This is a genomic window from Methylophilales bacterium MBRSF5 (assembly GCA_001044335.1).
Lineage (GTDB): Bacteria > Pseudomonadota > Gammaproteobacteria > Burkholderiales > Methylophilaceae > BACL14.
On the sequence record CP011001.1, the window covers coordinates 461372 to 692057 of the forward strand.

The following is a 230686-nucleotide window of genomic DNA, read 5'->3' on the forward strand; positions in this document are numbered from 1 at the left end:
CCAGATCGTGTAACTACTATTATAAAAACTGAGCTTGAAGAAATTAAAGATACATTCGGTGATGACAGACGAAGTGAGATAGTTGAAAATGCAGAGGATTTGTCAATCGAGGATCTGATTGCACCTCAAGACATGGTAGTGACTTTATCGCATACTGGATATATTAAAGCTCAAGCACTTGATGATTATCGTGCTCAAAAACGAGGTGGTCGTGGTAAGCAAGCTACGGCAACAAAAGATGATGATTTTATAGATCAGATGTTTGTTGCGAATTCCCACGACAATATCTTATGTTTTTCAAGTCGCGGGCAAGTCTATTGGTTGAAGGTTTATGAAGTTCCTCAGGGAAGCAGAGTCAGTCGTGGCAAGCCAATAGTGAACTTATTCCCTCTTATGCCTGGTGAAAAAATTAATGCAATATTAACGGTCAAGGAATTTGTTGATAATGAGTACATATTCATGGCTACAGCCAAAGGAACTGTTAAGAAAACACCTCTATCAGATTTCTCCAATCCAAGAAAATCAGGAATTATTGCCATTAAGTTGGACAATGGGGATTATTTGATTGGTGCTGGAATAACCAAGGGTGAAAATGATATTGTTTTAGTATCTAATCACGGTAAGGCAGTGTGGTTTGGTGAATCTGATGTTAGAAGTATGGGAAGAAACGCCAGGGGTGTGAGGGGTATGAAGCTGACTGATGGCGGTGAAGTATTATCATTGTTAATAGCGGAAAATGAAGCACAGTCAGTTATGGTGGCTACAGAGAATGGCTATGGAAAAAGAACACAGCTGTCAGAGTTTAGAAGATCCGGAAGAGGGACGCAAGGTGTTAAAGCAATCCAAGTGAGCGATAGAAATGGCCAGGTGGTTGGTGCGAAACTTGTTGACGATCATGATGAATTAATGTTAATTACAACCGGTGGAGTTTTAATTAGAACTAGAGTAAGTGAAATACGTGAACTTGGTCGTGCCACTCAAGGAGTAACCCTTATTAATCTTGGTGATGATGAGAAGTTGAGAGGGTTGGAGAAGGTAGCTGAAAGCGAACATCATGATGAAGAGGATGGGGATATAGATTCGTGAGTCATCAAAGTTTAGCAAAGAATCCATGTAAATTTAATTTTTCAGCTGGACCTTCAATGTTGCCATCAGAGGTCATGAAAAAGGCTTCAGAAGAATTCCTTAATTGGAACAACACAGGCATGTCTGTCATGGAAATGTCTCATCGCGGCAAAGAGTACATGTCTATTTTTCGAAAAACTGAACAGGATTTAAGAAAAGTTTTTCAAGTACCAAAAAATTACCACATCTTATTTTTACAAGGTGGAGCAATCACTCAAAATTTTATGGTACCAATGAACTTATTAGATAATGGGACAGCATCTTATGTGGTGTCTGGGTATTGGTCCAAAAGAACTTACAATGATGCACTTGCCTTTCAAAATATTAATTTAGCTGCATCTTCAGAATCTGAAGATTACGTGTCACCACCAGAATTTAGTGATTGGAATTTTTCACAAAATGATAGCTACGTTCATTTCTGTCAGAACGAGACGATTCATGGGGTTGAGTATTTTAATACTCCAACCATTGACGCTCCTTTAGTAGTTGATATGTCCTCAACAATTCTGTCTAGACAGGTTGATATATCAAAATATGGAGTCATTTATGCTGGAGCACAAAAAAATATAGGACCGTCTGGTTTAACGATTTTAATCGTTCGAGATGACTTGCTTGAGCGTTCAAGAATAGATACTCCAACTACTTATAATTGGAAGATTCAGTCAGAAAATGATTCAATGATTAATACTCCTACGACTTATAGTATTTATATGGCAGGTTTAGTGTTTGCATGGCTAATAAGTTGTGGTGGTCTTAGTGAAGTCGAAAAATTAAACATTAAAAAATCAAAATTACTTTATGATTACATTGATAACTCGGACTTTTATTATAATGAAATCAAAAATGATTATAGATCTAGAATGAATGTCCCTTTTAGAATCAGGGGTGATGAATTAACCATGAAATTTGTAGAGGAGGCAGAATCTGCTGGCCTATATCAGTTAAAAGGCCATCGACTGGTGGGGGGTCTTAGAGCTTCTATTTATAATGCCATGCCAATTGAAGGTATTGAAGAATTATTAAACTTTATGAATGATTTTGAGAAAAATAACAAATGAGCAATCTGGATAAATTAAGAATCTCGATTGATAATTTAGATAAAAAAATATTAGAGCTTGTTTCTAAGCGAGCTGACTGCGCAAAAAAAATTGGTACCTTAAAGAAAGACGGGGTTATATATAAGCCTGAGCGTGAAGCACAAATATACAGAAAGCTGATTGAAGAAAATAAGGGACCATTATCCTCGGAATCGATTCGTTCAATTTTCTCATCAATTATTTCAAGCTGTAGGGCACTTGAAAAAAAATTGGCAGTGAGTTTTTTAGGCCCTCAGGGCACATTTAGTGAAGAGGCTGCTATTAAAAGATTTGGTAATAATATTCATTTTGTTCCGGCAGCAAGTATAGATGAGGTATTTAGCAATGTGCAATCAAATGAAAGTCAGTACGGAGTTGTCCCGGTGGAAAATTCCACTGAAGGTGCGGTAAGCCGTACGCTTGATCTACTTCTTAGCTCTGATCTTAAAATATGTGGCGAAGTGATTTTGCCTATTCACCATAATTTGATGGCATCAGTAAGTAATTTAAAGTCTATTAAAAAAGTATATTCTCACGGTCAATCTCTTGCTCAATGTCATAACTGGTTGATGAATCATTTACCAAATGTGGAAACTCAAGTTGTGTTTAGTAATTCCGAAGGTGTCAGGTTAGCAAAAAGGGAAAAGGGAAGTGCAGCTATTGCTAGTGAGAGAGCAGCAAGTTTATATACTTTAAAAGTTATTCGTGAAAATATTGAAGATGAAAAAACAAATACGACAAGATTTCTTATCTTATCTTCACAGGATACGAAGAAAAGTGGTGACGATAAAACCTCAATCGTTGTTGCAACAAAAAATAAACCAGGTGCCATAGCAGATCTAGTTCAACCATTCGCAAAAAACAAAGTAAGCATGACCAAACTTGAATCAAGACCTGCAAAGATTGGTATGTGGGAGTATGTTTTCTTTATTGATTTGGATGGTCATCATGATGATCCTAAGATAAAGAAATCCTTGGCTGAAGTGGAGTCAAAAGCAAGCTTTTTAAAGCATCTTGGTTCCTATCCAAAATATTAAATTTTCATCTAATGACAATACAGTTTTTAAAAAATCTAGATAATATTGAACCGTATATTGGCGGCATGCCAATTGAGGAGCTATCCAGAAAAATTGGCATTCCAGAAGATAAAATTATTAAATTAGCTTCGAATGAAAATCCTTACGGCATCTCGCCTACTGTAAAAAAAGCTCTATTGAAATTTAATGATTATGAGCTATATCCTGATGGATCTGGTTATAAGTTAATTCATAAAATTTCAGAGTATTTCGAGCTTGAAACAAGTCAAATTGTAATTGGAAATGGATCAAATGATATTTTAGAGCTTGCTGCTCGTGTAGTTTTAGATCAAGACTCAGAAGTAATTTTTTCTGAACATGCCTTTGCGGTTTATGGATTGGTTACAAAAGCTATTGGGGCAAGAGAAGTGACTGTGCCTGCTATTGATTATGCTCATGATCTTGATGGTTTTCTCAAACAAATAACATCTAAAACAAAATTGATATTTGTAGCTAACCCCAATAACCCAACTGGAACCTTAGTAGATAAATCATTGTTGCTTAACTTCTTGGAAAAAGTACCAGAGCATATTCTAGTTGTGTTGGATGAAGCTTATGAAGAATATTTAGAAGAAAATCAAAGATCGGATTCGTTTAAATGGTTAAATAAATTTAAAAATTTATTAATAAGTAGAAGTTTTTCGAAAGCTTACGGATTAGCATCTCTTAGAGTTGGTTTTGGAGCTGCCTCAAAAGAAATCATTGCCAAGATTAATCAGATTAGGCAACCATTCAATGTTAATTCAATTGCTCAAATGGCTGCATTATTATCTCTATCGGATGTTGAATTTGTCATAGAAGGTGCAAGAAAAAATAGAGAACAAAAAAAATATTTAGAGAATAGTTTTGATAACCTTGGTATTGAATACATTAAAAGCTATGGAAATTTTATAAGCTTTTCACTCAAGAGTGATGAAAATGCGCGTGGTTGTTATGATTATTTGTTAAATAAAGGTATCATATTACGGCCAATTGCCAATTACGGTATGCCAGAATTCTTAAGAGTTAGCATTGGTACAGAGGATGAGAATAAAATATTTATTAATTGTTTGACTGAATTTATGGGAAAGATTAAATGATAATTGTGATGGATAAATCTGCCACTCAAGAGCAGATTGATAATGTTATCGATAAGATTAAAGACAAAGGTCTAGACGCATCTGTATCAAAGGGTATTGAGAAAACTGTTATCGGCGCTATTGGTGATGAACGCATTCTTGATCCAGAATTACTTGAGTCACTTCCTGGGGTCCAGCAAGCTTTACACATCGTAAAGCCATATAAAATTGTCGCTAGAGAATGGCATAATGAAGACACAATTGTAAATATCAATGGCCACCTACTTGGCGGTGAAAACATACAAATTATTTCTGGTCCCTGCTCCGTAGAAACACCTTCACAAATGGCTGCTGCAGCAAAAGCAGTGAAAGCTGCTGGCGTACGTTTGATGAGGGGAGGTGCATTTAAGCCTAGAACAAGCCCATATTCTTTTCAGGGAATAGGGTTTGAAGGTTTGGATATGTTTAAAGAAGCAGCCAGTGCACAAGACCTGCCCATAGTGACTGAGCTTCTAGATGTAAGACATCTGGATACCTTTCTTGAAAAAGGGGTTGATGTCATTCAAATCGGTACACGCAATATGCAAAATTTTGAGCTTCTGAAAGAGGTTGGAAAAGTACATGTACCTGTTATTTTAAAACGTGGATTGTCCGCAACTATATCTGAGTGGCTCATGGCTGCTGAATATATTGCCTCAGGAGGTAATCACAATATTATTTTCTGTGAGCGAGGTATCAGAACTTTTGAGACATCTTATAGAAATGTAATGGATGTAACTGCAGTACCTGTATTGAAACGTGAAACTCATTTACCAGTAATTATTGATCCTTCCCATGCTGGTGGAAAAGCATGGATGGTTCCATCACTTGCCAGAGCAGCAATAGCTGCTGGAGCGGATGGATTGCTGGTTGAAATGCATCCTACTCCCTGTGAGGCTTGGTGTGATGCTGATCAAGCAATTGACGCAAGTGAGTTAAAAACATTAATGTCTGAATTAACTCAAATTGCGTCCATATTAAATAGAAAAATCTAATTTGATCTCATGAAATCCATGAGTTTTTTTTGCATATTTATGCCTAAGTTTTAAATCGAAAATACTTCATACTCTTCACTTATTTTTTTAAGGGTATTGTATGCATATAAGAGTTCTAGGTTCTGGTGCTGGAGGTGGCTTCCCTCAGTGGAATTGTAATTGTGAAAATTGTAAAGGTTTAAGGCAGCACAACATAAAATCTTCTGCTCGAACACAGTCATCGATCACTGTGAGTAGTAATGGTGAAGATTGGATTCTTTTTAATGCATCTCCAGATATCCGAGCTCAAATTGAGTCATTTCCACCTCTTCAACCTGCAAGGAAAGTGAGAGATACTGGGATTGCTTCAATAATTATTTGTGATGGTCAAATTGATCACACAACGGGATTATTAATTCTTAGAGAACATGATAAACCGTGGGATATATATTGTACAAAGTCTGTTCACGAGGATATGACCACTGGTTTTCCAATCTTTAATATTTTAGGTCACTTTAGGGGAGTTAATTGGCATGAAGTCAAAACTGATCTGAAGCCTTTTGAAATTCCTAAAGCTGATGATCTAGAATTTACTGCAGTCCCCCTAAAAAGTGAAGCTCCACCATACTCACCGCACAGACACAATACAGTCCCCGGAGATAATGTCGGTTACCGTGTTTTAGATAAAAAAACAGGTAAAAATTTATTTTATGCTCCAGGCCTTGGGGTGATTGAAGACCATGTATATGACTTTATGAAAAATGCTGATGTCATTCTTGTGGATGGAACTGTATGGACAAACGACGAGATGTCCCGTTTTGGAATAAATGATAAGTTAGCTAGTGAGATGGGTCATTTGGATCAATCCAGCAAAGGTGGAATTATCGATACGCTCACCTCGCTTGAAAAGCCAAGAAAAATATTGATTCATATTAATAACACAAACCCAATCCTTCGCGAGGACTCTCCTGAGAGGCAAGTTTTGAATTCTCATGGTATTGAAGTGTCTTATGATGGTATGGATATAATTATCTAGATATACAAGAAAGGTTTTTTAATGGAAGCACCATGGAGTAGAGAAGAGTTCGAACAAAAGCTTAGGACCAAGGGTCAGGGTTATCATATTTACCATCCATTTCATGTTGCCATGTATGAGGGCAAACTAAGCAAAGAGCAGTTACAAGCATGGGTGTTAAATCGCTTTTATTATCAGATCAGCATCCCCCTTAAAGATGCAGCAATATTATCAAACTGTCCTGATGTTGAAGCTCGTAAACAATGGATAGTTCGAATCACAGATCATGATGGAACAATGGAAAATGCTTATGGTGGTATTGAAGCCTGGGTCGAATTAGGCAGTGCTGTTGGATTATCCAGAGAAGATGTGGTATCCCTTAAGCATGTTTCACCAGGTGTGAAATTTGCTGTTGATGCTTATGTTAATTTTTGCAAACAACGCTCTTGGCAAGAATCGATGTGTTCTTCATTGACTGAGTTATTTGCACCTCATATTCATCAGCAGAGAATTAGTTCATGGCCAGAAATGTATCCATGGATTGATGAGTCGGGTTTAAAGTATTTTAAAAAAAGATTAACAGAAGCAAGACGAGATGTTGAGCAAGGCTTAAATGTAACGTTGGATTATTTTAGCCAATCACGAGAAATGCAAGAGAAAGCTTTAGATATTCTTCAGTTTAAGTTAAATATTTTATGGGTAATCGCAGACTCAATCATGCTCCAGTCATCAGAAATCACTATGGATGGCAGAGAGTATCTCAAACAACCGGTATATTGATATGACACAACAAATTGAATTATCAGATATTTATAAAATAGCTCCACACCACAGATTCCAATGGGAAGAAGCACAAAATTGTTATGTCATTTTATTCCCTGAAGGAATGATTAAGCTCAATCCAAGTGCTGGTGAAATTTTAAATCTTGTTGATGGTAAAAATAGCGTAGAAAATGTAGTAACTTTATTAAAAGAAAAGTTTAAAGATGCTGGCGACATTGAAAAAGATATTATTTCGATGTTTGAATTTGCTCTTAACAAAGCTTGGATTTCTAAGGAATAATTATGACAACTCTAAATAATGGCGTTGAAGCAAATATCACTCAAACTCAACCGTTATGGTTGTTAGCTGAAATCACATATCGGTGCCCACTCCATTGTGCATTTTGTTACAACCCAACAGATTATGCAGATCATACAAAAAATGAATTGAATACTGATGAGTGGATTAAGGTACTTCGAGATGCCAGAAAAATGGGAGCTTTACAGCTTGGAATTTCGGGTGGCGAACCCCTTTTAAGAGACGATATTGAGGATATCGTTACCGAAGCCAATCAATTGGGATACTATTCTAATTTAATCACTTCTGGCGTTGGTTTAACAGAAAAGAGAATTGATGCCTTTAAGGCAGGTGGGTTAGACCATATTCAGTTATCTATGCATGACATTACCGAAGAGATTTCTAATTTTGTTACTGATACAAAAACCTTTAAATTAAAACAAAAAGTTGCAGCGATGATTAAAGATCGTGGCTATCCGATGGTCCTTAATGTTGTTATTCATCGCTATAACATTGGCCATATCAAGGAAATCTTAGAAATGGCCGAGAAGCTTGGTGCAGATTATGTTGAATTAGCTAATACACAGTATTACGGCTGGTCGCTTATTAACAGAAATCAGTTAATGCCTACGAAAGAACAGATCGATGAGGCTGAGAAAATTACTAATGAGTTTAGAGAGTATATTGGCAACAAGATGAAAATCTTTTTTGTTGTTCCTGATTACTATGCTGAAAGACCAAAAAAATGTATGAATGGATGGGGTGAAGTATTTATGATTGTGACAGCTAATGGCGATGTGCTCCCATGTCACTCTGCTAGAGTGCTTCCTAACATTGACTTCCCAAATGTTAAAAATGATCAGCTCAACGAGATTTGGTATGATTCTTCTGCATTCAATAAGTATCGCGGGGATGATTGGATGAAAGAACCTTGTCGATCATGCTCTGAAAAAGAAAATGATTTAGGCGGTTGTCGATGCCAAGCTTTCTTGCTTTCTGGCGATGCGGAAGGTGCTGATCCGATATGTACAAAATCACCTCATAGACATCTAATTGATCAAGCCCTTGAGGATTCTAAAAATGAAATACTTCAGGCGCAACCAATTATTTTTAGAACCGATAAGAATTCAAAAGAGTTAATTCAAGGAGAGCATAAAGAAAGACTTAAAGATTTTAAAGCCATGCCATAAGCTTTATAATGAATCATGTTTTTCCTTAATCCAAGAATTCTCATTCTAGCCTCCTTAACTGCGCTAGCACCTTTCGCAATTGATACTTATCTTCCAGCCTTTGAGGTTATGGAAGACGACCTTGCAACAAATTCTAACTTTATCCAACAAACACTAACTTTTTATTTAGTGCCTTATACCATCATGACGATTTTTCATGGAGCCATATCTGACTCGATTGGAAGAATTAAGACAATTAAATATGGTATGTCACTATTTATTCTTGGTTCAATTGGATGTGTATTTGCAACCAGTATCGAGATACTCTGGATAAGTAGATTAATTCAGGGGGTAGGTGCCGGGGCCGGTAATGTAGTGGCTCGAGCCATGGTAAGGGATCTTTACAGTGGGGCAACTGCACAAAAAGTAATGGCAACAGTTCAAATTATTTTTGGTATTGCTCCTGCTATTGCGCCAATGGTCGGTGGCTTATTGTTAGGAATAAGCTGGCAAGCCATTTTTATTTTTTTGATTATTTATTCAGTCTTAATAACTATTTTTTCAGTCAACTTTCTGCCAGAAACCATTAGTAAGCAGAATCGACTTCCTTTTAATTTTGAATCTGTTTTAAGTAGGTACAAAGATTTGTTGATTGATAAAAATTATATTTTTTTAATCCTCTCTGTTTCATTCAATTTTTCTGCTTTCTTCCTATATGTGTTATCAAGCCCAATATTTTTAATGCAGCATTTAAATCTTAGCTCATCACAATTTGGTTACCTATTTATACCGACGGTTACGGGGATGATACTGGGATCTTTTATTTCAAAAAAAACAGCAGGCATCATTAGTCCAGCAAAAATGTTAAAAATAGCTTATTTATGGATGCTATTAATTACATCTATTAATTTGATTTTCTGTTTATTTTTTCCAAGTATTATATTTATCAATATTGGCTTAATTGCTCTCTACAATATAGGTATGGCGGCTGCAATGCCATTAATTTCAATAAAAGCATTAGATTGTTTCCCTAAGGCGAGGGGGACTGCCGCATCCGGTCAGGCTTTTAGTCAGATGCTAGTCTCATCAGTTGTTGCAGGACTGGTAATACCTATAATATGGGGATCTTTAGCCACCTTGGCTATTGGTATGTTGGTAATCTTCTCTTTAGGATTGATAACAATTACAAAAACTCAGGCGTGGAAGGATCAGGAATTACTCCTCGATGAGTAATTCCCTTTTACCTTCTTTTCCATTAAAAGAATCAGCATCAGGAAGGGGATCTTTTCTTTCAGAGATAATCGGCCAAACCTTTGCTAATTTTGCATTTATTTCAATAAAATCAAGTTGATCTTCGGGTACGTCATCCTCTGCAAAAATTGCTTCCGCTGGACATTCAGCAACACATAAAGTGCAATCTATGCATTCTTCCGGGTCAATTGCTAGAAAGTTTGGACCTTCTACAAAACAATCAACAGGGCAAACATCTACACAATCCGTATATTTACACTGAATACAATTTTCTGTTACTACGTAAGTCATAATTTTCCTTTAATTAATATTGTTTATCATTCCAGCTGCAACTGTATGATTGGTGCTGTCATCGACGATTATAAATGAACCTGTTTTTCTGTTATCAAAATAATTATCGGACATGATAGGTTGAGCTAAAGCAATTCTTATGTTGGCAATATCATTTGTCTCAATTTTGTCAGCCTCAATAGAGGTTAAAGTATTAACGTCTATTTTATCAAATATTGATGATATTTTCGCCTTTGCAATTTTGCTCGTATGCATTATTTTATAAACTCTGCCTTGGTTTAATGGCTCTTCAGACAACCAGCAGATGGTAGCATTAAAGTCTTTGGTTATCGAAGGAGTATTTGTTAGTTCGGTTAACATATCACCTCTTGATATATCAATTTCGTCATTCAGTAAAATTGAAACAGATTGTGGTGAGATAGCCTCATTTATCACTTGATCTCCAATATAAATTGCTTTAATGGTTGATTCTTGGTTGCTTGGGAGGGATTTGATTTTGTCACCCACTTTAATTCTTCCTGATTCAAGGCGTCCCATGAAACTTCTGAAATCATGCAATTCCTTGTTTTCTGAATCTCTTGGCCTACAAACATATTGAACAGGATACCTAAATGCAAGATTGCTATTAGTTGATTGTGAATCCGCGTTCTCTAATATTTCAAGGAGCGTATCTCCCGGATACCAATTCATATTGTCTAACCTTTCAACAACCATGTCTCCGTTGAGGGCTGACATGGGGATAAAGTTTATAGTGAACTGATTATTTTTATTAACAGATATAGCATCGAATAAAGCTTTATACTCTTTCACTATAGAATTGAAAGTTTCTTGATCATAATTGACGAGATCCATTTTGTTTACAGCAACTACAAATTGATTAATGCCTAAAAGTTTTGATAGGTATGTATGCCTCTTGGTTTGAGTAAGAATACCTTTTCTTGCATCAATCAGAATTATTGCAGCCTGAGCTGTTGAGGCTGCCGTAACCATATTTCTTGTGTATTGCTCATGCCCTGGTGAATCAGCAATAATATATTTTCTTGTGGGTGTTGAAAAATAGCGATACGCAACATCGATGGTAATCCCTTGCTCACGCTCTGCTTGCAGGCCATCTGTCAGAAGGGATAGATCAACCGCGCTCAAACCCCGTTTATGAGATGTCTTTTCAATTTGATTTAAAGTGTCAGATAAAATAGTTTTTGAGTCATACAGTAGTCGACCAATGAGCGTACTCTTTCCATCATCCACACTACCACAGGTAATAAACCTCAATAAAGAATCTGTTTTATCCATCAAAAATACCCTTCTTTTTTTCTTTGTTCCATCGACGCTTCAGACATTTGGTCATCTAAACGAGTCGCACCTCTTTCTGAAATTCTTGTTTCAGCTGTTTCAATAATAATTTTTTGCACATCATCGGCTTGACTCTCTACAGGAGCGGTGCAAGTAATATCACCAACTGTCCTAAATCTCACCATTATATTTTCTACAATTTCACCATCTTTAGGGGGCGTCACTTCAGTAACAGGGACTATTGCACCATCACGTCGAATAATATCTCTTTTGTGAGCGAAATAGATAGAAGGAAGCTCTAATTGTTCTCTTTCAATATATTGCCATACATCCATTTCTGTCCAGTTTGAGATTGGAAATGCTCTAATATTTTCTCCTTTATGAGTTATCGCATTGTAAAGATCCCAAAGTTCAGGCCTTTGGTTTTTTGGATCCCATTGTCCAAAACTATCTCTAAAACTCATGATCCTTTCTTTTGCTCGTGCCTTTTCTTCATCTCTTCTAGCACCACCAATGCAGCAGTCAAATTCAAATTCCTCAATAGCCTCCAACAATGTGATGGATTGATATTTATTTCTGGGTTCTAATTCATAATTTAGCTTCACCGTACCTCTTGCCATCGAATCTTCAACTGATCTTACAATCAATCGTTCATTCAGTTCTGTAACTTTTCTATCTCGAAAATCAATGACTTCCTGATAATTGTGACCGGTATCAATATGCATTAATGGAAATGGAAACTTTCCTGGCCTGAAAGCCTTCTCGGCGATTCTTAATAAACATAAAGAATCTTTTCCCCCAGAAAATAAAAGAACTGGATTGCTGCATTGTCCAGCAACCTCTCGCATAATATGGATGGCTTCTGCTTCAAGCCAGTCTAAATGTGATAATTCATTTTGCATTCATTTTCCTTATTTTTTATGTAGCCCACACTCTTTGTGTTCTGGATTTTCCCACCACCACCTACCTGCACGGACATCCTCACCCACAGAAATTGCACGTGTACAAGGCTCACATCCAATACTTGGGAAAAAATGATCATGGAGTTTGTTGTATTGGACATCATTAATTTTGATATATGTCCAAACTTCATCCTCAGTCCAATCGAGTAGGGGACTGATTTTATCAAGATTAAAAGTCGGATCTCTATCAATTAACTTGGTATCTGATCTAGTTATAGACTGCTCGGATCGAATTCCAGTAATCCATGCGTCTTTACCATTTAAAGCTCTCTTTAAAGGCTTGATTTTTCTCACTCGGCAACATTCTTTCCTTGACTCCAAAGAATTATAAAAATCATTGATGCCATATTCGGAAACATAATTTTCAACATCATTTGATGATGGGCTGTACACCTTAATTTGTGTTGAATAATTTTGATTTACTTCAGAGATAAGGTTATATGTTTCTTGATGAAGCCTGCCGGTATCTAGAGTAAATATCTCAATTGGGCTATCAATTTTATTGAGAGCATGGGTAATTACCATATCTTCTGCACCCATACTTGTGGCAAATGTAATCGCCTTATATTGATTTGGAAGTTCACTCATTAATTGCAAGAGTGATTTTTCTTTTTCTGTTACAACATTACGAAGCGACTCAGTGATATTAATTGTCTCAATCTTCATTGGAACCTTATTCATATCGATTATCTTTCATTCCATAACGGCATTTGATTAAGCGTGCCTTGGTAGCTGTATGAAAAATCATCTAGACCAAGTAGAGCTTTTTTTGCATCGTAGCCTTCTTTTATAAGGAAACTATCAAAGCCTGATCGAGCCAAATAAAATAATTGATCTTTAAAGACGTCACCAAGGGCGCGAAGGTCATTCTTGTAGGATAATTTTCTGCGAATTAGATTACCAAGCGAATAAATTCTGCCGTCTGCAAATTTTTCAACATACACACCAACCACTGGAAAACTATTAATATCCTCTTTCAGATGATTGAACAGATCTAATTCGTCATGTGAGTATATCCAGATGCCATATTCCTTATATTTCTTTTTAATTTCATCAGTTTTTAATAAATAAAGACGCAAGGGAACGATTACTTTTTCAGCTTCTGGAAGTGTCACATTATGTAATGTGCCATCGCTCGGAAAATCTTCTCCTGTTAACTTAAATTGAACAACCTTACCAGCTTGTTTTTTTACCTCTTCATTGCTGGTGTCAGGAACTACCCAAAACCAATCATTTAGCACTAATTCTTTATTTTTTATTAATTGTGTATCCATATTAACTTTTATAAATTGCCTCTTTAAACGGATCTAATCCTATACGGTTATAACAGTCTATAAATAATTCTTCTTCAGAGTCTCTTTGCGCAACATAGACATTTAAGATTTCTTTAATCACAGCTGGTACTTCATCTGCAGAAAATGATGGACCAATGACTTTTCCTAATGAGGCATTGACACCTTGCTGACCACCAAGTGTGATTTGATACCACTCTGAACCGTCTTTATCAACCCCTAAAATACCAATGTTTCCAACATGGTGATGACCACATGCATTCATACAACCTGATATATTTAACGAAATAGTTCCAATATCAAATAAAAAGTCATAATTATCAAAAAGGTTATCAATACTTTTTGCAATAGGAATGCTTTTGGCATTAGCGAGACTACAGAAATCACCACCAGGACAGCATATGATGTCAGTAATTAATCCAATATTTGCTTCACCAAGATTATTCTCACAAAGCACAGAGTAAACATCATATAAATCTTTTTCTTTTACATCAGCTAGAACTAAATTTTGTTCATGAGTGGATCGAATTTCTCCAAATGAATATTGGTCTGCCAAATCAGCAACAACACGCATTTCGCTCGATTGTATGTCACCTGGAGCTGTTTGTTTTTTCCCTTTTAGGGAAATGGTCACTGACCGATAACCATTTTTTATATGCTCCCTTGTATTTCTTTTGATCCAATGTAAAAAATTATGATCCTCCCTAAATTGATCTTCTAGATCAATTGATTCAACTGTTTCATAATTTGGACTTGTAAAAAACTGTTTAACGCGGTTAATTTCTTTATCGTTTAAATGATTGGTTGAGTTTTTTCCATCATTCCAGTCGTCCTCGACTTGTTTTTTGAATGATTCGACACCGAGTGCTTTCACAAGAATTTTTATTCTTGCTTTATACATGTTATCTCGGCGACCGTAGAGGTTGTAAATTCTAATAATAGATTCGCAATATGACAGTAAATGTTCAATTGGTAACTTTTCTTTTAAAAGCTGACCAATCACTGGGGTTCTGCCAAGCCCACCTCCAACAAATACATTAACGCACAAATTGTCTTGTTCTTTGACTAGCTCCAAACCTATGTCATGCGTCTTGACCAGAGCACGATCATGTTTTGACCCACTGATTGAGATTTTAAATTTTCGAGGTAATAGGGCAAATTCAGGGTGAAAGGTACTCCATTGTCTTAAGATTTCAGCAATGTATCTGGTATCGACAATTTCATCTGGAGTGACGCCAGCATAAGGATCTGTCGTGATATTTCTAATGCAGTTTCCTGAGGTTTGTATGGCATGCATTTCTGCATCTGCTAGTTTGCGTAAAATTTTTGGCGTATCTTCTAACTTAGGCCAATTGTATTGAATGTTCTGTCTGGTACTAAAATGGCCATATCCACGATCAAATTCATCAGCTATATCAGCCAGTGTCCTTAATTGGTTTGATGACAGAAGACCATAAGGAATAGCCACCCTAAGCATCGGAGCATGACGTTGAATGTAAAGACCATTTTGAAGTCTTAAAGGCCTGAATTCCTCATCAGTTAGTTCTTTATTAAAGTAACGATTGAGCTGATCTTCATACTGATCAACTCTCTGATTAACTATTTTTCTATCATAATGGTCATATTTATACATTGATGTGATTACCTAATAGTTTTAATGCAATTCCAAATAAAATAATAACGAGCAATAGTCTGATCCATTCATCGTTTGCCTTGGCATTCAGCTTAGCACCTAGCCAAACTCCAGGGATAGACCCAACAAGTAGAACGATTAAAAGCTCCAAGTCTACAGTGCCTATAGATGCATGACCAATACCGCTGATTAGTGTTAAGGGAACTGCATGGGCAATGTCAGTCCCAATAATTTTTTTTATTGGTAGCTTCGGATATAAAATGAGAAGCATCGTCACCCCAATAGCACCAGCCCCAACTGAAGTGAGTGTCACAATAAAGCCCAATATTATACCCAAGATAATAGTTATACTTTTTCGTTTTTTTTCACTTAATGATGGTCTCTTTAAGGATTTATTAATAATCAAAGGTTGAAAGAAAATTGCAACAGAAGTTACGATTAACGCTATCCCAAGAAAGACTTCAATAAAGCTCGTCATATTTCCCTCTTGAACAAGGTTTAAGCTCAAAAAGAAGCTTGTTAATATTGCAGCAGGCACACTTCCTGTCATCAAGTCTTTAACAATCGGCCATTCAATATGACCAAGTTTTTGATGTTTAAAGATACCAACAGATTTTGTTATTGAGGCATACAGTAAATCAGTACCAACAGCAATCGCAGCAGGAACTTTAAAGAACAGCATGAGCAGTGGCGTCATTAAGGAGCCACCCCCAACACCTGTAAGCCCGATGAGTAAACCGATAATAAAGCCAGATAAAGTGAAAAGCATAAAAAAAATTATTAAAAACAGCTTGAACTATAGCAGATTTTATATATAAAATAATAATATAAATAACTACTTATATAAAAAAAAGTTATATGAAATTACAGCAACTTAGGTGTGTATATGAAATTGTGAATTGTAATTTTAATGTTTCCAATGCGGCTGACAATCTGCATACCTCTCAGCCTGGGGTGAGTAAACAAATTCAGTTGCTTGAAGATGAAATTAAAGTAAAGATTTTCGTCAGAAACGGTAAAAGGTTAGTGGGACTGACCGAGCCTGGTCAATATGTTTATGAGGCCATAGATGATATTTTAAAGAAAGTAAAAAATATCAGGCATATTTCAGATAATTACGCTTCATCCGAAGATGGTGTCTTCACCATCGCGACGACACACACGCAGGCAAGATATAAATTACCTAAGGTTGTTGAATGGTTTGTAAAACAATACCCGAATATAAAATTAAATATCCATCAAGGAAATCCAGATCAAGTCACGGATCAGGTAGAAAAAGGGGTGGCGGATATTGGTATAGCCACCGAGTCAATTGGCCTAAATGACAAAATTTTTACCATTCCATGTTATCAATGGAATCGGATCCTAGTCGCGCCAGTGAATCATCCTTTAAATCAGTTAGATAGCACGATTACGTTAAATGATTTGTCTCAGCATCCTATCATCACTTATGATTATGCCTTTACTGGCAGTACGAGTGTTTCAAAAGCATTTAAACAGGCCCATTTATCACCCAATATAGTTCTTACAGCAATTGATGCAGATGTGATTAAAACCTATGTCAATCTCAATTTAGGGATTGGATTAGTTGCTGAAATGGCATACGATAAGAATAAAGATATTGATTTAAAAGCAATTGACTTGAGTCATTTATTTGAACCTAGTACAACATTGCTAGGATTAAGAAAAGATCTTTTTATAAGAAGCTTTGTGTTTGATTTTATTCAACGATTTTCTGGACTGAAGCCAGATGATCTAAAAGAAAAATTAGAGGATAGAGTATGAAATCAGATTTGCAAATATCTCAGACCAAAAAGCTAAGAGATATTACTAGTATAGCTAAGAAAATAAACTTAAAATCCACTGACTTAACGACATTTGGTAAACATATTGCAAAGATTAACTCCATCCCAAACCGTAAAAAAAACGCAAAACTTATTTTAGTTACTGCCATGAGCCCAACCCCGGCCGGTGAGGGTAAAACCACCACCACAGTGGGCCTTTCAGACGCTCTCAGAAAAATAGGAAAAAAATCAATTGCCTGCCTCAGGGAGCCTTCCCTAGGCCCAGTTTTTGGAATGAAGGGTGGCGCGACTGGGGGAGGATATTCTCAGGTCTTGCCCATGGAAGAAATTAACCTCCATTTTACTGGAGACTTTCATGCCATCACCTCTGCAAATAATTTACTGGTTGCGATGATTGATAATCATATTTACCACGGCAACAAGCTAAATATAGATATTAAAAAAATTCAAGTAAGGCGCTGTTTGGATATGAACGACCGCTCATTGAGAAGGATTCATCAAGATGGTCTTCGTTATGAACGAGACTCAAAGTTTGATATTACGGTGGCATCAGAAGTGATGGCAATATTTTGTTTGGCTAAAGATATGGATGATTTAAAGCTTCGCCTCGGTAAAATTTTGATCGCTTTTAGTAAAAATGGCAAGCCGATTTATGCTAGACAGATTAAGGCTCATGGCGCAATGACAGCGTTACTAAAAGACGCTTTTAAGCCAAACTTAGTGCAAACAATATTTGAGACCCCAGTCATTATTCATGGAGGACCTTTTGCAAATATTGCTCATGGCTGTAATAGCGTAATGGCCACTCGAGCGGGCCAGAAGTTAGCTGATTATGTTGTGACTGAGGCAGGCTTTGGTGCTGATCTTGGTGCTGAAAAATTTATGGATATCAAGTCTCGAACATTGGGAGCCATGCCTGATGCAGTGGTGATTGTGGCTACAATACGAGCTTTAAAATATCACGGCGGTGTTACAAAAGACAAATTAAACAAAGAAAATCTTGATGCTCTTAACAAGGGATTTGAGAATTTGCAACGCCACATACAAAATTGTTTAAATCAGTTTGGAATGAATGTAGTTGTTGCGGTAAACAGATTTAAATTTGATTCTGTCAAGGAAATATCATTACTGAGACAGTTGATCGAATCAGAGGGTGTGAGTATGCACTTGTGTGAGCATTGGGAGAGGGGTGCAGCAGGGGCAACTCACTTAGCAAAAGATATTGTGAAGTTATGTCAGAAGAAAAATAAAGCACGTACATTGTATGGATTAAATCAACCGATTCTCACTAAGATAGAAACCATTGCTAAAAGTATATATAGGGCAAAAGGAATTAAATTGTCAGCGTTAGCAAGAAAAAAATTAAAAGAATTTGAGGATTTAAGTGGAGTAAAAAGAATGCCTGTTTGCATTGCTAAAACACCTTATTCTTTTTCATCTGACCCTGCGCAACTTGGTGCAACATTGAATCATACCTTGGAGATCAAAGATCTTGATCTAAAAAATGGAGCCGGCTTTATTGTAATCATTTGTGGTCCAATTATGACTATGCCAGGATTACCTCTTAAACCAGCGGCAGAGTCAATTGACGTTAACTCCAAGGGTGTTTTGGAAGGGTTGTTTTAGTGGTTGTTGTTGAAAGGGAAACAGGGTTCAAAGAAACAGTGGTAAATAAATCTAAATTCTTAAGCCAAGTTATACCTTGCGACAATCTAAGCTCACTTAAGAAAAAGTTAGCTCGTTTGTGGAAAGAACCTTTTGGTAATGCGAGCCATATTGTTTATGCCCTTAGAACTAAGAATGAACATGGTATTGATGCATACTTTTCTGATGATGGTGAACCTTCAGGGACCGCAGGTAAACCCTTATTAAATATTTTAGAGGGAAGGGCTATGATTAATACCGCAGTGCTGGTTGTTCGTTACTATGGAGGAATAAATTTAGGTACTGGAGGGTTGGTGAAGGCGTATAGCGAAGCGGCACAAATGGCCCTTGATATGGGAAAATTTATTCAATATGTGGAGTATAATTTTTTTAAAATAGTTATTAAATACAATATTTTAGAACAATTTATTAAATTAGTTTCTAAAATAAAAGGTGAGGTTATTAAAAAAGAATTTGATGATAATGTGACTCTACATTTCAAGTTACCTAAGGGCGAAGAGCGGCAGCTAGATTCTTTTTTGAATTCTAATCAATTGGATATGATTCATGTTTGAATATCTAATTCTAGGCGCTTTAATCATAGTTATCGTTGCAGTTTTTATGGTCCTAACTAAACAGCGACCCGCCAACAATGATATCAATTCAGAATTAAATGAGCACCATCGTAAAATACTCCAAGACTTTAATGATTCTTTAAACAAAACTACGGATCGATTTAATAAGCTCGTGAGTGAAGAGTTTAAATATAATCGTGACGTATTAGAAAACCTAAAAGTTAGTCAGCAAGAGATTATTAATCAATTAAAAACCGAGGTGGTTGAGAAACTTAATCAAGCGCTTCAGAACCAGGGCAAGATTCAGCAAGAGTCGATCCAGTCTTCCCTTAAAAACACCACATTGCAGCTTCTGGCTTCAATTGATTCACTCACCAAATCTGTTGATACCCGTCTTGAGGAAATAACTGGCAAGGTGCATGAAAGACTTGAAGAGGGATTTAAAAAAACTAATGAGACTTTTTTAAGCGTTATGGAAAGGTTGGCTACAATTGACGAGGCTCAAAAGAAAATTGATGGCTTAACCACAAATGTTGTTAGCCTGCAGGAATTGTTGGGAGACAAAAGGTCACGAGGTGCTTATGGTGAATTGCAGCTTGAGAGTTTAGTTAAAAATATACTGCCACCCGATTCTTTTTCTTTTCAACATTCCTTCAAGAATGGAAGTCGCGCTGACTGTGTTTTATTTCTCCCGGAGCCAACAGGCACGGTAGCAGTTGACTCTAAATTTCCCATGGAAAATTATCAAAAAATGTTTGATACCTCTTTAAGTGAGCCAGAAAAAATAAAAGCAGAAAAACAATTTAAGTTAGATGTTCGTAAACATATTACTGATATATCCACTAAATATATAATTCCTGATGAAACTTCAGATGGAGCAGTGATGTTTGTTCCGGCAGAGGCAGTATTTGCCGAAATTCATGCCTACCATCCAGAACTCATTCAAGACTCTTTGAATCATAAGGTCTGGGTTGTGTCACCAACCACCCTAATGGCTGTATTAAATACAGCAAGGGCTGTATTAAAAGATGTTGAAACAAGAAAGCAGGTGCATATTATCAAGTCAGAGTTAGGAAAGCTTGGCAAGGAATTCGAAAGATTTGATCAGAGAATGAAGAAGTTAGCTGATAACATCAGAATGGCCCATGAAAATGCACAAGATGTTCATATTACATCTCAAAAAATATCACGCCGTTTTTCCCAGATAGAAAAAGTTGAATTACAGGATGATCCGAATGAATTATTGGAGTTTGAGGACTCTTTGATAGAAAAAGGTGAGCAAAAAGAAGATGATTAAGGTGCTGTTTTTTGCAAAACTTCGTGAAGAGTTAAAAATCAATGAATTGGATGTCGAATATAAGGCTGATGTTGCCTCAATTAGAGAGTTAATAAACCATCTTCGACAACAATATCAGCAAATTGATAATGTCAAAAATATCAAGGCCGCTGTCAACCAAGAATTGGTAGTAGACTGGGATTTAAGCCTTAATGATGGTGATGAGGTTGCTTTTTTCCCACCGATTACCGGAGGTTGAGCTATGGTAAGAATTCAACAAGACGGTTTTGATATTAATTCTGAAGTAAAAAAAATAAAACGTTCTGATGATAGTGGTGTTGGCGCCCTGGTAACCTTTGTTGGTTATGTACGTGATTTTAAAGAGGATAAGTCTGATACACTGACGTCAATGGAAATTGAATTTTACCCAGGCATGACTGAAAAAGCCTTGTTAGAAATTGAGGAGAAGGCAAGAAGGGCATGGGATATTTTCGATGTAAATATAATTCACCGTTTTGGTAAATTAAACTTAAATGATGAGATTGTATTGGTTGCAGTAACTTCGGCACATCGAACAGAGGCGTTTAGGGCGTGTGAGTTTATAATAGATTTTTTAAAGACTGATGCACCATTCTGGAAAAAAGAGATTGGACTAAAGTCTGAATCCTGGGTGAATGCAAATAACAAAGATTATGAAAAAATAAATAAATGGTAATAAAATCAATTATTTATTTATATTATTAAATGTAATTTATTTATGAAAATAACGAATCCTTTGCAGGATATAAGGTTCACTTTAATAAAGTTTAAGATATGAAAAAATTAAGAAAAATTATTTTTCCCGTTGCCGGACTCGGATCTCGTTTTTTACCCGCAACAAAAGCAACACCAAAGGAAATGCTACCCATTGTTGACAAGCCATTAATTCAATATGCGGTTGAAGAAGCCATTGAGGCTGGCTTTAAAGATCTCATTTTTATTACGGGTAAATCCAAACGAGCAATTACAGATCATTTCGATTCTACCCTTGAGCGATTTTCCAATGTTGATGAAAAAAAAGCAAAATTAATGGATGAAATGAACCAAATTGTTCCGAAAGATGTTTCTTGTATTTATATCAGACAAGGCGAACCTCTTGGTTTAGGACATGCAATCTTACAAGCAAAGCCAGTTGTTGGAGATGAGCCATTTGCGGTATCTCTGGCAGATGACTTGATCGATGCTCAACCTGGTGTGTTGACCCAATTAGTTCAGCAGTATGATGAGCAGCAAAAGTCTGTGATTGCCGTTCAAAATGTAGACAAATCGGAATCCAAAAAATATGGCATGATTGACTCCAATAATTTTGATTCAGATCTTGTGAAATTAAGTAATATCATTGAGAAACCTGATCCAGAATTTGCACCATCAAACCTTGGGGTTGTCGGCCGATATGTTTTTTCGAATACATTGATGTCTTTTTTAGAAAAAACTTCTTTTGGTGCTGGAAACGAGATTCAGTTAACCGATGGCATTAAATTAATGTTAAAGCAAGAAGAGGTCTTTGCTTATACATTCAAGGGTAAGCGATATGATTGTGGCTCAAAGTTAGGTTATTTGATGGCGAATATTGATTATGGAATCAAAAATAGTGAATTTGGTAAAGAATTAAAAGCTTATATAAGAGAAATTAAATGATTTCTCCAATAACGGACCGCTGTCTTTATACATATAAAGATATCATCTCATCAATTAACAATTTAGCTAATCAAATAAACGCCAAAACTAAGACCAAGGAAATGGTTTTCGCTCCGGTAATGACAGGATCCCTTGTTTTTGCAGGGCATTTATTACCACTGTTAAACCATAAAGCACTTCATATAAATTACTTACACTACTCAAGATATATTGATAATAATGGTATAGAAAATGGTCTTTGGATTCATAAACCCCGCAGAGATGAAGTGTTGAATAAGCATGTATTATTGATTGACGATATCCTTGACGAGGGAAAAACTCTTTATGAATGTGTTTCAACTTTAAAAAGACTGGGCGCCAAAACGGTTACCTCCTGTGTTTTATTTTATAAACCCAATACGAAAGCAAAAATTGATGCAGATTTTAAGGGATTGGAACTGCCAAATCTCTATGTCTATGGTTTTGGGTTAGATAGTAATAGCATTGATAGAAATCACCGGAATTTATATGCGAAAAACAGCTAAAACAAAATCAAATAAAAGGTCTAAAGATCCGTTTTTTAAGAGAGAGTCTCAGAAGTACGCACATCCCATTCCGAGTCGAGAATTCATACTTGATGTCATGAAGAAATATGGCACCCCAATTAAAAAAAATGAGCTCATTAAGTTATTGCGTATAAAAAAATCAGAAGAAGAACCCTTAACTCATCGTTTAAAAGCCATGAGAAGGGACGGTCAGATTTTAAAAAATAGAAAAGATGTGTTTTGTATTGCAGAAAAACTCAATTGTATCTCCGGAAAGGTTCAGGGTCATCCGGATGGTTATGGTTTTTTAATCCCAGATGAGCCAGAACATGATGATGTTTTTTTAAATCAAAAAGAAATGAGTAAAGCTTTTCATAACGATCGGGTGATGGTACAAATTTCTGGCTTGGATCGTAAAGGGAAGGCTGAAGGAACCATCGTTGAAGTTTTAGAAAGATGTAATACAGTCCTGGTTGGTCGTGTGGTTCAGTCGTATGGGGTGACCATCGTCGCTGCAGAGGACAAAAGAATTCATCAAGATATCATTATTCCTTACGGCAAAGACATGGATGCAGTCCCAGGGGATATAGTCGAGGTAGAAATTACTACCCAACCAGCCATGAATATCAAACCGATGGGACAGATCATTGAGATAATTGGAAAATTAGATGACAGTGGTATCGAAATTGAAATCGCTCTTAGAAAACACAACCTTCCTTTCAAGTTTGATAAAAAAATTGAAAAAGAATTAGAGAAAATTTCTGAGATTTCTGATGGCGATTTGAAAGACCGAATTGACTTGAGAAATCATTTCTTTGTAACCATTGACGGTGAAACAGCTAAAGATTTCGATGACGCAGTGTATGCTGAAAACCACAAAGAGTATTTTAAGTTACTGGTGGGTATCGCAGATGTTAGCCACTATGTTAAAGAGGGATCTGCTCTAGATAAAGAAGCTTTTGATAGGGGAAATTCAGTTTATTTTCCGCGCAGGGTTATTCCCATGCTTCCAGAAAAGCTTTCCAATGGATTATGTTCGCTCAACCCACATGTTGATCGATTGGTCATGATTGCAGATATGGTTATTACAAAAAAAGGAGAACTTCAATCATATGAGTTTTACCCAGCGGTAATTAATTCAAAATATCGCTTGACCTATACTTTAGTTGACCAGTTGATTTTTCAAAAACAGAATCAAAAAGAGCATCCAAAAAAATTAATCGAATACCTTAATACCTTAAAGTCAGTTTATGAAGTTCTCAGTGAGGCCAGAAATAAGAGGCATGCAATTGAGTTTGATCGAATTGAATCTCAAATTTTATTCGATGAGGGTGGAAAAATTAAAGATATAGTCCCTTTGTCACGAAATGAGGCGCATCGATTAATCGAAGAGTGTATGCTTGCGGCGAATGTTAGTGCGGCCGATTATCTATTATCAAAAAAAATTGGGCTGTTTAGAAATCATGAAAAACCAAAGGAAGAAAAGCTTGAAATCTTAAAATCAGTTTTATCAGACTTCAAAGTACACATGGAAGGTGGTTTAAGTCCAGATGTGAAGGATTATGAAGAGCTAATCAATAAAATTAAAAATAAAGAAAATTTTCAGATGTTGCAAACCATGATTTTACGGTCAATGCAGCAAGCTAACTACGGTGCCGAAAACAAGGGTCATTTTGGTCTGGCGTACGAAAAATATACCCACTTTACTTCACCAATTCGAAGATACCCGGACTTGGTTGTGCATCGTTTAATTAAATCTTTTTTAAATAAAAAGAAAATTAAAACAGATAATTTAGAATCTATTGGCAATCATTGCTCATCTACTGAGAGAAGGGCAGATGAAGCAACTCGAGATGTAGAAAATTGGTTGAAATGTTTTTACATGAAAGATAGGATTGGTGAAAAATTTGATGTTGTTATTTCTAGCGTGACAAATTTTGGAATTTTTGTTGAAATTCCTCATTTACATATTGAAGGGTTGGTTCATGTAACGGAGCTCGGAAATGATTACTTTGTCTTTAATAAAGAAAAACAGATGCTCGAAGGTGAAAAAACAAAGAAAAAATTTAGACTGGGTGATGAGTTAGCGGTAAAACTCATTCGAGTGGATTTAGATCTTGGAAAAATGGATTTTACTTATTTAAAGAATTTATAGAATGACTAATTTAATTTATGGGATTCATTCAGTTGATTCGGCCGTTAGAAGCAATCATGTGGATCAACTATTTGTTTGTCAAGATCGAAATTCAGAAAAAATGGGGAGAATCATTGAGATTGCTCAAAAAAATAAGATCCCTGTGAGTTTTATGGATGTCCAGTGGTTTAAGAGAAGCTTTAGTGATAACAGTCATCAGTTTATTGCTGCATCGAGTAAAAAAGAATCTTTCTCAAAACTGAGCCTTGAGGATTTTCTCGCTGATGCTACTAAGCAACACTTTTTTTTGATCCTTGATGAAGTTCAGGACCCACATAATTTAGGTGCTTGCTTTAGGATTGCCAGCGCTTTCGATTTGAGCGGGATAATTGTACCGAAAAATAACTCTGTCGGGATCACCCCGGTTGTTTCAAAGGTGGCAAGTGGAGCAGTTAATCACATCCCTTTTTTTTCAGTGACAAATTTATCACGAACAATTGACTTATTAAAAGAACATAACTTTTTTATTTATGCTGCTGATGGTTATTCGGAGTTGTCAATTTATGATCAAAGCTTCTCCGGGAATGTTGCCTTGGTCATGGGTTCTGAGGGTAAGGGAATTAGAAGGTTGACCAAAGATAAGTGTGATTTAACATTCTCAATCCCAATGTCAGGGTCTATTGAAAGTTTGAATGTCTCTGTTGCCACAGGGATTTGTGTATCTGAAATCAGAAGAAATCTAAAGTAGCTTCAGAATTTTTCTGTAGGAGCGTCTCAGTGTTTGTAGCTTGCTTGGATTTTCATTCAATTTTATTCCATAGCTTGGGAAAATTACCCTTAATTTTTTCCTATATTCCTGATTCTTATTCAAAAAGCACTTTTCAACAATCTCTAACATTGATGCAGCAGAAACTGATGCACCTGGAGAAGCACCCAATAGGGCAGCCAGAGTTTTATTGTTATCATAAATAATCTCTGTTCCAAATTCTAATTTACCAAACAAACCATCTGAAGGTTTGATAATCTGAACTCTTTGTCCGGCAGATATTAATTCCCAGTCGGATGACTTTGCCTCGGGATAGAATTTCCTTAAATGTTTCATTCGGTTTGTATGATTTTGTAAAGCCTGTTTTACTAAGTAGGAGACAAGATTTAAATTTTTGATACCAACAGTTAGTATTTCTTTCAAATTTGATAATTTGATGGAGCTGGGAAAATCTAAAAATGAGCCTGATTTTAAAAATTTAAAAGTAAAACCGGCGAATGGACCAAATAATAATGATTGTTTGCCGTTGATGTTACGAATATCGAGATGAGGCACAGACATCGGAGGTGCTCCTGTCTCGGCTTGACTATACACCTTACCCTTATGCTGTTTAATGATAGCTTGATTGTCACATACCAACCATTTACCACTGATTGGAAAACCACCATAACCTTTGGCTTGAGGTAATTTGAGGTTCTGAAGAATTTTAATTGAATTACCACCCGCACCTAAAAAAATAAACTTTGTATGTACCTGGCCTAATTGTGTTTGAAATTGGTAACCGTTATTCATTTTTTTGATTTTGGTTACGTGTTCATTGGTATGTATTTTGAAAGATGGATTTTTCAGTAATCTTTTAATTAATATAGATGTTAACTGACCAAAATTTATATCCGTGCCGTATTCATAATTTGTAAGAGAGATGTTCTCATTATTTTTTCGACCTTTGATGAGAAGAGGAAATAATGATTTAATTGTCTGTGCATCTTTTGTAAAGGTCATTCCCTTGAAAAGAGGTTGCTTGCTTATTAGCTTAAATCTTTTTTCTAAAAATTCTGTATGTTTTTTATCCCATACAAAACTTGCATGTGAAGATTTGGTGATAAAGGTTTCAGGAGCAATACTCTTATCGTTTTTAACAATATAAGCCCACAATTGTAAGGACAGCTCGAACATTTCACAGACTGAAAGGGCTTTATTGAGATTGATTTTATTATTTTTCTCAGGTGTGTAATTTAATTCACAATTTCCTGCGTGACCTGTGCCTGCATTATTTAAGGCGGCAGAACTCTCTTCGCCAAAAGAAGGTAACTTTTCAAAGAGGTGAATTTTTAATTTTGGGTCAATTTCATGAAGAATTGTTGCCAATGTGGCACTCATTATGCCACCACCAATCAAGGCGACATCAATTTCATTTACAATTTTTTGCATCGGGTTATTATATGTAATTATTTAAAAATCTAAAAATTATGTACCAAATAATTCTCGCTGTAGGACTGCTTATTTTTGCTGCTCATGCCTTAAGTTTTGTTTTTAAAAAGACCTTAATTCCGGATGTGTTAATTCTAATCATCTTTGGCATTGTTATTGGTCCAGTTCTTCATCTGGTTTCGTCCTCGGATTTTGGAAAAATTGGTCAGGTGATTACGACGATTGCTTTGGTGGTAATTCTTTTCGAAAGTGGGTGCTCTTTAAATTTTAGGGTCCTGATGAATTCATTTAAAACTTCAGGTTTTTTAACCCTGGCTAGTTTTATTGTTACCACTATAATTGTGTGTTTGTTTTCCTTAAGTTTTTTAGATTTAAATTTTATTTCTAGCTTGATGCTTGGAGTTATTTTGGGCGGTACATCCTCAGCAGTGGTTGTGCCAATTACAAATGTTTTAGATATTGAGCCAACCACTAAAACCACTTTGCTACTTGAATCAGCAGCAACTGACGTACTCTGCATTCTTACCTTATTCTCCCTTGTTGAATTTTACGAACATGGTCAGGCTTTCAATATCATTAAATTTATTTCGAGCATTGGCTCGTCTTTTGTCATGGCCATCGTGTTTGGTCTGTTTGCAGGAACAATGTGGCTCATTATTATCGATAAAATAAAAAACTTCCCTAACACTCTCACAACAACGATTGCGTGGCTATTTATTGTCTATGGATTAACTGAGATGTTTGGTTATTCTGGCCCAATTGCAGCATTGGCATTTGGTTTAATCCTCACTAACTACAAATCATTTAGTTTTATTAATAATTTTATTTTGGCTAAACATGAAATTAAGCCGCTCACAAAAACAGAATTAGATTTTTATAGAGAGTTAGTTTTTTTGTTAAAGATCTTCTTTTTTATTTTTTTGGGAATCCAGTTCGAGATAAAAGAATACAATCTTCTCGCCTTTGCTATTGTGTTAGTTTTTTTCATATTTATCTTAAGAATCCCAATGACAAAGCTTTTATTTAAAGAGACGAACTTTACTGATAAATCCTATATTTCAATGATGGCGCCTAAAGGGTTGGCTGCGGCGGTGTTGGCATCCATTCCTTTAACTTATAATGTCCCAGGATCAGAACAGATCATTGATATTGTTTCAATGGTGGTGGTCTTTAGTATTATTCTTTGTGCAGTACTGGTAATGTTGTTTAGATTTAATTTTGTCAAACGACTTTATCAGAAAGTATTATAAAAAAAGCCACATCATCTGATGTGGCTTTGAATTTGGCTCCCCAACCTGGGCTCGAACCAGGGACACACGGATTAACAGTCCGTTGCTCTACCGACTGAGCTATTGGGGAAGAGAAGTGAGATGGTAAACAGAAAATGGCTTTTGGTCAATATGAAATACGATTAAATTTCTACTGCTTTTTTAATTCGCGAAATAGCCTCAACTAAATTTTCCATAGAGGTTGCAAACGATAACCTGAAATAACCTTCAGCACCAAAAGCTGATCCAGGAACAACAGCTACGTTGGCTTTATCTAATAGGTATTCACAGAATCCGATATCGTTATTTTTTGAAATCACATTTGCTTTAAACAACCGATCTATCGCATCTTGAGCATAAGGAAATGCATAAAAAGCGCCTTCGGCTGGAATGCAGCTTAATCCGTCAATATTGTTTATATTTTCAACAACATAAGTATGTCTTAGCTTAAATTCCTTAACCATTTCTGCTATGCATTCATTGTTACCTCTTAGGGCTGTTTCAGCAGCAGCCTGAGATATTGATGACGGATTAGAAGTTGACTGTGATTGTAATTTCGTCATCGCTTTTATAATTTTTGTTGGTCCAGCAGCATAACCGATTCGCCATCCAGTCATAGAATAGGCTTTAGATACTCCATTTAGAATGACGGACCTATCTTTTAAACTAGGATCTTCCATCACAATATTATTAAAATCTTGATCATTTAAATTAATATGTTCATAAATGTCGTCGGAGGCAATGATCACATTAGGATATTTATGAAGGACTGTTGCCAGTTGAAGTAACTCTTCTTTTGTGTAAACAGACCCTGTTGGATTCGAAGGCGAGTTTAAAAAAACTAACTTTGTTTTTTCTGTAAGGGCTACATTTAGTTGTTCTGCAGTAATTTTAAAATTATCTTTAATAGTTGTTGAAATAATTTTTGCTTCAGCACCGGTGAGGACAGCGATATCTTCATATGAAACCCAATACGGTGCAGGAATCACAACTTCATCACCAGCGTCTAAAACAGATAAACATAAATTAAAAATACACTGCTTACCGCCAACACCGACAACAATTTCTTCTGCCTTGTAATCTAGGCCGTTGTCATTTTTAAACTTATCAGCAATGGCATTTTTTAATGAGGGTATGCCACCAACCGGTGTATATTTTGTTTTACCATCATTGATAGCTTGGATAGCACCCTGCTTAATAAACTCAGGCGTATCAAAATCAGGCTCGCCTGCTGCTAAGCCAATAATGTCTATTCCCTGTAATTTTAATAATGAGGCTTTTGCAGTAACAGCTAGAGTAGGGGATTCTTTGATACGTTGTACTGCAGAAGATAAAGTAATATTGTCGGACAAAGCGGGTTCTAAAATTAAAGTGTTTAAAGATTAAGATTCTACAAAATAAATGACTACGCGTGAAGAATTATTTCTCAAAAAGATCTTTTATTTCCAGCGCCTTATCCATATTTATTTGATTTAATTTTTGATAATATGCATACGCTACATTAGGGTCATCTTCTTTAAACAATTTAGCTAACTCAAATAACGGATCAATGTTATTCTTGTCGCATTGATTCGATTTTAAGAATGCTTCTTTTGCTTCAATATATTTTTCCATAGACAAATAAGCATACCCAAGCTCATACCATGCTTCCGTATTGTTAGGTTCTGTTTTAGTCCATTCTTTAGCTAACGGTACGACTTTATCCCACTCCATTTTTGCTTTGGGTATGGCAATTCTTAAATAGTATGGCTTTTTGTCTTCATCTTCCTCCCAAAGAGCCTTCCCATCAATTGGAAACTCATCATACTCTTTCTTAGCCATAAGCTCTTTTAACCATTCAACAGGAACAGCATAATAGGTTCCATACCCTGTAGTCTTAAAGGTATTAATGCCAACAAGTTCACCGTTCATATTAAACAGACCACTTCCGCTAGCACCAAGGCGAAATTTAGCGCTGGAAAGAATAAGGTTTCCATTTTGATTTGGATATGTTGCAATGATTAACCCGCCGATAGTTAATGGTACAGGCGCACCATTTGAGTGCCCGATACCTACCACCTCATCATTTTTATTTAACACAGAAGTACCTAATGGTATTGGCGTTCGATTTAGGTTATGAACCTCCAATAAACATAGATCATGCCAAGCATTTGATTTAACCGAAACAATTGAGTAAGTGGTATCACCCTGAGATACCCAAGGCTTTTTCGTACCGCGAAGCACATGGCAATTAGTAACAATTTCATTTTCCCCAACAATCACTCCAGACCCATACCCAAGTGAACCATTTTCTTGATACCCTCTAATCATCACCACAGAGTTGTAAGCATGCATTAATGCAGCTTGATCATAGGCTACTGCAGTTGTTGATAAGAGAATGAGAGATAATATTATTTTTTTCATCTTTTAGTGACTGAACTGAGACTATAAAGTTCTTTTGCTGATAGTATTTATAGTTTATGAATGAAGTCGAGTTTAAAAAATATCCAAACAGTCCATATGAGTTAGCTCTTCCGTTTGAGCCATCAGGAGATCAGCCAAAAGCTATTGAGCAACTGATAGATGGTATTAATCGCAATGAGAAGTTTCAAACATTGCTTGGTGTAACAGGCTCTGGAAAAACATTCACGATTGCAAATGTTATTGCTCAAACAGGAAGGCCTGCCATTGTGATGGCGCCAAATAAAACTTTGGCGGCGCAACTATATTCTGAATTCAAAGAATTTTTTCCAAATAATTCCGTTGAATATTTTGTTTCCTACTACGATTATTACCAACCTGAGGCTTACGTTCCTGCCAGAGACCTTTTTATTGAAAAAGATTCGAGCATTAACGACCACATTGAACAAATGCGTCTCTCTGCAACTAAAGCACTTTTAGAACGCGACGATTCTATTATTATTGCTTCGGTTTCAGCCATTTATGGAATTGGCGACCCAGTTGATTACCAAGGAATGGTGTTGCACATTCAGTCTGGTGAAAAAATCTTGCAAAGAAATATTGTGCAAAGACTTGTCTCGATGCAGTACGATCGAAATGATTTTGATTTTGCAAGAGGAACATTCCGCGTCCGTGGAGATGTTATTGATATATTCCCAGCTGAAAACTCAGAAACTGCGTTACGGATCTCGATGTTTGACGATGAAGTTGAGAGTCTCACTCTATTCGATCCGCTAACTGGCCAACTGTTTAATAAAATCAAAAGATTTACGGTTTACCCATCAAGTCACTATGTCACCCCCCGACAAACCGTAGTGAATGCTATTGAAAAGATTAAAGTAGAGCTCCATGACCGGGTGAATTTTTACCTCAAAGAAAAAAGACTGGTTGAAGCACAGCGTATAGAACAAAGAACAAAATTTGATATTGAGATGTTGAATGAAATTGGTTTTTGTAAGGGGATAGAAAACTATTCAAGGCATTTATCAGGAAGGGGCCCAGGAGAAGCGCCTCCTACATTAATTGATTACCTACCTGACAATGCCTTAATGTTCTTTGATGAAAGCCACGTTACGATCCCTCAGGTGGGGGGGATGTATAAAGGGGACAGGGCGAGAAAAGAAAATCTGGTTGATTTTGGGTTTAGATTGCCGTCCGCCATGGATAATCGTCCATTAAAATTTGAGGAGTTTGAAAACCTTATGAAGCAATGTGTTTTTGTATCGGCAACTCCAGCAGATTATGAAGATAAGCGCTCAAAAATCATCGTGGAACAGGTTGCTCGACCAACCGGCTTGGTGGATCCTGCGATAGAAGTATATCCAGCAGACTCGCAGGTTGATCATCTTTTAGGCGAGATAAAAAAAACCATTGAACAGGAAAACAGGGTGTTGGTCACCACACTCACAAAAAGGATGGCAGAAGATTTAACTGATTATTTAATTGAAAATGGCATTAAGGTGAAATATTTACATTCAGATATTGACACTGTGGAACGTGTCGAGATTATTCGAGATCTTCGCTTAAAAGAATTCGATGTTCTTGTTGGTATTAATCTTCTAAGAGAAGGTCTTGATATCCCTGAGGTTGGATTGGTTGCAGTTTTAGATGCAGATAAAGAAGGTTTTTTGAGGTCTGAGCGCTCTTTAATTCAAACAGCGGGGAGGGCAGCAAGAAATCTAGATGGAAGGGTAATATTTTATGCAAATACTGAAACCAAGAGCATGAAGTCTGCCATCAAGGAAATGACTCGCAGGCGTGAGCGACAAATTGCCTACAATACAGAAAACAATATCACTCCAGCCGGGGTTCGAAAAAAAATTAAAGATATTATTGAAAAAGAAATAGACACAGAATCCTTTAAAATCAATCAAAGTGAACGTAAAAAATATAGAAAATATGAAGATTTAACTGAACCAAAATTGATTAAAGAAATTTCTAAACTTGAAAAAAGTATGCAGAAGTTTTCAAAAAATTTAGAATTTGAAAAAGCAGCTGAGATTAGGGATGAAATAAAGTTTTTAAAAATCAAGGTGTACGGTCCCAATCTTAAAGATCATATGTCATAAATTCAATTTGTTTTTTATTGATATTCTCAAAAATGTTAGTATAATCTCCTTTTTTTAATCCTTGCCTCACAGCATTTGACTGGAGGCTATAACCAAGAGGAAACACTATGCGACATTACGAAGTTGTATTTATCGTTCATCCTGATCAAAGCGAACAAGTTCCTGCGATGATCGAGCGATATCAAACCCTCCTAAAAACAAACTCTGGCAACATTCACCGTCTTGAAGACTGGGGAAGAAGACAGTTAGCGTATCCAATTCAAAAAATTCATAAAGCTCATTATGTTTTAATGAATATTGAATGTGATCAAAAAACACTTGAAGAGCTAGAGACATCATTCAAATTTAATGATGCTGTTTTAAGACACCTTACTTTCGCAACTAAAAATGCAGTGACTGCTCCATCTCCAATGATGAAAGAGGAAAAATCGAAAACAATCGTTGGTGATAAAGAAACAGTTGAAAAAAAGGAAGAGGAAACTAGCGAATCTTGAATGAATTAGTGTTGACTGGAAAGGTGTTAGGTTTAGATGATATTAGATACTCACCAGCAAACGTTCCAATCAGAAACTTAATAATCCATTTTGAAGATTCAAGTAAAAAAAATTTTTTTAAATTTGTTGAATTTGAAATAAACGCAGTAATGATTGGTGATTTGGTAAAAGAAGATTTGACGATAAACGAAACTTACCAATTTAAAGGTTTTTTAGATAGAAAATCAAAAAAATCCAATCATCTAATATTTCATATTCAAGAATATAAGATAAGGAGTAAATGATATGGCAAGAGATATGATAAGAAGAAGAAGATACTGTCGCTTTTCAGCAGAAGGTATCAAAGAAGTTGATTACAAAGATGTTGATTTGCTGAAAGACTTCATTTTAGAGAATGGTAAGATTATTCCAGCTAGAATTACTGGTACAAAAGCTCGCTACCAAAGACAGTTAACGACAGCTGTAAAGCGTGCTCGATTCCTAGCACTTCTTCCATACACTGACAAACATTAAGGAGATAGGCATGCAAGTTATATTATTAGAAAAAATTGCTAACTTAGGTAACCTTGGTGATGTGGTTAAAGTCAAAGACGGTTATGGTAGGAACTTTTTAATTCCTCAAGGCAAAGCAAAAAGAGCAACAGAATCTAACATGGCTGAATTTGAGGCTAAAAAAGCCGAGTTTGAAAAACAACAGGCGACTTTACTTAAGTCAGCGCAGGATCGTGCTAAAAAATTAGATGGTTTTACTTTGCAAGTAACTCAAAAGGCAGGCGTGGATGGTAAATTATTTGGGTCTGTAACGAATTTTGACATTGCTGAAGAACTAGTTAAGGCTGGCCATGAAGTTACAAAATCTGAAATTAGAATGCCAGATGGCCCATTGAAAATTGTTGGCGATCACAAAGTATCGATCGCTCTTCATGCCGATGTTGTGGTTGAAATTACGATCTCTGTTCTAGGAGAAACTGAATAAAAATTATTTTTTTGGCTGCCAGTGGCAGCCTTTTTTTTATCGTTTATAATCAATAAATGGCCGATGATTCAATTAATAAATTAAGACTTCCACCCCATTCACTAGAGGCTGAACAGTCCTTACTAGGAAGCCTGTTGATTGATAATGAAGCGCTGGATAAAGTTGCAGATATAGTCTCTGTTACAGATTTTTATAGACAAGATCATCAAATTATCTACCAACACATCCATCGACTTATTGAAAGATCGCAGCCTGCTGATATTGTCACTCTTGGTGAGTCTCTTGAATCGAATTCAGAATTAAATACAGTTGGTGGCCTTGAGTATTTGGGCCTTCTTGCTGAAAGCACACCTACGGCTGCAAACATTAGAGGATATGCGCAGATTATTAGAGAGCGATCAATCATGCGCAATCTGGTAGAAGTTGGTACGGATATCGTTGATAATGCCTTATCTCCACAAGGAAGAGATGCTCAACAACTCCTAGACGAGTCTGAGTCAAAAATTTTCCAAATCGCTGAGGCTGGTAAAAATGATCGTATCGGTTTTGCTGACATTAAAGAGTTATTACCTCAGGTAGCTGAAAGAATTGACCAGTTATTTCAAAGAGATAATCCATCCGATGTGACTGGAATCCCTACTGGTTATAAGGATCTGGACATGATGACCTCAGGCTTGCAACCGGGCGACTTAATTATCATTGCAGGTCGTCCATCCATGGGTAAAACTTCTCTTGCTTTGAACATGTGTGAATATGTCTCTGTTGACACTGGTTTGCCAACGGCGGTGTTTTCTATGGAAATGGCTTCAACACAACTTGTTTCCAGGTTAATTGGTTCTGTGGGTAAGTTAAATCAACATAAGATGAGAACAGGTCAACTTGATGATAACGATTGGGAGAAATTATCCTATGCCCTTGGTCAATTAAACGAAGCACCAATTTTTATTGATGAAGGTTCCGCCTTAAACCCATATGAAGTTCGAGCTCGAGCCAGAAGACTCCATAAACAGTGCGGCAGATTGGGTCTTATAGTGATTGATTATCTGCAATTAATGGGCTCAGCTGGTTCGACTGAAAATAGAGCTACCGAGATATCTGAAATTTCACGATCCTTAAAAGCATTAGCTAAGGAACTCAACGTCCCAGTTATCGCTTTATCCCAATTGAACCGAAGTGTGGAGCAAAGACCTGACAAGCGACCGGTCATGTCAGATTTAAGAGAATCAGGCGCGATTGAGCAGGATGCAGATGTCATCATGTTTATCTATCGTGATGAAGTTTACAACCCAGAAACGCCGGACAAGGGAATAGCTGAAATTATTTTAGCTAAGCAAAGAAACGGTCCTGTTGGTAGGGTGAAATTAACATTTTTGGGTGAGTTTACGAAATTTGAAAATTATGCCAATCCTGTTGGTTATGAAATTCCAGAATAATGCGTCCCTTAAAAGCTCTAATTAATCTTGATAATGCGAAACATAATTTAAATTATGTAAGATCTCTAGCTCCCTCATCAAAGATTATGGCGACACTCAAAGCTAATGCATACGGACACGGCTTAACTCTTATGGCAGGAGCCTTTAATGAGGCAGATGCTTTTTCTGTACTTACCATTGATGATGCAATTGAGCTCAGAGAAGCTGGGTTTGATAAAAAAATATTGTTGCTAGAAGGTGCTTTTGATGAGGAAGACCTAAAGATTGCTGCGGCTTACCATTTTAATTTGGTGGTCCATAATGACTATCAGTTGGCATTAATTAGACAGCTTCCTCATGACAAGCAGATTGATATTCATTTAAAAATTAATACCGGCATGAATCGACTTGGTTTTTCAATTAATGCCATTAATAAAGTATATAAGCAACTAAAAAATGATGTCCGTATCAATGAAATTGTATTTATGAGTCATTTTGCAAATGCTGATAAAACTAACGGCACTGATGGACAATATCAAGCAATTGAAAAACTTATGAATGACTTCAACGAGCCATTCTCTATTGCAAATTCTGCAGCTCTGATTTCAGACAATAAGACTCATGCAGACTGGGTGAGACCGGGCATTATGTTGTACGGTGCAACTCCATTTGATTTTTCACAAAAGATACCTGACTTAAAACCAGTTATGACTCTTCGTTCAGAGGTCATTTCTATTCAGGAAATCAAAAAAGGACAAGGTGTTGGTTATGGTGAAGAATTTATTGCTGACAAGGATATGAGGATAGCAACCGTGGCTTGTGGATATGCGGATGGTTATCCAAGACATGCGCCGACTGGAACACCTGTGGTGATTGATGGGATAAAAACTAAAACTGTGGGCAGGGTATCTATGGATATGCTTGCGGTTGATATTACTGATCTAGGAAATGTAAATTATGGATCTATAGTTGAGTTATGGGGAGAGCAGTTGAGTGTTGATGAGGTGGCTAATAATGCGAAAACAGTTGGCTATGAACTCTTGTGTGCAATCTCATCAGCATCAAGGGTACCAATTGATATAAATTATGGCTAAATCAAAGACTTTATACCAGTGCCAGCAATGTGGTGGTCATTCGTCAAAGTGGCAAGGCCAATGCCCACATTGTTTTGAGTGGAATTGTCTGGAAGAACAAGCAGTTCAGACATCAACATCACGTTTTAAGTCATTAAATAAAAAATCAAACTTAATTAATATCAATGAAGTAGAAATTAATGAGATATTTAGGCATCCAACCAACAATAGTGAGCTTGATCGAGTCTTAGGAGGAGGTCTTGTCCCTGGAGGTGTGACATTGATTGGTGGGGATCCAGGCATTGGAAAATCTACATTGTTGATTCAGGCTTTATCTTCTCTGACAAAAAATCCAAATCAAGAAATTACTGCAATCTATATAACGGGTGAGGAATCTATTGAACAGGTTGCGATGCGAGCAAGAAGATTAGATTTAGAGGTCTCTGATCTTTTAGTGCTATCGGAAATAAATTTGGGCAATATTATTACCGTCATTGAAAAAGAGAAACCTAGTGTAGTAGTGATTGACTCTATACAAACCCTTTTCTCTGATGAGCTTAACTCAGCTCCAGGATCAGTATCGCAGGTAAGGGAATGCGCTGCGCAATTGACACGGGTAGCTAAAGCAAATGATGTCAGCATGATCTTTGTAGGCCATGTGACTAAAGAAGGCTCTATAGCCGGTCCGCGAGTGCTTGAACATATAGTCGATACAGTCTTATATTTTGAAGGGGAGTCAAACTCCTCTTATCGCTTAGTAAGGTCAATTAAAAATAGATATGGCGCAGTCAATGAATTGGGTATTTATGCGATGACTGAAAAGGGTTTGAAAGAGATCTTAAACCCATCAGCTATATTTTTATCTGAGACCTCTTTTGATCAAGCAGGTTCAGTGGTTACGGTCATGCAAGAGGGAACCAGACCAATTCTAATCGAACTCCAGGCATTAGTTGATGAGTCAAAGCAATCTTCCCCTAAGAGACTATCTGTTGGCTTGGAGAATAATAGAATATCAATGATCTTAGCCGTCTTAAATAAACACCTGGGCTTATCCTGTCATAGCCATGACGTTTTTTTAAATGCGGTAGGTGGGGTTAAGATTTCTGAACCCGGTGTTGACTTGGCTGTGTTGATCGCAATCGCTTCCTCATTGCAAGAAAAACAGGTCCACAGCAAAACCCTTATTTTTGGAGAGGTTGGCTTAGGGGGTGAAGTAAGGCCCGTTGTGCGAGGGCAGGAGCGAATTCAAGAAGCCATAAAATTAGGCTTTAAACGCATCATTTTGCCTAGAAAGAATCTACCTAAAAAGACCATTGATGATGTCGAATTAATCCCTGTTGATAATATCAAAAATGCTTTAAATGCAGCTATAAAATAATAATAATTTAAATTAAATTATTATTCTAAGTTATTATTTTTAAAATAGTTTTTAATATTATATAAAATTTTCTTATTGGTGTGAGCTGAGTTCGCTCATTAAGAATATTGGCTAAATTACCTTCCTCAATCGATAGCAATAAATCATAGTAAATATAACCCATCATCATTCCAGGAAGTTGCCTGTTCTTATCTTCTTTTGGGAGCAGTGAAAAAGCCTTACTGTAAAATGATTTAGCTCGCAGAATTTGATATTCCATTAAATTAATAAGTTTTTTAGGGTCTGCATGGCCTTTAAAATCATTTTCATCAATCTTAAATTGTTTTAAGTCATTTAATGGAATATAAATTCTATTTCTTCGAATATCTTCACCCACATCACGAATAATATTGGTTAGCTGCAATGCGATACCAAGGTTATGGGCATAATCTAGAGTTTTTTTGTTCTCGAACCCAAATATATGAGCCGCTAAGATACCCACAACTGAGGCTGCTCGATAGGTATACAACTGGAGTTGCTTGAAATCCTCATATCGATTGAAATCTAGATCCATCTTCATCCCATCAATGATTTCTATAAAGTAATTTTGATTTAGATTATATTTACACACAGGCTCTAGCAGGGCTTTGGTTACAGGGTGTTGCGGATTGTCTTGGTATAAGTTGTTAATTTCGGAGTGCCACCAGTTTAATTTCGCTAAACCAACCTCGTACTCAATGCAATTATCAGCGATGTCATCTACCTCTCGGCAAAAGGCATATAAGGCAATGAGAGCCTTTTTCTTTTGGGGATTGAGAAAGATAAAGGGCAACGCGAAATTGGTTTTGCTCTCTTTAAGTTTGTTTTTGCAATATTGATCAGGTGTCATCGAAGAAAAATTGCCTTTGTAAAAACAATAAACCAACTTATTGGGCCCATTTTTATGTTGAAAGGGTTTCCCCTTTTTTTGATTTTTCGACTAAGCATGATACCAGCTGATATTAATAATTTCATTTCTAACCTAAAACGCCAATTACCATAGTTAAAAATACCTTTTCCCAATACTAAGCGATTATTGATTTGATCGGTCCAATAATTTTTAAAATTATGCCAATCTCCATGAAATTGACCTTTTTTAAGTGCTGAAACATCTATTTTGTATTGTTTGATCAATGATTCTGGAAGATAAACCCTATCTTTATTAAGATCTTCCTGGATATCTTGAATCATGTCTATCATCGCAAAAGCAGAACAAATATGATTTGCATACTTATAGGTTTCTTTTGAATCAAGTTGGTTGACTTGAAGATATAACCTCCCAGCAGCATTTGCAGCATCTTCGTAATAATCAAATAACTCCTTTTCATTTTTGTATTTCTTTTTGGTTGTGTCCTGAAAAAAAGCATCGAGGAGTTGGTAGAAGTGTTGAATATTCAGTTTATAAGTTTTAATGAGGTGAAATAAGTCGACAAACAAAGGTTCGCTAGGCATTCTGTGTTTTTTTATCACATCTAACTGAGATTTTATTTTTTTAAGTTGATCTTGTTTTGCTTTTGCTGAAAGATTTTCGTCATCTGCAATATCGTCACCAATACGAGCGAAAGCATAAATGGTAATAATGGCATTTTTATTTTCTTTAGGTAAAAGTTTAGCAATAGAAAAGTTTTCATAATGCTTTTTGATTACTCGATTATCTTTTAGACTTGTATAATTACTTGATCTCATTTAATCATTATATAAGGATAAATTATTTTGCTAGCAATAATAGGTGGATCTGGGTTATGCAATATTGAGGGGCTTGAAATAATTCGTCGTGAAATTGTCAGAACCCCTTACGGCCAGCCATCGGAACCCTTGATTTTTGGTAATCTAGGTGGAAAAGAGGTTATTTTTCTAGCCAGACACGGTGCCAATCATACTTTAGCCCCTCACCATATTAACTATCGAGCAAATATTTGGGCCCTTCAATCTGTAGGTGTTAAATCTATTATCTCAATTGCCTCAGTAGGGTCTATTGAAAAATCAATCAAGGTTGGAGACTTTGTTATACCTCATCAGATTATCGATTACACTTATGGAAGAAATAATACCTTCTTTGATGGAATAGATAATCCGGTGAAACACATTGATTTCACCTATCCCTATGACATGAGTTTAAGGGAAATTATTATTCAATCTGTTCAAAAATTAACATACAACTTTGTAACCGAAGGGATGTATGCAGCAACCCAAGGCCCTCGATTGGAAACGGCAGCTGAAATTGATCGTTTTGAAAAAGATGGAGCAACGATTGTGGGGATGACGGCGATGCCAGAGGCAGTGTTGGCTCGTGAGTTAAATTTAAGCTATGTAGCAATCTGTCCAGTGGCAAATCATGCGGCTGGAAGGGGAGAAAGTGCTGAGGGAATCTCGTCTGCCATGCTCAATCATAGTTCGGAGCAGACCATTAAAAACACCATCGATATTCTTGTTCATCTTGTAAAAACATATGGCTATTAGAGATATTCTTAAAATGGGTAATCCTGAGTTACTCAAGGTAAGCGAGCCGGTAGACTTTGAAAAGGATGACCTTACAACTCTTATTGATGATATGAAAGAGACCATGAAAGCCAATGATGGAGCTGGCTTAGCTGCTCCTCAGATTGGTGTTTTTAAGCGCCTAGTCATCTTTGGGTTTGATACAAACGATCGTTATCCAGAGGCAGACTCTGTACCATTTACCGTCCTCATTAATCCGATCATTACACCATTGTCAGATGAAAAAGAAAATGGCTGGGAGGGTTGTTTGTCTGTCCCTGGTCTTAGAGGAGTCGTGCCGAGGTTTACTTATATTAAGTATGAGGGGTATGATGCTGAGGGTAATAAAATTGAAAGGGAAGTGGAGGATTTTCATGCTCGTGTCGTACAGCATGAATGCGATCATTTAGATGGTATTTTATATCCAACGAAAATTGAGGATTATCGATACTTTGGTTTTCATGAAGAAATATTTAAAGATTAGTTTTGTAGATTTCAAACCTATGATAAAATCTGCACCATGGAAGAGTGGCAGAGTGGTTTAATGCACCGGTCTTGAAAACCGACGTGGGTTCGCGCCCACCGTGAGTTCGAATCTCACCTCTTCCGCCATTTTCTCCCATTAAAAATCAAAACAAATACCCCATAAATACTGCGTTTCATAGTTTTTACTTGTTGCGAAATATCTCTTATTTTGGCAATAGGGAACAGTATAGGGAACAGTTAGTTCACCAAAAACACCATTTTTTAACCAATATGGAGTAAGAAATGGAAATATCAAAACTACAATTTATTATCTTTTGTTTATGGGTTTATTCTCTTGGTCATGCAGATGAGAAGATTAGTAATTGGAGACTAATGATTCCTGACTTTGAATATAGACATGCGTATCAAGAAGACATTAATAGTGATACTGTCACCATAGTTGATAAAGATGGAGAGATTACTATCTGTCAGGTGATGGAAAATGGTGTCATCGTGTGCCTATAATCCTCAAACTAGTAGTGATATGTTAATACTATAGTAATACAACCCTATATAAGTATATGATTGTTCAACCTCTAGGGGTTTCGTATACGAATATAAGTCATTGATTTATATAGACTTTTTATCCTCTTGAAGAGTAGGGTAATTTATACCTTTTGCTTAAAATATGAGCAATTCTATTAACTCTAATTACATCAAGGATTTAGGTTTTATCCACAAAATAATCCACTTATTTATCCTCAAGAAATGTGGAAAACTGACTTGATAAACTTGATTGTTTTTCAAAATAACTACTTGATTCTGATTCCACTAGACACAAATCTTGATTGTTTTCTTCAATGTATGACTGAAGTAAGTGCTTGATTCTGATTGGACTGGACAACTGGTTGTATGACACCAGATGTGATTTAGAAGAGGTCGGTATCTAGATTAATACTGTTAAACATGTCTTCTGTTTGGTGTCTGGCTTCTACCCAGTTCTTTACGCTTGTTTGTGTCCAAAGGGTTGCTCGTTCATTTAAGCGTATGGGTCTGGGGAATAATCCACCCTTAACCATTAATGAGAGTTTCTCTTTACTAATCTTGAATGCAGCTGTTATTTGTTCGGCCGACAGGTATGTTTCTTTCATTTGATAAATGTAACATAAATCAAAAGTTACACTACAAATTGTGCGATGCCGTCCTTGAAAGAAAAATCAATGTCACGATTCTCGGTAAATGTAATAAAGACATTTGATGGTTTTACCCCAACTGTCTCATGTAAATCTGCAACACATTTTTTATAAAATGCCTGTTTTGCTTTATCAGGTCTTCCTGCACGCATAACTAAATGCATCATGATTCTATCCTCATTACGACCTTGATATTGAAGACAATGAGAAGGTAATTCATGCACAACTTGATAGCGGTCGTCTTCTGGAAAATTCATAGTCTCAATAACTGCATCGTTAATAGTGTCAGTTACTTTTTGAATGTATTCCTTGCTTTTACCTTCAAGGATATTAATAGTTACAAAAGGCATTTTTACTCCATATAAAAAGGAATGTAGATTCTACCAAAAATTTGACTGTGACACCTAAATAATGTCCCATATGGGCGGGGGAGATAAGTTAGTGTTTACAGAATATTTATTACTTATCGACACAAATTATTAAATAGATTATAGTATGTGAATATGAAGATATTTATGACAGTATTTTTATTCTTGGCTTTATCAATTGGCTCTGTATTGCAGGCGAATGCTTTCGCAAGCCATCAATTTATGGATACACAAAGCAATGAAATGAGTCATGATATGTCTGATTGCCATAAAGAAAAGTCAGACAAAAAAAAATATAGTGCAAAATGTTTCAGTTTTTGTAATGCCATGACCATTGCTAAAATGCTTACTAACATTAATTCTCTACAAATAAATAATTCAAATATTCAATTAGATACTTATTTTTTAAAAAAATACAGTATCAAGCTTCCTAATCCAGAAAGACCACCCATCTCCTAAAAGTTAACTTTTTAACTTTAATTATTTTAGGAGAAAAATATGAGATATCTACCTCTCATTCTATTTAGCATATTTTCAATTGAAATATATGCAGCGCCTATGAGCTATAAAGGCTCGGTTACTTCAATGAGCGATATCGGAAAACGATATACATCTTTGGAGAGTAGTTATGCTTACGATGTTAAAAACTCAATTGGCGTGAAGCTTTTTCATATGGACAATAACAGTCGCATTAGAGATGCGTTTGAAATTAACCATATACATCGCTTATACCGCAAGAACGCGAAGCAGTCACAAATGAACATTTGGTTGTTTGGCGGGGTTGGTTATATGGAGGGCTCTAATGAAAAGCTCAATGGCGATAATCATTTTGGTACTGCGTATGTAAGTCCAGGTATTCAATGGGATTACGAAACCAAGAGGGTGTACGCGCTAGCAAGTCATCAGCTGATACGAGGAGAGTCTGTTAATCACGACACAACTAAACTTAAAGCTGGGTTTTCATTTTACGAAACAGGATTTAATGAGACGCAGCCCTGGTTTATATTGGAAGCGTCAAATATTAACGGCATAACCCCAAAGGTTGAAATAACACCAACGATTCGTTTAATCAATAAAGCGTTTTATTTAGAGGCTGGAGTGTCCAATATGGGCAACCCAAAAGTTCATCTAATGTACACATTTTAAATTTTAAGGAAATTATTATGAAAAAATTATTTTTATCATTGCTACTCATCAGCAGCAGTCTATTTGCATCAACTCAAAAGATAGAAGTGAATGGAATGGTATGTGCATTTTGTGCACAGGGTATTGAAAAAAGCTTATCTAAATTCGAAACCACAAAAGATGTGTATGTAAATTTAGATGAGGGTTTTGTGATTTTAGAAAACAAAGCTGAAGCAGTCAGTGAAGACAAAATTAGAACGATTATCACTGACTCTGGATATGATGTAACTAAAATATCTTTAATCAATGAAACTGCTGATGAGGTAAGGAAAAAATATGAAAACAAATGATGAATTAAATGAGCTGGATAAGATTAAAAATATATCCATTCTGTCATTATTTACCAGCACAGGCACAATTTTATGTTGTGCCTTGCCCGCATTACTGGTGACTATTGGAGCGGGTGCTGCACTCAGTTCTGTGATTTCAGTGTTCCCGCAAATTGTTTGGGTGTCAAAGTACAAGGTTTATATCTTCACGGCAGCATTTATTCTAATAGTGCTTTCTGGGTATCTGCAGTGGTATGCAAGAAAGTTACCCTGTCCTAGTGATAAATTATTAGCTGCTAAATGTATGAGTGCCAGAAGGGTGTCTTTGGTGATTTACTTTGTATCGGTGGGGATATTGCTAATTGGATTTACTTTTGCGTTTGTAATCCCATATTTTTTATAGATATATTTAAGATTCATAACAAGCTTAATTAAACCACCTTCGGGTGGTTTTTTATACCCAACCACTACTTACGATTACCTGCAAAAATTTGTTTAGGGTATCCAAATATAAGGGGGTAGGGGTGGGGGATAACATACCCTTACAGACACTAAAATAATGCGTGTATGGTGCTTATGCAACGCCATGTCAATATGTTTTGTATACATTTAATCGTATTTCCTTTCCAATCGTCCCAATAATCTTTCTTTATCTCTAGGTTGTAGTAGTGTGTATTAAAAATAAGAATTTCTGTCGCTCGATTAAAATATTCTTTGCTATATAGTGTTTATGTGATGTGTTAAAATCGATAAATATGAAAGACCAGTTTAAAGATTCCATCATGTATGCTGAAAAGTTGTTATTGATTGTTGTTGCAATTGCAACTTGTTGTGCAGCAATTATTGAAATAAAAAGCATGATTTTGGAAATGCATGTCACGCTTGCTGACTTGTTATTACTCTTTATCTATTCAGAAATTCTAGGAATGGTTGCCGTGTTTTGTAAAAGTCAAAGAATTCCAATATCTATTCCGATGTTTATTGCTATCACAGCGCTATGCCGACTCATAATCCTAAAAGGCGATGGTTCAGACCCAACCAATATTCTTATTGAGGCAGGTGCAATTTTATTGATTGCTTTAGCAATTTTAATAATAAATTATCGCCCCACCAATAAACTTCTTGATGAATGATTTTTTGTATTTTAAATTTAACCAAATTTTCACACCTCCAAGAATCAAACAAAACTTTCCAAAAATTTGAGTGTGACACCTAGATAATATCCCATATGGGTGGGGGGAGATATAGTGCCTTTTAGCAGAACGCATATGTTTTACATTCCTATGAATCATCTTGGACAATCTTATTACCATCGGCATCTCTAGGTTGCGGTTCAATGAACTCAATAGTCGTGCCTTCCCAACCTTCTGCGTCCATCTGTTTTGCCTGTTCAGGTGTTACTCTCAAGGTCTTATATTCCTCATCTGTTACAGGTCTTCTGCCACCATCAGGTGTAGGTATTAAGTCCACATAATCTCTTCCATCAGAATCAGGTATGCCAGTAATAACTCTCAATGGTCTATTTACATTATGATTAATATTCCCATCAAGCGTATTCCCTTGAACAACCTTTCCATCAATCCTATCTAGAATGATTTCTGTAGCACGAAGGTCACCTTCTTCTGCTTTCTGAACTAATGATTCAACAACCTTAAGTGCCTTCTCATAGTCATTAGCACTAACCACCTCATTAATCATGTGCTTGAACAGTTTGTTCTTCTCACGATTCTTACGACTAGAATGATTGTTACCTAGATTTGCCTTACTTAATGCTTCCTTATGCTTATCGTCCATCTTTGTTTTCCTTATTAATCAGTTCATCAAAAATGCTTACAATCTTGTCGTTACTCTCATCAAGAAGACCAGTTGGTTTCTCTTTCTTCTTCTCATCAAGTAATGACTTTAGGGTCTTATCAATGTCATAGTTCGCCATTCTTTTTTGCCAGCTCGCCAATCTTCATTTATTTAATCTCTGTGCTTGACTCTATAGTGACTATAGAGTTTAAACTGCACAAACTGGATAGAACAAGGGTTTTTTATGACAACCACATGCGGTGGCAATTGCCAAAGTGACGCGACGCAGAATACTCCCCAGACTGCCGAGGTACATGATGCTTCTCATGGCGGCTTTGTTAGTGAGTACCATGTACCCAAGATGGACTGTCCTTCAGAGGAAGGCATGATCCGTATGGCATTGGACAGTGTGGAACCTAAAGTTACATTGGAATTCGATACTCCCAAGCGCAAGGTGCGTGTCTACCATGGTGATAACGCTGACCTTATTGAAAAAAGAATGCAATCAGTCGGTCTGGGCGCGAGGCTTGAAAGCACAACGCCCGTCGCCAGCGAGTCCATCGTCCGTGCAAAGGCGTCCGCAAAGCAGGAGGCAGAAAGAGAAGCTGGTATTCTCAAGTGGCTACTGGCAATCAATGGCATCATGTTTGTCATTGAAATCACTGTCGGCTGGTGGGCGCAATCCACTGGTTTGATTGCGGACTCCCTGGATATGTTCGCTGATGCCGCCGTCTACGGCGTGGCGCTGTATGCCGTAGGGCACAGTGTGCGGATGAAGTTGCGTGCAGCCCATTTTTCCGGTTGGCTTCAGATCATTCTCGCCTTGGGCGCTTTGGGCGAGGTGGTAAGGCGATTGGTATTGGGTAGTGAACCGGTTTCCACTTTGATGATGAGCTTCGGGCTTGTTGCCTTGGCGGCCAATGTGACCTGTCTGCTGTTGATTGCCAAAAGCCGGGATAGCGGCGCCCATATGAAAGCCAGCTGGATTTTCTCCGCCAATGACGTGATTGCCAATCTAGGGGTGATCCTTGCCGGTGGATTGGTGGCCTGGACGGGCTCACGTTATCCAGACTTGGTGATTGGCCTTATCATCGGTTTGATTGTGTTGAATGGCGCGCGCCGCATCTTGCAACTTAAGTCCTGAGACACCGGGCACAATATGAACAACAAGCAATCGTCTTTTTTTGATAACTCGCCAATAAAAATCCTCGACCTGGCTCGCTTTGATAAGCGGATAACAGGTAAACGAAAGGCGCTGGGACAATCGGGGATTGAATCCGTAATCAAGGGTGGACTGCTTCGCAGTTTATTCCATTTCATTGGGGTTATGTTCGGTTTATGAGTCGAAAAGCACTGTCTTATCTGCTGTTACTCTTGATTGCACTGCAATCAGTGACAGCTATGGCTGACGTGCATCCCATTAATTATTCGGATACAGCCCCTTATTCCTCTGATTTCATCGATGGCTCATCATCGGGAGTACTGGATAGCTCGACCGCTACTGATCCCACTGATCAGAATATGTCCACTGACTGCCTGTTTCATTGCCATCACCATGGCTGCCATTGCCATGTCTATTTATCCGGTAACCTGACTCACCCAAACTTTTTGCATAAACATTCGTTGCATAACGACTCTCAAGCCCTCATTCCCGAGGCCCCATCCTCGTCGCTGTATCGCCCTCCAATCGCCTGATTTTAACGATTATGTTTTTTCTGTGTTACCGTTATCGTTGCAACGCGCGGTTTGAATTATCTTAAATAAAGGATCTACCATATGCTATCAATACTATCAATACGTACTGCGCCGGGTTCTGGCGCTTTGGGGCGGAGGAATATCAAAAGCCGATGTATTCTGTTCAGTTTATTATTTTTCATTTCTTCGTCGGGGCTTAGCGCCGAGCCTGGGGACTCAACGATCACGCTGACCAATGCGGTGCAGCGCTCCCTGTCACAAAACCCGTCTTTGAAAGTTTTTCCCTACCGCTACGCAGCCCTTCAAGGGCAGGCCGAAACAGCCGGGTTAAGACCGGCGTATGAGATGGGATTTGACGCTGAAAATGTCGGGGGCACTGGGGACTTCAGCGGCGCAGGTGGTGCTAAACTCACCATTGCGCTGTCTTCGGTCATCGAAATGGGGGATAAGCGCGCGGCACGGCAAGGCGTAATCTCCCACAGTCGGTCGGTGCTCAATGCCAGCCGACAGGTGGAATCCTTGGCCTTATTGGGCGAAGTCACCCGCCGTTACGTCGATGTGCTAGCGGCACAGGAGCAGGTCACCATGGCTGGCGAGGCCGTCCAGTTGGCGAGCGAGAGCTTACGCATTGTGAAAAAGCGGGCTACGGCGGGAGCGACACCCGAGGCGGAAGTCAAACGGGCACAGGTCGCTGCCGAGCAAGCGAAGCTCGCTTTGCTTTCGGAGCAGCAACGGCTTGCTTATTTGAAAGTGTCGTTGTCTGCCCTGTGGGGGGTAACCTCACCGGACTTTGACAAAGTGGAAGGTGATCTATTCCAGTTTGGCGAGGACGTGGCATTCGACCTGTTGTACGCCAAAGTTGAAAAAAATCCTGCGATAGAAGTATTCGCAGCAGAGTCCCGCCTCAAAGAAGCAGAAATACGCCTTGCTCAAACCCAATCCAGTGCCGATATCAGTTGGTTGGTGGGGGTTCGTCGCTTGCAGGAAACCGATGACACCGCGTTGGTAGCGGGTTTCAGCATGCCGTTGTTTTCCGGCAAGCGAAATGTCGGCGCCGTTTCGACCGCGTTGGCCGAAAAAAATCAGGTGTTGGCAGAGCGCGATGTAATGCTGCTGGATCTACACACGCAACTGTTCCGGGCTTTTCACAACCGCAAACAAGCCATTGTCGCGGTAGAGGCACTGCGCACCGCCATCATTCCCGCCCTTGAGCAGGCCCTGGTAGAAACTCAGGCGGCCTATCAACGCGGTCGCTACGGGTATCTCGACTATGTCAGCGCGCGGCAGGAATTATTGAGCGCCAGGCGCACCCAGATCGAAGCGGCCGCAGCCGCCTTAACCTATGGTGCAGAAATTGAGCAGCTAACAGCAGAGCCCTTGGCCTTGACACAGTATGGCGAAGACAACACATTTTCAGGAACCCCACAATGAAATCAAATACCCAGTTAAAAAAATCATTTATCCGTCTAATTACGTGTTGCTTTGCGATCACCCTGTTGTCTGGACAAACTTTCGCCGAGACGGGTCACGGAGAAGAGGAAGAGCACGGTGAAGAAGGCCACGTCGAGCTGACCCAGGAGCAGATAAAACATGCCGGCATTACGCTGGCAACCGTTACCTCGGGCACCATCCGCGATGTTTTGCCAGTATATGGCGTCGTCGCCACCAACGCAGAGCGTGTACAGTCGGTAACGGCACGCTTCGACGGCGTTATTCGGGAAGTTAAAAAAAGTGTTGGTGATCCGGTTCGCAAAGGCGAACCCCTGGTGACTGTGGAAGCGAATGAAAGTCTGAAAACCTATTCGATAGTATCCGCACTCAATGGTGCCGTTACCCAGCGGAATGCAAACGCTGGCGAGCACACTACGGATATCCCGTTGTTGGTAGTACAGGATTTCTCAACGGTTTGGGTGGAGCTGTCGGTTTTTCCCAAGGATGTTGCTCAGGTTGAATTAGGCCAGCGGGTTCGCATTCTCAGTCTCGATTCGACCCATATCGCAGAGGGAAAAATCATCTATATTGCGCCGCTTGGCCAAACTGGTAATCAGGCCATTATGGCGCGCGCTTTGATCGACAACCCGAATGGCATTTGGAAACCCGGTCTCTTTGTCAACGCGCAAATCACCCGCGCCGAAATAGCCGCTCCAATGGTGATCCGCAACGAAGCCTTGCAAATCGTCGAGGATAACCCTGTCGTTTTTGTTAGGGGTGAGGAAGGTTTTGAAGCACGTACAGTGACTTTGGGGCGAACCGACGGTGAGCTAACCGAAGTGGTGGCAGGTCTGTCCGCAGATGAAGTGTATGTCAGCAAAAACAGTTTTATTTTGAAAGCGGAATTGGGTAAAGGGGAGGTTGGCGATGATCATTAATAGCTCCCTGAAAGACATTCTGGATTCCATCGGCCGGAGCAGCATTCTATCGCCGCTCAACGAAGGAGTGTGTGATGATCGATAAACTCATTCAATTTTCCATCGCACGCCGCTGGCTGGTGATGTTTCTGGTGCTGGTAACGGGCGCCCTGGGTGTCTGGAACTATCAGCAGCTACCCATTGACGCGGTACCCGATATCACCAATGTCCAGGTGCAAATCAATACAGAAGCCCCAGGCTACTCACCGCTGGAAGTGGAGCAACGCATTACCTACCTGGTAGAACTGGCGATCACGGGGTTGCCCTATGTTGAGAGTACCCGTTCGATATCACGCTATGCCCTGTCTCAGGTGACCGTGGTGTTTGAAAAAGGCACGGACATTTACTTTGCCCGCAATCTTATCAACGAGCGCTTGCAGCAGGCGAAAAGCGAGATGCCTTCGGGAATCGATCCGGCGATGGGACCCGTTGCCACAGGCCTCGGTGAAATCTTTCACTATGCGGTGCATGCGAAACCGGGCGCCTTGATGGAAAATGGTGAGCCGTATGATGCGACGGCCTTACGCACCTTGCAGGATTGGGTGATACGTCCGCAATTGCGCCTGGTTCCAGGTGTTACCGAAGTCAATACCATTGGCGGCTTTGAAAAGCAGTTCCACGTCACCCCGGAACCGTCAAAACTGCTGGCCTACCAGCTCAGCTTCGATGATCTGGTGGCGGCATTGGAGAAAAACAACGCCAACATCGGTGCCGGATATATCGAAAAAAATGGCGAACAATACCTGATTCGTGCCCCCGGACAGGTAGCTGACATCCCGGCGATCGAAAAAATCATCGTCGCCCGTCGTGACGGCCTACCCATAACCGTGGCTGACGTGGCCGAGGTGGGATTCGGCAAGGAATTGCGCACCGGTGCTGCGACGCTCGATGGCGAGGAGACGGTCTTGGGTACCGCCATCATGCTACTGGGCGGCAACAGCCGGACGGTTTCCCAAGCGGTGTCGGCCAAGTTGCTGGAGATCAACAAAACACTGCCCGAAGGCGTGGTTGCAGAGCCGGTTTATAACCGTACAGTACTGGTCGATAAAACCATTTCCACGGTACAGACCAACCTGGTCGAAGGCGCGATTTTGGTTGTCGTCGTGCTCCTGGTCATGCTCGGCAATGTCCGGGCGGCCTTACTCACCGCAATGGTGATCCCTTTGTCAATGTTGATGTTGATGACAGGCATGGTGCAAACCAAGGTCAGTGCCAATCTGATGAGTTTGGGCGCACTCGATTTTGGCTTGATTGTGGATGGCGCGGTGATCATTGTCGAAAACTGCATTTTGCGCCTAGCCGGGCGGCAACACCATCTTGGGCGTACCTTAAAACTGGACGAACGATTTCAAACGGTGTTTGCGGCCACCCGTGAGGTATTTACACCGAGTTTGATCAGTGTATTGGTAGTGATTCTGGTGAACTTACCCATCCTGGCGTTAACCGGCGTGGAAGGCAAAATGTTTACGCCCATGGCCATGGCGGTGATCATGGCCTTGCTGTCTGCATTGGTGCTGTCACTCACCTTTGTGCCTGCGGCCGTGGCGTTGTTTATGACGGGCCATATTGAGGAAAAAGACAATTTTATTGTTCGCCACTCCAAGCGGTTTTACCCCTCGGTATTGGTGTGGGCACTTAAGTTTCGCGTACTCGTATTATCTGCGGCTCTGATCTTTGTGGTTTTGGTTGGCGCACTGGCCACACGGATGGGGACGGAATTTATCCCGAATCTGGATGAGGGAGATATTGCCATTCAGGCGCTACGAATACCGGGTACCAGTCTCACTCAATCCCTTGATATGCAGTTTCAACTGGAAAAAGCGGTGCTGGAAATCCCGGAAGTTAAAACCTACTTCTCGCGCGTCGGGACAGCCGAAGTTGCCAGTGACCCCATGGGGCCGAACATTTCCGATGGTTATGTCATGCTCAAGGATCACAGTGAATGGCCTGACCCTGACAAAACCAAAGCGCAGTTGCTGGAGGAAATCGGTGACAAGTTATCATTATTGCCGGGTAATGCCTTCGAGATCAGTCAGCCGATCCAGCTGCGTTTTAACGAGTTAATATCGGGTGTGCGTTCCGATCTCGGTATCAAGGTGTTTGGCGACGATTTGTCGCAACTGCTTAAATCGGGCGGCGAAATCGCGGCGGTATTGAACGGCATTGAGGGCGCCGAAGGGGTTAAGGTCGAGCAGGTGTCTGGGTTACCTATTCTATCCATTAATGCGGATCGTTCAGCCATGTATCGTTATGGTTTGAATGTCGCCGATGTGCAGGACGTAGTCGCCGCCGCCACGGGTGGTGAGGAAGCCGGCCTGATCTTTGAGGGCGATCAACGGTTCTCGATAGTGGTGCGGGTAGCCGAGCGCGTCAGGGGTGACTTGCGCGCGTTGGAGCGTTTGCCGATACCGCTGCCAGACGGTGGCTACGTGCCACTACGGGAAGTGGCGAGTCTCACGCTTGCGCCTGGACCGAATCAGATCTCTCGTGAAAACGGCAAGCGGCGACTGGTGGTCAGCGCCAATGTTCGCGGTCGCGATTTGGGTGGCTTTGTGGCTGAAGTTCAAGGCAAAGTGGCGCAACAAGTGAAATTGCCACCTGGTTATTGGCTGGAATACGGCGGCACGTTTGAGCAACTGCAATCAGCCTCTCAGCGTTTAAGCCTGTTAGTCCCCGTCACTTTGGTGATGATTTTTGCATTGCTGATGATGACCTTTGGTTCGGCAAAAGATGCGGCATTGGTCTTTAGTGGCGTACCGCTGGCGCTGACCGGTGGCGTTATCGCCTTGTGGTTAAGAGATATTCCCCTCTCGATCACAGCCGGCGTTGGGTTTATTACCTTATGCGGGGTTTCTGTACTGACGGGGGTCATGATGGTGTCGGCCTTTCGAGATGAGCTCAATCGGGGTGAATCCGTCGAGCAGGCGATTCAGGGTGGCGCCATGTTGAGATTGCGGCCGATTTTGATGGTCGCTTTAGTGGCTGCATTAGGCTTCTTGCCGATGGCACTTAACACCAGTACTGGGGCCGAAGTCCAAAGACCACTGGCCACGGTCGTCATCGGCGGCATTATCTCATCCACGTTACTCACGCTACTGGTGCTTCCCGGCTTGTATCGACTGGCCTGGAGAAAGCCAAAAGAGATTGATGACAACGGCGATCCGATCACTCAGTAATAAATACCCGCAGGATCGCGGCAGGTAACCTCTTGCCGCGATCCATCCAACAGCAATAACGACACTTTTTTTGGAGTATTTACATGAAAAAAATTACCGCTTTTATTCACCATGTTCGATCCGCCGAGGCACAGCGAAGCCGTGCGCCCATTCAAAGGCTGGCCGATATTGTTTCGGGATGGTTTGTGCCTGCAGTGATAGTTGTCGCCGTGATCGCTTTTATTGCATGGCTCATATTTGGCCCTGTACCCGCCTTTAGTTATGGCCTTATTGCGGCTGTTAGTGTCCTGATTATCGCCTGCCCCTGCGCCTTGGGACTGGCCACGCCGATGTCGATTATGGTTGGCGTTGGTAAGGGGGCGCAGGCAGGCGTGCTGATTAAGAACGCCGAGGCGCTGGAACGCATGGAAAAGGTTGATACGCTGGTGATTGATAAAACCGGAACGTTGACCGAGGGTAAGCCGACTGTGACAAAAATCGTTGCTGCTGAAGGTTTTAGTGAGGATGAATTGTTGTTATTGGCCGCGTCTCTGGAACAGGGCAGCGAACACCCGCTGGCCCATGCCATAGTTGTTGCTGCGCAGGAGAAAAGACTGGACTTAGCGGCGGCAGAGGATTTTGACTCGCCAACCGGCAAAGGCGTGATCGGCAAAATCAATGGCCGGGCTGTGGCGCTCGGCAATGTCATATTAATGGAAGAACAATCCATTAATGTGTCGTCTTTATCGGCGCAGGCCGATGAACTGCGAAGCGATGGCGCAACGGTGATTTTTATAGCCGTGGGGGGCAAACCCGCTGGATTGCTGGCGATTGCCGATCCGATCAAGGAAACCACTCCGGAGGCTATCAAGACCCTGCACGCGCAGGGCCTCCGTATTGTCATGCTGACCGGCGATAACCGCCGCACGGCAGAGGCCGTGGCCAAGACACTTGGAATTGAAGAAATCGAAGCAGAAATCCTGCCTGAAGATAAAAGCCGCATCGTCAAAAAACTGCGTGAGGAAGGGAAAATCGTTGCTATGGCCGGGGACGGCACTAACGATGCTCCGGCTCTGGCCGCCGCCGATGTCGGCATAGCCATGGGCACCGGCACCGATGTGGCCATGGAAAGCGCGGGCGTAACATTGCTCAAAGGCGATCTCACCGGCATTGTCCGCGCCCGTAAGCTCTCCGTGGCCACCATGCGCAATATACGGCAAAACCTGTTCTTCGCCTTTGTCTATAATGCAGCAGGTGTACCAATCGCAGCTGGCATTCTCTTCCCAGTCTTTGGCATTTTGTTATCTCCGATTATAGCAGCAGCAGCCATGTCGCTCTCTTCGGTCAGCGTTATTGCAAATGCTTTAAGACTTAAAATACTGCATGTTTAAAAAATATATTGGTTAACCTCTTCTTGTCTCCGTCGAACCAGTCCTTTCAGCTTACGACCCCCAGCCCAAACCCAGCGCATGAATTGCTCAGGTACTTCGGCTCAGCTTGAACATCACTTTTTCTTTGCGATTCAGGTTGCTCTGACTTGCCTTGACTGGGGTTACAACCGCAACAGGTCTTTGAGTCTACAGACATAAATGGCTCTTGTTTACAGGATAAAAGATAGTGTAAACTCTATAGTAACTATAGCTTCAAGGGTGGAGTGATGAAAATTGGTGAACTGGCAAAGCGCAGTGGCTGCTCAGTGCAGACCATTCGGTACTATGAGAAGGAAGGGCTTATATCGGCCCAATCACGTACTGAGGGTAATTTTCGCCTTTACGATAAGCAGACACTTGAAAAACTCCTGTTTATAAGGCATTGCCGCTCTCTGGGTTTAACCTTGAAAGAAATCAAACAGCTCATCCTGCTTCAAAGCACACCAGAATCCGATTGCGAGGAAGTCAACGACATAATCAATACCCATCTTCACCTTGTGGAATCGAGTATTGAAGAGCTGAAAAAACTTCATAACGATTTGAGTGCCTTGAGACATCGATGCACGACCCCAAAAACGGTCGGCCAATGTGGAATCTTAGAACGCCTAGTCGAAAACACTTCAAGCAAGAGTGGTTCCAAAGTTTTATCAATGTCATAGTTCGCCATTCTTTTTTGCCCTTTCTAAATCAATAGAACCTCTAGGTTTAGGCATATCATTAATGCTCTTTATCATCTTCTCAACCTGTTCCTTTGAGATTGATTGTTGCTTATCGTAGTCTTTAATATCAACCCTTATATCACCACCATTTGCATAGCGTTCTTTAAGTTCTTGAAGTTCTTCTTCCTTGCGTTTAATGATTCCTTCTGCCGTATCCTTACGCATCATGAATCGTAGTCTATGGTTAATGTAATCTTTCACACCACGCAATTCTTCAATAGTTTCCATCTCGTCTATTTGTGGTTTCCATAATGCTTCTTTTGCCATAAGTTCTTTTCCTTTATCTAAAAGTTATCAATACACAAGTTCACACAAAACATACACAATGTGTTTCCTTGTGGTTCTCTATATCTATCCACAAACACACAACACCCTTTAGGGTGTGTGAGTTGTGGTAGAAGAGTTCGTTAATACTTAATGTGGTATTTATCATTCTCAATTAACCAAATCCTGTTGGTTCTTCCATCACGATTACCTGTATCTAAAACCATGCCACGATACTTTTCAGCAGTTCTTAATGTAGAGATACATCGTTTAACTATCTCCCTCGCTCTTGGTTTATTTGTTCCTTCAACCCATTGGGTCGTTACATCTTTCACAACTGTTTCATAGTCATCTTCATGGTCGTTGTAAGCATCAAGTCTTTTTACTAATAGGGCATAGATTTGCTTATTGTTTTCACCATCAATCTTGACCTCATATGAATCTTTTTTAACTGAAGTGTAGGTAGGAATAACTACTGCGGTATTGGCATTCTCATCGTTGTAGTATTGTTTATCTAACTCAACTGTCTCTAGTTTGTAACCAACATTGTGTCCGTCTTTTGCATTCTTAATCTTTTCAAACTTAAGAGAATGGTTATCACTATGCTTCTCAATGCTATAAATAAGGTCTGCACCTGCATGTAATGCACTACCACCTCGCATACCTTTACCTTTATCTTTTCCGTTATGGTGGATATTGATTACCAAAGAGTTGGTTGCTTGAGATATTCTTTCTGACTGGATAATTGCCATACCCATCTTGCCATTAGCATTCTCTTCCTCACCGCCACATATCTTGTTAAATGTATCTAGAAAGATAACTCCATCTTTAAATCCATCTAACTGTAATGCTTCTATGAATTGATTTACTGATGCTTCTGAAGTGATATTAAGACTTGCACCTTCACCACCCAGTCTGAACTTATTAGATAAGTCTTCTTGCGTATATCCATGATATTCCGCCCACCCATCTACTCGCATAGCAACACCACGATAGTCTTCAAAGGCACAATATCTAACTGGCACATTCTTCTTAATATCAAATCCCAACCATTGAGATTTAAAGCATAGACATAGTGCTAAATCTACTGAAGCAAATGTTTTACCTGCCTGACTAGACCCATAAATAAACATAACTCCCTTTGATGTGAGGTGCTGACTAACCAACCATTCAATAGGTGGCATTTGCATTAACTCTTTGTAGGTTCTGAACCCAAATGGATTATCTTTAGGTGGTGTTGGTAGTGGATTATCTTGATAATGAGTTCTCCAAATACTATCAACTGATTTCTTTACTTGAGATAACTCTAGAGGTGGTTTACATCTTTCATCATTAAGAACTAATGCTTTTGCAAGAACCTGTTCTTTACTTAATCCTTGATTCACTAGAGTGCCAACGATGCTAGTAATGGCATTATCTCGTCCACCCTCTAAAATGCTGTCAGAAGTGCTTAAAATCGCTTGTGAGGGCATGTCCTGACCTGTATACACATCGTTACTACTGACATATTCGTCTTCGTAGTTTTTTGGGGTATCAGGTTTTAAAGGCACACCCCCCAAGTATTCAATTACCGCATAATCTTTTCGTTCTGGGTGACAGGTTGGTAAGTAATAGAATTGGCATGGGTTCTTGAATGCTTTATCTAAATGACCACTATTGTTAATCATATGAAGGGAAGGGCATAAGTCCATAAACTTCCTTCCTACATACTCAAGATGTATCTTCTCAATAGGATTGGCAAAGGGAATGATTATCCTATAGCAATACCTCTTATCAGTTGGGTCATGACTATAGGTAGTGTTAATTACTGCTTCTATACCAGTATTCCTAATGTCCTTCTTTAACTGCTCAAAGACATCAAGGTAGTATTTATCTATATCAAACACTAGGGCAGATACGGACATGACATTGTCATTCTTTCTATACCCATTAGATATATCTGCAAAGACCACACCTGCAACTGAATCCTTAAACTCGGTAATAGCAAAACCTATTTCTGCATATTCTTTGATGGTCATTACTTTGGTGCGACCTTCGGTATATTTGGCATCATCTACCCTTACCATCGGTAGTTCAAATACTTTCATTTTTGTATCCATTATTGAGTTAATTTAAGAGAGAAAAGGGTGCTAATTAACTGTCCATTTTCTTCGTTGATTGCTCATCAACCCACTTAAGAATATCTTCCGATTTCCAAGCAGTTACACCTTGAGAAATCTTGATGCTTTGAGGGAATTTTCCCTCTTTCATAAGACCCCAAATGGTGCTTTTTCCCATGCTTAATATTTCAGATAACTCATTAATTCTGTAATAAAGTTTTTCCATGTTTTGTTTCCTTCTTTCTATTTATTATCAATTAATTAAAAACAAGACTTAAAGTAAATTGCACTTCTTTAAATCAATTGTTTACTCGTTCTTCCACATACTGTTTGGTATAATGTTCTTACCGAATCCGATGGGACATTAACGAGTGTCCATACATACATTTAATCATGGAAATTTAGGGTTCAATGGGGAACAGAAACGCACTATCTAATCCCTATTTTTGAGGAAGATATGGATAGAAAAAGAACTCAAGATGAGATAGATTTAATACCAACCTTCTTTGGTTGTATGCACCTCTATTCATGGCAAGAATGTCACGATAATTTGAAGTTTAATTTCGGTAAGATGAAGAAACTTCTAGGTATCCTTCAAAGAACTATTGAGAATCTAAAAAGACATGGCACAAGTCAGAATGTTGAAGTCGTAGAATTCATAAAAAAGAATCCAACTCTTTACCAAACATTAGTTTATAGAGTGACACTTGGTCAGATACAAGTTGGGGGTGGTGCATTTGATGGTGAGAATGTTAGAACCGCTATGGAAATCTTTACGCATCAATATAAAGCAAACCCACCAATCATAGACCCAATCATCTTAAAGGCACTTAATGATGCTTTTACTGAATACCTAGACCCAAAGAATAAGAAGACACTAGACCATATCTTTAAACAGAAAGATTACAAGCAAGAATACCACGACCCTTTTACTGTTCCTGATGATATTAGAAAGTTTGCTCATAAACTTATTGAGACTAAAGGTATAACCAAGAAGGATTGTGCAGAACTGATGGGGGAAGGTGGTTATGATTACTGGAACGACAACTTTGAGAAATACAAATGGATTATTCTTAATGACTACCTATTTGAGAAGTGTATTCTAGGTAAAGCACCAACTGCACCTATACCAACCTATAGAAAGAATATAACGAGGTTTTGGAACAAGATTGTTCTTCCTGAAAGATGTGAATATGTTGAATCATTAGTGGTAGACAATAGGGATAAAGAAGTAATTAAGAGAACACTACAGGACTTACGCTAGTTCTTCCTTACCAATATTCATAATATCTAGATACTCTTTCTCTTTCTTATCCATTTCAGACACCATGTATTCAACTATGGGGAATCTTTCTGCTAACCAATCATAGTCTGCCATATAAGACCTCTCAACCTTATCTGCTATGTCATGATGGAGTTGTGCTTCAATCGCAAGACTATTAAAAAGATGAGACTTTTCACATGTAGTCTTTAGAACAGTCCTTGCACCATGTGCAGTTGCGTAACTAAAACCTAACATCTCTCTAATAAGTTTTCTAGGACGATTAAAGTCCATATGACCACCATCTCTAGCATGAAAGATATAGTCATCTTTGGTAAGACCTGATGCAGTTTTAAGAGCGTTTAAAGCATCTACCACCATGTCAGGAAGAGGGGTGACAAATGGTTCTTTTCTCTTCATAAACTCCGATGGTATTGATAATGTTTTCTTTGCTTTGTTATACCAAGACCATCTTGCATTCAATAGTGAAGCAACTCGTAATCCAGTTGTTGTTATGACCATTAAGGCAACTCTATCTTCCATATTATCTAGTGTCTTAACACCATGCCAATATCTACCAAAGTCTTCTTCTATAACCGATGAATGCTTAACTGGTTTCTTCATCTTCTTAAATATCTTGTTACTGCGTATCCTATCTATAGCGTTGTCTCCGTCCCAATGAAGTTCATCTATGGCATAGGTATACATGATGTTTAACAAGGTCTTTGCAAGGTTTGTCGTAGTTGTTCTGTTGTATCTCTTGGTATCGGTCTTACCACTTACTAACTTAACTGGGTCAGACTTAATCTTCTTCAGTATTGCTAATAATTCAGTATGGGTTGTATTGGTAATAGACTTGGTCTTTAGATATTTCTCTAGATAGTTCTTCCAAATACCTCTATAACGCTTGATATGAGGTTCTGACCACACCTTGTCAGTCATTGTTGTGTTGTATTCAATCACATCTTCAATAAGGGTAGAGAACTTATACATATCATCAGATACCTTAAGGTTCTCATTCTTTTGGGCATTGAAGTGGTCTCTAGGGTCAATGCCTTTTTGGACACACCTTTTACATATGGTTATTAGGTTTCTTGCTTCCTCAAGACTAATGGTAGGGTATGAACCTATGCCACGCTTAATGGTTCTATCCCCAAGCATACCTCTAAAGAACCAGTCTTTTTGATTACCTTCTCTTACACGAAGATAGAAGTTAGTCCCATGTCCATCGCTATGCCAATCCTCTAATTTTCCTTTAGATAACTTGACCTTCCTAACGAATGTATCTGTAAGTTTCATATCCTAATCTCCAGTAGGGAACAGTTTAGGGAACAGTTAATACATAGATTCTAGCAAATAACATTGGACACATCAAGACAGGTTTAATATACTGCTTGTTGATATTACTGGTGTTTAAGGTGTAATTATGAGATTAGTGAGGATTAACTTGGACAGGTATGTAGGTAAAGTGAGTCGGACACCTCTTCCGCCATTTTCTTCCATTAAAAATCAAAACAAATATTCTGAAACTTTTCTTCTGACAGCTATCTAAAATCTTTAACTAATAGATATTCTCATGCCCATTAAAGTAATTATTTTCGTTTTAAGCTTGCAGATGTCATTTGCAATAGCTGATCAAAAAATAAGTAATTACAAAAAGTATTCTAAAACTAATTCAGATTATAAATTACAAAAACTTGATGTTTCCTTTGAGCACCCCTGGGGTATAACCTCACTTAATAATGAAGAGATGATCATTTCAGAAAAAGGGGGCGGTTTATTTAAATTCAATAAAAAAAATGCTGGCAAAACCCAAATTAATCATAATATCCAACACGTTGAATACAAACCTGGAGGTAAACAGGGAGGTCTGTTGGACGTTTATTTCAATCCAAATGACGAATATTTATATTTTACCTACAGCTATGATCATGATGGTAAATTTTCAAGTTCAGCGATTGCAAAGGGCAAATTTCAGGCTAATGAAATTACAGATTTTCAAAATCTTTTGATTGCCACACCAAAGTTAAAAGAAAATAGGCACTATGGATCACGCATTGTGATTAAAGATGACAATCTATATGCTGGTTTTGGGGAGCGAGGTGGCGAGATGATTGCACAAGATCCGAAAACCCATCCAGGCAGTATCATTCGAATTAAAACGGATGGATCAGTTCCAAATGATAACCCACATTTTAAATCTCATCCTGATTGGCTACCTGAAATTTATTCTATCGGTGTAAGAAATCCACAAGGAATTACTTTAACACCAGAAAATGATGTTTTATTTTCGAGTCACGGTCCTAAAGGGGGTGATCATATTGCGATTGCTCAGCCTGGAGCAAATTTTGGCTGGAAACATATATCATGGGGTGGGAGCGAATATACGGGTATCAAGATTGGTAAATCACCATTCGATGATCAATTCACTTCAACGAAACTGAACTGGGTACCTTCGATGGCCATAAGCAGTGTACAATTTTATTTTGGACAAACCTTTCCCGAATGGCAAGGTGATTTAATTGTTTGTTCACTTAATGGGGAAAGTCTCATTCGATTGGATTTTGAAGAAGGAGACATTGTTGGTGAGGAAGTTATCCTGGGTGGTGATATAGGCCGCATCCGTGATTTTGAGATCGATCAAGATGGCGATATCTATTTAATTACTGATCAAAGAAAATCACCAGTTTGGAAATTAACACGTTAATTATTAGGAATGATTATGAGATTACTTTGGATTTTATTAAGTTTAAGTTTGTTATCTAGTTCAGTATTTGCTGATGTTGTCATCGAGGGTTTCAAAATGCCTGAGTCAGTTGCTCAAGACAAAAACGGTAATATTTATGTCTCAGAAATAGGCGAAAGAGATGTTGATAAAGACGGGAAAATTACAATGATTGATAAAAGTGGAAATTTAACAACAATCGTTGATGACTTATATGATCCGAAAGGATTGGTATTGTTTGATAACAAAATTTACGTGACTGATCGGGATGTGGTTGTTGAGGTAGATATTGAAAATAAAACGTCTGCTGTTTATGCAGGAACAATGCAATTTCCAAGAAGTCCGGTCTTTTTGAATGATATTGATGTGGATGATAAGGGAAATTTATACGTCTCTGATTCAGGTGATTTTAAGAGCACTGGTCAGATCTTTATAATTAAGACCACGGGTGAAATAGAAACTATATTTGAGGATGAGAGAAATTTAATTAAAGCTCCCAACGGCCTTCTTCTGGATGAAAACACACTTTATGTTTTGGACTGGGCTGGTGAGTTTTTTGAGGCTGATTTAAATAAAAAATCTTTCAAGAAAATAGCTGAGGGTTTTAATGGCGGTGATGGAATTGCAAAAGTAAAAGATACCTTCTTTTTAAGTAGTTGGTTAGAAGGTAAGCTTTATAAGCTAATATCTGGTAAAGCTGAACTGATAAATGACAAGTTTGAAGCAGCAGCCGATATAAGTTTAAGTCAAGATAACAAAAAAGTTTACATCCCTGATATGAAAGCGGGCACACTAACAATTCTTGATGTGAATTAGTTAGTTTTTGTGCTTATAAACTCGGCCTTTATTTCGATTTTTATTTCCTTTATAAAAACCTGGCTGTTCGATCATCCTTAAATATTTTTGATGTTCGGTAAATTCATTAGTTGAATAATGTTCTTCAATCATGTCGTTGGTAATGTAGGTCGGAACAATCACCTCATCCCCAGGATTCCAATTTGCTGGCGTTGACACTTTATGTTTATCTGCGACTTGAAGGGCTTCAACAGTCCTGAGAATTTCATAAAAGTTTCTTCCGACGTGCATCGGGTAGGTGAGGATGGTCTGTACTTTTTTATCAGGTGAAATAATGAACACAGATCGAATGGTGGCTTTATGTTTAATTCCAAAGGCACTTTCATTAGGGTTGGCATTCGGGTGAATCATATCAAATATTTTTGCAATCTCCATTGAGGTGTCGGCGATGATTGGATAATCCACATCAGGACGTCTTTTAAACACATCGGTAAAATTGTCCAAAGATTTTTCAAGTGAAAACTCTGTTTTAATCTTGTCTTTATAAGCATTGACATGTGGGATCCATTCCTTGTGGTCCTCTAGTGAGTCGACACTAAGACCAATAAGTTTGACATTCTTATCAGCAAATTCCGGTTGAAGAAAAGCAGCGTAAGCGAGCTCAGTTGTGCAGACCGGTGTAAAGTCTCCTGGGTGAGAAAATAATACCACCCAGCTATCTTTAGACCATTTGTAAAAATTAAGATCACCTTTCGTTGTGCTGGCATCAAAGTCAGGAGTCATATCCCCAATTTGTAATGCATGACCGATACAATTAAATAAGATTAAAAAGGAAATGAGAAAATATTTCATTTTGATCTTCTTTCTTGTTCTGATTCTTTAATTAACTTTTGGACAATTTTCTGACTTACAAAAGGAAATAACGATGGAATTAATGCATGGATAATTGAAGTAATTCCAGCATAAATTAGAAAGAAACCAGCCCTAAAAGCAAACATAAAATGTTTCCAGTACGATTTTCCAGCTTCTGTTAAATGTTTTCTAAATAACATATGATTCCAACTATAATGTATTGAAAATCATTTGAATAGTTTTTTTATGTTGTTTAATAGACCTAAACTCATCATAACCACATTACCCAAAAATAAATGTAAGCTTTTTATTGGTGAGTTACTTAATCAAAGATTGATTGCATGCGCTAACATCATTGATAATGTTCAGTCGATGTATTGGTGGAAAAATAAAATTACTACAGACTCTGAAACAATAGTGATGATGAAAACCACAAAAAAGAAAATCAAAGGAATAAAAAATTTTTTTTTATTAAATCACCCATATGAGACACCCGAGTTAATTGTGCTTAATGTACATGCAGAGCAAAAATATTTAGAATGGATGATAAAGGAGACAGATAATAATGGATAAATATTTTATCGACTACCCACAAGAAAGAATTGAGGAGGGCGTGAATAATTATCAGTGTCAATTTTGTAAAGTGTCCACTCTAACCATTAACGGATTACTGGAAAATCATTTACCTGATTGTGAATACAGAAAACAAAAGGAATCAAATTAGTGAGTAATGATAATTTAATCAAGGCTCTCGAGTTTGCAATTAATGATGAATGGGATGCGTCTCACAAAATTGTACAAGAGATGCATTCAAATCATTCGAATTGGATCCATGCAGTCCTTCATAAAATTGAGGGAGATGAGTCTAACAGTCGTTATTGGTATGCTCAAACGGATCATGAATATGATGAATATCAAGACCCGTTAGATGAATTAAGAGCAATACAGTCTGAGCTTACTTAGTGTATAGATCGACATATTCATTTACTGGTGTTTTTTGAAGTAAATCAATATCTAAATTAAGATTCATAATTTTCTCAGACTGAGTATCATCAAATTCACGCTTCAGGTTAATCTCAAATTTTTTAATCAATTCAGGAATCCCTTCGCTTCGTCGTCGTCGATGCCCAATCGGATATTCAACCGCGACCTGTTCAGAAGATGAGCCATCTTTGTAAAAAATTTGTACTGCGTTGGCAATCGATCTTTTATCGGGATTAAGATAATCTTTGGTATATTCTGGTTTCTCAATGCAGGTCATTTTTTCTCGAAGTGCATCCACTCGTGGATCATTCGCTACCTCGTCCTCATAATCTTGCGCGGTAAGATTGCCTTTGAGTAAACCGATTGCAGTCATGTACTGTATGCAGTGATCACGATCGGCAGGGTTATTTAGCGGACCTGTTTTATCGATAATCCTGATCGCTGATTCATGCGTAGTAATTTCAATTCGATCAATATTATCTATCTTCTCTAAAGTATCTATTAAGTCAATATTATTCGGATGTAACGTTAGGGCGCATTCCACGGCGGTTTGTGCATGAAACTCAGCTGGAAAAGATATTTTAAAGAGTACATTTTCCATTACATAGGAACCGTATGCCTGAGTAAATTCAAAAGGTTTGCCTTTAAACAGCACATCATAAAAACCCCATGTTTTAGCACTAAGTGCGGATGGGTATCCCATTTCACCCTTCATTACCATTAATGCTAATCGCACAGCACGGCTGGTCGCATCACCCGCAGCCCATGATTTTCGGGAACCTGTATTAGGTGCGTGGCGGTAGGTTCTCAGACTTTGCCCATCTAACCATGCATTTGAAACAGCATCAATGATTTGCTCATATGTGGCTCCCAGCATCTTTGCAACAACCGCTGTTGAGGCTACTTTGACTAAAAGCACATGATCTAAACCGACTCGATTAAAACTATTCTCAAGAGCGATCACTCCTTGAATTTCATGGGCTTTGACCATGGCGATGAGCACATCTTTCATAAGGAGAGGGGGCTGTCCCTCCGCAATCCTTGTTCTTGATAGCCAATCTGCAACTGCCAAAATACTTCCCAAGTTATCTGATGGATGACCCCATTCAGCAGCCAGCCAAGTGTCATTGAAATCTAACCATCGAATCATGGCGCCAATATTAAATGCAGCATTGATGGGATCTAATTGATAATTAGTTCCTGGAACTTTCGCACCATTGGGAACAATGGTTCCTGGAACAATCGGCCCTAAAAGTTTTGTGCATGCTGAGTAACTCAGTGCTTCTAAACCACATCCTAATGTATCCATTAAGCAATATCTTGCGGTATCTATAGCCTCATCGCTGTTAATTTCATACTCATTTGCATACTTTGCTATATCTACGATGACCTGATCGGGCTCAGGTCTTACATTAGAAATGTGAGAAGACATTTTTTTACCTTTCTTTATCTTTGATTTATTGGTGTGTACGGTCTGTTCTCTGGGCCGGTATATTCCGCATTTGGTCTGATAATTTTATTATCAATCCTTTGTTCGATAACATGAGCTGCCCAACCTGTTGTTCTTGAGATTACAAAAATTGGAGTAAACATAGAAGTTGGGATACCCATTAGGTGGTAGCTTGATGCGCTGTACCAGTCTAAATTGGGGAACATTTTCTTCTCATTCCACATTACTTTCTCAATTCTTTCTGAGATGTTAAATAAATTCATATCCCCAGCATCTTCTGATAATGCCCTTGAAACAGATTTGATACTTTCATTTCTTGGGTCACCAATAGTGTAAACAGGGTGTCCAAAACCAATGATGATTTCTTTCCTTGCCATGCGTTCACGGATATCATTTTCAGCATCATCAGCATCTTTGTAGCGTGCAATAATTTCCATCGCTGCTTCATTAGCGCCACCATGTTTCGGTCCACGAAGTGCGCCAATAGCCCCTGTGATCGCTGAATACATATCGGACAGGGTTCCTGCAATGACACGAGAGGTAAAAGTGGATGCATTAAATTCATGCTCTGCATATAATACAAGTGAAGTATTCATTGCCTTTTCATGAAGCTCTGATGGGGCTTTGCCATGCAATAAGTATAGAAAATGTCCTGCTATGGAATCCATCTCGGAGTCACAATCTATTTTTTTTCCATTGTGAGAAAAATGGTACCAGTAGATCAACATTGAACCAAAACAAGAAATGAGGCGATCAGCAATATTTTTTGTATTCTCAATATCACGATCTTCGCCTTCCTGTTCAATTGTTCCTAGGACAGAGCATCCTGTTCTCATCACGTCCATTGGGTGTGCATTTTTTGGAAGTTGCTCCAACGCAATCTTGACAGCATCTGGAATATCTCGAAGAGCCCTAAGTTTATCTTTATATGCTGCTAATTGATCAGAATTCGGCAATTCACCGTGAATCAATAGATAAGCCACTTCCTCAAAATTAGAATATTTTGCTAGATCTAAAATGTCGTAACCACGATAATGCAGGTCATTTCCTGTGTGTCCAACAGTGCAAACTGCTGTTGTTCCAGCATTTACACCTGCAAGGGCAACTCCTTTTTTTACTTTTTTTTCGGCAACATTATTCATAAATCCTCCCTCGTAATCTATTTTTCCTGTTCAAAAAGCTCGTCTAATTTTTTTTCGTACGCATGGTAATTGAGAAACTCATACAATTCATTTCTGGTCTGCATCAGTTCAATTACATTTTGTTGTGTTCCATTTTTTCGTATTGATTCATAAACGGATAAGGCCGCTTTATTCATAGCTCGGAACGCACTTAATGGATATAAGACAAGACTGACGTCAGCGCCAGCCAATTCCTCTCTAGTAAAAAGAGGGGTAGACCCAAACTCTGTAATATTTGCCAGAACAGGGACTTTGACTGCATTAGAAAACTCCTGATACATGGACAATTCTGTCATGGCCTCAGGAAAGATCATGTCTGCACCAGCTTCGACACAAGCACATGCCCGATCAATTGCGCTTGATAAACCCTCAACTGCTAAGGCATCGGTTCGAGCCATAATGACAAAGTCTGGATCTGTTTTAGCATCAACTGCCGCCTTGATTCGATCAACCATCTCCTGTTGAGAAACAATGGCTTTATTTGGGCGGTGACCACATCGTTTTGCTTGTACTTGGTCTTCAATGTGCACAGCTGCCGCACCTGCCTTAATCGTCGACTTAATTGTTCGAGATATATTTAATGCACCACCAAACCCTGTATCAATATCAACAAGCAAGGGGGTATCAGTTACATCAGTAATCCTTCTGATGTCTATTAATATATCTTCCAAGGTTGATATACCTAAGTCAGGAATCCCTAAGGAACCAGCCGCAACACCTCCACCGGAAAGATATAAGGCCTTATACCCAGTTTGAGTGGCAAGGAGAGCATGGTACGCATTAATCGCACCAATTACTTGTAGAGGTTTTTCTTTGGCAAGGGCATCTCTAAATTTTTTACCGGCAGACATCAAATAACCTTTCTATGAAAAAAATCTCTGGTCAGCTTCTTTAGGAATGTCTTGACCTGTTTGTTTTGCAGCTTGAAGTATTTCCCAAAAGTACCGATAAGTGGCTCGATCATGCAGCTCACCTTTAAATTGTATCGGCCCCCAGTCTGCATCCTGGGCGAGTATCAATATTTCAGCCCCATCTTGAATTTCATTAAAATTTGGTTTCATCGCATCGACAATTGCTGTGATCTGCGTTGGATAGATACTCCACATTCTCATAAAACCAAACTCATCACGTGCTCTTTTCGCATCAGAGAACGTGGTCTCGGTATTTTTTAAATCCAATGTGACGTTATGTGCAGGCACTACGCCATTGGCTATTGCTGCGGCAACCACCTCGCTTTTAGCTCTTGCTAGTAATTTATGATCAAATTGACCTGGGCTTCGCATTGCGGATGCAGGTATAGCACCATGGTGACCACTGACAAAATCCATAAGGCCAAAATCTAACACTTGAAGCCAAGGAAGTTTTGCAATGTTTTGCACGTCAGCGAGAGCTCCATGGGTCTCAATAAGCACGTGAATTGGAATTTCACGATTAATATTATTCTCTTTAGCCACCTTTTGAATGTAAGCAATCATTTCTTTTGGCTGTTCGGCATTGGTAGATTTCGGAATCGTAATATAACTGAGAATGTTTCCTGCACCAGCAACGAGGATATCCACATCTTTTTTCCAATGTGGATGAGTGTAGTCATGAATCCTTGAACCAGCCATCTTAAACTTATTAGCTTCAGAATTGAGGATACGCACAATCATCTCAGCGTGTTCCTGCTCCTGGCCAGCTGCAGCTCCATCCTCGCAGTCACAGGTAATATTAAAAATAGGACCTAATGTTTCTTGCAAACCGAGTGCCTTAGTAATTAATTTTTCACTGCCTGCAAAGTGTTCACACACAGGAATCATTGGAAAAGGTTTTTCACCTGTAAATAATGCTTCGTTAGGATGAGTTAAAGCCATAATTATTTCCTTTTTGGAATTACTACAAAATAATCAATATCAAGAACTATGCTTGGATCGTAAATTTTTTTCCCATTTTTCTCACTGGTAATATTTTCAATAAGAGCACTAGGTGTATTTTTTATGCCCAATTGTCGTAACCTTAAAATTCCAGCACCTGAAAAATTGTCATGCTCAAATTTATCGATAATTTCTGTTCTTGTGTAAATGGTATCTCCAGCAAATGTTGGATTTGAATGAACACCTGAATTTACACCCACCACCTGCAGAGCATTTTCTAGACTTTCAAATGATAATGACCGGCATAATGAGATGATGTGTCCTCCATAAATTAAACGTCTTTTGAATGGGGTAGATTTCATCATGTGAGCATCAAAGTGCAGCTTTGCATTATTCTGATAGAGTTTCGTTGCCAGGGTATGGTCTGTTTCATCAATGGTCATTCCAGAAGAATGATTTATGACCTGACCAATGTCATAGTCCTCAAATAACAAATCTGATCCGGTATCTATAGGATTGAAATCCGCATATGAGACATCATGGCGATGAATCTCAGATAAATCTGAAATCTCTGGTAAATCATTTGGGATGAGTTCGTTTATTTTTGAGTCATTATTTCTTTTTGGAACCATTACCCAGCGAATCCAGGATAGTATTTCTTCATTGTCCTGATTAAATGTTGTTGACCTCACATAAACTACACCCGTCGACTTATTTGAATTTTCTTTTACGCCAATAACTTGAGACTCTGAGCGAATAGTATCTCCAACATAAGCATTCCTCTTAAACTGAATATTTGCATAGCCTAGATTAGCTACCGCATTTAGAGAGATATCATTTACTGTTCGACCAAATGCGACATGGAAAAGTAATATATCGTCGACTGGGGCGGCACTTAAACCAATATTATTTGCAGTTATAATGGAGCAGTGCAAAGGATTGCGGTTACCTACAAGAGCAAGGTACAACGACACATCTCCGTCAGAAATGGTTCTGGGAATAGCGTGCTGAAATACCTGGTTAGGTGAAAAATCCTCTAAAAAATTTCCTTGATGTTGGCTCATATATTATTTTCCAATTCTTCCATCATTTCATACTGCACCAGTAATCTTTTTGCAGCGGTAACATGGTGGTGCTCTACTAATTTGTCATCGACCACAACCGTTCCTCTTCCTGAAGCGTTCGCTTCTGCGAGTCCACTAATGATGGCTTTGGCCTGTTCAATTTCAGCAGGCTTCGGTGTGTAAGCATCATTGGCGTAAGCCAACTGATCTGGGTGGACTAAGGATTTTCCATCAAAACCCATATCTCTACCCATGCGGCAGGCGTACTCGAAGGAAGCAGTATCTTTAAGATTACTATGAATACCATCAATCACTGATAAGCCATAGGCGCGTGCTGCCAAAATGACCAATGATAGACTGGTGGTGAGTGCAATTCGATCTTGCGTGGTCCTAGCATACATTTGGGATATGAGGTCTGATGTTGCTAAGACCATACAAATAATCCGATCTGATGCACTTGCAATTTCTTTTGCATTTAAAACAGCCAAAGGACTTTCAATCATCACCATGACTGAAATATCTTGACCTCCACATCGATCTAACTCGGCAATACAATTGATGATATCTTCTTTTGATTCAATATTTGGAAACAATATTGCATCGGGTTGAAGGGGGGCAACTGCTTTAATGTCATCCAAACCCCAGGGTGAGTCAAAATCATTAACACGAACGACAACCTCCCTTTTGCCATAACCTCTTTCTTGGAGCATCTCAATCACGTTATCTCTTGATTGGATTTTAGCATCCAGCAGGATAGGGTCGCCGAGATCCAAAATAATTGTATCTGCTCTTAATTCCTTTGCTTTTTCTAGATACCTTTTATTGCATCCAGGTACATACAACATCGAACGTCTGGGTTTGTAAGTATTTGTATTCATCGCATCAATGTGAATAAATTATTAATTACTACCACATTCTAAATAATAAAAAAAATATGTCAATATTATTTTTAGTCTTATATATGTTTATATCTATATTTTTTTTAGTTTTTATATATATAATAATAAAATCAATAACTTAGTAAAATATATTTTTTTTTAATTTCTTGTTGCTTTTTTATTTAGTCTTATATAAGATATACATAAGTTAAATTTTATTTTTGTTGAGTATGAACATACCTTTATATGTACAGGTTAAACAAAGAATCACGGAAGAGTTAGTTTCTGGTAAGTGGAGAGCAGGGGATATGATTCCAAGTGAGATTGAATTGGCGAATGATTTTAAAGTCAGTCAAGGAACCGTTCGAAAAGCCATTGATGCACTTTCAAATGAGAAAATTTTAGTTCGTCGCCAAGGAAAAGGGACCTATGTAACTACACATGATGAAGAGCAGATCCAATTACGATTTCTAAGATTAACATCAACCAAAGGCCATAAAGAAAAACTGGAAAGTGAATTATTTTCTTTTAAGAAAATTCGATCTTCTAGCTATGTGGCTAAACAATTAAACCTTGCCCCAGGATCACCTGTATTTCAGATCAAGAGACTACTTACATTTGACAAAAAACCCCTTATCCTCGATGAAATTTATATTTCATCATCTGCTTTTAAGGGATTAAACGAGGAGATGATCAATCAAAAAAAAGGGTCCCTATATCGACTTTATGAGTCACGCTACGGGGTTCAAATGCTTAAGGCCAATGAAAAAATTAAGGCGGTAGCCGCAGGAAGTGAAGTTTCTAAATTATTAAGCATTCCAAAAAAAACACCATTATTAAGCATTGAGAGGCTCTCATATACCTATGGTGAGAAGCCTGTTGAGTGGAGGTTGGGATTGTGTCTTACCGAAAATTATCATTATCAGACGGAGCTCGAATAATATGTCTTTAAAAGATGAAGCGCTAAATTATCACGAGCATCCAAGGCCTGGAAAAATTGAGATCACTTCAATGAAGCAGTGTGACACAGCCTATGACTTATCTCTCGCTTATTCACCAGGAGTGGCAGAGCCAGTCAGAGCCATTCAAAACGATAAAGACAATGCCTATCGTTATACCAACAAGGGTAATTTGGTTGCGGTTATTTCTAATGGAACTGCTGTTTTAGGTCTTGGAGATACGGGCGCGCTTGCCAGTAAGCCTGTCATGGAAGGCAAGGGCATCCTCTTTAAAAAATTTGCCGATATAGATGTATACGATATTGAGATCGATTTATCTGATCCTGATCAATTTATAGAAACTGTTGCTGCGATATCACCTACCTTTGGTGGAATTAATCTTGAAGACATCAAGGCTCCAGAATGTTTCTATATTGAAGATGAATTAAAAAAACGCCTTAATATTCCTGTGTTTCATGACGATCAACATGGTACAGCAGTCATTGTAGCGGCGGGATTACAAAATGCATTAGAAATAGTTAATAAAAAAATTGATGACATTAAGGTGGTATTTCTTGGTGCTGGCGCTGCTGGGTTATCTTGTGCTCGTTTAATTAGGCATTTGGGGGTAGAGGAAATCCATCTCGTCGATCGAAAAGGGGTGCTAAATAAATCAAGAGATGATGCCAATATCTATAATAAAGAATTTTTAAGTGACACCTCAGCAACTACACTAGAAGAAATTATTGAAGATGCGGATGTATTTATTGGATTATCTGGTGCCAATTTACTTCCAAAAGAATACTTATTAAAAATGAAAAGAGATCCAATTGTTTTTGCTCTAGCTAATCCTGAACCTGAAATCACTCCAGATGAAGCTAGGTCTGTAAGAGATGATGTCATCATGGCAACGGGTAGATCAGATTATGCAAATCAAGTAAACAATTTACTGGGTTTCCCTTTTTTATTTAGAGGGGCTTTAGATGCAAGAGCGCCACAGATTACAATGAATATGATGTTAGCAGCATCTGAAGGATTGGCTAAATTAACGAAAGAAGAGGCTCCACAGTCAGTGTTAGATGCCTATCAAGTGAAGGAATTAAAATTTGGACCTGATTACATTATCCCTAAACCATTTGATCCAAGATTAAAGGAATATGTAGCAGAAAATGTTCGCCTGGCGGCTTTAAAGGAATTTCATGGAAAATAGAAATCCAAAAAATTTAAATCTATTTACCATTCGATTTCCTGTGCCTGCTATGGTTTCGATTTTGCACCGGGTGAGCGGTGTTGTTTTGTTTGTGTTGATGCCATTGTTAACAATATCGCTCTACTGGTCATTAAAAAATGAAAATATCTTTAACTGGGTTCTTTTCTTATTTGATTCGACGTTATTTAAGTTAATCAAGTGCCTTATGTTATGGGGCATTATTCACCATTTGATCGCTGGCACAAGACACCTCCTGCTTGATTTGCATTTTGGTGTTGATCTGATTATTGCGCGGATGACCAGTAAGATTGTTTTGGTGGTGAGTTTCCTTCTGACATTTATTGCAGGAATTTGGTTATGGTAAAAAATCCCTTTTTCAACTTGTTTGGCGGAATGACACAGTGGCTTTACCAAAGATTCTCGGCATTTTGTTTATATTTTTTTATTGGCTATCTTATTTTTAATTGGGTCCAAATTGATCATTTGGATTATCAAGCCTGGAAAAATTTTTTCCAATCAGTCATTCATCGATCAATTATCAGTGTTTTATTTTTAATTACATTTTTTCATGGCTGGATAGGAGTTCAGCATGTGATTGATGATTACATTAAAAATAAATGGATGAATCAGGCCATATATTTAATTTTACTTTTTAGTATGGTGGTACAGATTATTTTTTTATTTTTATTTCTTTTGGATATTTAACAGATGCAGCATTTTAAATTTGATGTCTTAGTTGTTGGTGCCGGTGGGGCAGGTTTAAGAAGTGCTCTGCAGCTTTCAGATGCAGGACTAAATGTTGCTGTGTTATCAAAAGTTTTTCCGACACGTTCTCATACTGTCGCAGCTCAGGGAGGAGTAGCTGCAGCACTTGGGAATGTGACGGAAGATAAATGGATCTGGCACATGTATGACACGATTAAGGGCTCAGATTACTTGGGTGATCAGGATGCAATTGAATATATGTGCAAAAATGCAGCCGATGCCATCTATGAATTAGAACATTACGGTATGCCATTTGACCGAAACTCAGATGGCAAAATCTATCAACGACCATTCGGTGGAATGACTAAAAATTTTGGTGAGTCAGACATATCACGCACCTGTGCCGTTGCTGATCGCACTGGACACGCGATGTTGCATACGCTTTATCAAAGAAATGTAAAGAATAACACTCAGTTTTTCATTGAATGGAGCACATTAGACCTGATTAAGACAAAGGATGATGAGGTACTAGGGGTCATTGCGTATGAGATGGCCACGGGCCAGTTAGCCATCTTTCAGGCCAAAAAAACAATCTTTGCCACTGGCGGTGCGGGCAGGATATTTGAGGCAAGCACCAATGCCTATATCAATACAGGGGACGGATTAGGTATGGCTGCTCGAGCAAACATTCCTCTGGAGGACATGGAATTTTGGCAGTTTCATCCAACTGGGATTGCGGGAGCTGGAGTGTTGGTGACAGAAGGTTGTCGTGGCGAAGGCGGTTATCTTGAAAATTCCGACGGCGAGCGTTTTATGGAACGATACGCGCCAAATGCTAAAGATCTTGCGGGCCGTGATGTTGTATCTAGAGCAATCGCGACAGAGATAAAAAATGGCAAGGGTGTCGGAAAAAATAAAAATGCTGTTTATTTACAACTTGCCCATCTCGGAGAAGATAAAATTAATGAGAAATTGCCCGGCATACGTGAGATCGCAATTAAATTTGCTAATGCCGATCCAATCAAAGATCCTATTCCTGTTGTGCCTACTGTACATTATATGATGGGTGGTATTCCAACAAATTTACATGGTCAGGTTAGAAAAAATGATTCTGGCGATCAAGTTAAAAATTTTTATGCCGTCGGTGAATGTGCATGCGTTTCTGTTCATGGCGCTAATCGATTAGGCTCAAATTCACTCCTTGATCTAATTGTATTTGGCAGGGCTGCAGGGCTGCATGTGATTGATTCCATTGATCAAAAAGCAAAATATCCAGACATTCCTAAAGAAGCTATTGAATTTACACAGCAAAGAGTGGCATCCTTGAATACACAAAGCAAAGGTTCTGAAAATATAGTCCAGCTAGGAAATGATTTGCGCTCAACAATGCAACAGCATTGTGGCGTATTTAGATTTCCTGAGTTATTAAAAGAAGGGGTGAAAAAAATTCATGACATTGCAGAACGTTCCGAAAGGTTACAAATTGCAGACAACAGCAATATCTTCAATACAGCAAGAATTGACGCTCTAGAATTAAAAAATCTTATTGAAGTTGCTAAAGCCACGATTGAATCTGCTCATGCTCGTGAGGAAAGTCGAGGTGCTCACTGTCGGTCTGATTTTGAAGATAGAAATGATGAGCAATGGTTAAAACATACCTTGTACTACTCACAAACCAATACCATTGGTTATCGTCCGGTCAATTTAAAACCATTAACAGTGGAATCTTTCCCACTTAAAAAAAGGGTGTATTAATTATGAAGTTTTCAGTATATCGATTTGACCCAGAGGTTGATAAAAAACCTTACATGAAAAAATATGAGGTTGATTTAGATGATGGTGATCAGATGCTATTAGATGCTTTGATGAAGATAAAACAACAAGATGAAACCTTGACATTAAGAAAATCGTGTCGCGAAGGTGTCTGTGGATCTGACGGGATGAATATTAATGGAAAGAATGGTTTAGCCTGTGTTACCAAATTAAAGGATTTGAAAGAGCCAGTAGTGATTCGCCCGATGCCAGGACTTCCTGTGATCAAAGATTTAATTGTGGATATGGATCAATTTTTCAAAAACTATCATGATGTGAAGCCATATTTCATTAACAATGAAGAGGCCCCTAAAACTGAAAGACTTCAATCTCCTGAAGATCGTAAAAAGCTAGATGGATTATACGAATGTATTTTGTGTGGTGCGTGTACCACCTCCTGCCCATCTTTCTGGTGGGGACCAGATAAATTTATGGGACCTGCAGCATTACTGCAATCCTATCGATTCTTAGCGGATTCTCGAGATCAAGGTGGCGAGGAGCGTTTAGAATTTTTAGATCATGAAGACCGTTTGTTTCGTTGCCATAACATTATGAATTGCGCTGATGTTTGCCCTAAAGGATTAAGTCCCGCAAAAGCAATATCTGGCATTAAGGAATTGCAGTTTAAAAGAAAAAAATCATCTGTGAAGAAAATATTTTCACTTAAAAAGGAGTCTTCGTGAACATTGATCATGTTATTCGATATAAAAGCAGAAGAGGCTTGCTAGAGCTTGATCTTGTGTTGGGAGATTTTTATCAAAACGAATATGAGTCGTTGTCGTTAGTTGAGAAGAACGCTTTATTAAAAATATTAAAAAAACAAGACAATGATCTATGGAATATTTTATCTACACGAAATTTAAGAGAGTTGATCAAAGAAGAGGTGAGTGATGATTAATGAAAAAAATATCTCAAAAATAGAGTCAGATTTATTTGGCGGGTTTTGGCCTGGAATTCAGCTGTATTACCCTCCTGTGAAATATTCACCCTCTAATAGTACTTACGAGGATTTAGAGGCTGCGTCAGCAAGGTTTAAGAAACACGCTCACCAAACCATTGCTCACACTCTAATTTTTGATTTGGAAGATGGATGTAGTAAAAAAGAATTAAGTCGAGAGCTATTAAAATTAGAGCTAGGTGGTTTAAGAAAATCCAGACCGGATGTGCAAATTGCTATCAGAATCAATCCATTCAGAACAACGGAGTTTGAAAAAGATATTACTTTATTAAAAGTGGTGTCTGATTATGTTGACGTCGTCATGCTGGCTAAAGCAGGTGAAGCCTATGGCTCTGCTGAGGTGAGAGATTTATCAAGCATTCTCTTAGACCTTAATCCAAAAATCACGATTCAGCCAATTATTGAACATCCAAGATCGTTAAAAATCGTTCCTGACTTAATGTCCTATAACACGGTAAAACATGTGGTGTTTGGTATTCACGATTTTTCCAAAGCCATGGGCATCAATATTACGCCTACCAATTGGATTGAGGAGCTGACTTATTTTTTAAATCAAATTATGTTTGAAGCTCGAATCGCCGGTAAAGGGGTTATTGGAGGAGTCGAAACTTTAATTGGTGAACATATCATGCCAGAAAAATTTATTGAGCCACATGATGTTCGCCGCTGGTTAGATTTGCACGGTGATGACGAGTCACGCATCGTTTATCGTCACGCAGTGACTGAAGCAGAAAAAGGATTGACAGGAAAACAGGTGATTCATCCAGGACACATTCATCTATGTAAAGTAGCATACACCCCATCCCCAACAGAAATTAATCTGAGAATAAGAGTATTAAAAGCTGCGATTGAAGCGGATGCATTGCTTGGTGGTGCAATTAAATTTGAGGGGGAAATGCTTGATCCTCCGATGTTTGGTAAAGCATTGCAGACACTCTTAAGAGCGCATGCTCTCAGAGCCTTAAATCAAGAAGATACAGATTTTGCGATTAGTGTTTTGAATAAATTACCAGCTCAAGTCATTCGTGAAAACTGGCCTTATGGAGCAATACTATAATGATTCAAAAGTTTGAGTGGGAATGGAATGTTCCTGAGGAAATAAATATTGGTCAACTATGTTCGTCTATTCATCTTGGAACAGAATTTGAAAATAAATTGGCCATGATTGTTGAGAATGATGAGCTTGGCACTGACCAAATTAGTTTCAAAGAATTGGCCATAAAAACGGATCGGTTTGCTCAATGTCTGATCAATTTAGGTTTACAAAGTGAAGACAGAGTTCTTATTCGTCTACCAAATTCTCTTGAATACCCCATCTCTTTTTTAGGCGCCATGAAGGCCGGATATGTTTCCGTACCTACTTCAACTTTATTAACAGCAGAAGAGGTTGTTTACTTAGCTAATGATTCTCAAGCCACCGCTTTGGTCACGGACAAATCCATGTGGAAATCGTTACAGGGGCATAATCTTCCTCCACAACTGAAATACATTTTCTTGACAGGGGTTGGGGATATTGAAAAGTCAGAAAAATTTCATATTTTTGATATGCAACAAGAAATCGAAAAGATAAAAAAAATTGATTTTTCTGTAAACACCAAGGCGAATGACCCGGCATACCTAGTCTATACTTCAGGGACTACAGGCTATCCAAAGGGAGTTTTACATGCCCATCGAGCTATTATTGGGAGAAAGCCTGCATCACAATATTGGTTTGACTTTGAAGGCCAAGATGATCGTATTGTTCACTCAGGGAAATTTAATTGGACATATGTTTTGGGGTCTGGGTTGATGGATCCACTCCATCTAGGAAAAACTATCGTGGTGTTTGAAGGAAAAAATCATGCAGACACATGGATGAAGTTGATCAAAAAACACAGTGCCACAATTTTTATTGGAGTCCCAACGATTTATCGACAGATCTTACAAAAGACTGACTTTAAGGCTGAAGATGTTCCGTCATTAAGGTATTGTATGAGCGCCGGTGAGCATTTATCTGATGAGGTGCTAAATCAATGGAGAGACAGATTTAACCAAGATATTTTTGAAGCGGTAGGTATGTCCGAATTTTCATATTATCTTTCTGAGAATAAATACAACCCCATCCGTCCAGGCTCAGCAGGCTTTCCTCAACCAGGACATGATATTAAATTAATAAATCCTGACACCTTAGAAGAGGTTAAAACAGGGGAAGAGGGGATGATATGTGTTCCTGATAGTGACCCAGGTTTATTTTTAAGGTATTGGAATTTACCCGAAGAAACAGATAAGCATTTACATAGCGGTTGGTTCTTTACAGGCGATTATGCGAAATATGATGAGGATGGCTATATTTGGTTTTTAGGAAGAAAAGACGACATCATTAAAAGCTTTGGTTACCGTGTGTCTCCATATGAAATTGAGCGTGTATTTAAATCTCATCCTGATGTGGCTGATTGTGCAGCGATTGGGGAAGAAATTGAAAAAGATAAATTATTAGTAGTGACTTATATTCTGCCACATGAAGGCAAACAGCCAGATCCTAATGAGCTTCTTAAGTTTGGACAAAATCATTTAGCCGCTTACAAGGCTCCAAAAACCATTTACATTGCCCATGAATTTCCTAAAACTAAAAATGGTAAAATATTAAGAAAAAATATTGATAAATCTATTGCAGTCTCTCAATCAACGGTTCGCTAAACTATGATTAAAAACCAAGATATTATTTCTAGCGTCAGTGACGCGCTGCAGTACATATCCTATTATCACTCCGAAGATTTCATTCAAGCGATGACTGCAGCATACCAGAAGGAAGAATCAAAACCAGCTAAAGATGCCATGTTGCAAATATTAACGAGTTCAAAATTATCAGCTTTAGGCAAGAGACCTCTGTGTCAAGACACGGGTATTGTAACTATTTTTGTTGAGGTCGGCATGGATGTGGAATTTGAGGGTGACCAGACAATCGATGATTTAATTAATCAAGGTGTTGCCGAGGCTTATTTAAATCCTGAAAATCCCCTAAGAGCTTCAATTGTTGAGGATCCATTAGGGTTAAGGAAAAATACGAAGAATAATACACCTGCTGTGATTCATACTCGACTGGTTAAAGGTCGCTCGATAGACTTTAAGATTGCAGCCAAGGGAGGAGGGTCAGAGAATAAAGCGCATTTAAAAATGATGAATCCATCTGATGATCTGGTGGGTTACATTCTTGATCTCATTCCTACTTTAGGTGCTGGCTGGTGTCCACCAGGTGTTCTTGGAATAGGTGTTGGCGGCACTGCGGAAAAAGCTGTGATTATGGCGAAAGAGTCTTTAATGGAATCCATTGATATCCAAGAGTTAATAGATAAAGGCGCCAAATCAAGGGTGGATGAATTACGACTTGAATTGTATGAAAAAATTAATCAGCTTGGAATTGGGGCTCAAGGCCTAGGTGGTATCACCACTGTTTTGGATGTAAAAATTAATGATTTTCCAACGCATGCGGCATCGCTTCCGGTTGCTATTATTCCAAATTGTGCGGCCACAAGACACATTCACTTTAAGCTCGATGGAAATGGTCCTGCTGAGTTTGTTCCTCCCAAGTTAGACTTTTATCCAAAAGAAGAATGGCAAGCAAATGAGAATGCGATTGCAGTTGATCTTGATTCATTAACAAAAGAGCGGATGAGTCAATTTAAAGCAGGCGACACTTTATTGCTGAGTGGAAAAATTCTTACCGCTAGAGATGCCGCACATAAACGGATTGAGTCTATGATTGCTAATGGTGAACAGCTTCCAGTGGATTTAAAAAATAGAGTGATCTATTATGTTGGCCCAGTTGATCCCATTCAAGATGAGGCAGTCGGACCAGCAGGTCCCACAACGGCAACCAGGATGGATAAATTTACTGAATCTATTCTTAATCAAGAGGTGATCGGTATGATTGGCAAAGCCGAAAGAGGTCAGCAGACGATTGAGATGATTAAGAAAAATAAAGCGATTTATATGATTGCGGTTGGTGGCGCAGCATTTCTAGTTTCCAAAGCTATTAAGAAAGCACAAAAAATAGCTTTTGAAGAACTTGGTATGGAGGCTATTTATGAATTTGAGGTCAAAGATATGCCTGTTACTGTAGCTGTCGATCAAGAAGGAAATTCAATTCATACGAGCGGCCCCAAACAATGGAGAATCATTTCTAAATAAGTTATGTTACTTTGGCTTGTATTGATTGCTCGCATACGCATTAGAAGTCAAAAATCCACGTTTTTTTTGGTGCTTTAAACCAATCTCTTTAACTCTTTTTCTCCATAAGACGTAAGAAGATCGTTTGAGATTTTTTTGCATGAGACGCATGACTTCATTTTCAGTTAAGCCATATTGTTTAAAAATAGCATCAAATGGAGTTCTATCTTCCCAGGCCATTTCGATAAGTCGGGAAAGATCTTCTTGATTCATTGTTGATTTAGTCATTCAGTATATAGGTGATGACGTTATCATCTTTTAAATAAGATTTAAGTTTAATCCATTTTTTGGATTTTTGTTCGTACCAAAGTTCGATGTGAAATTTTTCATCCTGATCATTAATGGCACGAAGGGTGTATTTATTGGCTAAAAATGTATTTGTTTTGGTCTTCACTTCTTCGTCTTCATCTTTTATGAATGTTAATTTAAAAATTTCACCATCTTGAGGATTGATGGCAAGATTCTGTTCTGTAAATTGTATGTCCCAATACCGAAAGGTTTGTGAGCATGCAGGGTGATTGTAATCTTTATCATTTACCTTAATTTTGAAAAATGCAGAGTCCGCAAGGCTTGATAATTCAAAAAAATCGGCACCATCTTGAGTTTCGCTTTCTAATTGAATTAGACAATTATCTTTATATACTTCTGTTGCTGTGTGACGGTACTTATAGGCCGGTATAAACCATAACTTCACGTCGAATTGAGCTTTATTACTAATTGTATCGTTTTGTACATTAAATTCATGAAAACCAATATCCTTGTCATTTAATTGAACTTGGAAATTTATTTGTTCAGCATAGATGCTACAGCACAATAGCATCATAGAAAAAAAACTTATGACTCTTTGGGTAACCATGGCAGGATTGAATTAGTGGATTGAATGTATTTTTTATATTTTGGTTTACGATTAATAATGGTTTCTTCCATTAAACCTGCTCCAGAAAACTTAAAGAGGAAGTAGGTCATTAAAAGGGGAGAGATGATGATAAAAATATGTCCAAATTGAATCGCATTAACAAAAATACCCCATGTGATTAACAATTCACCAAAATAATTAGGATGTCTCGAGTATCTCCATAAGCCTGAATTACACACCTCGCCTGACGCGTTGGTTTTTTTGAATTTATACAGTTGGTAATCAGCTATGGTCTCATAAAGTATGCCAATAGCTATCATGAGGTAACTCAGTGGCATCAGAAAACTCCACCCTTGCTCATCAATGGGATTGAATATGTAATACAGTGGATAAGAAATAATTAGTGCTAAAACAGCCTGAAAGATAAAGATAATAAATAAGCTTTTCAAGGGAAAATGAGGCGAATAATTACGGCGTATATCTTGATAACGCGAATCTTCAGGTTTATTTGCATTTCTGATACATAAATAAGCGGACAGTCGCACCGCCCAGATAACAAGCAAGACATAGATCATCCACTGGTTATCAGAAATGCTATTAGTTTGGGCAAAACAGGCAATGTTGATGATAAAGAATAGGCTCCACATGGAGTCAACAATATTGACATTAGTTTTTACGAAGGAATAAATCCATCCAACCAAACCAAACAACAAAGAAAAAAGTAATGCGTCTAAATAAACGTTCATTTATTTGCCTTTTGCATAAAATTTAAACAAAACTGGAGTTACTACAGCCCAGCACAAAGCTAAAATATATAGGGTGTATTCATGACTCAGAGTAATTGCTCCAAGTTTTTCGCCAGCAAGATAAGCAAGAGGTCCACCTATCAGACCAAAAAAGATTTGAAGTGCAGGTTTATTTTGCAACCAAGCAAGTGAATGATTAATGGTTAAAGCAAAAGATATCCATAAACCAATAATCCAAATAGGTGAATAAAAATCAATAAAAACAATATGATATATAATAAAATTAAAGTATTTTAGAAGTCCATCATGAATGAATCCAATTATGATCGCTAAAACAATCAGGACGCAGTCTGCAAATAATTTTTTACCGTGGAGATATTGGAGTGTTAATAAACAAAAACCCACCAGTGCGCCATATAACGAGTCATGAGCAGCTGAGAGAATAAAGATAAACCAGATACTCTGAAACAGAACAAAGTTAATCAGCTTATGTTTCATTTAGAAAAAAGGTAATGAGCAACCATCCATTCTTGACCATGGTCGTAATTCCAAAGTTCCTCACAGGCCATAAAAAATATTCTCCACCTTTGTAGCCAAAGTTCTGCTTGATCAGACCCATAACAGTCTTTGAAGATATTTATGATTTCTTTTTTATTTTTATCTGTATTATTCAGCCACTCTCTAGCTGTTTTGGCGTAATGTGTTCCATCCCAAAGCCATTGTTGTTCTATCTTAAGGGAGCTTTGAAAGTAAAGGGGTAGATCAATTGACGGCATCATACCCCCTGAAAAAAAATATTTGCTCATCCAGTCATTGCTATCTTTAACCTGGAACAAATAAGGTGCACTTTTATGCACAAAGATATGTTTAAAGAATTTGCCGTCTTTTTTTAGCCAATTTGAAATTTTTTCATATAACGCAGCAAAGTTTCTCATGTGCTCAAACATTTCAACGGATATAATTCGGTCAAACTTTAATTTTGTATCGAACTCTGTCATGTTGCAGGTAATAATTTTTACATTAGTCAGCTTTCTTTGTTTGGCCTGGCTCTCAATATATTTGCGTTGTGAGTGGGAGTTAGAAACGGCTGTAATTTTAGATTTAGGATATTTTTTTGCCATCCATAAGGTTAACGAACCCCATCCACATCCTAACTCAAGAATACTTTGGCCATTTTTTAACTCCGCATGTTCACAAGTCTTTTTCAGAGCTAATTGTTCGGCGTCGTTTAAAGTTTTTGTCGAGTTGTTCCAATAACATGAGCTGTATTTTTTATTTATACCCAGTGAATAATGATAAAAATCTGCCGGTACCTCGTAATGTTGATCATTTGCTAAATTAGTGTCTACCGCAATAGGGGAGCGATTCATTTCATTTACAAATTTTATTTTGTGTTTTTGGAGATTTTCTGGGCTATCAGAACAAATTTCGGTTAAACGATCTTTTAATAGGCTTCTAATTCCAATTCTTATTAACCAGTCCGGCACTAAATTTTTTTCAGCAAGTTTTAAAGCAAATGACATATGAGTATTCTTGGTAAATTGTTAGATATATTCATCATAATGAAAATAATTTTTTTGTGTGCGATTGATTATAAAAAGATTAATTTTTTTCTAAATTTAAAGAGGTCCAGGAGAGATGTAGGGCCTCAGAGATTCAACAGTATGTGGATACCGTCACTTTTTGCCAACCTGCTTGTGGCAAAAAACCATTAAATCTTTAAGGTTATTATATCTTAAAAAAACCATTCATAGTATATGGTTATCTATCATCTAGTGAAATATTCAGTTAGTATGAATATTGGATTTTAGAAAGGACTGCGATATGAGTGTTTTGGAATCTTTTAAAAAATTAAAAGCAGATGGTCAGAAAATTGTTGTTGTTACGTCATATGAGTACTGGAGCGCAAAAATTCTCAATGACACAGACATTAACGGGATTCTGATTGGTGATGACCTGTCTATGGTGATTCATGGCAATGAAAATACCATTAACTGTGATGTCGAGACTATCGCCATGCATACCCGGGCGGTAAAGAAGGGCGCAAAAGATAAATTTCTGATTGCTGCCATGCCATTTATGAGCACCAGAAAGGGTTTGTATGACGCCTTAGATAATGTCGAAATCTTAATGAAAGCAGGTGCTAATGCGCTCAAGATTGAGGGTGTGGATGGCAACGAGGAGCTCTACGCTCATTTGTCTGAATCAGGCATACCTACGATAGGTCATATTGGCCTCACCCCAACGCATCATAATGCGATTGGTGGATTTAAACCTCAAGGCAAGACAAAAGAAAGTGAATTAAAAATTATCGAAGAAGCAAAAACACTTGAAGAGCTTGGATGCATCGCTATTGTTTTGGAAGCTGTGCCGCGACATGTTGGAGCGGTTGTTCGAGACGCTGTGGCGATTCCTGTGGTGGGTGTTGGCGCCGGCCTGGACGTAGACGGTCAAGCACTGGTGCTTCCAGATATGTTAGGTTTTTGTACTGACTTCAAACCAAGGTTTGTGAGAACCTATCTGAATGGTGCAGAGCTCATTACCAAAGCAGTTAATCAATTTGCAGCAGATGTCCATTCCGGAGCATTTCCTTCCGAAGCTGAGACGTACCCGCCTGCTAAAAAATAAATAATTCAGGGAGCATTTTTGCTCCCTGCAATCTAAAAAATTAATTATCTTTTTTAAAGCAATAAGTCGTTTGTGGCGTCACACAATGAGTTAGGGGAATATCATAATTATCGATATCCTCTAAAATTTCACAAGGCTCAAAAAAACTCACCCCAACTCTCTTTACCTCATTATTTAAAGATGAAAAAAGACGGTCATAAAATCCTCTGCCAAATCCAACTCGATGTCCCATTGCATCAAAAGCCAAAAGCGGTGTGATCACTAAATCAATATCGCTATCATTAGCCCATATGGGATTAATCGGCTCTGGAATATTGTTTTTTGTGAGTGCTGTTTTAGTACTCGGTTCAAATTTGGCATTTTTTAACATATTGTTTGAGAAGTCAGTGACGGGAATAACGACATCGATATGATTTTTCCAGCAATATTCTATGATGGGCTTGGTATTAATCTCGCTTTTTTGATTAATAGTTAAGAAGCAATGAATGCAGGTTGGCTTAAATTTTTTAATTAACTCATTTAGGTTGCGGATAATTTGAGACGAATCTTCTTCAAATCTTAAAGAAGATAATTCTTGACGTTTTTTTTGATATATTTTTCTTGCCGTTTCTTTTTTCAATTAAAACCTTCTTAAATTAATTGTATTGCTTGATATTACCATCCAAGATATGTCATTTTAGTTATATTAACCCTATGCAAGTCTTTAGATATTGATGACATTTCTTAATACTTTTTGATGAAGATGCTTGTTTTAAATGGTCTTCTACAATCTTGTTTGAATAGGCGCCAAATTTTAAAAAATTTAATGCTTGCTGTGATTGATATCGACAATCATTAATTTCAACTGTATCCAAACCTTTGTGTATGGCCTCACGAGCATTAAATAAAAAATCCATCGAAAAAGCTATGATCGAAAATAACAAACAAAATACAGAAATGATTTTAGTCATAAAATCCAGGAATATTTTTCTAACAATTTATGTTATTCCATGATAATGTGAAATAGAAGTTTTGTAAGGAATTAAATATGATCAATAAAAGTTTTTTTGTACTAAAGTTAATAACTTTATCTTGTGCTTTATCTTTATCCAGTTATGCAGGTGACGCGGCGATTGGTGAAAAAAAGTTCAAGGAGAAGAATTGTGTAACCTGCCATGGTCCTAAGGGTATGGGACTTGCAAGTTACCCAAGGATCGGTGGAAAAGAAATTAGCTATCTTACAAAAAGATTAGAAACTTATCGTGCAGGAAGGAAAGTAGGTTCTAATTCTGATTTGATGATTATGAATGCAAAAAAATTATCTGATGAAGATATCGCGGACTTAACTGCTTATTTATCTGAGCAAAATTTTGATTAAGTTAATTTTTAAGGAGAGATTGTAATGCGTAATAAAATTAAATGGCTTTCAAAGTCTTTAATTGTTGGTTTATCAGCTTTATCTGTAAGTGCCTTCGCAGACGATACACCTAAAATTAAAGTAGAACAGGTCCATAAAGATTTAAAGAACCCGTGGGATATGGCATTTCTTGATAATGACACCATGTTTTTTACTGAAAAATGTGATGGCTTATCTGTTGCCACGAAAGATGGGGTGAACAAATTATATGGTATGAAAGGTAGCAAAGGATACCCATCTGCAGGCGAGGATCTATTTTGCGAAGGTCAAGCCGGAATGCTTGGTTTAGCGATTGATCCAAATTTCAAAAAAAATAGAATGATTTATGTCGCATCTGCATCCAATAAGCATCATGGAGATGGTTGTAAGGACAATAAAGATGTTTGCAATGGCAACATTGTTATGAGATTTAAAGTCAGTGAGGATTTTAAGTCGGTTTCTGAGCGAAATGACATCATTACGGACATTCAATATAAGCCATTTGAATCTGATCATCCTTTTGGTGGCCCTGGTGCACACAATGGAGCAAGACTCAGATTTGATAAACAAGGTGCGTTATGGGTAACAGGCGGTGATCGACATAAGGGCGACTGTCCTCAATCACCGACTTTAATCTGCGGTAAGGTTTTAAGGGTTGATACTGATGGTAATGCCTGGAAAGGAAATAAACCTCCAAAAGGTTTTGATAAGAGAATTTATACTTATGGACATCGTAGCGTGCAAGGTATCGCTTTCCATCCTAAGAAAAATCAAGTGTTTACCGCGGAACATGGTCCTTGGCACAATGATGAAATTACTTTGCTTGAAAATGGTAAAAACGGAGGCTGGGATCCAGCACCAAATGTAGGTGGTCGAGGTGATTGTCCTGATGATTACTGTGGTTATATGCCAAATCAAAAAGAAGGTATGGATCCTGCAGTCAGGGGTGCATTTACACCAATGAGTGATACTCGCTTCAAAGACTTAATGTATCCAACATGGAACAACATGGGACTATCTCAAGGAACAGGCTCTGCTGCATTCTTAACCGGAAAACAGTGGGGTAAATGGGAAAATAGGCTCGTTGTTGGTGTTATGGGTATTGCTTTTGGAGATACGCCAGCCGGGGCTAGGATTGACGTCATTGATCTGACAGATGATGGCAAAGCTATCCGTGGTGTAATTACCATGCCTATGGGCTTTAGCGAAAGATTTAGAGGCTTAACTATGGGTCCGGATGGAGCGTTATATGCTGCGGTTGATGAAGGCAAGATTTATAAAATCACTGCGGAGTAAACTTAGGCAAGAAATTTATTTAAAAGACCACCTTCGGGTGGTTTTTTATTATTTAAAATAAAGTAATTTTTTTTCACTTGAATTTAATTGATTGGCGTCCCCAAGGGGATTCGAACCCCTGTTGCCGCCGTGAAAGGGCAGTGTCCTAGGCCTCTAGACGATGGGGACATCATTTAGAAGTCGGTATTCTACTATAAACTATTATGTTGTGCCAATATTTTATTAAGTTTAAACATTTTAATTTAAGCTAATTTGTCATCGGCAATATGATATTTTGGATCTTCCAGCAGGTTCACTTCAACCATGTCTTTAGCGGTATCTAAAATTTCTAAACATTCAGGACTCAAATGCACTAAGTGAAGTTTTTTACCTACTTTCTTATACTTATTAGCAATGTTATCGATTGCCATAATTGCGGAGTGATCAACCACCTTTGAGTTATTAAAATCTATGATCACATCTTTCGGGTCATTCTTATGGTCAAATAGGTCTTGAAAATTTTGAACAGAGGCAAAGAAAAGCGTGCCACTTAATTCATAAATCTTCCATCCTTTTTTATTTGTTTTTTCTTTTACATTAATTTTTTTTGCATGATCCCAAGCAAAAAATAGAGCTGAGACAATCACACCTACAATTACCGCAATAGCCAAGTCAGCAATAATGGTGATACCACCAACTAGAAGGCCGACAATAATATCCTCTTTCGGTACTTTGCCAAACAGCCTTAGACTTCCCCATTCAAATGTTTTTTCAGCCACGACAAACATTACCCCAATTAAAGCAGCTAGAGGAATCATTTCAATCCAGTCAGATAAAAAAAGAATAAAAGAAGCTAAAAAAACAGCCGTTGCGATGCCAGATAATCTTTTCAGGGCACCATTGTTAATGTTGATCATGCTTTGACCAATCATGGCGCAACCGCCCATGCCGCCAAAAAAGCCGGTGAGAATATTCGCTGCACCTTGAGCCATAGACTCTCGATTCGGTCTCCCACGCGTTTCTGTCATGTCATCAATCAGATTTAATGTGAGCAGGGTTTCAATTAAACCAATCGCGGCCAAAAGTAGGGCATAAGGAGTGATGATTCGAAAAGTCTCAAAATTATAATCTAAGACAGGGATCTGAAAGATCGGAAGATTGCCGCCAATGGCTCCAAGATCGGCCACGGTTTTGGTGTCAAGATTAAAAAATATGGTGATAAATGAAACAATACCGATTGCTCCCAGAGGTGCTGGGGTAATTTTTGTCACTTTTGGAATTACATAGATTAATAACGCTGTTAATAACGTTAGTCCCACCATAGTATAAAGAGCAGCGCCACTCATCCATTGACTGGTTCCAGACTCATCAGTTATCTTAAAATGATTAAATTGAGCAAGAAAAATCACAATTGCTAATCCGTTTACAAACCCTAACATCACTGGATAGGGGACCATGCGAATAAATTTACCTAAACGAAATAAAGCAAAGACCAGCTGAAAAAGGCCCATTAAAATAACAGTAGCAAATAAATACTCAACCCCATGATTGACTACTAAACCGACCATTACTACAGCCAACGCCCCTGTGGCTCCAGAAATCATTCCTGGACGTCCACCAAAAACTGAGGTAATTAAGCACACGATAATGGCTGCATAAAGTCCGGTCAAAGGTGACACATGAGCGATGAGGGCAAATGCGATTGCCTCAGGAACCATGGCCAGCGCCACTGTGAGCCCACTTAAGAGATTAGTTTTGATTTCATTCACTGTATATTGCATAGGGATCTTTGTTGACTATTTTAGGAGATTTGATTCTACACTGTTGAGTTGAAATTTACGGCTTGATTTTGATATTTATATGGATAACATAAAGAGCATGAAAAAAAATCTTAAATACGGACTAATAGCCTTTGTCGTAATTTACGTAGCTTTAGTATTTCTAAATCCAGTGATGTGTCAAAAATTCTTTGGAGAAGGCAGTCAAATCTGCCAACTCAGTTAGAATTTGTAAAGTCATTTAGGCGCGTTTAATTTCAATCAGGCTTGGCGTCACTTGAGCATGAAGATTTTTTAAGAATTCAAGCGTGTCTTCCGGAAAATCAATTTTTTCAAAGTAGCGACTGACTAATGGGCAAATGGGGTTGGTGTCACTCGTATTACTAAATTTATCAATGACCTTAGTAACTTGACCCTCATCGTTAGCTTCAAATATATTTTGTTGAGACCACATTTCATTATCCGTACTCTTAATGTCATAACCAATAAATTTGGTTTGGTCCTCTAAAACATAGGCAGCAGCGCGACCAAATGCGGTTAACTTGAGTTGGTCTGCTAAATAGTTAACAAAATAAACTTCTAAATCATCGGTAATACCCTTACCGCCATTGACTTCGTGGAACATGCCGGTAAACAATAAAAATTGCGTATCTTTATTGCAAAAGGTCAGTACCTTATTGACCGCCTGATGCTCCATCACAGTTTGATTGAAGTTTTTGGGAAAGTGATCTTTGAGATAGTTAAAGTCTGAAGCCATATAAAACTCTTTTTAATAAATTTTTTTTATGGACCGTATTGTGCCATAGAAGTTTAATGATTACATGTATATGACATTTTTTTATTTAAAGGTTTTACCTGCTTAAGTATTTTGTATAATATGTTGTCAAACTTTTTGAAGAAGCTGAGGTGAATGTGAAAAGATTGTTAATTCGAGTAAGTATTTTGCTAATGGTCATTATCTGGTTAGCTATTAATTATAAAATCATCTCAACAATCTACTGTAATTACTTTTGCGAAGCACCTCAAAAAGAAGTAGAAGAGGGTGAGATTGATTATGAATCCATGTCGCCTGAAGAGCTGCAAAAAGCTTTTGAAAAACTTCAACAAGAAAGAGCGAATGAAAATTAGCCTTCGGCTGCTTTTAATGCTTTTACCTTTCCCAGTTTATGCCGAAATGATGATGGATGACTTTAATGCCTTCATCAATCACTGTCTTGATGGTGAATTTATTCAATCAAATTATTGTCCTGATATTGAGATCGTTAATTCCCAAGTGTGCAAAGGAATGGCTATTCATATGTTACCTATTAATGATCGAGCAAAGGGGCAACAGCAGTCACTCGAATTAGAGAAAAAATATGACTCAGCCAAAGTGTTGGAATCAATTAACAAGAGCCAAGATAATATGGATGACTTTTGTGACGAATATCAGGTTGAATATAAGAAGCAAAACGAACAAAATTTATCACAGTTAAAAGGTAACTGAAATGAAAAAAATTATTACTGAAATTAAAAATAGTCAAACCACATGGAGAAAATCATTTTATGCAGCATTGGTGATTGCTGTGGTACTTTTCTTTTTCACGGATCGTTTTATGGCAGAATTTTGGATAGCCATGTTAGCTGCCTTTAATTTCCTTATCTTACTAAACATCCCAAAAATCACCTTTTTTGTTGATGAATCACGAAAAGAGGGCAAATATTTCACTATCATTTTCCTGGTCATGATGTTCATGGTGAACTATTTTGGTCTGGTTTTTATTTCTGAGATAAGTTAATTTAACGTACTTTTAATAACTTTTAATAGATTTTAACGACATTTAGATACCCCATCGAAGACTTGCGGTATGTACTGGTGTATCCCAATGGTTTTTGATGTGGTCATTTAATATACACAACGTCACTGAGGCGCCCTCCATATCGAGGGCGGTTGTGTAATTTCCCACTAATGATCTCACTACATTTAATTGGTAACCAGTCAGAATTTCACATGCATTCTCATATATCAGATACAACTCTGAGAGCGGGGTCCCACCAAAACCATTGACAATCATTAGAAGCTCTGTGTTTTTTGGAAGGGCTAGATTTTTACCTTTAAAATCTTCAATAATGGCCTCGATCATGTCTTTCACAATTGATTGCGCAGGTCTGATTTGTTCTCGTCTTCGGCCAGGCTCACCATGAATACCAACACCGAATTCAATCTGGTCATCCTCAATATCAAAAGTGGGCTTACCAGCCTCTGGAATAGTACAACTCGATAAGGCAACACCGATTGAAGAACATCGCTGGTTAACTTCATTCCCCAAATCCACGCACGATTTTAAATCACCTCCATTTTCAGCGAGACTGCCTACAATTTTCTCAACAATGACCGTCCCTGCCACACCTCTTTTCCCGGTGGTGTAACTCGAATCAATCACCGCAGCATCATCATTCACCAATATCGAGGCATTCTCATATGATGTCATTTCAGCGGCCATTTCAAAATTCATGACATCACCTGAATAATTTTTAACGACAAATAAGGCTCCTTTATTAGGTTTACAAAAATCTACAGCTGCCATCATTTGATCAGGAGTAGGGGATGTAAACATGTGCCCTGGACAGGCAGCATCCAACATGCCATGACCAATGAATCCAGCATGTAATGGCTCATGACCAGAGCCTCCTCCAGAAACTAAAATCACCTTATCGGAATTGATAGATTTTCTGGTAACAAAAGTGGGGTCAAAGTGAACTTGTAATAAATTTTGATGGGCTTTATCTAAACCGGATAAACTTTCTTTGAGAAAGTTTTCTGGGTTGTTGAGAAATTTTTTCATTGGTATTTACTCTCCTTGAATGTGCTGACAAACAGCACTGATCATTACCTGACAACTTTTTGCCCCTGGATCTATATGTCCCAGAGCACGCTCACCCAAACCAGATGATCTTCCTTTGGAAGGTAGCATGTCTTTTGTATTATGGGCACAATCGATCGCAAACTGGTTTATGTCTGAGGCGATTTCTTGAGCGCTCATGTGTGAAGATGCTAGTTTTTGAAACTTTGAGGCAACAGGTATTAACACATCGAGCATTGTTTTCTGACCAACATCAGACTTGCCCCTTTGTTTTATCCCATCAACTGCCTTGGAAAAAGCTTCAGCGATAATATGTAGGGATGGATTGCTGTCAGGGACGTGTTTACCCATTTCCAAAAAAAAAGTCGCAAATAAAGGTCCAGAGGCGCCGCCCACGGTCGATAACACTTTCATGCCGATCATCTTAAATTGTTCATTCACAGTCATTGTCGATAACTGATCGGTTATTGAGTGTAGGGCGGTAATACCCCTTTTTAGGTTAATAAAGTGATCTCCATCACCAATCGCCCGATCTAATCCCTCAATTTCAGATTCATTTTGATTGATCGCCTGATCTATTAATACAATGTACTTTAAAATCTCCATGAGCACGCTTAAAAATTTAACTTTCTTCAATGATCTTATATCAATTTCCTGAAGTCAATTGACTATAAAAAAAAGACAAATTAATATAATTTATAAATAGTAATTTTAGGTTTTATTGTGAAAAAATTATTGGTGATATTTTTAATAGGCTTGATTGCTATAGCAGGACTACTCTTTTTTTTAAAAGACAATCTAGATGAAATTGTCCGAGAAATTATTGTGACATCTGTTTCAGATGCTACAGATACCAATGTCAGTCTAGCTCAGGTTAAACTAAATTTAAAAGAGGGCGTCGGTGTTCTTAATAATTATCAACAAGGTAATCCCGAAGGGTTTCAAACTAAATACGCTTTTCGTTTTGACCAGGCTGAACTAGAAATTGATGTGGGTACTATTTTAGATGACGTGGTGATCATTGAAAGAGTATTTATCAATCATGCAGATATCGTGTATGAGTTTAATGATGGAAAAACTAACTTTGTTGAGCTAAAGAAAAATATAGATAAAAAAACAAAGAAAAAAAACAGTGATCAAAAAAATAACCCGGTTGTTGATCAAAAGAAAAACTTAAGTCAATCAAAAACACAACAAAGTAAAAAGATTATTATTCGCTCCTTTGAGATGATCAATACTGAAGTTGAGGCGGTGATGCCATTTGCCTCCAGTCAAACCTTATCTGTCCAGCTGCCAAATATTAAATTAAGTAACATTGGGGCAAAAGAGAACGGGTTGCTGGCAGACGAGTTAGTGAAGGTATTCCTTGATGCTATGGAAAAAGATTTAAAGAGAGCTGTTAATTTTAAAAATTTAGTGAATGATCTTGAAAAAGACCTAAAAAAACAAATTGATCGAGAAGCAGAAAAGGCCATTAAAAAAATTGAGTCTGAGCTTGGCGAAATTGAAAACATTAAAGAATTAAAAAAACTAAAAGATTTGTTTTAGTCTTGAAGGCTATCAATTGCGGCATGCATCCTGTCTAAAGCTTCTCTGAGTCCTGATTTGGGTGTGGCGATATTAATTCTTACGTGATTATCTTGCTGGAACATCGATCCAGGCTGTAATGCAAGACCGTGCTCTAAGAATAACTGTGCCGGATCTTCAATCTCTAATTGACTACAATCAATCCACGCTAAATAGCTGGCTTCCATTGTGTACATCTGTAATGGTTGCATCTGTTTAATATCATTTTTTAACATTAACTTATTGCTCTCAAGGTATTGAATAAGTTCTTGTCGCCACGGTTCTCCATGACGAAGAGCAGCTTGAGTACTTATATAGCTAATAATTTGGGGATCAGGAATCAAAGTGCCGATTTGTGCTTGTATCTTCTTTCTTATCTCTTTATTCTTGCAAATCATCCAAGCTAATCCAAGTCCTGGAATATTGAACACTTTGTTCAAGGACATTAATGTGACGGATTGGTCTGCAATCTCCTCAGATAAGCTCGCGATGGGGATGTGCTGAATCCCATCATGAATCATATTGCAATGAATCTCATCTGAGCAGATCACAATGTTGTTGTTCACACAAAAGGCAGCAATTTCACTGAGTTCAGCCTTTGTGTATACTGACCCTCCTGGGTTGTGGGGATTACAGAATAACAATAGGCGCGTGTTACTCTTTTGGTAATGCTTAAGCCCCTCAGCACTAAGAATGAGCCGATGATAGTAATTATCTAACGGTACAGCAGAATAATCTCTATGAGAAAAAGATGCCGCCTGCAAGATATGGTGGTACACCGGCTGCAGTGTTAATACATGATCATCAGCCTGTGTTAGTTGTTGGGCAATTGAATACAAGCTGGAAACCAAGCTAGGGGTAAATACAATCCATTCAGACTCAATAGTCCAGTCAAACTGATCTTTAATGTATTGTGTTATTTCTTCTTTGAGTTGATATGGCGCATGGGTGTACCCAAAAACTTTATGATCGAGTCTTTTTGTTATGGCATCAATGATACACTGAGGGGTTTCATAGTCCATATCTGCAACCCAAAGAGGGATAATGTCTTTGTTATACTTATCCCAGCGGACGGAATCGGTGTTAAAACGAGAAATAACATTATCAAATTGGTTCATGCTTACAAGAGTACGTGAAATAATTTTTTTTTCAATAAATATATATTTTATTATCTACTTTAATTAATTTTTATAAATATATGATTATAAAAAGTTTTTATTTAATATTGAACATTACATGATGAAGTTAATCTATAAAAATTATCGACAATAATACTTTATTAATAATGAAAAATTACTTAGTAACCCCCATATTTTTTATCTTTTTATTGAGCATCACTTCTTTGTTAGAGGCAAGAAAAATGAAGCAAGAACATTTATCACCAGAAATCATTCAAGAATTACAAATAGTTGTTTATGAGGCAGAAGATTGCTCATCCTGTCAGTTATTTAAGAAGGATGTGACTCAAGTCTGGCAGTCTGAAGTGAAACTCGTCGAAACGTACGTTTTTAATGATGGCTCGGTCCAGCTGAATGAACCAGTGATAGTAACCCCAACAATAGTAATGACCAAAAATCATAAAGAAATTGCTCGATATACAGGTTATGATGGTGATAAAAAGCGATTCTGGGAATGGGTGAGCTTACAGACTATGACCCCTGAACAAAGAAAAATTGCTTTTGAAAATGGTACTGAATACCCATTTACCGGTTCATTGTTGGATAACAAAGAGCCAGGTTACTACGTAGATCCGCTCACCGGAGCCAAATTATTCAGAAGTGATACGAAATTTGACAGCGGAACAGGATGGCCTAGCTTCTTTGATCCCATTCCAGGAGCATTATCATTCCATGACGATGGCATGAGGGTTGAGGTGCTCAGTGCAAGTTCTGGGATCCATTTAGGACATGTATTTAATGATGGGCCACCACCCACAGGCAAGAGATACTGTATTAATAGTGCGGTATTAAGATTTGTGCCCGATTCTGAGGATTAACACTTTATGAAGCTTTGTGTTAGATTGTCATCTGATTAATCTATCGTACAGCTTTTAATGACAAATAAAACCAATTCTAAAACGACTGTTTTATTGGCTAGCCTTGCTGGCACAACTATTGAATTTTTTGATTTTTATATCTATGCCAATGCGGCAATCTTGGTTTTTCCGTATCTTTTTTTTCCAGAATCCAGCCCGACCACACAAATGCTACAGTCATTAGCGACCTTTGCGGTTGCATTTTTTGCAAGGCCTCTTGGTTCAGCATTTTTTGGCCATTTTGGCGATAAAATTGGCCGCAAGGCTACATTAGTTGCTGCTTTGCTTACCATGGGTTTATCGACCGTTATGATTGGTTTGCTCCCAAGTTATCAATCTGTGGGTATTTTGGCGCCAATACTGCTTGTTCTATGCAGATTTGGGCAAGGTTTTGGCTTGGGCGGTGAATGGGGCGGGGCAGTCTTATTGGCTGTGGAGAATTCACCAAAGGGACAACGTGCATGGTTTGGTATGTTTCCTCAATTAGGAGCACCATTGGGCTTATTAATGTCTGGCGGGATCTTTTTGATCTTAACTGAAATGTTAACCAAGGAAGATTTTCTTAACTTTGGCTGGCGAATTCCATTTATTGCCAGTGCATTATTAATCGCAATTGGTTTATATATTAGGTTAAAAATCTCTGAAACTCCAGAATTTATAAAAGCTAGCCAAAATAAAAAACTGCATCAAAATGTACCCATAGCAAAAATATTTAGAGAGCAAAAATTACCTTTATTCCTTGCAGCCTTTACTGGGATAGCCACCTTTGGAATCTTTTATCTAATGACTGTATTCATTGCAGGCTGGTCAATTCAGCATCTCAATTTCACTGATGAGGAATTTCTTATCATTCAGCTCTACTCGATACTCTTCTTCGCAGGGATGATTCCATTGTCAGCTTATTTTGCAGATAAGCTGACCCCAAGAAAGATGATGGTTGTTACCTCATTTTTTATTATTGTATTTGGTCTATTCTTAGAAGAGGTGATCAGTATTCATTCCATAGGCGTAATGATGACCTTATTTATTGGCATGGCATTAATGGGACTCACCTATGGCCCCTTAGGCACCATGTTGTCCAATGTCTTTCCAACTGAGGTGAGGTATACCGGTGCCTCGCTGTCATTTAATTTGTCCGGTATTTTAGGAGCCTCATTTGCTCCATTTATTGCTCTGTGGCTTGCTAATAATTTTGGATTTGATTATGTGGGTTATTATCTTTCTTTAATGGGGCTCTTATCTCTCATAGCGGCCCATTATTCAAAAGAGAAATCTTGAGTCGACAAACCACCAATTATTTGGAAGAATAGGCAACTTTTTAAGCATTCATTAATCTTTAATAGCATTCAATTTAGGATATACACATGTCGGAAGATTTTGATTTTTTTGATGACGAAGATGAAAATCTGGAAAAGCACGGTATCGTGATTAAGGCTTCTGCCGAGGAAATTTGGCACAGGGGCTCAGTCAGTTACTGGGATTTTTTCACAAAGGAAGTTAATGGTGAATTAATTTATCGCGTGGTTATACCTAAAGGCTCACCCTTGCAAATCTATTTGGCCAAAACCTATCCTGAGATTGAAGCTTTTCAGCTTACTGAAGATGAGATCCTTGAATCCAATGTTGGGGCTGAGGATTTAATATGTAAACTGAATTCAATTGGATATGATGTGGTGGAGATTCCCGCCGAATATTACGACATCATGCCGACCACTACAAAAATCTCGTGGAGTGACAGCAAGGGCAATGAGAAGCTGATCGAGGGTTGGAAGTATAACAAGTTAATTAAAGAGGAATACAAGGGTCAGTATGCGACATCGAAAGCCATTACCTGGAAAGAAAGAAGCGCGAAAGAGACCGAAATGGAAAACATTCTTTTGAAACAAGCTAGGAACACTGATAGACGTTTAAATTAATCTAAAGATTAAAAAGAGTTACATCCACTCCCTCAGATACCAGCAGTCCTCTCTTCCTTTCACAATTAACAACCCCTAAATAATTTCCTACACCTCCTGTGACAGGTATAACACGATGGCATGGAATATCAATGGGGTAGGGGTTATGTTTGCACGCACTTGCCACAGCCCGGTAAGCATTTGGGTGACCTATCGATACGGCTATTTCTTTATAAGTTCTCACCTGACCCTTTGGAATGTTCATAATTGCATCCCAAACTTTTTCCTGAAAAAATGTTCCTTTGAGCTCTAACATTGTATTTGAGAATAAATGATAAAAATCAGCAAGAAGAAGTTTCCTAAAACTAAGACAGGGATGATCAATGACACTAAATCGGCATCTTTTCTTTTAATTGAAAAATAAATAAAGGAAACAATATATAAGGAGGCAACTAGCCACCCATTCCATACATCTATAAGGCATTCATAATTCAATTTTTAATATTATCAAACAAAGAGGCACTTTTTATTTTATTCTTTATCATAAGGTCATGATGAAGTTACAAATATTTTTAAAAACACTTATTATTTCAGGTCTTATCTTGATCCATGCCAGTTTTGCTGAAGAGACAATTGAAATCACTGACGACAATGGCGATGTAAAAAAATGCACTCGCTTTGAAAACGGCACCATTGTTTGCATGTAACTATGGAATCAGATTTTGCTCGAATTTTAGGCCTTTTTTTAATCTTACTAATGGTTGGTTTTTATTACCGCGAAGCATTAAAAAGTATTTTTAATACCCCGAAAGAATCATTCATTTTAGCTTTACCTATTTGTCTGCTTGGAATCCTTTTTTATTTCTTTTTTAAATCTAAAGGCTTTTAAGAATCTGGATCAATGTCATCAAACCATTCCTGATTTTCTTTTTGTTGCGCAATCCATTTTTCGATGACAGCGTAACTCCAAATTATAAAACGATCATTGATTATTTTTTTTGGTGGGGGAAATTTGCCATCATGGACCCGCTGCATAAGTGTTTTATGGTCAATTTTGAGCGAATGTGCGATCTCACTTATATTTAAGTAAGCATCTTTCATACACTCATGGTACTCTTGTTTTATTGTAAATGATACGTTTAAAAAATTTTTTAGAAATCAATTAACAATCGTTTAAAAAAAATGAAAACAAAATTTAAAACCAAAATTATTCTTTTATTTACTCATATTTCAACATTATTTTTTGGTTTTGCATTAGGTATTTATCTCTTACCCATCTTAATTGCCCCAGATTCAAGCGACATCATGGATATTGACCAACTTCAATCTGATGCAGCATATAAAACAAAATTTATTAGAGATCTAGCCGGTAGCGATTTATTGCATTGGGGTGAGGCTGATGTCACTATTTCAGATAAACATATAGTGATAAAAGGAAAAATTGCTCCAGGACCTGATTATAAGGTGTACTTAACTCAACAATTTGTTGAAAATGAGAAAGAATTTCTCACCATTAAGGATTCCGCAGCGTATATCGCCGATGTGAATATTTTTGAAAACTTAATTGTTCATATTCCGTCCGATATACAAATTAATAAATACAATACTATTGTGATCTGGTGTGAGTCTTTCAGTGAGTTTATTACGGCTGCTCAGTATTTATAAATTAGTTTTGGTTTGAAAGATTGGTGTAGTGAAATATCTTGTTGTCTTAATGTTTATGTGTAGCAGTGTGTTAGCGTTTGATACAGCTCAAGAGCTGGCTGACGCCATGGGTATTCCACCCGAAGAGCTCTCAAGAGAGCTGAATATCCCACTTTCTGATTTTAATAAATCTAATAAAGATATTACCAAGAAAATAAAATGCGTCATGCAAACTCAAGGTATTGAGAATCCTGATGATGCTAGGGCTTCATTTGGTAAGTGTATATCCAATTAACAAATATAAAAAAGGATGTTGGCGTCATGAAAAAATTATTATCAATTGTCTTACTGATGTTAAATGTCCCCACTTTTAGTGAGGAGTTTAATAATTTCTGTACAACCAGCCTTTCAGAGGGAAATTTTCATGTAACTGATTGTTCTGTTAATGAAACAGTGGAAGGCAAAATCTACTGTTTCGGTAACAAGGTAGCAAAAGATATCTTTCTAGAAAACCCTCAAGAGGTAATCAAAAAAGCAGAGCAATTTTTTACAGCATCCTTAAATGATGAGCGAAAAAAAATAACTCAAGAGGAGGTCGATAATATTTTAAATAATGACCCGGAATGTGATTTGTCTAATCTTGACGTAGGTTATTTAAATTTTAGCGGTAAAGATTTGACCCATTGCAAAATGGTTAACATTAGCTTCTTTGGGGCTGATTTGAGAGGGGCTAACTTATCAGGCGCTGACTTGCAAAGAGCTTACCTTAATTTAGCTAGATTAGAAGAGGCCAATTTTACCGGTGCAAATCTTTCAATGGCTACAATCTTCCAACCAATCTTTGGTAACACAAATTTTCACAAGGCGAATTTACGCGGTGTTCGTTTAATTGGCACCTTGGGTAAAGTAGACATGTCTGGTGCCGATGTGTCAGATGCTGATTTAGGTTTAGATGTTGGCAACCAGCCGATGGGTCAGATGAAGTTTGATTCAACAAGTGGCAATTTTGAAAATACTAATTTTGAAAATACTAACTTAAATATTGCAAGCTTTAAATTTGCAAATTTAAGAGGAGCCAATCTTAAAAACACTAATCTTAATCGAGCAGAATTAATTCAGGCTGATTTAACTGGTGCCGATTTAACTGGCGCCGATTTAAACGATGCCGAAGTAAATAACGCGGAATTTAAAGATGTTGTTGGTCTTGATAAGGTTAAAAACTGGAATAAAACAGTAGGTAAATGTTTTAATTGCCCATCACGCTAGATTAATGGTGAAGGGAAGCAGGGTTGAATTGAGGACCTATTGAATGCAATGTATGCCATTGCAATTACCCCAACTTTTACTACATCTTTTTAGTTTTTACTTCTTTTTAAAAAGAAATATAAATATATTAAGTTCACAACAAATGGATATATTCCCAAATAAACTCCTTCGAAAAAAACATAGCTATTAACAATATAAAAAATCATTGTTGAAAGAATCCCTGAAATTACAAAATGTTTTGCAATTATTGTTTTATTAAGAAAAATCATTATCAATAATGGAGTAATTAAGAAACCAAGTATCGTCCATGAAAACACCACAATAGAAAATACGCTCACGCTATTAATTAAAGCAATAATAATTGAGGTAATGGCAACAAATAGTGTAATACCTGCTATTTGCGCTTTTGAAAACCTAGTTAGTTCAAATATGTCTTGTGAAATATTCCCTGAACAATTAATAATCAATGAATCAGCAGTGGACATTGTTGCAGCAAAAATTCCAGATGTAATTAGACCAATCATGAATGGATTAAATAATATTTGTGCCATCATGGGTAATGCTAATTCTGGATCAAATCCAGAAGCGTTATCTAAAATTAGTCTGGATAACATCCCAACCGCAAAAGCTAAACCATAAAATAATATATAGCTAGAATAATAAAAAATTCTTGAGCGAATCAGGTCATTGTGATCCTTAACTGCAAAAAACCTAATCATTATATGAGGCTGCCCAACTACAAACATACCGGCAACTATCCAGCTAAGGGATGAAAGTGCATTAAATAAAACAGAATCTCCAGCACCTGGTCTGAATAAGATCATGAAGCCATCAATTTCTGATAGCTGAAATAATGTTTGATTGACTCCACCAAGTTTGGCAATTGAAAATAAAACTAGCAAACCCATAGAAACTAACATGATTATTGATTGTGCTGCGTCAGTCCAAATTGATGCTCTGATCCCACTTGTTAAAGAATAAACCAGAACAATAAAGCCACCAGTAATTACACCATAATAAAACTCCCAATTCATGACTGCCATTAATGTCTTACCAGAGGCTGCAAATTGAGCGGAGGCGTATATCAGTAAAAAGACAAAGCTAATTAATGCTACCAATTTGGTGATCAGTTTGTTTTTCGCTAGATCACCAATGATTGATGCATAGGTAACATTTTTTGAAAGGAAGCTTTTATTTACAATTTTTGGAAATAATTTTTTTGTGATTAGATAATCACCTAATATCCAACCAATCATTAACCATATACTTGATAGCCCATTAAGATATGTAAACCCAATAAGACCAATAAACATATAGCCACTATTGTTGGTAGCCATTGCAGACAAGCCTGATAACCATGGGCTTAATGACTTATCTGCAAGGTAGTAATTTTTTACCGTAGGTTTATTTAATCTACTGGAAGCAATCCCAATTAGAGCAATGAAAAGTAAAAGTCCAAGGAATACTATTTCCATAATAGATTTATTCTAGTTCATACGCACCTAGTTTGTTGTGAACTTCGGTACCCGTGATTGGTGGATTAAAGACACAGGCCAGCTGCATTTCATCATGCGAAGTAAGAATATGTTCATCATGTTGATCAAGGGCATAAATTACACCTGGTTCAATTTTATGTTCCTGATTGGTTTTCAGATCCTTAATTGTTCCTGTACCTGAAATGCAATAAACCGATTCCAGATGATTCATGTAATGCATCTTCATTGAACTATTGGCGTAGATAGTGGTGATATGAAAAGAGAACCCCATGCCGTCGTCTTTTAACAGCATGCGAACACTATTCCAGTTTCCATTGGGATCCTCAATCTTTCTGTCGATCAGACAATCATTCAAATGTCTTACAATCATTCTTCTTCAACCTCGTAATTTTCATCAAAGTAATCAACCTCTTCATCAAAGTTTTTAACCTTGGCGCATACTGTCTCAATGGCATCCTCGAGAATATCCATACCTCTTTTTAAATTTTGATCAGAAATTGTTAATGGGCATAAGAATTTAATGACATGGTCATCTGCACCGCTAGTCTCGATCATTAAACCATTTTTAAACGCTAGTTTAGTAATTTTGCTTGCCAGATCTCCACTCACACAATTAATCCCTTGGAACATTCCTCGACCTCGTGATGAAAAATTTCCTTCACCGTATTGATCAATTATTTTATTAATCCGGTCATACATGTATTTACCTTTTCGCTTAACTTCTTTGGAAAATAAATCATCAGACCAGTAATGTTTTATGGCTGCCTCAGCAGTAACAAAGGCAAGGTTATTACCTCTAAAGGTACCATTATGTTCCCCAGGTTTCCAGATATCATGTTCAGGCTTAAATAACACCATTGCAAATGGTAAACCGTAACCGCTCAGAGACTTTGACATAGTGATGATGTCAGGTTGTATTCCAACCTCATCAAAGCTAAAAAATGTACCGGTCCGTCCACAACCAGCCTGTATGTCATCCACAATCAATAAAATGTCATGTTTTTTACATATTTTTTCAATATTCTGTAACCATGAAAAACTTGCTGCCGTAATACCCCCTTCACCTTGAACCGTTTCTACAATAATGGCTGCTGGATGATCAACACCACTACTGCTATCAGATAATACCTTATCTAAATATGCTGTTGTATCGATGTCATCACCCATGTAACCATCATAGGGAAGGGTATCAACACCAGTTAGCAACATACCAGCACCGCCTCGATGATGTTGATTTCCTGTTGAGGCTAATGCTCCAAGGGTTACGCCATGATAGCCATTGGTGAAGCTAATTATTGTTTCTCTTTTTTTAATTTTGCGAGCAAGTTTCATGGCAGTTTCAACCGCATTTGCTCCTGTTGGGCCAGTAAACTGAACTATATAATCCATATTTCTCGGCTTAAGAATTTTCTCATTAAAGGTATTTAAAAAATTACCCTTTGCCTTGGTGTGTAAGTCTAAGCCATGCGTTATTCCATCTGATTCAATATACTTCAATAACTCCTTTTTAAATACGGGATTGTTGTGTCCATAATTTAATGTACCGGCACCCGCCAAGAAGTCGAGGTATTGATTTCCTTCGGTGTCATATAAATATTCACCTTGAGCTTTATTAAAAACTCGTGGAAATGATCTGGCATAACACTGAACTTCTGATTCTATTTCTTCAAAAATTTTCATGGATTCTCCTTTAATATTTTGAATGGTCCAATTCGAAATAGGTTTTCCGAATCATGTTGGTTTAAAAAATGTTTGGATTTATCGAGAAATGGTTCTTCAACAATATTAGTATTCAACTCTTTAGTAATTTTATTAAACAGCGATATAGAGGCTGTATTATCTTTTGTTATAGTGGTTTCAATAAATTGCACATCAGGGTGTTCGTATAAAATAAAATGTATTAATTTTGAGGCCAAACCACCACCTCGTGCTTCTTTTGAGATGGCTACCTGCCAAATAAATAGAGTTTTGCAATCCCTTGGATCGTTAAAACCAGATACATACCCAATAACTTTATCAGCCTGATTGACGGCAATAGCGCATGTTTCAGCAAAGTAATGAGATTGAATAAAATAATGATAAGTTGAGTTTAGATCTAAGGGTGGGGAGTTTTTCACAAGCTCTGCTATTTGAAAACCATAGTCATAACTTGGGTTTTTAATTTGAATATTTGGATCAGAATATACTTCGATTGACATATTTTAGAGTTCACAGTATACACAACTTATAAAATCTTGCATTTTCAATCAAAATACAATGATTTTAAAATCTGGGGTTCAAAGTAATTAATCTATATGTTAGGGTATCAATTAAGTGCTTAAGTTGCTCTCGCAGCTTAAGCTTTTTTTTATACAAAAATAACTAAAAGGATTTTTTATGTTAAAAAAAATATTAGGACTTATGCTGCTTTCTATCGCAACTTTTTCTTTTGCTGCTGACGACACTGACACAAAAGGCGACGACAAAGAGAAAGCTGAAAGAGGTTTTGTTGTAGCTGGTGACGATAAAGAAGGCGACGACAAAGAGAAAGCTGAAAGAGGTTTCTTTTTAGCAGCTGCAGATGATAAAGAAGATGAAAAAGAAAAAAAATAATCTTCTTACTTATTTAAAAGGGGCGTTTAGCCCCTTTTTTTTCAACTAATGAGGGGGTAAATTTCTCTACATCTTGGGTAAAAAAAAGAGCTGGAGTAAAAGCTTATTTTTACCCCAACTTCATTGTTGTTTTTGATTGTATTGGATCGTGTAAGACTAATATTATTGTAAAATCAATTACTTAATTGTATAAATTAAACCCCATTGGACTGGATTAAATAGGTTGATGGTGGAGGTAAGCGGGATCGAACCGCTGACCCCTTGCATGCCATGCAAGTGCTCTCCCAGCTGAGCTATACCCCCAGTTATTTAAACAACGCTATTTTGACTTGGAAATTGATCTAAATCAACTTTAGGTTGTGGTTTCCATCCTTTTTTTCTATGCTCAACAACGACGTTAGTGAAGATCCCTCCGCGGACATAAAACTTAGCTGTTAATTTCATATATCGAGGTTTTGTTGCTTTAACTAAATCGCTCAAAATTTGATTGGTGACAGCCTCGTGGAAGCAACCTTCATCCCTAAAGGACCACATATATAATTTTAGACTTTTCAGTTCCACACAGTGCTTATCAGGGATATAATCTAGATATAGAGTTGCAAAGTCTGGCTGCCCAGTTTTTGGACACAGGCAAGTAAATTCAGGTATTTCCATATGGATATGAAAATCACCTTTTGGATTTGGATTACTGAAAGTTTCTAACTCTTTAGTTGGTTGTGCGGTTGGCTTACTTCCTAATTTTGTAAGTTTCATCGTGGTATTAAACCTTTAAAAAAATTTTTGCAATTATACAATTATTTTTGCGATTTTATAGATCATAGAGAGAAGTATTTGAAGTTAAGACAAATAAAGTTGGCCGGTTTTAAAACCTTCGTAGACCCCACCACCATCTCTTTACCAGGTCAATTAGTTGGCATAGTCGGACCAAATGGATGCGGTAAATCAAACATCATGGAATCTGTCAAATGGGTCCTGGGCTCATCCTCAGCAAAAGAGTTAAGAGGAGAGTCGATGGAGTCTGTCATATTTAATGGAACAGACACGAGACCTGCAATATCAAGAGCCAGCGTGGAACTCCTTTTCGACAACACTGAGAACAAAGCTGCAAATGAATGGACAAAATATTCCGAAATTGCAGTCCGCAGAACAATCGAAAAAGACAAGGGATCAACCTATTCAATTAATGGTATCAATGTTCGTAGAAAAGATATAGCAGACCTTTTTTATGGAACCGGCTTGGGAACAAGAGGTTATGCCATTATTGGACAAAATACTGTTTCACAGCTTGTTGAAGCAAAACCAGAGGAGCTGAAAAATTTTCTGGAAGAAGCTGCGGGCATTAGTAAATACAAAGAAAGAAGGAAGGAGACGGAATACAGACTCCGTGATACAAGAGATAACCTTCAGCGCGTGCAAGATCTTGAAAAAGAAATTAATTCTGCTATTTCAAAGCTTGAAGCGCAAGCAGAGGCAGCAAAAAAATATAATCTTTTTAAGGGACAGCTAAAACAGTTAGAAGCCCAACTAGCTTACTTAAAGAAAGAAACAGCAGCGAAAACCTGGAAGGAATCTCAAGAGAAGTTAAAGCAGACTGAAGTTAAGCTAGAGCAAAAGAAAACTGAGTTGACCAAAGCAGAACTTGCTGTAGAAAATTCACGGGAAGATCTCAAATCAGAAAATGAGGCCTTAAATCCAATCCAAGCAAACTTTTACGAAATAAGCTCAAAGGTAAGCTCCGTAGAAAGTAAGATTGAGTCCAATCGAAATGAAGAAGAGCGAGCTAAGGTGCAGGTGGAGCAAAGCAATAATCGCATCAAGGAAATCACAGAAGAGCTTGCAAGATTAAATAATCTATCAGATCAACTCAAAAATGATCTGACCGAACATGAAAAACTAATAAGTGAATATCAGAATACATACAAAGAAAAAGAAGATTATTACAAAAAAACAGAATCTGAATTTTTAGAAATAAATAATGAATTTAAATCAGTTGAAGAAAATCTTCAGGAGAGCAAAGAACAATTAAGATTAGACCAAAATACCATATCCTTTATGGATGGTAAAATTCAAGACTTTGAGAAAAGGTTTGATCAGTTACAAACAGAATTAAAGAACCAAGAAAATTTACTGAACGAAGCAAACAGCTCGGGCGATGAAAATATAGCTGAACTCAGTAGTGTTATAGAAGGTTTAAATAAGGAAATAAACTCAAAAAAAGATTCAATGGATAACCATTCAGAAGTTTTGGATGCGCTATACGATGAGCGTCAGGATATTCAAACTGAGTTAAGTCAAGTTGAGGCCGAAATTAAGTCTTTAAATTCTTTAATCGATTCCCAAGTTAACCAAGAACAAATCGATCGCTGGCTTGAAGTTAATCACATTAACTCAGACTACAGCTTGCTTAATAAAGTTAAAATTGATGAGAAGTTTGCAAAAGCTCTAGATTCCGTGATGGGAGTTAAGTCAAATGCTTATTTCTCATCTAAATTTAATACTCATGAATCATCTTTTGGCGTCACTGTGATGACATCATCAAGCGAGTCAATCCATAATAATTCCAAATTTGAAGATTTAAAGCCCTTAAATCAATTGATAGAGATTGAGCCTGAATACAGGCCGGTTATTAGTGAACTCACACAAAATATTTTTATAATTGAAGATTTGAGTCAACTGGATACCTATCGTGAAAAGCTAAGTCCCGGCCAGTCTCTGGTAGATGCCAACGGCAATATATACGGTAGGCTTTACCAGTATCTTCGCGGGACCAATGATATTACTGTTGATGCATTTGCTACAAAGGCAAAAATTGAAGAGCTGAGCGAGGCTTTAAAAATGCTTCAAGAGACTAATCAATCGGTCGTTTCAAAAATATCTCTAGAAAAAGAGAAGATGGATGAAAATAAAGATAGCCTAAGCAACTTAATTGACCAACGTGATGTTACAGAAAAAGAATTAAAGGCTTTAGAGATAAAATTTTCAAGACAAAGGTTTCAAAAAGCATCTGCTACAGAAAGGATTCAGTCAATATCGGATGAGCTAGAGGTCATAGATAAAGAAAAAAATCTTATTGCATCAGATAGGCAAACTAAATATGAGAGTAGCCAGAAACTTTCAAATGTAATTAATGATTTAACTCAAACCATAGAAAACGTTTCCGTTGAGAAAAATTCAAAAGAGCAGTCGTTCATTGAAGCAAAGAGAGTATTTGAGGAGGCTGAAAAAGAAAAACGAGAAATAGAATACAAGATCAATTTAGCCCAAGCTAAGATAAACGATATAAACGAGCGGAATCAAATTCTATCTAACGAACAAGGTACACTCAGCAGAACTTCTGGTGAATTTAATTTGGATATGTTTGCGCAAAAACACAATGAGTTGAATCAAGACTTAGAAAAATTCATCAATGAAAAACAAAGTGCAGAGGAGCAGTTAAAGGATAAACGTGATCAGCTGGCTATTAAGGAAACAGCCTTGAGGGAAAAGGAGCAAGCCAGACTAACAATTATTCAAGAAATCAATCCAATCTCTGAAGCTTTTCAAGCAGAGACATTAAAGGAACAACAAACTAAAATTGATTATGATTACTCTGCAAAAGAATTCTTGAAGTTCAACACCAATGATGATGAAGTGGCGAGTGAAATTGATGGTGAGAGTGCAACATCCATTGGGGAAAAAATTGAAAAATTAAACCAAAAAATCGAAAGAATTGGCCCTATAAATATGGCTGCTGTATCAGAGCTTGAAAGTGAAAGGGAGAGGGCGGCATACATTGCCAGCCAAGTAGAAGATTTATCACAAGCTAGCGCAACACTCGAAGAGGCTATTGGTAAAATTGATCGTGAAACCCGTGATAAGCTGAAAGAAACTTATAACAGTGTTAACCAAAACTTAAATGATTACTTTAGAAAGCTGTTTGGTGGTGGTAAAGCAGTTCTTGAGCTCTTGGGTAATGAAATATTAGATACTGGATTACAAATTGTTGCTCAACCACCCGGCAAGAAAAATACAACCATCCATCTCTTATCAGGTGGTGAAAAAGCATTAACAGCTATTGCACTGGTTTTTGCTTTATTTAGATTAAATCCAGCACCATTCTGTTTATTAGATGAGGTTGATGCACCTCTTGATGATTCAAATACAGAAAGATTTTGTGAGTTAGTTAAAGAGATGTCATCAAATACACAATTTTTGTATGTCTCACACAACAAAATTACCATGGAGCTTGCTGAACAGCTCATAGGCGTAACGATGCAAGAGTCAGGAGTTTCTAAAATTGTTGAGGTTGACTTAAATAATGCTAAGGAGACCCCAAGAGAAGAGCCTCAGGTGAGTTCATGAGCGATGTTCAGATTGCTCTGTTAATCCTTGGATTAACCATTGTTTTATTCATGATTATTTTTAATTGGTTGCAGTTAAAAAAAACTCGTGAAAAGCAGAAAAAAGCAGACTCAATGCGGCGACAACATGATCCACTGTTCGATAAAAATTTTGACAACCCATCAGAGTTAGATAACTTTATAGTTCACGAGCCATCAAACCATAACGTATCAATGGATTTTTTAAAGAAACATCTTCCTGGTGAAATTAATCTCAATTTTGAATCTGTTGTTAGCCTTACCCTGTACAAAACAAGCGAGGCAAGAGTTTTGTTGGATCTCGATATAACTTCCTATCTTAGAGATCTAAAAATAAGCCTCTACCTAAGAAAAGATGATGATCTGTGGGCAACAGGTGAGGCGATTGATGAAAACTATGTATTTGATCAAATTCTTCTATCTCTTCCACTTATATCAAGAAGGTTGGACGTTGATGAGCTAGTAAAGCAGAAATTTTTAGACTTAATTGAAAAAATCAAACAACATTTAGAGGTCAATCAGATATGGTTATCAAATGAGGACATCATTGAAAGCACTGCCGAGCTTATGCCATTTAAAAGATTAATCAACAAAAACTTTCTTATCAAAATTCAACCCAAAACAGATAGTTCATTTCACTTTGGGGCATTCCAAGATTTTTTTAACAAAGCAAATATAAGGCTTTTTAAAAATTATCATTGGTATTTTGACCCAAAAGTAGATGGTCAAAAAATGTTCAAAATTATGAATTTAAACAGACAGCCACTTAAAATTGATAGTGATGCCTTTATACAAGGCATTATTGTGAGCCTTGATATCCCGTCTACAAATAATTGTATAGATGCTTTTGATGAAATGACAAATTTGATGAATGAGTTCTGCATTAAACTAAATGCAGTTATGGTTGATGGTCGAAATAAGGAAATTGATTCAGTATATGTAGCCTCAATCAAAAATCATATGAATCAAATTGTGAAAGAAATGGAAAAACATAATCTGATCCCGGGAAGTGAACAAGCCCAAAAATACTTTGCCTAAATTAGATATGACCAAAGATGTTATCAAAAAAATAAGTTATTTAAAATCTGTGATACAAGAACATGATCATAGCTACTACGTCCTTGATGACCCTCAAATATCTGATCATGAGTACGACAGTTTATTGAGAAAGCTTAAAAATATAGAAGACTCCAATCCTGAATTAATCACTCCTGACTCACCAACTCAGAGAGTAGGTGGATCTCCGATTAGTGAGTTTAATCAAATCCAGCACAATAAGCCGATGCTTTCGTTGGGTAATGCATTTGGCATTGATGAGTTAGAGGCCTTCAATAAGAGAATTAACGATACCCTCGATGCAAATGATGTTGAATTTAATGCTGAGTTAAAGTTTGATGGACTTGCCGTTACCATTCTCTATGAAAATGGAATAATGAAGTATGCAGCAACACGAGGTGATGGGAATGTTGGTGAAGACGTTACCCATAACATAAAAACCATCAAAACAATTCCCCTTAAGCTGCATGGTGAGAATCACCCACGCACCTTTGAGGTAAGAGGGGAGGTGTTGATGGATAAAAATGATTTTAAGGAACTGAATGAGTATCAAATAAGCTTAGGCCAAAAAACTTTTGCAAATCCTCGTAATGCAGCAGCTGGAAGCCTAAGACAACTTGATCCAAAAATAACTGCTAAAAGAAAATTAAAATTTTACGCATATAGCCTCGGTCAAGTTGATCAAGACCTAGAGTTAACTAATCATACGGATATTCTTGAATATATAAATAATGCCGGGATACCCATTTCTTCTTACTCACAAAGAGTGGTTGGAATTAATCAAATGCAACATTTTTATGAAGATATTTTAAAGAAAAGAAATGACCTTCCATTTGATATTGATGGCATTGTCTATAAAGTTAACTCAATTAAAAATCAAGAAAATTTAGGGTTCGTGTCCAAGGCTCCACGATGGGCAATAGCCTATAAATTTCCTGCTGAAGAAGCTGAAACAGTTGTAAACGATATAAATGTTCAGGTTGGTAGGACTGGAGTTATTACCCCTGTAGCAAGATTACAGCCTGTTTTTGTTTCAGGTGTTACTGTCACCAATGCCACCCTTCATAATGAAGATGAAATGCTTAGAAAAGACATCAGAATTGGAGATAGCGTTATAGTGAGGAGAGCAGGGGATGTTGTTCCAGAGGTAGTGAGGGTGATTAAGGAAAAACGTCCATCCAATACTAAAGTTTTCGAAATGCCGCAATATTGTCCTATTTGTAACTCTCAAGTAATAAGGATTGATGGTGAGGCAGCACAAAGATGTACAGGGCAACTCAAGTGTGAAGCTCAAGCCAAACAGGCTATTTCACACTACGTGTCAAGAAAAGCAATGAACATTGAAGGCTTGGGCGCAAAAATAATAGACCATTTTTTTGAAAAAGGACTGATCAAAAACATATCTGATATCTATCAACTCGATTATGAAGAAATACAAAAAATGGAAGGATTTGGAGAAAGGTCTACAGAAAATTTAAAGGAAGCCATTGAATCGAGCAAGAAAACAACACTGGCTAAGTTTATTTATGCTTTAGGAATCAGGAATGTCGGAGAGGCTACATCAAAAGACATAGTTAAGAAATTAGGTACCCTAGATAACATAACGAAAGCTTCCATCGATGATTTTCTAGAAATTAATGATGTAGGACCCGTTGTAGCTCAATCATTACAACAATTTTTCCAAGAAGATGAAAACAAGGCCATAATCAATAATATTGTTGAATTTGGAGTTAAATGGGAGGATCAAGCTCAAAATGTATCAAATGATCAAAAACTTAATCAACAAACATTTGTCGTAACAGGGACTTTAGAGAACTTTTCCAGGGACGAAATAAAAGAGTTAATTGAAAATAATGGTGGAAAAGTAAGTGGCAGCGTGTCAAAAAAAACCAGCTATGTAATTATTGGTGATAATCCAGGGTCAAAAGCAGATAAAGCTGCAGAGCTTGGAGTAAAGGTAATTAACGAAAAACAACTAATGGAGTTAGTGAATGAATAGACAATTTACTTTAATAATATTTATTAACTTATTGTTTATAAGTAATATTTATGCATACAATTTACAAAATAATTGTGAAAAAGCAATTCAAGGAAACAACTTAAAAGCTGCAGCAGATGAAGCAATCAAATTGACCAAAGATAACGCTTTTGATGGTGAATTTTGCTTAGGTAAAGTTCTAGTAAATGAAAATAAGCTTGATGACGGTATTGAGCAGTTTGAAAAATCTGAAAAATTGGCTCAACATCCAGCTGATCAAATGCTAGCTATCATGTTTAAAGGACTAGCATATAAAGAAAAAAATGATATAAATCAAGCATTTACTGTTTTTAATAATGGATATGAAACTGCAAAGCTTGGTAATTCTAAGTTCGTTCAATTTGAACGGAGGTTTCTTATCCAGATGGGAAAAATACAAGAAACGCAAGAAAAGCATGAAGATGCGTATGAATCCTTTGCAAAATCACTCAAAGCATCATCGAATGATGATGAACGTGCAGAATCATACGATAGATTAGCTCGCAGCGCTGCTCATCAAAAATACTATGACAGGGCACGTGAATATTCCTTAAAAGGTTCAGTGATGTACATGAAAACCGGTTATTTGGGCGAATATGCGGAATTAACCTTACTGAAAGCAGAGTATGAAGTGCTTGATGACGCCTATGATCTAGCTATGAATACACTAGAAGAGCTCGAAAAGCTTTGTATTGATGCTGGAGGTGATTATTACTTAGCCAAAACATATATTCAACTTCATAAGCTATCTAAAGAAGATAAGGACGTTTATTTAGCTAAGGCTACAGAGGTTGCTAATCGCATAGGGGCTAAAGACCTTTTAAATGATATATAGTCTATTTAACATAATATACATTATACGAAATAAAAGATATGTTTTTCATTAAAAAGGTAGTTGTTTATGTACTTAGCGTCGCATCTCTACTTTTGATCCATAATGCATTAATGGCTAAAACTCCAGTAGCAATCTTATATGATGAAATTTTTTTAGAACACAACACTGGCTCAGGTCATCCAGAAAGACCTGAGCGTTTGTTCGAAGTAATAGATACCTTAAAAAATAATCCTGACTTTAAATATGATCTTGTTTGGCCGAAAGTTCGCAAAGCTGATAATTCAGAAATAGCATTAGCGCATTCAGATAAATATATCCAACTTGTAGAAAGTGAGATTAGGGCACTTGATGATGACTCCCCTACCTTTCTTAGTACTGGCGATACGGTTATCTCTCCAAAAAGCCTTGATGTTGCACAAATGTCTGTTGGTGCATCATTAGTGGGTATTGATGAAATCATGAATGGCAATGTCAAAGCTGCATTTTCCTTTAATAGGCCGCCAGGGCACCATGCGACTGAGGACAGGGGTATGGGATTCTGCATCTATAACCATGCTGCAATAGCTGCCAAATACCTTCAAAATAAATACTCTTTATCGAGAGTGTTAATTATCGATTTTGATGTCCATCATGGTAATGGGACCCAAGATATATTCTATGATGATCCATCAGTGTTTTATTTCAGTATTCACCAACATCCCTTTTATCCGGGCACTGGCCGACCTTCAGAAACTGGAATGGCTGATGGTGAAGGTTTCACCCTGAATATTGACCTACCTAAAGGATCAGGTGATGAGGAATTTATTAAAGGATTTTCAGAAGAATTGATTCCAAAAATGAATGATTTTAAGCCTGAGTTTATATTAATATCGGCTGGTTTTGATGCACATGATAATGATCTATTAGGTAAACTATCTTACACACCTAAAGGGTATAGCCAGGTAGCTAAAATTATTAACTCAATCTACAAGAATAGCAATGCAAAAGGGATTATGTATATGCTGGAAGGCGGCTATGTTCCTGAAAACATTGACAATGCAAGCCAAGCGATAATAAAAAGACTATTAGAACTCTAATTAAGAGTAGTTATAGGCTTGCAACCTCTACCAAACAATCATGCGATGTTGGTGAGTTACCCATATCTCCAAAAGCATTTGAACTGACTGAGTTAACGACCCCATTATTCATTTGCCGCCAATATCCTAAGGTTGCTACAACAATCCCTTTATTTACATCTGTGGTGACTTTTGCAGCAGCCTCAAATGAGCCTCTATCATTAAATACTTTTACTTTTTGACCTTCGGTAACTCCCCGATTTTCTGCGTCAGTTGGATTAATCAGAACAAACTGCTCACCCTGCCCTTTAAGTTTATTTTCTATGTTGGCATAACTTGAATTAATAAACCCATGACTTTTCGGAGCTAATATATTCAATGGGTATTTTTTTGCTAATTCGGGGTTAGCCTCATGAGTTTCCCTAGATGCAACGTAGTCAGGTAATTCAGGTATATCTTCACCAGGTTGAAATCCTTCATACATTTGTCTAAAAGGACCTGCCACAAAGTTTTTGGCTCCGACTACCCTAAATTCACATTTACCCGATGGTGTTGGAAAGTTTCCTTCCTTATGCGGCGCCCTATCATCTTTAGTGCCCACATTTAACCTGGCATAACCATGTTTTTTTAAGTAATTGAGATCAATCCCATCACAGGCTGGAGCATTCCAGTCGATGTAATTTTCTAAACATTCCGTATCATTCCATTTAAAGTTATCTTCTTCAAAACCAAGCCGTTTAGCAAGCTGTCGGAATATTTCATTATTTGGTAAACATTCTCCAGGAGAGTCGATACATTTTTCATTATATGTAAGGTATAAGTGACCCCAAGATAAAATAATATCTTCTTGCTCAGCGCCCATAGATGCTGGAAGCAATATATCTGCAAATGCAGCAGTATCTGAGATAAAGTGTTCAGCTGATATTAAAAACAGATCTTCGCGCTTTAAGCCCTCTAATATTTTTTCAGACTCAGTCGCCTGAGTTACTGGGTTAGTATTCCAACACATCATTGATTTAATTGGTACTTTTAGCTTTTGTTCTCCAGTCAGGACTCTTCCAAGCTGAAGATTGTTAACTACCTGAGTGCCTTCAGGAATTAGGTCTGGTCGACAAATTACATCAAATTTGTAAGGATGTTCCCATACAGGAAATTGAAGAATACCCCCACCAACATGGCGCCATGCGCCAGTAAGGGCTGGTAAGGAAGTTACCGCTCTAATGGCTTGGCTTCCACCCCAACTCTTCTCCAAGGCTACTCCAATTCTAATAGCTGATGGCTGAGTTGTAGCATATTCTCTAGCCAGTTTTCTGATGTCATCTGCAGAGATGCCTGTTATTTCTGCGGCCCATTCCGGAGTTCTTTCTCTGGCTTTTTCAGCTAATTCTGGATAACCAACAGTATAATTATCAACATAATCTTGATCAACCAAACCTTCTTCTATAATGACATTCATCATTGCCATCGCTAAGGCACCATCCGTTCCTGGTTTTGGGCAAACATGCCAATCAGCCTCTTTTGCAGTTCTAGATGCATAAGCATCTATGACCACAACCTTTGCACCTTGCTTCTGAGCTTCTTTAATAATATGCCAGTGATGTAAATTAGTGCTAACCGAATTACATGCCCAAACGATAATAAATTTAGAATGGATAAAGCTTTCAGGATCTACACCAGCCGTAGGCCCTATGGTTAATAACCATGCTGTGCATGAACCTTCTCCACAAAAAGTTCGTTCAGTTACGGTTGCGCCAAGTCTAGCAAAAAAAGCATCTCCGCCATTTAATCCATGGACTAAACCTTGGTTTCCTAAATAGCTATTTGGCATGATTGCTTGTGGACCATGCTCGGCAATGATCTCTTGCCATTTGTTAACAATAGTATTAAAGGCTTCATCCCAGGTGATTCTTTCGAATTTCTTTTCACCCTTTGGCCCTACTCTTTTCATTGGATATAGAAGTCGATCCGGGTGGTAGTGTCTTTTTTCATAATCGTTTAATTTGACACACAAGCCCCCTCTAGTCATGGGATGGTCTGGATTTCCTTGAACTTTTATTAATTTTTTATCTTGAACATGAAATACCATTGAGCAGGTATCTGGACAATCATGTGGACACCCACCATGATGTTTTTGAATTGCAGACTTAATATCACCATCCATAATATAGATCCTTATTGTTAATTAAGTAGAGCAATTTTAATTTAGCATAAAAATAAAGCCCTGCAAACAGAGGGCTTTATTAAATACTAATATTATTTTAATTTGAAAATGCGATATTCATGCAGCGATCATTAATGAAAGTAAATTCAATACTTTTCCAAGTTGTATCTTTACCTGATTTGACAATATTAGAGTAATACCACATATCTACCTTATCTTTTTTCTTATTATCCTTGTTATCAGTTGGCCTACCGATGGTTTTAGAAGCGCCTTTAGGTTTAACAGCAATTTCTTTTTTGTCAGGTTCACCAAGATACTTAACTACCCTAGCCTTAGGCTTGCCATTAAAAATCGTTAAGAATTCATCTTCAGTATAGATTTTCTTTTCCGCATAAGTAATAGATGACATGAATACAGTGATTAGTGTTATTAATAAAAACTTCAATTTCATTTGTTCAACCTTCTAATTATTAATGTGTAATTTTAACCCATCGTAAGCTAAAAAAACATGCTCGGGTAAGCTTTCAGATACAGCATCATACTCTATATCATGAGTCATATGAATTAAAAAAGTTCGTTTTGGGTTGATTTTTTCGGCCATAACCAAACTTTGCTTAAAACCATAGTGAGAAAAATGGGGCTCAAACCTCAAACAATCAAGCATTAAAGTATCAATACCTTGTAATAATTCAAGTGTTGAATCAGGAATTTCGGATACATCGGTAATGTAGGCAAAGCAGCCAATTCGATAACCCAATATCTCCATCCTTCCATGGATCACAGGGAGTGGAATAACTTCATGACTTCCAACATTAAATGATTGATTCACCACTTGAGCATGCAACACTGGAGTTTCCCAAAACTTAGTTTCCTCACGAATTGCGTATTGAAACTTTAATTTGAGTTCACTCATGGTATTTTGATTGGCAAAAATGGGGATGGCTTTTTTATATTTTTGACAATACGCTCGTAAATCATCCATGCCGTGACAATGGTCGGCATGATGATGAGTGTATAGGACCGCATCAATCTTATCGATAGATTCTCGCATGGCTTGCATTTTAAAATCTGGAGAAGTATCAATTAAGATATTTGTGCCATCATCCATAGTAATTAGCGAAGAGCATCTTGATCTTTTATTTTTTGGGTTATCTGAATGACATACTGCACACTCACATCCAATGACCGGTGTACCTGCACTTGAGCCCGCGCCTAAAACTGTAACCCTCATTACGATTGTTTACACTTAGAAAAAAGATCAAAAAAATTAGATGTAGTCATCTTTGCTACATCTTCCACTGAGATATCTTTAAGTCGGCTAATTTCCTCCGCAACATGGATTACTTTGGATGGGTCATTGGTTTTACCGCGAAAAGGAACTGGGGCTAAATATGGTGAATCTGTCTCAATTAACATCCGCTCTAAAGGTATTTTTGTTGCTGTTTCTTTTAAATCTTTGGCATTTTTAAAAGTCACAATACCTGAAAAGGAGATAAAGAAATCCAACTCAATAGCCTGCATTGCCATCTCATATGTTTCAGTAAAACAGTGCAGTACTCCTCGAGTTCCCGGCCTGAGTTCCTCTTTTAAAATTTGAATAGTATCTTCGCGAGCTTCTCGAGTATGAATAATCAGTGGCAGGTTTGCCTCATTGGCTGCACGAATGTGAGTTCTAAATCTTCTCCTTTGCCACTCTAGATCTCCTTTCAGGCGAAAATAATCTAGTCCTGTTTCCCCGATGGCAACTACTTTATCTTTTGATCCAATGTTCACTAATTCATCGACTGTTGGCTCAACAATATCCTCATAGTCTGGATGAACTCCTATAGAGGCGAATAGATTGTCATAATTTTCGGTCAATTCATTTATTTCAGGAAATTTGTCCATTTCCACACTGACACAAAGAGCATGTGTAACTTGATTATCCTGCATGTTAGTTAGAATCTCCGGTAAATTCTTTCTTAACTCTGGAAAATTTAAATGACAATGTGAATCTACGTACATTAAGCAAATATCCTTTTGTAGTCGATCATTAAGTTATCAAGAGCAATAGACTTATTAATTGTTGTTTCAGATAACCTTCGATACTCAATTAAATTTTTATAAAAATTCAACAACTCTTTATAGGAAAGTTGATTACTGATAAGTTCAATCTGATCTAGCAGATTTTTGAAGTAGTAGACCGTACTAAACTCTTTAAAATGAGCTAGGTCAGCAATCCATTTTTGCATCAAATCGACAAAAAATTGGGGTCCTGAAGCTAACAAACTCTCATTAACATCCATCATATCGAAACTCTTTCCACGGAGAAAAATTTTAACTATGGAATTTATGAGCTCTTTATCATCGGCCATTTGAATTGCTAAAAAAGGTTTGCGCTCAGCTAAATCTAAAAACTTAATAGCTTCTGGATGTTCATCTTTTAAATAGTCTTCACATTGCTTGTTGGTGGGTGAAGCTAGTTTATGAATCGTTGCACGACTACGAATAGTCGGTAATATTTTGTGAAGATTGGAAGTAAGTAAAATAAAAAATGTATTATTTGGTGGCTCTTCAAGATTTTTTAACAATGCATTTGCAGCGCTTGAGGTTAAATAATGAGTGTTTTTAATAAAAATAACTTTTTTATCACGTTCGCTTGTGCTGGCTAGCTCTATAAATGAGGACAATTCTCTAATTTGGTCTATAGTTATAACATCACTTTTTAATTCTATATTTTTATCAATGAGCCTAATGTTTGGATGTTCATAAACAAGATATCGACATGAGGGACAAGCATTGCAGGTTTTGTTTTCATCGGTTAAATTTTCACATAGTAACTTTTTTAATAGATTCTCCAATAATTGATTTGCTCCAACTCCCTCTTCGGCAACAAATAAATGTGTTTGTGTTTTTATTAAGTCTGAAATAAATGCAGAAGAATGATATTGTTCAAACCAATTGATCATTTGACTAACTCATCTAATTTTTTAGAAATAATCTGTTGTATTTGATCAATGGTTTGTGATGAATCAATCACATAAAATCTTGTGTGTGCCTTAGCTAATTCAAGGTAGACTTTTCTCACCCCATTAAAAAATGCTGACGATTGTTTTTCAAATTTATCTAAGTTACGCTCATTGGAGATTCTAGAATGAGCGGTATCTGGGTCAAGATCAAACAAAAAAGTAAGGTCAGGGGTAAGGTTTGGATGCACCAATTCTTCTAGTGATTTAACAAAAGACTTATCAATACCCTTCCCTCCTTGCTGATAGGCATAGCTTGCATCAGTAAATCGATCACAGATGATAGATATATTTGACTGCAGCGCAGGATGAATAACAGTAACTAGGTGTTCATGTCGTGCAGCAAACATCATCATAGTCTCGGTACCAACATCCATATCATCATGCAAAAGTAATTGTCTTAACTTTTCACCAATTTCAGTACCACCGGGCTCTCTTGTCAGTTTATTTTGAATATTTTTTTTATTAAGGTAGTTTTGAATAAATTCGAGGTGTGTCGATTTTCCTGCACCGTCTATTCCTTCAACTGTAATAAAATAAGCCATTATTTTTTCTTAATTTTTCTTTGAAAAATATTTACTGCTTTATTGTGTTCTTCAAGGGTAACTGAAAATTTATGTCTATGGTTACCCATAGAGACAAAATACAAAGCATCAGTTTTTGCTGGATTTAATGCTGCATTAATCGACTGATAACTAACAATACATATAGGAGTTGGCGGTAATTCTTTTCTGGTGTAAGTATTATGTGGATGATCTTTTCTTAAATCTTTTTTTCTAATGTTGCCATCAAATTTCTTAATTCCATATATCACTGTTGGATCACTCTGTAATGGCATCCCCATTTTTAGTCTATTCACAAACACACCAGATACCTCAGAGGCTTCATCATAAAAGACCACCTCTTTTTCAATGATGGACGCCATGATTAATGCTTCATATTGGTTATCGTATGGAAGATTTTGCTGTCGATGATTCCAGGCTAACTTTAGTTTCTTATCCAGGTGATTATGTGCTGTTTTTAAAAGCTCAATATCTGTGGTATTTTTTGTAAAATAATAAGTATCCGCATAAACCAGGCCCTCCAAACTTTTTGCCTCAACATTCATTAATTTTAAAATTTTTTCTTCATCAAACTCATCGACGGTTTGTTTGATATTTGGATTTTTTTTAATTAAATTAAATATCTGCTGCATGGTTTGACCCTCAACAAAAGTAATTGCGTGAGTGGTCTCTAAGCCCTGAGTAATCATACGAATAAGATCTACAGAATTATCGCCATTATTTATTCTATAACTCCCCTTTTTAATATTATTTTGATTTCCGGTAATGTAAAAAAGAGTTTTAAATCTCCAAGTCGAGGTAATTAATCCATTGTCATAAAACATTTTGATAACTGAATTAAGCGTTGAGCCTTCTGCAATTTCAAAATCTTGATTATTTTCAGTAATATTCACTTTGAAAAATAATAAATGGATAGAAAGGAGGATAAAAATAAGAACAAATGCAATTCTATAAAAGACGTAATGTTTATCAAACAAAAAGGCTAATAATTTATTTTTTTGCATATTCTAAATTAAGGTTTCTATTTAATTCTTTAACGATTTCTAAGTTAGTGTCAAACGTAAATTCATCGTATTTTTTTACTGGAATAACTCCATAAACTGAGTTCATCATATACATTTCTTGATATCGATTCACTTTATCATAATAGATAGATTTAAAATCATAAGCTATATTATTTTTAGTTAAATAATTGACTAGAAGTTCACGACTAACCCCAACGAGCCCTGACTCTTGATTACTTGGTAATATAAATTTTGATTTTGTCCGAAAAAAAATACAGTGAAATGCTCCCTCAATAACTCTGTTTTTTTGATCCAAAAAGACTCGATCGGTAATATGTGCTTTTTTACCTTCCAAGGCAAGAACATTTAATATGCGATTGAGGTGTTTTAATTCAGAAATGATATTTTTTTCAATTGGAAAATGTACTGATTCAACTAGAACACCCTTTTGACTCTCAATGAGACGCTTATGATCAAAGTCATATGATTGAATCACTATATTTGGCTGGATAGTCCGATCATATAGGTAACCTCGGCTAGATTCTCCTCTAGTTATAATCACCTTGATAATTTTTATACTGGATTGATTACAAACTTTTAAAACATCAGCTAATAAAACATCCTTTTTCGGAGCTTTGATGCCAATGATTTTTGCATCATTTTTTAATTTTTTATAATGCAGACTAAAGTGAGGTATCTTTCCATTATTGTAGACAAATGTTCTGAACACTCCATCACCGAATTGAAAACCTCGGTCATTAATTGAAATTAGATTGGTAAATTTTCCATTAACAAGTGTTTTATTCACAACTTATTACAGTAAGTATCAAATGGTGTTAAATACTAAACTACCATTAGTTCCACCGAAACCAAAATTATTTTTTAATGCAGCTTTAACTTGAAGATCTCTAGCTTCATTAGGAACATAATCCAGATCACATTCAGGATCAGGGTCTGTAAGGTTGATAGTTGGTGGTGATTTTTGGTGATGCAAGGTTAAAACTGTAAAAATTGATTCAATACCCCCTGCGCCACCTAAGAGATGACCCGTCATTGATTTGGTTGAATTTACAGCTAATTTGTATGCATGATCTCCAAAGAGCTCTTTAAGGGCATTAGTTTCATTAATATCACCCAATGGTGTCGAGGTACCGTGAGCATTAATAAAACCAATATCTTGTGGATTTAAATTCGCATTTTTTAAAGCATTAGCCATCGACCTTCTTGGTCCATCAGTCGACGGAGCTGTAATATGATATGCATCCGCACTCATTCCGTAACCAGAGAGCTCAGCATAGATTTTAGCGCCCCGTTTTTTTGCAGACTCATATTCTTCTAACACCATTACCCCGGCTCCTTCTCCAATGACAAAACCATCACGGCCTTTATCCCATGGTCTTGATGCTGATGCTGGATCATCATTTCGATTTGATAATGCTTTTGCGGAGGCAAAGCCTGCAACAGATAACTCTGTAATTGCCGCTTCTGAGCCACCAGCAACCATAACATCTGCGTCACCATATTCAATCATTCTTGCCGCATCACCAATACAGTGAGTTCCGGTAGTGCAAGCAGTAACTATTGAAATATTTGGACCTTTAAGCCCATACATGATTGATAAATTACCAGAAATCATATTGATAATGGTTCCTGGAATAAAAAATGGAGAAACTCTTCGTGGCCCAGATTCATCGTATGTATTATTAGTACTTTCAATCATACCCAAACCACCAATGCCTGATCCAATTGCTACACCAATTCTTTCAGCATTTTGCTCATTCACTTCCAACCCAGAATCATTAAATGCCTCGATACCAGCCACTAAACCATACTGAATGAAGGCATCAATTCTTCTAACTTCTTTTGGAGGTAAATACTTGCTAGGATCAAAGTCTTTAACTTCGCCAGCAACTTGTGATGCAAAAGCACTGGCATCAAACTTTGTGATTTTGGTTATACCAGAAACGCCATTTAATGCGTTATTCCAGGATTCATTCACTCCTATTCCAATAGGAGTGACCAAACCCAGTCCAGTCACAACGACTCTTCTGCGAGACATTTTAGGAATTATTGATTGTTATTGATGTAATCAATAGCTTGTTGAACAGTTGTAATTTTTTCAGCTTGTTCGTCAGGAATTTCTGTGCCGAATTCTTCTTCAAGAGCCATTACTAATTCAACTGTGTCGAGGGAGTCCGCACCTAAATCATCAATGAAAGATGATTCGTTTTTAACACTAGCTGCGTCTGTACCTAATTGCTCAGATACAATTTTTTTAACTCTTTGTTCGATGTCAGACATCTAATTACCCCTTAAATATTAAAAAACGCTATTTTAGCAAAAAGAATCAATTTTGATGCAAAAAAGTTCATTTTTTTTACACCATCAACATGCCGCCATTGACATGAATTGTTTCGCCTGTTATGAAGGATGAATCCTCAGATGCAAGAAAGCAAACCGTCTTTGCCACATCTTCTGGATTACCTAGCCTAGCCAAAGGGATCAAGCTGATTAGTTTATCCTTGTGCTCATCATTTAGTCCCTTGGTCATATCCGTATCAATAAAACCCGGTGCAACGCAATTAACGGTAATATTTCTACTACCCAACTCCTGAGCCAATGATTTAGAAAAACCTGCGATACCAGCTTTAGTTGCAGCATAATTTACTTGTCCCGCATTACCCATATGGCCAACTACTGAGGAGATATTAATAATTCTTCCGGATCTTTTTTTCATCATAGGTCTTAAAACAGCCTGTGATAATTTGTAGACAGATTTTAGGTTAGTCTGAATAACGCTATCCCAATCATCATCAGACATTCTCATAAGTAAAGTATCTTTTGTAATACCAGCATTATTGACTAAAACATCAATATCGCCATGATTTTCAGATATTGTTGAAATTAGATTGGTGATTGAGTCATTGTCATTAACATTCAAAACATATCCCTTACCCTCTAGATTATGAATTTGAAAGTTTTTTTCAATTATTTCTGCACCCTGTGGAGATGTCGCTGTCCCTATCGTCAAAAACCCTTGTTTCGATAACTCAACTGCGATTGCAGCCCCTATTCCTCGACTTGCTCCTGTAACTAATGCTATTTTTTTCATAATTAATCTCTGCTTTATAATTCTTTGAATGCTTCATCAGAATTTATTGTGAAGTGTTTAATATCTTCTGACTTAGTAATTCTTCTGTTTAGACCCCAAAGTACTTTACCAGGGCCAGATTCAATAAAATTACTCACCCCTTGCTTTTCTAGATATTGAATTGATGCAGTCCACTTCACTGGATTGAATAACTGAGCAATAAGATTTTCTTTTATCAGGTTTCTATCAACCACGCCTGTTGCATTTACATTTTGAACAATTGGAATATCTGCATCATTAAACTCAAAATCATTTAAGTAACTTTCAAAATCTTCTGCAGCTGAACGCATTAAGCTACAGTGAGATGGAACACTCACTGGCAGTAAAAGAGCTCTTTTTGCACCACTATCTTTAAATTTCTCCAAAGACTGTCCAATTAATTTCTTCTCACCTGCCACTACAATTTGCCCCGGTGAGTTGTAATTGACAGGCTCAATCACTCCAGTTGATTGCAATGTCTTGCAAATCCCCTCAACAACAGTGTCTTCCAAGCCTAAGATAGCAGCCATAGCTCCCTCTCCTGTAGGAACAGCATTTTGCATCAGCTGAGCCCGTTTCTGAACAATTTGTATTGCTGCGTCAATAGAAAAAACCCCTGCAACACATGCCGCAGTAATCTCACCAAGGCTATGACCTGCAACATAGTCAACCTGCAAACTCGATTTTTTTTCCTTTAGTAACAGATAAGTTACGTAGCCCGACAAAAACATAATAGGCTGGGTGTAAATAGTTTGATTAATCTTGTCATTGTCAGATGTTATTAAATCTAACAGATCTTCACCAAAAATATCTGATCCCATATCAAATACTTCTTTAATAAGGCTACTATCAAACCCGTCCATCATTCCAATTGATTGAGACCCCTGTCCAGGAAATAGCAAGACACTTTTCATATTAAACCTTTATAAGTGATGAGCCCCAGGTAAATCCTCCACCAAAAGCCTCCATTAAAATTATTTCATTCTTCTTAATGCTTCCAGAAGTAATACCTTCGTTAAGAGCCAAGGGAATCGATGCAGCAGAAGTATTGCCATGTTTGCTGATTGTGACAATCACTTTATCCATAGTCATATCTAATTTTTTAGCTGTTGCTTGAAGAATCCTAATGTTAGCTTGATGAGGGACAAGCCAATCAATATCTCCCTTTGAAAAATCAGTTCCTTGAAGAGTTTCATCAACGATTTGATCAAGTGTATTCACAGCAATTTTAAAGACTGCATTTCCTTGCATTTCTATTGTATTAGGTTTGTTATCTTTAGGTTTACGAGGTACGTGTAATAGATCCTCATATTCTCCATTACTATTTATAATGCTTTTAATAATGCCCGGCTCTTCTGATGCCTCTAGAATAACTGCGCCTGCTCCATCACCCCAAAGAATCGCGTTTGAGCGATCGGTATAATCAGTAATGGTTGACATGCAATCAGCTCCAATAACTAAAATTTTCTGATACATGCCAGATTTAATAAAGCTATCAGCGGTTGTTAAGGCGTATATAAAGCCACTACACACAGCCTGAACATCAAAAGCAGGAATATTTTTTATACCTAACTTACGTTGAACCGAACAAGCTACACTAGGAAAAATTTTATCAGGCGTTGTGGTCGCGACAATGATTAAATTAATATCATTTTTATCATAAGAAGATTTCTCAATGGCATCTAATGCAGCAAAATATGCAAGGTCGGAGGTAAACTGACCATCTTCAACAATATGCCTTTGTTCTATACCTGTTCTGGTTCGAATCCACTCATCGGAGGTATCAAAAATTTTTTCAAGATCTGTATTGGATAATATTTTTTTTGGCAAAAAAGATCCTGTAGCCACAATTTTTGAGTAACTCATAATTAGATTAATTTTTGATCTATTTTTAACTGTTTGGAAATTTTAGCAATCATCTTACTATTCGCCTCCTCATAGGCAGTCATTAAGGCATGCTCAAACGAGAATGCATCTGCACTACCATGACTCTTCACAACTATACCATTTATTCCCAAAAAAGCAGCGCCATTGTAACGCCTTGGATCGAGTCTCTTTTTAAAAGCTTTTAAAACAGGGAGGGAGAATAATGCCAAAAACTTTGTACCAATATTTTTCTTGAATTCTTGTCCAAGAAAGTCAGCAAACATTTTTGCTAAGCCCTCGGTGGTTTTCAAGGAAATATTACCAACAAAACCATCGCAAACTACAACGTCAGTTGTACCTTTAAAAATATCATTTCCTTCAACGTTGCCATAAAAATTTAAATGACTCTTTTTTAATAATTCATAAGTTTCTTTGGTGACTTCATTACCTTTAATAGATTCTGAACCGATATTTAAAAGCCCAACTGATGGTTTCTTTTTTTTCGATATCACCGCAGAAAGTATGGACCCCATAATAGCAAATTGAGTTAAATGATGACTTGTACAATCAGCATTAGCTCCCAAATCCAGCATACAAGATGTTCCTTTTTGATTTGGCAGGAATGACGCGATGGCTGGACGATCAATTCCAGGTAACATCCTTAAGACAAATCTACCTGTGGCCATTAAGGCTCCAGTATTACCGGCACTCACAATAGCATCTGCTACCCCTTCTTTTACCAAATTAATGGCAAGTCGCATTGATGAGCTTTTCTTATTTTTAAGTGCAGATTGGGGAGATTCGTCCATTGTAACGAATTGTGTTGTGTGAATTATTGATAATCTGTCAAAAGACTCTATAGGTTTTTTTAAAAACTTTTTTATTGTAGATTGATTACCAACTAAAGTAATGGAGGCATCAGGGTGTGATTTAAGGAAATTTAAGGAAGCTGGAACAGTGATTTTGGGACCAAAATCACCGCCCATTGCATCAACAGATATTGATACAGTCATTTAAATAGTTACTCAGGTTTGTCTTGAATAACTTTTTTACCTTTGTAAAATCCTGTTGGTGATACATGATGTCTTAAATGTACTTCTCCAGTGGTTGGCTCAACTGCCAAAGCTGGATTATCAAGACCGTCATGCGACCTTTTCATATTTCTTCTTGAAGGTGATTTTTTACTCTTTTGAACAGCCATATTTATTCCTTAATTAATTACACTCAAATGCATGTTTAGGTGAAGTAGGCAATTCTAATAGAATCTCATCCTCAATAAAAGATAATAAATCAAAATTATCAATAATTTCAATTTTAATATCATCTATAACATGCTTTTCCGACTTGCTGCTTGCCTGTACTAATTCATAACGATTGGATGTTTTAAGTTTGAGCTCAACATCCTCCAAGCAACGATAACATAACAGCCTCAAATCGATGTTTAACTCTAGATTTAAGAAATGTTGTCCATGAACTTCGGAAATCGAAACATCATAAAACAAGCTATCGTCATCAGATATTTTAAAATCTGATAATCGGTTAAATTTAAAGACCGGAATTTTATCACATATCCTCTCCTTTTTTGCAATAAATCTATATAAATCAAAGTTTTGTAAATTGTAGTTATTCTTCATTAAAGTGCTAAAATAATAGGGATATATATCTCCCATGATATAATCAAAAATTCAAAATTCAATCAACTTTACGGATAAACGATTTGTTTAACAAAATTTTAATTGCAAACCGTGGGGAAATTGCTGTGCGCATTATTCGCGCTTGCAAAGAAATGGGCATTACAAGTGTGGCTATTTTCTCTGATGCGGACAGACATGCTTTACATGTTAAAAAAGCTGATGAGTCTTACTTTGTTGGCGATGATCCACTTAAAGGTTATTTAAACGCACACAGGATAGTCAACATTGCAGTTACAGCCAGATGTGATGCAATTCATCCAGGTTATGGTTTTTTATCTGAAAACCCTGAATTAGCAGCTATTTGTGCAAAACGCGGTATTAAGTTTATTGGTCCTGAAAGTTCTATTATTCACAAGATGGGTGACAAAATACAAGCTAGAAAAGCCATGATTGAAGCTGGGGTCCCTGTAACGCCTGGAAGTGATGGAAATATCAATAGTGTTGAAGAAGCTCAATCCTTAGCAAATGAAATTGGTTATCCGGTCATGCTTAAAGCAACAAATGGAGGTGGTGGGCGTGGTATTAGAAGATGTGATAACGATAAAGAATTAGTTTCTAATTACGATCGTGTAATTTCAGAAGCTACTAAAGCATTTGGAAATCCTGAACTGTTTATGGAAAAGTGTGTTGTATCTCCAAAGCATATTGAAGTTCAAATCTTGGCAGACTCACATGGAAACGCTATTCATTTATTTGAGAGAGATTGTTCTATTCAGCGAAGAAACCAAAAGCTTATTGAAATTGCCCCATCCCCTCAACTATCAAACGAGCAAAGAGATTACATTGGTAACCTAGCAGTAAAAGCCGCTAAGGCGGTGAATTATGAAAATGCGGGCACTGTAGAATTCCTGCTTGACCAGGATGATAATTTTTATTTCATGGAGATGAATACCAGATTACAAGTTGAGCACACGATCACGGAATCCATTACAGGAATTGATATTGTTCAGGAGCAAATTAGAATTGCTTTTGGCCACCAATTAAGATTTAAACAAGAAGATGTTAATTTTCGAGGTTTTGCTATCGAATTCAGAATTAATGCTGAGGATCCAAAGCAAGAATTCCTGCCCTCTTTTGGTAAAATAACCAGGTATTATGCAGCTGGGGGGCCAGGAGTACGTACAGATGCATCCATATATACTGGTTATGTTATTCCACCATATTACGACTCTATGTGTGCCAAATTAACTGTTTGGGCACTCACTTGGCAAGATGTTGTTCAGCGTGGAAAACGTGCTCTTGATGATCTTGTTATTTATGGTGTAAAAACAACAATTCCTTATTATTTAGAGATTTTAAATAATGAAAGTTTTAAAGAGGGTGAATTTGATACTTCCTTTGTAACATCCCACCCTGAATTAACTGATTTTAACGACGAGCTTCCACCAGATGTTATCGCCGCTGCTATATCGGCTGCTATTGCCGCACATGAAGGTATGTAAATTATGAAAAAAATTGATATTACAGAATTAGTTTTACGAGATGGTCATCAGTGCCATATTGCAACCAGATTAAGAACTGAGGATATGCTCCCTATTTGTAATGAGCTCGATAATCTCGGATTTTGGTCAGTTGAGGCTTGGGGTGGTGCTACTTTTGATGCCTGTGTGAGATATTTGAGAGAGGATCCATGGGAAAGGCTTAGAAGATTAAGACATGCTTTACCTAACAGTAGGATACAAATGTTACTTCGTGGCCAAAATCTTCTTGGATACAGGCATTATTCAGATGATGTAGTGGATCTTTTCGTGAAAAAATCAGCTGACAATGGCGTGGATGTTTTTAGAATTTTTGATGCAATGAATGATTTAAGAAATATTCAAACATCATTAGAGTCAGTGAAAAAATATAAAAAACATGCGGAAGTTGCGATTAGCTACACCACCTCTCCTCTTCATAACGTAGACTACTTTACTGGCCTTGCTAAAGAAATTGAAAATTATGGTGCTGACAGCTTGGCTATTAAAGATATGGCTGGCTTACTGACTCCAAAATCAACAAAAGATTTAGTAACAAGTATTTCTAAAGAAATTTCATTACCAATCCATATTCATAGCCATGCAACTTCCGGTTTAGCAACAGCTAACTTATTTGCTGCTGTTGAGTGTGGCGCAACTATGATTGATACATGTAACTCAAGCTTCTCAGAAGGAGCAAGTCATCCAACAACAGAGTCTGTTATCGCCGGTCTGCATGAGCTTGGTTATGAAACAGGAGTTCAGCTAGATAAAATTGAAAACATTACTTCATATTTAAAAGATATTAGAAAAAAATATTGGCAATTTGAATCTGAATTTACTGGTCTTGACCCAAGAGTCTTAATTAATCAAGTTCCAGGTGGAATGATTTCTAACTTATCTAGTCAATTAAAAGACCAAGGCGCATTAGATAAAATGAATGAGGTGCTCGCTGAAATTCCTAACGTTAGAAAAGATTTAGGTTACCCTCCTCTTGTTACGCCAACATCACAGATTGTTGGAACGCAAGCAGCGTTAAATATTATTACTGGCGAGCGGTACAAATCAATTACCAATGAAGTTAAAAATTACTTTTTAGGTGAATACGGTAAAGCTTTAGGTGAGATCAATCAAGAGGTTATGAGAAAAGCTATTGGTGATGAAAAGCCAATGACTTGTAGACCCGCAGATAAGCTGAAGCCGGAAATCAATAACCTAAAAGTAAAATGTGAGGATGTTGCAAAATCTGAAGAAGATCTATTAACGTATGCTATGTTCCCAGATCTAGCAAATACTTTCCTTAAAGAAAGGAATGCAGGAACACTAGAGCCTGAGGAACTGCTCGATATAGAAGAGTCAAAATCAAGTGCTACTAAATATGCCCCGTCTGAATTCAATGTAACCCTTCACGGGGAAACTTATCACATTAAACTTACTGGTTCCGGAAATCCAGGCCAGCATGAAAAACCCTATCATGTGGTTGTAGATGGCATCTCTGAAGAAGTTCTCATTGAAACATTGGATATGGTTGAAGTGGGCAACAGTGAAGCTTCTAAAACTACCTCAGGTGCTCCTAAATCTCAGGGTAATTTGAGGCCAACACATGATGGTTGTGTGACAACTGCCATGCCAGGAACCGTTATTGATATCAAGGTAAATGTTGGCGACCAAGTGAATGCTGGTGATTCGCTCATTGTAATTGAAGCAATGAAGATGGAAAATGAAATCCAGGCACCTAGATCTGGGACTGTGGTTGGAATACATATTTCCAAAGGTCAAAGCATATCTCCCGATGTTACCTTAATTGAGATACAAGCTTAATTTCAAGACTTTATGGAAACAAAAATAATTCTAGCCTCCTCGTCAGTTTATAGGAGAGAATTGCTAAAGAGAATTGTTTCTGACTTTGCATTCATCTCACCAGAAATTGAAGAGAGCCAAAGAGATGATGAATCTCCAATAGAGATGGCTCTCAGGCTATCTGAAGAAAAAGCAAAAAAAATTGCAGCGTCATCAGGCAATAACTCCATTATCATAGGTTGCGATCAAACCGCTGTGGTTGAAAATACTATCCTACAAAAACCAATGACATACGAAAATGCATTCAAACAGTTGCAATTTCTAAGTGGAAAAGTAGTGAAATTTTATAGTGCATTTTGTGTATTAAATAATAATAATCAGACCGTCATTTCAGACTACTCAGAATTTGAAGCCAAATACAAACTGCTCACTGATGATCTGATAGATAAATATTTAAAGAAGGATGAGCCCTATTTTTGTGTTGGTAGCATCAAATCTGAGTCTTATGGAATTACCCTGCTTGAAAGTATTAAAAATGATGACCCAACGTCCATTATTGGACTGCCACTTATCAAGATATCCAAAATTCTAATGGACGAAAATATTATCTAATGACAAACAAAAATGGAGATTTGTACGTTATACCCACTCCACTGAATGAAGATTTAGACGATTTCTATACTCCAAAGCAAAAAAAAAGAATTAATCATATTCAACACTTTGTGGTTGAAAATAAAAAGCCTGCAAGAAATTCTTTAAAAAAACTTGAATTAAATACATCCCTTCAAGAGCTAAAACTTCACGAAAATAACAAAAATGTCCAATTGAATTATGAAGAAGTATTAGACATTCTTAAATCAGGCAGTGACGTTGGATTAATTTCTGATTGTGGTCTTCCGGGAGTATCTGATCCAGGATCAGAATTGGTTCTTAAATGTCATTTCGATAACATAAAAGTAAAAACTATTGCTCAAGAATCATCAATTCTGTCATCGCTTGCTTGCTCAGGATGTAATGGACAGAACTTTGAATTTATTGGTTATCTTCCGATTGACAAAAATAAAAGAAAAAAATATTTAAGTAACTTAGCTGTAGAAATTAAAAAATCAAAAAAAACTTTTATATTTATTGAGACACCTCATAGAAACTTAGAAACATTCCAATTTTTATTAGAAAGTTTAAATACTGAAAATTTAGTTTGCATCGCTTATGATATAAATGGTGATTCTGAATCTATCCTTACAAACTCAATTAAAGGTTGGGAGAAAATAAATATTGAGTTTGAAAAGAAGCCGTGTATTTTTTTAGTTAACTAAAAGGCTTAAAGGTTAGTCTATGAATATTACATGAACCATACTGCTTTATAGCTTCTAAATGCAGCTTGGTTAAATAACCCTTATGTTTATCAAAATGATAATTGGGATATTTTAATGAAATGTAATTCATTAAATGATCTCTGTAGACTTTTGCAATAATGGATGCAGCGCTGATCTCAGTATATAACTTATCCCCGTTAATATGAGCTACTGCACCATCAATTTTGGGAGTAAATTTACCATCACATTTAATTGAGCCAGATTTATGACGCAAATTAATATACGCTTGTTCCATGGCAAGTAAAGAGGCCTTATGAATATTTATTTCATCTACAATCCTAGAATTTATTACAGATATGGAGAAGTCAACACATTTCTTTTTAATTTCTTTATCTTGGATTTCTCTTCGTTTGGCAGATAAAAGCTTAGAATCAGAGACAAGAACATCAAAAGACTCATCTATTACAACAGCTGCTGCAACAACAGGTCCTGCTACACACCCGCGACCAACCTCATCAATACCTATCTTCATTTAGAAAATATCTTTTTACAAATCAATTCATTGGTATTTGACATATGAAGTTTATGAATTTTTTTAAATTCTTCAATCTGATTTTTTCTTAAAGTGCTTTCGTTTAATAACCTCTCAATTTCATAAGATATATTCTCAATGTTGGCTTTTTTATGTATTAATTCTGGGACAATACTTTTTCCACTAAGAATATTTGGTAAGCTAATAAATTTAGATTTCAGTAGTAATTTAAAAATCCAATATGAAATCGAAGACAGTCTATAAAAAACGACCAAGGGTGTTTTATAAAAAACTGATTCAAGAGTTGCGGTCCCTGAAGCTATGATTGCAACGTCACTAGCATTTAGAATATCATGCGAATGGCCGTGAATAGTTTTTATATTTTGTAAATTTAAATCATAAATTTTTTTATTTATAAAAATTAGATTTTCTTTTGATGTAACAGGGATAAGGAATAATAAATTACTATATTTTTTGGTTAAATTATCTGCTGCTTCAATTAATACTTTCGTGTTCCATAACACCTCCGAATTCCTGCTTCCAGGAAATAATGCAACAATTTTTCCCTTATGATCAATTTTAAGCTTATCTATTGCTTTTTGATAATCAGGTTTAAAAGGTATTTCATTTGCAAGAGGGTGTCCTACATAGGTTAGTTTTTTATAACCAAATTTATTTAGAAACTTTTTTTCATGAAAAAATATTGTAAATAAATGATCGAAATACGAATTAAATTTTTTTATTCTTGACGACCTCCAAGCCCAAACAGATGGGCAGACATAATGAAAAACTTTTACATTTTTTGATTTAAGTTTTTTTTCGATAAAAAAATTAAAATCAGGTGCATCTATCCCGATATATATATCAGGTTTTTCGGTATTTAAATAATCCAAAAAATCACTTCTAAATTTGGTTAACTTTCTCAGATTAAATAAGATTTCAAAGAAACCTCTTTTTGAAAGGCTGCTGATATTGAATTTTGAAAATAAGCCTTGTTTAAAGCAATTAGGTCCAGTTATACCTACGATCTGAATATCAGGATAATTTGATTTGATGTATTTTATCAAAGAGGCAGCAAAAATATCACCTGACAGCTCACCAATGCCAATGGCTATCTTCATTTACCGCACTATTCCTCTTTGGGATGATTTGATAGATTTAGTTAATTTAATAATATGTTTATTATTAGACTGGTCTAAAATTTTTAGAGCTTCGTCCACGGTATTATTTTCTCTGTAAATAATTTTATATGCCTTTTTTAGCTCATCAAGATCGTCTGAAGAAAAGTTTCTGCGCTTTAAACCCTCAATATTTAGTCCGCTTGGTGAAGCCTTTTCTCCATGAACCATTAAAAAGTCTGGGATATCTTTAAATACTTTAGTACCAACTGCAGACATTATATGAGAGCCAATTTTACAAAACTGGTGAACCAGTGTGAAGCCTCCAAGTATTGCAAAGTCACCAACCACAACATGACCAGCCAATGAGGAGTTATTCGCCATAATTATATTATTAGCAACTACACAGTCGTGAGCAATATGAACGTAGGCCATAATCCAATTATTAGATCCAATTTGGGTAATTCCATTGTCTTGAGCTGTTCCAGTATTAATAGTGCAAAACTCTCTAATTGTGTTTGAATCCCCTATCTTGAGCTTTGTTTCTTCATTATTGTATTTTTTATCTTGAGGAGCTTGGCCAATACTATTATGAGAAAAAATATTATTATTTTTACCAATTGAAGTTATCCCTTCAATAACTACATGTGATCCAATAATTGTATTTTCATCAATTGATACATTTTTATTAATAATTGAATAAGGACCAATCTTTACAGATGGATGAATACTGGCACCATTTTCAATAATCGCAGTTGGATGAATGTTTTTTGACATTTATTTCTGGATATTTTTTAAGATACACATCATTTCAGCTTCGGCAACTATTTGATCGTCAACTTTAGCTTGAGCTTTGTACTTCCAAATTCCTTTCAACACTCTGTCAATTTTGACATTCAACAGAAGTTGGTCGCCTGGCGAAACTGGTTTCTTGAATCTTACATTATCTATACCAGCGAAGTAATAAACCGAATCTTCCGAAGGAAGTACATTCATCGTTTTAAATGATAAGACGGCTGCCGCTTGTGCCATTGCTTCAACGATTAAAACACCTGGCATTACCGGATGATATGGAAAATGACCTGGGAAAAATGGTTCATTAATAGTTACATTTTTTATAGCGGTTATCTCTTCATTTAGCTTAAGATCAATTACTCTATCTATCAAGACAAAAGGATACCTATGGGGCAAATGATTTAGAATTTCATGAATATCCAATTGCATACTTAAACTCACTTTCTTAATAATCTTTTTAAAAACATTGTAACTTTAATCCAGTCCTTTTTTTCGAAAAACGGGAAAAAGCCAGTGTACGTCTCCCCTTTTTTGTTTATTGAGCTAGCAATCATCGTTCCTGGAGATATTGTTGTTTCTTTTTCTATATTTAAATGGCCTAAAATCATAGCTGCACCTCCAATTTTGCAACCTTCGCCAATAACAGTGCTTCCTGCAATACCAACACACCCTGCAATAATGGTATTTTTTGAAATAATACAGTTATGTCCAATTTGAACCTGATTATCAATTTTTACACCATCCTTAATAATAGTGTTTTGCAAGGCTCCTCTGTCTATTGTTGTATTTGAACCAATATCAACAAAATTACCAATGACAACCGAACCTAACTGATTAATTTTTACCCATTGATTTTTATCGAGCGCATAACCAAAACCATCCGTACCAATAGTCGCATTTGCGAAAATTGTACAATTCTGACCAATTTTGGTATTTTCCTTAATGACAACATTTTGGTGGATAACTGAATTATCTCCAATTTCAACATCATTTTCTATTTTTACGCCAGGGTAAATTGATACATTTTCTCCAATTTTTACATTGTCTCCAATAACAACAAAATCATCAATAAACGAAGACTTTGGAACATTCGAATTTATTCCTATTTTTACAGATTCTTTTGTACAAGGAATTATTTTTTTTCTATGATCAAAAATGTTTGATAACTTTGAAAATGCAAAATAAGGATCATCTACAACTATGTAATTTGTTTTACAAAAATTAATGTCATCTTCTTTTAATACAACCACTGCGGCTTTTGTATTAATTAAATGAGCCAAGTTTTTTTTATTTCCAGCAAAAAAAGACATATCGCTGTCTTCTGCAAAATCTAAAGAATTTAAACCACAAACAAAAAGGCCTTTTTTTGAGGCCTTTCCATTTATAAGAGTTGCAATTTCGTCAACTGATATTTTATTCTTTTGCATCTTTCTTAGATTCAATTACTTTGTCTTTCTTTGTTTTTTTTGATTCATCTTTTGCATTGGATGAGCCGCCCCCAAGAGCTTTGATGACAGTGTCGGTTATATCTACTTTTGAGCTTGCAAAAGCTATACCGTTATATAAAATTAAATCATAACCCTCGTCTTCGGCCATTTTATCAATTGTTATATTAATTTTTTCTTGAAGATCACCAATCTCCTCTCTTCTTCTAAGATCCATATCTTCTCTTAATTCTCTTTCATCTCTCTGAATTTCTATTTTTCTTTGCTGAAGTCCTCTTTCTGCTTTATCTCTTTGATCATCAGACATGGTTAATGATTCTTTTTGGAATTTCTTTCCATCCGCTTCCAGTGTTTTAATTTTTGCTTTGAGCTTTTCAGTCCTTGAGCTAAACTCCTTATCAAGTTTTTTATTTGCCGATATAGTCTGAGGAGCTTCTTTTAATATTTTATTGACATCTACAATTCCGATTTTTAGTTCCTCTGCATTTATGCTTAAAGCAAAAAAACACAAAATTAAGACTTTAAATATTTTTTTCATAATAATTCCTTTATTTAGAGGTTTAAAATGTTGATCCCATGCCAAACTGGAATCTTTGAGTTCTATCCTTGTTGTCATCATTTAATGGCTCAGCTATAGAGACTTGAAGCGGACCAAATGGAGAGTTCCATTGTACACCCAACCCCATTGAATATCTTATTTCTCCTTGTTGATAATCTTCAGCTGTGGATAGTGATTCGTTATCAGAAAAAACGCCACCGGCATCAAAGAACGTGCTCAATCTAAATGAATCATTTTTCTTTAAGCCAGGAACTGGAAAAAATAACTCCGCACTCACAAGTACTGATTTATTTCCACCTGTTGTGTAATATCTATTGTTCGATGTATTTTTATATTTTGGTCCAATTGAGCTTGTTCTATAACCTCTTACAGATCTTACGCCACCCATGTAGAAATTTTTAAAGAATGGCATATCATCGCTACCATAGCCATCAGCATATCCCAAGGAACCTCTTAGCTTGAGGGTGAATTTCTTATTGTCATCAAGTGGTTTGTAGTATTCGGATTGAGCTTGAAGTCTAAAGTACTGCAAATCCATAACAGGTGCTGTGACAGTGGCAGTGTATTTGGTCATCATGCCTTCAGTTGGAATTAATACATTATCTCTTGTATCAGTCGTAATTCCAAGGTCAAATGCAACAGAATTAGCTGAACAATCAACATTTCCAGAAGCTGAAGCTTTATTACAATAATCTTTATATAAAGTTGGGGATCTATCAGTTAACTCCAGCTCGGTAAAATCTAAAGTTGCACCAAAATTTAAAAAATCTTTCTCACTTAAAGGGATTCCAAAGTTAACTCCACCACCGTACGAGTATGTATTGTATGTACCTATACCTCTTAATTTTGCCGTATTACGATCCCTCTTATATACCTGAAATCCTCTTGAAACTCCATCCTCAGTGTAATATGGATCTGTATAAGAGAGCGAATAAGTTCTATTGATTCTGCCTGTGCTTACACCAAGAGCAACAGTATTACCGCTACCCGCAAAGTTTCTCTGGCTGACATTAAAAGATCCCATTAAACCTTCGGCAGAACTCACTCCGGCACCAACCATAATTTTTCCAGTGTTTCTTTCAGTGACATTCACATTTAAATCGACTTGATCTGTATTTCCTGGAACAACAGCAGTATCAACATCAACGGCACTAAAGTACTGAAGCCTGGTAAGCCTAAATTTTGATCTTGCAACTTTTGATTCGTCATACCATGAGGATTCGAATTGCCTCATTTCTCTTCTTAAAACCTTATCCTTGGTCCTTGAATTTCCAATAAAATTTATATTTCTAACATAGATCTTGCTGCCAGTATCCACAAAAAAATCGTAGGACACCCTTTTATTTTCTTCATCAACTTTAGAAATTGGGTTGATATTAGCAAAGGCATAACCAAAATTACCCAAGTATTTGCCTAAATTAGAAGAGGAGCGATTAACTTCTTTGGAACTAAAAATCTCATCTTTTTTTATCGTTATGTTAGATTTTAAATCTTTTTCTGTGAATTCATTTACAGTGCCAGAAATAGAGATATCGCCAAAAGTATATTTATCCCCCTCGTCAACATCTATCGAAATAGTTAATCTTTTTTTATTTGGGGTAATCGAGACGTCAGTGGAAACAATTTTAAAATTTAAATAACCTCTATCTAGATAAAAACTTTTAATTTTCTCTAAATCTGCAGATAAAGATGATTTGGAATATCGATCATCTTTCTCCCACCAAGATAAAATGTTAGTAGCTTTTAATTCCATTATGCCTAACAAATCAGATTCGGAAAATTTAGTTAATCCATTTATTGATATATTAGAAATTCTGGTTAAAGTACCCTCATCAATATCAACCTTGATTGCCACCCTGTTTCTTTCCAAGGGTCTGTAAGATGCATTCACAAGTATATTGTATCTACCCATAGAGTTATAGCTTTTCGATAAATCTTTTTCGAGGTTTGACAACACTTGCTTATCGAAGACGGCTCCTTCATATAAGTTTACTTGCCGAATGCCCTCTCTTAGCTTGTCTTCTTGTATTAATTGATTTCCATTAAATTCAATACTGGCGATAATGGGTTTTTCAGATACAACAACAGTTAAATTACCAGAATCGAACTCCACAGATACATCACGAAACTGGCCAGATTTATAGATATATTTAATGATTTGAGAGGGATCAATGTCATTTACATCATCACCAATATCGAAAGGAATGCTATCAAATATAACACCAGGTTCAACTCTCTGAAGACCTTTAATCTTAATATCATTAATTACTTCAGCGTAAGTTAAGTTGGATATCAAAAATAAAAATATAAAGAATAATTTGTATAAAAGTTTCAATCTTTTTCTTATTTAATAAAATAATGATTGCATTATATATGTTAAAAAGAAATATTCAAAGAAGTTTTAATTAAATCAATAACTTAAAAAACTAATATTTAATTAATTAAATATTTTTTAATTATTTGTTTAATTATTTGTCTGCACATCATATCTGCATCAAGAATTTCATTTATACTTGATCCAATACTATTTAGAGAAATACTAAAAGAATCTTCAATTACAGAAAAAATACTTAAAAAGCTAATTTGTCTTTCCAGGAAGGCATTAACAGCTAACTCGTTAGCGGCATTCAAAACTAAACATGATTTTTCAGAACCATCCAAAGCCATATAGGCATAATTTATTGATGGAAATTTATCATGATCGACTTTAGAAAAATTTAATTTTTCTATAGAAGACAGGTCAAAAGTATCTATGCCTGAGTTAATTCTATTTGGGTAACCAAGAGCATATGATATTGGTATTTGCATGTTAGGCTTAGAAAATTGACATAGTGATGAACCGTCGTAGTAATTTACTATTGAATGAATTATAGATTCCGGATGAACAAGGACATCAATTTGGTCTGATTTAAGATTAAATAAATAATATGCCTCAATAATCTCTAAACATTTATTCATCATTGTTGCAGAATCAATGGTAATTTTTCTTCCCATAGACCAATTTGGATGTTTAAGTGCCATCTCAACTGTTATTTGATCAAATTTAGATTTTGGATAGACTCTAAAAGGACCGCCAGAGGCTGTTAACGTAATATTGTTTATTTCTTTAGAATCCAAGTTCCCGATAACTTGAAAAATTGCATTATGTTCACTGTCAATGGGAATGATTTGTTTTCTATATTTTCTTAATAAGTCTCCAGCCATGACAAGTGATTCTTTATTAGCTAACAGGACTTTTTTATTAGACTGCAATGCCATGTATGTTAGTAATAGACCGGTACTCCCTGACATTGCAGACACTAACGTATCATATAAATCTGATTTTAAAATATCTTGCAATTGATTTATATCGCGTATCACTGTCGTTTGATTGTGTGTCAATCTTGACTTTAAATCATCAATTAGCAAAGAATTATTTAAGAAAGCATACTTTGGCTTAAATGAATTGATTTGTTCAGCCAAAGCAACCGAGCTGCTATCAGCAGTTAAGCAAACAACCTCAAAATTTTGATTGTTTTTTTTAATTACCTCAAGAGTTGACTTACCAATACTTCCGGTAGAGCCAAGTATTATTAATTTATTATCATTAGACATAAAATTGTAATCAAAGGAATTGTATAAATTGCTGAATCTAATCTATCTAATAAACCTCCATGGCCAGGGATTAAATTACCACTATCTTTAATATGATATTTACGTTTAAAAAACGACTCAAAATAATCACCATAAATTGAACCAATAAAAATTAAAACGCTTATCGCCAAAAACTCTAACAATGAGAAATTATCAAAAAAATTCCATGAAAAAGATTGAATTAAAAAAAGGAAAGCCAATGAACCTAACAAGCCTTCATAGGTTTTTTTTGGACTCGTAACGGGAAAAATTTTATGCTTTCCAAAAGACTTTCCGAATAAATAACCACCAATATCAACCGCCCAAATACCAATAAATGTTAGCAATACAAGCAACTTATGCTCAGTTACTAAAATTTCTAAGGAAATAAAAAAGGATGGAATATAAAAAGCTGGAATTATATTAAGAAAAAAATCTTTTGTTTTTAAAAAAGGCGTTAACGGAAACATGAAGCAAAATAAAAAAATAATAATATAAGTAAAAAATTGAAGGTTATTAGATGATAAAAGATAAAAAAATATTAATAGAAAAATATTAAAAAGAATCATTAGAAAATTAAGCTGCTGCATCTTTACTAATTCATAAAATGCCAAGACAGAGGCAACAAACATTAATAGTATGAATAAAAAATCGTTATATATTAGGGTGTAAACAAAAACAAATACCAATGATAAACCAGAGGCCAACCTTAACCCAAAATTAGAATTAATTAATTTTTCCAAACTTTCTAATCTTTCCACTAAAAAATTTAAGAGCTTTTTTGAGATGTATTGGTTTAAAATCAGGCCATAAGACCTTTGTGAAATATATTTCAGCATAAGCAGATTGCCAAAGCAAAAAATTACTCAATCTTGTTTCTCCGCCTGTCCTTATAAGCAAATCCACATCAGGTAAATGAGGAGCATAGAATGCATTTTTAAAGCTTTTTTCAGTTATTTTGCTTGTACTATCTCTTAAAGTCTCTGCAGCAAAAATCAACTCTTCTTTTGATCCATAGTTCGCAGCAAGATAAAAATTATAATCTCTATTTTTTTTTGTAATTTCTTCAAGATTCTTAATTTTTTTTTGCAGCGATGATGGAAATTTTTTAATATTTCCAAGAAGATTAAATTTAATCCTGTTGTCTACCATGTATTGAAAATTTGATTCAATAGCCTTTTCAAATAAATCCATCAAATGTTTTATCTCATTTTTTGGTCGATACCAATTTTCAGAACTAAATGCATATACACTTAAAGATTTAACCCCAGCATCAAAAACTTTTGGAGTAATTTTTGATAATGTTTTTAAACCTTCTTCGTGGCCATTGTTTCTTGGCATATTTCTATTTTTTGCCCACCGTCCATTTCCATCCATAATGATAGCGACATGGTGTGGAATATTATTTTTTGACAAAATGAAAACCTAAATTTCTAACAGATCTTTTTCTTTTGATGTAATTAGATTATCGATTGACTTGATAAATTCATCAGTTAGGGTTTGAATTTTTGCTTGATCTCTTTTTTCATCATCCTCACTAATTAGTTTTTCTTTAAGTTGTTTTTTTAGTTCATCATTACCATCACGTCTTATATTTCGAATTGAAATTTTGGCATTCTCCCCTTCAGATTTAACGACTTTAATTAAATCCTTTCTTCTCTCCTCAGTAAGCGGAGGCATTGGGACCCTGATCAAATCCCCATTGACTGAAGGATTAAGACCCAAATCAGAATCTCTAATGACTTTTTCAATAGCACTAGTTTGAGTTTTATCGTATGGCTGCACATTAATAGTTACGTTATCTCCTAAAGTTACATTAGCCATTTGTGATAGTGGTGTTATTGTTCCATAATAATCTACAGATAAGTGATCTAACAATCCTGTATGCGCTCTACCAGTTCTTATTTTAGAAAAATCATTTTTTAATCTTTCTATGGTCTTTTCCATCTTTATTTTTAACTCTTCCATGTCTTTCCCTAGTTGATAACCAACGTTCCATCTGTAAAATTTTTATTTATAAAATTATACAAGGAATTTTGTTTGAATATATTTATAACGCCAATCGGCATTGATTGCTCTCTGCAGAGGGTAAAGGCAGTAGCATCCATTACTTTAAGTTTTTTATCGATTACATCATCAAATGATATTTGATCAAACTTAACAGCCTTTTGATTCTTTACTGGATCGTCTGAGTAAATACCATTAACTTTAGTTGCTTTAATCATGATATCAGCATCTATTTCAGATGCTCTTAAAGCAGCTGCAGTATCTGTGGTAAAGAATGGGTTTCCAGTTCCGCCAGAAAAGATAACCACTTTGTTTTCACTTAGATATTGAAGAGCTTTAGCTCTTACGTAAGGCTCAACAATCTGTTCGACATTAACCGCTGATTGGACTCTAGTAATGATATTGTTCTTATTAAATGCATCCTCCAATGCGAGAGAATTCATCACGGTAGCTAGCATACCCATATAGTCACCAGTGGCACGGGTCATTCCCTGATCGCCAAGTGAAATTCCACGAAAAATATTTCCACCTCCGATAACAATAGCGAGCTGAATGTCTTGTTCAAGAATTTTTTTAATTTCAATAACGATTTGATTAACAATATCTGGAGAAATACCAAAAGAATTCTCACCCATCAGAGCCTCCCCTGATAGCTTCAATAGAACTCTTTTAATTGGCTTATTTAGCATCTTTTAATTATGACACAAAAAAAAAGGTTGCCTAAGCAACCTTTCTCATTAAGTTAAACTTTCGAGGCCTCTGCAACCTCTGCAGCAAAATCCGATTCTACCTTTTCGATTCCTTCACCGACCACGAAAAGTGTAAAGTTATGAACCTTTGCCCCTTTTGAATCTAATAAATTCTGAATCGTTTGCTTATCATCTTTTACAAACGCCTGATTTAATAATGTCACTTCTTTTAAAAACTTATTAACTGTTCCTGTGGCAATTTTATCTAACATTTCTTCAGGCTTTCCTGCCTCTTTAGCCTTCTCAATTGCGACTCTTTTCTCAGCATCTATAAGATCTTGTGATATGCCAGATTCATCAAGAGCTTTTGGTTTAGATGCGGCAATATGCATTGCAATATCTTTACCTAATTCATCATCACCGCCATCAAGATCTAATAGAACACCGATCTTACCACCATGAAGATAAGAGTGGAATTTTCCACCAGCCGTTCCAGAAATAAATCTTCGTGGTGAAATATTTTCACCAATCTTACCAACAAGATTAGAACGAGTTTCTTCAACAGAAGTGCCATCTATGGACACATTTTTTAGTGCATCAATATCACTTGGGTTTGATTCTAAAATTGCGTTAGCAACTTTCTGGGTGAAATTTACAAATTCATCATTTTTTGCACAGAAGTCAGTTTCTGAATTCGTTTCTAATATTGCTCCTTGCTTTCCATCATTTGATACAGCAATTGAAATTAAGCCTTCTGCAGCAACTCTTGAGCTTACTTTTGTAGCTTTATTACCAAACTTAACCCTTAGCAACTCTTCAGCCTTTTGAAGATCTCCATCAACTTCAGATAAAGCTTTTTTGCAATCCATCATTGGCGCATCAGTCATTTCTCTTAATTCTTTTACCAGAGATGCAGTTATTTCAGCCATTTGTTTATCCTTTTACTTAAAATTAGTGTTTAGTTATTAATTATTCTTCTTCAGCAGTCTCTTCGGATACCGATTTTGCCAAATCAGTAATCGCTTGATTTTTGCCAGCCAAGACTGCATCAGCCATGCCTCTTGCATAGAGGCGAATAGCTCTACTTGAGTCGTCATTTCCAGGAATAACATAAGAAATATTTTCAATAGAGTTGTTGGAGTCAACAATTCCCACAACAGGGATACCTAATTTTGTTGCTTCTTCCACTGCTCCACTTTCAAAACCAACATCAATTACAAATATTGCATCAGGCAAGGATGTCATCTCTTTGATACCACCAATTGAGCGGACAAGTTTTTCATGATCACGTTTAACAGTTAGAGCTTCTCTTTTTTTCAATTTATCAAGAGATCCGTCAGCAATCATAGTTTCAAGTTCATTTAAACGCTTAATAGATTGCTTTACTGTTTTAAAGTTAGTCAACATCCCGCCTAACCATCTATGATTTACGTATGGGCAACCAGCTCTTTCAGCTTCTTCTTTAACAATTTCTCTTGCTTGACGTTTTGTACCAACAAATAAGATTCGCCCTTTGTTTGCAGCAAGGTTTTTTAGAAATTTTGAAGCTTCTTCAAAAAGAGGAAGTGTTTTTTCAAGATTGATAATATGGATCTTATTACGTTCACCAAAAATAAATGATTCCATTTTTGGGTTCCAGTAACGGGTTTGGTGACCGAAATGGACACCAGCCTCAAGCATTTGTCTCATTGTAACTGACATGATATTCTCCTATAGGTTATCACTTCACTCACGCCAAACTAGAGAACTAGCACCTTAGGTGGCATAAGTGCAAATTTTAAAAAAACGCAATTATAATACAATTTTGGTTGTAAGTATAGGAAATACATGTCAGTTACAATAAAAAATGAAGATGATATTCGCAAAATGCGAGTCGCCGGAAAATTGGCTGCGGAAGTCTTAGACTTTATAACTCCACATGTACAACCTGGTGTTACAACGGAAGAAATTGATCGTTTATGCCACGATTACATGGTTAACGTTCAAGATACAGTACCAGCCCCACTAAACTATGCACCTCCAGGTCATGCTCCTTACCCAAAATCAATTTGTACATCGATTAATAATCAAATATGTCATGGAATTCCAAGTGATAGAGTGCTCAAAAAGGGTGACGTTGTTAATATTGATATCACTGTAATTAAAGAAGGTTATCACGGTGACACCAGCCGAATGTTTTATGTTGGTGAACCCTCAATTCAGGCAAAAAGACTATGTGAAATTACATACCAAGCAATGTGGAAAGGTATTAGAGAAGTTGGGCCTGGTGCAAAATTAGGTGATATCGGCTTTTCAATACAACATTTTGCGGAAAGCCACGGATTTTCAATTGTACGAGAGTTTTGTGGGCATGGAATTGGGAAAGTTTTCCATGAAGAACCGCAAGTCCTCCACTATGGAAAAAAAGGAACAGGATTCGAATTAAAAGAAGGTATGACATTCACCATTGAACCAATGGTAAATGCAGGTAAAAAAGATATTCGTATGATGCCAGACGGTTGGACAGTTGTCACTAAGGATAGATCATTGTCAGCACAATGGGAACATACCATTTTAGTTACTAAAGACGGGTATGAAGTCTTAACTATATCCGAACATACACCCCCACCCTTTCTTGATTAATCGCATGGAATCAAAAAAAAAAGATTTTAAATTCATTAAAAAATCATATGACATTAGATTTGATCAAATAAAGTCTCAGTTTTTAAAAAAACATAATAGCTCAGGTTTCTTAAAGCAAAATACGAAACTCTGTGACGATGTTTTAAAAAAATTGTGGGTGATAGCTGATTTAAATGATTCATTTTGTCTTGTTGCAGTTGGTGGATATGGCAGAAAGGAACTCTATCCATCATCAGATATTGATATAACAATCATTACCAATAGCATAGATTCAATCAATATCAATAATGAGAAGTTAGAAAATTTTATTCAACTTTGTTGGGATTTTGGATTCAGGCTGGGTGTTAGTCAGAGGGTAATTGATGAGATATCAAAAGACATAAAAGACATTACAATTGCTACCAACCTTCTAGAGTCCAGGCTCATTTGTGGAAATAACCTTTTATATGAAAAATATAATGAAAAATTTAAAAAAATATTAAACGTTAAAAAATTTATCCTAGCAAAAGTCAAAGAGCAGGAATTAAGGCATCAGAAATTTAGTAAGTCTGGATATCTCTTAGAGCCAAATATTAAGGAATCCAGAGGGTGTTTACGTGACATCCATTTCATTCGATGGCTATGTGCAGCAAAGTATGGAGATCATAACCTCAAAACTTTGTTAGAAAGCAAGGTAATCACCAAAAAACAACTCAACCTAATAAACTTTCATTACAACAAGTTAATCAAAAGAAGAATTTATCTTCATATTGCAACCGACCACCAGGAAGATAGGATGCTCTTTGACTATCAATCAAAGATTGCAAAAGATTTAGGTTTTAAGAATTCATCAAATAAAAAAGCAAGTGAATTTGTAATGAATAGTTTATATAAATCAATACGTTATATAATACTATTCAATGAAATTATTACAAAAAAATTTACTGTTGAGTTTCAATCTAGCAAAGAAAAAGTTGAAGGTTTTAATGAGCTTTACATATCCGATGGACTATTGGAACTTAACAAAAATACAAAGAAAGATATTTCGAAGAAAATCTTTGCATACTTCCATATTTTTCAACGTAACCCATTAATACAGGGCTTTGGACCCAATTTAATTGACCACTTCATAACAACCGCAAACCTTCTTATTGATAAGACTTACAGGTCAGACAAAAATATCCAAAAAGATTTTTTGCAAGTATTTAAAGAAAAACAAAAAGTAAATCGATCATTAAGGTTACTCAACCGATATAACATTTTAGGGAAATTTTTACCTGTTTTTGGAAAGATAATTTCACAAATGCAGCATGACCTATTCCACATCTACACCGTAGACGAACATACACTCAATGTAATCGATAACTTGAGAAGATACAGCAAGGCTAAACTAAAACATGAATCACCCGAATCCCATGAGGCATTCAAAAGACTTAAAGACCCATCCATTCTATATCTAGCTGGTCTATTCCATGATATTGCCAAAGGAAGAGGAGGTGATCATTCAAGCTTAGGCGAAAAGGAAGTTAAGAGATTTGGTCGAATGTTTAACCTAAGCACACCTGATATTCAAACAATTTCGTGGTTAGTAAAAAATCACTTATTAATGTCAAATGTTGCCCAGAAGCTTGACCTTGCTGATCCTTCGGTGATTCGCTCCTTTGCAAATGAAGTTCAAAATCAGGATCGTCTTGATTTGCTATACCTGTTAACTACCGCAGATATTCGAGGCACAAGCCACAAGGTTTGGAATCAATGGAAATCAGTTCTAATTAATGGCCTTCACCAGACAGCGACAAAATACTTGCAAAACAAACTCACTAACGAGCAATTTATTGAGCAAAGAGTGAAGCAAATTCAAAATAATTTAATTAAATATTCAATTGAACCACACATGTATCAAAAAAACTGGTTGCTAATGGGCTCTGAATACTTTACCAAGTTTGAAGCCCTAGAAATATCATGGCACACACGGCTTCTTCTCTCACACGCAAACACACAAAAAACAATTACCAGAGTCAGGCATCAAAAAGGCGGGCAAGGTATTGAGGTGTTGATTTATACAAAAGATAAAAATGATATTTTTTACAAAACTTGCCATTTTTTCAATGAAATATCATGCGAAATCAGTCAAGCTAAAATTTTTACAACAAATCATAACTACGCATTAAATGTCTTTAATATTTCCTATGAAGATGAAAGCTCATTGAGGTTCAAGGACTTTTTTAAGTATATTGAAGAAAATCTCACGAATGTAATTGATCAGGATGTTAGCAAGAATAGCTTTAATACTTCTAACAACCTAATGAAAAAATCAAGACAGGCCAGCTTCCATCAAATTGAGGATTTTATTGAGCTAATAAATGACGATGGGCTATTTCACTTGCAGATCAAAACGGCCAATCGTAAAGCGTTATTATTATCCGTTGCCTCTCTACTAAAAAGATACAACATTAGCCTGTCTAATGCCAAAATTACGACCATGGGCGAGCGTGTTGAGGATCATTTTGATTTCAAAATCAGCAACGACTCACAGTTTGAGCCAAAAAACCTTGAGAATGATCTCTTAAACCTCCTTCAATAACTTCATGAAACACCCAAAATTACTTCGCACACTTTTTTTCACTGAAATGTGGGAGAGATTTAGTTTTTATGGCATGCGAGCCCTGCTGGTTCTTTATTTAGTAAATGCGATGGCTTATCCGGATACCGAAGCCCTTCATATTTATGGCATCTATACCGGATTAGTCTATTTAACACCACTTTTGGGTGGTTATCTTGCCGATAAATATATTAATAATGTAAATGCTATTTTGATTGGCGGGATCTTGATGATGATAGGACATGCCCTACTTGCATTTGAGTCCTTATTCTTCATTGGTCTTGGCTTCTTAGTTGCTGGGAATGGTTTCTTTAAACCAAATATTTCAAGCATGCTAGGTAACCTATACAAATCAAAACCAGAAAAATTAAGAGATGAGGGATTTAGTTATTTCTATATCGGAATTAATATCGGAGCTTTCTTAGCTCCTCTAATAATTGGTTTTATAGGTGAATTTTACAGCTGGCATTTAGGCTTTTTAATGGCTGCTTTTGGGATGCTTCTTGGCTTAATCGTATTTTGCTTAAAAATTAACCAAATTGAGATTTTAAAAAAACAAATTAATTATTCAAAAATTAAAATCTTTTTATTCATAAATGTGGCTTTAATTTGTTTTATCATCTATTCACCAATATGGTTTGTTCTTTTAATCATTCTCACGGTTATATTATTTTTTATTAAGCGATCATCCTTTCCGTTTAATAGAAAAGATTTAAAAAAAATATACTATATTTTTATCCTTGGTCTGTTTTCGGTCATTTTTTGGGTCGGTTTCGAGCAAGCCGGTGGGTCACTTACGCTTTTTACAGATTCAAAAGTGAATAAAAGTTTTTTTAATTTCACCATACCAACCACATTCTTTCTTGCCATTAATCCACTGATCATTATTTGTTTAGGTACGTTTATTGCTAAAATTTGGTTTCGTATAGATTCAAGATTTAGAACTGAAACGCCAGAAAAAATGAGTCTCGGACTATTATTGATGAGTTTGGGATTTATAATTTTGACACTCATCCAGGATATGGAAAATATTCACTTCGCTTGGATTGTCCTTATTTATTTTTTTCACACACTGGGTGAATTGTGTCTGTCGCCAACCAGCTTATCCATGGTAACTAAAGTGGCACCAAAAAAAATTCAATCTTTCATGATTGGTTTATGGTTTCTGACCTTTGCCATTGCTAGCTATCTCGCAGGACTCCTTCCTTCACTTGTTCAAAACTTGGACCTGAACTTATTTAAGTTCATAAGCATCATAACCATGTTAGGAGCCATTGCTCTAGTTATATCCAGACCTTATTTACGAAAGTTATTATGAAAAAAATAGTCCTTATAATATTTACACTAATTTCCGCCTGTGCAACAAACGGTCTTCCTAAGATTGAGCCCGTGGAGGAGGTTTCGTTGGATGATTTTATGGGAGATTGGTATGTGTTGGCCCATATCCCGGCGCTGATTGAAAAAAATGCTTTTAATGCAGTGGAAAGTTACTCTTTTAATTCAACAGACCAGGTGATTGAAACTACTTTTACCTTTAACAAAGGTTCCTTAGATGGCCCAGAAAAAATCTACAGACCAAAAGGGTTTGTTGTTCCTGGAACAAATAATGCTGTTTGGGGGATGCAGTTTATTTGGCCCATAAAGGCACAATATATCATCGCTTATATTGATGAAGGCTATGAGAACACAATTGTCGCTAGAGATAAGAGAGACTACCTGTGGTTCATGTCACGAACAATAGACTTACCTACCGAAAAAAAACAATGGATTTATAAAAAAACCACCGAACTGGGTTATGATAAGAATATGTTACGTTTTGTCCCTCACAACTAATGAAGCATTTCTTATTAAAAATTTTCGATAATAATTACGCTGAGAAATACTATCAAAAACAAAAAGGTGTTGATGGAGACACAATCGACTGGTTCAGGGTTATCCCCTTCATCCTGATCCACTTTGGAGCTTTGGCAGCCCTTTGGACCCATTTTGAATGGTATCTAGTGTGGGTGGCCCTGATTTTATTTGTAATTCGCATGTTTGCCATTACAGGCTTTTATCATCGCTACTTTGCACATAAAACCTTCAAAACATCTAGATTGATGCAATTCATCTTTGCCTTCATTGGATCAACAGCAGCACAACGAGGTCCGATTTGGTGGGCATCACATCACCGACGACATCATCTAAATTCAGATAGGCATAATGACCACCACTCACCACACACGCATCACTTTTTATGGAGCCATATGGGCTGGTTCCTCGCCAAGAAAAACTTTCTAACCGATCGCAAGGTTGTTCGCGACTTAATAAAGTTTAAAGAATTAGTCTTAATCGACCGTTTTGATTGGTTTCCCCCCGTCCTATTACTTTTATCTTTATTTGTGATTGGTGAGTACTTATCATTAACTTCAGGCATCAGCGGTTTGAATATGGTTATCTGGGGTTTCTGTGTATCAACAATTCTTGTTTATCATTGCACATTTGCCGTCAATTCCATTGCTCACTTATGGGGAACACAACGATACAACACAAAAGAAGAAAGTAAAAATAACTTTTTGGTTGCCCTGCTCACTTTTGGAGAGGGTTGGCACAATAATCACCATCATTACCCTGGATCTATCAGACAGGGATTCTATTGGTGGGAAGTTGACCTAACTTACTATGCACTTAAATTTCTGTCCTTTTTAGGGATTGTTTATAATTTAAGAACGGTTAGTAAGGCGATAAGACAAAAACATAACTGATGAAAATAGCAGTAGTAGGTTCGGGTATCTCAGGCCTCACTCTGGCCCACTATCTAGGAAAAAAACATCAAATCACACTCTTCGAAAAAGACAACCGTGTTGGTGGGCACACGCATACCCACTCTCTAACCATAGATAATAAAAAAATTAACGTTGATTCAGGTTTTATTGTTTTTAACAAAAAAACCTATCCCAATTTTTTAAAATTAATCAACGAACTTGATGTCCCTTTTCAAAAATCATCAATGAGCTTTAGTGTTCAATCTAAACTAAATGGTCTCGAATATAATGGAAACAATTTTAATACCCTATTCAGTCAAAGAAAAAATATTTTTAATGTTAGATTTTGGGTAATGATATGGGAGATATTGAAATTTAATCAATTAGGGAAAAAGTTACTCAAAACGCCTGCCTCTCAAATCAAAAATATCACTATCGAAGAGTTTTTATGCTCTTATAACTTTTCAAATTATTTTATGACCAACTACTTATTGCCGATGACCTCAGCCATTTGGTCTTCAAGCTTTAAAGATGTAAAAAAATTTTCATTACTATTTTTTTTAAGATTTTTAAATAATCATGGCATGATTAATATCAACGACCGCCCCCAATGGCTGACCATAAAAAATGGGTCTAAGACGTACGTGGATCAAATAATAAAAAAACTGAACGGTTCAATTATCCTAAACGCAAATATCCAATCTATTTATCAGAATGGAAAAAAATGTGTTGTGCAAACAAAACAGAGTAATTATTCATTCGACCACGTTTTTTTTGCCTGTCATGCCGACCAAGCGCTTAAATTAATTAAAAAGCCAACACCCACACAAAAAAAGATACTTGGGCAATTTGCCTATGCAAAAAATAGTGCCGTATTACATCGAGACTCATCACTCATGCCCAAAAGCAAAAGAGCATGGGCGGCATGGAATTATCATGTTGATAAGAAACTTATTAGTGATGTCACGGTGTCCTATAACATGAATATTTTGCAAAATATCAGAACAAAATCAGATTTACTGGTTAGCTTAAATATTGATAAAAAAATAAACAATAAAAAGATTTTAAAAAAAATAACGTATGAGCACCCCACATTTAACCTAAACACCTTTGCAGCTCAAAAGAAGCAGAAGTTATTATGTGATGGACACTTTGCCTTTGCGGGAGCCTACTGGGGAAATGGTTTCCATGAGGATGGAGTTGTCAGCGCGCTGAATGCCATAAAATTTAGCGGGGTAAATAATTGAATCAGGGAATTTACAGTGGCGTGGTCACTCACGATCGAATTGCACCCACAAAAAATAAATTCTCATACAGGTATTCGATGCTGATGCTTGACCTGGATGAGGTCAACCTAACTTTTCGGCGGTCTTTCCTCTGGAGTTTTGATCGTCCAAATATTGTCTGCTTTAGACAAAAAGATTATTTTCGTAAATCAAGGCACTTAAAAAAGGATTTAATTGACTTTTTGACCACTAAAAAAATTAAGGGGGTAAACAAAATTTTTATACTGACAACTCCTCGTGTTTTCGGGGTGTGCTACAACCCGGTCAGCTTTTATTATTGTTACCAGGACTCTACCCTAAGGGCCATAATATCTGACATCAATAACACGCCCTGGAATGAAAGATTCGCCTATGTTCATCATTGCAACCAAGAAGATATAACCCACACCTTTAACTTTGATAAAGAGTTTCATATATCCCCTTTTATGCCTATGCATATAAAATATAACTGGCAATTTACAAAACCAAATGATGTTATCGTTATAAGCATGAACAACAATCTTAATAGTGAAAAAGTATTTAATGCTACCCTTAAATTAAAGAGAAGATCGATTTCAGGACTTAGCTTATCTTCATATATATTTAAATATCCATTATCTCCTCTTGAGACTATTTTTAAGATATATTGGAATGCATTAAAACTCTGGTTTAAGAAAACTCCATTCTATTCACACCCATTAAAATAAATATGTTAAAAAAACTCCTTTTTTCAAACCTCAAACACTTGAAGCATGCTGATTTAGTGATTTATGATGGCGACAAAAAACATGTATTTGGATTAAAAAAAGAGCCTCTAAAGGCAGAAATCGTTGTAAAAGACCAAGCCTTTTATAAGTACATAATTTTTGGTGGCTCCATCGGTGCGAGTGAAGCTTACATGAATGGATACTGGAGTAGCCCAAATTTAACTAATGTCATTCGTGTCTTTGCTGTAAATCAACAATTAACAGAAAAATTAGAAACGAAATTTAACTTCTTTATCAAGCCGCTCTTCAAACTAATACATTATCTCAATAAAAACTCTATAAAAAATAGTGAGAGAAATATTTCAGCACATTATGATTTAAGTAATGATTTCTTTAAATTATTTTTAGATGAAACAATGATGTACTCATCAGCCATTTTTGAAAATAAATCCCAATCATTGCACCGCGCATCCTTAAACAAACTGGATATTATATGCAAAAAACTTCAACTCAAAAAAACCGATCATATCATCGAGATAGGAACTGGCTGGGGTGGTTTTGCGACATATGCAGCTGAAAAATATGGTTGTAAGGTAACTACAACAACCATATCAAGGCAGCAATATAATTTCGCCAAAGAGTTAATTAAGAAAAAAGGGTTAACAAAACAAATTAACTTACTCTTTAAAGACTATAGACACCTGAGTGGTCAGTTTGACAAATTGGTATCCATTGAGATGATAGAAGCAGTTGGCCATCATTATTACCCCGAATATTTTAAACAGGTAAGCTCTCTTCTAAAGCCGACTGGTATGGGATTAATTCAAGCAATTACCATTCGTGATCAAAGATACAAGCAAGCCATAAAGACTGTAGATTTCATCCAAAAATATATCTTCCCAGGGTCATGCATTCCGTCAATTGATACCATCCAGTCAACCATTACAAGACACACCGACCTGATCATCTCTGATCTAGAAAACATTAATGCGCATTATGCGAAAACGCTCACGCTCTGGCAAAAATCTTTTAACAAGAATAGTAAAAAGATTATGAGCCTTGGGTTTGACGAGAGATTTATGAAGATGTGGAACTACTATTTTTCTTATTGTGCTGGTGGCTTCCACGAAAGATCCATCAATGATTTCCATATTCTTTTATCAAAACCATTAAACCGCCTACCTCAAAATGAAAAAGATCTTCTTTAAAAATGATGCAGAATTTAATAAATTTGTTGAGAAAGCCGATGATTTAGGCCACCGAAAGACCTTTCATAAAAAAAACAAAATAATTAAAATTTTTAACGTAAGGGGATATATATCCAGTGGTTTTTTCAATACTTACGCCAGCCGCATCATTAAAAATTCTATTAGATTAAAGGAACATGAAATCCCATCAATTGAAATTACCAACGAAATAGCTTTTCAATACAACAACAGATTGTCCGGTGTTTCATACAAATACATTCCAGGCAAAACATACCGTGATTTAGGTAACAAAATCACAAAAGAAATGATAACCGACTTGGCTAAATATATTTCAATCGTCCATAAAAAAGGCATCTATTTTAGAGCGATGCATCTAGGTAACATTCTTCTCCATAATAAAAAATTGTTTCTCATAGATATCGCTAAGATTCACTTCTACCCATGGTCATTGTTCATCTTTACCAGAGCGCGTGCGTTTAGAAGAATGATTAAGTACAAAGATGACATTAAATATTTCGGCTTGATAAATTATAAAAATCTCATAAATGAATACATGAATATAAGCCAATTTAACTCTTTTGAGAGGTTTCGATTTCAGCTTTATTTGACAATATTTAGCAAAATTAAATATAAATATTTTAAAAAAACTCTTGGTGCCACAATATTGCTGGTGGTTTTGTTATGGCTGATTTGAGTGTTGGAATAATTGGTGGCGGTATTGCAGGAATTTGTTCTGCAGTTGCACTTAAAGAATCTGGATTTGGCGTTGCATTATATAGTGATGAAAAACAATACCAACAGAATTCTCCTCCCTACGCATCACTTAATCCAAAATATGGCATTGCCTCATATAATCACAACTTACTGCATTTTCATGCGATCAGGTATGCCAAAGAATTTTATACCAAACATTTAGACAGAACCTCCATCGCCTTTCCTGGACTCTATCGTTTTATTAGCAATGAAGACTTGAATGAAAGAGTGAAAAAAACAGTTCAAAATAACCCATTCCTTTCCGAAGAAATCAGTGTCGTCCGCCATAAGAGTGAGCAAAATGCAATTTTTTACAAGACAGCTGGCTGGATTAGTACTGATACCCTTTTGAACTTAGAAATAAACAAATCCCAAATTGAAATAAAACAAATCCAATCACAATCAACAGGACATCGGTTGATCGATGCCAATGGAAAAATCATTGCCAATCATGATGTCGTTATCTTATGTAACCCTCAAAGTATAAATACTTTATTAGGTCAAAAAATTATATGTGAGCACTACTCTGGATCAATCCTACAAGGAGATTATCAATCATCAGAAAAGGTTAATCTATCAAAAGACGGATATATAATTTTTGATGATAAAACTTTTGCATGCGGGTCAAGTTACCATAAAAATAAAGATATTAAGTATATAGACCAGAATGAGGAAGAAAAGTCACTTGAAAACAAGGTAGGCTGGTTCGATGATATATCAAAGATTCAAAATGCAAAAAAACAAATATGGACTGGGAGCCGTTATACAACAAAACAGAGAATCCCATACGTAGGTAAAGCGCTAAAAGAAGTAAAGCAAAGTCATAATAGAATGGAATTTATTTGGCGAGATAATATCTTAATAAATAGCTTTTATGGCTCCAAAGGTTTTACCTTAGCACCGCTTGCTTCAAGGATTATAGTTAAAATGCTGACTAACGATCTTGATGAGCTTGATGCTAAATTTTTAAATTATTTAAACCCATATCAAAACCTTATCAAAGGACATAATAAAAAAAATATAATTGGCTTTAACTATGCATGATCTCAACAAAACGCTTGCCGACCTAGAATCACAAAATAAATTCGATGAAGCCATACAGCTATTAAAAAAAGAACTCAAAAAAGCGCCCCGGGACCTTTCAATTCAAACTGAAATTGGTAACTACTATGCTATGGCTGGAGATTTTGAAGAGGCCCTGGGCTACTTTCGAAGGGTATATCATATCTTTCGCAACAATGACCATCTCGCTGAATCAATTTCATTTTGTCTCAATAAACTTGGGAATGATGCATTTCTAAAAAGAAATTATCAACAATCGAAGCTATATTTTGAAGAGCTAATAAACCATGAGAGTAATAATTGGCGGCATTTTTATAATTACGCCAATGTCTTGCAGGCCAATAATGAAATTAAAATCTCTGTCAGTCATTATTTAACTGCATTAAGCAAAGGAGGTAGAGGCGATGAAGACCTGTATAACAATTTAGCGAATGCCTATCTAAAACTTGATAACTTATATGAGGCAAAAAAATGCTATGAGAAATCATATCAGCTTAAAAAAAATGACAATGCCTTAGTCCAATTGCTTCATCTGAATCAAAAGATTAATGACTGGAATGAGTTTGATACCCTAATGAAAGATGTTCATAATCGACTAAAGGATGAGAATTTTTCTTTTCCACCCTTCCCTATGCTTACCCTACCAGGGATCTCGAATGAACAATACTTAAACATCGCCTGTCAGTGGAATAAAAAATTATCATTTGAACCAGAAATGCAATCCATGTCCACTAAAATAAATTACAGAAAAGCTAAAATTGCCTACATGTCCTCAGATCTAAGGAATCATCCCTTATATTATTTGGTGCATGATGCCCTGTCATTTCACGATGAGGAAAAATTTGAGGTAATTTTCCTATTTAATGGTGTTGAGGAGGAATCAAAAGAGCATTTATCTTTTAAAAAATTATCAACAAACTTTATTAACACTTTTAATATGTCCGATCATGAGCTTGTTCAAAAAATTAGTGATTTAGAGATTGATATTCTGGTCGATTTATCAGGGTTTACAAAAAATAGTAGGACAAATATCCTAAAATATCACCCCGCTCCAATTCAAGTTAACTGGCTCGGCTATCCTGGGACATTCGGAAGTTTCAATGATAAACCATTGAGTGATTTCATATTTGCGGATGAAATTGTTATTGATAAAAAAAATACAAAGTTCTTTTCTGAACAAATCATTAATTTAAAACCGACCTACCAACCCAATAATTTTAAAAGGCCTATAATAAAAGTATCAAGAGATACATGCCACCTCCCGGATGATCATTTTATCTTTGCCAGTTTTAATCAAAATTTAAAAATAACAAAAGATATCTTTGATGTCTGGATAAATATACTCCAAGAATGTCCAAAGTCATCCCTATGGATACTAATGCAAAACGATATTTCAAAAAGAAATATTAAAGAATATGCTAGGGAAAATGGTCTTGATGACAAAAGAATAATTATTGCAGAGTATGCTCCTATTGAGGAGCACATAGGCAGAATTGAGCATGCAGATCTATTTTTAGACTGTTATCCATACAATGCACATACCACCATAGCTGATGCAATTTACCAAAATAAGCCTACTATCACGCACATTGGTGAAGCAATGCAATCGAGAGTTGGGGCAAGCCTATTGCATGCCATCGATTGTTCTGAAGAGCTGGTATTTGATAATCTCCAAGATTACCAGAAACAAGCTATTTTCTTCTATAACAACCAAGAGTATTTAAAAGATTTAAATGAAAAAATCAATAACAAAAAGTATGTCTTATTTCAGCCTGACGTATATATAAAAAATATCGAAGAAATTTATTTAAAGCTTATTTCAAAGCAGAAAGAGAAATTGCAAGAATAATAAATGCGCCACCAACCAGGTCTTTAACGCCCAGTATTTCGTTCGCCAGCCAGTAAGATGACAAAGCAGCCACAACAATCTCAAAAGTAAAAATAGGGCTTGCTTTAACAGGATTAATTTTAGGTAATCCGTATTGGATAATCAGCGTCGAACAAAAAAGAAGTAAGCCTACGATGAGTAACAACAATAGACTTTTTGGATTTATCAAATTAATAACATTTAAATCATTAGTTATTAGTATTAATAATGCTCCACCAATCGCCACCCCTACCCAAATCGCAAAAGATTTTGATTGATAATGAATCTTGCTAAATTTTCTTGCCAGCACATTAGTGCAAGCAAAGAAAATTCCAGCTAATAGTGCAAAAAAATCGCTGAACCCAACATTCATTAAAAATGAATTAGGATCGAATAAAATAATAAATCCACCAACAATCGACAGTAAGGCAATATATGCATCTTTTTTTTGAAATGTATCGTTAGGTATTAAAAAATAGCTTAAAAATATCGTCCACAGAGGTGACATAAAGAAAAGTAACATCGACCTGACAACATTTCCATTAACAACAGCAATCACATATGAAATATTCGTGACACATCCCACCAAAGAAAAAATTAGCAAAGATTTCAGATTCAAAAGGATATCGTCATGTCTTTTTGGAAACACAAATACCAATGCGAGTATGCTGGCAACCATAAAGGTCAGGGAGCTAGCAGTTATCGGATAAATTTGATTCAGCTCAAGCAGCCTATAGGGATACCAAACCAGGCCCCAAAATACTGTCCCGTAAAGTAAGCAGCTTAAGCCTACAACCTCTTCCCTTTTCATCGGCATTTAATTGATAAATTGTTTGATCGCATCATTAATCTTTTGGTAGATGTCAATTTCGAAGGGATCGTAAATCTGGATATCCTGCATGGACCTGAGCCAGGTGATTTGTCGCTTTGCCAATTGTCTCGTGGCAAACAAGATTTTATCGAATAACTCCTCTTGCTTTATCTCCCCCCTTAAAAACATGCCAACCTGTCGGTATCCTATTGATCGCATAGAATTAGAATTCCAGCTTAATTCAGGGTATTTAACAAATAACCCTTCCACCTCCTCCACCAAGCCCTCCTCTAGCATGGTTTTAGTCCTAAGTGAGATTGCATCATGAAGCTTTTTTCGATCATTGGGTACCAGGGCAATTTTAAGGATATCTTTATCATGGGTGGAATCTTCCTTAGGATTTTTGTTATAAAAACTGGATAGAGGCTGATCAGATATTAAAAATACCTCATAAGATCTCATCAACCTCTGCTTGTCCGTATTGACAATTTTTGACAGAGGGTCGACCTCCATTACTTTTGCTGCAAGCCAATCTAAACCATTAACGTTAACTAATTCCTCTACATGCTTTCTAACGTCTGGAGTCGATCTTGGTATATCGTCAAGAGGGTTAAGGATGGCATTAAAATACATCATAGTTCCACCCACCAAAAGCGGGTTAATTCCCGTGCCATTTAATTGATTTAAAATTTGTTGATAGTGATTTAAAAAATGATCAACTGAAAAATTATCGCAGGGTGAAATAATACTTATCAACTCGTGAGGGTATTTTTTTAATTCATCTGCTGGCAGTTTAGCCGAGCCAATATTGCAATCAGAATAAATCTGTGTGGCATCGACATTTACAAGCTGAAGCTTTAATTCTTGAAATAGTTGTGTTGCAATCCGTGTTTTACCAGAGGCTGTAGGGCCCATTAAAAATACTTGTTTCACTGTTCAGACTCATAAAAGAAGGCAAGGTTGGCGCCTGTTTTAAGGTATGTTTTGATACCCTTTACCACACTTTCAGCTAGTTTAATTTGAAAGCTTTCTGACCTGAGGTTTTTTTCCTCCTTTGGATTACTTATAAATGCAGTCTCGACAAGTATAGATGGGATATCCGGAGCTTTTAGAACTGCAAAACCAGCTTGCTCCACATATTTTTTATGTAATGTATTCACCTTGCCCATCTCATCTAAAACATACCGTCCCAATTTCATTGAATCATTAATCGTCGCACTTAAAGACAAATCGAGTAAAGTTTGCGCCAAAACTGGATGCTTATCATCAATACTGACCCCGCCAATCAAATCTGACTCATTTTCTTTATTAGCTATAAATTTAGCAAATGCACTTGAAGCCCCTCTCTCGGACAAAGCAAATACGGAGGATCCTTTCACAGATTTCTTTGTAAAAGCATCCGCATGAATTGACACAAATAGATCAGCCTCAAGCTTTCTAGCTTTGGCAACTCTTTTTGCCAATGGGACAAAATAATCGCCATCACGAATTAAAACCCCTTGCAGGTTTGGCTCTTTATTAATCGCATCTCGTAATTTCTTCGCAATGGCCAGGGTGATGTCTTTTTCTTTTGTACCCGATGATCCTCTTGCACCAGGGTCCTCTCCGCCATGCCCAGCATCAATTGCCACAACGATTTTAACCTGTTCAGCCACTTTTGGCTGAGCATCCTTGGATTCTTCTTTAATGGTTAAGTTGGTTTTTTCATCTTTAACCTTTTGAGTATTATCTTTTTGATCATCACTTGCCTTAGCCTGCAATTGTTTTAATAAATGTGCAATTTCATCTTCCTCATGATAGACATCGACAACAAGACGATGGCCGTATGATTTGATAGGTTTTAAACTGAAGATTTTAATTTTAGACTCATGACGCAAATCGACCACAATACGCACTGTACTAGGGTCATACTGTGCTACACGCACCCCGGAAATAGATGAATTTTCCTTAAAATCTACCTTAGATAAATCTTTTAAATTATTGTTTATATTGATACTTTTCAAATCAATAACCACGCGATCTGGATTTTTTAAAATTGATTGATCATTTTTTATGTAGTCAGTGGATTCAATAGTAAATCTCGTATATTCATTGGATGGCCACACACGAGTTTGCACATCCGCAAACACATTTGTTATAAAAAAAGCTAACAGAATGCTAAAACAAACTCTAAATAACGGCATTACCAGCCTCTTCTTTGAAACAAATGTCCATTATTCTGAAATCAAGTTGCTCAGTTGAGATATTGATCTCTATATCAGGTTTAATATTCACACCCTTAATTTTTTCAGGCCACTCAATAATAGAAATCGTATTTTCTGTGATTAAGTAATCATCAAATCCACCACTAAACCATTCCTCAGGACATCCAAAACGGTATAGGTCAAAATGATGTACAGTCAGATTTTTTAATTGATGCGTTTCTACAAGATTGTAAGTTGGGCTCTTTACTTTATCCCGGTAACCCAAAGACTTTAGTAAATATCTCACTAATGTAGTTTTTCCAGCTCCAAGCTCACCCTTGAGGAAAATAACCATGCCCGCTTTGAGCTGGGGTGCGACAAGTTCGGCAACTTTTTTTGTATCTTCCTCAGATTTGCAGATATGATGTGTATGATCCATTACTTCATAGTTTATTATTTTTTTTCATGTTAGATAAGGCTTATTGGAAAGATATATCAAAAAAAATTATAGCCACTGGTAAAGAACTAGGATTTAATGATGTAGGAATATCTGATACCGTAATTAATCAAAACCAGGGGCTGTATAAAGAGTGGATTGACGCTAAAAATCATGGCGCCATGTCTTATCTCGAAGATCATCAAGACATTAAATTTGATCCTGAGAATATTTTGGCAAACACCAAAAGTATCATCAGTGTTAGGCTTGATTATCTTCCACTTAACGAAAATCTTATTAACTTAATTAATCAAAAAGATAAAGCCTACATAGCCCGCTATGCTCTTGGAAAGGATTATCACAAGACATTAAAGAAAAAACTTAATCACTTTGGCAGTTTGATTAAATCTATAATCTCAGAAAGTAATTTTGATTTTAAATACAGAGCGATAACTGATTCAGCACCAAGCCCAGAAATTGAGATTGCGACTCAGGCTGGCCTGGGTTGGCGTGGAAAAAATACATTATTACTCAACAAGAATAATGGCTCGTGGTTCTTTCTTGGTGAACTATATACGAACGCTCCATTAGTTTTCAATCAAACAAGTAGCACAAATCACTGCGGCTCTTGCTCAGCCTGTATTGACATTTGTCCCACCCAGGCCATTGAAAAACCTTACTATCTAAATGCATCTAAGTGTATCTCCTACTGGACAATTGAACATAAAGGCACAATTCCTATAAGCTTTAGGAGAAAAATTGGTAATCGAATATATGGCTGTGATGATTGTCAGATTATCTGTCCATGGAATAAATTTGCTAAGAAAAGTACTGAAATAGATTTTTTTGTAAGACATAAGTTAAATAACATTTCTCTTATGGACTGTTTTTTGATGGATAACCACCGTTTTAATGAATACTTCAATGGAAGCGCCATCAAGCGGATTGGTTATGAAAAATGGATTAGTAATGTCGCAATTGCTCTTGGTAACGCAGACCATGATCAAAATATTTTAGACGCTTTAATGAAACGAAGTGAGGATCCGTCAAATTTAATCAAAGAACATGTTTTATGGGCAATAAGCGAACAAGAAGCGAAGAAATAAAATATTTTTTTGCTATAATAGCGCTTTCAATTTTACTCACCTAAATTAACATTTATAAATGACGAAAATAATTGACTCTAACGAGTGGCAAGACCTAAAAAAACATTTTGACAATATCAAAAATGTTCAGATGCGCGACCTGTTTAAAGAAGACGAGCAGCGTTTTGAAAAATTTCATCTAGCATTGGATGATTTTTTATTTGATTTTTCAAAAAATAGAATAAATGACAAAACCTTAGACCTTCTTAACAAATTAGCTATTAAAGCTGATGTAGAAGGTTGGAGAGCTAGACAATTTAGTGGAGAGAAAATAAACACAACAGAAGATCGTGCCGTTCTTCATACAGCACTTCGTTCGCAAGACATTGATCCCATTGTCGTTGATGGTGTTGATGTTAAACCAGAAGTTATAAAAGTTTTAAAGCAGGTTGAGAACTTTAGTAATTCTATTAATGATGGATCCTGGAAAGGGTTTACTGGAAAAAAAATAAATACGATCGTAAATATCGGAATCGGTGGTTCTGACTTAGGTCCTGCAATGGTATGTAAAGCGTTAAAGCCATATTCACAAAAAAATTTACATATTCATTTTGTGTCAAATGTAGATGGTGCAGACTTAGCATTAACGCTTGAACAGTGTGACCCTGAAACCACCCTCTTTATAGTTGCCTCCAAAACTTTTACCACCCAAGAAACGATGACCAATGCTTTTTCTGCTCGACATTGGTTTTTAAATCATGCAAAAAATAATAATGCCATCAGTCAACATTTTGTTGCCGTATCTACTAATACCGAAAAAGTAAAAGAATTTGGCATAAACGAAGAAAATATGTTTATTTTTTGGGATTGGGTTGGTGGAAGATACTCTTTATGGTCATCAATTGGGTTGTCAATCTCCATTTACTTAGGTTTTGAAAATTTTAAAGATCTTCAAAGTGGTGCTTATGAGATGGATCAACATTTTCTTCATGCCCCAATAGAAAAAAATATGCCAATTCAGATGGCTTTAATTGGCATTTGGTATAACAATTTCTTTAAATTCAACACACAAGCTATTCTTCCTTATGATCAAGGGCTGTCCTTGCTGCCATCTTATTTGCAGCAAGCAGACATGGAAAGTAATGGTAAGTTTATTGATCGAGATGGCAACCGAGTATGCTTAGAGACAGGTCCAGTTATATGGGGTGAGTCAGGCACAAATGGACAACACGCCTTCTACCAATTGATTCATCAAGGAACGCAGTTTGTACCATGTGATTTTATTATGCCCATAAAATCTCACTACAACCCTGGAGATAAAAAGAATCTTCATCATAAAATCTTGATGTCCAATCTTCTTGCTCAATCACAGTCGTTAATGATGGGTAAAACTATTGATGAAGCTCGGTCTGAGCTCATTAATTCAGGATTAAGTGATCAAGAAATATCCTCTTTACTACCTCATCGATCGTTCGAAGGAAATAGACCAAGCAATACTATCCTGTTCGAAAAGCTTACGCCAAAAAATCTAGGTAAGCTAATAGCGCTCTATGAACACAAAATATTTGTTCAAGGCATCATATGGAATATTAATTCATTTGACCAATGGGGAGTTGAATATGGCAAGCAAATCGCCCGCCTCGTTTTACCTAAAATTCAAGGTGAAAAGACGACTAGCTGTTTTGATGCCTCAACGAATAATCTGATAGATTACATTAAAAAAAATTGCTAAATAATTAATTTAATTGATAATTTTTATTTATTACTTGACTGTGTAACACACTGCCAATGCCAGCCCCTAGTTTTTTTGCAAAGCGATCAGCAAAGGTTTCATAAGTCGTGAAATCAATCACTTTTTCATAACCAATTACATCTTTTGCAATTGATGATACCGTCCCAAAGCCATCAATCAATCCCAATTTGTATGCTGACTCACCATTCCAAAACAACCCTGAGAATATTGACTGGTCCTCAGATAATCGATCCCCTCTGCCCTCTTTGACTGCAGTGATAAATTGCTGATGTACTTCATCGAGAAGTTGTTGTACATGTTTTCTGTGAGTAGGGTCTATAGGCTGGAATGGATCAAGAATTCCTTTATTTTTTCCTGCTGTCATTAGTCGTCTTTCTATTCCTAACTTTTCAATGGCTTGATCAAAGCCAAAACCATTCATCAGGACCCCAATCGAGCCAACTATGCTTGATTTATTTGCATATATATCATCTGCAGCAACTGCGATGTAATATCCTCCTGAGGCACAAACATCTTCAACAACGACCTTAATAGGCTTTTCAGGGTAAATCAATTTAAGGCGTTTAATTTCATCGTTAATCATTGCAGACTGGACTGGGCTTCCACCTGGGCTATTAATACTAATAATGAGTCCTTTTGTGCCATCATTTTTCATTGCCTTTTGTAAGCTTTTTATTGCATCCTCTGCATTAATCTCAGACTCAGAGGAGATTATGCCATTTAGTTTGACTAAGGCTGTAAAATCTCCAGACGTATTTATCTGATCGCCAGGTTTACTAAGGAATATAAAAAGAAGGATGAAAAGGTATAAGAAGGTAACAATTTTAAAAAAGTTACTCCATCTGCGACTCCTTCTATTTTCAAGGAAGATATTGTTTAATAACGTATTCAGCGCCTGGTCTTTAACTTCTTGGTCTTTATTTTTTACTGTCATCGTAAATTACCTCAATTTTATAATTTCTCTCAATAACCTCTAATTTTTTTAGGTATTTTGACTTGCACGGGCCGGAAAGGCAATGGCCGGTTTTTGGATCGTATACGGCGCCATGGGTTGCGCATATCAAAAATTTTTCTGTTTCATCGAAAAAATGTACCTCATCCCAGTCAAGCTCAACTGGTAGATGTTGACATTGGTTAATGTAGGCATGAAATTCGCCTTCATAATAAACAACAAATATTGATGTTTCATTGGATACATATGATTTAACAGCCTTTGTAACTGAATTTATTATTTCATTTTTTTCAAAAATAATTGACTTAGGCATTATTTAATAACCAGTCAAATAAAGCCACGGGAGAGTCAGCAAAGAAATTTCCATAATCATCGAAATCTCCCGGTGAGCTTGCACCATAATTTACTCCAACAAAGCTAACATGGGCATTCTTTGCCATATTTTGGTCCATTAGTGAATCTCCCACCATTGTCACGGATGTGTGATCAAACATTAGATTTGTGTATATCTCTTCAATCATCTGGGGATGGGGTTTAGAAAAACATTCATCAGCAGTTTTTGAGTCGCTAAAATACTTCCCCAAATCATAAGCTGTAAAATCATTATCTAGTCCACGTCGACTTTTCCCGGTAGCAACAGCCAGAGTAAAATTATTTTTTTTTAAGCGATCAAAACCTAGAACCACGCCATCAAATGGTCTTGGCCGCTCAATGATATAAAGTTTTTTGTATAAGTCAGCAAACTCATTAAATTCTGCTTGAGATTCCAAACCCGTTAGATTTTTAAAAGCAAAAGGAAGACTTAACCCAATAACTGACTTAATCTGTTTTTCCTCAAAAGTTTGTTTGTATAATGTGGAGCACGCCTTATTAATCGATTCAACGATATGTGAAGTGCTATCAACGATTGTTCCATCCCAATCAAAAATAATTAATCTATTCATCAAAAAATTTCCCAAGCTCTAGTGGTAAATCTGCAGTAAGCTCCACTTTTTCGTTAGTAAATGGATGAAAAAAGGATAACTTATGAGCATGAAGAAACATTCTTTTTAAGCCACTTGAGTGTAATTTTTTATTAAGTGCAAAGTCACCGTACTTGTCATCACCAAGCACTGGGAAGCCCAAGAAAGCAAGCTGAACTCGAATTTGATGTGTTCTACCAGTTATTATTTGTGCAGACAATAATGATTTGTTCTGTATTTGTTTAACAAGATAAAAAATTGATTTGGATAATTTTCCCTTCAGAGGATCTTCTACCACATTTACATGATGACCCTCAGGTGTTTGTTTTTTTTCCAATCGAAGACTTACTTCTTTCTTTTTGGAATCCCAATTACCTTTGACTGCCACAAGATAATTTTTTTTAATTTTTTTATTTCGAAAAAGTTCTTGCATTGACCTTAGAGCGGATCTTTTTTTTGCTATAACAATAACACCGGAGGTATTTTTATCTATGCGATGCACTAACTCTAGAAATTTATATTCAGACTTTAAATGTCTCATGCGTTCAATTAAGCCAAAATCAATCCCGCTCCCTCCATGCACAGCCAGGCCGCTTGGCTTATCAACCACCAACAGCCATTCGTCTTCAAAAATAATATGTGGTTTAAATTTGCTAGAAGGTTTTCTTTCTTTTTTTTCAATAAATTCAATCGGAGGGATTCTGACGACATCATGAATTTTTAACTTATAAAGAGTTTTTATTCTTTTCTTATTTACCCTTACCTCCCCATTGCGAATAATTTTGAATATGTGGTTTTTTGGAACATCTTTAAATGTTTTAAATAAAAAATTATCAATCCGTTGGTCTTCAGATGACTCATCTATATCTATATATTGAATTTGCTTATTCTGCATCTAATTGTTTTCTTTTTATCCGTTTTACCCTATACTCTTAGTGTAGTCTTTAAATCAAAATAGTTGATTTTAAAGAATTTTTTTGAACATGAACATGAAAGATTGTAACCCCATTTACGAATAGATGTTAAGAGTTGCAATTTTTAAATAAGATTTTTGATATTAGAATTTTAATTAAGCTTTTCAATAAAAATTTAAAAAGCTTAAAAATATTCCTATCTGAATCTTCTTAATCTATAAGGAGATATGATAATGAAGAGGATGCTATTTAATGCAACTCAATCTGAAGAAATACGTGTAGCAATCATTAACAACTCTACCATTGAAGACCTAGACTATGAAAGAAGCACTAGGGAGCAAAGAAAGAGTAATATCTATAAGGGCACAATTACAAGGGTTGAGCCTTCACTTGAAGCAGCTTTCGTAAATTATGGTGTCGATCGACACGGTTTCCTTCCTTTTAAAGAAATCGCAAAAGAATTTTATTCGAAAAAATCCCGCAAAAAAAACTTGTCCATTGCCGATGTAATCAATGAAGGACAAGAAGTAATTGTGCAGGTTTCTAAAGAGGAGCGCGGCAACAAAGGAGCTGCCCTGACAACCTTTCTATCCCTAGCCGGCAGATATATTGTTTTAATGCCAAATAGTTCTGACAGCGGAGGAATTTCTAGAAGGATTGAAGGAGATGAAAGACTCAACTTCAAGGAAGTGCTTTCCCAATTAAAAGTAAAAAAAGGTATGAGCGTTATTGGTCGCACCGCTGGTATCGGTGTCAATGTTGAAGAAATTCAATGGGATCTTGATTACCTAACACAATTATCTGAAGCCATTCAAGAAGCGTCTGGTCAGCAAGAGGGTCCCTTCCTGATTTATCAAGAAAGCAATCTTGTCATAAGGGCTATTAGAGATTACTTCAATACGGATATTGAAGAAATCTTAATAGATAATCAAGATATCTATGATCAAGCATCTCAATTCATGAACCATGTGATGCCTGATTATGCAGATCGTATCCAACTGTATGAAGAAAGCACTGCCCTCTTTTCAAAATTTAATATTGAAAATCAAATTGAATCTGCATTCCTAAGAGAAGTTCAGCTTCCATCAGGCGGAGTGATCGTCATTGATCATACGGAAGCATTAGTATCTATTGATGTTAACTCGAGTAGATCAACCAAGGGTAGAGATATAGAAAATACAGCTTTCAATACCAACCTTGAAGCTGCAAAAGAGGTTGCCAAACAATTAAGACTCCGAGACATTGGTGGTTTGATTGTTGTTGACTTTATCGATATGGAAAATCCAAAACATCAAAGAGAGGTTGAAGAGTGCCTCAGGGATGCTCTTAAGCATGATAAAGCGAGAATTCAAATTGGTCGAATATCAAGATTTGGATTAATGGAACTCTCTAGACAACGCTTAAGGCCAAGCATTGGTGAAACGAGCAACGGAGAATGTCCAAAGTGTAATGGGACAGGTCGGATTCGTGACTTCCAGTCATCTGCCTTACATGTAATCAGAATGATTCAGGAACAATCTAACAAAAAACAAGGGCAAAAAATTTCAGTTCAGGTTCCTGTTGATGTTGCAACCTTCCTCTTAAACGAAAAGAGAGAAATCATTATTCAAACTGAATCAGAGGGAAATAATAAAATATTTATTATTGCTAACAAATACTTTGATGTTCCTCAATTCAAGATTACGTCATCAGATTTAGGCAACAAAAAAGAGTTAAGTTATCAAGAAGTGGACATTCCTGATGTTGAGAACCTTGATGACAACGATCATGAAACAAAAGATAAGCAGATTCCTGCTGTTAAAGGTGTGATGCCGGAAAAAAGATCTAGAAAGTCTAAAAATAAATCACTTTTTGGATTTATAAAGGGATTGATTGCTAGCGACGATACCACCGAAGAGTCTTCAGAAACTGCTTCAGATAGCAATAAAGAACCATCAAAGGATCTAGAGGAGAGCGAAGGCAATAAAAAACCATACAGAAATAACAGAAGAAGGAGAAATAATCGCTCACGAAACTACAGATCAAATCAACAAAATCAGGAAAATGTAAACAAAAAACCAGAAATGGTTATGGTTGAAACTCCTATCGATGTTGAAAAAAATAGTGATAAAAATTCAGATTCTGTTAATAAACCGAAAGTTAAGCCTAAGGGAAATCAGTCTAAGAAAAAAGCTGAGGAGCTAAAAGATGTAAATCTTGCGGATGTTGGGTTAAAGTTAGTCGAAACAGAGAAAAAGTCTAATCAGGATGCCCCTCTAGATGGTCAAGTAAAAAAACCTGCTCGCAGGAAAAAGGCTTCTTGGGCCAAGAGTGAAAAGACAGCGCCTAAAAAAACTGAAAAGTTGGTAATGGTTGAGACGAAAGATGCTCCAAAGAAATCAACCAAAACAGCTAAGGCAAAGACATCGGCTCCAAAGAAATCAACTAAAAAAACGGCTGAGAAGTAAACTCATTAACCAGTATCCTAGATAAATAGATACTAGAGACAAAAAAACCGTGATAGAAACATGAAGAAAAGCTTTTAAAAAAAGCTTTTCTTCAACAAAACTAAAAAACTGAGCTCCAAAGCTTGAAAATGTTGTCAAACTGCCCAAGAATCCAACTACAATCCCAAGCTTTATAGCTTGGCTCATAATCTGATATTGTGAATCAAGATACAAAACGATCCCTATTAAAAAACAACCCACGATATTGGCGATCAGAACACCATTCATAATAAAAAAATTAAACGGGAATAGTAAAACTAAAAAATACCGTAGCATGGCTCCAAAGGAAGCAAATAAACCAATGATAAAAAATTGATAAAGGTTATTCACTATCAAGCCTTAGGAAATGTTCACGATAAAATTTTAATTCTTCAATTGATTCTTTGATATCCGCTAACGCTTCATGCTTGGCCGACTTTTTAAATTGTCCAAGAAGGCTTGTTTTCCATCTTTTAGCGAGTTCTTTAAAAACGCTGACATCTAAGTTTCTGTAATGGAAGTATGACTCCAGTTGAGGCATATAATTTGCCATAAATCGTCTATCTTGGCATATCGAATTTCCACACATTGGTGATTTATTTTTATCTATGTAATGGCTTAAAAAATTAATTAGCTCACGCTCAGCCACATCTTCTGTAATATCAGATTGCTTTACTTTATCTATTAATCCAGACTTTGAGTGTGTATTTATGTTCCATGCGTCCATAGAATCCAATAGCTCATTAGATTGTTTTATGACATAAACTGGGGCTTCAGCAATCACTTCTAAATGAGGGTCGGTAACGATAACTGCAACCTCTATGATCTTATCTGTTGCTGGATTTAATCCTGTCATTTCCATATCAATCCATATTAGGTTGTTGTTATGTTTTGTCATGATTTCCATTAAAATTTAAACAATTGAATACATATATAACTTTAACATTTCTTTTACTTTAAAATGCTGATTTTAGATACCGAATACAATAATGACTTTTACATATATTTTTTTATTTTTACTGATTCTCTCTACATTGACAGAGATCTACCTATCAATCAGACAAAATGCTAGTGCCCTGAAGAATCAAAATGCAGTTCCAAATGACTTCAAAAAAATCGTAAAACCAAAAGATCACAAAAAAGCAGCATTGTACACTTCTGCTAAAGCAAAAATTAATATACTCGGTTTTATAGTTCAAGGGGTTTTCTTATACATACTTACCCTTGGTGGTTTAATCAATTGCATCAATGAACTTGCTTTGCAATTTTCTGATAATGAAATTTTACAAGGGGTAGTATTGATCTTTTCAGTAATTATTCTATCCAGCATCATTGAAGCTCCCTTAGGCCTAATCAAAACATTTGTGATTGACGAAAAATTTGGGTTCAATAAAATGACCTTCTCCTTATATTTGTCTGATTTAATTAAACAAAGTCTGGTGTCAATTGTCATTATGTTGCCAGTTATTTTTGTCGCACTTTGGATTTTTGGTAACCTTGGAGATTATTGGTGGTTCTGGTTGTGGATTTTTCTATCAATTTTCAACGTAACCATGTTGGCAATATACCCCCTGTACATAGCGCCTATTTTTAATAAGTTTAAACCTATGGAAGATAAAAAACTAAAAGCAAAAATTGAACAACTCCTAAAAAAATGCGGCTTTGAATCTGATGGCTTATTTGTAATGAACGGATCATTAAGAAGCACCCATGGAAATGCTTATTTCACTGGATTTGGCAAAGCAAAAAGGATTGTATTTTTTGATACACTGCTTGAGAAACTTTCACCCAATGAAATCTTGGCAGTTTTAGCTCATGAGTTAGGTCATTTTGCACATAACCATGTGAAGAAGAGAATCGTTTTTCTCTTTGTCCTGTCGTTCATAGGCCTTTATTTTTTAGATTTTCTCAAGTCAAATGATTGGTTTTACTTAGGGCTGGGTGTTGAAAGCCAAACAAACGCAATTGCGCTCCTTCTGTTTTTTCTTATTTCACCTTTATTTTTATTTTTTGTGAGGCCTTTTATGGCGCATTACTCTAGAAAAAATGAATATGAAGCGGATGCCTATGCATGTAAATTTACACCTGCTAAAGATTTAAAGGAGTCACTTATTAAGCTTTATAGGGATAATGCTTCAACATTGACCCCAGACAAACTTTACTCTAACTTTTATGATAGTCACCCACCTGCAATGGCTAGAATTAAAGCTTTGGTTGCAAAATGATAATTACTTCAAGAATGGAATTTGATGCGGGTCATAGGATTCCAAACCATAAATCGACATGTAGAAATTTACATGGTCACCGATACGCTATTGAAGTTTCGTTGAGTGGAGAAATTATTCAACAAGAGAATCTATCAGACTTTGGCATGGTTTTAGATTTTAAGGATGCAAAAGAATTAATAAGGTCTACCATCGTAGATCCCTGGGATCATGCATTTATTGTGTATAAGAAAGATGTAGAAGTTCTCAATTTTTTAAATCAAATTAAAGATCACAAAACAGTGATCTTAGACAGAGTCCCTACTGCTGAAAATATGGCATTGATTGCATTTCAAATGCTTGAGGCAGCTTTTAAGGATAAGTTTGATGGAAAAATTAAGCCAAGTCTCGTTCGTCTCTATGAGACGCCAAACAACTGGGCTGATGCATCATCATCAACTTAGTGTTTAATTTTTTTTAAGTACTCTCGATGCAGCTCAGCCTCTTCTTGACTGGCATTAACTATTTTTAATTTATTTAGGATATCTTTATCAAAGTCGATCGATAATTTCTCTTGATTATTAAAATCAATTTCTAAAGCTTCTTGCCCCCTGGTCATGCCAATAAAGACCTCTGCGAGCAAAAGTGAATCAAGCAATGCACCGTGCAAATTTCTTTCCGAATTATCAACGCCATAATGCCTGCATAAGGCATCTAAGTTATTTCTTTGCCCAGGTCTCAACTCTCTAGCCATAACCAATGAATCGGTAATGACCTCAGCATAATCTTCAACAACTCCTTTTTTTATTCTTCCCAACTCCATATTTAAAAAGCCAATATCGAATGGAGCGTTGTGAATGATCAATTCAGCATCAGCAATAAAGTTAATAAATTTTTCAGAAATAGATTCAAAACTGGGCTTATCAGAAAGAAATTCCAGTGTAAGTCCATGCACTTCCTGTGCAGCCTCATCAATCTCTCTTTCTGGATTGATATATACATGAAATTGATTGTTCGTGACCTGACGATTGATCATTTCAACAGCAGCAATCTCGATAATGCGATGTCCCTGAGCGGGATCAAGACCTGTCGTTTCGGTATCAAGAAATATCTGTCTCACAGTAAACAATCTCCAACTGTTGCATTATTAGCCAAAAGGTCTACCTTTTCATTAAAAACATCCCCGCTATGGCCTTTAACCCAATTCCAACTTACTATCAATCTTGAATTTAATTCATCTAAGGTCTTCCATAGTTCTTCATTTTTAACTGGTTTTTTTGTGGATGTTATCCAATTATTTTTCTTCCATCCATGGATCCAAGAATTAATCCCATCAATTACGTACTTAGAATCAGTAAATAACTCAACTTCTTTTGATTCAATATGTTCATTAAAGTAAAAAAGTCCTTCGATCGCTGCAGATAATTCCATTTGATTATTTGTGGTTTTTTCCATGGAGCCGGACTTTTCTTTTACAACCTCATCATTCGCAACAACTATAAATGCCCAACCTCCTGGTCCAGGGTTGCCATGGCAAGATCCATCAGTATAAATTTTAAAGCTCATAGGTTTCTTTTACTTTGACTTGATTTCTTTGAATTTTACCATTCCACGATGGTTTAATTGGGGTCATAGTAAATATTTTTTTGCGCACAACGATTAAATAAATATTTGCAAACAAAGGAAACCAACGGTCGCCAATTTTATCCCACCTTGACTTATTTGATGCTGACTTAAAACGTGGGTGATATCCAAAAAATTTACCATTCACAATTTCAAAGTCTTGTTTTAATAATTTATTTTGAAAAGAGGTGAAACTTTCAAGATTATGATTCCACGGCTCCTCTGAGCTCATTGAAAAAAAAGTTCTTAATCCTATTGGGCTCCATGGATTAAAGTTTATAAATATTGCATGGCCATGAGGCATCAATGTACGATACACTTCAGACAATATTCTCTCGTCCTCTGTATTTTGATGAGGCAGAACAATGCAATCAATAGTGTCAGATTCAAATGGTATTTGTTCAGCATCAAATTGAATTTGCTTGCGTGTGTATTTATTCTTAAATCGAGAATTTTCAATCAGTGATCGATGATTTCCAATTTGGACGATGTTATATCCAAACAGATGATCGAATAATTGATCGAGAATTTTTTGCTCTAACAACAATAAATCTGAGCCTCTTTTTGTTTCAAACCAACTCATTTTTAAGTTTATAATTAATTAATGTTAAATGTTGTTCCTATCCCTATTCTAAATGATAACTACATTTGGACAATCATTCATGACAAAAAGACTGTAGTGATTGATCCTGGGTTATCTGATCCGGTTTTAAATTACCACCAAAAGAATAATCTTGATTTAACAGCAATACTCATAACGCATCATCACCATGATCATATCGGTGGTATAAATGGGATTATTAATCAATTTAACGTGCCAATATATGCTCCATATCATGAAAAATTTAATTTCAAATACCATCTAGTCCAGGAAGGTTGCAAAATTCAGCTTTTCAACAACACATTAGAATTTTCTGTGATGGAAGTTCCAGGACACACCTTGGAGCACATCATTTATCATGGCAATAAACTTTTATTTTGCGGTGATACTTTGTTTAGTTTTGGATGTGGAAGAATTTTTGAAGGGACTTTTAGGCAAATGTATGACAGCCTAAAAAAATTCAAGCTAATTGATCCTGAATCAAAGGTATATTGCACCCATGAATACACCCTAAAAAATCTTGAATTTTTAAAAAATTATTTTAAATATAATGCGTTTTATGAAAATAAATACCAAAATCTATCAAAATCAATGATTACTTTACCCTCTTTACTGAAGGATGAGTTAGAATCTAATCCTTTCCTAAACTCTTCATATGAAGAATTTAAAAAATTAAGAGAAGCAAAAGACCTATTTTAATGAAATATATATTACTGTTTTTTTCACTACTCACAAGCCCTTCTCTTTTCTCAAACTCTTTTGAATTCCCATCCACAATTGAAAATGCTGAGGGTGTAACTCTTGAATTGTTTGACGATCCAGTCCCAGGTAATGAGGAAACTATCCACTATATTGAGGGAGATAAAAATCTCTGGGAAAGAATACAAAATGGATTTGCTATTAAAGATATTGATAACAGAAGAGTTAAAAATTATATCAAATGGTACCAATCTAGGCCCGAGTATGTTGAGAGGATGGTCGAAAGATCATCCCGCTATTTATTTCATGTGGTTGAAGAGGTCGAAAAAAGAAATATGCCAATGGAAATAGCGCTCCTGCCTATGATTGAAAGCGCTTACAATCCAGTTGCCAAATCTAGGCAAAAAGCAGTAGGAGTGTGGCAGTTTATTCCTTCAACTGGAAAATTATTCGGGCTTGAGCAGGACTGGTGGAGAGATAAGCGGAGGAATATTATTGACTCAACTAATGCTGCCTTAGATTACCTTGAACAACTTCACAATCTTTTTGGGTCCTGGGAACTAGCTTTGGCAGCTTATAACGCAGGTGAAGGTCGAGTAAAAAGAGCTATCCTAAGAAATAAAAAAAGGAAAAAACCAACAGATTATTATTCTTTGAGGCTTCCCAAAGAAACAAAAAATTATGTACCAAAATTGTTAGCGGTAAAAAAAATTATTCAAGACCCTGAAAGATTTCAACTGTATATTAAAGATATTCCAGATAAACCTTATTTCCAAGTCGTTAATGTTCCTGATGAAATGGATACGCATATAGCAGCTGAGTTAGCTGATATTCCCTATGAAGAGTTCCAACTATTGAATGCTGAGCATAATCGACCCTTAATGAAAGCACACTTTGGTGCTCAAGATATACTTTTACCTGTTGACAGCGTTGATACATTTTTGAAAAATTTGGAAGATCATAAGGATCCACTTACCAACTGGATTACCTACACGCCAATCAAAGGAGAAAAGGTAAACCATGTGGCTAAAAAATTTAATATTGATATAAAAGAATTAATTAAGATTAATCAATTAAGGAGCAATCAAACTCTTAAAAATAAAATTATTTTAATTCCGGCGTCACCTGATGTTTTAAAAAAATACCCAATCAACACAGATAATTTATACTCCTACTCAACAATTATTACCCACAAGATTAAACCTGGAGATACGCTGGGTGGAATAGCTAGAAAATATAAGATCTCAATCAAAGATTTAATGGAGTTTAATGAACTCAAAAGCACAAAAATAATCGTAGGTAAGTACATCGATATTCCTCAATAAGGATATATGCATAAGTTTTTAGCTCTACTAATTATAAGTCTTGTCGTTGGTTGTAATAATAATCAAAATATAGACAAGAATAACTATGACGATCCCACCCTTCCAGAATCTGGAGGTGCATTGACCAATGCAATGATTGGTGAACCTAACAACCTGATTGCGATGATAGCTGGTGACTCCGCCTCATCTGCGATTGCCGGGCAAATTTTTAACTCTCTATTAAAATATGATGAAAATCTAGGTTTTGAGGGAGACCTGGCCGACAGCTGGACAATTTCTGACGATTATAAAAAAATTACATTTAATTTAAAGCAAGATATTAAATGGGCTGATGACGAACCGTTTACATGTGAAGATGTCTTATTTACCTGGAAGAAAGTCACTGACCCAGATACTAGAACTCCTTACGGTTCTGATTATCAGCTGGTCAATTCAGCCTCATGTGCAAACAATCACATATTTATTGCTGAGTATGACGAACCTTATGCACCTGCCCTTGAAACATGGGCATCCTTACACATACTCCCAGAACATTTACTAAAAGATGAAAATATTAACGACACCTATTTCTCATTAAATCCTACAGGAAGCAACTACTATGCTCTAGATGAATGGACAACCGGTCAGCAGGTAAAGCTCAAAACTAACCCTAACTCCATCCATGGTCGACCGCTTCTAGAAAAAAAGATAACCAGGATCATTCCTGACCTGTCATCCCAATTTATGGAATTGATTGCAGGAAATATTGATCTTATGAACATAAACCCAATTCAATACTCAAGAGTCTTCCCCAGCCGGTCTGAGTTGAACGATAAAATTAATCTCTATAAAGAAATGGGTAATGGGTATACCTACTTTGGTTTTAATTTAAAGAAAAAGCCTTTTAATGACGTCAATATCAGAAAAGCGATTAGTTATGCTATCGATAAAGAAGAAATTATCAATGGTGTTTTGCTGGGATTAGGAGAAGAAATCACCAGTCCATATAAGCCTGGTACATACTGGGAAAATAAGTCGATCAATAAAATTTCTTTTGATGTGAGTAAATCCAGAGAATTGCTTGAAAAATCTGGTTACCTACTCAATGCAAACAATATCTATGAAAAAGATGGCAAGCCTCTTGCTTTTGAAATTCTGACAAACCAAAACAAGCAACGAGAAATGACTGCAGTACTAATACAACGACGTCTTCAGGATATAGGCATTGATGTTAGTATCAGAGTTATTGAATGGGCAAGTTTTGTGAACAGGTTTATCAAAACAGGTGAGTTTGAGGCTGTTGTGTTAGGTTGGAGTCTTTCACTCGATCCAGATCAGTATAGCATCTGGCACTCTTCGCAACAGGGGCCAGGTCAATTCAATTTTATTGGATACAACAATCCTAGAGTTGATACCCTTCTTGAAAATGGGAGGAAAGAATTAGACAATGAAAAAAGAAAACAAATCTATGACGAGTTTTCTAAAATTATTTATGATGAACAACCTATTATTTACCTTTATGCCGGATACGGCTTAACGGCCATTCATAAAAAAATAAAAGGGGTAAAGAGGATTACTCCACCGGCAGGTGTCTTTCATAACGATTATGAGTGGTATATCCCGAAGAAATTCAGAAGAAACGAGATGAGCCTCTAAATGTTAAATTATTTGATCAAAAGAATTCTCTGGATGATTCCTATGTTAATTGGAATCAGCTTGATATCTTTTTTTATAATGCATTTAGCTCCTGGTGACATAACATCCAATGAGAGTGCATTTAACCCAAAGGCCAGTGAGGAATCACGACAGAAACTTAGAGAGTTGTACAATCTTGATAAACCTATTATTGTCCAATACGGTTTATGGTTAAAGAGAATTGTTCAGCTAGACTTTGGTTCGTCATTTGCATCACATCAAAGACCTGTATTATGGGAAAAAAAAGATGAAAATGGCAACATAAAGCCAGGCTTGATTCAAAAAGCACTCCCGATAACCCTATTAATTAATCTTTTAACCATACTCCTTATTTTCTCTATTTCTATACTGCTCGGAACAATTGCCGCTATAAAGAAAAATAAGATCCCTGATCGCATGATAACTTTGTTTGTCTTTATTGGTTTTGCTATCCCCGGATTTTGGTTAGCATTGATTCTAATGTACTCATTGGGGGTTGTTAATCAGGTATTGCCAATCTCAGGATTGCATTCCATTGGATACGAGCAAATGAGTAAGTTAGGCCAAATACTTGATCTTTTAAAACATCTAGCATTGCCTGTATTTATCTCTTGTCTGAGCGGATTGGCAGGAATTTCACTTTATGTTCGAAACGGGATGATAGAAATTCTTAATCAAGATTTCATTAAAACAGCTCGGGCAAAAGGCCTGTATGAAAAAAAAGTGATTTTTGTACATACTTTAAAAAACGCCCTACTTCCATTAATTACAATCTTGGGGTTGTCTATTCCCGGTATAATTGGTGGCTCAGTAATTGCTGAGTCAATCTTTGCTATCCCTGGAATGGGTAAGTTATTTTATGACGCCGTCCTGATGCGTGACTTTCCTGTCGTGATGGGGATACTGACTATTGGTTCGATCTTAACCTTGCTAGGTAATCTCATTGCAGATTTAGCTTACGCATGGGCAGATCCAAGAATTCGACGAGGGCTTGCCAAATGAAAAAGATTATAAAGAACCCAATGTCTCTAGCTGGGTTAATTATTATCTCAATAATAGGGATACTTGCTATTTTTGCAGGCTATCTCAGCCCGTTTGATCCAAATTATATTAATATCAATGCGATCCTTTTACCCCCTGACGGCACCCACTGGATGGGTACTGATGCGCTTGGTCGCGATGTCTTCTCCCGAATGTTGCATGGGGCTCAAATATCACTTCTTGTTGGAATTGTCGCGGTTGGAATATCAACCATCATTGGAATTATTCTAGGCTCTGTAGCAGGATATTATCGTGGCATTGCTGATACCATTATTATGCGATTGGTGGATGTCATGTTATCGATACCCTCATTTTTTCTTATTCTCGCCGTCATTGCTTTCCTTACTCCCTCCATTTGGAATATCATGATCGTCATCGGCTTAACTTCCTGGATGGGTGTCACTCGACTGGTAAGGGCGGAATTCTTGAGTTTAAAGGAACGTGATTTTGTGCTCGCAGCTCATACGTTGGGGGCTAGTGACTTTAGAATTATTCTTACTCACCTATTACCTAACAGCCTAGGTCCAATTATTGTGAGCACCGTCCTGGGTGTTGCCAGTGCTGTATTGGTTGAATCTGGTCTAAGCTTCCTCGGGCTTGGAGTTCAGGCACCTACAGCCTCATGGGGAAACATATTGACTGACGGAAAGGAGTACATCCAATTTGCTTGGTGGCTGTCATTGTTTCCTGGACTTGCTATATTAATTACCGTATTGGGTTATAATCTACTCGGGGAGGGTCTTAGAGATAACTTCGACCAGAATACGTAACAGATATATACGAGGTATCCATGTCTTTTTTAAAAAACAAACGTGCGCTTATTTTAGGTTTATTGAGTGATCGATCCATCGCTTACGGTATTGCTAATGCAATGCACCAACAAGGGGCTGAGTTAGCCTTCACGCATCAAATAGATAAACATGAACAACGAGTCCAGAAATTAGCAGCAAATTTTAATTCAAATATTGTATTACCCTGTGACGTGTCAGATGATGATCAAATCAATAATCTATTTGATCTATTAAAAAAACATTGGGATCATTTTGATATCCTAGTTCACTCCATTGCATTTGTTCCAAAGGATGCATTGCAGGGAGACTTTGTTGAAAACACATCAAGAGAAAATTTTCGCATAGCTCACGATGTTAGCTCATATAGCTTTACCGCCCTAGCTAAGGCAGCTTTACCGATGCTGTCAAGCGATGCGAGCTTACTCACAATAAGTTATCTTGGTGCTGAAAGAACAATGCCTAACTATAATGTGATGGGTTTAGCAAAAGCCAGTTTAGAAGCTAACGTACGCTATATGTCTCAAAGTCTAGGTCCAAAAGGGATTCGGGTGAATGCTGTGTCAGCAGGTCCGATAAAAACTTTAGCCGCGTCCGGTATTTCTGACTTTGACAAAATGTATTCATTTAACGAGAAACATGCCTCGTTAAGAAGAAATGTGACCATAGATGAAGTGGGTAATGCGGCAGCATTTCTCTGCAGTGACCTCGCAAGCGGAATCACTGGTGAGGTAACTTATGTGGATGGTGGTATGAATATCACTGCCGCTGGGGCAATCGAATAGATTCTACTGAGCAAATTGAAGAAACTTAGAGTTGATTTTCACTTTTGATTCAGCTCTTAAATCTTCAACATAAGATTTCTCAATCTCTTTTTCAATGGCAGCCATAAACTCTTCATTGAAGAACTCAACATCTTCTTCTAAGATACTTTCTGAGTCGACTTTATCTAACTTAATAACCATAAATTCGCCTTTGGGGTCGTAGATTCCAGAGTAAATTGGTAAATTAGAAGAATTCATTTTAAATATCTCTTCAGCAATCACATCAGACAAACCTTGCTTATCAGACCTATCAATGGTTAATTCGTCAATCCATTTTGGCTCTTTCGCAGAACCATCTTGAAGTCCTTCAACCAATTTATTACCATCATTAATTAAATTTTCTTGTGAGTTTCTTTTCGTTAAGAAAGTTTTGATCTCGTCTTTAACATCGTCCAATGCCTGAGCCTCAGACTCTCTAAAGTCTACAACCCTAGCCGAAACGAGATTGTTGGGTGAGACTTCAATAGCTGGAGTATTAAATTTGCTGTCAATGATGGTTTGATCAAAAACGGCCTCAGCAAAGACAGGGTTATTGAAGAAGTTTTCAGCATCAGCCTTTGACATCCATGGGCTTTGTTGAACATCAAGGTTATATTTTTTTATAACTGGATCTAAGGACTCTTTCTGTTCGTATACGATATTACTAAAATCTTCAGCATTGGTATTGTAAATTTCCAGGGCTTTCCCGTATAGCAGCTCACCTTTTACTTGAGCTTTAACATCTTTGTATGATACTTGATCACCTTTGACATCATCAAGACGAATGATATGAAAACCAAAATCTGTTCTAACTAAATCAGAAATCTCGCCTTTATTTAATGTAAAAGCAGACTCTTCAAACTCCTTGACCATCACCCCTCTTTTAAAGAACCCAAGCGATCCACCATTTTTGGCTGACTCAGGATCTTGTGATAAATCTTTAGCGTACTCCTCAAACTTCTTCGGATCTTTCTTTAAATCCTTTAATACATCTGAAGCTTTTTGCCTGACTTTCTCGACCTCTTCATCAGACTGAGATGCGTCAGCCATAAAAAGGATGTGGCTTGCAGAACGCTCTTCGTCGCCTTCATAGTTTTGCTTATTAAACTCATAAAACTCTTTTACTTCTTCATCTGTCACATTCACATTAGGAACAATATTAGCAACGGAATAAACAACAAATTCGATTTTGACTTGATCAGGTCGGATAAATGAATCGGTGTTGGCTTCATAAAACTCTTTAATCTCATCATCCGATACTTTAATTTTATCTTCATAGTCAAGCAGTAACATATCATAGAGCTTGACATGTCTTTTTTGATAGGCAATCTTAGCTATCTCTTCAATATTTTTTTTAGGGAAATAAGTCAAATTAGCTAAAGTACCTTGTATCTGCTGTGTTGCCATATCGCCACGAATTTGTTGCTCTAATTTCTTTGGTGTCAGACCATTATATTGAACAATTTGATCATACCTATCCTGTGAAAACTTGCCATTTTCTTGGAAGTCAGGCATTCCTACGATATACGTCGAGAGTTGGTCGTCAGAAATACGGAAATTATATTTATCGACTGCTGACTTGATTAGTTGACTATCAACCAAAGAGTCAATCACACTTTTTCTAAATTCTGGCGATTCAAGTATTGAGCGATCCTGACCTTCAGCATCAAGCCTTTCTTGAAGAACCATCATGGAGCGCTGAAAATCCTGTGCCGTAATCTCAAAATTGTTTACTGAGGCTACTGTAACATTTGAGCCCATTGAGTTGAGGTAAGAGTCAATACCAAAAAGAGCAAAAGGAACAACAATGATAGCCAATACCACCTTAGCCCATTTTTTTTCTAAACCATTTCTAATAGTTTCTAACATGATTTTTATGACCTTCTTGCTTCAAAAAGTTCTAAAAAGTTGGCGGAGTGGACGGGACTCGAACCCGCGACCCCCGGCGTGACAGGCCGGTATTCTAACCAACTGAACTACCACTCCTTATTTTGGTGGGTGCTGACGGGGTCGAACCGCCGACATTCGCCTTGTAAGGGCGACGCTCTACCAGCTGAGCTAAGCACCCAAAATAATATCGAGGACGCCATTCTACAATAAGAAATAAGGAAATGCTAGCTTAAATTTAATGTGCGATAGATTTATCGATTTTATCTAAATGATTCTTTGAGGCTGTCTTTTTTGCCACTCTTGTTTTGTTTACTTTTACGTTTTCAGGGTCTTTAGTTAAAGCAATTTTCAACACTTCATCGATTGTTTTTACAGGTATAACTTCAACTTTTTTTAACACCTCTTGAGAAATATCAGTAAGATCCTTTGTATTGAGGTGTGGGATAATCACCTTTTTGATTCCACCGCGGTGGGCTGCTAATAATTTTTCTTTTAAACCACCAATAGGAAGAACTTCTCCTCTTAAAGTAATTTCACCTGTCATTGCGACATCTGCTCGTACAGGAATACCAGTTAAAGATGAAATGATTCCTGTGGTCATACCAATACCTGCGCTAGGTCCATCTTTTGGCGTAGCAGCTTCTGGTAAGTGGATATGAAAATCATTCTTCTCATAGAACTCTTCAGAGATATGGAGCTTCTTAGATCGACTACGAACAACGCTTAGTGCCGCATGAATGGATTCTTTCATTACATCGCCGAGCTTACCAGTAAGGTTTATTTTTCCTTTACCTGGCATAATTACTGACTCGATTGTTAATAACTCTCCGCCCACTTGTGTCCAAGCTAAACCTGTAACCTGACCAACCTGACTTTTTTTCGAGGCCAATCCGATGTCATAAATTTTAACACCTAAGAAATCATGAACATTTTTTGCCGTCACTGATATTTTTTTCAGTTTTCTCTTAGTAAGTAACTGTCTAACAGATTTTCTACAGATTTTTGCGATTTCCTGCTCCAACCTTCTTACTCCAGCTTCGCGAGTGTAAAACTGAATGATGCTTTTTACAGCTGACTGAGCAATATTCAATTCACTTCTTTTTAAGCCATGTGCCTTAAGTTGTTTAGGCACTAAATGCGTGAGTGCGATATCAATTTTTTCTTGCTCTGTGTAACCAGGTAATCGAATAATCTCCATACGATCCAGAAGCGGTTCAGGAATATTTAATGTATTGGCAGTAGCCACAAACATGACGTCTGATAGGTCATATTCTACTTCTGCATAGTGATCAATAAAGGTATGGTTTTGTTCTGGATCTAAAACTTCAAGTAGAGCTGATGATGGATCTCCTCTAAAATCCTGACCCATTTTATCCACTTCATCCAGAAGAAATAGTGGATTATTAACAGCAACTTTGGTCATATTTTGCAATACTTTTCCAGGCATCGATCCGATATATGTTTTTCGGTGGCCTCGAATTTCTGATTCATCACGAACTCCACCTAAAGCCATTCTTATAAATTTTCTATTTACTGCTTTAGCAATGCTTTGACCAAGCGAGGTTTTACCAACACCAGGGGGACCAACAAGACAAAGGATTGGGGATTTGACCTTATCAACTCGTTGTTGTACTGCTAAATACTCAATAATTCTTTCTTTCACTTTATCAAGGCCATGATGATCGGTATCTAGAATTGTTTCTGCATCCTTTAGACTTGAATTGATTTTTGTTTTACTCGACCATGGAAGGTTGATCAAGGTCTCTATATAGGTTCTCACCACTGATGCCTCTGCAGACATTGGAGACATCATTTTCAACTTTCTTAGCTCACCCAATGCTTTATCCTGTGCTTCTTTGGACATTCCAACGGTGTTAATTTTTTTCTCTAATTCATCGAATTCAGCTGTTTCATCTTGTTCGCCAAGCTCTTTTTGAATCGCTTTGACTTGCTCATTAAGGTAGTACTCCCTTTGAGATTTTTCCATCTGACGTTTAACACGCCCTCTGATTCTTTTCTCCACCTGAAGGATGTCAAGCTCAGCCTCAAGGAGTGACAATAAAAGATCAAGCCTTTCGCGAACATTTATCGTCTCAAGTAATTTTTGTTTATCTTGCAACTTGAGGTTTAAATTTGCTGCAATTGAATCAGCCATACGTCCAGGCTCTTCAATTGATGATAAGGTTGTCAGCAACTCAGGTGGGATCTTCTTATTAAGCTTCACATATTGATCAAACTGAGAATACAACGTCCGCATCAATGCGATCGATTTCTTATCCTTCACTTCACGAGATTTAATCACCTTAGACTCAGCAGACCAAAATTCACCAGAATCGTAAAACTTAGTTAATTGAATTCTCTCAACACCTTCCACAAGAACTTTAACCGTTCCATCAGGAAGCTTTAACATTTGTAAGATCGTTGCCAAGGTTCCGATTTCAAATAAATCTTTAACATCTGGGTCATCCTTGTTAGCTGATTTTTGAGCGACTAGCAATATCTGCTTATCTCCATTATTTGCTTTTTCAATCGCTTTAATTGATTTATCGCGCCCAACGAACAAGGGAATGACAAGCTGAGGATAAACAACAACATCTCTTAAGGGTAACAAGGGGGTTATAGGATTGATTTTTTCTTGAGCCATATTCGATCTATTAAATAATTTATTCTTAATATTTATTATGAGGGCTAATCAGAATAATTCAAGGAATTAATAGAATTATTGATTAATTTTCTTTTGATCTGAGTAGATTAAAATTGGTTTGTTGTTTTCAGTGATCGTTTTTTCGTCAATGATTACTTTTTCAATTGTTTTATCAGATGGAATATCAAACATAACATCCTGAAGAGTTTCTTCTAAAATCGATCTAAGTCCACGAGCCCCAGTGTTTCGGTCTAGGGCTTTTTTTGCAATGTGAATTAATGCCTGGTCTCTGAATTCTAGCTCCACCCCTTCAATTTCAAAGAGTTTCTTATACTGTTTAATCAGTGCATTTTTAGGCTCTATGAGAATTTTTGTTAACACATCAATATCAAGTGGCTCTAGTGCAGAGATAACCGGTAAACGTCCGATAAACTCTGGAATTAGACCAAATTTAACCAAGTCTTCAGATTCAGTTTCTTTTAAAAGTTGGTATGTGGTTCTGCTGTCATTCTTTGAGGCTACATTTGCTCCAAAACCTATACTATTGCTTTCCAATCTTCTTTGAATGACTTTTTCAAGACCGTCAAATGCTCCACCACAGATAAACAGAATGTTAGATGTATCAATTTGCACAAATTCTTGATTAGGATGCTTTCTACCGCCCTGAGGAGGAACGGAGGCTACAGTACCCTCAATTAATTTTAATAAAGCTTGCTGCACACCTTCACCTGAAACATCTCGAGTTATCGAAGGATTGTCTGATTTTCTGGATATCTTATCAACCTCATCAATATAAATGATTCCCTTTTGAGCCTTGCTGACATCGTAATCACATTTTTGCAATAATTTTTGCATAATGTTTTCAACGTCTTCGCCAACATAGCCCGCTTCAGTTAATGTTGTTGCATCAGCGATGACAAAAGGAACATTCAGGAATGAGGCTAAGGATTGTGCTAATAATGTCTTACCAGATCCAGTCGGTCCAATTAAGAGAATATTGCTTTTAGCAATTTTTATATCATCATCACTGTGATTACCGAGTCTTTTATAATGATTGTAGACAGCGACTGACAATGATTTTTTCGCATGGTTTTGACCGATAATATGATGATTTAGTTGATCAAAGATTTCTTGAGGCTTAGGAATGTAGTCAGTATCAACAGATTGTTTTGAGTCAGCAGCTTTTATTTCTTCTTTAATAATGTCGGTGCAAAGATCAATACACTCATCACAAATAAAAACTGATGGGCCAGCTATTAGTTTTTTTACCTCGTGCTGATTTTTTCCGCAGAAGGAACAAAACAATGACTTATCTTTATCCTGGTCACTCATATCTGAATATACCTAAATAAATTATCTTTCGTTAATGACTTTGTCCACAAGACCGTATTTTACCGCATCCTCAGAACTCATAAAGTTATCTCTGTCTGTATCTTTCGAAATCGTCTTGATGTCTTGACCCGTATGATGAGATAAGATTCTATTTAACTTATCTTTAAGGTAAAGAATTTCTTTTGCATGTATTTCAATATCTGAAGCCTGACCTTGAAATCCACCTAATGGCTGATGAATCATGACTCTTGAATTTGGAAGACAGAAACGCTTGTCTTTTGCTCCAGCCGTTAATAAAAGTGCTCCCATGCTGGCAGCTTGTCCAATACATAAAGTGCTCACATCAGGCTTGATAAATTGCATGGTGTCATAGATTGCCATGCCAGCGGTCACTGAACCCCCTGGAGAATTAATATATAAGGAAATGTCTTTATCTGGATTCTCAGCCTCTAAAAAAAGTAACTGAGCCACAACAAGGTTGGCAGTCATATCATCAACCGGTCCAACCAAAAAGACTACTCTTTCTTTTAATAATCTTGAGTAGATGTCATAGGATCTCTCCCCTCTGCCGCTTTGCTCAACGACCATTGGAATATATCCTAGTCCCACAGGTGAATTGGATGTTGAGAATTTATCAGATGCCATTATTGATTGTTACCCATTAGTTCGTCGAATGAAACTTTTTCTTTTTTGATTTTACAAGCCTTTATGACAAAGTTCACTACATTATCTTCAGTAGCCAAGGCTGCAGGCTCGTTCAAACGTTCTTGTTTTTCATAGAACCATTGAACAGCTTTTTCAGGCTCGTCATATGATTTTGAAAATTCTTCGATCTTTGATTTAACCTGTTCTTCGGTGGCGTGCAGTTTTTCTTTCTCGACCAAATGCGCTAAGACAATTCTAAGACGTGCTGTTTGTTCAGCTCTTTCATTAAACATGGATGGTTCTAATTTCAAATCTTTTGCTTTCGCGCCCTGTCTTTCCATATTCTCTATCATCTGTTGCATTAGTCGATATGACTCATTGTCGATAATAGATTTTGGTAATTCAAACTTTGCATGTTTAACGAGCTCAACAAAGACTTGATCTTTTTCTTTCAGTCTAACGCGTTTTTCGACCTCTTCAGCTAAAGATTCTTCAATTTGCTTTTTCATTTCATCAACATCACCGCTGTCGACTCCGAGAGATTTAGCAAAATTTGCATCAATCTTAGGAAGCTCCATTTCATTCACTTCATTAACAACAACGCTATATTTAACCTGTTTATCTGCTAGTTGAGCTGGTTCATGATCTTTAGGATAATAAATTTCAAAATCTTTCATATCCGAAGCTTTTAATCCAACTAATTCTTTATCAAAAACTTCTAATCGATTTTTGTCGCCAAGTATAAAATTTAAAGTTTGGGAACCGGTTGACTCAGCAGACTTTCCATCAATAAAGGATTCTAATTTGACACCTACGCGGTCACCTAACTTAGAAGCTCGATCTACTTTTTTGAATGTTGCTCTTTGCTTTAACATTACATCGATGGTTGCGTCGACATCTTTATTTGTTAATTTAACTTCAGGTTGTGAAATCTCGATTTTTTTATAATCGATATCTTTAACGTCAGGGACAACCTCAAATGTTGCGGTAAATTCAAAATCATCTTTAATCTCTGGAAGTGGATCATGATTGATTTGAGGCATGCCAACAATGTTTAATTTATTTTCCTGCACGATCTGACCAAACTGATTTTCTATAGCTCTTGAATATACTTCAGATCGGATATCTGGGCCGTATTGTTTTTCAATGATGCTCATCGGAGCTTTACCTGGTCGGAAACCCTGAATCTTTGCATTTTTTGATACTTGAATGAATCTTTGTTTAATTTCATTCTCAAGCGGAGCAATAATAATTTTGCCTTTAACTTTTCTTTCGATATCGCTAATTTTTTCAACAGCCTGTGTCATGTTTAATCCTAAATAAATCTTTGCAAATAACTAAATTGTAATTAAGCTTTAATGTTTTTTAAATGGTGCGAGAGGAGAGACTCGAACTCTCACGCTTTAAGGCGCTGGAACCTAAATCCAGTGCGTCTACCAATTCCGCCACTCTCGCATGTACCAGAGAACCGCAGATTATACCATTTTGGATAAATTTTTGATAAATAAATTCCATAAAATTTCATAGATAAATTTGTTAGAATCTACTAATACATAAACCTATCCAAAATACAGTATTTGCTTTGATTTTGTCGAATTTTTTTAGTTCTAAAATTATTATTCCATTAGTAATTATTTTTATTGCTGGATGCCAATTCATTCCCTATTTTAAGGAAGAGATTGATCTTGATGCGAACAATGTTGAAATTAACAATCAACATTCAGAAACAGAAAGCTTTACCCAGTTTATCGATTCCCTAGAACAAAATATTTCCCTTCCTAATGAGGGTTGGAATACCGATAACTTGTTAGCTACGCTGTATTTTTTCAATACAAAGATCAAAACTGCAGAAAAACAGTACCAAACTGTAAAAAATGATGAAGTCATTGCAAAATTCCGACCTCAATCGTCAATAGGAGTTGAAGTGGGATCAGGCGATGGTGCCAACGATGACTTGTCCACAGACATCGAGGGTTTAGGAGTTATGTTCCCGCTTGAAACAGCCAATAAAAGGTTAATTCGCTACGAAATAGCGCTTAACACATCTCAATCAGCCTATGAAGACTATAGATTACTTTCTTGGAATGAGCGGCTAATGCTTATAAATGCACTTATTCAATATTCTTTTAACATAAAAAAAATAAACACCATTAAAAATGAATTATTCTCTCGTCAGTCTATTTATTTAATGACAAAGAAAAGATTTGAGAAAGGTATCGAAGATAATATCCGGCTGCAGCAGTCAAAAATTGCACTCCAGCTAGTTGAAAATAAATTGAAGAGTTTTCAAATCAATCAACTAAGTATTCGAAAACAAATCGCACAAAAAGCAGGAATAAAATTACACCACCTAGAAAAAAATCCCCTCCTTGCTGATAACATCATCAATAGCTTATTAAATATTATGCAAACAATTGATGATGAAAAAATCTCTTATTTAAGGGAAAATGCAATCCAAACACGTATTGACCTTAGACGAGATCTTGCAAATTATGCAAGAGCTGAGGCCTCACTCAAGCTGGAAGTTGCCAAACAGTATCCTGATATAAAATTTAGTCCTGCCTATTTGTATGACTTTGGAGATAAAATTTGGACCTTAGGCATATCTACCCTTATTCCTAATTTAGAAAAAAATAAAGCTTTGATTGCTAAAGCAGAAAGTTTTAGAGATTCAGAATCATCCAAAATTATGGACATACAGCTAGCGATTGCTAACGACATTGACTCTTTATTGTTGTATTTAAATGACTCATCTGAAAAATATAACAATGCCAAGACTTTAAATGCTGATAAAGAATTATTACTCGTTAATTTAGAAAAGAAATTTAAAAATGGAATTCTTAGTCGTTTTGAACTAGAACAAGAAAAAATAAAATTATACGAAATTGATTATATTTACTTGGATAGCTTATATAATTTAATTCAGGGAGGTTATGAAATTGAAAAAACATTTCATGTTCCTTTTGTTAGTCAACTGCATCTAGAAAAAGAACCTAATGAATAAAAAGAGTCTCATGATTATTATTTGTCAATCGTTTGTGATCATTTTGCTCATTTGGGTTGTTATTTTAATGGGTAGAGATGAGCTTATTGACGACGACCTCTTTGACGAGGAAGAAACCTTGTCCTTTATTGAGGTTAATGACGAGGGACTTAATCAAGTAAGGCTGACTGAGACAATAGTAAAAAATAGCGGTATCGAAACTGCAAGAATAACAAGCTCAAATAAGCAATCTTCATTTTCTAATTATGGAATAGTGCAAGCAACAGACACATTAATTGACCTGAAAAATATTTTTGATCAATTGATGCAAGAAATAAATACCCTTCAAAATCAATTAGCAACAGAAGAAAAAAAATACCTTGCCTTTGCAGAACTTAATGAAGATGAAAAAAATATATCTGATCAAGTACTTCTTGATCAGCAGACCATTGTGAGCAATTTAAAAGTTGCAATTGAAAAGAAAACGGCACTAAAGAAAAATCTTCAACAAAAGGTTTTAACCCAATGGGGGAAAAAATTCTATAACATAGTAACGGGAAAGTCGAAAGACAGAAATCTAGCTGCCCTAATCGATGGAAATGCAAGATTAGTTAAGATCACTATCCCCTCAAGTGAGAGCGGAAGGAAAATTCCAGATAAAATTGTATTCTCGCCTATCAATGGCAGCGATGAAATCGACGGCATATATATTGACCAAGCTCCCACAATTGAGCCAAGCATTCTTGGCCAGACCTACTATTATCTAATTCAGTCCACAGAAATCAGAATTGGGTCAAAGTTAATAGGTTTTTATTTTCAAGATGACGCAGAAAAGACCAACCTTTACGAAGTGCCGAACACTTCCATAGTATGGAGCAATGGACTGTCATGGGTGTATATTGAACAAGAGCCTCATTTATTTATCAAAAAGCCTATTGTCCTAGAAAATGAACTTAATAGAGGGTGGTTGATTTCAGCAGAATTAATTTCACCAAGGGACTCAATTGTCACCAAAGGTGCTCAACTTCTTTTATCTGAAGAGTTTAAGTATCAAATTAAAAATGAAAATGAGGATTAGGTGTCATCATTAATTAAATTCTCAATCAAATATGCAGGAGTGATAATAGGTCTTGCATTAATTATTGTAGTTTATGGTATCGTCCAAATCAAAAATAGTCCTCTTAATGTTTTTCCAGAGTTTTCTCCAACGCAGGTAGTTATTCAGACTGAATCACCAGGATTTTCATCAGACCTGGTAGAAAAATTGGTAACGCGACCGATCGAGGTAATGGTTTCAGGCACGATCGGAATAAAGCAAATTAGATCCCAATCCATTCCAGGGCTCTCAGTCGTCACAGTAATTTTTGATGAAGATACAGATGTTTACAGAAACAGGCAGTCAATTACAGAAAAATTATCAACCCTTACCAACATCTTACCGACCAACATTATTCCAAAAATAACTCCCCTCACCTCATCCGCATCAAGCGTTCTTGGAATAGGATTAACTTCTGACACTAAGAATGAAATTCAACTGAGAACTTTTGCTGACAATGTTGTTATTCCGCACTTAATGGCAGTAGAAGGCGTTGCGGATGTAAATCGATTTGGCGGCAAGGTTAGGCAGCTGCAAATCAAGACTATTCCAAAAAAATTGCTAGAAAATGATCTAAGTTTACAAGATATATTTACTGCTGCCAAAAAATCTTCCGCTGTCCGCGGTGGAGGTTTTATTCAAAATGAAAATCAAAGAATCATTATTAATACAGAAGGACAAACGCTTACAGCAAGAGAATTAGAACAAACGACTCTATTCAATAAGCAAGGAAAATTACTCAGACTTAAGGATGTGGCTGTCATTGAGGATGGATATACCCCCTCCATCAGTAGCGCCTCCATTAACGGTCAGATTGGTGTGTATTTATCGATCCAGGGGCAGCTTGGTTCAGATACATACGAATTGACTGAAAATCTTGAGACAGCAATCGAATCTCTTCTTTCGGTTGCCAACAAGGAAGAAATAACCATTCACCCAGAACTTTTCAAGCCGGCTAATTTTATTGATGCATCAATCAAAGGGTTAAGGGTGGATATCATCATTGGTGCAATTTTAGTGATTGGAATTTTGTACCTATTTTTATTTAATTTTCGAACGGCTTTTATCTCTGCTATCGCCATCCCGCTATCGCTTCTATCAGCGATTGCGGTCATGAGTCATATGAACCTGGGGCTAAATGTCATGGTACTCAGTGGTCTTGCTATCGCTCTTGGTGAGGTCGTTGATGACGCAATTATTGATGTGGAAAATATTTTTCGTCGATTAAGAGAGAACAAAACATTGAAAAATAAAAAACCCTTATATCAGGTCGTTTTTGAATCCTCAATGGAAGTTAGAAAATCAGTAGTCTATGCAACTTTGATTATTGTTATTGTTTTTTTACCTTTGCTTTCATTAACCGGAGTTGCCGGAAAATTATTTGGCCCGTTAGGGATTGCCTATATCCTTTCCATTCTAGCGTCTCTAGCAGTAGCCCTTACAGTTACACCTGCTATGAGTTATTTGCTTCTTGGTCAAAATGAAAATCTGAACACTGAAGACTCACCTGTAATCAAATCATTAAAAAAAAATTACCGCAATATATTGCTTCGCATTGAATCTCACTCCAAAGTCGTTTTAATTATCTCTTTATTTGTGATTGCGTTTGGTCTCTCATTCATTCCTTTATTTAAAACTCATTTTATTCCGCCATTAAACGAAGGACATTACATTATGCACATGGCAGCATACCCAGGAACCTCGGAAAAAGAGTCTTTAAGGATTGGTAACTTAGTGACGGAACAAATTTTAAAAATTGACGGCGTGCGGTCAGTCGCCCAATGGGTTGGCCGCTCGCCTCTTGGTGCAGATACATTTGGTACACACTACAGTGAATTTGAGATTGAATTATCAAAAAAATCTGGAGACGACCAAAGAAGAATCCTGAGCTCAATTCAGGATATTGTCTATGATAAAGATAATGGTTTTGTGGGAGTTAATTTTGCAATTAATACTTTTTTAACAGAACGGATTGAAGAAACAATATCTGGCTACAATGCTGCCGTTGTGATTAATTTGTATGGAAATAACTTAGACACCCTTGATCAAGATGCCATTAAAGTTGCTCAAATGTTAGAAACCCTTCCAGGATCTAAAGACATCATGCTGCAATCCCCTCCTGGAAATCCCCAGGTAAATATCAAACTACTTCCAGAGCAGCTAACAAATTTTGGAATCAGTCGAGCGGATGCTCTAGATGTTATTAGAGCTGCATATGAAAACTTACCTGTAGCACAGATATACGAAAGAATGATTCCAGTTGACATCGCCGTTACCATAGATTCAGAATTTAAGGATGGTATTGAAGATATTAAAAAATTACCCCTTAGCTCATCATTGGGCCAAATAGTTGAGCTGGGAGACATCGCCCAAATATCACAAGTTAGTGGTCGTTCTAAGATTCTTCATCAGGGTGGTAAGCGAGTACAAACCATCACATCTAATATTGATGATTATGATTTAAATGATTACGTAATTAATGTAAAAAAAGGGCTTGAGAGAATTCAATTAGGTTCGGGGAACTATTTTGAGATCACAGGCGAAGCTCAAGAAAATGCACAATCACGTGAAGACTTGATTGCACATTCGACTATTGCAATTGCTGGCGTTCTTTTAATGCTCTATATAGCGTTTGGTACTTTAAAAAATCTCAGCCTTACACTACTTAATTTACCCTTTGCACTCATTGGCGGTGTCATCGCAGCATCAATTCATGGGGGTTGGATATCGATCGGATCATTAGTCGGATTTGTCACGCTGTTCGGAATTACGTTAAGGAATTCAATAATGCTGATATCTCACTATCAGCACCTCGTGGATTATGAGGGTCATACGTGGAATTTAGAAACATGCATCCTCGGCGCATCGGAAAGATTGCCATCCATTCTGATGACTGCCTTAGTAGCTGGTCTAGCCCTTCTTCCGATTGCCATTGGATCTGGAGAGCCAGGAAAAGAAATCGAAGGTCCTATGGCCATGATCATTATTGGAGGTTTATTCACCTCTACCATTTTAAATCTATTGATATTACCTACCGTCTTACTGAATTATGGTGATTTCAAAAAAACGAAATTTTTAAACTTCTAGAGATTCAATTTCTTTTGCAAGTGAATAATCTTTTTCTGAAATTTCCCCGAGATCATGGGTGATTAATGAGATTTTCACCTTATTGTAAGAAATGAAAATATCAGGGTGATGATCGGCTTCATCTGCAATTTTTGCAACTGCATTAACAAAATTAATGGCATCTTGAAAAGTTGAGAACACAAATTCTTTGACTAATAATTCATTGTGGATCATCCATTCATTTAAATCTGATTTAATTTTATTCATTAATTCTTTATTCATTTGATAACCTCATAAAGTATGAAATGGCTTTTTCAATATTTGCAGCTTTATTAAATATTTCATTGTACTCGCTCTTTACCGACGAGCTTTTTGTAATGCCACCACCTGAAAAATATTCTAATCTACCACCAGAGGCAATCAAAGATCTTATTGCAATATTGGAATTCATGGTCTTATTGAAAGATAAATAAAAAATTGATCCACAATAAATCTCTCTTGAAAAACTTTCCAGCTCATCAATAATTTCTAATGATCTTTTCTTTGGGGCACCAGTTATTGAACCTCCTGGAAAAGCGTCACAAAATGCGGTCCATGGCGATATCTCTTGCTTGAGTTGACCCTCAATAGAACTTACAAGATGATGAACGTTGGGATAACTCTCAATGTTAAATAGATTTTTTACATTAACAGTACCCGTGTCACAATTCTTTCCTAGGTCATTTCGGATTAAGTCCACTATCATTAAATTTTCTGCCTTATCTTTCTCACTGGAACTCAGTTTTTCATAATTAATGCTATCGGACTTTAAATTATCCCCTCTTGGCATTGTGCCCTTTATTGGTCGTGAAGTTATAGTTTGCCCATTGACTGAAATAAACTGTTCTGGTGAGCCTGAGATAATGGAATAATCTTCAAACTTTAAATACGCCATGTATGGTGACTTATTAATGTCGCGAAATTTTTTATAAAAGACCCAAGGATCTCCAGAGTATTTGGTGGAAAATTTTGTGGCTAAATTTACCTGATAAACATCACCATCGGTAATGTATTGCTGAATCTTATTAAACTTATCTTTATACTCCTCAAAAGATTCAATATTTACTATTGGCTCTGTGATAACAAAGTCGTCACTAATTTCATTTTGATGATTCAAACATTGATCATAAGTTGCTACTGCATCTTTTTTTTCATTAAAGCTAATAAAATGTGTTTTCTTTTCAAGATGGTCCACAAGAATAGTATTTTTATAGGCATTTGCTCTTGCTTGAGGTAAAACTATATCTTTTGTGCTTTTCTGACCAAACTCATACGAGAGGTAGCCAATCAAGCCGCCTGTGAATGGCAGTAAAGAATTATTTCCGTAACTATCTAATAATCCGGAGTAGATAACGTCTACGGTCTCTGTAAATGATTCATCAGATAAAAATGATGTACCCTCCTTTATGATTAAAGTCTTGGATCCTTTTTGAATTATTTCTATAAACGGATCCCAGCAGATTAGGTCATATCGATTATAATCATTGAGATGACCATTACCTTGAAAACAGCTATCAAGAAATATCGGAGAGTGACTGGAAGCGAATTTATCAAACCAGATGGATGAGTTTTCTTGATGAGGAAGATCAAAGGTATGCATTATAAAATTTTAAACAAAAAAGGGAGCTAATGCTCCCTTTTTTATTATAAAAACTGATTTTACTCTAAGTTAGCATGAATCGCTCTCATACCATCCTCAGTTAAACCTTTGTCAAAAATAATTTCTGCAATCACTGCTTCTAAGTACACTAATGTTGATAACTCAAATACTGTGCCCATTGGCATACCTTCTGTGTAATTAGAATAGCTGTCATCATTACCAACTTGAACTACCAAATCAGCAATCTCTGCCATTGCTGAACTTGTTTTCTGAGAAATAACCGCAATCTTACCGCCCTTTGATTTTGCAGTTTCAAGAATGGGTAATAGAGTCTTTGTTCCACCGGATCCAGAAATTACAACAAGTAAGTCACCATCCTTCATTGCTGGTGTTACAACCTCACCTACCATGTTCACTTGATAACCTGAATGAACAAGACGCATTGCAAAAAAACGTGAAACAAGTCCAGAACGACCTGCCCCGCCAACGAAAATTCTTCCAGCACCGTCAACAAGTGCTTTTAACTTTGCTGCGTTACTTTTGTCAGTTTCTGAAAGTACCGTGGTTAATCTATCTAAAATAAGTTTTTGTGTATCCATTCAGCATCCCTTAAATTAATGAATTCATAAATAAAACAAAATAATACCAAAAAAAATCCCGACCTGAGTCGGGATTTTAAAAAATACTAGATTTTTACTCGATTAGTGAGCAATATCTGTAATTTCTTTAGCCGCAGCAGCTGGATCAGCAGCGCCGTAGATAGCAGCACCAGCAACAATAATTGCAGCACCAGCGTCTTTAACTTGCTGAGTTGTAGCAGCTTTAACGCCACCAGCAACTGAGATTTTAGCGCCTGTATCAAGAGCAGCAATAGCAGCTAAATCTTCAAATGGTGTGTGACCAGCAGCTTGAGCATCAAGACCAGTGTGAACACCGATGATTTGTGCACCAGCAGCAACAGCTTCTTTAGCTAAAGATGCTTTATCGTCAACGTTGATCATATCAACTTGAACTTCTTTACCGTATTTTTTAGCAGCTGCGATAACACCTTTAATTGTAGCGATACCAGAAGCGCCGAGAACTGTACAAATGTCAGCACCAGCTTTATAGAATGGCTCAGCTTCATATTCGCCAGCGTCCATTGTTTTAAGGTCAACTAAGATTAAGTTGTTTGGGAACTTAGCTCTTAAAGTTTCTAATAATTTGATACCGTTGTGCTTAATGCATGGAGTACCAATTTCTAAAATATCAACATTTGCTGCAACTTTTTCAGCTAAAGCAACTGTTGCGTCAAAATCTAATGAGTCTAATGCGACTTGAGTTAATGCCATCGTTTATATCTCCCGATAAAAATTTATAAAAAATAGAATATCTACCTATTTCCTGTTAGAACGGGAATATTATAGGTAGATAGTTTCCTTGTCAATTCAAAAAAGCTTACAGTTTCTCAGCAAGAGCTTTTTCAAGTTTATTTTGATCGATAACAAAGTTTCTGATACCTTCAGCAAGCTTCTCAGTCGCCATAGCGTCTTCATTATGATCAAATCTGAATTGTTCTTCAGTAAGTTTTGCAGGTTTTTCAGTTTTCGCGCCATTGTCAACTAGCTTCTTATCTAAAGTACCTTCAGTGTTCTCTAGTTCAGTAAGTAGCGCAGGGGCAACAGTTAATCGATCACATCCAGCTAATTCAGTAATCTCACCGATGTTTCTAAAAGAAGCACCCATAACAACTGTATTGAAACCATGCTCTTTATACCAGTTGTAAATTCTAGTTACTGACTGCACGCCTGGATCATCAGCTGGTGCATACTCTTGACCAGTTTTAGCCTTATACCAGTCCATGATTCTTCCAACAAATGGAGAGATAAGGAAAACACCTGCTTCAGCACAAGCTCTGGCCTGAGCAAAACTGAATAAAAGGGTTAAGTTACAATTAATGCCCTCTTTTTCGAGGATTTCACCTGCTTTAATACCTTCCCAAGTAGACGCTAACTTAATGAGTACGCGATCATTAGATACGCCGGCATCGTTGTAGAGCTTAATAAGCTTCTTACCTTTTGCAACCATTTTATCTATATTGAATGATAAACTTGCATCAACCTCTGTCGAAATACGACCTGGAATATGGTTTAAAATCTCAAGGCCAACAGCCACAGCTAATTTATCCGCTGCATTCTCAACCTGCTCCTCAGTAGAACCTCCTTGAGCCTTTGCATATGCAATAGCCTCTTCAATCATTGATTCACATTGCGGTAGTTGACTAGCTTTTAATAGTAGTGATGGGTTTGTTGTTGCATCAACAGGCTTAAGCGTTTTAATTGCATCAACTTCACCAGTGTCTGCAACAATAGTGGTCATTGATTTTAATTGTTCTAATAAAGATGCCATTTTTTTCTCCGTTTTGACTTTATTATTAAGATTCAAACTTCTCTGATTTTAAATCTTATTTATGAAATAACTCTAAATTTTGAGGAAATATCCAAAGAACTAGATTTTAACAATATCAATTAAAGACTGCAATTATTATTAAACCTAAGAAAGATAGGACATGAAACATTGATGAACTTCATGCGGTAGATTCTCCATAAGCCCCCTATCAACCAATGAATTAGTTTGATTGTTTAATGCCAATTTATGAATTTCTTGCCTATATAAAAGATATGCTTTTTTAAGAAGTGTTGACTCCTCACTTTTAATCAACTGGTAACCTTCTAAAGCATTAATTAAAGCCAAGTTACCCGTGTTAGACAATAAATTTTGATGTTTGGTTGAATACATCAACACAAAGAACTGAACTAAAAATTCAATATCAATGAGCCCACCTTTATCGTTTTTTAAGTCAAAGCTATCTTCTTTGGGGTTATGTTGACTATACATTTTTTGACGCATTTTAAATATTTCATCTTTTAATTCTTGAATTCTTCTCGGTTTTGTTAGGACTTTGTTTCGTATTTCGTTAAACCTTTTTGTTAAAGCCTCGTTTCCATAACAACATCTTGCCTTGGATAAGGCTTGGTGTTCCCATAACCATGCCTGCTCCATTTGGTATTTTTCAAACGCATCAAATGAGCTGACCAACAAGCCGTTATTTCCATTTGGTCTGAGAGCCAAATCTAAATCATATAAAACCCCAGCATTGGTGTAACTGGAAAACCATGTACTTAACTTCTTGGCAATGTTGATAAATTCTGACTTATCATGCCCAGCATATTTATATAAAAATACAATATCCAAGTCAGATGCGTAACTCATTTCCTTAGCACCATATTTGCCGTAAGCGACAATAGCAAATGATTCAAAAAGTTTGTCATTACTAAACTTATGTTTAAGAAAGCCGATGGTAATGTTGATAAAAAAATCAGCAATATCTGATAGCTCATCAGAGACCGTTTCTAGTTTAATTTCACCTTTAATTTCTAAAACCGCAAGTTGGAAAATTAATTTGTGTTTAAGGTCCCTTAAATAATCTAGCTGTTCATCTAAGCTTTTAAGTTTTAATAAAATATCCAGTGTTCGATCATGAAGCAGGCTGTAGTCCACTTCATAATCTCCATGGTTAATTAAAAGATCATCAATCAAAATTGGATGTTTTTTAATATACTCAATAATCCAAGAGCTGTTAGATGCAAACCTAATGATTGATTTAAAACAATCTGCATATTCAATAAAAAATGCAATGTAATTAGATCTTGAAGATATGGTCTCTATGAGGTCGTAAACTTTTAAAAAAACTTTTTGATCTTTCTTGTATTTATTAACATAAATCTCTTCATCTAATAATTTAAAAAGCGTAATAATTCTTTCTTGATTTGCAATAGATAATTTATTCCAACGTTTTGATTTTGTTAAATTATCCACCAACTCCTTATTTTCACTGTCATGGAAATGGTCGATTGCTCCTTCGTGCTCATTTTCAGTTTTGAAAAAGTTAACAAATTGAAAATTAATAGATTCTCTGAATTTATCAAGCTGAGTTATGAATTCTTTGGAATTTAGATTATAACTTTGTGATAAAAGATCTAAGTCACCATTTGCTGGAATCAAATGAGTTTGTTTATTATCAAGATATTGGATTCTGTGTTCAGTATTTCTAAGAAAGATATAGGCCGCTTTTAAATTAGTAAATTCTTCCTTATCTAAGGCCTTTTCATAAAAAATTTGTTGTAATGATGCAAGTGTATTTTTTAATCTTAAATGTGGATTTTTTCCACCCCTTATGAGCTGGATTGCCTGGACAATAAACTCAATCTCCCTAATCCCACCGACACCTAACTTAATGTCATTTAACTTATTTTTTTCATTTAAGTCTTTTTTAATTAATTTTTTTAAGTTTCTAATCTCAGAAATCGTTTTATAGTCTAGGTATTTTCTATAAACAAAAGGGGTAATCAGGTTAGAAATTTTATCTTCATCACCAACAATTACTCTATGTTTAATCCACGCATAGCGCTCCCATTCTCTTCCATAATTCAGATAATAGTCTTCAAGAAAATTTAATGATGGTACCAATCTTCCTTCACTACCATGAGGTCTCAATCTAATATCAACATGAAATACAAAACCATTCTCATCATTATTCTCGAGTGCATAGATAATTTTTTTTGCAAGTTCTGAGCCTTGTTGATTATCCAAAGTGTCATTGTCATGTGCAAATATCAAATCAATGTCTGAAGCCACATTAAGCTCCTGACCTCCTAATTTTCCCATTGCAATGATATAGAAATTTTCTTTTTTGCAATTAAAACTTTCGGCATAGAAAGCAAATGTCTTTTGGATAACTAAATCGGCAAAGTATGAGTAAATATCAACAACATCCTCATACTGGATCATTTGTTTTAAATCACAAAAAATTAATCGCATTAAGATTTTATTTTTTGCGACTCTGATAGATTTTAGAAAGTTTTTTTCGTCATCGACCTTAAAGGATAAGGTTTCCTCAACATCAATTTTACCAAAGAGTTTTGAATATGATGTGCGCATGTATTCAAGGTACTCTTCATTTTTAATAAGTCTTGCAAAGTATCGACTTATACTTGAAATACATGCAATATCTTTATCAAAATCTTTCATATTACGGATCAGTGTTTTTAAACTAATGTTACATTATTTAATGACATTTGATTGTGAATTTGGCAGAATTACAAGTTTTGGTAAGCAGCATTCATACAGATATTAATTAAGAGTAAAAACAGCATGACAGATTACGTTATCCCTTTTGAAAATTTGAGAAACACTGACGTTGGTTCGGTTGGTGGAAAAAACGCATCACTTGGTGAAATGATTTCTCAATTAACACAAAAAGAAATTCGCGTTCCAACCGGATTTGCAACTACCGCTTGTGCATTCCAAGAATTTTTAAAACACGATGATCTTGGTAATCAAATTTCACAAGAGTTAGATGGATTAGACATTAATGATGTTCAACAGCTTGCTGCGTCTGGCAAAAAGATCCGTAATTGGATTATGGAAACCCCTTTTCCAAAAGAATTAGATAGCTCAATTGAGGAGGAATATTCTAATTTAACTCAAAGATCATCTGACGGAATGACTTTTGCTGTTCGATCATCAGCTACTGCGGAAGACCTTCCTGATGCATCCTTTGCAGGTCAACAGGAAAGTTTTTTAAATATTCAAGGCATTGAAAATATCAAAAAAGCCATTAAAGAAGTCTTTGCATCCTTGTATAACGATCGCGCAATTTCTTATCGTGTGCATAAAGGTTTTATTCATGCGGACGTATCTATATCTGCGGGCGTGCAACAGATGGTGAGAAGTGATATTGGATGTGCTGGTGTGATGTTTTCTATTGACACAGAGTCTGGTTTTAATGATGTTGTTTTTATTACGTCTTCATATGGTCTTGGTGAGACTGTTGTTCAAGGTGCTGTAAACCCTGATGAATTTTACGTCCATAAACCGTTATTAAAAAAGAATTTTCCTGCCATTGTGAAAAAAACAATCGGTTCAAAAAAAATTAAGATGGTTTTTTCAAATTTGAATGAAGCTGGAAAAAGTACAGAGACTGTAGATGTGGATAATAAAGAATCTGATCGATTCAGTCTCTCGAATGATGAAGTTTTAGAGCTAGCTAAATATGCAATAACTATTGAGGAGCATTATGGGTGCCCTATGGATATTGAATGGGGTAAGAATGGTATCGACAATAAACTGTATATCCTTCAAGCAAGGCCTGAAACAGTGAAATCACAAAAGAAAAATGTCACTGAAACTTTCAAGCTTAATGAAACCAGTAAGGCAATTGTTGCAGGACGAGCTGTCACTCAAAAAATTGGTGTTGGACCGGTGCGAGTTGTAACAGACCCTAATGAAATGCACACTGTTCAACCTGGAGATGTTTTGGTTGCAGACATGACAGATCCAAATTGGGAACCTGTTATGAAAAGAGCCTCTGCCCTAGTAACTAATAGAGGTGGTAGAACTTGTCACGCTGCAATTATCGCGCGTGAACTTGGTATTCCTGCTATTGTTGGCAGTGTGAATGCAACTGAATTACTAAAAGATGGCGATATTGTTACTGTGTCATGCGCTGAAGGTGAAACTGGAATAGTTTATCAAGGTAAGCTGGATTTTGATGTTGAGATTCAAGAAGATGGGGAATTGCCTTCTCCGCCTGTTAAGGTGATGATGAATGTTGGTAATCCCGATATGGCATTTACCTTTGCCCAAATACCAAACCATGGTGTTGGATTAGCGCGATTAGAATTCGTTATCAACAATATTATTGGCATTCATCCAAAAGCCATCATAAATTATGATGCCATGCCAAGTGATATTAAAGAAGTGATTGACCATAAGTCAAAAGGTTATTCGAATCCGGAAAATTACTACATTAATAAGGTTGCTGAAGGAGTAGCTACTTTGGGTTCTGCTTTCTATCCAAATCCAGTTATTTTAAGAACGTCAGACTTTAAGTCTAACGAGTATAAAAAATTGGTTGCTGGAGATATTTATGAGCCTGATGAGGAAAATCCAATGATTGGATTTAGGGGTGCTGCAAGATATCAATCCGAAGAATTCAAAGACTGTTTCGCTTTGGAGTGCAAAGCATTGAAAAAAGTGAGGGATGAATTAGGGCTTACCAATATCCAAATCATGATTCCATTTGTTAGAACTCTAAACGAAGCTAAATCAGTACTTCAAATTTTAGAGAGTCATGGCCTTAAAAGAGGTGAAAATGATCTAAAAATTATTATGATGTGTGAGGTTCCATCGAATGCCATTCTGGCTGATGAATTCCTAGAATTATTTGATGGTTTTTCAATCGGGTCAAATGATTTGACACAATTAACTCTAGGTACTGATCGTGATTCTGGTATTTTGGCTGATGGGTTTGATGAAAGAGATCCTGCAGTAATGAAGCTCATTGAACAAGCAATTACTTCTGCTAAAAAGAAGAAGAAGTATGTAGGTATATGTGGGCAAGGACCGTCAGATCATGATGACTTGGCTCAATGGTTGGTGGACAAAGGAATATCATCTGTCTCATTAAATCCTGATACCGTTATTTCTACCTGGAAAAAAATTTCGAAGTAATGTCTTCTGACAATAAAAGAAGAGCTTTTTTTATATCTGATGGAACAGGTATTACAGCCGGCTCCCTCGGTGGTTTGTTAGCGCATTTCCCGGATACAGAATTTGAGCAAATTAGGATTCCCTTCACTGACTCTCATCAAAAAATTGAAGATGCTCAAAAAAGAATCGTCAATGCAAAATTAATTAACGGGATAAGGCCGATTGTGATTATGTCTATTGGTAATAATATCCTTCGCAGCGAACTGAAACAGGTAGATGCATACTATATTGACTTGTTTGAATCCTTTATATATCCACTTGGAGAAGAATTAAATCAGGAACCACTGACCAGGCCTGGGGTGGCTCACAGCATGAAGGGTGCCAATTATGGCAACCGTATTGAGGCCATAAATTTTGCTCTAGGCCATGATGACGGGATGACGCATAATGGATTAAACCAAGCTCACGTGATTTTGGTTGGTGTCTCAAGAAGTGGAAAAACACCAACAAGTATTTATCTGGCCATGCAATTTGGCATAAAAGCAGCAAATTACCCTTTAATTCCTGAAGATTTCGAGAGAGGTACGATTCCTCCTATTCTTGAAGGATATATGGATAAAATTTTTGGTCTCACAATTCAAGCAAACAGGTTAAGCTCACTGAGAAGTGAACGACGTCCCGATAGTCATTACGCAAGCCTTGAAAATTGTAAAGATGAAATCAAAAAAGCTGAAAGATTAATGCAAAAGCTAGGGGTTCCAATTGCTGACTCAACCAGTCGCTCTGTTGAAGAGCTATCAGCAATCATTATTCAGCATATCAACAAAAATTAATTAATATTAAATGGTTGCAGTATCTTTTTAATATCCTTAGATTCGGGATTTGTCATACTGGAAAACACGTGCACTTTTTCAAAATTAGGCATCACAACGAACTTATAGAAGTTCCACATTGGAGCCTTGCCTGTAACATCGCTCAATTTTTGATAAATTGGGTTTGCCTTAGGGCCAACGACACTTGATTTCTCCATCATTGGAAATTCAACAGCGTATGTTAGTTTGCAAAATTTTTGTATTTCTTCATTAGAACCAGGTTCTTGATTAAAATCGTTAGATGGAAAACCTACTATTAAAAGCTTATCTTTGTTATCAGAGTAAAGTCTCTCGAGATCCTCAAATTGGGAGGTGAAACCACATTTGCTGGCGGTGTTGACAAAGATAATAGGTTTATCTTTATGTTCACATAGATTAAATTTATCCCCCTGGAGGGTTGTTAAAGGTGTGTCATAAAAATCACCACAAGCACCAAGACCTACTGCTGGAAAGAGAAAAAGCGAAAGCACTGATAATATTTTTTTCATTAATAACTCCCTAGTTTTTTGTATTGATAAGTAATAAGAAAAATTGTTCAATTCTTTTTTCTCCAAACCCATGGAGCTTCTGCCTCTTGGTTGTTAAAAAGTCCTTTTTTATTTTCAATAGCAAAAATTTCAGCTTGATCATACATAACCTGATCATCTTTATCTAAAGTATTTTTATATCTTCTATAAAACCAAGCGCAGCCATTTTTAATCATAGCAAGATTGATATCAATTTTTTCAATGAGTATTTTTGCCAAGGTTCTTTTGTAACGATCTTCTCCAAACGAAATGATTTGAACCAGCTTGTTGTTAATTAGATTAGCCAAACATTGCTTCGATTGATTGCCAAAAGCTTGTTTCATTTCTGGAGCATCAATACCCACAAGTCTTAGTTTTTTGTAGCCATCGTCATTGTTAGCCTGAAAATAGACCGTGTCGCCATCAATAATCTTAATTATTTTGCCATCTAAAGTTGAACTTAAAGCTATTCCCGATAGACTAGTACATATGATGAAAATGAATGCAAGTATCGTTTTTTTTTTATTAGTTATTAACTTTATTTTCATGCCTTCATTAATAGCAAGTGAAGAGCTTGATGTCCAATACTTTTTTGATGACCGATATAATTATTACTCCGACTCTGACAGAGTATCATTTAGAGTAAATAAAAGATTTTTTTATAAGCACTCTGATATTTTTAGAAATGCTTTATTGGTTTATAGAAAAAGTCATCAACAAATAAAATATGAAGACTGTGACTCCAACAAATATTCACATTATATTATCAAACTTGAACCTAATTTTTTTTATAATCCATTAATGAAAACGATGTATGCCGAATTAAAATTTAATATATATGAAGAACCTTCAAACCAGATAAAGCAGGGAACGCTATCTATACAAAAAATACAATATCTTCAGGTCAGGCAAGACATACAGCTCACGAATTTATATAAAGAATTTATAAAACAATTGTCAGACATTATTCCGAAACCTAGTTCAGAAAGTAAAATTAACGGTAGTTTTTGCTCACTTTTATAAATAAGAATATCTATAAAACGTTTAACGTTACTCTGTTGCTCTTATCATTAATAATAAGAGTTCCTTTGTCATAATTACATGATAAGCCACCTACCCTGGTGTAAACAGAACCTTTTCCGTCAATTTGGGATAAAAGATTGCCTTCATTGCACAATAATTTTTTTGGTGGGTTTGGTTTTGATACATGATATTGGATAAAGATACCAAACATCAAGAAACTCATTATAGGTATTACCAGGTATTTCAAGACATCTTTCGTCATCTATGAAATCTCCCAAAATAGTAAAAACACTTCATAGAGTGTTTGGTATACAAAAAAATTCAATTCATTGTTGTTTTAATTTTAAATGACACAAGAAATTAATGGCGGAAGGGGCGGGATTCGAACCCGCGTCAGGCTATTCAACCTGAACACGCTTTCCAGGCGTGCGATTTAAACCACTCATCCACCCTTCCTGATGAATTTTAGACGTGGATTATACATAAAATGTTATCAGGTATGTTGACTTGATTTAAACGCAAAATCCCATTAATGTATTGCATAGGCATCTAATACACTTAGCATCACAGCTAATTTTATTTTTGGGAGGAAAGAGAAAATGGCGTTTGATACACTAAAAAACCTTGGGATAGATAGTCCTTACAAGGAAAGATACGACAATTACATTGGCGGAAAATGGGTAAAACCTGTTGATGGAAAGTATTTTGAAAATATTACCCCTTTAACTGGTAAACCATTCTGTGAAGTAGCTAGATCGACAGAGGCGGATGTTAACTTAGCTCTAGACGCTGCGCATGCCGCAAAAGATGCCTGGGGTAAAACAAGCCCTACAGAAAGAGCTAATATTCTTAATAAAATTGCAGATGTAATGGAGCAGAATCTTGAAAAGATCGCTCTTGCAGAGACTATCGATAATGGTAAGCCTATTCGCGAAACCATGGCAGCTGACATTCCTCTAGCAATTGATCATTTTAGGTACTTTGCTGGAGCAATTAGAGCGCAAGAAGGGTCGGTTTGTGAAATAGACCATGAGACTGTTGCTTACCATTTCCATGAACCATTAGGGGTTGTTGGACAAATTATTCCTTGGAACTTCCCTATCTTAATGGCGGCTTGGAAATTAGCACCTGCTATTGGTGCAGGTAATTGTGTAGTTATGAAGCCTGCGGAACAAACTCCAGTTTCAATTATGGTGGTCGCAGAAATTATTGGTGATCTTCTTCCGCCGGGTGTATTAAACTTAGTCAATGGCTTTGGATTAGAAGCAGGAAAACCACTTGCTAGCTCAGACCGTATAGCGAAAATTGCATTTACTGGAGAAACAACAACTGGTCGACTGATTATGCAATACGCTTCTCAAAATATCATCCCTGTCACTCTTGAATTAGGTGGAAAATCTCCAAATATCTTCTTCGAAGATGTGATGGAAAAAGATGATGCTTATTTTGATAAATGTCTTGAGGGATTCACAATGTTTGCCTTAAACCAAGGTGAGGTATGTACATGCCCTTCTCGTGCATTAATTCAAGAATCAATTTATGATGCATTCATTGAAAGAGCGATTGAAAGAACAAAAGCTGTTAAAGGTGGATCCCCTCTTGATGCGGCTACAATGATCGGCGCACAAGCATCTAGCGAGCAAAAAGAAAAAATCATGTCTTACATCAAGCTTGGGCAAGAAGAAGGTGCTGAACTTCTTACAGGCGGAAACTTACGCTCATTAGATGGTGAGCTTTCTGATGGTTACTATATCGAACCTACAATCCTCAAAGGACATAACAAGATGAGAGTTTTCCAAGAGGAAATTTTCGGTCCAGTCGTTTCAGTGACAACATTTAAAGACGAAGCCGAAGCTCTTGAAATTGCTAACGACACACTCTACGGTCTAGGTGCCGGTGTTTGGTCAAGAAATGGAAATATTGCTCACCGTATGGGGCGTGCGATACAAGCCGGTCGTGTATGGACAAACTGTTATCATGCCTACCCTGCTCACGCAGCGTTTGGTGGTTACAAGCAGTCTGGTATCGGTAGAGAAACACATAAAATGATGCTTGATCATTACCAACAAACTAAGAACTTACTTGTAAGTTACAGTGAAAATAAATTAGGCTTCTTTTAAGTCGTTATTTTGTTATAAAATAAGGGTTACACAATGTAACCCTTTTTTTATGATTACTAGAATTTCATCCACAGATGCTGCAAATGAATTAATTGAAAAGTTAAGAAATGAGCATGGTCCTATCATGTTTCATCAGTCTGGCGGGTGCTGTGACGGAAGTTCTCCGATGTGCTATCCGGATGGTGAGTTTTATCTAGGGTCAAGTGATGTATGCTTGGGAGAAGTCAATGGTGTATCTTTCTATATGAGCGCATCACAATTTGAATACTGGGAACACACACATATCACCCTAGATGCGATTCCTGGTACAGGTGGCCAGTTTTCTTTGGAGCGCCCAACGGGTTTAAGATTTTTTATTAGATCAAGACTCTACACCGATGAAGAGTGGGATTATCTTTCAAAACAGCCCGTAAAAAAATGTGGTTAACACAACAACCAACATCAAGTTAATGTAAAATAATAGCTGGCGGGTCACCTCGCATTGTAAGTTAGCCAACCTGGTCAGGTGCGGAAGCAAGCAGCCACAACTAATGAAACAAGTGCCGAGACCATGGCTCGCCTTAATTAATTAAAATTATGAAAAATCTAGCTCTTGCAAGAAAATGGCGTCCAAAAAATTTTGAGACCATAGTCGGTCAAGAATTTATTGTTGAGGCCTTAAAAAATTCGATCCTAGGTGATCGTTTACATCATGCGTATCTATTGTCAGGTACGAGAGGTGTGGGAAAAACGACCATTGCCAGGATTTTTGCAAAGTGCTTAAATTGTCACACTGGTTCTAACCCAACGCCTTGTTGTGAATGTTCTTCATGTCTTGAAATTGACCAATCTAAGTCTATTGACGTTATCGAGCTTGATGCAGCATCCAATACACAGGTTGATAACATGCGTGAGCTGCTTGAAAATGCCAACTACCAGCCAACCTCATCCAAATATAAAATATTTATTATCGATGAAGTTCACATGCTTTCAAAAAGCTCTTTCAATGCAATGTTAAAGACACTTGAAGAGCCGCCAGAACATGTGATCTTTATCTTGGCCACCACGGATCCAGAAAAAATACCAGTGACAGTCATATCCCGATGCCTTCATTTTAATTTGATGCAGATGACAAATGATGAAATCTGTGGTCAATTAAAAAATATCTTCCATGAGGAAAAAATAGCCTATGAAGATGAAGCAATAAATATGATGTCCAAACATGCTGATGGCAGTATGAGAGATGCATTGTCGCTTGCGGATAGAGTTATAAATTACACAAATGGCAATGTCAGTCTAGAAAAATTATCTCAAATTCTTGGGGTCACCTCTGACGGCGTGATTGATGAATTACTTACAAACATTTTAGATAACAACAAACAAAAGGTCTTTGATTTGCTGAACAAGCTTAGAGAGCACCACATCTCTTATGAAAACGCACTAAAAGTATTATCGGAAAAAATTTTTATGATCTCAGAGGAACAAACATTTGGCGGTGGAAATAAATCAATAGAGCGTGGTGAACAATTTAGTCTTCAACTCTTACAGACGCTTTATCAGATTTCTATCAATGGGTTGAAAGATTTACCTTTTTCTCCGAGTCAGCATATCGGATTTAGAATGACCATCATTAGGCTGTTGAACTTCATACCGATAAACAATGGTAATGCAATACGGTTAGAAACAAAACAAATTAACCATAACAAAAAAATTGAGAACCAAGAACCCAAAAAGAAAAACTCAGCAGAGAATATTCGAATTGATAATTGGGATCATGTTGTAGATCAAATTAAACCTGGCATGGCAAAAACCTTAGCGCAAAATTGTTTAGTTAAGTCACAAGAGGATAATTTTTTATATCTAATCGTTGATGAAAGATTCAAGCATTTAAATAATGATAAATATATTAAAATTTTAGAAGAATCGCTCTATACGATTTATGGAGAAAAAATAAAAATCGAAATAAATGAAGAGACAGTGACATCAACGCCGGCTCAAAAAAAACAAATAGAAAAAGATGATGCTCTGAAGGTTGCCACAGACTCAATAAAAACAGACTCAAAAATTGAAAATATCTTAAATGAATTTGATGCTCAAATTATTGAGAGCACTATCAAATCGACCAAAATTAATTAGGAGAAAATAATGGCAAAAGGCGGAATGGGTAACCTAATGAAACAAGCTCAGATGATGCAGGCCAATCTGCAAAAGGCACAAAATGAACTTGGTAATATTGAAGTTGAAGGATCTGCAAGTAATGGGCAGGTAAAAATTACAATGTCTTGTAAAAATGAAGTAAAAAAAGTGTTGATTGATGAATCATTGCTGAGTGATAAAGAATTGCTTGAAGATTTAATTTTAGTTGCACTTAAAGATGTACAAGCAAAAATTGAGTCCACCACCAGCCAAAAAATGTCCGGCTTAGTTCCCCCCGGCATGAATCTTCCCTTTTGATTAAATTATGTCAAAAGTACTAAGTGATTTAATTGAAAGTTTAAAATGCCTGCCCGGAGTCGGGCCTAAATCTGCAACAAGAATGGCGTACTACCTTCTTCAACGCGATCCCGATGGGGCTAAAAACTTAGCAAACTCTATACTTAACAGCTTTAAGCACTTAGGCAAATGTAAATCATGCAATAATTTTTGTGAGACGACTATTTGTGACCTATGTTCTGATAGCGGTCGAAATAACTCAGTTTTATGCGTTATTGAAATGCCAACTGATCTATTAATGTTCGAACAAACGCACTCATACAATGGGCTGTACTATATTTTAATGGGGCGATTATCACCTCTTGATGGGGTAGGACCCAAAGAGCTCGCTATGAATTCATTGTACGAACGGTGCAAAGATGAAAATATTAAAGAAGTCATCATTGCAACCAACTTCACAAAAGAAGGTGATGCTACATCAACCTTTATCACTGAGCTCATTAAGGACTTGGGTAAGAAAATCTCAAGAATTGCTAGAGGAATGCCTTCTGGATCTGAGATCGAATATACTGATACCGGAACATTAGCTCAAGCAATTTCTGAGCGAAAAAATATCAATTAACTTCTTTAAATCATCGGTTGAATTGATTAACAGATCATAACCCCATATCTCAGTATTTTCTGACGGATCGATGTAGCCATAACTAGCAAATACAGAAATAATATTGGACGCATTGGCTGCAATAATATCCCTCTCACCATCACCAACATAAATAACCTGACTATGGCCTACGTTAAGCTTGTCAAATACCTCTAAAAACATCTGATTATCTGGTTTAGGTTTAAATCCATCATCCGGACAAAGCACAACATCAAACATTGAATCGATACCTAAATGACTAAGAATCAAATCGGTAAAAATTCGTGGTTTGTTTGTCACAATACCGATCTTGAATCCCCTTTTTTTTAAATCTTTTAATAAATCTTGAAATCCTGGAAAAAGAGAAGCATTGAGATAACAATTATTTTTATAAATCTCAACAAACTCATCAAACAAGGGGTTGTTATTAATTTCACCCGAGGTAAACCTCTTTTTTAGAAACGCGTTGATTCCATTTGAGGAACAGCCTAATCCCTCCTGGAAGCTAATTTCTTTGTGGTTGTACTTTGAATATATTTGATTAGCAGTATTAATAAGATCGGGGGCGGTATCAACAAGCGTGCCGTCAAAATCAAACAAAATTGTATTAATCATTATTGAATCGTAACTCTAAAATATAATTTACCGACACATCCGAGCCCAGCGAATATTTTTTTAAAAATGGGTTGTAGGTCATACCGGTAATATTAGAGATATTCATGTCTAAACTGTTTGCCCAAGACTTCACTTCACTGGGTTTAATGAATTTATCGTAATGATGCGTTCCCTTAGGAAGTAAATTAAGAATATACTCCGCCCCAACTATCGCAAATAAAAAGGCTTTCAAGTTCCGATTAATTGTGGAAACATATAGGCGTCCATTTTTCTTCAGTTTTTTTGAACAAGACTTAATAATGGAAGCTGGATCAGGTACATGCTCGATCATTTCAAGACATGTAATAACATCAAATTTGTTTGAATCTTTTTTTAAAAAGTCTTCTATATTCAATAATTTATAATTAATACTTAAATTATTTTCTTTTGCATGAAGTTTAGCAATTTTGATAGCAATGTCACTTTGATCAATACCGGTCACATTCCCACCAAGCTTTGCCATTGACTCAGCTAAAATACCGCCACCACATCCCACATCTAAAATATTTTTTTCATTTAACGGGAATAAATCGTTGATGTAATTAACCCTCAATGGATTGATGTCGTGAAGTGGTTTAAATTCTGATGATGGATCCCACCATTTGTGAGCAATTTTGTTAAATTTCTCTACCTCATTGAGATCTACGTTGATATTTTGTTTTTCCATAATTTAATCTTATTTATACAACTTTCGACATCAACATCATTAATAAATTCTTTATTTGAATACTTTAAATTACCATTAACCCATACATTTTGAACATTATCCCTACCCCCAGAATATATTAACGTCGAGAGAGGGTCGTATATTGGTTGCAGATGAATATCTGATAAATTAAAAGAGACTAGATCGGCTTTTTTGTTTTTTTCAATAGAACCAATTTGATCCTGCATATTAAGGGTATTTGCAGCATTAATTGTCGCCATATCGAATAAATTTTTTGAGTTTAAAAATTCTTTTACACCTATCTCACTGCGCTGCAACAATGCTGAAAGTTTTAAATCATCGAATAAGCTTAGTTTGTTATTACTTGCTGACCCGTCAGTCCCAATTGCTACATTCTGGGCGTTATTGAGCATGGTGTTAATTTTTGGCATTCCGCTTGCCAATTTCATATTAGATACAGGGCAAGACACAATATTAATTTGTTTTTTTTTAATTATTTCTAAATCAGATGAATCGAGATGAACGCAATGAACAGCAATAAAATCAGGACCTAATAAGCCTAGCGAGTCCAGACGAGTCAGTGGGCGAACGTTATGTTGTTCTATGCTGTTTTTTATTTCCCACTCGGTTTCATGCATATGACAGTGAATATTCATTCCTAACTGGTCAGCATAAGTTCTAATTTTTAAAAATGAATCATCAGATACAGTGTAAGGTGCGTGAGGTGCTAATGCAGTTGTTATACTCTCCTCACCCCTAAAGTCATCCCTAAATTTCAAGCCTTTGTCTAGATAATCGGTAAAATCATTCGCGTACCCACTCTTAAATTCAATAAAGACTAAGCCTATATTTGCCCTCATCCCGACCACCGTTGCTGCTTTTGCAGTTGCATCAGGAAAAAAATACATGTCATTAAATGTGGTAATGCCTGAACTCAGCATTTCTAAGCACGCCAACTGGGATGCATCGAAAACAAGGTCATGGCTGAGCAACTTCGCCTCACTTGGCCAGATCGATTTTTCTAACCAATCATTTAGTCTTTGATCATCAGATATCCCTTTTAAAAAGGTCATTGCTGAATGTGTATGCGCATTAATTAATCCTGGGGTTATGAGTGATTCACCCAGATTCAATATATTCAGATCTTCATCATTACTAAAGCTCTTAAATGGAACGATTTCATCTATAAAACCATCCTTAATGAGAAGAATATGGTCTTCAAGGAGTTCTTGTTTGGAATTTGCGGTATAAATCCATTTAGCATGAATACCAAAATGGTTTTCGCTTTTATCTGACATTAATTTATCTCAAACGGGTGTTCAATGAGAATTGTCTCATCTCTTTCGGGACCTGTAGATACAATATGAATAGGAATTCCTGTCACCTCTTCAATTTTTTGTAGGTAATTCTGAGCCTCTGTTGGTAGCTCCTCCCATTTTTTTACCCTAAAGGTAGTTCCATTCCATCCATCCATGGTAATGAATTGTGGCTTGCAGCGTGACACATCTTCCGCTCCAAGTGGTGGAATATCTGTAGCTTTTCCATCAAGCTCGTAGTGTGTACAAATCTTTATTTCATCCAACCCATCAAGAACATCCAATTTTGTTATGCATAATCCAGATAAACCATTAACCATTGCGGATCTTTTCAAAGCCACTGCATCAAACCACCCGCAACGTCTCTTTCTTTTAGTCACTGTGCCATATTCTTTACCAATGTCTGACATTTGATAACCAGGAGTACCAGGCTGATCAATATCCAACTCACTTGGGAAAGGGCCGCCACCAACACGTGTTGTATAAGCCTTGGTAATGCCAAGTATATAATCGAGTTGATTAGGGCCAATACCTGAACCGGCAGATGCTTGTCCAGCGACACAATTAGAAGATGTAACAAAGGGATAGGTCCCGTGATCAATATCTAATAAAGCGCCCTGAGCACCTTCAAATAAAACATTTGCATCAGCTTGATTAAGATCATAAATCTTTTTAGATATATCCATCACAAGAGGTTTAATGACCTCTGCGCACTCAACTAAATTATTATAGATTTCATCTACATTCACCGGTGAAGCATTCAGTTGTTGTTCTAAAATAAAATTATGGTGAGATAACAAATCGGTTAGCTTTTCTTTTAAAGCTTCAGGATTGAAGAGATCATAAACTCTAATGGATCTTCTAGCCACCTTATCCTCATAGGCTGGACCAATTCCTTTCCCAGTTGTACCTATTTTTTTCTCAGTAGATCGTGCCTCTTCCCTTGCTTGATCAATCAATACATGTGATTTTAAGATCAATGGGCAACCTGGGCTGATGAATAGACGATTACGTACATCTAGGTTGTCTTTTTCTAATGTTTGAATCTCTGAAATCAAATGGTTAATATCTAAGACCACGCCATTTCCAATTAAACACTCAACACCCTCACGGACGATCCCTGATGGAATTAGATTCAACTTATATTCTTTTTGGACACCATTAGTCTCTATTACAAGAGTGTGTCCAGCATTATGTCCCCCTTGAAAGCGAACAACAGCTGAGGCATGATCAGTTAACCAATCAACAATTTTTCCTTTTCCCTCATCACCCCATTGAGTGCCAATAACTACTAAATTCTTTTTCATAAACTATCCAACAAATAAAAGACTTCTTAAATCAAAAGTAAACCCAACAGCTGGTCTTTTTTTCCCAAAGTTAGTTGTTAGATTTTCAAACCGTCCTCCTTTAGCAATTGGGGAGGTAAACTTAGAGGAATAAGCACTAAAAATAAATCCTGAATGATATTCATAAAAATCAACGTCAGACAAATCAATGATAATTTTTACTGAAGATGGCAAAGCACTCATTATTTTTTTTAAGTTTTTTAATCGATTCTGTATTACTTTATTGCCAACGAAAAATTCTTGGATTTTTTTGAGAGATTTATCATCTCCAAACATATCCATGAATAATTCAATTTTACTAATCTTGTAAAAATTTAAATTTTTTCCAAGTAAATTTTTAATTGATACCAAGTCTTTCTTTGCAAAATAGGATCTCAATTGTTTTGAATCATGTGCAGATAATGCCAATGATTTTAAAAATTCAGTGTAGATAGATATATCGTTAAATGATAATAAAATATCTTTTATTTTCAATAGTTTAAAAGATTTTATTAATGTAGATACTACACTAATATCTGCTTCAATTTTTTCATTACCATAAATCTCAACACCGACTTGCAGCTCTTCTCTAGACTGATTAAAGGAACTGGTATCGGCTTTAAGGACAGGTCCACAATAACAATAGCTCTTGATATCATTCGACGAAGATGCTAAATAATTATCAATGCGAGCCGTTTGAATGGTTAAATCTGGAGTAACCCCTATCAGTCTTCCTGATAGTGGATCTGATAGCTTAAACATATCGCTATCAACCGACTTCCCATTAAAAGATATGTTATCCGCATACTCAATCATTGCAGGACTAATCAATTCAAACTTATTTTTTAAAAAGAAATCGACTAATACCCTTCTATTTTTCTCTAACTCTAATGCTTTCTGGGGATATAAATCTTCAACTTTATCAGGGATTGACCAGGTCGTAATCATAAGTTTCTAATTCCAAATAACAGTAATAATAAACCACTCAATGTTAAAAATAAACCAAGCATTCTAAGCTGACCAGCCTTATATTTTGAAACACTTGTAATGAATTTGAGCCAAAATTTTGGAAAAACTAAAGGAAGGAAGCCTTCAAAAAGTAAGACAGAGCCAAGGAATAGAACAAATAAGTTTAATGCCAATTATTTAGTACTATTCTTTTTTGGTTGTAAGTATTTAAAAAATTCAGTGTTTGGATCTAACACGAGGATATCGTCCTTACTGTTGACACTGTTTCTGTAAGCCTCAATACTTCTGTAGAAATCATAAAACTCTTTGTTCTTATTGAAAACATTTGAATAAACTCTCGCAGCCTTAGCATCACCCTCACCTTTAAGTTTTTGAGCTTCTCGGTATGCATCAGTAATGATAATTTCTTTTTCCTTTTCCGCATTTGCCTTAATTTTTTCAGATTCAGCAAAACCCTCAGATCTTAATTCGTTTGCCACTGATTTTCGTTCTGCTTCCATTCGTTGATAGACGGAGTCACTAACCTCTTTTGGAAGATCGACCCGTCTGAGTCTGACGTCTAAGATTTGTATTCCAATATTATTAGATTCACGGTCTGCTCTTTCTTTAATAATATCCATGATTTCAGAACGCTCCCCTGAAACAACTTCTTGAATCGTTCTTTTACCGAATTCTGCTCTCAAACCATCATTAACGGTCTGGGTTAAACGCCTTTCAGCTTGTCTTTCATCGCCATTAACGGACACATAGTATTTTGCAGGGTCAATGATTCTCCATTTGATGAATGAATCTACTAGCACGTTCTTCTTCTCGCTGGTAATAAAACGATCTGGAGTTGATGAATCATAAGTTAGGATACGATTATCAAAATGTCGCACATTGTCAACTAGAGGGACTTTAAAATACAGACCTGGATCTTTTTTAACAGCAACTATTTCACCAAGTCGAAATACAATTCCATGCTCACGTTGGTCCACCGTGTATGTGGCCATGCTTAATAAAATTAAGAAAACTAAAATTGCAACAAAAACTCTTGTTGTTTTTTGCATTATCTCATCTCTCTTTCTCTTGCTCTAAATGCATCCCTTGACCTCTCTTGAGTAACATCAATCGATGTACTTTCAGTTTTTGGTAACTCTATATTGTTGGGTAATGAATTCAAGACAGAATTAACTGACGATCTATTGTTATTTTTCATTATTTGATCAAGGGGAAGGTAGATTAAGCTATTCGAACCAGATTTTTGATCAATAATAACCTTGGTCACGTTAGATAAAATCTCCTCTTGTGCCTCTAAAAATAGTCTATTTTTGGTGACTTCAGGCGCCCTTTCGTATTCCTTCATGATTTGTTCAAATCGACTTGAGTTACCTAATGCCTCATTTTCAATAGAGACTTTATAAGCATTAGCTTCTGCCAAGAGTCGTGCTGCAGTACCTTTTGCTTTAGGTACTACGTCATTAGCATAAGCTTGTCCTTCGTTTTTTTGTCTTTCTAAATCCTGTTTTGCTTTCACAGCATCATCAAAGGCAGCCTGAACTTGTTCTGGTGGCTGTGCGTTCTGCATCGTGACACTAGTAATGTTTATACCAGTAGAATACCGATCTAAAATTTGCTGCATTAACTCTTTAGTTCGTATAGCAACTTCTTCACGCCCCTCGTAGAGAACAAAATCCATTTCACTTTTACCAACAACCTCTCTAATCGCAGTCTCAGATGCAGCTCTTACAGAAGTTTCCGCAGCACGGTTATTAAAAATAAAGTCTTCAACTGACTTTAAGTTGTATTGGACAGCAAACTGCAAGTCCACAATATTTTCATCGCCAGTGAGCATTAAAGATTCTCTCAGCTCTTGAGAGTTTGCTGCAAGATCATTCGATGATCTGTAACCCACCTCAATTGTTCTCACCTGCTCCTGATTAACAATTTCTACTGTCTCAATTGGATATGGAAGGTGCCAACGAGGACCAGGTTGCGTAACGTCAATGTGTTCACCAAATCTTAGAACTACTCCCCTTGAGCCCTGATCAACAATGTAGAAACCGGTTAACAGCCAGATTAAAAAAACAATCAATAAAATTGGTAGTAAAGGAATGTCTCCCCCATTTAAATTTTGCTTATTGCCACCATTGTTTGATCCACCTCCATTATTATCAACGACAATTCGAGGCTTTCTTTTGAAGATATTATCGATTTTTTTACCAAGGTCTTTTAGGACTTCGTCAAGGTCAGGAGGTCCGTCTTGTTTTGAAAAAATACCAAGTTTTTTAAACATATTACTAAAAGTTTTCGTCATAATTAATAATTTCTTGATTGTTAAAAGCTGATGCTCTTCCGACCAATGCTTCCTTTAAAAATTCAATTCCTTGGCCAGTTTTTGCTGATAATTCAATGCGACTAATTCTACCATACTCATCTATATCTTTTTGTGGCAAAGAGTTATTTTTGTCTATCTGATTGAGAACAAGTATTTGATCCACCTGATCTGCATGTATTTCCTTTAAAATTCGATTTACTTGATCAATATGTTCCTTTTTTTCTTCATTAGTTGAATCCACCACGTGTAACAATAAGTCCGCGCTAGTCGATTCTTCTAGAGTCGACTTAAAGGATTCAATCAGATTGGTTGGTAAGTTTTTTATAAAACCAACTGTATCTGAAATCACAAGCGAAGTTGAGGGAGGAATAAACAATTTCCTTGAGGTTGTATCTAAGGTAGCAAATAATTGATCTGCAGCATAGATTTTTTGTTTAGTGAGTTCGTTAAATAAAGTGGACTTGCCTGCATTGGTATAACCCACAATTGCAACGGTAAAGACACCACTTTTTCTTCTGCGCTGTCGCTGCATATTTCTTTGCTTGGTTAATTTTTTTAATCGCTCTTTAAGTTGCTTGACACGGACTCTTAACATCCTTCGGTCAAGTTCTATTTGTTTTTCTCCAGGTCCTCCCCTAACACCAATACCACCCTTTTGTCGCTCAAGGTGAGTCCATCCTCGCACGAGCCTAGTAGATAGATATTCAAGTTGCGCAAGCTCCACCTGAAGCTTACCCTCATGACTTTTAGCTCTTTGTGAGAATATATTCAAGATTAGATTAGTTCTATCAATGATTGTTACCTTCAAGGCATCCGATAGTTTTTTTTCTTGCGCAGGGGTGATATCTTCATTGATGATTATAAAATCAAAACTAAAAATATTTTTTAATTGTTTTATTTCATCCACCTTCCCTTTACCAATATAAAAGCTTGGGTTGGGAGTAATAATTTTAATATCTAAGGACTCAACAATATCAAAACCAGCAGTTTTAACCAGTTCTTTAATTTCATGATGATCATATTCCTTGCGACCATAACCATCGTGGGTATTAATTATAAGACACTTCTCTTTAGGAATGATTATATTATTTGAACTCAAGAAACTTATTTATAGTTTGGGACTATTGATGATATTGCATGAATAAAAATCAATTGTGGTGAGTTACCTTTCAAGATAATGCTCTCCTCATCGAAAGATTCAATCAGACCTTGGAGCTTAATACCGTTCATCAGATAAACTGACACATTGACAGAATTACTTACCAAGGTTTCAAAAAATTCAGCACTTATTTTTTTAGCCATTTATATTTGCTCACTTAATCTATTATTAAAATCATCCTTGCCTATTAAGGCGATAATTTGCCCAATTGAAGGAGACTGGTCGGTTCCCAATAACACCACCCTCAAAGGCATGGCAACTTCAGGAAACTTAATTTGTTCAGTTTTGACATAGGCTTTTAAAATAGTTTCTATCGATTCAGAAGTAAAGTCAGACACATTAAACAAATCTCTTAAATTTTGTAAGCGATTTATTGAAACATCGGAGATATATTTTTCTATCAATTCATGTGAAATATTTTCCGGTTTTGTTAAGACCGTCTCCGCATTCACTTCAAAATCTCGCAACGAATTACAGCGATCTTTATAAAGATCAAAAATACCTAATAATTGTTTACGATCTGAAAATCTTTTAGCAAATTGGGGAGTTAGTAATACCTCAATCTCTTCAAAATTCTTTTGTTTTAGGTAGTGGTTATTGAGCCACTGAAGTTTTTTGATATCAAACTGCGATGGTGATGATGTAATGCTTTTTAGAGAAAATAACTTACATAATTCATCAAGAGAAAAAATTTCAGCATCGCTATGACTCCACCCTAACCTAGCAAGATAATTATTGACTGCCTCCGGAAGATAGCCAAGCTCACGATATTCAGTCACACTTGCAGCTCCATGCCGCTTAGATAACTTTTGTCCATCTTCTCCGTGGATCATTGATAAATGAGCAAAGAACGGTATATCAAAACCACAGGCTTTATATATATTGATTTGGCGCGGGGTATTGTTGATGTGATCATCTCCACGGATAACATGCGTAATACCCATATCAGTATCATCCACTACCACACTTAAGTTATACGTTGGTGAACCATCAGATCTTTGCAGAATCACATCATCCAATTCTTCATTACTGACAGATATTTGTCCTTTGACTTGATCTTCCCAAGTCACATTTCCATCTAGTGGATTTTTGAAACGAATAACAGGAGTTACTCCCTTTGGCACTGGGGGCAGTGTCTTTCCCTCCTCCGGTCTCCAAGTGCCGTCATATTTTGGCTTAATTCCTTTTTTTTCACAATCGTGTCGCATTTGATCAAGTTCTTCTTTGCTTGAGTAGCACTCATATGCGTGACCATGCTGTAATAACTGAGCAATAATCTCTTTGTGACGATTAAAATTTTTTGCCTGATAAACAATGTCACCATCATGATTTAAATTTAGCCATGACATCCCTTCTAGAATCTTATCAACAGCCTCCTGGGTGGATCTCTCCACATCAGTATCTTCAATCCTTAGAAAAAATTTACCGTTATGTTTTTTAGCGAATGCATAATTGAAAATTGCGGTACGTATTCCGCCAATATGAAGATACCCAGTTGGACTAGGTGCAAATCGAGTTTTAATCATCTAATGGTCCAGCAAATAAGTTATATGCGTCATTTCCGGTAATTTTAACATTAAGTCTATCACCCGCCATCAAACCCTCGGGGTCTTTTAAATATATAACCCCGTCCACGTCCGGAGCTGAGCGGAAACTTCTAGCTAATGCAAAATCATCCGTTACTTCATCAACCACAACATGTTGAATCGACCCAATTAGTGATTTTAGTTTTTGCTCACTAAGCGTCTTTTGTGTTTCCATCAAATGGTTATATCTTTCTTTTTTTACATAGTCAGGAATTTGATCAGACATTAATTTTGCTGTCGCTCCCTCGACATTTGAATACTCAAAACAACCTACGTTATCCAAGTTTGCTTCTTTAATAAATTCTATTAACTGTTCAAAATCATGATCTGTTTCTCCAGGATAGCCCACAATAAATGTGCTTCTTAAAGCAATATTTGGATTGATTTCTCGCCAAGCCTGAATTCTTTTTAAGTTATCTTCAGCATCAGCTGGTCGCTTCATTGATTTTAGAATTCTAGGGCTTGCATGTTGAAATGGAACATCTAAATAAGGAAGAATTGTCTCCTTATCCATCAACTCAATCATATAATCAATATGTGGATATGGATAGATATAATGAAAACGTACCCATACACCAAATTTTTTCAGTTCTTTAGCTAAATGATATAAATCTCGTTTGACAGGCTTACCATCCCAAAAGGATTGCTTTACCTTAAAATCAACACCATAAGCACTCGTGTCTTGGGAGATGATGATTAATTCTGTCACTCCAGAATCAACCAGATTTTGTGCTTCACCTAGAATATCTTCAGGGGTTCTACTGACTAGTTTTCCTCTCATTGAAGGAATAATACAGAATGAGCATTTGTGGTTACAACCTTCGGATATCTTAATATATGCATAGTGGGAGGGTGTTAGCCTTAAGCCAGACTTTGGTATTAAATCAATAAAAGAGTCGTGTGGTTTGGGGGCAACTTTGTTGATAATATCAACAACTTCTTTATCTGCTTCAGAGCCGGTGATGGCGATTAGATTTTTAAATCTTTCCTCAATAATATTCTTCTTCTCTCCTAAACAACCAGTCACTATGACATTACCATTACTTTTTAAAGCCTCATCAATGGTGTTGAGAGATTCTTCAATTGCAGAATCAATAAAACCACAGGTATTAACAACTACAACATCTGATTTATCGTATGAGGATGAAATTTCATACCCTTGAGTTTTTACCCTCGTCATTATTTTTTCTGTATCAGAACCTGCCTTGGGGCAGCCAAGAGAAATAAAACCAATCTTAGGTATCTTAACTGATGACATGCTTAGTGAATAAGTGAATGAAGGAAATAAATAATTAAAACGCCAAGAAAAATAGAAAATGTTTGTTGAAGCGTTTGTTTGATTTCAACTTTTTGATGTAGCGATGGAATAAGGTCTGATATGGCAACATAAATCATACTTGAAGCAGCAAAAGCTAAAATCATTGGTATGAGGAATTCAAGGTCATTTAAAACAAAATATGCAAGGATAGCTCCTAAAATCATTGCGCACCCAGTAACAATATTCATCACTAGTGTTCTTGATAAACTATACCCTGAGTTAATTAATATAGAAAAATTACTAATTTCTTGAGGAATTTCATGCACGATAATAGCCAGAGCAGTTATCAACCCAAGGTTTATATCAACAATAAATGCACTGGAAATCAATATACCATCAATAAAATTATGAAAGCAATCACCAATAATCAAGATACTGCCTTTTTTTACATCATGATTCACAACAGGAGAATGATTCTCACAATGTGATCCGTGACAATGTCTCCAAACCAATAATTTTTCTAAAATAAAAAAAACGAGAATGCCAATCAAAACAATTAATGAAATTTGATGTAAGTCTCTTGAAAGTTCATAAGCGTGCGGAATAATTTCTAAAAAGGCAGCCCCTAGCAAGGTGCCAACTGCAAAACTAACAAAATAATCAGCGTAATTGACCATTTTCAATTTACTAAATAAGTAGGCAAGCGTGAGGCTTAAAAGAGAGCCAAAAAAACAAACTGCAATAATAACCAATAAATTCATTAGGTGGATTATACGTGATTAATGTAAAGAATTAAGTATTAATCCACGCCATTGAAATCAATCTATATGGAGTTTTATTTTGACGATGAGAAAATAAAAAATCATCGCTAAAAGTACAATAATTTTGACTAATTGAGTTACCGTATATTTTTTGAACACCATAATATTTCAGTAATGAGACAGTAATTCTGACTAAGTCCACATAAAACTTATTTTTTTTATATTTAAAATGTTTTGCCAGAAAATTATATTTTTTATTAAATAAGTCATATACGTCCCTATCGGTTTCAAAGTACTTTTGGGAAATACCTGGCCCTATCCACGCTACTACGTCCTCACAATTTGTTTTTATTTTTTTTAGTGTTTCAAGAATAATACCTGCTGAAAGACCTCTCCAACCACAATGAATTGCAGCAACAAAAGATCCTTGTTCGTTTGAAAGCAATACAGGTATACAGTCAGCTGTTCTAACCGCAACAATAACATTGGGCTCGTAAGTAAAAATACCATCACAAGTAAAATGATGATCATTTTTATAAATCTGTATAACTTTGTTTGAGTGAATCTGATTAACTAAGGAAAATTTTCTATTAGTGATTGCAAATAAATCTTTAGCTTGTTCATCGACAAAATTATTTAAAATTTTTAAATTAGCATCTGATTGAAAAGCTTTTACAAAATCAGGCGCTGTCCAGTCAACTTCAATTTTACTCTTCATCGTCAAAATCTAAATCATTACCATTTAAGTCGAAATCCTGTTGAAGAAAGTGATCTGTAGGGCCAAAGTCATTTTCAACTGAATCTTTCCTGATCACAGATAAAAGCTCCCTCATATCCTCAGGAAGATCAATGGTCCACTTCATTTCCTTATTGGTCTTAGGATGAATCAATCCAAGCGCTATAGCATGAAGAGCCTGTCTGTCAAAATTTTTAATAGATTTTAACAAGTCTGCATCCATATGTTTGATCGGGATTATTTTCTTTAGCCCGTAGCCCTTGTCTCCAACTATTGGGGAATTATTGTCTAACATGTGGACACGGATTTGATGAGTTCTTCCAGTTTTCAAAAGACATCTCACATATGTATGGTAGTTAAACCTTTCAAGCACTTCTAAGCTTGTTTCTGCATACTTACCATTAACATTGGTAACGGCCATCTTTGTCCTTTGTCTTGGATGTCTGCCAATTGGCTTTTGAATGACCTTATTTTGCCAAATTTGACCCCACACTATGGCTCTATATTCCCTGTACACACTTTTACTTTGCAATTGACTAATCAAGTTATTTTGTGATTCCTCATTTTTTGCAACAACCATCAATCCAGTTGTATCTTTATCCAGCCTATGCACAATGCCTCCTCTAGGAAGTTTTTCAAGATCTCTATTGTAATAAAGCAAACCATTGAGTAGGGTTCCATTAACATTCCCTGAGCCAGGGTGGACTACAAGATTGTGAGGTTTATTTAAAACCAAAATATCATCATCTTCGTAGACAATATCCAATGAAATATTTTCAGCAATCACATCTATTTCATCCTCAATCACACCATTGATTATAATTTCTTCACCACCAACAACCTTATAATTTTGTGAAACACTTGAGCCATTAAGAAAAATAAGGTCATTTTTAATCATGGATTGAATTTTTGATCTCGAAAATTCAGGTACTAAGTTTGATAAAACGGCATCTAGCCTTGACCCAAAAAAAGTTGCAGGTATGATAAGTTTTTTATTAGAATCAGTATTGGTCATGTTTAGATATCTTACCTTATTTATTTCTTCAATATTTCTTGCAGGTTGCTTTATTTTTGGTGAACCTACCGAGTTTGACGAAACAACGGGACAGAGCCCTGAGTGGATTTATGGAAAAGCAGAGGCTTTTACTGACCAGAGAGATTTCAGAAAAACCATTGATTTTCTAGAAAAACTTATTAAGCGTTATCCAGATAACAAGCTTATTCCATCAGCCAGGTTAAATCTGGCGTATGCTTATTACAAATTTGGTCAAAAGGAGCTCAGCACATCTACTGTTAACCAGTTTATAACTCTTTACCCCAGCCACCCATCCATGGACTACGCATACTATCTTAAGGGTTTAAATCTGTATCAAGAAAGGGGGATAATTAATAAATTAACTTTTCAAGACATTAGTGATCGGGACGTCAATGACTTGAAGAAGGCTTTTGATGCCTTCGCTGAGGTCGCAAATAAATTTCCAAACTCAAAATATAGTCAAGATTCAACCGATAGGATGACTTATTTAATGAATAAAATTGCTGAGTATGATCTTCATGTTGCAAGATACTATATGAAGCGAAGAGCCTATGTTGCGGCATTGAATCGAGCTAAACAAGTTTACACCAACTATCCTGAAAGTATTCATGTTGAGGAATCTCTAGTAATCCAATATGTGGCATATAAAGAACTAAAATTAAAAGATCTCGAAATAGCTACGAAGAAAATTATTGATCATAATTATCCAGAAAACAAACTAGCATTAGACACTCAAGAAGGAACTAAGACATGGTGGAAGTTTTGGGAAAGTTTGGCAGATTAATTCTTACTTGAAAGTTTTTTTCTTAACTGATTTTTTATTTTTCTTCTTGTAACCAATCCTGTGCTAACTTTCTTCGCTTTATGTGCATAGGGATTATCTGATGCCTCAAAAATCATCTTTAAAGGAATTGACTGTAAAGATAACGCTTTTCTGAAATAATTATCTAAATATCTTTTATATGAAGGGGCTAAATCTTCTAAATGATTCCCATGGATTTTGAAAGATAATGGAGATTTAGAGATAAAACTCATAAACTTTAATTTTGGCCTTAATCCTTTACTAATTGAAGGGGGGTGGTTTATTAGTGCATCCTCTAAAAGCTTATTTAAAATTGATGTTTTATACTCTTTACTTAAATGTTGCCGAATTGCTTTTATATTTTTGAAAATTTTAGATAGATTTGTTTTCTTTTCAGCAGAGATCTTGATGTTATCAATAAAACCAAAATTTAGATTAAATTTTTCCAGCTCACTATCAAACCGTTCTTTTTCATATTGATTAAGCAAATCCCATTTATTGAATAAAAGTATAAGCGGCTTAAATGACTTCAAGCACTCAGTTATCAATGATTGGTCTTGAGAGGTGATTCCTACCGAAGAATCAATAATAAGTAAAATAAAATTAGCATTCTTTGCGCTTTCAAGAGATTTTAGTAGCGCAAATTTTTCTTCCTTAACAGTTACTTTTCCTTTTCTTCTTATTCCAGCAGTATCAACAAGAATGTACTTATCGGAATTTAATTCAAATTCAATTTCTATTGAATCTATTGTGGTTCCTGGCAAATCGCTAGCTATGAGCCTATCGGATCCAATTAGTGAGTTAATTAGCGTAGATTTTCCCGCGTTAGGTTTACCTAAAATAGCTATTTTAAAATAGTCATTTATTTCATTTGATGTAGGTATTCCATCTAATTTGTGAACAATTAATTCAACAATTGAATCTATGCCATAGTTGTGACTCACTGAAGTGCAAATTACTTGTTGATAACCAAGCTTTGTAAAGTCTAGCTTTGCGATTTCATCAGAAACGCCATCCACCTTGTTAATTACCAAGCAAATATCTTTGTCTTTTTTTCTCAACAGTTTAGATATCACCTGGTCATCAGGCAAAAGTCCAGACTTATAGTCAACCACAAATAAAACAAGATCAGCCTCATCTGCAGCAAGGTTTGTTTGGTTAAGAATTTGTGAATCTAAAGCATTATTATTTTTTGAAAAATTAAGCCCACCTGAATCTATTATTTCATAGGTAAGATTATTAATGACTGTTTTGCCCACTTGTCGATCTCTGGTCAACCCCTCAAATTCTGAAACGATGGCCTTTTTTGAATTGGTTAACTTGTTAAAAAGACTAGATTTTCCAACATTAGGCCTACCGACTATAGCGACGTTATTCATTGACTTGAATTTTTATAATTTTTTGATGATTCAATAGGATATATACATAATCTTCAAATTTATACATTTTCGTATTGTTTAATGAGTTTTGAACACTCATCGTTTCCCCGAAGTCAATTAAATCCTCAAGGTCTTTTCCAAATTTATGTACACCGACCCTTTCACCCTCATCAAGGGAAACAATATGCAGCACTCCAAGATAATCAATGGCAAGCAAATAATCATTAAAAATCAACGGTCTAGAGATTTTTCTAAAACTTAAATCATTATTTTTCCATATTGTCTTACCAGACTTCAAGTCAAAATTATAGATTGAGTCATTTTCATGAGCTACGACAAGGTTAATATTATCTGTTGCAATACCATGATAGGAACTAATTTTCCGGGACCAAATTTTTGAACCTGAGGCTCTATCAAAAGCTGTAATCTCTCCATTGTAGGACGAAGCAAACAAAGTACTATCGACAATGCCTAAATCGCCAGCAACGTCATTTGTCCGATCTATCTCCGTGACACCCTTTGGTCTAGACAAAGTTAATTCAGTTAAAAAACTGCCAGACTCAGGTTCAATAATAACCACTTTACCGCCAGGGAACCCAGAATATAAAATATCATCCATAACTATCATTGGAGATTGAACATTAATTGAGAGTGGTGGATTCTGTCTCGTGTAGGACCATAAGGACAAGCCGGTATTAATATCAAAAGATTCAATATTATTATTAATGTATTTGAATATGATTTGATTTTTATAAAAGAAGGGTTTGAGATTTAGGCTGTTGGGGAGCTTAATACTCCAAATTAAGTTGCCCTTTTCATCAATTTTCGTTAAAAAATTTCTTTCATCAGTGAAGTAAAAATGATTTTCTAAACCACTAAATAATCCAGTTTTAATCCTACTATCAATTTTTTTGCTAAAAAGTGTATCGCCAGTATCTTGCGAAAGTTTAGTAAAAACTCCATCCTCGGTAATAAAAAAGATCGAATCTTCTTTAAAAACAATTTCAGCATACCCAGGGAGGAGATCAAATTCGTTTGTCCACGGCTGATTAACTTGAACTGTGTTTTCAAAATCTTCGGGTAATGGTTCCGGAATATTATCAAGACCGCTGTCGAAATATACATCTTGAATCTGTCTTTCGAGTTCTTTTACAGGACCTATACATCCCGAAAGAGGAATTAAAAAAAACAAGAAAAGTAAATTCTTCATTGGGTCACTTTATGCTTAATCTTAAAGATTTTGCAATTTATATTCAATCACCCTTGAAAAATCACTTTGAGGTGAAAAAGAACTGATAGCTTTAGCATACAATTCTTTAGCTTTATCAATATCGCCCTCTTTTTTAGCAATATCTGCTTGAAGGTCAAACTTAAAGCCTAAAAATCCTTTGGTTTTAATCTTTTCAGAGAACTGTTTCGCTTTTTCAAGATCATCCTCGGATAATGCTATTAATCCAAGATAATAAACTGATAGACTTTTAATAGATGGTTCAATTGCTTGTTGGCTTACCCATTGCAATCTATCTTTGACATCATCATCGATAGAGTCATTTTTTAAGATCGTTTTTACGTAAATAATTTGCGCTCTTGCAGCATAGGGTGTTTTAGCATAATTTTTTTTTAAGTCATCTGCAATTGATTTTAAATTTTCGGTATCAGTCGTTTTGCTAATTAATAGTTTTTGAAACAGCTGTGAAGCCTCTCCCGTATTTTGCTCTTGTTTTGATTTATATAAATCATTACCAATCAAAATAATTAATAGCGCTACAACCAAGGCAATAATCAATTTTTTATTCCGTTGCGCGAATTCTTTGATTTTTTCAAGTTGTTCCGGGTTATTTTCGATATCTTGTGCCATATAAATCCTTTATTACTAAATTGAACCAGGTATTGCTTCAATAAGTGCTTTTGTGTAATCCGTACAGGGCTTATTAAATAACTTTGAAACAGTGCCCTTCTCTACAAGCTTACCATTTTGCAAAACTATAACCTCATCGGCGATGTATTTTACCACCCTTAAGTCATGAGTGATAAATAAATAAGTTAACTGAAATTTTTTTTGTAATTTTTTTAATAATTCTAAAATTTGCGCTTGGATTGATACATCCAGGGCTGACACAGGCTCATCGCAAACTATAACCTCAGGGTTAATAATCAGTGCCCTTGCGATACAAATTCTTTGCCTCTGACCACCGCTGAATTGATGTGGATAACGGGATAAATCTTGCTCAGAAAGACCAACCAACTTGATATGCTCGATCACATGTCTTTCAATCTCATCTTTATCTCCCATCGCATGAATTTCCAAAGGTTCCGAAAGGATTTGGCGTATCGTGAATTTAGGATTCAATGATGAAAACGGATCCTGGAAAATCATTTGTATTTTTTTTCTAAAAACTTTTGTTTCAACAGAACTCAAATTAACTATATTCTGTTTCATGAAATTTATCTCGCCACTATCAGGATTGAGCAGCTTCATAATTGTTTTAGCCAATGTAGATTTACCGCTACCTGATTCCCCAACAATTGCTAAACACTTCCCTTTTTTAACAGAAAAAGAAACGTCATCTAAAGCATTCACCGTAAAAGATTTTGTATTTAAAAAACCCGTGTGCTTGGTGTAAGTCTTTTTTAAATTACGAACATCAATGTACATTTATATTTTTTCCATTTCAGCCTGAAGCCATTGATAATCAATAGGTTTTAGAGTTTTTTTTGAATGTATGCTCGGGATACATTGCAACAGAGCTTTCGTGTACGGATGTTTAGGATGACGAATTAAATTTTTTGCTTTTCCTTGTTCAACTACTCGTCCTTTGTACATCACCAACACCTGATCCGCTATATCTTCGACGACACCAAAATCATGAGTGATAAATAGAACAGTCATTTGATATTTTTTTTGCAGATCCTGTATTAAATTTAAGACTTGCTTTTGAACAGTCACATCAAGCGCCGTGGTTGGCTCATCAGCAATTAGCAGCTTAGGTTTATTTATGATTGCCATGGCAATCATTACTCTTTGTCTTTGTCCTCCTGACAACTCATCAGGGTAGCTGTCATATCGATCTGGAGGAATGCCGACATCTTGAAAAGTCTGCTCCACCATTTTTTTTGCTTCAGATTTAGTGATGCTGTTGTGGGCATGCAATGCTTCGGCGACCTGGTACCCAACAGTAAACACGGGATTCAGGGATGTCATTGGGTCTTGGAAGATCATAGATATCTCTTTGCCACGATACTCTCTTAATTTTTTTTCATCTAGCAGGGCTAGGTCATTTTTTTCAAAATGGATAACTCCTTGAGCTTTAAGTTGACTTGACAGCAATTTAATAATTGATAATGCAGTAAGACTTTTGCCACTGCCAGATTCCCCGACAATGCAGGTAAGTTTGCCCCTTTCAAGCGAAAAAGAAACATCGTTAACTAAGATAGTTTTTTTATTCTTTTCTGGAAAAACGATAAGATTTTTTACTTCAAGGATATTTTTAGCTAGCATGTTGAGTTATAAAGTTAACAATATCTTTCTTATTAATCTCTTCTTGTGACAACTCCTGTCGTAAAAGTTTAATTTGGACACTGTCGTTATTTACTTCATTATCGCCGATAATGATAGCAAATTGTGCTCCAGATTTATCAGCCTTCTTCATTTGTGACTTAAAACTATTTTTACCCACATTCATACAGACTGAAATGTTTGAATTTCTGAGTTGGTTCGAGACATTAAATGCATAGTTATCAACATTCTCTCCTAGAGACAAAACGTAAACTTGCGGTTTAATATCTAAACTAGAATTATTCAACTCTTCAAGAAGCAATATAATCCTCTCGATTCCGATACCTACACCAAAGGCTGGAGTTTCTTTGCCGTTAATGGATTGGATAAGGTAGTCGTAACGACCTCCACCAGCAATAGTTCCCTGACTTCCTAGATCGCTTGTGACAAATTCAAACACAGTCCGATTGTAATAATCTAAACCTCTCACAAGATTTTTATTGACTGTATAAGCAATGTTGCTTTGATCAAGATACTGAGTTACCTGCTCAAAGTGCTTTGCACTCTCTGCTGAATTCTGATCCAAAAATTTTGGAGCACTATCAATTAAACCCTGCATTTTTGGATTTTTTGAATCTAAAATTCGCAGAGGATTTGTGTAAAGTCTTCGTTTAGCATCTTCATCAAGCAAGTCTTGATGAGATTCAAAATATTTTATCAGATCTTGTCTATATACAGCTCTCTCCTCAGGATCTCCAATATTGTTAATTTGAAGTTCTATATTTTTTAGGCCTAAATTCTTCCAAAGAGAGTCCAGGAGGCAGATGATTTCCGCATCTAAAAGTGGTTCGGAAAAACCAAAGGCTTCGATACCTAGTTGATTAAATTGTCTTTGTCGGCCTTTTTGAACGTTCTCATGCCTAAACATGGGTCCTTGATAAAATAATCGAATTGGGCCGTTGTAGGTAAGGTTGTTTTCAA

Annotated in this window: 221 protein-coding genes, 8 tRNA genes and 20 pseudogenes (2 of these 249 cut by a window edge); 118 read left to right on the forward strand and 131 right to left on the reverse strand. The window is 36.4% G+C overall.

All coding sequences use genetic code 11. The features are described from left to right. The 10 genes from UZ34_02510 to UZ34_02555 form a co-directional block, all read left to right on the forward strand. Nucleotides 1–1086, forward strand: the 3' portion of a protein-coding gene (locus UZ34_02510; GenBank protein AKO64319.1) for a DNA gyrase subunit A. It extends 1482 nt beyond the left edge of the window; only the last 1086 of its 2568 coding nucleotides appear in the window; its start codon lies beyond the left edge, outside the window; the stop codon is at nt 1084–1086. 56 nt (nt 1087–1142) lie between these two features. Continuing rightward, nucleotides 1143–2183 carry an MFS transporter gene (locus tag UZ34_02515; protein ID AKO65140.1) on the forward strand — a complete coding sequence of 347 codons (1041 nt, stop codon included), beginning with the start codon at nt 1143–1145 and terminating at the stop codon, nt 2181–2183. Continuing rightward, entirely contained in the window at nt 2180–3238 is a 1059-nt protein-coding gene (locus UZ34_02520) for a prephenate dehydratase (protein ID AKO64320.1), read from the forward strand. Before UZ34_02515 ends, UZ34_02520 begins: the two co-directional genes overlap by 4 nt. Nucleotides 3239–3249: 11 nt before the next feature. Continuing rightward, on the forward strand, nt 3250–4356 hold the full coding sequence (locus UZ34_02525; GenBank protein ID AKO64321.1) for an aspartate aminotransferase: 1107 nt from the start codon (nt 3250–3252) through the stop codon (nt 4354–4356). After that, nucleotides 4353–5369 (forward strand): 3-deoxy-7-phosphoheptulonate synthase, encoded by a 1017-nt coding sequence (locus tag UZ34_02530; GenBank protein ID AKO64322.1) that lies wholly within the window; start codon nt 4353–4355, stop codon nt 5367–5369. The genes UZ34_02525 and UZ34_02530 overlap by 4 nt, the downstream gene beginning before the upstream one ends. Before the next feature lie 100 nt (nt 5370–5469). After that, complete coding sequence (locus UZ34_02535) at nt 5470–6384, forward strand: pyrroloquinoline quinone biosynthesis protein PqqB (GenBank protein AKO64323.1); 915 nt, start codon at nt 5470–5472, stop codon at nt 6382–6384. A gap of 21 nt (nt 6385–6405) precedes the next feature. After that, on the forward strand, nt 6406–7143 hold the full coding sequence (locus UZ34_02540; protein ID AKO64324.1) for a pyrroloquinoline quinone biosynthesis protein PqqC: 738 nt from the start codon (nt 6406–6408) through the stop codon (nt 7141–7143). Between the two features lies 1 nt (nt 7144). After that, nucleotides 7145–7426 carry a pyrroloquinoline quinone biosynthesis protein PqqD gene (locus tag UZ34_02545; protein ID AKO64325.1) on the forward strand — a complete coding sequence of 94 codons (282 nt, stop codon included), beginning with the start codon at nt 7145–7147 and terminating at the stop codon, nt 7424–7426. Between the two features lie 2 nt (nt 7427–7428). Beyond that, the gene (locus UZ34_02550; protein AKO64326.1) at nt 7429–8613 is read left to right on the forward strand and encodes a pyrroloquinoline quinone biosynthesis protein PqqE; all 1185 of its coding nucleotides are present in this window, start codon (nt 7429–7431) and stop codon (nt 8611–8613) included. Nucleotides 8614–8628: 15 nt separating this feature from the next. Continuing rightward, nucleotides 8629–9825, forward strand: coding sequence for a multidrug transporter CflA (locus UZ34_02555; protein AKO64327.1), 1197 nt, complete (start codon nt 8629–8631; stop codon nt 9823–9825). On the opposite strand, the gene UZ34_02560 is transcribed toward UZ34_02555, so the two are convergent. Genes UZ34_02560 through UZ34_02590 form a run of 7 tightly spaced genes read right to left on the reverse strand, consistent with a single transcriptional unit; the run spans nt 9808 to nt 16083 of the window. Continuing rightward, nucleotides 9808–10134, reverse strand: a complete 327-nt coding sequence (locus tag UZ34_02560; protein AKO64328.1) for a ferredoxin — start codon at nt 10132–10134, stop codon at nt 9808–9810. The two genes, UZ34_02555 and UZ34_02560, sit on opposite strands and share 18 nt — an antisense overlap. Nucleotides 10135–10143: 9 nt before the next feature. Continuing rightward, nucleotides 10144–11427: a sulfate adenylyltransferase gene (locus UZ34_02565; GenBank protein AKO64329.1), complete on the reverse strand. Its 1284-nt coding sequence runs from the start codon at nt 11425–11427 to the stop codon at nt 10144–10146. Beyond that, complete coding sequence (locus tag UZ34_02570; protein ID AKO64330.1) at nt 11427–12329, reverse strand: sulfate adenylyltransferase subunit 2; 903 nt, start codon at nt 12327–12329, stop codon at nt 11427–11429. The genes UZ34_02565 and UZ34_02570 overlap by 1 nt, the downstream gene beginning before the upstream one ends. A gap of 9 nt (nt 12330–12338) precedes the next feature. Beyond that, on the reverse strand, nt 12339–13055 hold the full coding sequence (locus UZ34_02575; protein AKO65141.1) for a phosphoadenosine phosphosulfate reductase: 717 nt from the start codon (nt 13053–13055) through the stop codon (nt 12339–12341). Nucleotides 13056–13075: 20 nt separating this feature from the next. Beyond that, on the reverse strand, nt 13076–13663 hold the full coding sequence (locus UZ34_02580) for a hypothetical protein (protein AKO64331.1): 588 nt from the start codon (nt 13661–13663) through the stop codon (nt 13076–13078). A 1-nt stretch (nt 13664) separates the two neighbouring features. Further along, nucleotides 13665–15314 carry a sulfite reductase gene (locus tag UZ34_02585; GenBank protein ID AKO64332.1) on the reverse strand — a complete coding sequence of 550 codons (1650 nt, stop codon included), beginning with the start codon at nt 15312–15314 and terminating at the stop codon, nt 13665–13667. After that, nucleotides 15307–16083: a membrane protein gene (locus UZ34_02590; GenBank protein ID AKO64333.1), complete on the reverse strand. Its 777-nt coding sequence runs from the start codon at nt 16081–16083 to the stop codon at nt 15307–15309. Before UZ34_02590 ends, UZ34_02585 begins: the two co-directional genes overlap by 8 nt. An 89-nt stretch (nt 16084–16172) precedes the next feature. Here UZ34_02590 and cysB point away from each other — a divergent pair, with 89 nt between their 5' ends. From cysB to UZ34_02640, 10 genes and pseudogenes are all read left to right on the forward strand, one after another. Then, nucleotides 16173–17099, forward strand: coding sequence for a CysB family transcriptional regulator (gene cysB, locus UZ34_02595; protein ID AKO64334.1), 927 nt, complete (start codon nt 16173–16175; stop codon nt 17097–17099). Continuing rightward, nucleotides 17096–18745 (forward strand): formate--tetrahydrofolate ligase, encoded by a 1650-nt coding sequence (locus UZ34_02600; GenBank protein AKO64335.1) that lies wholly within the window; start codon nt 17096–17098, stop codon nt 18743–18745. The genes cysB and UZ34_02600 overlap by 4 nt, the downstream gene beginning before the upstream one ends. Continuing rightward, the gene (locus UZ34_02605) at nt 18745–19338 is read left to right on the forward strand and encodes a hypothetical protein (protein ID AKO64336.1); all 594 of its coding nucleotides are present in this window, start codon (nt 18745–18747) and stop codon (nt 19336–19338) included. Before UZ34_02600 ends, UZ34_02605 begins: the two co-directional genes overlap by 1 nt. Then, nucleotides 19331–20635 carry a membrane protein gene (locus tag UZ34_02610; protein AKO64337.1) on the forward strand — a complete coding sequence of 435 codons (1305 nt, stop codon included), beginning with the start codon at nt 19331–19333 and terminating at the stop codon, nt 20633–20635. The genes UZ34_02605 and UZ34_02610 overlap by 8 nt, the downstream gene beginning before the upstream one ends. Then, complete coding sequence (locus tag UZ34_02615; GenBank protein ID AKO64338.1) at nt 20628–20873, forward strand: hypothetical protein; 246 nt, start codon at nt 20628–20630, stop codon at nt 20871–20873. Before UZ34_02610 ends, UZ34_02615 begins: the two co-directional genes overlap by 8 nt. A gap of 3 nt (nt 20874–20876) precedes the next feature. Further along, nucleotides 20877–21329 (forward strand): molybdopterin synthase catalytic subunit, encoded by a 453-nt coding sequence (locus UZ34_02620; GenBank protein ID AKO64339.1) that lies wholly within the window; start codon nt 20877–20879, stop codon nt 21327–21329. 98 nt (nt 21330–21427) lie between these two features. Next, nucleotides 21428–22291, forward strand: a complete 864-nt coding sequence (locus UZ34_02625; protein ID AKO64340.1) for a UTP--glucose-1-phosphate uridylyltransferase — start codon at nt 21428–21430, stop codon at nt 22289–22291. A gap of 95 nt (nt 22292–22386) precedes the next feature. Continuing rightward, nucleotides 22387–22764, forward strand: a pseudogene (locus UZ34_02630) (hypothetical protein). A 34-nt stretch (nt 22765–22798) separates the two neighbouring features. After that, nucleotides 22799–24961, forward strand: a pseudogene (locus UZ34_02635) (exoribonuclease R). Nucleotides 24962–24971: 10 nt separating this feature from the next. After that, nucleotides 24972–25697: a hypothetical protein gene (locus UZ34_02640; GenBank protein ID AKO64341.1), complete on the forward strand. Its 726-nt coding sequence runs from the start codon at nt 24972–24974 to the stop codon at nt 25695–25697. Here the strand turns inward: UZ34_02640 and UZ34_02645 are convergent. Then, nucleotides 25689–27146 (reverse strand): malate:quinone oxidoreductase 1, encoded by a 1458-nt coding sequence (locus UZ34_02645; GenBank protein AKO64342.1) that lies wholly within the window; start codon nt 27144–27146, stop codon nt 25689–25691. The two genes, UZ34_02640 and UZ34_02645, sit on opposite strands and share 9 nt — an antisense overlap. A 38-nt stretch (nt 27147–27184) precedes the next feature. On the opposite strand from UZ34_02645, the gene UZ34_02650 reads away from it, so the two are divergent. Then, nucleotides 27185–28396: a hypothetical protein gene (locus tag UZ34_02650; protein AKO64343.1), complete on the forward strand. Its 1212-nt coding sequence runs from the start codon at nt 27185–27187 to the stop codon at nt 28394–28396. Between the two features lie 33 nt (nt 28397–28429). Here the strand turns inward: UZ34_02650 and UZ34_02655 are convergent. The 3 genes from UZ34_02655 to UZ34_02665 all read right to left on the reverse strand — a co-directional run bounded on the left by UZ34_02655 (nt 28430) and on the right by UZ34_02665 (nt 30817). Next, nucleotides 28430–28505, reverse strand: a tRNA-Asn gene (locus tag UZ34_02655). 52 nt (nt 28506–28557) lie between these two features. Next, nucleotides 28558–29766 (reverse strand): aspartate aminotransferase, encoded by a 1209-nt coding sequence (locus UZ34_02660; protein AKO64344.1) that lies wholly within the window; start codon nt 29764–29766, stop codon nt 28558–28560. A gap of 67 nt (nt 29767–29833) precedes the next feature. After that, complete coding sequence (locus UZ34_02665) at nt 29834–30817, reverse strand: serine protease (GenBank protein ID AKO64345.1); 984 nt, start codon at nt 30815–30817, stop codon at nt 29834–29836. 56 nt (nt 30818–30873) lie between these two features. On the opposite strand from UZ34_02665, the gene UZ34_02670 reads away from it, so the two are divergent. The 8 genes and pseudogenes from UZ34_02670 (at nt 30874) to UZ34_02705 (ending at nt 38255) form a co-directional block, all read left to right on the forward strand. Continuing rightward, on the forward strand, nt 30874–32922 hold the full coding sequence (locus UZ34_02670; protein AKO64346.1) for an excinuclease ABC subunit B: 2049 nt from the start codon (nt 30874–30876) through the stop codon (nt 32920–32922). Between the two features lie 107 nt (nt 32923–33029). After that, nucleotides 33030–33371, forward strand: a pseudogene (rpsF, locus tag UZ34_02675) (30S ribosomal protein S6). 41 nt (nt 33372–33412) lie between these two features. Continuing rightward, nucleotides 33413–33700 carry a hypothetical protein gene (locus tag UZ34_02680; protein ID AKO64347.1) on the forward strand — a complete coding sequence of 96 codons (288 nt, stop codon included), beginning with the start codon at nt 33413–33415 and terminating at the stop codon, nt 33698–33700. 1 nt (nt 33701) lies between these two features. After that, on the forward strand, nt 33702–33929 hold the full coding sequence (locus UZ34_02685; GenBank protein ID AKO64348.1) for a 30S ribosomal protein S18: 228 nt from the start codon (nt 33702–33704) through the stop codon (nt 33927–33929). A 10-nt stretch (nt 33930–33939) separates the two neighbouring features. After that, nucleotides 33940–34392 carry a 50S ribosomal protein L9 gene (locus UZ34_02690; protein AKO64349.1) on the forward strand — a complete coding sequence of 151 codons (453 nt, stop codon included), beginning with the start codon at nt 33940–33942 and terminating at the stop codon, nt 34390–34392. 56 nt (nt 34393–34448) lie between these two features. Continuing rightward, nucleotides 34449–35825, forward strand: a complete 1377-nt coding sequence (locus UZ34_02695; GenBank protein ID AKO64350.1) for a DNA helicase — start codon at nt 34449–34451, stop codon at nt 35823–35825. Beyond that, nucleotides 35825–36898, forward strand: coding sequence for an alanine racemase (locus UZ34_02700; protein ID AKO64351.1), 1074 nt, complete (start codon nt 35825–35827; stop codon nt 36896–36898). Before UZ34_02695 ends, UZ34_02700 begins: the two co-directional genes overlap by 1 nt. Next, complete coding sequence (locus tag UZ34_02705; GenBank protein AKO64352.1) at nt 36891–38255, forward strand: DNA repair protein RadA; 1365 nt, start codon at nt 36891–36893, stop codon at nt 38253–38255. Before UZ34_02700 ends, UZ34_02705 begins: the two co-directional genes overlap by 8 nt. 25 nt (nt 38256–38280) lie before the next feature. On the opposite strand, the gene UZ34_02710 is transcribed toward UZ34_02705, so the two are convergent. Together UZ34_02710 and UZ34_02715 are read right to left on the reverse strand one after the other, a co-directional pair. Next, complete coding sequence (locus UZ34_02710) at nt 38281–39123, reverse strand: phytoene synthase (GenBank protein AKO64353.1); 843 nt, start codon at nt 39121–39123, stop codon at nt 38281–38283. Then, nucleotides 39120–39959, reverse strand: coding sequence for a hypothetical protein (locus UZ34_02715; protein AKO64354.1), 840 nt, complete (start codon nt 39957–39959; stop codon nt 39120–39122). Before UZ34_02715 ends, UZ34_02710 begins: the two co-directional genes overlap by 4 nt. 27 nt (nt 39960–39986) lie before the next feature. Here UZ34_02715 and UZ34_02720 point away from each other — a divergent pair, with 27 nt between their 5' ends. The 4 genes from UZ34_02720 (at nt 39987) to UZ34_02735 (ending at nt 41741) form a co-directional block, all read left to right on the forward strand. After that, nucleotides 39987–40733 (forward strand): 5'-methylthioadenosine phosphorylase, encoded by a 747-nt coding sequence (locus tag UZ34_02720; GenBank protein ID AKO64355.1) that lies wholly within the window; start codon nt 39987–39989, stop codon nt 40731–40733. Further along, entirely contained in the window at nt 40723–41235 is a 513-nt protein-coding gene (locus UZ34_02725; protein AKO64356.1) for a peptide deformylase, read from the forward strand. The genes UZ34_02720 and UZ34_02725 overlap by 11 nt, the downstream gene beginning before the upstream one ends. 38 nt (nt 41236–41273) lie before the next feature. Beyond that, a tRNA-Ser gene (locus UZ34_02730) sits at nt 41274–41363 on the forward strand. 156 nt (nt 41364–41519) lie between these two features. Then, the gene (locus UZ34_02735) at nt 41520–41741 is read left to right on the forward strand and encodes a hypothetical protein (protein ID AKO64357.1); all 222 of its coding nucleotides are present in this window, start codon (nt 41520–41522) and stop codon (nt 41739–41741) included. A gap of 404 nt (nt 41742–42145) precedes the next feature. On the opposite strand, the gene UZ34_02740 is transcribed toward UZ34_02735, so the two are convergent. Together UZ34_02740 and UZ34_02745 are read right to left on the reverse strand one after the other, a co-directional pair. Beyond that, a complete protein-coding gene (locus UZ34_02740; GenBank protein ID AKO64358.1) occupies nt 42146–42367 on the reverse strand; it encodes a hypothetical protein in 222 nt (73 codons plus the stop codon). A gap of 26 nt (nt 42368–42393) precedes the next feature. Further along, nucleotides 42394–42759, reverse strand: a complete 366-nt coding sequence (locus tag UZ34_02745) for a 4-oxalocrotonate tautomerase (GenBank protein ID AKO64359.1) — start codon at nt 42757–42759, stop codon at nt 42394–42396. 165 nt (nt 42760–42924) lie between these two features. Here UZ34_02745 and UZ34_02750 point away from each other — a divergent pair, with 165 nt between their 5' ends. The 5 genes from UZ34_02750 (at nt 42925) to UZ34_02770 (ending at nt 45364) form a co-directional block, all read left to right on the forward strand. Continuing rightward, on the forward strand, nt 42925–43236 hold the full coding sequence (locus UZ34_02750; protein AKO64360.1) for a hypothetical protein: 312 nt from the start codon (nt 42925–42927) through the stop codon (nt 43234–43236). A gap of 39 nt (nt 43237–43275) precedes the next feature. Then, complete coding sequence (locus tag UZ34_02755; protein ID AKO64361.1) at nt 43276–43923, forward strand: hypothetical protein; 648 nt, start codon at nt 43276–43278, stop codon at nt 43921–43923. 17 nt (nt 43924–43940) lie between these two features. Next, a complete protein-coding gene (locus tag UZ34_02760) occupies nt 43941–44252 on the forward strand; it encodes a hypothetical protein (protein ID AKO64362.1) in 312 nt (103 codons plus the stop codon). Then, complete coding sequence (locus UZ34_02765; GenBank protein AKO64363.1) at nt 44239–44634, forward strand: hypothetical protein; 396 nt, start codon at nt 44239–44241, stop codon at nt 44632–44634. Before UZ34_02760 ends, UZ34_02765 begins: the two co-directional genes overlap by 14 nt. A 352-nt stretch (nt 44635–44986) precedes the next feature. Beyond that, a complete protein-coding gene (locus tag UZ34_02770) occupies nt 44987–45364 on the forward strand; it encodes a phosphate starvation-inducible protein PhoH (protein AKO64364.1) in 378 nt (125 codons plus the stop codon). Nucleotides 45365–45512: 148 nt separating this feature from the next. Here the strand turns inward: UZ34_02770 and UZ34_02775 are convergent, their stop codons facing one another. After that, nucleotides 45513–46025, reverse strand: coding sequence for a hypothetical protein (locus UZ34_02775; GenBank protein ID AKO64365.1), 513 nt, complete (start codon nt 46023–46025; stop codon nt 45513–45515). A 244-nt stretch (nt 46026–46269) separates the two neighbouring features. Between UZ34_02775 and UZ34_02780 the strand changes: the two genes are divergently transcribed. From UZ34_02780 to UZ34_02805, 6 genes and pseudogenes are all read left to right on the forward strand, one after another. Continuing rightward, nucleotides 46270–47169, forward strand: a complete 900-nt coding sequence (locus UZ34_02780) for a cation transporter (GenBank protein ID AKO64366.1) — start codon at nt 46270–46272, stop codon at nt 47167–47169. Between the two features lie 641 nt (nt 47170–47810). After that, nucleotides 47811–49151: an RND transporter gene (locus tag UZ34_02785; GenBank protein ID AKO65142.1), complete on the forward strand. Its 1341-nt coding sequence runs from the start codon at nt 47811–47813 to the stop codon at nt 49149–49151. Next, nucleotides 49148–50089, forward strand: a complete 942-nt coding sequence (locus UZ34_02790) for an RND transporter (GenBank protein ID AKO64367.1) — start codon at nt 49148–49150, stop codon at nt 50087–50089. Before UZ34_02785 ends, UZ34_02790 begins: the two co-directional genes overlap by 4 nt. A 74-nt stretch (nt 50090–50163) precedes the next feature. Beyond that, entirely contained in the window at nt 50164–53304 is a 3141-nt protein-coding gene (locus UZ34_02795) for a cation transporter (protein ID AKO64368.1), read from the forward strand. A gap of 113 nt (nt 53305–53417) precedes the next feature. Beyond that, nucleotides 53418–54674: pseudogene (locus UZ34_02800) on the forward strand (haloacid dehalogenase). Between the two features lie 266 nt (nt 54675–54940). Next, nucleotides 54941–55372 carry a MerR family transcriptional regulator gene (locus UZ34_02805; GenBank protein AKO64369.1) on the forward strand — a complete coding sequence of 144 codons (432 nt, stop codon included), beginning with the start codon at nt 54941–54943 and terminating at the stop codon, nt 55370–55372. Here the strand turns inward: UZ34_02805 and UZ34_02810 are convergent. The 3 genes from UZ34_02810 to UZ34_02820 all read right to left on the reverse strand — a co-directional run bounded on the left by UZ34_02810 (nt 55367) and on the right by UZ34_02820 (nt 58021). After that, complete coding sequence (locus UZ34_02810) at nt 55367–55699, reverse strand: hypothetical protein (GenBank protein ID AKO64370.1); 333 nt, start codon at nt 55697–55699, stop codon at nt 55367–55369. The genes UZ34_02805 and UZ34_02810 overlap by 6 nt on opposite strands. A gap of 140 nt (nt 55700–55839) precedes the next feature. Next, nucleotides 55840–57783 carry a hypothetical protein gene (locus tag UZ34_02815; protein AKO64371.1) on the reverse strand — a complete coding sequence of 648 codons (1944 nt, stop codon included), beginning with the start codon at nt 57781–57783 and terminating at the stop codon, nt 55840–55842. 46 nt (nt 57784–57829) lie between these two features. After that, nucleotides 57830–58021: a hypothetical protein gene (locus UZ34_02820; GenBank protein ID AKO64372.1), complete on the reverse strand. Its 192-nt coding sequence runs from the start codon at nt 58019–58021 to the stop codon at nt 57830–57832. Nucleotides 58022–58252: 231 nt separating this feature from the next. On the opposite strand from UZ34_02820, the gene UZ34_02825 reads away from it, so the two are divergent. Beyond that, the gene (locus UZ34_02825) at nt 58253–59059 is read left to right on the forward strand and encodes a hypothetical protein (GenBank protein ID AKO64373.1); all 807 of its coding nucleotides are present in this window, start codon (nt 58253–58255) and stop codon (nt 59057–59059) included. Here the strand turns inward: UZ34_02825 and UZ34_02830 are convergent. Then, nucleotides 59051–60355, reverse strand: a complete 1305-nt coding sequence (locus UZ34_02830) for a hypothetical protein (GenBank protein ID AKO64374.1) — start codon at nt 60353–60355, stop codon at nt 59051–59053. The two genes, UZ34_02825 and UZ34_02830, sit on opposite strands and share 9 nt — an antisense overlap. A gap of 316 nt (nt 60356–60671) precedes the next feature. Between UZ34_02830 and UZ34_02835 the strand changes: the two genes are divergently transcribed. Both UZ34_02835 and UZ34_02840 read left to right on the forward strand, forming a co-directional pair. After that, complete coding sequence (locus UZ34_02835) at nt 60672–61763, forward strand: glucose dehydrogenase (protein ID AKO65143.1); 1092 nt, start codon at nt 60672–60674, stop codon at nt 61761–61763. A 15-nt stretch (nt 61764–61778) separates the two neighbouring features. After that, the gene (locus tag UZ34_02840) at nt 61779–62597 is read left to right on the forward strand and encodes a hypothetical protein (protein AKO64375.1); all 819 of its coding nucleotides are present in this window, start codon (nt 61779–61781) and stop codon (nt 62595–62597) included. 60 nt (nt 62598–62657) lie between these two features. On the opposite strand, the pseudogene UZ34_02845 reads toward UZ34_02840, so the two are convergent. Then, nucleotides 62658–63359, reverse strand: a pseudogene (locus UZ34_02845) (peroxidase). Nucleotides 63360–63424: 65 nt separating this feature from the next. Then, complete coding sequence (locus UZ34_02850) at nt 63425–63628, reverse strand: hypothetical protein (GenBank protein ID AKO64376.1); 204 nt, start codon at nt 63626–63628, stop codon at nt 63425–63427. 46 nt (nt 63629–63674) lie between these two features. Between UZ34_02850 and UZ34_02855 the strand changes: the two genes are divergently transcribed. Continuing rightward, nucleotides 63675–64001, forward strand: a complete 327-nt coding sequence (locus UZ34_02855) for a hypothetical protein (protein AKO64377.1) — start codon at nt 63675–63677, stop codon at nt 63999–64001. 150 nt (nt 64002–64151) lie between these two features. Continuing rightward, nucleotides 64152–64391, forward strand: a complete 240-nt coding sequence (locus tag UZ34_02860; protein AKO64378.1) for a hypothetical protein — start codon at nt 64152–64154, stop codon at nt 64389–64391. On the opposite strand, the gene prpD is transcribed toward UZ34_02860, so the two are convergent. Genes prpD through UZ34_02890 form a run of 6 tightly spaced genes read right to left on the reverse strand, consistent with a single transcriptional unit; the run spans nt 64384 to nt 70805 of the window. Further along, nucleotides 64384–65844: a 2-methylcitrate dehydratase gene (prpD, locus tag UZ34_02865; GenBank protein ID AKO64379.1), complete on the reverse strand. Its 1461-nt coding sequence runs from the start codon at nt 65842–65844 to the stop codon at nt 64384–64386. The genes UZ34_02860 and prpD overlap by 8 nt on opposite strands. A 14-nt stretch (nt 65845–65858) precedes the next feature. Next, nucleotides 65859–67004, reverse strand: coding sequence for a methylcitrate synthase (locus UZ34_02870; protein ID AKO64380.1), 1146 nt, complete (start codon nt 67002–67004; stop codon nt 65859–65861). 17 nt (nt 67005–67021) lie between these two features. Next, nucleotides 67022–67894, reverse strand: coding sequence for a 2-methylisocitrate lyase (gene prpB, locus UZ34_02875; GenBank protein AKO64381.1), 873 nt, complete (start codon nt 67892–67894; stop codon nt 67022–67024). A 12-nt stretch (nt 67895–67906) separates the two neighbouring features. After that, nucleotides 67907–68896, reverse strand: coding sequence for an aldolase (locus UZ34_02880; GenBank protein AKO64382.1), 990 nt, complete (start codon nt 68894–68896; stop codon nt 67907–67909). 2 nt (nt 68897–68898) lie between these two features. Continuing rightward, nucleotides 68899–69960 (reverse strand): dehydratase, encoded by a 1062-nt coding sequence (locus UZ34_02885; protein AKO64383.1) that lies wholly within the window; start codon nt 69958–69960, stop codon nt 68899–68901. Continuing rightward, entirely contained in the window at nt 69957–70805 is an 849-nt protein-coding gene (locus tag UZ34_02890) for a citryl-CoA lyase (protein AKO64384.1), read from the reverse strand. The genes UZ34_02885 and UZ34_02890 overlap by 4 nt, the downstream gene beginning before the upstream one ends. Nucleotides 70806–71068: 263 nt before the next feature. On the opposite strand from UZ34_02890, the gene UZ34_02895 reads away from it, so the two are divergent. Genes UZ34_02895 through UZ34_02940 form a run of 10 tightly spaced genes read left to right on the forward strand, consistent with a single transcriptional unit; the run spans nt 71069 to nt 80628 of the window. Further along, nucleotides 71069–71779, forward strand: a complete 711-nt coding sequence (locus tag UZ34_02895) for a GntR family transcriptional regulator (protein AKO64385.1) — start codon at nt 71069–71071, stop codon at nt 71777–71779. 1 nt (nt 71780) lies between these two features. After that, on the forward strand, nt 71781–72986 hold the full coding sequence (locus UZ34_02900) for a malate dehydrogenase (protein AKO64386.1): 1206 nt from the start codon (nt 71781–71783) through the stop codon (nt 72984–72986). Beyond that, nucleotides 72976–73350, forward strand: a complete 375-nt coding sequence (locus tag UZ34_02905) for a hypothetical protein (GenBank protein ID AKO64387.1) — start codon at nt 72976–72978, stop codon at nt 73348–73350. The genes UZ34_02900 and UZ34_02905 overlap by 11 nt, the downstream gene beginning before the upstream one ends. Continuing rightward, nucleotides 73344–73691, forward strand: a complete 348-nt coding sequence (locus tag UZ34_02910; GenBank protein ID AKO64388.1) for a hypothetical protein — start codon at nt 73344–73346, stop codon at nt 73689–73691. The genes UZ34_02905 and UZ34_02910 overlap by 7 nt, the downstream gene beginning before the upstream one ends. Nucleotides 73692–73694: 3 nt before the next feature. Continuing rightward, entirely contained in the window at nt 73695–75446 is a 1752-nt protein-coding gene (locus UZ34_02915) for a fumarate reductase (protein AKO64389.1), read from the forward strand. A gap of 2 nt (nt 75447–75448) precedes the next feature. Beyond that, entirely contained in the window at nt 75449–76186 is a 738-nt protein-coding gene (gene sdhB, locus UZ34_02920; protein AKO64390.1) for a succinate dehydrogenase, read from the forward strand. Continuing rightward, nucleotides 76183–76401 (forward strand): hypothetical protein, encoded by a 219-nt coding sequence (locus UZ34_02925; protein AKO64391.1) that lies wholly within the window; start codon nt 76183–76185, stop codon nt 76399–76401. Before sdhB ends, UZ34_02925 begins: the two co-directional genes overlap by 4 nt. Beyond that, a complete protein-coding gene (locus UZ34_02930; GenBank protein ID AKO64392.1) occupies nt 76394–77518 on the forward strand; it encodes an aldolase in 1125 nt (374 codons plus the stop codon). The genes UZ34_02925 and UZ34_02930 overlap by 8 nt, the downstream gene beginning before the upstream one ends. Beyond that, complete coding sequence (locus UZ34_02935) at nt 77518–79137, forward strand: acetyl-CoA synthetase (GenBank protein ID AKO64393.1); 1620 nt, start codon at nt 77518–77520, stop codon at nt 79135–79137. The genes UZ34_02930 and UZ34_02935 overlap by 1 nt, the downstream gene beginning before the upstream one ends. 3 nt (nt 79138–79140) lie before the next feature. Further along, entirely contained in the window at nt 79141–80628 is a 1488-nt protein-coding gene (locus UZ34_02940; GenBank protein AKO64394.1) for a fumarate hydratase, read from the forward strand. A 6-nt stretch (nt 80629–80634) separates the two neighbouring features. Here the strand turns inward: UZ34_02940 and UZ34_02945 are convergent, their stop codons facing one another. From UZ34_02945 to UZ34_02965, 5 genes are read right to left on the reverse strand one after another with little or no spacing between them, the layout of a single operon-like run. Further along, nucleotides 80635–80880 carry a fumarylacetoacetate hydrolase gene (locus UZ34_02945; GenBank protein AKO65144.1) on the reverse strand — a complete coding sequence of 82 codons (246 nt, stop codon included), beginning with the start codon at nt 80878–80880 and terminating at the stop codon, nt 80635–80637. A 7-nt stretch (nt 80881–80887) separates the two neighbouring features. Further along, complete coding sequence (locus UZ34_02950; GenBank protein ID AKO64395.1) at nt 80888–81490, reverse strand: hypothetical protein; 603 nt, start codon at nt 81488–81490, stop codon at nt 80888–80890. 11 nt (nt 81491–81501) lie between these two features. Beyond that, nucleotides 81502–82269 carry a hypothetical protein gene (locus UZ34_02955; protein AKO64396.1) on the reverse strand — a complete coding sequence of 256 codons (768 nt, stop codon included), beginning with the start codon at nt 82267–82269 and terminating at the stop codon, nt 81502–81504. Then, complete coding sequence (locus UZ34_02960) at nt 82270–82767, reverse strand: hypothetical protein (protein AKO64397.1); 498 nt, start codon at nt 82765–82767, stop codon at nt 82270–82272. Next, the gene (locus UZ34_02965) at nt 82764–83792 is read right to left on the reverse strand and encodes a cyclopropane-fatty-acyl-phospholipid synthase (protein ID AKO64398.1); all 1029 of its coding nucleotides are present in this window, start codon (nt 83790–83792) and stop codon (nt 82764–82766) included. Before UZ34_02965 ends, UZ34_02960 begins: the two co-directional genes overlap by 4 nt. On the opposite strand from UZ34_02965, the gene UZ34_02970 reads away from it, so the two are divergent. After that, a complete protein-coding gene (locus UZ34_02970) occupies nt 83793–83984 on the forward strand; it encodes a hypothetical protein (GenBank protein AKO64399.1) in 192 nt (63 codons plus the stop codon). 109 nt (nt 83985–84093) lie between these two features. Further along, a complete protein-coding gene (locus UZ34_02975) occupies nt 84094–84897 on the forward strand; it encodes a 3-methyl-2-oxobutanoate hydroxymethyltransferase (protein AKO64400.1) in 804 nt (267 codons plus the stop codon). Between the two features lie 40 nt (nt 84898–84937). Here UZ34_02975 and UZ34_02980 read toward each other — a convergent pair whose 3' ends face one another. Both UZ34_02980 and UZ34_02985 read right to left on the reverse strand, forming a co-directional pair. Further along, a complete protein-coding gene (locus UZ34_02980; GenBank protein AKO64401.1) occupies nt 84938–85516 on the reverse strand; it encodes a 5-formyltetrahydrofolate cyclo-ligase in 579 nt (192 codons plus the stop codon). Nucleotides 85517–85577: 61 nt separating this feature from the next. Then, a complete protein-coding gene (locus UZ34_02985) occupies nt 85578–85847 on the reverse strand; it encodes a hypothetical protein (GenBank protein ID AKO64402.1) in 270 nt (89 codons plus the stop codon). Between the two features lie 110 nt (nt 85848–85957). Here UZ34_02985 and UZ34_02990 point away from each other — a divergent pair, with 110 nt between their 5' ends. Further along, nucleotides 85958–86254 (forward strand): cytochrome C, encoded by a 297-nt coding sequence (locus tag UZ34_02990; GenBank protein AKO65145.1) that lies wholly within the window; start codon nt 85958–85960, stop codon nt 86252–86254. Nucleotides 86255–86278: 24 nt separating this feature from the next. Beyond that, nucleotides 86279–87568, forward strand: a complete 1290-nt coding sequence (locus UZ34_02995; GenBank protein AKO64403.1) for an aldose sugar dehydrogenase — start codon at nt 86279–86281, stop codon at nt 87566–87568. Nucleotides 87569–87660: 92 nt separating this feature from the next. Here UZ34_02995 and UZ34_03000 read toward each other — a convergent pair. The 3 genes from UZ34_03000 to UZ34_03010 form a co-directional block, all read right to left on the reverse strand. Further along, nucleotides 87661–87736 (reverse strand) — tRNA-Glu (locus tag UZ34_03000). Between the two features lie 74 nt (nt 87737–87810). Further along, a complete protein-coding gene (locus UZ34_03005; GenBank protein AKO64404.1) occupies nt 87811–89328 on the reverse strand; it encodes a sulfate permease in 1518 nt (505 codons plus the stop codon). A 238-nt stretch (nt 89329–89566) separates the two neighbouring features. After that, the gene (locus tag UZ34_03010; GenBank protein AKO64405.1) at nt 89567–90082 is read right to left on the reverse strand and encodes a hypothetical protein; all 516 of its coding nucleotides are present in this window, start codon (nt 90080–90082) and stop codon (nt 89567–89569) included. Nucleotides 90083–90273: 191 nt separating this feature from the next. Here UZ34_03010 and UZ34_03015 point away from each other — a divergent pair, with 191 nt between their 5' ends. From UZ34_03015 to UZ34_03025, 3 genes are read left to right on the forward strand one after another with little or no spacing between them, the layout of a single operon-like run. Beyond that, complete coding sequence (locus UZ34_03015) at nt 90274–90453, forward strand: hypothetical protein (protein AKO64406.1); 180 nt, start codon at nt 90274–90276, stop codon at nt 90451–90453. Continuing rightward, nucleotides 90443–90811 carry a hypothetical protein gene (locus tag UZ34_03020; protein AKO64407.1) on the forward strand — a complete coding sequence of 123 codons (369 nt, stop codon included), beginning with the start codon at nt 90443–90445 and terminating at the stop codon, nt 90809–90811. Before UZ34_03015 ends, UZ34_03020 begins: the two co-directional genes overlap by 11 nt. Nucleotide 90812: 1 nt before the next feature. Continuing rightward, nucleotides 90813–91103 (forward strand): hypothetical protein, encoded by a 291-nt coding sequence (locus UZ34_03025; GenBank protein ID AKO64408.1) that lies wholly within the window; start codon nt 90813–90815, stop codon nt 91101–91103. A gap of 42 nt (nt 91104–91145) precedes the next feature. Here the strand turns inward: UZ34_03025 and UZ34_03030 are convergent, their stop codons facing one another. After that, complete coding sequence (locus UZ34_03030; GenBank protein AKO64409.1) at nt 91146–92150, reverse strand: dihydroxyacetone kinase; 1005 nt, start codon at nt 92148–92150, stop codon at nt 91146–91148. Nucleotides 92151–92156: 6 nt separating this feature from the next. Continuing rightward, nucleotides 92157–92774 (reverse strand): dihydroxyacetone kinase, encoded by a 618-nt coding sequence (locus tag UZ34_03035; GenBank protein ID AKO64410.1) that lies wholly within the window; start codon nt 92772–92774, stop codon nt 92157–92159. 117 nt (nt 92775–92891) lie between these two features. Here UZ34_03035 and UZ34_03040 point away from each other — a divergent pair, with 117 nt between their 5' ends. Next, nucleotides 92892–93716, forward strand: a complete 825-nt coding sequence (locus UZ34_03040; GenBank protein AKO64411.1) for a hypothetical protein — start codon at nt 92892–92894, stop codon at nt 93714–93716. On the opposite strand, the gene UZ34_03045 is transcribed toward UZ34_03040, so the two are convergent. Next, on the reverse strand, nt 93713–94852 hold the full coding sequence (locus UZ34_03045; protein ID AKO64412.1) for a hypothetical protein: 1140 nt from the start codon (nt 94850–94852) through the stop codon (nt 93713–93715). The two genes, UZ34_03040 and UZ34_03045, sit on opposite strands and share 4 nt — an antisense overlap. A 167-nt stretch (nt 94853–95019) precedes the next feature. On the opposite strand from UZ34_03045, the gene UZ34_03050 reads away from it, so the two are divergent. The 3 genes from UZ34_03050 (at nt 95020) to UZ34_03060 (ending at nt 97685) form a co-directional block, all read left to right on the forward strand. Further along, a complete protein-coding gene (locus UZ34_03050) occupies nt 95020–95730 on the forward strand; it encodes a peptide methionine sulfoxide reductase (GenBank protein AKO64413.1) in 711 nt (236 codons plus the stop codon). Nucleotides 95731–95787: 57 nt separating this feature from the next. Next, a complete protein-coding gene (locus UZ34_03055) occupies nt 95788–97047 on the forward strand; it encodes an MFS transporter (GenBank protein ID AKO64414.1) in 1260 nt (419 codons plus the stop codon). 86 nt (nt 97048–97133) lie between these two features. Beyond that, nucleotides 97134–97685, forward strand: a complete 552-nt coding sequence (locus UZ34_03060; GenBank protein ID AKO64415.1) for a hypothetical protein — start codon at nt 97134–97136, stop codon at nt 97683–97685. Nucleotide 97686: 1 nt separating this feature from the next. Here the strand turns inward: UZ34_03060 and UZ34_03065 are convergent, their stop codons facing one another. After that, nucleotides 97687–97980, reverse strand: coding sequence for a 6-O-methylguanine DNA methyltransferase (locus UZ34_03065; GenBank protein ID AKO64416.1), 294 nt, complete (start codon nt 97978–97980; stop codon nt 97687–97689). A gap of 393 nt (nt 97981–98373) precedes the next feature. On the opposite strand from UZ34_03065, the gene UZ34_03070 reads away from it, so the two are divergent. Continuing rightward, nucleotides 98374–98553, forward strand: coding sequence for a hypothetical protein (locus UZ34_03070; GenBank protein ID AKO64417.1), 180 nt, complete (start codon nt 98374–98376; stop codon nt 98551–98553). Here UZ34_03070 and UZ34_03075 read toward each other — a convergent pair. Further along, complete coding sequence (locus tag UZ34_03075) at nt 98550–98765, reverse strand: hypothetical protein (protein ID AKO64418.1); 216 nt, start codon at nt 98763–98765, stop codon at nt 98550–98552. The two genes, UZ34_03070 and UZ34_03075, sit on opposite strands and share 4 nt — an antisense overlap. An 81-nt stretch (nt 98766–98846) precedes the next feature. Here UZ34_03075 and UZ34_03080 point away from each other — a divergent pair, with 81 nt between their 5' ends. The 3 genes and pseudogenes from UZ34_03080 (at nt 98847) to UZ34_03090 (ending at nt 100562) form a co-directional block, all read left to right on the forward strand. After that, a complete protein-coding gene (locus UZ34_03080) occupies nt 98847–99329 on the forward strand; it encodes a phenylalanine--tRNA ligase (GenBank protein AKO64419.1) in 483 nt (160 codons plus the stop codon). Nucleotides 99330–99384: 55 nt separating this feature from the next. Continuing rightward, nucleotides 99385–99603 carry a hypothetical protein gene (locus UZ34_03085; GenBank protein ID AKO64420.1) on the forward strand — a complete coding sequence of 73 codons (219 nt, stop codon included), beginning with the start codon at nt 99385–99387 and terminating at the stop codon, nt 99601–99603. After that, a pseudogene (locus UZ34_03090) lies at nt 99588–100562 on the forward strand (hypothetical protein). The gene UZ34_03085 and the pseudogene UZ34_03090 overlap by 16 nt, the downstream one beginning before the upstream one ends. 101 nt (nt 100563–100663) lie before the next feature. On the opposite strand, the gene UZ34_03095 reads toward UZ34_03090, so the two are convergent. From UZ34_03095 to UZ34_03110, 4 genes are read right to left on the reverse strand one after another with little or no spacing between them, the layout of a single operon-like run. Continuing rightward, nucleotides 100664–102049, reverse strand: coding sequence for a hypothetical protein (locus UZ34_03095; GenBank protein ID AKO64421.1), 1386 nt, complete (start codon nt 102047–102049; stop codon nt 100664–100666). A 7-nt stretch (nt 102050–102056) separates the two neighbouring features. Further along, nucleotides 102057–102440: an ectoine synthase gene (locus UZ34_03100; GenBank protein AKO64422.1), complete on the reverse strand. Its 384-nt coding sequence runs from the start codon at nt 102438–102440 to the stop codon at nt 102057–102059. Beyond that, nucleotides 102437–103750, reverse strand: coding sequence for a diaminobutyrate--2-oxoglutarate aminotransferase (locus tag UZ34_03105; protein ID AKO64423.1), 1314 nt, complete (start codon nt 103748–103750; stop codon nt 102437–102439). Before UZ34_03105 ends, UZ34_03100 begins: the two co-directional genes overlap by 4 nt. After that, the gene (locus UZ34_03110; GenBank protein ID AKO64424.1) at nt 103747–104268 is read right to left on the reverse strand and encodes a hypothetical protein; all 522 of its coding nucleotides are present in this window, start codon (nt 104266–104268) and stop codon (nt 103747–103749) included. Before UZ34_03110 ends, UZ34_03105 begins: the two co-directional genes overlap by 4 nt. 178 nt (nt 104269–104446) lie before the next feature. On the opposite strand from UZ34_03110, the gene UZ34_03115 reads away from it, so the two are divergent. After that, nucleotides 104447–104662, forward strand: a complete 216-nt coding sequence (locus tag UZ34_03115) for a hypothetical protein (protein AKO64425.1) — start codon at nt 104447–104449, stop codon at nt 104660–104662. A 227-nt stretch (nt 104663–104889) separates the two neighbouring features. Here the strand turns inward: UZ34_03115 and UZ34_03120 are convergent. After that, a tRNA-Ala gene (locus UZ34_03120) sits at nt 104890–104965 on the reverse strand. A gap of 6 nt (nt 104966–104971) precedes the next feature. Further along, nucleotides 104972–105415 (reverse strand): 7-cyano-7-deazaguanine reductase, encoded by a 444-nt coding sequence (locus tag UZ34_03125; protein ID AKO64426.1) that lies wholly within the window; start codon nt 105413–105415, stop codon nt 104972–104974. A gap of 78 nt (nt 105416–105493) precedes the next feature. Here UZ34_03125 and UZ34_03130 point away from each other — a divergent pair, with 78 nt between their 5' ends. From UZ34_03130 to UZ34_03150, 5 genes are all read left to right on the forward strand, one after another. Next, on the forward strand, nt 105494–109003 hold the full coding sequence (locus UZ34_03130) for a hypothetical protein (protein ID AKO64427.1): 3510 nt from the start codon (nt 105494–105496) through the stop codon (nt 109001–109003). Continuing rightward, nucleotides 109000–110058, forward strand: coding sequence for a hypothetical protein (locus UZ34_03135; protein AKO64428.1), 1059 nt, complete (start codon nt 109000–109002; stop codon nt 110056–110058). Before UZ34_03130 ends, UZ34_03135 begins: the two co-directional genes overlap by 4 nt. Nucleotides 110059–110065: 7 nt before the next feature. Then, the gene (gene ligA, locus UZ34_03140) at nt 110066–112075 is read left to right on the forward strand and encodes an NAD-dependent DNA ligase LigA (GenBank protein AKO65146.1); all 2010 of its coding nucleotides are present in this window, start codon (nt 110066–110068) and stop codon (nt 112073–112075) included. After that, nucleotides 112068–112928, forward strand: coding sequence for a hypothetical protein (locus tag UZ34_03145; GenBank protein ID AKO64429.1), 861 nt, complete (start codon nt 112068–112070; stop codon nt 112926–112928). The genes ligA and UZ34_03145 overlap by 8 nt, the downstream gene beginning before the upstream one ends. A gap of 92 nt (nt 112929–113020) precedes the next feature. Beyond that, a complete protein-coding gene (locus UZ34_03150) occupies nt 113021–114004 on the forward strand; it encodes a histone deacetylase (protein AKO65147.1) in 984 nt (327 codons plus the stop codon). Nucleotides 114005–114014: 10 nt separating this feature from the next. Here the strand turns inward: UZ34_03150 and UZ34_03155 are convergent, their stop codons facing one another. The 16 genes and pseudogenes from UZ34_03155 to UZ34_03230 all read right to left on the reverse strand — a co-directional run bounded on the left by UZ34_03155 (nt 114015) and on the right by UZ34_03230 (nt 127172). After that, a complete protein-coding gene (locus UZ34_03155; GenBank protein ID AKO64430.1) occupies nt 114015–116144 on the reverse strand; it encodes a molybdopterin oxidoreductase in 2130 nt (709 codons plus the stop codon). Nucleotides 116145–116241: 97 nt separating this feature from the next. Further along, nucleotides 116242–116595 (reverse strand): hypothetical protein, encoded by a 354-nt coding sequence (locus UZ34_03160; GenBank protein AKO64431.1) that lies wholly within the window; start codon nt 116593–116595, stop codon nt 116242–116244. 12 nt (nt 116596–116607) lie between these two features. Then, nucleotides 116608–117375 carry a beta-lactamase gene (locus UZ34_03165; GenBank protein AKO64432.1) on the reverse strand — a complete coding sequence of 256 codons (768 nt, stop codon included), beginning with the start codon at nt 117373–117375 and terminating at the stop codon, nt 116608–116610. Then, complete coding sequence (locus UZ34_03170) at nt 117375–118148, reverse strand: DNAase (GenBank protein ID AKO64433.1); 774 nt, start codon at nt 118146–118148, stop codon at nt 117375–117377. The genes UZ34_03165 and UZ34_03170 overlap by 1 nt, the downstream gene beginning before the upstream one ends. Continuing rightward, the gene (locus tag UZ34_03175) at nt 118148–119092 is read right to left on the reverse strand and encodes a hypothetical protein (protein AKO64434.1); all 945 of its coding nucleotides are present in this window, start codon (nt 119090–119092) and stop codon (nt 118148–118150) included. The genes UZ34_03170 and UZ34_03175 overlap by 1 nt, the downstream gene beginning before the upstream one ends. Continuing rightward, nucleotides 119089–119694, reverse strand: coding sequence for a thymidylate kinase (tmk, locus tag UZ34_03180; protein AKO64435.1), 606 nt, complete (start codon nt 119692–119694; stop codon nt 119089–119091). Before tmk ends, UZ34_03175 begins: the two co-directional genes overlap by 4 nt. After that, nucleotides 119694–120716 carry a hypothetical protein gene (locus UZ34_03185; GenBank protein ID AKO64436.1) on the reverse strand — a complete coding sequence of 341 codons (1023 nt, stop codon included), beginning with the start codon at nt 120714–120716 and terminating at the stop codon, nt 119694–119696. Before UZ34_03185 ends, tmk begins: the two co-directional genes overlap by 1 nt. Continuing rightward, complete coding sequence (locus tag UZ34_03190) at nt 120703–121524, reverse strand: hypothetical protein (protein ID AKO64437.1); 822 nt, start codon at nt 121522–121524, stop codon at nt 120703–120705. The genes UZ34_03185 and UZ34_03190 overlap by 14 nt, the downstream gene beginning before the upstream one ends. Nucleotides 121525–121542: 18 nt before the next feature. Continuing rightward, nucleotides 121543–122775, reverse strand: coding sequence for a 3-oxoacyl-ACP synthase (locus tag UZ34_03195; GenBank protein AKO64438.1), 1233 nt, complete (start codon nt 122773–122775; stop codon nt 121543–121545). Between the two features lie 8 nt (nt 122776–122783). Continuing rightward, on the reverse strand, nt 122784–123017 hold the full coding sequence (locus UZ34_03200) for an acyl carrier protein (protein AKO64439.1): 234 nt from the start codon (nt 123015–123017) through the stop codon (nt 122784–122786). Nucleotides 123018–123093: 76 nt separating this feature from the next. Next, on the reverse strand, nt 123094–123828 hold the full coding sequence (gene fabG / locus UZ34_03205; GenBank protein AKO64440.1) for a 3-ketoacyl-ACP reductase: 735 nt from the start codon (nt 123826–123828) through the stop codon (nt 123094–123096). A 14-nt stretch (nt 123829–123842) separates the two neighbouring features. After that, nucleotides 123843–124760, reverse strand: coding sequence for a hypothetical protein (locus tag UZ34_03210; protein ID AKO64441.1), 918 nt, complete (start codon nt 124758–124760; stop codon nt 123843–123845). Between the two features lies 1 nt (nt 124761). Next, nucleotides 124762–125712, reverse strand: a complete 951-nt coding sequence (locus tag UZ34_03215) for a 3-oxoacyl-ACP synthase (protein AKO64442.1) — start codon at nt 125710–125712, stop codon at nt 124762–124764. Between the two features lie 2 nt (nt 125713–125714). Next, complete coding sequence (locus tag UZ34_03220) at nt 125715–126725, reverse strand: phosphate acyltransferase (protein ID AKO64443.1); 1011 nt, start codon at nt 126723–126725, stop codon at nt 125715–125717. Nucleotides 126726–126733: 8 nt separating this feature from the next. Next, a complete protein-coding gene (gene rpmF / locus UZ34_03225; protein ID AKO64444.1) occupies nt 126734–126913 on the reverse strand; it encodes a 50S ribosomal protein L32 in 180 nt (59 codons plus the stop codon). A 31-nt stretch (nt 126914–126944) separates the two neighbouring features. Next, a pseudogene (locus tag UZ34_03230) lies at nt 126945–127172 on the reverse strand (hypothetical protein). A gap of 257 nt (nt 127173–127429) precedes the next feature. On the opposite strand from UZ34_03230, the gene UZ34_03235 reads away from it, so the two are divergent. Genes UZ34_03235 through UZ34_03250 form a run of 4 tightly spaced genes read left to right on the forward strand, consistent with a single transcriptional unit; the run spans nt 127430 to nt 131979 of the window. After that, nucleotides 127430–128848, forward strand: coding sequence for a pyruvate carboxylase subunit A (locus UZ34_03235; GenBank protein AKO64445.1), 1419 nt, complete (start codon nt 127430–127432; stop codon nt 128846–128848). A 3-nt stretch (nt 128849–128851) separates the two neighbouring features. Continuing rightward, on the forward strand, nt 128852–130684 hold the full coding sequence (locus tag UZ34_03240) for a pyruvate carboxylase subunit B (GenBank protein ID AKO64446.1): 1833 nt from the start codon (nt 128852–128854) through the stop codon (nt 130682–130684). 12 nt (nt 130685–130696) lie between these two features. Continuing rightward, complete coding sequence (locus UZ34_03245; GenBank protein ID AKO64447.1) at nt 130697–131275, forward strand: hypothetical protein; 579 nt, start codon at nt 130697–130699, stop codon at nt 131273–131275. Then, nucleotides 131275–131979 (forward strand): hypothetical protein, encoded by a 705-nt coding sequence (locus tag UZ34_03250; GenBank protein AKO64448.1) that lies wholly within the window; start codon nt 131275–131277, stop codon nt 131977–131979. The genes UZ34_03245 and UZ34_03250 overlap by 1 nt, the downstream gene beginning before the upstream one ends. Here UZ34_03250 and UZ34_03255 read toward each other — a convergent pair. From UZ34_03255 to UZ34_03320, 14 genes and pseudogenes are all read right to left on the reverse strand, one after another. Then, a complete protein-coding gene (locus tag UZ34_03255; protein AKO64449.1) occupies nt 131972–132511 on the reverse strand; it encodes a hypothetical protein in 540 nt (179 codons plus the stop codon). The genes UZ34_03250 and UZ34_03255 overlap by 8 nt on opposite strands. A 53-nt stretch (nt 132512–132564) precedes the next feature. Next, nucleotides 132565–133632 (reverse strand): annotated as a pseudogene (locus tag UZ34_03260) (hypothetical protein). Further along, complete coding sequence (locus UZ34_03265; GenBank protein AKO64450.1) at nt 133633–134406, reverse strand: UDP-N-acetylglucosamine acyltransferase; 774 nt, start codon at nt 134404–134406, stop codon at nt 133633–133635. Further along, nucleotides 134407–134853, reverse strand: a complete 447-nt coding sequence (locus tag UZ34_03270; GenBank protein ID AKO64451.1) for a 3-hydroxyacyl-ACP dehydratase — start codon at nt 134851–134853, stop codon at nt 134407–134409. A 20-nt stretch (nt 134854–134873) separates the two neighbouring features. Beyond that, nucleotides 134874–135851: pseudogene (locus UZ34_03275) on the reverse strand (hypothetical protein). 70 nt (nt 135852–135921) lie between these two features. Beyond that, nucleotides 135922–136452 (reverse strand): annotated as a pseudogene (locus UZ34_03280) (molecular chaperone Skp). After that, complete coding sequence (locus UZ34_03285; protein AKO65148.1) at nt 136430–138724, reverse strand: membrane protein; 2295 nt, start codon at nt 138722–138724, stop codon at nt 136430–136432. Before UZ34_03285 ends, UZ34_03280 begins: the two are co-directional and overlap by 23 nt. Nucleotides 138725–138861: 137 nt before the next feature. Next, nucleotides 138862–140022 (reverse strand): hypothetical protein, encoded by a 1161-nt coding sequence (locus UZ34_03290; GenBank protein ID AKO64452.1) that lies wholly within the window; start codon nt 140020–140022, stop codon nt 138862–138864. Beyond that, nucleotides 140001–140390, reverse strand: a pseudogene (locus UZ34_03295) (hypothetical protein). Before UZ34_03295 ends, UZ34_03290 begins: the two are co-directional and overlap by 22 nt. Before the next feature lie 376 nt (nt 140391–140766). Then, nucleotides 140767–141456: a hypothetical protein gene (locus UZ34_03300; GenBank protein AKO64453.1), complete on the reverse strand. Its 690-nt coding sequence runs from the start codon at nt 141454–141456 to the stop codon at nt 140767–140769. 9 nt (nt 141457–141465) lie between these two features. After that, a complete protein-coding gene (locus tag UZ34_03305; GenBank protein ID AKO64454.1) occupies nt 141466–142008 on the reverse strand; it encodes a ribosome-recycling factor in 543 nt (180 codons plus the stop codon). 8 nt (nt 142009–142016) lie between these two features. Further along, nucleotides 142017–142736, reverse strand: coding sequence for a uridylate kinase (locus tag UZ34_03310; protein AKO64455.1), 720 nt, complete (start codon nt 142734–142736; stop codon nt 142017–142019). A 53-nt stretch (nt 142737–142789) separates the two neighbouring features. Then, complete coding sequence (locus UZ34_03315) at nt 142790–143665, reverse strand: elongation factor Ts (protein ID AKO64456.1); 876 nt, start codon at nt 143663–143665, stop codon at nt 142790–142792. A 40-nt stretch (nt 143666–143705) separates the two neighbouring features. Then, nucleotides 143706–144437: a 30S ribosomal protein S2 gene (locus tag UZ34_03320; protein ID AKO64457.1), complete on the reverse strand. Its 732-nt coding sequence runs from the start codon at nt 144435–144437 to the stop codon at nt 143706–143708. A 126-nt stretch (nt 144438–144563) separates the two neighbouring features. On the opposite strand from UZ34_03320, the gene UZ34_03325 reads away from it, so the two are divergent. From UZ34_03325 to UZ34_03375, 11 genes and pseudogenes are all read left to right on the forward strand, one after another. Then, a complete protein-coding gene (locus UZ34_03325) occupies nt 144564–145358 on the forward strand; it encodes a methionine aminopeptidase (protein AKO64458.1) in 795 nt (264 codons plus the stop codon). A gap of 4 nt (nt 145359–145362) precedes the next feature. Beyond that, nucleotides 145363–147846, forward strand: a pseudogene (locus UZ34_03330) (hypothetical protein). A 79-nt stretch (nt 147847–147925) separates the two neighbouring features. Then, nucleotides 147926–149155 (forward strand): annotated as a pseudogene (locus UZ34_03335) (hypothetical protein). A gap of 98 nt (nt 149156–149253) precedes the next feature. Further along, nucleotides 149254–149772: a membrane protein gene (locus UZ34_03340; protein ID AKO64459.1), complete on the forward strand. Its 519-nt coding sequence runs from the start codon at nt 149254–149256 to the stop codon at nt 149770–149772. Continuing rightward, on the forward strand, nt 149772–150683 hold the full coding sequence (locus UZ34_03345; protein AKO64460.1) for a stearoyl-CoA 9-desaturase: 912 nt from the start codon (nt 149772–149774) through the stop codon (nt 150681–150683). The genes UZ34_03340 and UZ34_03345 overlap by 1 nt, the downstream gene beginning before the upstream one ends. After that, a complete protein-coding gene (locus UZ34_03350) occupies nt 150683–151930 on the forward strand; it encodes an FAD-dependent oxidoreductase (GenBank protein AKO64461.1) in 1248 nt (415 codons plus the stop codon). The genes UZ34_03345 and UZ34_03350 overlap by 1 nt, the downstream gene beginning before the upstream one ends. Next, nucleotides 151927–152655, forward strand: coding sequence for a hypothetical protein (locus UZ34_03355; GenBank protein ID AKO64462.1), 729 nt, complete (start codon nt 151927–151929; stop codon nt 152653–152655). Before UZ34_03350 ends, UZ34_03355 begins: the two co-directional genes overlap by 4 nt. A 2-nt stretch (nt 152656–152657) precedes the next feature. Next, nucleotides 152658–153863, forward strand: a complete 1206-nt coding sequence (locus UZ34_03360; protein AKO64463.1) for a cyclopropane-fatty-acyl-phospholipid synthase — start codon at nt 152658–152660, stop codon at nt 153861–153863. Continuing rightward, nucleotides 153844–154557, forward strand: a complete 714-nt coding sequence (locus UZ34_03365; protein AKO64464.1) for a hypothetical protein — start codon at nt 153844–153846, stop codon at nt 154555–154557. The genes UZ34_03360 and UZ34_03365 overlap by 20 nt, the downstream gene beginning before the upstream one ends. Next, entirely contained in the window at nt 154545–155660 is a 1116-nt protein-coding gene (locus UZ34_03370) for a hypothetical protein (GenBank protein AKO64465.1), read from the forward strand. Before UZ34_03365 ends, UZ34_03370 begins: the two co-directional genes overlap by 13 nt. Next, nucleotides 155653–157527 (forward strand): hypothetical protein, encoded by a 1875-nt coding sequence (locus tag UZ34_03375; protein AKO64466.1) that lies wholly within the window; start codon nt 155653–155655, stop codon nt 157525–157527. Before UZ34_03370 ends, UZ34_03375 begins: the two co-directional genes overlap by 8 nt. On the opposite strand, the gene UZ34_03380 is transcribed toward UZ34_03375, so the two are convergent. Genes UZ34_03380 through UZ34_03395 form a run of 4 tightly spaced genes read right to left on the reverse strand, consistent with a single transcriptional unit; the run spans nt 157493 to nt 160978 of the window. Continuing rightward, nucleotides 157493–158362, reverse strand: coding sequence for a hypothetical protein (locus tag UZ34_03380; GenBank protein ID AKO64467.1), 870 nt, complete (start codon nt 158360–158362; stop codon nt 157493–157495). The two genes, UZ34_03375 and UZ34_03380, sit on opposite strands and share 35 nt — an antisense overlap. Then, the gene (locus UZ34_03385) at nt 158363–159271 is read right to left on the reverse strand and encodes a hypothetical protein (protein ID AKO64468.1); all 909 of its coding nucleotides are present in this window, start codon (nt 159269–159271) and stop codon (nt 158363–158365) included. It lies immediately after the preceding gene. A gap of 14 nt (nt 159272–159285) precedes the next feature. Beyond that, entirely contained in the window at nt 159286–160539 is a 1254-nt protein-coding gene (locus UZ34_03390; protein AKO64469.1) for an N-acetylmuramoyl-L-alanine amidase, read from the reverse strand. Then, nucleotides 160526–160978 carry a hypothetical protein gene (locus UZ34_03395; protein ID AKO64470.1) on the reverse strand — a complete coding sequence of 151 codons (453 nt, stop codon included), beginning with the start codon at nt 160976–160978 and terminating at the stop codon, nt 160526–160528. The genes UZ34_03390 and UZ34_03395 overlap by 14 nt, the downstream gene beginning before the upstream one ends. A gap of 26 nt (nt 160979–161004) precedes the next feature. Here UZ34_03395 and UZ34_03400 point away from each other — a divergent pair, with 26 nt between their 5' ends. After that, entirely contained in the window at nt 161005–162081 is a 1077-nt protein-coding gene (locus UZ34_03400; protein AKO65149.1) for a hypothetical protein, read from the forward strand. Nucleotides 162082–162139: 58 nt separating this feature from the next. After that, nucleotides 162140–163792, forward strand: a complete 1653-nt coding sequence (gene pgi, locus UZ34_03405; GenBank protein ID AKO64471.1) for a glucose-6-phosphate isomerase — start codon at nt 162140–162142, stop codon at nt 163790–163792. A gap of 4 nt (nt 163793–163796) precedes the next feature. On the opposite strand, the gene UZ34_03410 is transcribed toward pgi, so the two are convergent. The 4 genes and pseudogenes from UZ34_03410 to UZ34_03425 all read right to left on the reverse strand — a co-directional run bounded on the left by UZ34_03410 (nt 163797) and on the right by UZ34_03425 (nt 166622). Further along, on the reverse strand, nt 163797–164747 hold the full coding sequence (locus UZ34_03410; protein AKO64472.1) for a peptidase S49: 951 nt from the start codon (nt 164745–164747) through the stop codon (nt 163797–163799). Then, nucleotides 164731–165078 carry a hypothetical protein gene (locus UZ34_03415; protein AKO64473.1) on the reverse strand — a complete coding sequence of 116 codons (348 nt, stop codon included), beginning with the start codon at nt 165076–165078 and terminating at the stop codon, nt 164731–164733. Before UZ34_03415 ends, UZ34_03410 begins: the two co-directional genes overlap by 17 nt. A 79-nt stretch (nt 165079–165157) precedes the next feature. Continuing rightward, nucleotides 165158–165709 (reverse strand): annotated as a pseudogene (locus UZ34_03420) (hypothetical protein). Continuing rightward, nucleotides 165702–166622 (reverse strand): pseudouridine synthase, encoded by a 921-nt coding sequence (locus UZ34_03425; protein AKO64474.1) that lies wholly within the window; start codon nt 166620–166622, stop codon nt 165702–165704. The pseudogene UZ34_03420 and the gene UZ34_03425 overlap by 8 nt, the downstream one beginning before the upstream one ends. A 252-nt stretch (nt 166623–166874) precedes the next feature. Here UZ34_03425 and UZ34_03430 point away from each other — a divergent pair, with 252 nt between their 5' ends. Beyond that, nucleotides 166875–169088, forward strand: a complete 2214-nt coding sequence (locus tag UZ34_03430) for a ribonuclease E (GenBank protein AKO64475.1) — start codon at nt 166875–166877, stop codon at nt 169086–169088. On the opposite strand, the gene UZ34_03435 is transcribed toward UZ34_03430, so the two are convergent. After that, nucleotides 169062–169433 carry a hypothetical protein gene (locus tag UZ34_03435; GenBank protein AKO65150.1) on the reverse strand — a complete coding sequence of 124 codons (372 nt, stop codon included), beginning with the start codon at nt 169431–169433 and terminating at the stop codon, nt 169062–169064. The genes UZ34_03430 and UZ34_03435 overlap by 27 nt on opposite strands. A 16-nt stretch (nt 169434–169449) precedes the next feature. Next, nucleotides 169450–170013 (reverse strand): oligoribonuclease, encoded by a 564-nt coding sequence (locus UZ34_03440; protein ID AKO64476.1) that lies wholly within the window; start codon nt 170011–170013, stop codon nt 169450–169452. Nucleotides 170014–170095: 82 nt separating this feature from the next. On the opposite strand from UZ34_03440, the gene UZ34_03445 reads away from it, so the two are divergent. Then, nucleotides 170096–171331 (forward strand): peptidase M48, encoded by a 1236-nt coding sequence (locus UZ34_03445; protein ID AKO64477.1) that lies wholly within the window; start codon nt 170096–170098, stop codon nt 171329–171331. Continuing rightward, nucleotides 171328–171774 (forward strand): 6-carboxy-5,6,7,8-tetrahydropterin synthase, encoded by a 447-nt coding sequence (locus UZ34_03450; protein AKO64478.1) that lies wholly within the window; start codon nt 171328–171330, stop codon nt 171772–171774. The genes UZ34_03445 and UZ34_03450 overlap by 4 nt, the downstream gene beginning before the upstream one ends. On the opposite strand, the gene UZ34_03455 is transcribed toward UZ34_03450, so the two are convergent. From UZ34_03455 to UZ34_03465, 3 genes are read right to left on the reverse strand one after another with little or no spacing between them, the layout of a single operon-like run. Next, entirely contained in the window at nt 171771–172430 is a 660-nt protein-coding gene (locus UZ34_03455; protein AKO64479.1) for a DNA polymerase III subunit epsilon, read from the reverse strand. The two genes, UZ34_03450 and UZ34_03455, sit on opposite strands and share 4 nt — an antisense overlap. Next, nucleotides 172427–172876, reverse strand: coding sequence for a ribonuclease H (rnhA, locus tag UZ34_03460; protein AKO64480.1), 450 nt, complete (start codon nt 172874–172876; stop codon nt 172427–172429). Before rnhA ends, UZ34_03455 begins: the two co-directional genes overlap by 4 nt. After that, nucleotides 172866–173516, reverse strand: a complete 651-nt coding sequence (locus UZ34_03465) for a hypothetical protein (protein ID AKO64481.1) — start codon at nt 173514–173516, stop codon at nt 172866–172868. The genes rnhA and UZ34_03465 overlap by 11 nt, the downstream gene beginning before the upstream one ends. A gap of 21 nt (nt 173517–173537) precedes the next feature. On the opposite strand from UZ34_03465, the pseudogene UZ34_03470 reads away from it, so the two are divergent. The 6 genes and pseudogenes from UZ34_03470 (at nt 173538) to UZ34_03495 (ending at nt 179825) form a co-directional block, all read left to right on the forward strand. Further along, nucleotides 173538–174179, forward strand: a pseudogene (locus UZ34_03470) (hypothetical protein). Nucleotides 174180–174232: 53 nt separating this feature from the next. Further along, the gene (locus tag UZ34_03475) at nt 174233–175558 is read left to right on the forward strand and encodes a murein transglycosylase (GenBank protein ID AKO64482.1); all 1326 of its coding nucleotides are present in this window, start codon (nt 174233–174235) and stop codon (nt 175556–175558) included. Between the two features lie 6 nt (nt 175559–175564). Next, entirely contained in the window at nt 175565–177193 is a 1629-nt protein-coding gene (locus tag UZ34_03480) for a peptide-binding protein (GenBank protein ID AKO64483.1), read from the forward strand. Next, nucleotides 177194–178213, forward strand: coding sequence for a diguanylate cyclase (locus UZ34_03485; GenBank protein ID AKO64484.1), 1020 nt, complete (start codon nt 177194–177196; stop codon nt 178211–178213). Further along, complete coding sequence (locus tag UZ34_03490) at nt 178210–179022, forward strand: peptide ABC transporter permease (GenBank protein ID AKO64485.1); 813 nt, start codon at nt 178210–178212, stop codon at nt 179020–179022. The genes UZ34_03485 and UZ34_03490 overlap by 4 nt, the downstream gene beginning before the upstream one ends. A gap of 20 nt (nt 179023–179042) precedes the next feature. Then, nucleotides 179043–179825 (forward strand): enoyl-ACP reductase, encoded by a 783-nt coding sequence (locus tag UZ34_03495; protein ID AKO64486.1) that lies wholly within the window; start codon nt 179043–179045, stop codon nt 179823–179825. Between the two features lie 3 nt (nt 179826–179828). Here UZ34_03495 and UZ34_03500 read toward each other — a convergent pair whose 3' ends face one another. From UZ34_03500 to UZ34_03535, 8 genes are all read right to left on the reverse strand, one after another. Further along, entirely contained in the window at nt 179829–181700 is a 1872-nt protein-coding gene (locus UZ34_03500; GenBank protein ID AKO65151.1) for a peptidylprolyl isomerase, read from the reverse strand. 52 nt (nt 181701–181752) lie between these two features. Continuing rightward, nucleotides 181753–181829: transfer RNA gene (locus tag UZ34_03505), tRNA-Asp, on the reverse strand. Between the two features lie 6 nt (nt 181830–181835). Further along, nucleotides 181836–181911: transfer RNA gene (locus tag UZ34_03510), tRNA-Val, on the reverse strand. Between the two features lie 57 nt (nt 181912–181968). Beyond that, the gene (locus UZ34_03515) at nt 181969–184377 is read right to left on the reverse strand and encodes a DNA-binding protein (protein ID AKO64487.1); all 2409 of its coding nucleotides are present in this window, start codon (nt 184375–184377) and stop codon (nt 181969–181971) included. 75 nt (nt 184378–184452) lie between these two features. Next, on the reverse strand, nt 184453–185709 hold the full coding sequence (locus UZ34_03520; GenBank protein AKO64488.1) for a Clp protease ATP-binding protein: 1257 nt from the start codon (nt 185707–185709) through the stop codon (nt 184453–184455). 21 nt (nt 185710–185730) lie between these two features. Next, entirely contained in the window at nt 185731–186354 is a 624-nt protein-coding gene (locus UZ34_03525) for a Clp protease ClpP (protein AKO64489.1), read from the reverse strand. Continuing rightward, a complete protein-coding gene (locus tag UZ34_03530; protein ID AKO64490.1) occupies nt 186354–187661 on the reverse strand; it encodes a trigger factor in 1308 nt (435 codons plus the stop codon). The genes UZ34_03525 and UZ34_03530 overlap by 1 nt, the downstream gene beginning before the upstream one ends. Before the next feature lie 63 nt (nt 187662–187724). After that, a tRNA-Leu gene (locus UZ34_03535) sits at nt 187725–187809 on the reverse strand. Nucleotides 187810–187942: 133 nt separating this feature from the next. Here UZ34_03535 and UZ34_03540 point away from each other — a divergent pair. Genes UZ34_03540 through UZ34_03550 form a run of 3 tightly spaced genes read left to right on the forward strand, consistent with a single transcriptional unit; the run spans nt 187943 to nt 193520 of the window. Next, a complete protein-coding gene (locus UZ34_03540) occupies nt 187943–189358 on the forward strand; it encodes a hypothetical protein (protein AKO64491.1) in 1416 nt (471 codons plus the stop codon). Next, a complete protein-coding gene (locus UZ34_03545) occupies nt 189351–190415 on the forward strand; it encodes a hypothetical protein (GenBank protein AKO64492.1) in 1065 nt (354 codons plus the stop codon). The genes UZ34_03540 and UZ34_03545 overlap by 8 nt, the downstream gene beginning before the upstream one ends. Next, nucleotides 190416–193520 carry an acriflavin resistance protein gene (locus UZ34_03550; GenBank protein ID AKO64493.1) on the forward strand — a complete coding sequence of 1035 codons (3105 nt, stop codon included), beginning with the start codon at nt 190416–190418 and terminating at the stop codon, nt 193518–193520. On the opposite strand, the gene UZ34_03555 is transcribed toward UZ34_03550, so the two are convergent. The 6 genes and pseudogenes from UZ34_03555 to UZ34_03580 all read right to left on the reverse strand — a co-directional run bounded on the left by UZ34_03555 (nt 193509) and on the right by UZ34_03580 (nt 200208). Beyond that, entirely contained in the window at nt 193509–193781 is a 273-nt protein-coding gene (locus tag UZ34_03555) for a hypothetical protein (protein ID AKO64494.1), read from the reverse strand. The genes UZ34_03550 and UZ34_03555 overlap by 12 nt on opposite strands. Further along, nucleotides 193774–194874 (reverse strand): annotated as a pseudogene (locus tag UZ34_03560) (hypothetical protein). The gene UZ34_03555 and the pseudogene UZ34_03560 overlap by 8 nt, the downstream one beginning before the upstream one ends. Before the next feature lie 323 nt (nt 194875–195197). Then, nucleotides 195198–195737: a 3-hexulose-6-phosphate isomerase gene (locus UZ34_03565; protein AKO64495.1), complete on the reverse strand. Its 540-nt coding sequence runs from the start codon at nt 195735–195737 to the stop codon at nt 195198–195200. A 102-nt stretch (nt 195738–195839) separates the two neighbouring features. Continuing rightward, nucleotides 195840–196469, reverse strand: a complete 630-nt coding sequence (locus UZ34_03570; protein AKO64496.1) for a 3-hexulose-6-phosphate synthase — start codon at nt 196467–196469, stop codon at nt 195840–195842. 106 nt (nt 196470–196575) lie between these two features. After that, complete coding sequence (locus UZ34_03575; protein AKO65152.1) at nt 196576–197526, reverse strand: transaldolase; 951 nt, start codon at nt 197524–197526, stop codon at nt 196576–196578. A gap of 144 nt (nt 197527–197670) precedes the next feature. Further along, complete coding sequence (locus UZ34_03580; GenBank protein ID AKO64497.1) at nt 197671–200208, reverse strand: hypothetical protein; 2538 nt, start codon at nt 200206–200208, stop codon at nt 197671–197673. A 207-nt stretch (nt 200209–200415) separates the two neighbouring features. Here UZ34_03580 and UZ34_03585 point away from each other — a divergent pair, with 207 nt between their 5' ends. Then, on the forward strand, nt 200416–202692 hold the full coding sequence (locus UZ34_03585; protein AKO65153.1) for a phosphoenolpyruvate synthase: 2277 nt from the start codon (nt 200416–200418) through the stop codon (nt 202690–202692). After that, the gene (locus UZ34_03590; GenBank protein AKO64498.1) at nt 202692–203504 is read left to right on the forward strand and encodes a PEP synthetase regulatory protein; all 813 of its coding nucleotides are present in this window, start codon (nt 202692–202694) and stop codon (nt 203502–203504) included. Before UZ34_03585 ends, UZ34_03590 begins: the two co-directional genes overlap by 1 nt. On the opposite strand, the gene UZ34_03595 is transcribed toward UZ34_03590, so the two are convergent. Together UZ34_03595 and UZ34_03600 are read right to left on the reverse strand one after the other, a co-directional pair. Beyond that, complete coding sequence (locus UZ34_03595) at nt 203501–204031, reverse strand: glutathione peroxidase (protein AKO65154.1); 531 nt, start codon at nt 204029–204031, stop codon at nt 203501–203503. The two genes, UZ34_03590 and UZ34_03595, sit on opposite strands and share 4 nt — an antisense overlap. A gap of 47 nt (nt 204032–204078) precedes the next feature. Further along, nucleotides 204079–204561, reverse strand: a complete 483-nt coding sequence (locus UZ34_03600) for a hypothetical protein (GenBank protein AKO65155.1) — start codon at nt 204559–204561, stop codon at nt 204079–204081. Here UZ34_03600 and UZ34_03605 point away from each other — a divergent pair. Next, a complete protein-coding gene (locus UZ34_03605) occupies nt 204542–205072 on the forward strand; it encodes a hypothetical protein (protein ID AKO64499.1) in 531 nt (176 codons plus the stop codon). The two genes, UZ34_03600 and UZ34_03605, sit on opposite strands and share 20 nt — an antisense overlap. Before the next feature lie 10 nt (nt 205073–205082). On the opposite strand, the gene UZ34_03610 is transcribed toward UZ34_03605, so the two are convergent. After that, on the reverse strand, nt 205083–205283 hold the full coding sequence (locus UZ34_03610) for a hypothetical protein (protein ID AKO64500.1): 201 nt from the start codon (nt 205281–205283) through the stop codon (nt 205083–205085). 153 nt (nt 205284–205436) lie between these two features. Beyond that, nucleotides 205437–205528: transfer RNA gene (locus UZ34_03615), tRNA-Ser, on the reverse strand. 143 nt (nt 205529–205671) lie between these two features. Between UZ34_03615 and UZ34_03620 the strand changes: the two genes are divergently transcribed. The 5 genes from UZ34_03620 to recR all read left to right on the forward strand — a co-directional run bounded on the left by UZ34_03620 (nt 205672) and on the right by recR (nt 210226). Continuing rightward, nucleotides 205672–207192, forward strand: a complete 1521-nt coding sequence (locus tag UZ34_03620; GenBank protein AKO64501.1) for an aldehyde dehydrogenase — start codon at nt 205672–205674, stop codon at nt 207190–207192. A gap of 49 nt (nt 207193–207241) precedes the next feature. After that, nucleotides 207242–207619: a UDP-glucose 4-epimerase gene (locus UZ34_03625; GenBank protein ID AKO64502.1), complete on the forward strand. Its 378-nt coding sequence runs from the start codon at nt 207242–207244 to the stop codon at nt 207617–207619. A gap of 149 nt (nt 207620–207768) precedes the next feature. After that, nucleotides 207769–209307 carry a hypothetical protein gene (locus tag UZ34_03630; protein AKO64503.1) on the forward strand — a complete coding sequence of 513 codons (1539 nt, stop codon included), beginning with the start codon at nt 207769–207771 and terminating at the stop codon, nt 209305–209307. A 9-nt stretch (nt 209308–209316) separates the two neighbouring features. Next, nucleotides 209317–209625, forward strand: coding sequence for a nucleoid-associated protein (locus UZ34_03635; protein AKO64504.1), 309 nt, complete (start codon nt 209317–209319; stop codon nt 209623–209625). Nucleotides 209626–209632: 7 nt separating this feature from the next. After that, nucleotides 209633–210226, forward strand: coding sequence for a recombination protein RecR (gene recR / locus UZ34_03640; protein ID AKO64505.1), 594 nt, complete (start codon nt 209633–209635; stop codon nt 210224–210226). On the opposite strand, the gene UZ34_03645 is transcribed toward recR, so the two are convergent. The 15 genes and pseudogenes from UZ34_03645 to UZ34_03715 all read right to left on the reverse strand — a co-directional run bounded on the left by UZ34_03645 (nt 210188) and on the right by UZ34_03715 (nt 224007). After that, nucleotides 210188–210859, reverse strand: a complete 672-nt coding sequence (locus UZ34_03645) for a hypothetical protein (protein AKO64506.1) — start codon at nt 210857–210859, stop codon at nt 210188–210190. The genes recR and UZ34_03645 overlap by 39 nt on opposite strands. Next, nucleotides 210852–211565 (reverse strand): 3-demethylubiquinone-9 3-methyltransferase, encoded by a 714-nt coding sequence (locus UZ34_03650; GenBank protein ID AKO64507.1) that lies wholly within the window; start codon nt 211563–211565, stop codon nt 210852–210854. Before UZ34_03650 ends, UZ34_03645 begins: the two co-directional genes overlap by 8 nt. Then, nucleotides 211541–212863, reverse strand: coding sequence for a hypothetical protein (locus UZ34_03655; protein ID AKO64508.1), 1323 nt, complete (start codon nt 212861–212863; stop codon nt 211541–211543). The genes UZ34_03650 and UZ34_03655 overlap by 25 nt, the downstream gene beginning before the upstream one ends. Further along, nucleotides 212863–214188: an adenylosuccinate synthetase gene (locus tag UZ34_03660; GenBank protein ID AKO64509.1), complete on the reverse strand. Its 1326-nt coding sequence runs from the start codon at nt 214186–214188 to the stop codon at nt 212863–212865. The genes UZ34_03655 and UZ34_03660 overlap by 1 nt, the downstream gene beginning before the upstream one ends. A gap of 3 nt (nt 214189–214191) precedes the next feature. After that, nucleotides 214192–215154, reverse strand: coding sequence for a hypothetical protein (locus UZ34_03665; GenBank protein ID AKO64510.1), 963 nt, complete (start codon nt 215152–215154; stop codon nt 214192–214194). Then, nucleotides 215151–215348 (reverse strand): hypothetical protein, encoded by a 198-nt coding sequence (locus UZ34_03670; protein AKO64511.1) that lies wholly within the window; start codon nt 215346–215348, stop codon nt 215151–215153. Before UZ34_03670 ends, UZ34_03665 begins: the two co-directional genes overlap by 4 nt. Continuing rightward, the gene (locus UZ34_03675) at nt 215349–216224 is read right to left on the reverse strand and encodes a membrane protein (GenBank protein AKO64512.1); all 876 of its coding nucleotides are present in this window, start codon (nt 216222–216224) and stop codon (nt 215349–215351) included. It lies immediately after the preceding gene. After that, a complete protein-coding gene (locus tag UZ34_03680; protein AKO65156.1) occupies nt 216224–217450 on the reverse strand; it encodes a membrane protein in 1227 nt (408 codons plus the stop codon). Before UZ34_03680 ends, UZ34_03675 begins: the two co-directional genes overlap by 1 nt. Before the next feature lie 64 nt (nt 217451–217514). Further along, nucleotides 217515–218549, reverse strand: a pseudogene (locus tag UZ34_03685) (GTP-binding protein HflX). A gap of 47 nt (nt 218550–218596) precedes the next feature. Further along, the gene (locus UZ34_03690) at nt 218597–218794 is read right to left on the reverse strand and encodes a hypothetical protein (protein AKO64513.1); all 198 of its coding nucleotides are present in this window, start codon (nt 218792–218794) and stop codon (nt 218597–218599) included. Continuing rightward, the gene (locus UZ34_03695) at nt 218795–220177 is read right to left on the reverse strand and encodes a glutamyl-tRNA synthetase (GenBank protein ID AKO64514.1); all 1383 of its coding nucleotides are present in this window, start codon (nt 220175–220177) and stop codon (nt 218795–218797) included. Beyond that, nucleotides 220170–221495: a ribosomal protein S12 methylthiotransferase gene (rimO, locus tag UZ34_03700; GenBank protein AKO64515.1), complete on the reverse strand. Its 1326-nt coding sequence runs from the start codon at nt 221493–221495 to the stop codon at nt 220170–220172. Before rimO ends, UZ34_03695 begins: the two co-directional genes overlap by 8 nt. A 2-nt stretch (nt 221496–221497) precedes the next feature. After that, nucleotides 221498–222256 (reverse strand): ZIP zinc transporter, encoded by a 759-nt coding sequence (locus tag UZ34_03705; GenBank protein AKO64516.1) that lies wholly within the window; start codon nt 222254–222256, stop codon nt 221498–221500. A gap of 31 nt (nt 222257–222287) precedes the next feature. Continuing rightward, nucleotides 222288–222827: pseudogene (locus tag UZ34_03710) on the reverse strand (hypothetical protein). A 136-nt stretch (nt 222828–222963) separates the two neighbouring features. Beyond that, on the reverse strand, nt 222964–224007 hold the full coding sequence (locus UZ34_03715; protein AKO64517.1) for a pseudouridine synthase: 1044 nt from the start codon (nt 224005–224007) through the stop codon (nt 222964–222966). On the opposite strand from UZ34_03715, the gene UZ34_03720 reads away from it, so the two are divergent. Then, nucleotides 223973–224812 (forward strand): competence protein, encoded by an 840-nt coding sequence (locus UZ34_03720; GenBank protein ID AKO64518.1) that lies wholly within the window; start codon nt 223973–223975, stop codon nt 224810–224812. The two genes, UZ34_03715 and UZ34_03720, sit on opposite strands and share 35 nt — an antisense overlap. On the opposite strand, the gene UZ34_03725 is transcribed toward UZ34_03720, so the two are convergent. The 6 genes and pseudogenes from UZ34_03725 to UZ34_03750 all read right to left on the reverse strand — a co-directional run. Next, the gene (locus UZ34_03725) at nt 224809–226209 is read right to left on the reverse strand and encodes a hypothetical protein (GenBank protein ID AKO64519.1); all 1401 of its coding nucleotides are present in this window, start codon (nt 226207–226209) and stop codon (nt 224809–224811) included. The genes UZ34_03720 and UZ34_03725 overlap by 4 nt on opposite strands. Next, nucleotides 226202–227419: a hypothetical protein gene (locus tag UZ34_03730; protein AKO64520.1), complete on the reverse strand. Its 1218-nt coding sequence runs from the start codon at nt 227417–227419 to the stop codon at nt 226202–226204. Before UZ34_03730 ends, UZ34_03725 begins: the two co-directional genes overlap by 8 nt. A 21-nt stretch (nt 227420–227440) precedes the next feature. After that, nucleotides 227441–228067: a hypothetical protein gene (locus tag UZ34_03735; GenBank protein AKO64521.1), complete on the reverse strand. Its 627-nt coding sequence runs from the start codon at nt 228065–228067 to the stop codon at nt 227441–227443. 27 nt (nt 228068–228094) lie between these two features. Beyond that, a pseudogene (locus UZ34_03740) lies at nt 228095–228865 on the reverse strand (hypothetical protein). 36 nt (nt 228866–228901) lie between these two features. After that, a pseudogene (locus tag UZ34_03745) lies at nt 228902–229708 on the reverse strand (hypothetical protein). Next, a protein-coding gene (locus UZ34_03750; protein ID AKO64522.1) for a histidyl-tRNA synthase crosses the window boundary here: on the reverse strand, nt 229698–230686 show its 3' portion. It continues 277 nt past the right edge of the window; the window shows 989 of its 1266 coding nt (coding positions 278–1266); the start codon falls outside the window, past its right edge — the gene reads right to left on this strand; it ends in the stop codon at nt 229698–229700. Before UZ34_03750 ends, UZ34_03745 begins: the two are co-directional and overlap by 11 nt.

What these genes read in the sequence shown, in the direction of transcription:
- UZ34_02515 (AKO65140.1), top strand. Translation starts at nt 1,143, where the DNA reads ATGTTGCCATCAGAGGTCATGAAAAAGGCTTCAGAAGAATTCCTTAAT.
- UZ34_02520 (AKO64320.1), top strand. Translation starts at nt 2,180, where the DNA reads ATGAGCAATCTGGATAAATTAAGAATCTCGATTGATAATTTAGATAAA.
- UZ34_02525 (AKO64321.1), top strand. Translation starts at nt 3,250, where the DNA reads ATGACAATACAGTTTTTAAAAAATCTAGATAATATTGAACCGTATATT.
- UZ34_02530 (AKO64322.1), top strand. Translation starts at nt 4,353, where the DNA reads ATGATAATTGTGATGGATAAATCTGCCACTCAAGAGCAGATTGATAAT.
- UZ34_02535 (AKO64323.1), top strand. Translation starts at nt 5,470, where the DNA reads ATGCATATAAGAGTTCTAGGTTCTGGTGCTGGAGGTGGCTTCCCTCAG.
- UZ34_02540 (AKO64324.1), top strand. Translation starts at nt 6,406, where the DNA reads ATGGAAGCACCATGGAGTAGAGAAGAGTTCGAACAAAAGCTTAGGACC.
- UZ34_02545 (AKO64325.1), top strand. Translation starts at nt 7,145, where the DNA reads ATGACACAACAAATTGAATTATCAGATATTTATAAAATAGCTCCACAC.
- UZ34_02550 (AKO64326.1), top strand. Translation starts at nt 7,429, where the DNA reads ATGACAACTCTAAATAATGGCGTTGAAGCAAATATCACTCAAACTCAA.
- UZ34_02555 (AKO64327.1), top strand. Translation starts at nt 8,629, where the DNA reads ATGTTTTTCCTTAATCCAAGAATTCTCATTCTAGCCTCCTTAACTGCG.
- UZ34_02560 (AKO64328.1), bottom strand. Translation starts at nt 10,134, where the DNA reads ATGACTTACGTAGTAACAGAAAATTGTATTCAGTGTAAATATACGGAT.
- UZ34_02565 (AKO64329.1), bottom strand. Translation starts at nt 11,427, where the DNA reads ATGGATAAAACAGATTCTTTATTGAGGTTTATTACCTGTGGTAGTGTG.
- UZ34_02570 (AKO64330.1), bottom strand. Translation starts at nt 12,329, where the DNA reads ATGCAAAATGAATTATCACATTTAGACTGGCTTGAAGCAGAAGCCATC.
- UZ34_02575 (AKO65141.1), bottom strand. Translation starts at nt 13,055, where the DNA reads ATGAAGATTGAGACAATTAATATCACTGAGTCGCTTCGTAATGTTGTA.
- UZ34_02580 (AKO64331.1), bottom strand. Translation starts at nt 13,663, where the DNA reads ATGGATACACAATTAATAAAAAATAAAGAATTAGTGCTAAATGATTGG.
- UZ34_02585 (AKO64332.1), bottom strand. Translation starts at nt 15,314, where the DNA reads ATGTATAAATATGACCATTATGATAGAAAAATAGTTAATCAGAGAGTT.
- UZ34_02590 (AKO64333.1), bottom strand. Translation starts at nt 16,083, where the DNA reads ATGCTTTTCACTTTATCTGGCTTTATTATCGGTTTACTCATCGGGCTT.
- cysB (AKO64334.1), top strand. Translation starts at nt 16,173, where the DNA reads ATGAAATTACAGCAACTTAGGTGTGTATATGAAATTGTGAATTGTAAT.
- UZ34_02600 (AKO64335.1), top strand. Translation starts at nt 17,096, where the DNA reads ATGAAATCAGATTTGCAAATATCTCAGACCAAAAAGCTAAGAGATATT.
- UZ34_02610 (AKO64337.1), top strand. Translation starts at nt 19,331, where the DNA reads ATGTTTGAATATCTAATTCTAGGCGCTTTAATCATAGTTATCGTTGCA.
- UZ34_02615 (AKO64338.1), top strand. Translation starts at nt 20,628, where the DNA reads ATGATTAAGGTGCTGTTTTTTGCAAAACTTCGTGAAGAGTTAAAAATC.
- UZ34_02620 (AKO64339.1), top strand. Translation starts at nt 20,877, where the DNA reads ATGGTAAGAATTCAACAAGACGGTTTTGATATTAATTCTGAAGTAAAA.
- UZ34_02625 (AKO64340.1), top strand. Translation starts at nt 21,428, where the DNA reads ATGAAAAAATTAAGAAAAATTATTTTTCCCGTTGCCGGACTCGGATCT.
- UZ34_02640 (AKO64341.1), top strand. Translation starts at nt 24,972, where the DNA reads ATGACTAATTTAATTTATGGGATTCATTCAGTTGATTCGGCCGTTAGA.
- UZ34_02645 (AKO64342.1), bottom strand. Translation starts at nt 27,146, where the DNA reads ATGCAAAAAATTGTAAATGAAATTGATGTCGCCTTGATTGGTGGTGGC.
- UZ34_02650 (AKO64343.1), top strand. Translation starts at nt 27,185, where the DNA reads ATGTACCAAATAATTCTCGCTGTAGGACTGCTTATTTTTGCTGCTCAT.
- UZ34_02665 (AKO64345.1), bottom strand. Translation starts at nt 30,817, where the DNA reads ATGAAAAAAATAATATTATCTCTCATTCTCTTATCAACAACTGCAGTA.
- UZ34_02670 (AKO64346.1), top strand. Translation starts at nt 30,874, where the DNA reads ATGAATGAAGTCGAGTTTAAAAAATATCCAAACAGTCCATATGAGTTA.
- UZ34_02685 (AKO64348.1), top strand. Translation starts at nt 33,702, where the DNA reads ATGGCAAGAGATATGATAAGAAGAAGAAGATACTGTCGCTTTTCAGCA.
- UZ34_02690 (AKO64349.1), top strand. Translation starts at nt 33,940, where the DNA reads ATGCAAGTTATATTATTAGAAAAAATTGCTAACTTAGGTAACCTTGGT.
- UZ34_02695 (AKO64350.1), top strand. Translation starts at nt 34,449, where the DNA reads ATGGCCGATGATTCAATTAATAAATTAAGACTTCCACCCCATTCACTA.
- UZ34_02700 (AKO64351.1), top strand. Translation starts at nt 35,825, where the DNA reads ATGCGTCCCTTAAAAGCTCTAATTAATCTTGATAATGCGAAACATAAT.
- UZ34_02705 (AKO64352.1), top strand. Translation starts at nt 36,891, where the DNA reads ATGGCTAAATCAAAGACTTTATACCAGTGCCAGCAATGTGGTGGTCAT.
- UZ34_02710 (AKO64353.1), bottom strand. Translation starts at nt 39,123, where the DNA reads ATGACACCTGATCAATATTGCAAAAACAAACTTAAAGAGAGCAAAACC.
- UZ34_02715 (AKO64354.1), bottom strand. Translation starts at nt 39,959, where the DNA reads ATGAGATCAAGTAATTATACAAGTCTAAAAGATAATCGAGTAATCAAA.
- UZ34_02725 (AKO64356.1), top strand. Translation starts at nt 40,723, where the DNA reads ATGGCTATTAGAGATATTCTTAAAATGGGTAATCCTGAGTTACTCAAG.
- UZ34_02735 (AKO64357.1), top strand. Translation starts at nt 41,520, where the DNA reads ATGGAAATATCAAAACTACAATTTATTATCTTTTGTTTATGGGTTTAT.
- UZ34_02740 (AKO64358.1), bottom strand. Translation starts at nt 42,367, where the DNA reads ATGAAAGAAACATACCTGTCGGCCGAACAAATAACAGCTGCATTCAAG.
- UZ34_02745 (AKO64359.1), bottom strand. Translation starts at nt 42,759, where the DNA reads ATGCCTTTTGTAACTATTAATATCCTTGAAGGTAAAAGCAAGGAATAC.
- UZ34_02750 (AKO64360.1), top strand. Translation starts at nt 42,925, where the DNA reads ATGACAGTATTTTTATTCTTGGCTTTATCAATTGGCTCTGTATTGCAG.
- UZ34_02755 (AKO64361.1), top strand. Translation starts at nt 43,276, where the DNA reads ATGAGATATCTACCTCTCATTCTATTTAGCATATTTTCAATTGAAATA.
- UZ34_02760 (AKO64362.1), top strand. Translation starts at nt 43,941, where the DNA reads ATGAAAAAATTATTTTTATCATTGCTACTCATCAGCAGCAGTCTATTT.
- UZ34_02765 (AKO64363.1), top strand. Translation starts at nt 44,239, where the DNA reads ATGAAAACAAATGATGAATTAAATGAGCTGGATAAGATTAAAAATATA.
- UZ34_02770 (AKO64364.1), top strand. Translation starts at nt 44,987, where the DNA reads ATGAAAGACCAGTTTAAAGATTCCATCATGTATGCTGAAAAGTTGTTA.
- UZ34_02775 (AKO64365.1), bottom strand. Translation starts at nt 46,025, where the DNA reads ATGGACGATAAGCATAAGGAAGCATTAAGTAAGGCAAATCTAGGTAAC.
- UZ34_02780 (AKO64366.1), top strand. Translation starts at nt 46,270, where the DNA reads ATGACAACCACATGCGGTGGCAATTGCCAAAGTGACGCGACGCAGAAT.
- UZ34_02790 (AKO64367.1), top strand. Translation starts at nt 49,148, where the DNA reads ATGAAATCAAATACCCAGTTAAAAAAATCATTTATCCGTCTAATTACG.
- UZ34_02795 (AKO64368.1), top strand. Translation starts at nt 50,164, where the DNA reads ATGATCGATAAACTCATTCAATTTTCCATCGCACGCCGCTGGCTGGTG.
- UZ34_02805 (AKO64369.1), top strand. Translation starts at nt 54,941, where the DNA reads ATGAAAATTGGTGAACTGGCAAAGCGCAGTGGCTGCTCAGTGCAGACC.
- UZ34_02810 (AKO64370.1), bottom strand. Translation starts at nt 55,699, where the DNA reads ATGGCAAAAGAAGCATTATGGAAACCACAAATAGACGAGATGGAAACT.
- UZ34_02815 (AKO64371.1), bottom strand. Translation starts at nt 57,783, where the DNA reads ATGAAAGTATTTGAACTACCGATGGTAAGGGTAGATGATGCCAAATAT.
- UZ34_02820 (AKO64372.1), bottom strand. Translation starts at nt 58,021, where the DNA reads ATGGAAAAACTTTATTACAGAATTAATGAGTTATCTGAAATATTAAGC.
- UZ34_02825 (AKO64373.1), top strand. Translation starts at nt 58,253, where the DNA reads ATGGATAGAAAAAGAACTCAAGATGAGATAGATTTAATACCAACCTTC.
- UZ34_02830 (AKO64374.1), bottom strand. Translation starts at nt 60,355, where the DNA reads ATGAAACTTACAGATACATTCGTTAGGAAGGTCAAGTTATCTAAAGGA.
- UZ34_02835 (AKO65143.1), top strand. Translation starts at nt 60,672, where the DNA reads ATGTCATTTGCAATAGCTGATCAAAAAATAAGTAATTACAAAAAGTAT.
- UZ34_02840 (AKO64375.1), top strand. Translation starts at nt 61,779, where the DNA reads ATGAGATTACTTTGGATTTTATTAAGTTTAAGTTTGTTATCTAGTTCA.
- UZ34_02850 (AKO64376.1), bottom strand. Translation starts at nt 63,628, where the DNA reads ATGTTATTTAGAAAACATTTAACAGAAGCTGGAAAATCGTACTGGAAA.
- UZ34_02855 (AKO64377.1), top strand. Translation starts at nt 63,675, where the DNA reads ATGTTGTTTAATAGACCTAAACTCATCATAACCACATTACCCAAAAAT.
- prpD (AKO64379.1), bottom strand. Translation starts at nt 65,844, where the DNA reads ATGTCTTCTCACATTTCTAATGTAAGACCTGAGCCCGATCAGGTCATC.
- UZ34_02870 (AKO64380.1), bottom strand. Translation starts at nt 67,004, where the DNA reads ATGAATAATGTTGCCGAAAAAAAAGTAAAAAAAGGAGTTGCCCTTGCA.
- prpB (AKO64381.1), bottom strand. Translation starts at nt 67,894, where the DNA reads ATGTCTGCCGGTAAAAAATTTAGAGATGCCCTTGCCAAAGAAAAACCT.
- UZ34_02880 (AKO64382.1), bottom strand. Translation starts at nt 68,896, where the DNA reads ATGGCTTTAACTCATCCTAACGAAGCATTATTTACAGGTGAAAAACCT.
- UZ34_02885 (AKO64383.1), bottom strand. Translation starts at nt 69,960, where the DNA reads ATGAGCCAACATCAAGGAAATTTTTTAGAGGATTTTTCACCTAACCAG.
- UZ34_02890 (AKO64384.1), bottom strand. Translation starts at nt 70,805, where the DNA reads ATGTTGTATGTACCTGGATGCAATAAAAGGTATCTAGAAAAAGCAAAG.
- UZ34_02895 (AKO64385.1), top strand. Translation starts at nt 71,069, where the DNA reads ATGAACATACCTTTATATGTACAGGTTAAACAAAGAATCACGGAAGAG.
- UZ34_02900 (AKO64386.1), top strand. Translation starts at nt 71,781, where the DNA reads ATGTCTTTAAAAGATGAAGCGCTAAATTATCACGAGCATCCAAGGCCT.
- UZ34_02905 (AKO64387.1), top strand. Translation starts at nt 72,976, where the DNA reads ATGGAAAATAGAAATCCAAAAAATTTAAATCTATTTACCATTCGATTT.
- UZ34_02910 (AKO64388.1), top strand. Translation starts at nt 73,344, where the DNA reads ATGGTAAAAAATCCCTTTTTCAACTTGTTTGGCGGAATGACACAGTGG.
- UZ34_02915 (AKO64389.1), top strand. Translation starts at nt 73,695, where the DNA reads ATGCAGCATTTTAAATTTGATGTCTTAGTTGTTGGTGCCGGTGGGGCA.
- sdhB (AKO64390.1), top strand. Translation starts at nt 75,449, where the DNA reads ATGAAGTTTTCAGTATATCGATTTGACCCAGAGGTTGATAAAAAACCT.
- UZ34_02930 (AKO64392.1), top strand. Translation starts at nt 76,394, where the DNA reads ATGATTAATGAAAAAAATATCTCAAAAATAGAGTCAGATTTATTTGGC.
- UZ34_02935 (AKO64393.1), top strand. Translation starts at nt 77,518, where the DNA reads ATGATTCAAAAGTTTGAGTGGGAATGGAATGTTCCTGAGGAAATAAAT.
- UZ34_02940 (AKO64394.1), top strand. Translation starts at nt 79,141, where the DNA reads ATGATTAAAAACCAAGATATTATTTCTAGCGTCAGTGACGCGCTGCAG.
- UZ34_02945 (AKO65144.1), bottom strand. Translation starts at nt 80,880, where the DNA reads ATGAATCAAGAAGATCTTTCCCGACTTATCGAAATGGCCTGGGAAGAT.
- UZ34_02950 (AKO64395.1), bottom strand. Translation starts at nt 81,490, where the DNA reads ATGATGCTATTGTGCTGTAGCATCTATGCTGAACAAATAAATTTCCAA.
- UZ34_02955 (AKO64396.1), bottom strand. Translation starts at nt 82,269, where the DNA reads ATGAACGTTTATTTAGACGCATTACTTTTTTCTTTGTTGTTTGGTTTG.
- UZ34_02960 (AKO64397.1), bottom strand. Translation starts at nt 82,767, where the DNA reads ATGAAACATAAGCTGATTAACTTTGTTCTGTTTCAGAGTATCTGGTTT.
- UZ34_02965 (AKO64398.1), bottom strand. Translation starts at nt 83,792, where the DNA reads ATGTCATTTGCTTTAAAACTTGCTGAAAAAAATTTAGTGCCGGACTGG.
- UZ34_02970 (AKO64399.1), top strand. Translation starts at nt 83,793, where the DNA reads ATGAGTATTCTTGGTAAATTGTTAGATATATTCATCATAATGAAAATA.
- UZ34_02975 (AKO64400.1), top strand. Translation starts at nt 84,094, where the DNA reads ATGAGTGTTTTGGAATCTTTTAAAAAATTAAAAGCAGATGGTCAGAAA.
- UZ34_02985 (AKO64402.1), bottom strand. Translation starts at nt 85,847, where the DNA reads ATGACTAAAATCATTTCTGTATTTTGTTTGTTATTTTCGATCATAGCT.
- UZ34_02995 (AKO64403.1), top strand. Translation starts at nt 86,279, where the DNA reads ATGCGTAATAAAATTAAATGGCTTTCAAAGTCTTTAATTGTTGGTTTA.
- UZ34_03005 (AKO64404.1), bottom strand. Translation starts at nt 89,328, where the DNA reads ATGCAATATACAGTGAATGAAATCAAAACTAATCTCTTAAGTGGGCTC.
- UZ34_03010 (AKO64405.1), bottom strand. Translation starts at nt 90,082, where the DNA reads ATGGCTTCAGACTTTAACTATCTCAAAGATCACTTTCCCAAAAACTTC.
- UZ34_03015 (AKO64406.1), top strand. Translation starts at nt 90,274, where the DNA reads ATGGTCATTATCTGGTTAGCTATTAATTATAAAATCATCTCAACAATC.
- UZ34_03020 (AKO64407.1), top strand. Translation starts at nt 90,443, where the DNA reads ATGAAAATTAGCCTTCGGCTGCTTTTAATGCTTTTACCTTTCCCAGTT.
- UZ34_03025 (AKO64408.1), top strand. Translation starts at nt 90,813, where the DNA reads ATGAAAAAAATTATTACTGAAATTAAAAATAGTCAAACCACATGGAGA.
- UZ34_03030 (AKO64409.1), bottom strand. Translation starts at nt 92,150, where the DNA reads ATGAAAAAATTTCTCAACAACCCAGAAAACTTTCTCAAAGAAAGTTTA.
- UZ34_03035 (AKO64410.1), bottom strand. Translation starts at nt 92,774, where the DNA reads ATGGAGATTTTAAAGTACATTGTATTAATAGATCAGGCGATCAATCAA.
- UZ34_03045 (AKO64412.1), bottom strand. Translation starts at nt 94,852, where the DNA reads ATGAACCAATTTGATAATGTTATTTCTCGTTTTAACACCGATTCCGTC.
- UZ34_03050 (AKO64413.1), top strand. Translation starts at nt 95,020, where the DNA reads ATGAAAAATTACTTAGTAACCCCCATATTTTTTATCTTTTTATTGAGC.
- UZ34_03055 (AKO64414.1), top strand. Translation starts at nt 95,788, where the DNA reads ATGACAAATAAAACCAATTCTAAAACGACTGTTTTATTGGCTAGCCTT.
- UZ34_03060 (AKO64415.1), top strand. Translation starts at nt 97,134, where the DNA reads ATGTCGGAAGATTTTGATTTTTTTGATGACGAAGATGAAAATCTGGAA.
- UZ34_03065 (AKO64416.1), bottom strand. Translation starts at nt 97,980, where the DNA reads ATGTTAGAGCTCAAAGGAACATTTTTTCAGGAAAAAGTTTGGGATGCA.
- UZ34_03070 (AKO64417.1), top strand. Translation starts at nt 98,374, where the DNA reads ATGGAATCAGATTTTGCTCGAATTTTAGGCCTTTTTTTAATCTTACTA.
- UZ34_03075 (AKO64418.1), bottom strand. Translation starts at nt 98,765, where the DNA reads ATGAAAGATGCTTACTTAAATATAAGTGAGATCGCACATTCGCTCAAA.
- UZ34_03080 (AKO64419.1), top strand. Translation starts at nt 98,847, where the DNA reads ATGAAAACAAAATTTAAAACCAAAATTATTCTTTTATTTACTCATATT.
- UZ34_03085 (AKO64420.1), top strand. Translation starts at nt 99,385, where the DNA reads ATGTGTAGCAGTGTGTTAGCGTTTGATACAGCTCAAGAGCTGGCTGAC.
- UZ34_03095 (AKO64421.1), bottom strand. Translation starts at nt 102,049, where the DNA reads ATGGAAATAGTATTCCTTGGACTTTTACTTTTCATTGCTCTAATTGGG.
- UZ34_03100 (AKO64422.1), bottom strand. Translation starts at nt 102,440, where the DNA reads ATGATTGTAAGACATTTGAATGATTGTCTGATCGACAGAAAGATTGAG.
- UZ34_03105 (AKO64423.1), bottom strand. Translation starts at nt 103,750, where the DNA reads ATGAAAATTTTTGAAGAAATAGAATCAGAAGTTCAGTGTTATGCCAGA.
- UZ34_03110 (AKO64424.1), bottom strand. Translation starts at nt 104,268, where the DNA reads ATGTCAATCGAAGTATATTCTGATCCAAATATTCAAATTAAAAACCCA.
- UZ34_03115 (AKO64425.1), top strand. Translation starts at nt 104,447, where the DNA reads ATGTTAAAAAAAATATTAGGACTTATGCTGCTTTCTATCGCAACTTTT.
- UZ34_03125 (AKO64426.1), bottom strand. Translation starts at nt 105,415, where the DNA reads ATGAAACTTACAAAATTAGGAAGTAAGCCAACCGCACAACCAACTAAA.
- UZ34_03135 (AKO64428.1), top strand. Translation starts at nt 109,000, where the DNA reads ATGAGCGATGTTCAGATTGCTCTGTTAATCCTTGGATTAACCATTGTT.
- ligA (AKO65146.1), top strand. Translation starts at nt 110,066, where the DNA reads ATGACCAAAGATGTTATCAAAAAAATAAGTTATTTAAAATCTGTGATA.
- UZ34_03145 (AKO64429.1), top strand. Translation starts at nt 112,068, where the DNA reads ATGAATAGACAATTTACTTTAATAATATTTATTAACTTATTGTTTATA.
- UZ34_03155 (AKO64430.1), bottom strand. Translation starts at nt 116,144, where the DNA reads ATGGATGGTGATATTAAGTCTGCAATTCAAAAACATCATGGTGGGTGT.
- UZ34_03160 (AKO64431.1), bottom strand. Translation starts at nt 116,595, where the DNA reads ATGAAATTGAAGTTTTTATTAATAACACTAATCACTGTATTCATGTCA.
- UZ34_03165 (AKO64432.1), bottom strand. Translation starts at nt 117,375, where the DNA reads ATGAGGGTTACAGTTTTAGGCGCGGGCTCAAGTGCAGGTACACCGGTC.
- UZ34_03170 (AKO64433.1), bottom strand. Translation starts at nt 118,148, where the DNA reads ATGTACGTAGATTCACATTGTCATTTAAATTTTCCAGAGTTAAGAAAG.
- UZ34_03175 (AKO64434.1), bottom strand. Translation starts at nt 119,092, where the DNA reads ATGATCAATTGGTTTGAACAATATCATTCTTCTGCATTTATTTCAGAC.
- tmk (AKO64435.1), bottom strand. Translation starts at nt 119,694, where the DNA reads ATGGCTTATTTTATTACAGTTGAAGGAATAGACGGTGCAGGAAAATCG.
- UZ34_03185 (AKO64436.1), bottom strand. Translation starts at nt 120,716, where the DNA reads ATGCAAAAAAATAAATTATTAGCCTTTTTGTTTGATAAACATTACGTC.
- UZ34_03195 (AKO64438.1), bottom strand. Translation starts at nt 122,775, where the DNA reads ATGTCTCGCAGAAGAGTCGTTGTGACTGGACTGGGTTTGGTCACTCCT.
- UZ34_03200 (AKO64439.1), bottom strand. Translation starts at nt 123,017, where the DNA reads ATGTCTGACATCGAACAAAGAGTTAAAAAAATTGTATCTGAGCAATTA.
- fabG (AKO64440.1), bottom strand. Translation starts at nt 123,828, where the DNA reads ATGAAAAAAATAGCATTAGTTACAGGAGCAAGTCGAGGAATAGGGGCT.
- UZ34_03210 (AKO64441.1), bottom strand. Translation starts at nt 124,760, where the DNA reads ATGAAAAGTGTCTTGCTATTTCCTGGACAGGGGTCTCAATCAATTGGA.
- UZ34_03215 (AKO64442.1), bottom strand. Translation starts at nt 125,712, where the DNA reads ATGAGTTACTCAAAAATTGTGGCTACAGGATCTTTTTTGCCAAAAAAA.
- UZ34_03220 (AKO64443.1), bottom strand. Translation starts at nt 126,725, where the DNA reads ATGACTGTATCAATATCTGTTGATGCAATGGGCGGTGATTTTGGTCCC.
- rpmF (AKO64444.1), bottom strand. Translation starts at nt 126,913, where the DNA reads ATGGCTGTTCAAAAGAGTAAAAAATCACCTTCAAGAAGAAATATGAAA.
- UZ34_03240 (AKO64446.1), top strand. Translation starts at nt 128,852, where the DNA reads ATGAAAAAAATTGATATTACAGAATTAGTTTTACGAGATGGTCATCAG.
- UZ34_03245 (AKO64447.1), top strand. Translation starts at nt 130,697, where the DNA reads ATGGAAACAAAAATAATTCTAGCCTCCTCGTCAGTTTATAGGAGAGAA.
- UZ34_03250 (AKO64448.1), top strand. Translation starts at nt 131,275, where the DNA reads ATGACAAACAAAAATGGAGATTTGTACGTTATACCCACTCCACTGAAT.
- UZ34_03255 (AKO64449.1), bottom strand. Translation starts at nt 132,511, where the DNA reads ATGAAGATAGGTATTGATGAGGTTGGTCGCGGGTGTGTAGCAGGACCT.
- UZ34_03265 (AKO64450.1), bottom strand. Translation starts at nt 134,406, where the DNA reads ATGTCAAAAAACATTCATCCAACTGCGATTATTGAAAATGGTGCCAGT.
- UZ34_03270 (AKO64451.1), bottom strand. Translation starts at nt 134,853, where the DNA reads ATGCAATTGGATATTCATGAAATTCTAAATCATTTGCCCCATAGGTAT.
- UZ34_03290 (AKO64452.1), bottom strand. Translation starts at nt 140,022, where the DNA reads ATGTCTAATGATAATAAATTAATAATACTTGGCTCTACCGGAAGTATT.
- UZ34_03305 (AKO64454.1), bottom strand. Translation starts at nt 142,008, where the DNA reads ATGGAAGAGTTAAAAATAAAGATGGAAAAGACCATAGAAAGATTAAAA.
- UZ34_03310 (AKO64455.1), bottom strand. Translation starts at nt 142,736, where the DNA reads ATGCTAAATAAGCCAATTAAAAGAGTTCTATTGAAGCTATCAGGGGAG.
- UZ34_03315 (AKO64456.1), bottom strand. Translation starts at nt 143,665, where the DNA reads ATGGCTGAAATAACTGCATCTCTGGTAAAAGAATTAAGAGAAATGACT.
- UZ34_03320 (AKO64457.1), bottom strand. Translation starts at nt 144,437, where the DNA reads ATGTCAGTTACAATGAGACAAATGCTTGAGGCTGGTGTCCATTTCGGT.
- UZ34_03325 (AKO64458.1), top strand. Translation starts at nt 144,564, where the DNA reads ATGTCAGTTACAATAAAAAATGAAGATGATATTCGCAAAATGCGAGTC.
- UZ34_03340 (AKO64459.1), top strand. Translation starts at nt 149,254, where the DNA reads ATGAAAAAAATAGTCCTTATAATATTTACACTAATTTCCGCCTGTGCA.
- UZ34_03345 (AKO64460.1), top strand. Translation starts at nt 149,772, where the DNA reads ATGAAGCATTTCTTATTAAAAATTTTCGATAATAATTACGCTGAGAAA.
- UZ34_03350 (AKO64461.1), top strand. Translation starts at nt 150,683, where the DNA reads ATGAAAATAGCAGTAGTAGGTTCGGGTATCTCAGGCCTCACTCTGGCC.
- UZ34_03360 (AKO64463.1), top strand. Translation starts at nt 152,658, where the DNA reads ATGTTAAAAAAACTCCTTTTTTCAAACCTCAAACACTTGAAGCATGCT.
- UZ34_03365 (AKO64464.1), top strand. Translation starts at nt 153,844, where the DNA reads ATGAAAAAGATCTTCTTTAAAAATGATGCAGAATTTAATAAATTTGTT.
- UZ34_03370 (AKO64465.1), top strand. Translation starts at nt 154,545, where the DNA reads ATGGCTGATTTGAGTGTTGGAATAATTGGTGGCGGTATTGCAGGAATT.
- UZ34_03375 (AKO64466.1), top strand. Translation starts at nt 155,653, where the DNA reads ATGCATGATCTCAACAAAACGCTTGCCGACCTAGAATCACAAAATAAA.
- UZ34_03380 (AKO64467.1), bottom strand. Translation starts at nt 158,362, where the DNA reads ATGCCGATGAAAAGGGAAGAGGTTGTAGGCTTAAGCTGCTTACTTTAC.
- UZ34_03385 (AKO64468.1), bottom strand. Translation starts at nt 159,271, where the DNA reads ATGGGCCCTACAGCCTCTGGTAAAACACGGATTGCAACACAACTATTT.
- UZ34_03390 (AKO64469.1), bottom strand. Translation starts at nt 160,539, where the DNA reads ATGCCGTTATTTAGAGTTTGTTTTAGCATTCTGTTAGCTTTTTTTATA.
- UZ34_03395 (AKO64470.1), bottom strand. Translation starts at nt 160,978, where the DNA reads ATGGATCATACACATCATATCTGCAAATCTGAGGAAGATACAAAAAAA.
- UZ34_03400 (AKO65149.1), top strand. Translation starts at nt 161,005, where the DNA reads ATGTTAGATAAGGCTTATTGGAAAGATATATCAAAAAAAATTATAGCC.
- pgi (AKO64471.1), top strand. Translation starts at nt 162,140, where the DNA reads ATGACGAAAATAATTGACTCTAACGAGTGGCAAGACCTAAAAAAACAT.
- UZ34_03410 (AKO64472.1), bottom strand. Translation starts at nt 164,747, where the DNA reads ATGACAGTAAAAAATAAAGACCAAGAAGTTAAAGACCAGGCGCTGAAT.
- UZ34_03415 (AKO64473.1), bottom strand. Translation starts at nt 165,078, where the DNA reads ATGCCTAAGTCAATTATTTTTGAAAAAAATGAAATAATAAATTCAGTT.
- UZ34_03425 (AKO64474.1), bottom strand. Translation starts at nt 166,622, where the DNA reads ATGCAGAATAAGCAAATTCAATATATAGATATAGATGAGTCATCTGAA.
- UZ34_03430 (AKO64475.1), top strand. Translation starts at nt 166,875, where the DNA reads ATGAAGAGGATGCTATTTAATGCAACTCAATCTGAAGAAATACGTGTA.
- UZ34_03440 (AKO64476.1), bottom strand. Translation starts at nt 170,013, where the DNA reads ATGGAAATCATGACAAAACATAACAACAACCTAATATGGATTGATATG.
- UZ34_03445 (AKO64477.1), top strand. Translation starts at nt 170,096, where the DNA reads ATGACTTTTACATATATTTTTTTATTTTTACTGATTCTCTCTACATTG.
- UZ34_03450 (AKO64478.1), top strand. Translation starts at nt 171,328, where the DNA reads ATGATAATTACTTCAAGAATGGAATTTGATGCGGGTCATAGGATTCCA.
- rnhA (AKO64480.1), bottom strand. Translation starts at nt 172,876, where the DNA reads ATGAGCTTTAAAATTTATACTGATGGATCTTGCCATGGCAACCCTGGA.
- UZ34_03465 (AKO64481.1), bottom strand. Translation starts at nt 173,516, where the DNA reads ATGAGTTGGTTTGAAACAAAAAGAGGCTCAGATTTATTGTTGTTAGAG.
- UZ34_03475 (AKO64482.1), top strand. Translation starts at nt 174,233, where the DNA reads ATGAAATATATATTACTGTTTTTTTCACTACTCACAAGCCCTTCTCTT.
- UZ34_03480 (AKO64483.1), top strand. Translation starts at nt 175,565, where the DNA reads ATGCATAAGTTTTTAGCTCTACTAATTATAAGTCTTGTCGTTGGTTGT.
- UZ34_03485 (AKO64484.1), top strand. Translation starts at nt 177,194, where the DNA reads ATGTTAAATTATTTGATCAAAAGAATTCTCTGGATGATTCCTATGTTA.
- UZ34_03490 (AKO64485.1), top strand. Translation starts at nt 178,210, where the DNA reads ATGAAAAAGATTATAAAGAACCCAATGTCTCTAGCTGGGTTAATTATT.
- UZ34_03495 (AKO64486.1), top strand. Translation starts at nt 179,043, where the DNA reads ATGTCTTTTTTAAAAAACAAACGTGCGCTTATTTTAGGTTTATTGAGT.
- UZ34_03515 (AKO64487.1), bottom strand. Translation starts at nt 184,377, where the DNA reads ATGGCTCAAGAAAAAATCAATCCTATAACCCCCTTGTTACCCTTAAGA.
- UZ34_03520 (AKO64488.1), bottom strand. Translation starts at nt 185,709, where the DNA reads ATGAGTGACCAGGATAAAGATAAGTCATTGTTTTGTTCCTTCTGCGGA.
- UZ34_03525 (AKO64489.1), bottom strand. Translation starts at nt 186,354, where the DNA reads ATGGCATCTGATAAATTCTCAACATCCAATTCACCTGTGGGACTAGGA.
- UZ34_03530 (AKO64490.1), bottom strand. Translation starts at nt 187,661, where the DNA reads ATGACACAGGCTGTTGAAAAAATTAGCGATATCGAAAGAAAAGTTAAA.
- UZ34_03545 (AKO64492.1), top strand. Translation starts at nt 189,351, where the DNA reads ATGAATAAAAAGAGTCTCATGATTATTATTTGTCAATCGTTTGTGATC.
- UZ34_03555 (AKO64494.1), bottom strand. Translation starts at nt 193,781, where the DNA reads ATGAATAAAGAATTAATGAATAAAATTAAATCAGATTTAAATGAATGG.
- UZ34_03565 (AKO64495.1), bottom strand. Translation starts at nt 195,737, where the DNA reads ATGGATACACAAAAACTTATTTTAGATAGATTAACCACGGTACTTTCA.
- UZ34_03570 (AKO64496.1), bottom strand. Translation starts at nt 196,469, where the DNA reads ATGGCATTAACTCAAGTCGCATTAGACTCATTAGATTTTGACGCAACA.
- UZ34_03575 (AKO65152.1), bottom strand. Translation starts at nt 197,526, where the DNA reads ATGGCATCTTTATTAGAACAATTAAAATCAATGACCACTATTGTTGCA.
- UZ34_03580 (AKO64497.1), bottom strand. Translation starts at nt 200,208, where the DNA reads ATGAAAGATTTTGATAAAGATATTGCATGTATTTCAAGTATAAGTCGA.
- UZ34_03585 (AKO65153.1), top strand. Translation starts at nt 200,416, where the DNA reads ATGATTTCTCAATTAACACAAAAAGAAATTCGCGTTCCAACCGGATTT.
- UZ34_03590 (AKO64498.1), top strand. Translation starts at nt 202,692, where the DNA reads ATGTCTTCTGACAATAAAAGAAGAGCTTTTTTTATATCTGATGGAACA.
- UZ34_03595 (AKO65154.1), bottom strand. Translation starts at nt 204,031, where the DNA reads ATGAAAAAAATATTATCAGTGCTTTCGCTTTTTCTCTTTCCAGCAGTA.
- UZ34_03605 (AKO64499.1), top strand. Translation starts at nt 204,542, where the DNA reads ATGAAAATGAATGCAAGTATCGTTTTTTTTTTATTAGTTATTAACTTT.
- UZ34_03610 (AKO64500.1), bottom strand. Translation starts at nt 205,283, where the DNA reads ATGTTTGGTATCTTTATCCAATATCATGTATCAAAACCAAACCCACCA.
- UZ34_03620 (AKO64501.1), top strand. Translation starts at nt 205,672, where the DNA reads ATGGCGTTTGATACACTAAAAAACCTTGGGATAGATAGTCCTTACAAG.
- UZ34_03625 (AKO64502.1), top strand. Translation starts at nt 207,242, where the DNA reads ATGATTACTAGAATTTCATCCACAGATGCTGCAAATGAATTAATTGAA.
- UZ34_03630 (AKO64503.1), top strand. Translation starts at nt 207,769, where the DNA reads ATGAAAAATCTAGCTCTTGCAAGAAAATGGCGTCCAAAAAATTTTGAG.
- UZ34_03635 (AKO64504.1), top strand. Translation starts at nt 209,317, where the DNA reads ATGGCAAAAGGCGGAATGGGTAACCTAATGAAACAAGCTCAGATGATG.
- recR (AKO64505.1), top strand. Translation starts at nt 209,633, where the DNA reads ATGTCAAAAGTACTAAGTGATTTAATTGAAAGTTTAAAATGCCTGCCC.
- UZ34_03645 (AKO64506.1), bottom strand. Translation starts at nt 210,859, where the DNA reads ATGATTAATACAATTTTGTTTGATTTTGACGGCACGCTTGTTGATACC.
- UZ34_03650 (AKO64507.1), bottom strand. Translation starts at nt 211,565, where the DNA reads ATGGAAAAACAAAATATCAACGTAGATCTCAATGAGGTAGAGAAATTT.
- UZ34_03655 (AKO64508.1), bottom strand. Translation starts at nt 212,863, where the DNA reads ATGTCAGATAAAAGCGAAAACCATTTTGGTATTCATGCTAAATGGATT.
- UZ34_03660 (AKO64509.1), bottom strand. Translation starts at nt 214,188, where the DNA reads ATGAAAAAGAATTTAGTAGTTATTGGCACTCAATGGGGTGATGAGGGA.
- UZ34_03665 (AKO64510.1), bottom strand. Translation starts at nt 215,154, where the DNA reads ATGATTACGACCTGGTCAATCCCTGATAAAGTTGAAGATTTATATCCC.
- UZ34_03675 (AKO64512.1), bottom strand. Translation starts at nt 216,224, where the DNA reads ATGCAAAAAACAACAAGAGTTTTTGTTGCAATTTTAGTTTTCTTAATT.
- UZ34_03680 (AKO65156.1), bottom strand. Translation starts at nt 217,450, where the DNA reads ATGTTTAAAAAACTTGGTATTTTTTCAAAACAAGACGGACCTCCTGAC.
- UZ34_03690 (AKO64513.1), bottom strand. Translation starts at nt 218,794, where the DNA reads ATGGCTAAAAAAATAAGTGCTGAATTTTTTGAAACCTTGGTAAGTAAT.
- UZ34_03695 (AKO64514.1), bottom strand. Translation starts at nt 220,177, where the DNA reads ATGATTAAAACTCGATTTGCACCTAGTCCAACTGGGTATCTTCATATT.
- rimO (AKO64515.1), bottom strand. Translation starts at nt 221,495, where the DNA reads ATGTCATCAGTTAAGATACCTAAGATTGGTTTTATTTCTCTTGGCTGC.
- UZ34_03705 (AKO64516.1), bottom strand. Translation starts at nt 222,256, where the DNA reads ATGAATTTATTGGTTATTATTGCAGTTTGTTTTTTTGGCTCTCTTTTA.
- UZ34_03720 (AKO64518.1), top strand. Translation starts at nt 223,973, where the DNA reads ATGATAAGTTTTTTATTAGAATCAGTATTGGTCATGTTTAGATATCTT.
- UZ34_03715 (AKO64517.1), bottom strand. Translation starts at nt 224,007, where the DNA reads ATGACCAATACTGATTCTAATAAAAAACTTATCATACCTGCAACTTTT.
- UZ34_03725 (AKO64519.1), bottom strand. Translation starts at nt 226,209, where the DNA reads ATGAATAACGTCGCTATAGTCGGTAGGCCTAATGTTGGAAAATCTAGT.
- UZ34_03730 (AKO64520.1), bottom strand. Translation starts at nt 227,419, where the DNA reads ATGAAGAATTTACTTTTCTTGTTTTTTTTAATTCCTCTTTCGGGATGT.
- UZ34_03735 (AKO64521.1), bottom strand. Translation starts at nt 228,067, where the DNA reads ATGGCACAAGATATCGAAAATAACCCGGAACAACTTGAAAAAATCAAA.